The sequence below is a fragment of the Chryseobacterium daecheongense genome (genome assembly GCF_003729955.1).
GTDB lineage: Bacteria > Bacteroidota > Bacteroidia > Flavobacteriales > Weeksellaceae > Chryseobacterium > Chryseobacterium daecheongense.
In genome coordinates, this window is sequence record NZ_RJTX01000001.1 from 461,374 (window position 1) to 692,059 (window position 230,686).

A 230,686-nucleotide genomic window follows, 5' to 3' on the forward strand; every position below is an offset into this window, starting at 1 on the left:
GATATCGTAAGTTCCGGAAGTACCTTATTCAAAAACGGATTAAGGGAAACTGTCACTTTGCTTACCTCTGAAGCTGTACTTGCCAAAACTTTCAATCTGGATCAGGAAAAAGAAATAATTCTCGACAGGCTTTTATTTCGCATTAAGGCTGTTCTAAAGGCCAAAAATTCCAAATACATCCTGATGAATGTTCCAGATGAAAAAATAGCAGCCGTTTCTGCTGTGCTTCCAGTATTGAAAAGCCCAACCGTACTTCCTTTGGCAGAAAAAGGCTGGAGCAGTATTCACTCTGTAATCGATGAAGAAAGATTCTGGGAAGTCATTGATGAGCTTAAAGAAAACGGAGCCCAGGACATTTTAATAATTCCAATCGATAAAATGGTGATGTAGTATGAAGATTTATCAATATCCATCAAAAGACCAATGGGCTGAACTGACTCAACGCCCGGTTCTGCAAAAACAGGAAATTTCAAAGACCATAGCCAACATCTTTTCACTTGTTGAAACAAATGGTGATGCAGCTCTTCTGGAACTAAGCAAAAAATTTGATGCCGAAATCAATAACATTTCAGTTTCTAAAGAAGAGATTGAAAGAGCTTATGAAATGATCAATGAGGATCTGAAGAAAGCTATTCAACAGGCCAAAGAAAATATTTCAGTGTTTCATGCTTCACAAAAAGAAGAAGTTCAGAAAATTGAAACAACAAAAGAAGTGATCTGCTGGAGAGAAAGCAGAGCTATAGAAAAAGTAGGAATTTATATTCCCGGGGGAACAGCACCTTTATTTTCTACGGTTCTGATGCTTGCTGTTCCGGCTCAGTTAGCAGGCTGTAAAGAAATTGTTCTATGTACGCCGCCTGATAAATACGGAAACATAAATCCGGCTATTTTGTATGCAGCCCAGCTTTGTGGTGTTACTCAGCTTTTTAAAGTGGGTGGAGCACAAGCCATTGCAGCAATGACTTTAGGTACGGAAAGTATTCCTCAGGTCTATAAAATTTTCGGGCCAGGAAATCAATATGTGGTGGCAGCTAAAGAGTATGCACAACAATATGGGGTTTCCATTGATATGCCTGCAGGCCCCAGTGAAGTATTGGTCATTGCCGACGAAAAAGCTGTTCCTTCATTTTGTGCTGCAGATTTACTCTCGCAGGCAGAACATGGAAGTGACAGCCAGGTGATTTTTCTTACCACAAGCTTATCTGTCCTCAATGAGACAATCAGGGAAATTGATGAACAGATTAAATTGCTTCCAAGAAATGAAATGGCTCAGCAGTCTTTGAATAACAGCCATTTTATTTTATTGGATACTATAGAGAAAGCTATTGAATTCAGCAATCTGTATGCGCCGGAACATCTCATTTTAGCTACAGAAAATTTTGAAAAGTATATTCCTGATATTCAAAATGCAGGTTCTGTTTTTCTTGGAAATTATTCCTGTGAAAGCGCCGGAGATTATGCTAGCGGAACCAATCACACACTGCCCACTAATGGATTTGCCAAAAATTATAGCGGTGTTTCCTTAGACAGCTTCGTGAAAAAGATCACCTTTCAGCATGTATCAAAAAAAGGACTGAAAAATTTAGGAAAAACAATAGAAATCATGGCACAGGCGGAAGGATTAGCTGCCCACAAAAATGCTGTTACCATAAGACTTAAAAAGAATATATAATGAAACAATTTACTGTCAATACATTCGTTAGAGAAAATATTTTAGCATTACAACCTTATATCAGTTTCAGGGATCATAATGAATTTGAAGCACCGGTTTTCCTGGATACTAATGAAAACCCGTTTGGGACATTCAACCGTTATCCGGATTCTACCCAAAAGAAATTGAAAAATAAACTTGCTACACTTAAAAATATTTCTCCGGATCAAATAGCCGTTGGAAACGGAAGTGATGAGCTCATCGATCTTATTATAAAAATTTTCTGCGAACCGAAAAAAGATGCTATTCTGATGATGAATCCTTCTTTTGCCATGTATGGATTTTATGCTGCCATTAATGAAAATAAGGTCGTTAAATTAGATCTTGATCAGAATTTTGAGATCATAAAAGGCGACTTTATAAAAATCATCAGTGAATTGCAATTAAAAATATTCTTCCTATGCTCACCCAATAATCCGACGGGAAACAGTATGGAAGACATTGAATTTTATATTCAGAATTTTAAGGGAATTGTTGTAGTGGACGAAGCTTATATAGAATTTTCGGATAAAAAATCCAGTATAGAACTGTTGGATAAATATCCTAATCTCATAGTCCTTCAAACATTCTCCAAAGCTTGGGGAATGGCCGGAGCCAGGGTAGGAACAGCCTATGCATCAAAGGAGATCATTAGATTAATCAATACGGTAAAAGCACCTTATAATACCAATTCTTTAAGCCAGGAACTGGTGATACAAGCTCTTGATGAGCAAGATCAATTTAATAAAAACGTAAAAGAAATCATCAATGAAAGAGCTCGTTTAAAGCAAGAATTTGGAAAAATTGAATGTATTGCAAAAGTATTTTCCACTGATTCCAATTTCTTTTTAATTGAATTTAAGGATGTTGAAAAAGTGTATGACAGCCTGTTAGAACAGGAAATTTTAACGAGCAAAAGAGCTCCGCAGATTCCCAATTGTATAAGAATTAATATCGGAAATAAAGAAGAGAACAATCAACTCATAACTGCACTAAAAAACATCACCTCATGAAAAAAGTATTATTCATCGACCGCGACGGAACGTTGATCATAGAACCTGAAGATTTCCAGATCGATTCCCTGGAAAAATTAGAGTTTTATCCGGGAGTATTTCAAAATCTTTCCAAAATTGCCAAAGAATTAGATTATGAATTGGTAATGGTGACCAATCAGGATGGTTTGGGAACGGAAAGTTTCCCTTATGAAGATTTCAATGCCCCACATGAAAAAATATTGAAAGCATTTGAAAATGAAGGTGTTATTTTCAATGATATTCTTATCGATAAAAGTTTTGAACATGAAAATCTGCCTACAAGAAAACCGGGTACAGGTTTGCTGGGGAAATACCTTTATGGAAATTATGATCTTGAAAATTCTTATGTAATCGGAGATCGTGTCACAGATATTCAACTGGCTCAAAATCTTGGTTCCAAAGCTATTTTTATCCATGAAAATCCCAATGAAAATGCTGCATTAACTACGAAGAGCTGGTATGAGATCTATCGGTTTTTGAAGACAATTCCGAGAAAAGCCAAAGTATCCAGGAAGACTAATGAAACAGATATTGAAATTGAAGTCAATCTTGACGGAAATGGCCAATCTGAAATTTCTACTGGTTTACATTTCTTTGATCACATGCTGGAGCAGATTGCAAAGCACGGAAATATAGATTTGAAGATCAATGTAAAAGGTGATTTACAGGTGGATGAGCACCACACGATAGAAGATGTTGGAATTGTATTGGGAGAAACCGTTTTAAAGGCATTAGGACAAAAAAAAGGAATTGAAAGATATGGTTTCCTTCTTCCTATGGATGACAGTCTTGCATGGTCCGCCATAGATTTTGGAGGAAGGCCGTGGCTGGTTTGGGAAGCTGAATTTCAGAGAGAAAAAATTGGAGATGTGCCCACTGAAATGCTTTCTCACTTCTTTAAATCATTCACAGACTCTTCAAAATCCAACCTGAACATACGGGCAAAAGGAGATAATGAGCATCATAAAATAGAATCCATTTTCAAGGCTTTTGCCAAATCGATAAAAATGGCTGTGAACCAAACTGATCAAAATTTCAATATCCCTTCTACAAAAGGAAGTTTATGACATGATTGCAATAATAAAATATAACGGCGGAAATGTAAATTCCGTCCAAAACGCCTTAAGCCGTCTGAATGCAGATTCTCTCATTACTGATGATCCTGAAGTGATCCGAAATGCAGATAAAGTCATTTTTCCCGGAGTGGGAGAAGCATCTTCCACTATGGCATCATTAACAGAAAAAGGGCTGGATCAGATCATTCCGACATTAACTCAACCTTTTTTAGGAATTTGCCTTGGAATGCAGCTGATGTGTAAAAATACAGAAGAAGGTAATACTGATGGATTAGGAATTTTTGATATTAATGTGAAAAAGTTTCCCGCCGGAAATATAGTGCCTCACATGGGCTGGAATACGATTTCCGGACTAAGATCTGACCTGCTTTCGGAATTGAATGAAAATGACTTTTATTTTGTTCACAGCTATTATTGTGAACTTTCGGAATACACTACTTCTGTCTGCGATTATATTCTGTCCTTCAGCGCATCATTGCAGAAAGAGAATTTTTATGGAGTTCAGTTTCACCCCGAGAAATCCGGAAAAGTAGGAAATGAAATATTACGAAACTTTTTAAAGCTTTAAAAAATGAAAATTATTCCAGCTATTGATATTATTGATGGAAAATGTGTTCGCCTTTCAAAAGGTGATTACAGCACCAAGAAAATTTACAATGAAAACCCTGTGGAAGTAGCTAAAGAGTTTGAAAATTACGGCATCAGGTTTCTACACCTTGTGGACTTGGATGGCGCCCAATCAAAACATATTGTCAATCAAAAAGTAATTGAGAACATTGCCAGAGAAACCTCATTAAAAATAGATTTCGGAGGCGGGCTTAAAACTCTTAAAGATATAGAAACAGCATTCAGTTCCGGTGCGTCACAAGTTACTATCGGAAGTATTGCAGTACAAAATCCTGAATGGTGCTATGATCTGATTGAAAAATATAAAGGAAAGATCATTTTGGGAGCCGATTGTGAAAACAGAAAAATAAAAACATCAGGATGGCTGGAAGAAAGTGATAAAGATGTCCTTGACTTTATACTTGAATACCAGCAAAAAGGCATTGAACAGGTAATCTGTACAGATATTGCCAAAGACGGAATGTTGGAGGGCCCTTCAACAGGCCTATATCAGGAAATCCTTAACCAAGCTTCTGTTCAATTAATTGCAAGTGGTGGAATTTCCTGTATGGATGATGTTTTAAAAATGAAAGAGATCGGCTGCTCAGGAACCATTATCGGGAAAGCTATTTACGAAGGAAGAATATTATCACAACAACTTCAAAATTTTATGGACAATGCTTAAAAAAAGAATCATTCCGTGTTTGGATATCAAAGATGGGACAACGGTAAAAGGAATTAATTTTCAGGGGCTTAAAAATGCAGGAGATCCTATTGAACTGGCTAAAAAATATGAAACGGAAGGAGCTGATGAGTTGGTCTTCCTGGACATTACAGCCACCATTGAAGAGCGGAAAACATTCGCTGAACTTGTCAGAAAAATAGCTTCAGAATTAAGCATTCCATTTACTGTAGGAGGAGGAATTTCAACCATAGAAGATGTTAGAAAGCTTCTGGAAGCGGGAGCCGACAAGGTAAGCATCAATTCTTCTGCCGTGAAAAATCCACAATTAATTTCTGATCTGGCCAAAGAATTCGGAAGCCAGTGTGTGGTGGTGGCTATTGATACAAAATTTGTGGATCAATTAGATTGGGTTCATATCAAAGGAGGAAGAGAAATTACCGATCTCAAGACGATAGAATGGGCTAAAGAAGCAGAGCTTTTAGGGGCCGGAGAAATTCTTTTGACATCAATGGATGGTGACGGAACCAAAAATGGATTTGATATAAGGATTACCAAAATAGTTTCTGAAAACGTTTCGATTCCCATTATCGCGTCAGGAGGTGCAGGAAGTATGAAAGACTTTGAAAACGTATTGCAGCAAACAAAAGCAACAGGAGCTTTGGCTGCAAGTGTATTTCATTTTGGAGAAATAGATATCAGAGAATTAAAGAATGAATTAAAAACAAAAAATATCCCCATACGATGATAGTAGATTTCGATAAATCGGGAGGACTTGTTCCGGTAATCATTCAGGACAACAGAACACTTCAGGTTTTGATGTTAGGATACATGAATGAAGAAGCCTTTGAAAAAACAAAACAAGAAGGTATCGTCACTTTTTTCAGCCGTTCCAAAAACAGGCTTTGGACAAAAGGAGAAGAATCTGGAAATTTTCTTACTGTAAAAAGTATAGATGTTGATTGTGATCAGGATACAATTCTTATCAAAGTAATCCCCGGAAATACGGTTTGCCACACAGGAAGCTTTAGCTGTTTTGGGGAAAAAGATTCCAAAGGGTTTATATATGAGCTGGAAGATAAAGTATCGTCCAGAATTGATAAAAAAGTAGAGAATTCTTATACATATTCATTGTATCAGAGAGGCATCAATAAGGTTGCCCAAAAAGTAGGAGAGGAAGCAGTAGAATTGGTTATAGAAGCGAAAGATAATAATGATGATCTTTTCAAAAATGAAGCAGCCGATTTATTGTATCACTTTTTGATTTTATTAAAGTCTAAGGGAATGTCGCTTGAAGAAATTGAAGAAACTCTTTTAGACAGGGACAAGTAATGTATTCGATTGCATCTTAGTAATCCTTGATTAAAAAAGCCAGCTGAAAGCTGGCTTTTAATATTACTTTTAAAATTTTTACTTCTCAATCAAAATTTTTCTCACCGCAGTCTGCTCACCAGATTTTAAAGTAACAAGATAAGCTCCTTTTGATAACCCGGAAACATTCAGTTTGGTTTCGTTTTCTTTATTCAGAATCAAACGTCCGTTCATATCTGTTACTTCTACTTTAAAGTTTTTCACTTCACTGGGTAAGTCGATATGCAAAACATCTTTAGCGGGATTCGGATAAACTTTTACTGACTCTATCTTATTAACTGTTTTTTCTTCTGTTCCTAAAATAGAAGTCGTAGCTACGGCAAAATGCTGAAGTGCTCCCACAGCTGCCTTTCCCACATTAAATACATATACCGGATCAATATTGGCAAATGTATCATTCACCGTATGTTCATTATAACTTCTCGTATATTCGTAGAAACCGGTAATCACTTCTCCTTTATCTTCAAATGGCATATAATCTGAAGCATATGCCGGATCAATAGCCGTCTGAAGTGGTGAATATAAAGCTGTACAAGTTGCTAATTGTTGAGTTACAGCTTGTGAAGCCGCATTGTTGCTTGTAGGACTTCCCTGGTCTTCATCACAATAGATAATATTATTGGTATTTCCAAGTTCACCTCCAACTTGATCAATATTAAAAACCAGCTTGATATCCAGTTGACGAACACCATTTACATAAGCAACATTATTTACATAATGGCTACTTCCATATAGCCCCTGTTCCTCACCGGAAAAGTGAATGAATTTGATAGAGTACTCTGTAGGAATATCCTTTAAAATTCTGGCTGCTTCTAAAAGAATAGCAGTTCCGCTTCCGTTATCACTTACTCCAGGACCTACAATAGTATCATAGTGACCACAAATAATAACATATTTGTTAGGATATACAGTTCCTGTTTTGGTAATGATAAGGTTTTTTGAGTTGGTACTGCTTCCTATAGTAAAAGGATCTTCCACCATCTGGCTAACAGTATATCCATAAGAAAGATATTTGTTCTTGAGCCAGTTTAGAGCTGCTGTATTAAGAGCAGATCCCGTTGTCTTAACCCCCAGATTTCCAAATTCCTGTAACAGCGTAGTAATATTCGTCTGAGTTACCTGGTTGGCCCTGTTTTGATACGCCTGAATAAAAGTCTGAGCCTGTAAAGCATAAGCTCCGAAAGAAAAGAGTAGAAGAGCGGCAATTTTTTTCACTTGATATAATATTTAGTAATTCTTTAAGTATTTCACAATAATTTAGCAAATGTAGTAATAAAAAAATCCCGGGCAAAGAAACCCGGGATTATATTGATAACAAAAATTTTACATTATTTTACTTGATCTACAACTGCTTTGAAAGCTTCAGGGTGATTCATTGCTAAATCTGCTAAAACTTTTCTGTTAAGCTCAACATTGTTCTTTTTAAGAGCTCCCATAAACTGAGAGTAAGACATTCCGTGCTCTCTAGTTCCCGCGTTGATACGAGTGATCCAAAGTGCTCTGAAATTTCTCTTTTTCTCTTTTCTACCACGGTAAGCATATTGCATTGCTTTTTCTACCGCGTTTTTAGCTACTGTCCAAACGTTCTTTCTTCTTCCGAAATAACCTTTAGCGTGCTTAAAAATTTTCTTTCTTCTAGCTCTTGAAGCTACCGAATTTACTGATCTTGGCATAATTTAAATTGTTTTTTTGAAATGTGCGGCAAACTGTTTCATTGCACTTAGGAGCTCCATTTCAGGGTTAAAATTTTGAATTTTGTTTGAATTCTTATAAACCGAATTATAGATTTATAAAAACTACTTAATGGCTAATTGACGTTGAACGCTTTTTTCGTCCACTTTAGCTACGTAAGAAGTAGTAGTAAGATTTCTCTTCTGCTTAGTTTCTTTCTTAGTTAAGATGTGGCTTTTGTAAGCATTTTTTCTTTTGATCTTACCAGAACCAGTAAGAGCAAAACGCTTTTTAGCACCTGATTTCGTTTTTAATTTTGGCATTGTTTTGCTTTTTTATTGTTTTGTTATCAATATCTGTTTTGGTTATTCTTAAAAATGATTAGGAATAATAGTTTGCAAAGATACAAAAAAAATCAATCCAAACTTTCATGGTTAACTATTTATTGAAAGTATAAGATGATAAAAAACCGCTTCTGTTAAGAAACGGCTGTAGGTTTAAAATCATTTTTATAAGAAGTCTTCAACAATGATGTCATTTCTTTCTTCATTATTTCCACCTAAAATAACTTTAATTCTGAATCCTGAAGGAATAGCTGCTCCTGTTCTTGAGTAAAGCTGAAGCTTAACATGCGGATTGGCTACATAATAATTAACCGCGGTATTAGAACTCCAAAGGGGATTTCCATCGCTATAGATCACCATATTTCCGTCATTTTGTACAATAAGTGATGGCGTACCTGTACTTCTGTAAGTGTTGGAATGCCATAGTACATTCGTAAGTCCCGGTCTTTCTCTGTATAAAACCAGGTTATTATCCGCCTGCATGATAAATCGGTAAGTGCTTCCGTTATATTCCATGCTTATCGACTGTCCTGCACTTAATGTCTGAGGATGATTGGTGCTTTCCTTTAAAAGTGTATAACGTGTAAGATCTAAAAAACGAGATGTATTCTTTCCATCTGCAGTACTTTGTTTTTCATTTTGTGTACTCATATTCACACTATCAAGATCATTATCCTGAGCACAAGATGCAAGAAGCACTGGAAGACTTAATAAAGTCAGTAATTTAATTTTCATAAGTTTTGGATTTAACAATACAAATATAACAAGTATTTACAATCAAATCACTAATATGAGATTTATCATTACTTAAAATAATCAATAATAATGGTTTATTATAGCAAAATTTAATACACTTAACGGTGTATTATATAGTATGTTAAAAATAAAAAAGCCATAGGAAAACTACGGCTTTAATAGGTGAAAAAATGTATTTATGACTGAAAAAATGCCAAAAGATCTTTATTAATGGTCTCAGCTTCAGTAGTAGGCATTCCATGTGGGAATCCTGGGTAGGAAATCAATTTTCCGTTTTTCAGTAGAGTAGCAGCTACTTTTCCCGTAGTTTCAAACGGCACGATCTGGTCATCCTCTCCATGCATTACTAAAACTGGAACATCCACACTTTTAAGGTCTTCTGTGAAATCTGTTTCGGAAAACGCTTTAACGCAATCATAATGAGCTTTAATAGCTCCCATCATACCTTGTCTCCACCAGTTTCTTTGAATACCTTCAGAAACTTTTGCTCCTTCTCTGTTATACCCATAAAAAGGGAAAGTAATATCAATGAAGAATTGTTGTCTGTGCTTAGCGGTATTATTTCGGATATCATCAAAAACAGACATAGGAACCCCATTCGGGTTGTTTTCATTTTGAACCATAATTGGCGTTACAGCACTCACCAAAACAGCTTTTGCAACTCTTCCATTTCCATGTTTAGCAACATATCGGATCACTTCACCACCTCCTGTAGAATGTCCGACATGAATAACATCTTTCAAATCCAATGCTTGTACTAATTCAGCCACATCAGAAGCATAGGTGTCCATATCATGCCCCTCCGCAGTCTGGGTAGACCTTCCGTGGCCTCTTCTGTCATGAGCGATTACTCTATAACCTTGTTCCAGAAAGAAAAACATTTGTGCGTCCCAATCATCGCTGGATAAAGGCCATCCATGATGAAAAAAAACAGGTTGTCCTTTTCCCCAGTCTTTGTAATAAATCTCAGTTCCGTCTTTTAATGTAAGTGTACTCATAGCTAATATTTTTTAATGATTAATGAATGATTTAATAACAAAGGTAGAACTAAACATTTTCCCGGATCTTATCATAGGTTATATTTTAATAATTATTTAACATCTATTATAAAATAAAAAAACCTCAAAAATTATTTGAGGTTTAATATTATCAAGTTTAAAATTTATTTAAACTATTTAGCTGCTTTTTTAGGGCTCATCATCATGATCATTCTCTTACCTTCCAATTTAGGCAACTGATCTACTTTTCCAACATGCTCTAGTTCCTGAGCCAATTTTAAAAGTAAAATCTCTCCCTGGTCTTTAAAAATGATCGAACGTCCTTTGAAAAATACGTAGGTCTTTAATTTTGAACCTTCTTCAAGGAATTTTTCAGCATGCTTCTTTTTAAATTCATAATCGTGGTCATCAGTTTGAGGTCCGAAACGGATCTCTTTTACCACCACTTTTACCTGCTTAGCTTTTAGTTCCTTCTGTTTTTTCTTTTGCTCGTATAAGAACTTTTTATAGTCCAAAATCCTAGCAATAAACGGTTCAGCTTTGTCGGAAATCACTACTAAATCCAATTCCTGCTCCTGAGCAATTTGTCTTGCTTTGTCAGTAGGATAAACTCCCGGCTCTACGTTATCGCCCACTAAACGAAGTTCTCTCACACGAATTTTATCGTTGATCAAGTGTGCGTCCTCTTGTACCGGACGTCTTTGTGGGCCCCTGTTGTTAAATCTTTGTGCTATTGTATTATATTTTATTGGTTAATAACTCATTAATTGGCAGTCTTATATGGCTGCCTCTTTCTTAAAATAGGAAACAAAATCTTCCATGCTCATGGCTCCAAGATCTCCTTCACCACGTCTTCTTACAGAAATTGTACCATTGTTTTCTTCATTTTCTCCTACTACCAGCATGAATGGAATCTTATTTAATTCTGCATCACGGATCTTTTTCCCTGTCTTCTCGTTTCTGTCGTCAATCTGACCGCTAATATCGTGATTTTCTAAAAATTGTGAAACTTTTTTAGCATAATCTACATATTTTTCACTGATTGGAAGAATAATAAACTGATCAGGACTTAACCATAATGGAAAATCTCCAGCAGTATTCTCCAATAAAATGGCGATGAAACGCTCCATAGAACCGAAAGGTGCTCTGTGGATCATTACCGGTCTGTGCTTTTCATTATCGTTTCCGATATAATGAAGATCAAATCTTTCAGGCAGGTTGTAGTCAACCTGGATAGTTCCCAGCTGCCATTTTCTACCCAAAGCATCTTTCACCATGAAATCTAACTTAGGACCGTAGAATGCTGCCTCACCATATTCAATAACAGTGGTCAGATTTTTATTTTTTGCTGCGGTAATGATGGCATTTTCCGCTTTTTCCCAGTTCTCATCAGAACCGATATACTTATCTCTGTTTTCAGGGTCTCTCAAGGAAACCTGAGTAACAAAATCTTCAAAACCTAAAGATCTGAAAACGTACAATACAAGATCGATTACGGCTTCAAATTCTCCTAAAAGCTGATCCGGAGTACAGAATAGGTGAGCGTCATCCTGAGTAAATCCACGAACTCTTGTTAATCCGTGAAGTTCTCCACTCTGTTCATATCTGTATACGGTTCCAAATTCTGCATATCTTTTCGGTAAATCCCTGTAGCTCCATTGTGAAGTTTTGTAGATTTCGCAGTGGTGAGGGCAGTTCATTGGCTTCAGCATGAATTCTTCTCCTTCATTCGGAGTTTTGATCGGCTGAAAGCTGTCTGCACCATATTTATCCCAGTGTCCGGAAGTTACATACAATTCTTTGGCACCGATGTGCGGTGACATTACGAATTCATATCCTCCTTTTTTCTGAGCAGCAGAAAGGAAGTTCTCTAATTTTCTTCTTAAAGCAGTACCTTTTGGCAGCCATAATGGCAATCCTGCACCTACTTTTTCAGAGAACGCAAAAATCCCCAGTTCTTTACCTAATTTTCTGTGATCTCTTCTTTTAGCTTCCTCTAATCTTTCAAGATATTCGGTAAGATCTTTCTGCTTAGGGAAAGAAATCCCATAAACTCTTGTCAATTGAGGATTTTTCTCATTACCTCTCCAATAAGCTCCGGCTGCGTTTAAAATCTTCATCGCCTTCACAATACTGGTATTCGGAATATGTCCTCCACGACATAAATCTGTGAAGTTATCATGAGTGACAAAAGTGATTTCTCCATCATTAAGGTTAGAGATCAACTCAACTTTATATGGATTGTCTGCATATACTTTTAATGCTTCTTCTTTAGAAACAGGGTATAATGAGAAAGTCGAACCTTTTTTAGCATTTTCCAATACTTTCTTTTCAATTTTCTCGAAATCTTTTTCAGATAAACTTTCGTCACCGAAATCTACATCATAATAGAACCCGCTTTCAATAGCAGGACCAATTGTCAACTTAGCATTGGGATAAAATTCAAGGATAGCCTGCGCCAATAAGTGGGCAGAAGAATGCCAGAAAGCTTTCTTTCCAAGATCATCATTCCATGTCAATAATTGTACCGTAGAATCCGTGGTGATAGGCGTAGTCGTCTCAACTTGTTTGTCGTTTACAACTGCGGAAATGGTATTTCTAGCCAATCCCTCGCTTATAGATTTTGCCACATCTAGCGGAGTAACTCCTGCCTCGAATTCTCTGACACTATTGTCTGGAAGTGTAATTTTTATCATTGTTTACTAAGAAATTTTTAAGATGCAAAAATACGCATTTTTTAGTTAAAAAACTATATCAATACGATGTATAGATAAGATTTAATACTTAAAAGCAGATAATTTGGATGATAGCCATTCAGAAATAATCAAAAATCTAATTATGAGGATATTAAATAAACTTATTGCCTTCTCTTATACTTTACTTTTTCTTTAATGATTTCTATAACATCTACATTCCTTATTTTGGATTTTACCCAACCATGAATATCTATATAAAGCAAAGATCGTCTATAGTACTCATTTTCAGAGAAAAGTTCCAACTTCTTATCAAATTCTTTGAATAATTCCTGTTGTTTATCCGGAGTCAGATCATTCAGTTTTTTGAAAAACTTAATACTTTCAAAATGGAATTCATCGGGCTTTTTCATCTTTTTGGTAAACTTCAAAGTAGCTTTGATAAAATCATCATAATCTTCATCTATTCCCGATTCGTATTCAGCCATAAGAATCAGAATCCTTGTATGGAAGAGCAAATCTTCCTGCACATTTCCTTTGGATTCAATTACTTTCATGGAGTATTCAATAGATTCATGAAATTTTTTACTTCCAAAAAACATGGCTGCCATTTTGAGGTAAAGAATCATAAAATGATGCTCATCAATCTTGTCCTTAAACCTTTCCATTTTGAGTTCAATTTCAGGTATTATTTTTGTTCCGGAAAAGAATTCACCTTTCACAAAGTGAATGTTCATTAATGTATTATAATAAGTAAGAAAAACAAGCGATTGTGCATTTTCATTTTGAGCGAAACTTGAAGAACTGACAGTTTGATTGAATTTCTCAAAACTGTCCTCCAAAATATCAATATTCCCATAAAGGAAAAGAATTTTCAGCAGGTAAGTATTTCCTTTGATATACCATACCGGATGACTGATGATCATGTCCGGATTCTTATAAAATAAATCCACCCATTGATAGGCATATTTCAACGTATATTTATATTCCTGCAAAAGCTGGTTTTTCCATACATGAGCTTTGAAGTACCATAATTTTTCTGTGAAATTCAGTTTTTCAGGCTTGATGTTTTTAATCTGAGTATTAAAGATCTTCATCACTTCCTCACGGTCGGTATCGTTTTTTACGTAACCGTGAGTCAGCATCTCACTATATAATTTCAATGAAAGATTGGATAACTCAGTAGCATAATGGTTTTGTTTACTTATCTCTCTGGATTGCTCTATCAGCTCATCGGCACGACCTTCAATACTCCTTGTAATAAATTGCGATTCAATAACTTTTTCAAGGTTGATGATTTCCGAAGCGATACTTTTTTCATCCAATTCCAGTGCTGTCTGCTTTGTTTTATCCAGAATTTTTAAAGCCTGTTTATATAATCCTTTTTGATATAAAATGTTGGCAAAATCAAGCTGTTCCCTTAATTGAATTCTATAATTCTGGTGAATTGGATTCATCCTTAAGCTTACAAGGATCTGTTTGTAAAGGTGCGCTTTAAGGTTTGACAGCTGTTGTTTCGTTGAGATTTTCTTATCAATAATAATGTTTTCTTCATATTCCTTCATTTTATCCATTTCAGAAAAAAGAAGAAGAAATTTAGCGTCCGCATTAATTCCCAAACGATTTACATAGAGCTTGAATTGCCGTTTTTCGGAAGTCGTTAATGATTTGATCAACACAAATAAAAAATCTTTCTGCAATTCTGCCATTGTAAATTTTTAAAATTTAAAATATTTATTATCAATTAGTTAAAACAAATTCCCGCTAGTTTGAATATTGTAATTTTCGTCTGAAATGAATGTGAAAAAAGAATTCAACTATCTAGTTTTGAATCAAAATTAAGTAAAAACTTCATTATGAATTCCGAAAAAATTGAAATTTTTGATACGACGTTGCGAGATGGAGAGCAGGTCCCGGGTTGTAAGCTGAATACAGAACAAAAACTGATTATTGCAGAAAAACTGGATGAACTGGGCGTGGATGTTATTGAAGCCGGTTTTCCGATTTCAAGTCCCGGAGATTTTCATTCTGTTTCGGAAATTTCAAAATTGATCAAAAATGCTAAAGTCTGCGGATTGACGAGGGCCAATCAAAAAGATATTGATACAGCGGCAGAAGCTTTAAAATTTGCCAAAAAACCAAGGATTCATACAGGAATCGGAACTTCGGATTCTCATATCAAATATAAATTCAATTCCAATAGGGAAGACATTATAGAACGGGCCGTTCAGGCGGTAAAATATGCTAAAACTTTTGTTGAGGACGTAGAATTTTATGCGGAAGATGCGGGAAGAACGGATAATGATTACCTGGCAAGAGTTTGTGAAGCAGTGATCAAAGCCGGAGCAACGGTTCTTAACATTCCGGATACCACAGGATATTGCCTCCCTGAGGAATATGGAAAGAAAATCAAATACTTAAAGGAAAATGTTACAGGTATTGATAAGGCCATCTTATCCTGTCATTGTCATAACGATCTTGGGTTAGCCACTGCCAATTCCATTTCCGGAGTGATGAACGGAGCCAGACAAATTGAATGTACTATTAACGGATTAGGAGAGAGAGCAGGAAATACAGCCTTGGAAGAGGTTGTGATGATTATCAGACAGCACAATCAATTACAATTATATACTGACATCAACACCAAAATGCTCAATTCCATGAGTGTTTTGGTGTCTGATCTGATGGGAATGCCCGTTCAGCCCAACAAAGCTATTGTGGGCGCTAATGCATTTGCCCATAGTTCAGGAATCCATCAGGATGGAGTCATTAAAAACAGGGAAACTTATGAAATTATAGATCCTGAAGAAGTAGGCGTAAATGCTTCATCTATTATTCTTACCGCGAGAAGCGGACGTTCTGCATTAGCTTACAGGTTTAAGCATATTGGTTTTGATGTGACTAAAAATGAGCTTGACTTTTTATATCAGGAGTTTTTAAAAATTGCGGATATCAAAAAAGAAGTCAATAATGACGATTTAAGCGCAATTATTGAAAAAGTTACCAGAAAAATAGGATAGGATTTAATATATATCTAAATGAACAACGATAAAAAGACACTTTTTGATAAAGTCTGGGATGCCCATGTAGTGGAAGCTATTCCGGATGGACCGCAAATTATATACATAGACCAACATTTAATCCATGAGGTAACGAGCCCACAGGCGTTTGCCGAACTGGAATCCAGAAATCTTGAAGTTTTCCGGCCGAAACAGATCGTTGCGACGGCAGACCACAATGTTCCGACTTGGGATCAGGATAAACCTATTCGCGATATATCTTCCAGAAATCAAGTAGAACAGCTAACGGAAAATTGCAGGAAAAACAATATTGAACTTTTCGGATTGGGACATCCTTATCAGGGAATTGTTCATATTATTGCTCCGGAATTAGGAATTACACAGCCGGGAATGAGTATAGTTTGCGGAGACAGCCATACTTCCACACATGGTGCTTTTGGAGCCATTGCCTTTGGTATCGGTACCAGTCAGGTGGCACAGGTTTTTGCGAGCCAATGTTTGCTGCTGAACAAGCCAAAATCCATGAGAATAACGGTAAACGGAAAGCTGAACAAAAATGTTCAGCCTAAAGATGTCATTCTTTATATCATTTCCAAAATCGGAACGGATGGTGGAACAGGATATTTCTGTGAATATGCAGGGAATGTTTTTGAAGAAATGTCCATGGAAGGAAGAATGACGGTCTGCAATATGAGCATCGAAATGGGAGCCAGAGGCGGAATGATTGCTCCGGATGAGACCACATTTGCATATCTTAAAGGAAAAACTTATGCTCCAAAAGGAGAAGAATGGGAAGAAAAATTAGAATACTGGAAATCTTTAAAGACGGATGAAGAAGCTGTTTTTCATAAAGAGTTTTCTTTTGATGCTTCTGAAATTTTTCCAATGATCACTTATGGAACGAATCCGGGAATGGGGATTTCAATCCATGAGAATATTCCGGTTCCCCAAAGTGATTCTGAAGAAAAAGCCTTACAATATATGGGCTTGAAAGCAGGCCAGGCTCTTTCTGATATTCCGGTCAATTACGTATTTATAGGAAGCTGTACCAATGCCAGAATTGAAGACTTCCGTTCTGCAGCTCAATATATTAAAGGAAAAAGAAAATCGGAACACGTTCATGCCTTGATTGTTCCCGGTTCTCAACAGGTAGTAAAACAGATTTATGAAGAAGGACTGGATACTATTTTCCATGAAGCGGGCTTTCAGATCAGACAGCCAGGTTGTTCAGCTTGCTTAGCGATGAATGATGATAAAATTCCCGAAGGAGAATATTGTGTATCCACTTCCAACAGGAATTTTGAAGGAAGACAGGGACAAGGTGCAAGAACAATCCTTGCAAGTCCATTAACAGCAGCAAAAGTTGCTATTGAAGGAAAAATTTCAGTGCTTGAAAACTAAGAAGGTGAATAGTCAAGGTCAAATATAAATTTTTACAGTTTCATTACTATTGACTTACGAAGTAAAATTCACCATTCACAATTAATAATATTTCTAGATAATGCAAAAATTAGTCATTATAAAATCCCGTGCTATTCCTTTGCCGGTTGAGAATATAGATACAGACCAGATTATTCCGGCAAGATTTTTAAAAAGTATTGATAAAAAAGGGTTTGGAAACCATCTTTTCAGAGATTGGAGATACAATGTTCACACCAATGAACCAAATCCTGATTTTGTTTTAAACAATACCAAATATACCGGAGAAATTCTGGTGGCCGGAAATAATTTCGGATGTGGAAGCAGTAGGGAACATGCGGCATGGTCTTTGACGGATTATGGTTTCAAAGTAGTTGTTTCAAGCTTTTTCGCTGATATTTTTAAAGGGAATGCTTTAAACAACGGATTGTTACCTGTAAAAGTCTCTGAAGAGTTTTTAAAAGAGATTCTGAAAGGTATTACGGACAATCCTGAAAATGAAATCATAGTGGATGTTGAAAAGCAGACCATTAGTTTTAATGAAAAGTCCGAAAATTTCGAACTCGATTCATACAAAAAAATATGTCTGATGAACGGTTATGATGATATTGACTTTTTGATCAGTAAAAAACAGGCCATACAAGAATTTGAACTAAAAACACAAAAAGTATATGAATAAAAATCATTTTAAAATAGCAGTTCTTCCCGGAGACGGAATAGGACCGGAGGTAGTCCATGAAAGTATTAAAATTTTAGATGCTATTGCTGAATGTTTTGGCTATCAGTTCGAATTCAACTATGGTTTGATAGGAGCTGAAGCGATTTATAAAACAGGCCATCCTCTGCCTGATGAAACATTGGAAATATGCAAAAAATCGGATGCCGTACTTTTCGGGGCTATTGGCGATCCTACTTTTGACAATAATCCGGATGCAAAGGTAAGACCGGAACAGGGATTATTGAAGCTTCGGAAAGAACTGGGCCTTTTTGCCAATATCAGACCTTTGAAAACCTATTCTTCTTTAATTGAAAAAAGCCCGTTGAAAAAAGAAATTATTGAAGGAACCGATATTCAGATTTTCAGAGAATTGGTGAGTGGAATTTATTTTGGGGAAAAATTTACAGATGAAGACGGTCAATATGCTTATGATAATTGCAAATATACCCGGGAAGAGATTATTCCCATTGTACATATGGCTTTTCAGGAAGCGCAGAAACGCAGAAAAAAATTAACACTGATTGATAAAGCGAATGTCTTGGATACTTCAAGATTGTGGAGAAAAATCTGTAAAGAAATTGCAGCAGAATATCCGGATGTCACTCTTGATTTTATGTTTGTAGATAATGCAGCTATGCAGCTGATCCTTAATCCAAAACAATTTGACGTGATCGTTACTGAAAATATGTTTGGAGATATTATTTCTGATGAAGCCAGTGTAATAGGAGGTTCTATTGGTTTATTGCCTTCTGCATCCATTGGAGAAAAGAATGCTTTGTTTGAGCCTATCCATGGTTCATATCCGCAAGCAAAAGGAAAAGGAATCGCCAATCCGGTCGCTTCTATTTTAAGTACGGCCATGATGCTTGATTATCTTCATTTGGGTCACGCCGCCAATAAATTAAGAGAAGCAGTAGAACACGCTATTGAAAATAAATACGTAACTATTGATCTTCATGCGGATCAGCATTATTCAACCAGTGAAGTAGGGAGCTTCATTGCCGATTACATCAAATATTCCGAAAAATCTTATTACAATTTTGAAAATGTAAAAATTGGGAAGTCAACAATAGTCTAAGACAATTGTGAATTTTGCTTCGCGGTCAATAGGTAATTTTTAAAGTCCATAAAAATATATCAGCGAAGCAAGTTCATAATTGATTATTCATAATAAAAAATCCATCTTGTGAAAGATGGATTTTTATTTTATTTTCCAGTATTATCTGTTTTGCCGGATTTATTTTTTGAAGATTTTTGAACATCTTCTTTATCAATATCCGGAGGATTGGTCTTTTTGGAAGAAGCAGGAATATTCGGGAAATCCTGGTTTTGCTTTTTTGTTTCCGCACTGTTGGCAGAGTCCTTCTGTTTTTGAGTTCCTTTTGAATCCATAGCTTTATATTTTTAGAGTCCTAAAATACCGAGCTTGCCGGTTTTATCTTCTATGGTATAATTCAAAGCCTTTGCCAAAACGAAAATATTATTGAGATTTTCCATTAATTGTTGGCGCCCCTCATTTCTCAGCTTATTCTGGTCAATAGATTTTATGGCTGTTTCCTTAGCTTTCTGAGTTACATTTTTGATGTCTTTTTCAGAAACCCTGTTGAAAAAGGAATCGTCCAGCGATTGGATTTCCACGCTTGGTGTAATTCTTATATCTGCATCAGGTAATTCTGTAATGATCAGCTTTTTGTTAATGGAATCCACTTCCATTTTCATTTTATTAAGATCATAAGAAACCTGCGCATTGGTTCTGGTATAGGTGATGATGCTATTACTTGTCATTTCGTTTCCGAAAAATTCATAGCTCATCTTTGTTTTTTGCATACTGGAAATATTCTGCTCCAACACCACCATTTTATTCATTTTGGAAATCTGGTTGGTCAGAATATAATAATCTGATTTCTCCGTTTTACCGCCAAAATTAAAACATGATTTTAAACCAAAAAACAGGAGCAACATGACGAGAACTCCTGCTATAAATGATAGGATTATCTTATAATTTCTCAAATCTATTTATTAAATATTTCTTTAATTACAGATTGGTCATCTTTTTTCAGGATATCCACCAAGTCTCTTTCAATGTATCCTGTTGTAGGCATTTCAATAATTCTTCCGATTTCCTTACCATATTTTTCAACAATGATCGTAGGAACTTTCTGAATGTTATATCTTCCTTCGTCCCCGGTTGGAGACTCTTTTTTACGGTTAACCGCTATAATGGTTAATTTATTGTCCGGATACTTTAATTCTTCTAAAATCTTCATTAATCTTGGAAAATCCCTGTGACTGTCTTCACACCAGGTTCCCATAAATACAATAAGATTATATGAATTGATTTTATCTTTTTTAAGCTGATCTATTGCTTTTTGATCCAATGCATATTCATCATGCTCTTTCACATACCAATCTGCGTAAGGAGCTTTTAAAAACTGCTCTTTCAGTTGATGTCCCAAAAGCATTTTACCATCACTTTGGGTTTCAACTTCGCGGTTTACCACCACTTTTTGTGCATTGAACTGCTGAGCCGTTAAAGCCAGGCTGGAAATGACAACAATATTCGTAATAAATTTTTTCATACTATTTTTCAATAATTGTTTTTAAATCGGCAGGAGAGTAGTATTTGTTCTTCAAAACCTTGTGATCAGCTTGTCTGTATACATTATACTTTTCCCCGGATTTTTCATAAAACGATTCTACTTCTTTTTCTTTATAAAATTCTACCGTTTCCTTAGCCTGTTCTTCATTATCGCAAGCTTTAGACATATTGGAACGCTGAACTTCGTTGAATAGCTCTACAAATTTGTTGCCAAGTCCGAATTCAAGCACCGCGCCGCTCAAAACATACTGAAGATCACAAAGTGCATCGGCAATCTCTATGATGTCTTTATCTTCAATCGCTTTTTTTAATTCGTTTAATTCTTCTTGTAAAAGTTCCACTCTCAGGTTGCATCTTTCCTGAGATGGGATTTGTGGTGTCTCTAAAATAGGGGCTTTAAAAGTAGTATGGAATTCTGCTACTTGGTTCAGGCTGTCAATTTTATCCATGAAATTTTTATTTAAAGGCAAATATAATGATTGATGATAAATTTTGTACAATGTACTGTGTAAAATGTATTCATGATTTTTCAGGTAAAATATTAGACTCAATTATTACCCATTACTCATAAAAAAGACTGCCCATTACGGACAGCCTTTACATAGTTTAATTTTAGAAATGATTAATTTTTAATAAATCGTTTTGTGTTTTCACCTATCTGGATCATATAAGCACCTTTGATAAGATTGCTTACATTTACGGATCCTCTTTCAAGTTTCCCTGAGTTAATTAGTTTTCCACCCATATCGAAAATCTTATATTCTTCAGCATTTGTATTTGATATATGAAGAATATCTCTTGCAGGGTTTGGATATAGTTTAATATCTGTAATTAAATTTCTTGGATCAGAAACATCTGTTCCTTTGCCTGAAGAAACTATATTAAGGGTGTAATCTTCCACCTGACCATACGTATACGTTCCGCAAGATGAAGTAGGAGCACTGCTGTATTTCATCATTACTCTCATTCTTGTGGTACCTACCGTTGCTGTTGCAGGGATAGTAATGCTTCCTGTTGCAGGTGTTGTGGTAGATCCGGCCTTAGTCCATGCTAATTCTCCACTGTCTGTGAAGTCTCCATCTCCGTTATAATCAATATAAACGGAATAAGCCTCGCTATAAACGGTAGAAGTCCAGGTAGGAGTCACAGAAATGGTATATGCCGATCCTCTGGTTACGTTAGTGGAAACTGAAGTAAAGTCTTCATATCCTGCAGTTCCGGTAGAAGAATTGTTGATGGTTCCGAATTTCACATTACCGATTCTTTCATCTGCTGTATTAGTTGCCGCAGCAGAGCAATAGGTCACCGTAGTTCCGGCAAGTGTGGTAACATTTACTGAGTTACTTGCTGTAGAAACATTTCCAGCTGCGTCTTTTGCTTTAACGGTAAAAGTGTAGGTAGTTGAGGGGGTTAAGCTAGTTACAGTATAAGAAGTAGAAGCTGTAGAACCTATTAATGAAGCACCTTGGTACACATCATAACCTGTTACGCCTACATTATCCGTAGCTCCGCTCCAAGAAAGGTTGGTGCTTGTAGAAGTTGTTCCCGAAGCTGTAAGAGTAGGAGCCGTAGGAGCAACTGTATCTGTGCCTGAACCTGCATTTACGGTAATATTAGCATTATTTACATCAAAGAAAATATGATTGGATCCTTTTACCATGATTCTTCCTGTTGTAGTAGAAACATTTGGAATAGTCACGGCCTGAGTTCCGTCATTAGGTGTTCCTGCTAATAAGGTAGTCCAGGTGTTTCCGCTGTCTGTAGACCAAAGAATATCTACATTGGCTGCATTCACACCATTTGCTGTAGTTCCTGCTACATTCCAGGTAACTGTTTGTGAAGTTCCGCCAGTATATGTTGTTGCTGAGTTTTGTGAGCTTACGCTGAAAGGTCCCGCAGTCCCGTTTACAGTGATCACTGCATCATCTGAATTGTTTCCAGAACCTCCGGCTCTGTTATCGCGAACAGTAAATCTGAAGTTTAACGTTCTTGCTACATTGGATAAGGCTTCTACGGTGATTTCCGAACCGGCTGTTGTTGTAGCACCCGCTAAAACCGAAGCCATTCTTGGGAAATATCTTGTTGGAGATGTAGTTGGAGTCCATGATCTGAAAGTAGGTCCGGAAGCTTTGGTAGCACTTGCCGCAGAGCTGGCTCCTGTTTGGGAAGAAGAAGCGTTATCCATCTGCTCCCAGATATAGGTTAAAGAATCTCCATTAGCATCTGTTCCTGTTCCCGTCAGCATAAATGGAGTTCCTTTCGGAATAGTATAATCTAGTCCTGCATTTGCTGTTGGAATTGAGTTTCCTGTAGCAGTGTTTACAGAACATGTTTTAGCTTTAATATTATTGGTGATCTGCTGAATACTTACTGCATGGAAGAACGCATCTGAGTGAGGCTGAATATCCTGGCTTGTAATTCCCGCATATCCCATGATCGTGGATCCGGAACCTGGTTCCATATTTACACCTGTACCTTCATTATTCATTGAGAATGTATGATTTCCTCCGAATTGGTGCCCCATTTCGTGAGCTACATAATCAATATCAAAATTATCTCCTGAAGGAATGGCATCCGCCGGTGAAGTATAACCGCTTCCTTTTGAACCATTGGTGCAGATACAGCCTATACAGCCTGCATTTCCACCACCACCAGAAGCTCCGAACAGGTGACCTATATCATAATTGGCTTCTCCGATAACCGAAGTCAAGGTAGATTGAAGCTGGGAATTCCAGTTACTCATACTCGAAGCCGGGGAATATGGATCTGTTGATGCGTTGGTATAGATGACAGCATCATTATTGGCGATAAGAACCATTCTGGAAGCGAAATCTTTTTCAAATACACCGTTCACACGGGTCATTGTATTATTCATTGCCGCTAATGCCTGTGCTTTGGTTCCGCCAAAATAGGTAGCATATTCACCTGTACAGGAAAGTGCTAATCTGAAAGTTCTTAATAAAGCATCATCTGCATTAGGTCTTGCCATAATGTTACTGTTAGTTACTCCTTTTTGGGCAACATCAATAACTGTACATTCAAATTTGTTAAGATTATCTTTTTTATCTGATTTTTTATAGACCACATAAGATGACAAATCTTTAGTATATGGTTCGATAAAAACAGCAGATTTATCTCCGTAGATCTCCATAGAAGAAAGTCCTAATGGTGAAATACTGAAATAAATAGTAGAATTGGAATTTTCCAGACCTTCACCTACATAAGATTTGATGTCCGGATATTTGGCAGCCAGTTCAGGTTCGAAATTGGAATTTTCTCGTACTTTAAAGTTTTCCATTCTTCCTTCTGAATTCGGGAAAGAAATAATAATTTCTGATTTTTCCCCTGCTGCTAATCTTTTAGGCGCTCTGGCGAGAGCATTTTTCAATCCGTTAAAATCAAGTTTGTAGATTTTAGGATCATTGATGTTGGTTTTGTTTTCAAAGATTTCTGAAGATGTTTTTTGGGTACCTTCAGACCAAAGACGATCTGTCTGCGCGAATGAAATGCCTGTAATCAACAGCATTCCAATCATGGATAATTGTTTTTTCATATAAATAATGGTTTGATTATGGAATATCAAAGCTAACAAAAAATGTATAACGAAAAACAAAATTTTTTAAGAAAAATTTAGATAATTCATCTAAAATAGTATGCAATACATTGAATAATACATAAAAGCTATTGTATCAAAAAAAGAAAATAGCATACGCAAAATACGTATGCTATTATTGATTTGAAAAATAATTCTAAAAATTACATCTTATCATCGGCAGTCGGTCCATAAAGACCTGGAACTTTGTTTCCGGTAGATCTCAGGTAAACCACCAACTCACCTCTGTGATGGTATAAATGATTATACAAAAAGCCACGGATAACCTGAATTTTTGGCATAGGAGGGAATAGTACATTGCCATCCATTTCCATTTTCCATTCATTGAAGTAAGTGCTTTCATCAGAATTTTCAAGAACTTTCTGTGCTTTTGCAACATTCTCTTCAAATTTGGCTACAATATTTTCAGCTCTGGAAATGTCTCCTTTATCATATTGATAAGAACCCATGTCAAAAACATCCTGATTGAAAGTGGAGTCGTACCAGTTATATAATTCCGCAATGTGGGAAGCCAATTGGCCTGTTGTCCAGTTTTTTTCAGAAGGTTTCCATTCTAAAGCGTTGTCGGGAATCGCTTTTAAAATTTTTCTGGTGTTTTCCGCTTCATGCAGAAACTCACCTAAAAGGCTTTGTTTAATCATTTGTATTGTGTTTGAAATAATTGAGTTTTATTTTGTGATATCTCTTCCGATCACCAGTCTCTGGATTTCAGAAGTCCCTTCTCCAATCGTACAAAGTTTAGAATCTCTGTAATATTTCTCAGCAGGGAAGTCTTTTGTATATCCATACCCTCCAAAAATCTGAACAGCATTATTGGAAATTCTTACACAAGCTTCAGAAGCATATAATTTAGCCATAGCTCCTTCTCTTGTCATTTTTTGTTTAGCATTTTTCAACGTTGCGGCTCTTTGGATAAGCAGCTCTGCAGCATCAATTTCCGTAGCCATGTCAGCAAGCATGAAATTCACGGCCTGAAAATCTGAAATAGGTCTTCCAAACTGCTGTCTTTCTTTAGCATATTTTAAAGCGGCTTTGTAAGCTCCTCTTGCTGTCCCTAAACTTAAAGCAGCGATAGAGATTCTACCTCCGTCCAAAATTTTCATAGCCTGCTTGAAACCTTCTCCCACTTCCCCTAAACGATGTGAATCAGGTACTCTTACATTATCAAAGATCAATTCAGCCGTCTCAGAAGCACGCATTCCTAATTTATTTTCCTTTTTACCGGAAGTAAAACCAGGCATTCCTTTTTCTAAAACGAAAGCCGTTGAATTGTTTTTCGCTCCTTTCTCACCTGTTCTTGTCATTACCACTGCAATATCTCCTGAAATAGCATGAGTAATGAAGTTTTTAGCTCCGTTAATGATCCATTCATCACCATCTCTTACAGCAGTAGTAGACATTCCTCCTGAATCTGAACCTGTATTATGCTCCGTTAATCCCCAAGCTCCGATTACTTTTCCGGAAGCTAATTGAGGAAGCCATTTATGTCTCTGCTCTTCGTTTCCGAACTCATAAATATGATTGGTGCAAAGTGAGTTATGTGCAGCAACAGAAAGCCCGATAGATGGGTCTACTTGTGAAATTTCATCCAGAATGGCAACATATTCATGATAACCAAGACCAGAACCACCATATTCTTCAGGGATAACAATTCCCATAAAACCCATTTCGCCTAACTGGTGAAACAAATCTTTAGGAAAAGTCTGGCTTTCGTCCCATTCCATAATATTTGGTCTGATATTCTTCTCAGCAAATTCTCTAGCCGTTTCCGCTATCATTTTGATGTTGTCAATAGTCTCTGTATTCATATAGATATAGTTAGTTCCCAAAGATACTCAAATTGCTGAAATGCAAAAAAAATTATTTCAGCCATAAGATATTATTCACAAGAAACTAAATATCAAATTTTTATATTATAAAAATTAATCATTTTTTAATAAAATTTTCAGAACTTTGAGTGTATTAATTTACTATTTTAGCCACCCAAATTTTAAGGCATGAAAAAAATTCTATTTCCTATTATTCTATTTTCATCTTATATAGCTGCACAGATTCCTGCAGGGTATTATGATGGAACAGCAGGACTTACCGGATACGTTCTGAAAGCTAAGCTTCATGATATTGTTTCGGCGAAAAATATCAATTGGCATTACGGAGATCTTACCGATTATTATAATCAGACGGACCTGGATAAATATTATGATCATGGCGCGTCAAATACTACCATATTACTGGATATCTATTCTGAAATTCCTACCGGGCCCGATGCTTATGAGTATACAACGGCTAATATCATCGGAAGCGCTTCTGCGGAAGGACAAGGATGGAACAGAGAGCATATGATGCCGCAAAGTACGTTTTACAGTAATTACCCAATGATGTCGGATTTATTTTATATTGTACCTACAGATGGGAAAATTAATCAACTGAGAAGCAATTATCCGTATGGAATTTCCAATTCCACCATTCACTACACTTTTACGAATACTTCAAAAATAGGAAACAGCGGCATTCCCGGCTATGCTTACACCGGAAGAGTGTATGAGCCTATTAATGAATTCAAAGGGGATGTGGCAAGAAGCTTATTGTATTTTGCGGTACGATATGAAGGTAAATTAGGAAGTTTCAATTTTAATAATAATGCCAATCCTGCTTCAGATACCAATCCACTGGATGGTACGGAAGAAAGGGCGTTTGATCCGGCTTATATCGCCATGCTTCTCCAATGGCACACACAGGATCCTGTCTCTCAAAGAGAAATCGACAGGAATAATGCTGTATATGCTCTTCAGAAAAACAGAAATCCTTTCATAGATAATCCGGCATGGGTCAATGCGATTTGGGGACAAACACCCGATGCTGTTGCTCCACAAATCCCTTCCAATTTAACTGTAACACAGAATAGTGCGTATTTTGCAACATTAAGTTGGACTCCAAGCCCAAGTATGGATGTGATCGGTTATAAAATTTACCAAAACGGTGTTCAGGTAGCTGCCACTTCAGGTACTTCCATAAGCATTGATCATCTTACACCGTCTACAGCTTATAATTTCACGGTAAAAGCTTATGATAACGGATATTTACTTTCTCCGGACAGTAATACTGTATCTACAACTACATTAGCTTCCGATATATATGCAAAAGATATTTTGGTCTCTAAATATCTGGAAGGAACATCTAATAATAAAGCTATTGAAATTACGAACAGAACTGGGCATCCGGTGAACCTTAATAACTACAGGCTGTCCATTCAGTTTAATGGTGGATCATCAGGCTATTATTTTGTGGACCCTTATGAATTAGAAGGTCTCATTCAAAACAATGAAACTGCAGTAATATTAAATCCGAATGCTAATTTCACCTGCTATACTGTTAATCAGGCTAGATTTGTAACAGCTGCCCCTCAAATGACATTTGGAGGAAGCAATTACCTGGAGCTGAGATACAAATCCACTACTGTGGATGCAATAGGAGTAAGCGGACAAAATAATTCCACTGTTTTGGGGAATGTTTCTTTATATAGAAAAAATACGGTTACCCAGCCTACCACTACTTTCAGCATTACAGAATGGGATTCCTATCCAAGTAATTATTGTCAAAACTTAGGAGTATTATCTACATCGGACATTATGCTGGCTGATCATAAAGAAATAAGCATATTCCCGAATCCAGTGCAGGAAGATATTTTTGTAAAAGGTGAGGGCACTGATATAAAAATGGCTCAAATAATTGATTTTTCTGGGAGAACGATCTATATTGAGAAAAACCCATTCAAAAACAAGAAAAATATTCCTGTTCAAAATTTACAAACCGGAACGTATCTGTTGAAATTGGATGAAAAAACTTTTCAGTTCATTAAAAAATAACAGAAAAAAAACTTTGATTATCAGCTCTGTATGCTGATTTAAAAACATCATTGATATAAGCAGATTCACTAATAATCAATATCTATAAGTGTTTCTGCTTATATCTTTTATTTATAAGTATTTATGCTTATATTTGCAAAATGATAGCGGTCATTACCGGAGATATTATAAATTCACAACATGCGGACACGGAGGTTTGGATTACCAGACTAAAGAATCTTCTGGAAAATTGGGGAAGCTCACCGCTCGCATGGGAAATCTACAGAGGAGACGAATTTCAGTTGAAATGCAAAATTGATGATGTCTTCTGGCATTTCTTAGCCATAAAATCCCTTATAAAAAGCCAGGAAAATCTAGATGTACGCATTGCTATTGGCATCGGTGAAGAAAACTTTTCATCCGAAAAAATTACAGAATCCAACGGTACAGCTTATGTGAATTCAGGACGATTATTGAATGACCTTAAAAATGACGGACATACGGTTGCTATCAAAACAACCAACGACACTGTAGACAGAGATCTTAATATTCTTTTGAAATGGTCTTCCAAAGACTTTGATAACTGGACCATGGCTACGGCGGAGATCATTCACGAAATGATCATGAAGAAAGACATCACCCAGGAAGATCTGGCTAAGAAATTTGCCATTTCACAATCTTCTGTAAGCCAGAGATTGAAACGTGCCAATTATGATCTTATCGTAGAAACCAATCAATATTTTAAAAAGAAGATTTCAGAACTGTAAGCATGATTTTCACTAAACTCATATTGGCACATTTACTCGGAGATTTCATACTTCAGCCAAATTCATGGGTTGCAGACAAGGAAAATCGTAAGCTGAAAAGTAAATATTTATACTTTCATGTTCTGATCCACACCCTGTTAAGTTTTATTTTCCTTTGGGATATCCAATTGTGGTGGGTGGCTCTTGTAGTGGGAATATCTCACTACATCATCGATGCTCTGAAGCTTAGTTTCCAAAATATAAAAACTAAAAAAAGATGGTTCTTTATAGACCAGCTTCTGCATGTTTTAGTGATCCTGGGAATTTCATTCTATTATAAGGAATTTAATCTGAATTTCATTGAAGATCAGCAGTTTCTGAAAATTTTTATAGCAGCATTATTCTTAACAACGCCTGCTTCAGTTTTCATTAAAATATTGTTATCCTCCTGGACTCCCGTTTCCGAGGAACTTAATAAGTTACAGACCGAATCTTTAACAAGTGCCGGAAAATATATAGGAATTTTAGAACGTTTATTAGTATTCACATTTATTCTGGTGAATCACTGGGAAGGAGTAGGTTTTATGGTGGCTGCCAAATCCGTTTTCAGATTCAGCGACCTTGCACAGGCCAAACAACGAAAACTTACGGAATATGTGCTTATCGGGACACTTCTGAGTTTTGGATTGGCTGTTTTAACGGGAATTTTAATTAAATAATATAAATCTAACTATAAATTTAGAAAAGTAAAAGTTATGAGTCAAAAGAAAGAAATGTTGTACGAAGGTAAAGCGAAACAAGTATTTGCTACCGATAATCCTGATGAAGTAATAGTACGTTTCAAAGACGATGCTACAGCATTTAATGCTCAGAAAAAAGGACAGGTGGATCTGAAAGGTGAAATGAACAACGCCATCACCACCCTTATTTTTGAATATTTGAATCAAAAAGGGATTAAAACTCATTTCATCAAGAAATTAGACGAAAGAGAGCAATTGGTAAGAAAAGTATCCATCATTCCTTTAGAAATGGTTGTAAGAAACTATTCTGCAGGAAGCATGGCTCAAAGATTAGGAGTAGAAGAAGGAATCAAATCTCCGGTGACTATTTTTGATATCTGCTATAAGAAAGACGAATTGGGAGATCCGCTAATCAATGATCACCATGCTGTTTTCTTAGGAGCAGCTACTTATGAGGAGCTTGATGAAATGTATGAATTGTCTTCTGATATAAATGAAATCTTGATCGATTTATTTGATAAGGTTAACATCATTCTGGTAGATTTCAAAATTGAATTAGGTAAAACTTCGGATGGTGAGATCATCCTTGCTGATGAAATTTCTCCGGATACTTGCAGACTTTGGGATAAAGATACGATGAAGAAGCTTGATAAAGACCGTTTCCGTAGAGATTTAGGAGAAGTAACTGAAGCTTACGTTGAAATTTATAACAGACTAAAAAATTTACTTCAAAAATAAGATTTTAGAAATGGAAGTTAGAAATTATCGTTTTTCTATTTAACATAATATTGAAACCTATATCTAAATTCTAACATCTAATATCTAACATCTAATATTTAGAAAAAATAGAAATGAAAAGTTTAGACATTCATAAAAGTGAATATTTAAAACAGTTTAACAACCAGCCGTACGGAAGAAATCTCTTCAGAACGCAGGAAGAAGAAAGACTGGACGCTCCGAATGAAGAGTGCGGTATCTTCGGAATGTATTCTGATAATGATGTGGATACGTTTTCTCTTTCACAATTCGGTCTTTTTGCCTTACAACACAGAGGTCAGGAAGCTTGTGGTATTTCCGTTTTAAAAGATGGAAGGATTACCAATATGAAAGATGAAGGATTGGTTTTAGATGTTTATAAGGAGATCCAGGATCCTGAAGCTTTTATGGGAAATTCTGCAATCGGACACACTCGTTATACGACGGCAGGAGATAAAAAGAAGTATAATTTCCAGCCATTCTTCGCTAAAAACGAATATGACCAGATCATACTTTCTATAGCGCATAACGGTAACCTTACCAATGCAAAAGAATTAAAAGCAGAATTGGAAGCAGAAGGAGTAGTATTCCGTGCCACTTCCGATTCTGAGGTTATTTTAAGATTGATCCAGAAAAATCTTGATTTAGGGCTTCGTGGAGCAATTAAAGCAACCATGGAGAAAATCCAGGGTGCCTATTCCGTAGTGGGAATGACGAGAAATAAATTCTTTGCATTCAGAGACTTCAACGGAATCCGTCCATTGGTGTTAGGAGCTATTGATGAAAAAACATATGTAGTGGCTTCCGAGTCTGTAGCGTTGGATGCAGTAGGAGCACAATATGTTCGTGATATTTTACCGGGAGAAATCATTTATACCAATGAAAACGAACCCGGAAAATTACATTCTTACATGATGAATGAGAAAGGCAAGCAAAGAATTTGTTCTTTCGAATATATTTATTTTGCAAGACCTGACTCTACACTGGAAAATATCAACGTATATGAAATCAGAGAAAAATCAGGAGAGAAAATCTGGCATCAGGCTCCGGTAGAAGCAGATGTGGTGATTGGAGTTCCGGATTCCGGAGTTCCGGCAGCTATTGGTTTCTCAAAAGCTTCAGGAATACCTTTCCGCCCGGTTCTGATCAAAAACAGATATATCGGAAGAAGCTTCATCGTTCCGACCCAGGAAATGAGAGAAAGAGTAGTGAACTTAAAACTAAACCCGATTATTTCCGAGATCAAAGATAAAAGAGTAGTGATCATTGATGATTCCATTGTTCGTGGTACTACTTCAAAAAGGCTTGTGAAAATCTTAAAAGATGCGGGCGTAAAAGAAATTCACTTCAGAAGTGTTTCTCCGCCAATTATTGCACCTTGTTATTTAGGAATTGATACCCCTTCAAAAGACGATCTTATTTCAGCGAATATGTCTACCGAAGAATTGAGAAAATATCTTGGCGTAGACTCTTTAGAATTCCTGAGCACAGATAATTTAAAAGAGATTTTGGGATCTTCCAATCACTGTTTCGGATGTTTTACAGAACAATATCCTGTAGAAAAAGGAGAAGAGATAGAACTATTCAATTAATCATTGTATTAATATAAAAATAAAAAGGTCAGGCTATGAGTCTGGTCTTTTTTATTATAGTCTATTTAAACATTCTTATGGTCATCCATAAAAGTAATAAATAAAACACAAAGAAAATGAATCTGTATAGTACAATTCCACAGTAAACTTAGCTGATAAAATGTAGCAAAAGCTTAATATTCCTGTATTATAAGGGAAACACCTGAACTTTAATTTTGTGGATTAAAATTTCAGGTATGAAAAATATGCTTTTTACAGGTCTTTTGATGCTGTTTACTCAACTGTATTCTGCTCAGTCTTTCGATAAACAGGCACACCGTGGCGGGAAATCCTTATATCCAGAAAATACCATTCCGGCCATGAAGAATGCTTTAAAAATGGATGTTACCACACTGGAAATGGATTTGGCCATTACAAAAGATAAAAAAGTGATTCTCTCACATGATGCTTTTCTTTCTCCAGAATTAATTACAAAACCCAACGGCACTTATATCCCTAAGGATTCCGGATTTTACTATAAAATTTACGAAATGCCTTATGCCAAGATTCGAACCTTTGATGTAGGGTTAAAAAAATTGAATAATTACCCCGATCAGAAAAAGATGAAGGTCCATAAACCACTTTTTTCGGACGTCATAGATGCCTGTGAAAAATATGCACGTAAATTGAAAAGACCTTTGCCTTTTTACAATATAGAAACTAAAACACGCCCGTTTTCAGATAACATCTTTCATCCCGAACCAAAGGAATTTGTTGATCTGATGATGAAAATTATTATACAAAAAGGAATTCAGGACCGTGTGATTGTCCAGTCTTTTGATCCCCGAACGCTTGAAATCATTCATACAGAATATCCCAATATAAAGACCGCTTTGCTGGTAGAAAAAGTAGATGATCAAAAAATAGAACAACAGCGTGCTTATTTCAAAAATATACCTGTTGAGAAATTCAAACTCTATCCTGACCATCTTAACGGTGTAGCAGGAGATATGAAATTTCTAAGCTTTATTCCTACGATTTATAGTCCTGAACAGAATCTTGTCACACCGGAGCTTGTACAAAAATGTCATGCATTAGGAATGAAAGTGATTCCCTGGACCGTTAATACTAAAGAAAGATTACAGGAATTAAAAAAGATGGGAATAGATGGAGTAATCAGTGATGATCCCAGAATATTTGAATGATTAACAAACAAAAATGACCGGAAATTAATTCCGGTCAATAATGCATAAAGCATTTTAAAGTTAAAAATTGGTTTTAAAACTTATAATTCAATCCTAACTGGAAAACCCTGTTGGTATTGATATTTTTAGCTTCTTCAGCTACCCCGGAATTATTAGCAACATGTGTTAAACTATTCACATATCTTGCATTGATCCCTACATTAGGAGTAAAATCATATCCAAGTCCCAGACCTAACCCGATATTAAACTTTTTAATTGCATCTTTGTCAATATCTTCCGAATAAGACTCCGTCTGAGTGGTAGTAACCCCTCCGGTAGTAGTTGCAATAGTACTTTCCCCTTTGTTTTTACCATTCAGGAAGTAACTGAATTCCGGTCCTGCTTCAATGTAAAAATTCTTGGCAGGCTTCATCTGAAGCATTAAAGGAACTGAGATGTAATTTAGAGATGCTTTGTATTCATCCTGTTTTTTCACAGTTGTTGAACCCGTTGTTACCTCTGAAGAGGAGATTACGCTTCTCGCGCCTAATTCATTGTATAATACTTCGGGTTGAAGGCTGAATTTTTGAGAAAGCGGGATATTCACAAGAACTCCGGCATGAAATCCGAGTTTCTGGTTCTTGGTACTCAACTCCTGCTCGCTGAATGAGGCGGCATTACCACCAGCTTTGATTCCAAATTTTACAGGGTCGGTTCCTTTGTTAACAAGTGGGTTGGTTACAGTGTTTTTTGTTTCCTGAGCAAATGCTAGAGACCCAGTGACTATTGCTAGTCCTAGAAATAACTTCTTCATAATTTTGTTTTTTAATTTACTACTTAAACTTCATGCCTTATTTTTCAATAAGACTTGAATTATTTTGCAAAATGCTTGCCAAAAATACAAATAATTGAAAATCAAATATTTAAACACCAATTTAAGCGTCTAAATTTGAAGCAATATATCTTAGGAAACAAAAAAAGCTGTAAAAAAGAATGTGCCAAACAGCCATAAATGAAAAGGTCAGATTTAAAAATAAACCTGACCTTTTCTATTGAAATCAAAATTTGTTACTTGAACTTATAGGCTAATCCTACCTGGAAAACATTATTTTTTCCTTCAGCCTGGATTCCGTTAGTTTCTTTAGCAATATCAGTAACACCAGCAACATATCTTGCTGTAATACCGATATTAGGAGTAAAATAATACCCTGCACCTAAACCGATACCAAAATCGAATCCTTTCACATAATCTTTTCCATCTACAGATACATTCTGATATTTGAATTTAGAATCGATCAGGAAGCTGAATTGAGGTCCTGCTTCAAGGTAAAAATTGGGAAGCGCATTGTACTGGAACATTACAGGAACAGAGATATAGCTTAAATTTACTTTTAAGTCTTCCATTCCGTCTGCTTTTGCTCCTACACCGTTGTATAAAACTTCTGGTTGTACGCTGAATGAACTAGCAACCGGAATATTAGCGAAGGCACCTCCGTAAAATCCTGCTTTTGCTTTAGAATCATCTCCTGAAATGGTAGAAACATTAAGACCCGCCTTTAATCCGAAAGATACCGGAGAAGAAGAAGATGTTGATGTTTGCGCGAATGCCAATGAGCCTGCTACTAAGGCTACCCCTAATAATACTTTTTTCATGGTTAATTTTTTTAATTATTACTTGATTTGTTTAATTATCATACACGTCGGGGCAAATTCCTTGCCAAACCGTAAAAAACACTAAAAAAAATAAAAGCCGGACTATAAATCCGGCTTTACTAATTATTTAATTTACTACTTCAATAAATTTTTTCTTAGAATTTAAATGCTAATCCAACTTGGAATACATTGTTTTTTACTGCGTCAGAACCGCTTGGTCTGTCTTTAGCAATATCTGTAAGACCTGCTACATATCTTGCAGTAAGACCAATGTTTGGAGTAAAGTAATATCCAGCTCCTAAACCGATACCAAAGTTAAAGGTATTTAAATCATCTTTGAAATCTTCTGTAGTAGAAGAGTTACCTGTTGTTTCATTTTTAACTTTGTTTTTTGCACTTAGCATGAATCCGAATTCCGGACCAGCTTCTAAATAAAGGTTTGGAAGTGCATTGTATTGGAACATTACAGGTACTGTAAGATAATCCAAGTTAGTTGAAGAAGAATATTTATCTCCTAATATTGTATACTCAGCTTTGCTACCATATTGAGAATATAATAACTCTGGCTGAACGCTGAATGAGCTAGCAACTGGAATATTAGCAAATACACCCCCGTTGAATCCGATTTTTGATTTTTGATCATCTAAACCTTCGTCTTTAGATAAAGAAGATACGTTCATTCCCGCTTTAATACCGAAAGCAACCGGAGAAGATGATTTTGTAGTTTGTGCAAATGCTAATGAGCTTGCTGTTACTGCTAATCCTAAAATTAACTTTTTCATAACCTAATTTTTTAATATTTACTATTTCTAATTTTAAATTTTACTACTGTCAATTTCATTTTTGACGAAGACTATATTTCAAATTGTTTGCCAAAGTGGGGAATGGTACAAAAAAACATTATGATTATAATCAACTTTTAAAAGCAGTTAAAAATTAAATAATTGATAATCAATATTTTAAAAACCAATTAAACATTTGTTTAGAAATAATCTAAATTGACAATTTTGTTAAAAATTTTAAAAAATTAAGAGAGAAAAATTGGACTAATTATTAGAAATCATTCAATTTTCTATAAAATTCAAGCGATTGTAAGATATTTTCCTGACTGCTTTGATGATCATATAGACAAGAACCAATTCCTGAAAGCAATGAAAAATTGATTTTACTATCCGTGTTTTTCTTATCATTTAATAATAAGGCACAGATATCTTCATTTTTAAAATCGGTAATGTCTAAATAAGGATAATATCTCCTGATGTTTTCAATAATGATTTCAGAATCCTCTTTAGAAAGAATTCTTTCAAGATAAGATAAATGGGCTTCACAGATCATACCGGCTGCAACCGCTTCACCATGCAGAATAGGATTCCCTTGCTCCAGGCATAAGCTTTCAATAGCATGACCTATCGTATGCCCGAAATTCAGGGTCTTTCTGAGATTCTTCTCATGAAAATCTTTTTCAACCACATTTTGTTTAATATCCATTGAGGTCTGGATATGAGGAATTACAGCTTCCACATCCAATTTATGAATCTGAATAAGATTATTCCAATGCTTTTCATCCGCAATCAAGCCATGCTTCAGCATTTCTGCAAAACCGCTTCTTAATTCTTTGAAAGGTAGGGTCTGCAAGAATTCAGGATATACAAATATCTGTTCCGGGAACGTGAAAGTTCCTACCATATTCTTATAATGCATCAGATCAATCCCTGTTTTACCACCAATGGATGCATCACACATAGATAATAGTGTAGTGGGAATATTGATGAAAGGAATACCTCTTTTATAGGTAGAAGCTACAAAGCCTCCCATATCTGTAATGACCCCACCGCCAAGGTTAATCATCAAAGCTTTTCTGTCCGCCTGCATTTCCGTCAAAATTTCCCAAAGCTGATTGGCCGTCTGGATATTCTTCATTTCTTCTCCGGCTTCAATCTCCAGAATTTCAAAAGTTAAATCGGTTTCCATATTGCCTAATAGCGTAGGAAGACAGTATTCATGCGTGTTTTCATCTACAAGAATGAAAATTTTGCTGAATGTTTTTCCATGAAGGAAATCGTTTAACTGAGAGAAATTATCGTTTAATAATGTTATCATTTTTGGAATTTCTATAAGATTAATAGTAAAACTATTGTGCAAAGTTATGATTCTTAATTTTTAACTCGTAACTAAATTAGTATCTTTGCAGAAATTTTAGAATGAGCAGAGATAATAATAATTCAGAAAGACCGAAAAGACCAAGAATTTCAATCAAGAAAAATTCTGATAGTTCTCGTGCTTCTAAATCTGGAAATTCTTCAGGATCAAAATCTTTTAAGAAACCTTTTCCTAAAGCAGGCGAAAGAAATTCTGAGTATAAGGGAACGAGTTCAAAGTTTGAAAAAAAGCCTTTTAAAAGAAGTGAAAGTTCTGACAGCCCACATGAGGAACGTGGTTCAAAATCTGAGAGAAAAACTTATATCACCAATAAAAACGAAGGTAAAGAGAGAAAAACTTTCGGGAAGCCTGCTTCTAAAAGAAGCGGCGGAAGAGATTTTGACAGCAGAGATAAGTACGAAAGAGGAAATCTGAAATTCGGTAAAAAACCTTTTAATAAAAATGACAGAGATGACGATAGAGCAAAATCTTTCGTTCAGAAAAGAAGGTTGACTAAAATTGATAAAGATCTTCATAAAGATACTATCCGTCTTAATAAATATATCGCCAATTCCGGGATTTGCAGTAGGAGAGAAGCAGATGAGCTGATCACTCAGGGTTTGGTAGAAGTGAACGGAAAGGTAGTAACTGAAATGGGGTATCAGGTTCAGAAAACCGACCGTGTTATATTCGACGGGCAAAACATCACTCCTGAAAAACCGGTGTATGTACTGTTGAATAAACCGAAAGGATATATTTCCACCACCAAGGATGATAAAGCCAGAAAAACGGTAATGGATTTAGTTGCTAATGCTTCTCCATACAGAGTTTTCCCGGTAGGAAGACTGGACCGTTCCACAACAGGAGTTATCTTATTGACGAATGACGGTCATATGACGAAAAAGCTGACCCATCCTTCATTCAATGTGAAGAAAATCTATCATGTAACGTTGGACAGAAAATTATCTACTGAAGACATGAAGGCTATTGCTGAAGGAATCCGTTTGGAGGAAGGAGTAGCTACCGTAGATCAGATCTCATTTATTGAGGGTAAGCCTAAAAATGAAGTGGGAATTGAAATCCACATCGGATGGAACCGTGTGATCAGAAGAATTTTCCAACGATTAGGATATGAAGTGGAAGCGCTGGACAGAGTAATGTTTGCAGGATTGACGAAGAAGAATATCAAACGAGGACATTGGAGAATCCTTACAGAATTAGAAGTAAATAACTTGAAAATGTTATAAAAATAAAAGAGACTCAAATTGAGTCTCTTTTTTATATGTTTCTAATAACCGCAAACAATATCCAAAAGGCTGTGAATACTAAGCTTAGCTTCAATATCCTTTTTCCGTGATTCCTGTCTTTTTCATTAAAATAATATACCCTTTCTCCGTTTGGAAGTTGCTTTTTAAGTTTAATAATGGCTAAAGCAATGGCATAGCTCACAAAGATGAGTATTCCCCAAAACAAAGAAACCACGCAGCCAATGACTGCAAAAATATATCCTAAAATAATATAGTTTTTGACCTGTTCCGGGTTTTCATAATCTTTTAAAGATTCAAGGCGTTGCTTATCAAAAGAATCCAATTCCTGCTCAGTGATATTTTCACCTCTGCTTTTCAATATTTTCTTAGCAGCTTCATAATCGAACTCATTCCATTCATCCTTTTTGAACAGGACTTCTTTCAACTCTTCATTCGAATATTCTGATAAATAATAATCTTCCGGAATAACTACTTCATGGGCAAAATATTCTGAAACAGCTTTATTGGCCGCCTCAAAATCATCTTTGTCAATCAAAAGCTGATATTCTATTTTTCCAGGATTGGTAACAAAGCTCGGATCGAAATCTTTTTCATTATCAATGATCTCGTATCCTATAGAATGGCTGTCTAATACAGACGCAATTTCTTCAATAACGAATTTATTGATGCTTTTTCTGAAAATACTTTTCATTACCCTAGAATGGTTACTCCTTTCTGAAGCATTTCGTATATAGCATCTCTTCCGTTATCCGGTTTTACATTCACCGCTTTTGTCCCGTTAAAGTGTAAACATGTGATATATCCGTTTGCAACAGCATCAAGACAGGTGAATTTCACACAGTAGTCTAATGCAAGGCCTACAATTTCCAATAGCTGGATGTCGTGATATTTCAAGAAATCATCAAGTCCGGTTTTCATAAAGTGATTATTATCCTGGAAACCGCTGTAACTGTCTATTTCAGGATTTTTCCCTTTTTGTACAATATGGGTTACTTTATCCCTGTTCAGGTCTTTATGAAATTCTGCGCCAAAAGTTCCCTGTACACAATGATCCGGCCACATGAACTGCGGAACACCGTTCAGAATGATGCTTTCTCCTACTTTTCTTCCGTTATTGCTCGCAAAGCTTTTATGATTTTCAGGATGCCAATCCTGGGTTAACACTATCTGATCATATTCATTTTCTTCCATCAGAAGATTGATGTATGGAATCACTTCATTGGCTCCCGGAACGGCTAAAGCACCACCTTCACAAAAATCATTCTGTACATCTACTATTATTAACGCTTTTTTCATATTAAGATTTCTCGAATTTTTGATAAATTTACAAAAACTAATACTCAAATATCTTTCCAAAACCGAATTATCGGACAAAACGACAACATTTACCTTATAAAATGAATGCAATGAGTGACTTAGAACACAAGAAATTTCCCATCGGTCCGTTTGAATGGCCGGGTCATATTTCAGATATTGAATTGGATGAACATATCAAGGTCATTAAAAATTTTCCGGGAAAACTTAAAAACCTGATTGAAGATTTTAATGATGACCAGCTGGACACCCAATATAGAGAAGGTGGGTGGACGGTAAGACAACTTGTTAATCATATTGCAGACAGCCATATCAACAGCTTTATCCGTTTTAAACTAGCCCTTACGGAAGATAATCCTACCATTAAACCTTATGATGAAGCCAAATGGGCAGAACTTCAGGATAGCAGAAATATGCCTGTAAAACCGGCTATGAGAATGATCAAAGGTACTCATCAAAGATGGGCAACATTGCTTAAAAGCCTTACCAATAAACAATTCGAAAGAACGTTCCATCATCCGGAACAGCAGAAAGATTATGACCTGCGAAATTACCTGGCGTTCTACGTATGGCACTGTAATCATCATTTTGCTCATATTGAAAATCTGAAGAAGGAAAAGGGTTGGTAAAAAAGACACTTCATCATCGGCTGTATTTTGAGGAAATCATAAGAAGGATTTCCGGTTTGTCTGAAAATTCTCAGGGAAAATGGGGAAAAATGAACGTATGCCAAATGCTGAAGCATTGTGATCTCGTTCTCCAGATTCCTTTGAATAGAGTAGAACTTTCCGAAATTAATTTCTTTTTAAAATACATCGGGATCTGTACAAAAAAAGAAATGTATGTCTTCAATAATGGTATTCCCCGGAATATGCCTACTTTTCGAAAACTAATCGTTACTTTTGAATGTGACTTTGACGAAGCCCGAAAAGGTTTACTTCAAACATTGAATGATTACTGGACTGCATTTAAAAATGAAAAATTACCGGAACACCATGTATTATTCGGGAAAATGGAAGAAAAGGACTGGGGCTTTTTAGAATTCAAACATCTTGATCATCATCTCAAGCAATTTAACGTATGAGTATTTTTGGAAAATTATTTGGCGAGAATGAAAAGCCGAAACCATCGTCTTTTTGGAAAAATATCACCTCTGAAAAAGACCTTGCAGAGGCTGTGGAAAACTCCTATCATGAGAAAACTGTGATCTTCAAACATTCCACAAGCTGTTTTATCAGTAAGACAGTATTGAGAAATTTTGAAAAAGAAATAGAAGATATAGATCAAAACGTAAGCTTTTATTACTTAGATTTGTTAGCGCATAGATCAGTTTCGAATACAATCGCCGAAAATTTCGGAATCAGACACGAAAGTCCCCAACTGATTGTGTTAGAGAATGGTAAAGCCATTAATCATGCTTCACACCAAGATATATCTATAAGCCTAATTATCTAATGAAGAATATAAACAGTTATTTAGCTCAAGTTTTAAGTGTTCCCATTGAAAAAGTGAATGCCTGCAGCCTGCATTATGAAGTGAAAAAGATTCCTAAGAATCAGTTTCTTTTACAGTACGGGGAAATATGCAGACATATATTCTTTGTGGAAAAAGGGCTTTTGAAGATGTATTCCATTGATAAGAACGGTAAAGAGCACATTATTCAGTTTGCTCCTGAAAGCTGGCTGATCTCGGACAGAAGCAGTCTTTATTTCAATGAAAAATCAGTGTATTACATTGAAGCTGTTGAAGATTCCGAGGTGTTATTCTTGCATCCTGATTTCTTTAATAAACTGGTTGAGCAATTCCCAAACAGCATTGAAAGAAGTGATTTTTTACTTCAAAAGCATATCAGAAGCCTTCAGAACAGGATCAATTCTTTATTGGGTGAGACCGCAGAAGAAAGATACATGAAGTTCATTAAAATGTACCCCGATTTATTACTGAGAGTCCCTCAGTGGATGATTGCTTCTTATTTAGGAATTACTCCCGAAAGTTTGAGCCGTGTGAGAAAAGAGCTGGCCAGAAAAAACTTTGTTCCGGACAGATAATCACATCATTTTCGCAAGTTTTCCGATCTGCTCAAGTTGGGACCGGGTATTTTCCGACCACGGAAGACCGAAACAGAGACGCATACAGTTTTCATACTGATCCTGAAGAGTAAACATTCTTCCGGGAGCGATGCTGATGTTCTGTTTAATAGCTTTGTCATATAATTCCCTTGTCTGAACGGCCTTATCAAACTCCACCCAAAGAGAGAGACCGCCTTGAGGACGGCTTGTTCTTGTGCCTTCCGGGAAGGATTCTGCTATGGTCTGCACATAGTTCTGATAGTTATTTTGTAACGTACGCCGCATTTGATACAGATGTTTCTCATACTTTCCGCTTTTCAGAAAATTGGCTACAGCTTCATTGACGATGGTAATGGAAGAAGTAGAGTGAAGAAGCTTAAGTTTCAATATTCTGTCCTTGTATTTTCCCGGCGCAATCCATCCCACTCGATAACCGGGAGCCAACGTTTTTGAAATAGAACTGCAATACAGAACGTTTCCTTCCTTATCAAAAGATTTACAGCATTTAGGACGATGAGAGCCAAAGTAAAGATCACCGTACACATCATCTTCGATTAGAGGAATGTTGTTCTCTGATAGCAATTTCACGATTTCTTTTTTATTTTCATCCGGCATATAGCTTCCCAAAGGTGAATTGAAATTAGGAATGAGCAGGCAAATATTGATTTTCGGAAGATTTTTTTTCAAGGCTTCAATTTCAATCCCGGAAGTGGGATGGGTAGGTAATTCCAGCACTTTCATGCCTAATCCGTTAGCTAACTGAAGAATCCCCGGATAACAAGGGCTTTCAATGGCAACAGTATCTCCCGGCTTTCCCAGAGCCATTAAACAGAAAGATAAAGCCTGCATTCCGCCATTAGTGGTTACAAGATCATTTTCATTAAAATTACCGCCCCATGATGCAGATCGTAAGGCAATCATTCTGCGAAGCTTTACATTTCCCTGAAGTTCTTCATATTCCGTTCCGCCTTCATTGAGATCTCTGGTAGCATTGATGATCTCTTTTTTCAGTTGCGCCTGAGGAAGCAGGCATCCGGAAGGAATACCGATCGAGAACATCGTCATATCTTTCTTTCCCAGGTTTTCATACACTTTACTGATCAGCTCATCCGGCTCTTTATTGTCAGCAAGTAAGGACGGCCGACTTATCTGTGCCAATGGAAGCTTTACATCAAAAAAACGGCTTACAAAATAACCTGATTGCGGTTTAGATTCAATCAATGATTGTGATTCCAATTCAAGGAATACACGCTTGGCCGTATTCATACTTATTTGATGTTCCTGGCAGAGTGTTCTTACTGAAGGAAGTTTATCTCCGGCTTTCAAAACTCCGTTTTTAATCTGTACAGCGATTCCGTTGGAAATTTCCGTATATAAAAATTCTTTTTGCATATTTCAAACTGTATCCATACAAATATACAAAACTGATACTGTGCTTATCTATTTTTCCTTTATAATTTTGAAATATAAAATAAATCAGATGATAGCGAATCAATTATCAAAAGATCAGACCATAAGCGGATGGATCAATGGTTTCATAGGAGTTGTTCTTTTCGGAGGGTCATTACCTGCCACTAAGCTGGCTGTGATGGAAATGGATCCTATTTTTGTAACCACGGCACGTGCGACTATTGCAGGTATTCTTGCCCTTTCTGTGCTTTTATTATATAGAGAAAAGAGACCGGAGAGAAATCAGATCTTTTCATTAATTATAGTTTCAATAGGGTGTGTAATAGGTTTTCCGTTATTATCTTCCTTAGCGCTGCAATATATAACTTCTGCTCATTCCATTGTTTTTTTAGGTTTGCTTCCTCTTACAACAGCTATATTTGGGGTCATCCGTGGTGGCGAACGTCCTCAACCTATATTCTGGCTTTTTTCAGGTATCGGAAGTCTGTTGGTGATCGGTTATGCCATAGCACAGGGTATTTCGGCTTCTCCCATAGGCGATATTCTTATGTTAATTGGTGTTATTGTCTGCGGGCTAGGTTATGCAGAGGGTGCAAAACTCTCCAAGACTTTAGGTGGATGGCAGGTTATTTCCTGGGCTTTGGTATTGTCATTACCTGTTATGCTGCCTTTATGTATTATTTATTTTCCTTTGTCTGCCGTTGATATTCATGCACAAGCATGGGCCGGATTGGCTTATATCTCTCTTTTCAGTATGTTCATCGGCTTTATTTTCTGGTACCGGGGATTAGCACAGGGGGGAATAGCTTCAGTAGGACAGCTGCAGTTATTACAACCATTTTTCGGATTGGCTTTGGCTGCCTATTTTCTGAATGAGCAGATAAGTATAGGAATGATAGGTGTAACGTTAGGAGTTATCAGCTGTGTTGCTGCTACTAAAAAATTCCAGAAATAAGCATCCTTTAAAGTGAGGGCTTATGATTCAAGTCATAAACACTTAACATAATATTAAACTATTTTTGAAAACACACCACAAAATTTAATATTATGAAATTGATTGTAACACTCATCTTAAGTGTAGGATTTCTGGTCCTTAGCTGTAAGAAAGAGCCGCAAGCCCTGCCCACCAATATAGACAGCCTGAATACTGGTGACAGTATGGTTTCCGGCAATGCACAGGTAACTCCGGATTCCGGTGATACCACACTTCCCGTTGACAGTACATCCTACAATGTAGATTCCATTAAAAATAGCAAATAACTTATTCCACAAAGGCTATATTCTTCTTTGAGTTAATCATTGATGTTTTATTGATAAAATGTCAATAATCACTTTTTTCAGAAAGACTAAACAAATCGTTTGCTTAGTCCGGGGAAACTTTCCCAATAACTTAATCCGTAAATGATTTTATGGCTGATTCAGCATTACTTAACGAAACGGGAATACAGCTTACCCTGTTGCTTTTATTAATTATCATAATTGCGGGATTAACTATTGCCATCTTTAAATTTCTCTCTGTTTATGCCAATATATTAAAACGGAAAGAGGCTTTAGAAGCTCAAAAGAAAATAGAAAATCTTTCTGAGGAAGAACTGGAAAACCATGAACAACGCGATAGAGAACTCCATACCGAACTTCCCGAAAATAAGCTTTCCGGAAATATACCTGCTTCGGATGAAAGGGGAGTGATTCAGAATATCAACCTGGTGGAGGAATTGAGAGTATTTCCCACTAAAAGAAGAACATCCTCTTTTCAGAAGTATATTTCTCCTCAGCTTGGCAAACTGATCCTTTATTTTTTAGGAACAGCTATTTTTTGGCTGATCATAGGAACTACTTTTGGTTTATATGCAGGAATTAAATATGTAGCACCTGATGCAGATCACCTCAGTTGGCTAAGTTTTGGAAGATTACGACCTGCCCATACCAATGCTGTATTCTGGGGTTGGGCTTCATTGGCAATGGTAGGTTTATCCTATTATGTTGTGACAAGGGTAAGTAATGTAGAAGTTTATAACATCAGGCAAGGATATGTTTCTCTTATTCTGATCAATGCAGCCGTATTGGCAGGAACTATAAGTGTACTGGCGGGAGTAAACAACGGCGGTGGCGAATACCGGGAATATATCTGGCCCATTATGATTACATTCGGGATAGGAATTGCCGTTTCTCTCCATAATCTATTAAAACCTGTAGCGCAGAGGACTACCAAAGAGATCTATATTTCGAACTGGTATGTGATTTCAGGAACTATTTTCATTGTCATTGTGATAATAATAGGCTATACCCCGATATGGCAGAACGGAATAGGAGAGACCATTACACAGGGGTATTACATGCATCAGGCGATTGGGATGTGGTTTATGATGATCAATTTGGGATTGATGTATTATTTTCTCCCTCAACAGCTTAATAAGTCTATTTATTCCTATAGTCTAGGAGCGTTGGCTTTCTGGACCCATGTGTTATTTTATACTTTGATTGGTACTCATCATTTTATTTTCAGCTCCATTCCCTGGAGGTTGCAGACTACAGCTATTATCGCCAGTGCGGGCATGTTGATTCCGGTGGCTGCGGGGACAACCAATTTCTTGCTGACATTTAGCGGTTCCTGGTATCAGCTGAAAACAAGCTATACGCTTCCTTTTTATTTCATGTCGATTATCTTTTACTTTACAGGATCTTTTCAGGGAACGGTAGAAGCATTCAGGTATACCAATTTGCTTTGGCATTTCACGGATTTTACGGTTTCACATTCCCATCTTACGATGTATGGAATCATCACTTTTATGATCTGGGGCTTTTCCTATACATTAATTCCACGCCTTACCGGAAAAGAACCTCCGAAATTATGGGTAGGTATTCATTTCTGGCTTGCTTTAATAGGTTTGATGATGTACGTGATTGCATTAATGATCGGCGGAACCCAGACCGGAATGATGTGGATGAAGAAAAAACCTTTTATAGACGGTGTGATCAATATGTTCCCGTTTTGGCTTTGGAGAGCGATTGGCGGAACCATGATGTGGATTTCCCATCTTATTTTCGCTTATAATTTTTATCGGATGGTAAAAACAAAAGAAGAGGTAAAAATTCCAAGAACACCTGCAGAGATACTGGCTGCCAAGAAACAGTTAAGAAATACGGAGTTTAACCCTAAAAATGAAATATTATGATGTTCCTTTTTAATAATCATAAAATCTTTTTTGGGTCTGCAACGCTTCTTTTTGTATTCCTGACGCTTTACATTGCCATTATACCCGCTCTGGAAAACCAAAGGATCAATAAACCTTTACCAAGACAGATGAAATTATTGACGAAAGAAGAAAAAGCAGGCAAAATGGTATATATTGAAAACGGCTGTGTAGCCTGTCATACACAGCAGGTAAGAAACGTAGAAATGGATAATGTTTTTGGGAAAAGACCAAGCATTCCCGCAGATTTTTCAAACAATAGAAGAACAGATTTCTGGAGAAATACCGCGAACCTGATGGGAACCCAGCGAACCGGGCCCGACCTCACGAGCATCGGAGAAAGACAACCTAGTGCAGAATGGCACCTGATTCATTTATACCAGCCGAGAGCAGCAGTAGAAGCCTCCATCATGCCGGCTTATACCTGGCTTTTTATAGAACGGGATTATTTACAGCCCGGAGATGTAGAAGTAAAAGTTCCGGAAAAGTTCATCAAACATAAAAACAAAAAAATTGTAGCCACCCCGAAGGCTCTGCAATTAGTTGCTTACCTGAAATCATTAAAGCAGTCCGATTTTACCGATAAATCTATTGTTCCGCCATTTTTATACAAGCAAAAACAAAAAGAAGGTACAGGAACTGGAGGTACTGCCAATTTACCAGACGGTGCAGAATTATTTACCACCAATTGCGCAAGCTGTCATCAGGCTAACGGAGAAGGAGTTCCGGGAGCATTTCCTCCCCTCAAGAACAGTCCTGTGGTTACAGGAGGTAATCTGGAATTGTATGTAACCATCATTATGAAAGGCTATGATCCGAGACCTGAATTTGCTACCATGCCTCCGGTAGGAATGAATGCCAACTTCACTCCTGAAGATGTTACCGCCATTATGAATCATGAAAGAACAAGCTGGGGAAACAATGCTAAAAAAGTAACGGTAGAAGAAGTAAAAGTAATTATGGATAAAATAAAATGATCATGAAAAGTATCACCAAAAATATAAGTGTTTTTAGCTTGATGTTGTTTACAACTTACGTTTGGGCATGTGATGCCTGTAAGCTGCAACAACCGGAAATTACCCGCAACATCACACACGGAACGGGTCCGGAAAGCAATTGGGATTGGTTTATTATCGGAATTGTTATTTTAATCACCGTAATGGCTTTGGGATATTCCATAAAATACCTGATCAGTCCCGGAGAAAAAGATGAGAACCATATCAAATATTTCGTTCTGTCCAACAAAATGAAAGATCATGACTAAAGATAAAAGCAAAGTTTTCCTGTTTATAGACGACGAACCGGTTCCGATTGCGGAATTAGATACTCCCATCGTTTTTGATCTGGATACTAAAAAAATTGCTGATGGGGAACATGTTCTTACCATTGTGAGTCAATCTCCTTCCGGAAAAGAAGGCATAAAAAAAATACAATTTACCGTTGCCAACGGCCCATCCATAAAAGTGGAGGGGCTGAAAAACAAAGATTTGGTAGATGGTACATTGTCACTAATGATTAATGCGTATGATAAAGGGAACCAGAAAAGTTTTCTCATTAATGGAAGTGAAACCCCGCAAACCATCCCATTTTGGATATGGATCATTATTATTTTATTTATAGGATGGGCGGTTTATTATGAAATTACAAGTTATAACATTCAATAACTAGTGAAATAAATAAACATAATTAAAACAATATATCAATTTATAAAAATTTAACCTTATTTAACTCTTAAAAAAGGATAAGGGGTGTAATTTTTGCACTTATCTCACCAATACTTCCCAATTATATTTTACTAAGAAAGGATTAATACTGAGAAAAACATTAAAAAACGACTATTATGGTTATAAAAGAAGATATTTTGTACTCAGTGGGCGCAAGTATCAAAAATTATGAACCTTCAGAATTTATATTCACCGAAGGTGAAATGCCGAACTACTATTATCAGATCATAACAGGGGAAGTGAAACTGAATAATTACAACGAAGACGGAAAAGAGTTTATTCAAAATATTCTGTCGGACGGACAAAGCTGTGGAGAATCCCTCTTATTTATCCACAGACCATACCCTATGAACGCTGAGGCCCTCACGAAATGCAGCATTTTAAGACTTGCGAAATCAAAGTTTTTACAATTGCTGGACCAGTGTCCGAAATTGTTTATTGAAATCAGCAGCTTCATGTCTCAACGCCTGTATTATAAATTCATTATGATGCAGAATATTTCTTCACAAAGCCCGATGATAAGACTCAAAGGACTTTTGGATTATTTGAAAAGCTTTCAGGAAGATATAAGGCCTTATTCTTTTATGGTGCCATTAACAAGGCAGCAAATGGCAAGCTTAACAGGTCTTTGCGTAGAAACCGCCATAAGGACCATTAAGGGAATGGAGAGGGATAAAATCGTAAAAATCCAGGATCGTAAAATTTTATATTAAAGCCGGCTTCAATACTAAATTTTACGGTTTATTTTTTCTGAACATTAAAAATCACAAATTATGAAAACAGTAAGTTGTATGAACATCGATGAGACAGTTTTATACTCATTCGGTGCAGAAAGAAAACAGTATAAGAAAGGTGAACTGATTTATCGTGAAAACGATTATGCGTTGTATTACTTTCAGATCACAGAAGGAAAAGTGAAATTGAATAATTATAATGACGAAGGAAAAGAGTTTATTCACAATATCTTAGGCAAAAACCAAAGTTTTGGAGATTCATTGGTATTTCTGAATGAACAATATCCTATGAATGCTGTAGCTTTAACTCCAGTGGAGGTAATCCGGCTCCCTAAAAACGTTTTCATGGAATTGTTGAAAACACATCCTGAAATTTGCCTGGAAATGAATAAATGTCTGGCTCAAAAGCTATATTATAAATCATTGATGATTCACAATCTGGCATCACAAAGCCCTGTTACAAGGATAAAAGGTTTGCTGGACTATTTAAAAAGTTATCACACAGAAGATACACCCTACTCATACCTGGTGGAAATCACCAGACAACAATTGGCCAATCTTACCGGGCTACGAGTGGAAACAGTGATCCGTTTTCTAAAAAAAATGGAGAATGAAGGCATATTAAAGATAGAAAATAAGAAAATTCTTTATTAAAATGCCTGTTTATGACCCAGGTCATAAAAAAGTGAATTATTCTGTAGTACATTTGAGATATAAATTATTCAACTGTTCTTAAGACCTCATTAGAGGCAACATCTAAAGCTCTTTGGCTTTCCGTGTTCCATAATCAAAAATACACCACAACCATTGCTGCCTTATACTAGTCAGAGGCGGCAGTACATCACTTAATATTAATTTATAAAAAATTCAGTTATGAACACTAGAAATTCAAGAAATGGTAGTTCAAGGAACAATTCTTCTAACAATGACTCAAGGTCAACTCTTGAAGAAGTTTATCAATTAGGTTATGACCACGGTTATAATGACGCATCGCAAGATGAAGATTATGATGATGATTTCTCAGACTTTGAGGATTATTATGACGACTATGAAAATAGTTACGACGATGATGAAGACTATGAAGATGATTATGAGGATGACGAAGACTACGATGATGAAGATTATGATGATGAGGACGAAGACGATGAAGATGATGACAGAGGAAGAGGAGGCTCCAGAGGTGGAAGCAGAGGAAATAATAGAGGTAACCAGCAGAGAGACAGCCAGGGAAGATTTACTTCCGGTGGTAGTGGTAGAGGCGGTTCCCGTGGTAGAGGAAATTCAGGTTCCGGTTCAGGAAGCAGTGGAAGAAACAGCAGTGGAGGACGAGGACGATCTTCATCAGGAAACGGCACATCCAGAAGAGGTTTTGCTTCTATGAGTAAAGCTGAACGTACCAGAATCGCACGTATGGGAGGGCAAGCCTCTCATGGCGGTGGAAGAGGTAGAGGTTCAAATTCTGGATCAGGAGGAAATAATAGCGGTTCAGGTCGAGGTTCCGGCTCTGGAGATACATCAAGAAGAGGTTTCGCATCAATGAGTAAAGCCGAACGTACGAGAATCGCTCGTATGGGAGGACAAGCTTCTCATGGAGGTGGAAGATCTTCGGGTAGATCCGGATTTGGAGGCAGACGTAATAATTCATAATTCTTTTTCCAATGATTGCCTCTTTATTTTAATATAAAGGGGTAATCTTTTCAACCTTAAAACACCACATTACATTATGGCAACTAAAACAGCAGAAAATACCAACGCTACAACAGCTACAGAGAAAAAAGCTACCGTAGACAATGCAACTGTAAAATCCAGTGAAATGAAGAATTCTCCTCTGCATAAATTCTTTGTAGATGCACTTAAAGATATTTACTACGCGGAGAACGCAATCATTGATGCCCTTGGAAAATTGCAGGAAGCAGCTACTACAGAAGAACTGAAAGATGCTTTTGAAGACCATCAGCTTCAGACTAAAAAACATGTAAGCCGCCTGGAAAAAGTCTTCAAGTTGATCGATGAGAAACCTGAGAAAAAAGAATGTGAAGCCATAAAAGGCCTCATCAAAGAAGGCGAAGAAGTGATCAAATCTACTGAGGAAGGCTCTATGACCCGTGATGCGGCACTCATTATTGCAGCGCAAAAAGTAGAGCATTATGAAATTGCAACCTATGGCGGGCTTGCCCAACTGGCTATTACGATGGGACATGACAAAGCCGCAGATCTATTGGAAAAAACATTGCAGGAAGAAGAAGATACCGATTACAACCTTACTGAAATTGCCGAAACCTCTATCAATTTCGATGCAGAGCAGGAAGGATAATCTTAAAAACATACTAAGCCATGTAGAGGAAAACTCTATATGGCTTATCTAACCAAGAATACTCAAACCAATGGATAAACAGAAGATCTTAAAAACACTAAGGACTGAACACTTCATTAAAGTGCCCCACAAAGGAGATTGGTTTGAAGATGGAGCTGTGATCTATGCAAGAGAAATAAGAGAAAATATTTTCCTCCTATTCGTTATTTTAAAAGATGTGAATATTGAAAATATTCAGGCATTGATTGCACATTTTGATGATTTCAACAGCATAGGGATAAAAGATCCCATACAAGTCATGTTTTATCTATCCATCAAAAAAAAAGAAGATCTCCATTATTTTGAAAAGTATTTGAAAGTCCCTAATAACTAAAAACTTATTAAACTATGATTTTTGAAACTGACGCTTTAAAGTATTCTGATCTGAATAATAAAAACAATGTAATCGAAAATGAATCACTTTTTCCCAGTGTGATCAATTCTTACGGAGTAACGGCATTCCTGATAAAATCCCTGGAAAAAGTAAAGAACAATGCAAAATGTGAAATATTGAAAAAGGTGATAGATACCTATATCCAGGAGTACATTGTTCACATCAGCAAATACCACATTGAAAACTCGGAGAATATTGTTTATACTGATTCCGAGGTAAAAATGGATGACCCTTCTTTTACAATTTACGCCAAAACAGCTTATTATAAAGTTTTAAAAGAAGAAGAATACCTCAATAAACTATTAAACACACTGGATATAGAAAGAAATTATACAGAATAGTCGAAAAAAAAGCAAAGCGGTTTTTTAGCAGCTTTTTGAATCTTTGAAACACCAACCACAAAATATTTACGACATGGAAAAAGAAAATCAAAACAAAAAATTAGAGCAGTTAGATTCATTAAGCACGTCCAATGAGAACGAAAAACTAACTACCAATCAAGGCTTAAAAATCAACAATAACCAAGATTCCCTGAAGGCAGGTGACAGAGGACCTACTTTATTGGAAGATTTTATTTTAAGGGAAAAGATCACCCATTTCGATCATGAAAGAATTCCTGAAAGAATCGTTCATGCCCGTGGCTCAGGCGCCCATGGAGTTTTTAAATTGACCAAGAGCCTTGAAAAATACACGAAAGCCAGGTTTTTAAGCGAATTAGGGAAAGAAACTCCTGTTTTTGTAAGATTTTCCACTGTTGCAGGAAGCAGAGGGAGTACAGATTTGGCACGTGATGTAAGAGGCTTTGCCATTAAATTTTATACGGAAGAAGGAAATTATGATCTTGTGGCTAACAATATGCCTGTGTTTTTCATCCAGGATGCCATCAAATTTCCCGATTTGGTACACGCTGTAAAACCTGAACCGGACAATGAAATTCCACAAGCAGCTTCAGCACACGACACTTTCTGGGACTTTATTTCCCTAATGCCTGAAAGCATGCACATGATCATGTGGCTGATGAGCGACCGTGCCATTCCGAGAAGCTTCAGAATGATGGAAGGATTTGGAGTACACTCCTTTAAGTTTATTAATGAAGAAGGTGAGGCACATTTCGTAAAATTCCATCTTAAACCTAAATTAGGGGTACATTCTGTAGCCTGGGATGAAGCACAGAAGATTTCCGGGGTAGATCCGGATTTCCACAGACGAGATCTCTGGGAGGCCATTGAAAATGGAGCATTCCCTGAGTGGGATCTCGGAGTGCAGATCGTTCCAGAAGAAGATGAACATAAATTTGATTTCGATCTTCTGGATCCTACCAAAATCATTCCTGAGGAAGAAGTTCCGGTAGAACTGGTAGGAACCTTAACTTTAAATAAAAATCCTGATAACTTTTTTGCAGAAACAGAGCAGATTGCGTTTCATCCCGGCCATTTGGTTCCCGGTATAGATTTCAGCAATGATCCTTTATTGCAGGGAAGATTATTTTCATATACAGATACTCAGCTGTCAAGGCTGGGTTCACCCAATTTCCATGAAATTCCTATTAACAGATCCATCAGTACCGTTCACAACAATCAGCGGGACGGACACATGAGACAGCAGATCGTAAAAGGGAAAGTAAGCTATGAACCTAATTCGATCGGTAATGGATGTCCATTCCAGGCGATGATGCAGGAAGGCGGGTTTGCCTCTCACCAGGAAAAAGTTTCCGGAAGCAAAGTGAGAGAACGTAGCAAAAGCTTCGTAGACCATTATTCTCAGGCAAAACTATTTTACAATAGCCAGTCGACACCGGAAAAAATGCACCTTCAGAATGCGCTTATTTTCGAGCTGTCTAAAGTCACTATTCCTGAAATAAGAGAAAGAATGGTTGGTCAGCTCGCTTTTATTGATATGTTCTTAGCATGGAGAGTAGCGGAAAAGCTAGGGTTGGAAGTCAAAAAACTGGACTGGCCAAATCAAAGCTTACCGGCCGATAGCAATATCATAGAACTGCAAAGCGAAGAAAGAGAGCCTCATACCAAAATTTCTGAAGCTTTAAGCATGCAGAATACCGTAAAGGATACCATCAAAAGTCGAAAAATAGGCTTCATCATGGGAAATGGAGCAGATGCGGAAGCTATCACTACGTTGAAAAACAAGCTTGAAGAAGCGGGAGCCGTAGTTGAAATTATTGCTCCAAGCTTAGCCCCGGTGAAAACTAATGACGGCACGGTGTTTATTCCAAAGCACTCCCTTACCAGTACAGCAAGTGTATGTTTTGATGCCTTATATATCGCTTCAGGAGAAAGCTCCGTACAAGAGCTCCTCATTCCGGAAAACAAACATCTGGTCCTGCATTTTATCAATGAAGCGTATAAACACTGTAAAGCCATCTATTTCGGTGCTGAAACAGATATGCTTTACAAAAGCAGCAATGTAAGTTTAAGAAAACATGAAGACCCAGCCATTATTAATATAAGAGAGAATAATCCTGATGATCAATTTATAGATGCCATTTCCAAGCACAGGGTATGGGATCTTGAATTGGAACGAAATACCCATGCTTAAATAATTGAACACCCTTCACACCACACAACCACTTAAAAATATTAAAATTATGAAAGCAGCAGTTTTTCACGCTCCGGGCACCATCACCTGTGATACGGTAGATGATCCGGTGATTCAGGATGCTAACGACATCATCTTAAGAGTAACCTCCACAGCTATTTGCGGCAGCGATCTTCATATGTATTCCGGAGGAATTCCCCAGGCGAGACCTATGGTAATGGGGCATGAATTCATGGGAATTGTAGAAGAGAGAGAGGGAAAAACATCGATGATGTTGCAAAAGGCTATGAAATCTTCAATAAAAAAGAAGACGGATGTGTAAAAGTAGTGCTTGACCCGTGGAAATAGTCAGCATTATAAAAATAATTTAAACTTATCACTTAATATAAATGCCATGGAATTTCAAAAAAATCTTTTAGAATATATAAGCGAGTCATTAATGACTACAGATGAAACCATATCTATTGCAGAAAGTGTTACCTCAGGCTTATTACAGCTTGCTTTTTCACAAATGCCCAATGCTTCTCTTTTTTACAAAGGAGGGATCACAGCATACACATTACCCGAAAAAGTGAGACTTTTAAATGTCGACAGATCAGAAGCTGAAGAATGCGATTGTGTTTCAGAAAATATTGCTGAAACTATGGCATTAAATGTTGCAGAACTGTTTAAAACAGACTGGTCTATTGCCACCACAGGATATTGTACGCCTATACGAAACTCTTCATATAAAATTTTTGCTTACTTCTCCTTTGCTTACAAAGGAGAGATCATTCTCACGAAAAAACTTGAACTGCACCCCAAAACTCAAGCCCTGAATGCTCAGTTATATTATACAGAATTCATTTTGGGGTGCTTTAAAAGTGAAATGAACAGGCTATTAATATTAAAATAGAAACTATGCAACGTAAAAATCAATATGCCCTGATTACAGGAGCCACCAGCGGAATTGGATATGAACTGGCGAAATTATTTGCCAAAGACGGATACGATCTTGTAATTGTAGCCCGAAATCACGAGGATCTTAATAAAAGAGCCGAAGAATTCAAAAAATACGGCGTAAATGTTATTTGTATTTCAAAAAACCTATTCCTGCAAGATGAAGCGTATTCATTGTATTCAGAACTTAAACTGAACGGAATAAGTCCCGAAATCATTGTCAATGATGCAGGACAGGGGGTATATGGTAAATTTCAGGATACGGACATTCACAGAGAAGTGGATATCATCAATCTCAACATTATTTCAGTCATCATATTAACCAAATTGTTTATTAAGGACCGACTTCCAAAAGGATCCGGAAAAATCCTGAATCTGGCCTCCATTGCCAGCAAAGCTCCGGGTCCTTGGCATTCGGTGTATCATGGTACAAAAGCGTTTGTATTATCCTGGTCGGAAGCAATTCGGGAAGAATTAAAAGACACGGGAATTACCGTAACGGCACTGTTACCCGGACCAACAGATACCGATTTCTTTAATAAAGCCGATATGAACGATAGTAAAATCCTCGAGGATAAAGATAATCTGGCCTCTCCGGAAGAAGTGGCGATGGATGGATTTAATGCCCTCATGAATGGTGATGATAAGGTAATTTCAGGAATGAAAAATAAGCTGAATGCTGCAATGATCAATATTACGACTGACAGTATGGCAGCACACAGAATGGGAGAAATGCAAAAACCGGTAACTGAAAAATAATAAAGTATGGGGAACTTAAAATTATTGGACAAATCAGTCCTTATTACAGGGGCGGATAGTGGAATTGGCAAAGCAACCGCTTTACTATTCGCTAAGGAAGGAGCAGATATCGCCATTATTTATCATGACGACGACGGAAGTGCTGAACAAACCAAAAACGAGATTACTGCACTAGGAAGAAAATGCATCCTTTTTCCGGGAGATATCAACGACTATGAATTTTGCGAACAGACCGTTGAGAAAGTAATTTCCGAATTAGGGAAAATTGATATCCTGATCAACAATGCAGGGGTACAATTCCCTTCGGATAATATTGAAGATCTTGAAGAGGAAAATATCAGAAAAACCTTCGATTCTAATATTGTAGGGATGATTTTGCTGACAAAAGTTGTATTTCCCTACTTAAAAGAAGGCGGAAGCATTGTGAACACCACTTCTGCCGTAGCCTATCAGGGGCATCCTGAGTTACTGGATTATTCTGCAACCAAAGGGGCTATTGTTTCTTTCACCCGCTCTCTTGCACTGCAGGCGAAGCAGAAAGGAATCCGGGTAAATGCGGTTGCTCCCGGACCGGTAGCCACACCACTAACAAAAGAAACATTCGGAGAGGAAGAAGAAGACGAAAGCAAACCGCCTTTACAGCGAAATGCTTCTACGGAAGAAATTGCTCCCAGCTTTTTATTCCTCGTCTCAGATGATGCTGCCCAAATCACGGGGCAGGTAATTCATCCTAACGGAGGTTTAATTGTTAACGGTTAAAAATTATGAACGGAATCATCATTCAATTCTTCCATTGGTATCATCCGGGTAATCTTTGGAACGAATTTATAGAAAAATCGGACTATCTGAAAAGCCTTGGCTTTACGGCGGTATGGCTGCCTCCGGCATACAAATGTGATTTGGGGAAGGAAGGAAGAGGCTATGATGTATATGATCTGTATGATTTAGGAGAATTTGATCAAAAAGGTGGAATTCCCACAAGATATGGAACCAAAGAAGAATACCTGAATGCCATCAAAAAAGCTCAGGAATCCGGAATGTCCGTCTATGCGGATATTGTTTTGAATCATAGAATGGGTGGGGATGAAGCGGAAGAAATTACGATACATCGTGTGAATGAAGAAGACCGTAATCAAGTCTTAGGAGACCCATTCACTGCAAACGCTTTCACCAAATTCACTTTTCCCGGCAGAAATGGAACATACTCTCAGTTTATATGGGATTATCAATGCTTCAGCGGTATAGATGCCATTCAAAAAGACGGGGAAGAAATAAAAGGCGTTTTCAAGATTCACAATGAGTATGGAACAGAATGGAATGATGCAGTAAGTCATCAGTTTGGCAATTATGATTACCTCATGGGTGCCGACGTGGAATACCGTAATCCGTATGTTGTTGAAGAATTGAAAAACTGGATCAAATGGTATCTCGATACTACCAAAGTGAACGGAATACGGCTGGATGCATTAAAACATATTCCCTCGGATTTTTTAAAAGACTGGGTTTCCTACATTAAAACAGAAATTGCTCCGAACTGTTTTATCTTAGGTGAATTCTGGAAAGATGAAGCGGATAAAATATCCGATTTTTTTGACAGGATGGATAATCTTTTATCGTGTTTTGATGCTCCGCTTCATTATAATTTTTTTACAGCTTCCAAAGAAGGTAAAGATTATGATCTCACAAAGATCCTGGAAAATACATTTTTAAAGGAAAACCCTTTATTCTCCGTTTCCTTTGTTGAAAATCATGACACCCAGAAATTCCAGGCACTGGAATCCAGCGTTGCGGACTGGTTCAAACCTATGGCTTATGCCATTATACTGCTTTCAAAAGAAGCTTACCCATGTGTTTTCTATCCGGATCTTTTTGGAGCAGAATACACAGAAATGAAAGATGACCAGGAAGTCAATGTGATCATCCCTAAGCTGGAAGTTTTGTCGGCTTTATTGCAGGTAAGACAGCAGTTTGCGTACGGTGAGCAGATAGACTATTTCGATCATCCTAATTGTATTGCCTGGGTAAGAACCGGAGACAGCGAACATCCGGGCTGTGTAGTCGTCATTTCAAACAGTGATGAAGGGTATAAAGAAATAGAGTTGGGAGCGGAACACGCTCATGCCCAATACACCGATTTCTTACAGCAGAGAAATGATACCGTAACATTGGATGAAAACGGAAAAGGTACTTTCCGGGTCAATGTAAAATCCGTAAGCGTATGGATAAAAAATCAATAAATTATTTATTATAAATATTAAATACCATTAAAGAATTATGAAAACAACCGCTATTATCATGTTAGGATTTTTATGTCTTTCATTGCCCTCTGCTTGTAAATGCGAGCCGGATGATGAGGAAACCCCAAATCCAAAAGAAAGTTCATCCTGGAACAATGAAGATTCCGGAAAAACAGACAATGATACAGTAATCATTAGACACTAAGCCGGAAAATAATGGTCTTCGGCTGTAAACTACACTTTGAATTTAAAAAGGAAAGATGATGTACAGAGATGGCACCAGAAAAAGCATTTGGCAGGAGGAAATCAAAAGATTTTCCTCGGATACGGATCTCAATCAACCCTTTGATGTTGCAATCGTGGGGGGAGGAATTACAGGCGCATCTACTGCCTTACAACTACAACGGTCCGGAAAAAAATGTATTCTTGTTGAAGCCGCCAACATTGGTTTTGGAACCACAGGAGGTACTACAGCCCACTTGGATGATTTTTTTGATACTACGTATGCACAGGCGATCAGTGATTTCGGACTGGATCAGGCAAAATTGCTTGCAGAAGCCGGAAAAGATGCTATGCGTATTATCGAATCCAACATCTCAGGATTCAATATCCAGTGTGATTTTGAAAAGAAAGTGGCCTATCTCTTTGCCCTGGATGAAAAACAGGCCAAACAATTGGATGATATGGTGGAAGCAAGCTCAAAAGTGGGACATATCATGGAATATACCGATCAGATCCCATTTCCCATTCCTTTTGAAAAAGCCGTAATCATCCCGGATCAGGGACAGTTTCATCCTATAAAATACATTAAAGCCTTATGTGAAGCTTTTATGAGTGCAGGCGGAAACATCGTTGAAGATTGCCTTTGCGAAAGCCATGAGGAAGATAATGACCAAGTAATAATCAGTACCTCAAAAGGAAAAATCAATGTTCAGCAAGTTGTATATGCTACTCACATTCCTCCCGGTGTCAATAAGCTTCATTTCACCAATGCTCCTTACCGAAGCTATGTCATTGCGTTCGGTTTAAAGGATAATGACTACACCCAGCAATTAGGATATGATCTTTCCGATCCTTATCATTATTACCGGATCCATGAGATTAATGGTGAAAAATTGCTGATCGCAGGAGGGGAAGACCATAAAACAGGCCATACGGAAGATACAGGAGAATGCTTCACCCGGCTTGAAAATTATGTCCGTCAGTATTTTGACCTTGATATTCCTTATTACAGCTGGTCCAGTCAATATTACGAGCCTGTGGATGGGCTTCCCTATATCGGGAAAATGCCCGGAAGCAATGGGCGGACCTATATAGCAACCGGTTTCAGGGGAAATGGGATGATGTTCGGGAGCTTATCTTCACAAATCCTTACAGACCTGATTGTAAATGGCAGCAGCAAATACGAAAAACTGTTTGATCCCGGAAGAATAAAAGTAGGAGCCGGGTTTACCAATTTTGTCAAAGAAAATGCCGAAGTCGTCTTTGATTTCGTAAAAGATAAACTAACAAGAGAATATATACGCTCATTAGAAGAGATTAAAGAAGGAGAAGCTAAAATTATCTGGTATGATGGAGATTCCTATGCTTTATATAAAGAATCCGGAGGAAAGCTTCATGCCCTGAAAAGCACCTGTCCGCATGCGTATTGCGAAGTCCGATGGAACAGCGCGGAACTCACCTGGGATTGCCCTTGTCACGGATCTCGTTTCAGTGTTAATGGCAGAATACTTACAGGTCCAACCGTAGAAAATTTACGCAGAATTGATCTAGAAGCAGATAATTAGTTTTAAAAAAAGTAATATGTCTAAGAAGAGTTTTTTCCAGCGCAACAGCCTGAGTATTGTTTTGATAACATTAATGCTGATTTGTTTAACCGCACAGTTTTTCACAGGCTGGAAAACAGAAAATAAAGAACTGGCGGAAAACGGAGAAGCCGCACTCAGCATAGGAGAATATGTGCAAAGCGGTCATTTTATCCAGGCAACTTTTGAAAACTGGGAAAGTGAATTTCTACAGATGATGCTGTATATTTTGCTTACCGTCTCCTTAAGGCAGATTGGTTCCAGTGAATCCAAATCCATGGAAGGCGAAGAAGATGTGGATAAAGAACCGGAGCCGCATCCCAATGCACCGTGGCCTGTAAAAAAAGGAGGATTCTGGCTTGCAATTTATCAACACTCATTGTCACTGGCTTTTGCTATTTTATTTATCATCAGCTTTATTCTTCATTTTTATGGAAGCCTTAAAGATTTCAATACCGAGCAAATCTCAAAAAATGAGCCTGTAGTGAGTGCCAAAGAATACATTACGGAATCCCGTTTCTGGTTTGAATCCTTCCAAAACTGGCAGAGCGAATTTTTAGCCGTAGCATCCATTGTTATTCTGTCTATATGGCTCCGGGAAAAAGGTTCCCCGGAATCCAAGCCGGTAGATATGCCACATAATGAAAACCCATAAAAAACAAAAGCTCCCCAATACCTGGAGAGCCTTTGCCATATCGAAATGATTGATTATATCGTTGCGTTGCCTTCTACACCGTCAGCATTATTCGTTTTTATCCCGGTGATTGCTGAAGTTACGAAACTTAATAAGCTTACTAGTTTACCGGCTCTTGTATCCCAATAATAACTGTCTTTAGGTTCCACGCGGATAATGGATACATTCGGATCATCTTTACCGTCAAACCACGGTTTGGCCATCACAGACCATTTTTCCTCAATGGTAGCCTTATCGGTATATACTGAAGCGGTTCCATACACAGAAAGATACTGTGAATCATCGTTATTCATAAAGAAGAGCTGCACTCTGCGGTCTTCCTTGATTTCAAAATTCTTATTACTGGCTTCACTGCTGATGAACCATAAATTTCCACTGTCGTCCGCTTCCTTTAAAGTCATAGGGCGGGAATTCACGGGTACTTTTTCCAATTCCGTACAAAACATACAGATTCTGGCGTTCGTCGCAAGTTCCTGTATCTTTTTAATGGCCTCAAGATGGGTAAGATTTTGTGTTGACATAATATTAATATTTTAAGTGATGAGTTGAAAGAAATACAGCATTATACCGGATAATGCATAGATATCAATTACACTTCAAAAACCTGACCAAATATTTTTAATATGAGATGTAGAAAAGGATTTAATAATTATTACTTTTATCAGCTTATTATCTATCTTATCAATGCTTTTGCATTGTTAGCAAGAATCCGAACACTGTTTTCCATTTCTTCAAAAGTAAGATGCCCATATCCCAAACGCATGGCAGTAAGCTCTCTATTCTGATATAATAGGGTTTTGGGCAAAAAAAGATTATCCTGAGAGCATTTACGGCTCAGCTGCATCAGATTGAGAGGAACTTTCCATTCGATCCAGACAGCCAATCCTCCGGAAGGTTTACGAAAATCAATATAATCTCCCAAATGTTCATTCAACAATTCTATAAAACGGTCTCTTCTTTCCTGGTAAACTTTTAATGATTTCTTTAAATAACGGTGGATTTCCCCTTCCGCAATCATTTCTCCTAAAACCTGCTCCATGAGAATATCCCCCTGCCGGTCGATAATTCCTAAATATTTCCGCATTTCAGTCATCAGATTTTCAGGCGCTACAATAAAGCCTGTTCTAAATCCGGGAGCCAGAGATTTCCCAAAAGTACCGGTATAAATCACCATTCCTGTAGTATCTGCACTGGCCAAAGGAAGGATGGGACTCTTATCATAATGAAAATCATAGTCATAATCATCTTCAAGAATGGCAAATCCAAATTCGTTCGCCAGATTGAGCAGCTCCAGTCTTCTTTGGGCACTTAAGGTCACGGTAGTAGGATAGTGGTGATGTGGAGTAAGGTAGAGCATCCTGATCTTTTGCTTTTTACAGATTTCCCGGACTCCGTCTACACTGAGGCCTTCATCGTCGATGGGGACAGAAAGTATTTTTACTCCCTTTTTCTGAAAGATCATATTCACGGAAAAATAGCTCAAATCACCTACCAATACAACATCTCCCTCCGAAAGCAGTATTTCCGAAGCAATAAAGATGCTCATTTCAGTACTTCTCGTGATCAGAAGATTATTTTTTGAAATAGCTAAACCCCGTGATAAATTCAGATAATTGGCAAGATTTTTTTTGAAAAATTCACTTCCATCATGGTTATAATGTCCCAACATTTTATAGTGCCCTTTCCGTTTCATAATAGAGCTGTAAATCCGGGAGTGCTGATCAATTTGCGTTAAGCGGATATCCGGAACCCCGTCGTTGAACATATACTGGCAATCGGAATGTTCAAAAGGGTTATCTAAAATATTGGTAGTTTTAAATGAAAAGCCCGTCGATGAGGGATATAGTTGAAGATTGTTTTTGTTAAAGTTCCCAATTTTTAGAGGTTTTTCCTCATTTTTCCCGATAACGAAGGTTCCTTTATTAGGTAAACTTTCTACCCAGCCTTGTGCAAACAGTTCATCATATACTGCCACGATTGTATTTCTATGCACTTCCAAAATGCTGCTTAAAGCTCTCGTTCCAGGAAGCTTTGTTCCTAAGGGAAGCGACCCTCTCTGTATTGCATTGATCAATTGATGAGCCACCTGCATATAAATAGCAGTATCTGATTTTCTATCGATTTTAATAAAACTTTGATAAGGAGCTTCAACCGGACTATCCATAAACTAAAAACTGGCACCATATAACCATCCGGCAATATACTACATTTGGCCTAAAATAAAAAACAATGACATTCTCTCATCTATTGCAAAGAATTGTACAGAATCATGAAGTCCACGCCAAATGGCTGAATACGCTTTCTTTTATGGAAAATGCAGGAGCGAGGAAAATATCCGCTTGCGAACATCATTCTAAAGTGAACCTGATTCAATTAAAACATGCTGCTGAAGAACACCGTCATGCGTATTACCTCAAAAAACAGATTGGAAAAATCAATCCGGAACTGTGTCAAACTTACGAAAGCGTTGAGCTGCTTGCTTCCCATGCCACCAGACAATACTTGCATTCATTGGATATCCGGACCTGCCGTTATCTTCAGGACACTTTTCAGCTTACTAAAGAAGAACTGAAATATGCGGCTTATCTGTTTGTAACCTATGCGATAGAAGTTCGTGCTGATGAACTGTATCCGGTCTATCAGGATATACTGACCAAAGAATCCTCAAAAATTATGGTGAAATCCATCATTCTGGAAGAAGAAGGACATTTGGAAGAAATGATCAGTCAACTCGATGATTTTTCACCAGACTGGAAATCACATGCAGATCATATCCTGAAAATTGAACAGAAACTTCATGATCAGTGGATTGGTGCAATTACTCAGGAAGTAGAATATGAGTAATACCAGTCATTATTTTCAAACGGCATTAAACAAAAGGAGAGAAGAGGGAATCTTAAGATCATTACGCCCGCCAACTCACGGAATAGATTTTTATTCTAATGATTATCTTGGACTGGCCAGAAATGCAGAGCTACAAAACATATTGCTGCAACAAATCACTGAAACCCCCGAATTATTAGCCGGAAGTACGGGTTCAAGATTGATCAGTGGAAACAGCATCGAAGCCCTGACAACTGAAAAATTGATTGCAGACCAACATCAATATCCTTCTGCATTACTTTTTCAATCAGGGTATAATGCCAATTTAGCTTTATTATCCGCTTTGCCCAATCGTCATGACATCATTATTATGGATGAATTGGTTCATCGTTCAGTACACGATGCCTGCAGAATGTCTCATGCTACAAAACTAAAATTCAGGCATAATGACCTTGACAACTTAGAAGAGAAGCTAAAAAAACAGAAAGGACACTGCTATATTGCTGTTGAGAGCCTGTATTCTATGGATGGCGATCTGGCCCCACTTCAGGAAATTGCTGCATTAGCTGAAAAATATTCCGCTTCTTTATTGGTGGATGAAGCCCACGCTTTCGGTGTCTTTGGAAATGGATTGGTTTGCCAACAACAGTTGCAGGATAAAGTCTTAGCAACAGTCGTAACGTATGGAAAAGCACTTGGAGCTCATGGCGCCGCTATATTAACGAATGAATTAATTAAAGATTACCTGATCAATTTTGCATCACCCTTTATTTACAGTACATCGCCGCAGGATTGGCAATGGAGAATGATCAAAAATAATTACAGCTATCTCAAAAGCAACGATCTATCAACCCAACTAATGGAAAATATCAGAACGTTCCGCAAGCAGGGGTTATCAACCCTTTCATCTGAAAGCAGCCCTATACAGGCCGTTGTTATTCCTGACATCATGAAGTTAAAAAATGTACAGCAAGTATTATTAGAAAAAGGATTTCTCACTTATGCCGTATACAGTCCGACTGTGAAACCAGGAACAGAAAGGCTTCGAATCTGCCTGCATAGCTTCAATACTGAAAAAGAGATCATAGAACTAACCCAAATTATTCAACATCACATCTGATGAAAGAGAGACTTTTCATAACGGGAATAGGAACCGGAGTAGGTAAGACCATCTGCTCTGCGGTTCTGACCCGGTATTTTGATGCCGATTACTGGAAACCCATACAATCCGGCGATTTGCATTATACAGACAGTATGACTGTAAAAGACCTGACAGGAAATCATATTTTCTGTCATCCGGAAACATATCGTTTACAATTGGCAGCATCTCCGCATCAGTCTGCGGCAGAAGAAGGAATAACTATTACTATCAATGATTTCAACATACCTGAAACTCAAAAATCTTTAATTGTAGAAGGAGCAGGAGGATTAATGGTTCCACTATCCGATACAGAGTTCATTATTGACCTGATCGAGAAACTGAAACTCCCTGTAGCTCTTGTTATAAAGAACTATCTGGGATGTATCAATCACAGTCTGCTTTCCATGATGACAATAAAACAAAGAGGACTACATTTAAAATATGTCATTCTTAACGGGGCATTTCCTACAGATACAGAACGTATTATCTGCAATCATATAGAAAAAGAGACTGCCATTATCAGAATACCGGAACTCAACACCTTAACCCAAGAAAATATTGACACAGCATTAGAAAATTTAGAAATTATACAATGAATCAAAAAACAGAACTTAGGAATAATTGGACCAAAGAAGAAATAGAGGCCATTTATCATTTGCCTTTAATGGAGCTTATCTATAAAGCGGCCACCGTACATCGTGAATGGCATGATCCTTCAGAAGTACAGATCTGCACCTTGTTATCCATCAAAACAGGTGGTTGCCCGGAAGACTGCTCTTATTGTGGACAAGCTGCACGTTATCATACCAATATTAAAGTACAGGCTCTTCTGCCTACTGAAACCGTTATAGAGCATGCGAGAAAAGCTAAAGAAAGCGGTTCATCCCGTTTCTGTATGGCGGCAGCATGGAGAGAAGTACGTGATAACAGGGATTTTGACCGGGTAATTGATATGGTAAAAGGGGTGAACGATCTGGGACTGGAAGTTTGTTGTACCCTTGGAATGTTAACGGAAGAGCAAGCTGCCCGCCTTCAGGAGGCCGGACTACATGCATATAATCATAATCTGGATACTTCGGAACAGTATTATGAAGAAATCATTTCCACCCGTACTTTCGATAACCGCATCAACACTATAAACAATGTAAGAAAAGCGGGAATTACCGTTTGTTCAGGAGGTATTATCGGATTAGGGGAAACGCACAGAGACAGAATATCCATGATTCTCACGTTGGCGACCATGCCCAAACACCCTGATTCCGTTCCTGTCAATGCCTTAGCCAGAGTAGCAGGAACTCCTTTGGAAAACAATCCTAAAGTAGATACCTGGGAAATGGTAAGAATGATCGCTACGGCAAGAATTGTAATGCCGGCTTCTGTTATCCGCTTAAGCGCTGGACGTATAGAAATGGATGAAACGGAACAAGCATGGTGCTTTATGGCCGGAGCCAATTCCATATTCACGGGAGAAAGAGAAACCTTATTGGTAACTCCAAATCCGGGAGTTTCCGAAGATATGCAGATGCTTACAAATTTAGGACTAAAGCCAATGGTTAAAGAAAGTGTACCAGCAACATGCACAACGAACTAAAAAACAGAGACAAAGCGGTTAACTGGCATCCCTATACTCAAATGCAGACAGCAAAGGATGCCATTCCTATTGTCCGCGGAAAAGGAGTTTATTTATACGATAATGAGGGCAGAGAATATATAGATGCCATTTCTTCATGGTGGGTGACGCTTCATGGGCATGCCCATCCTCATATCGCTCAACGTGTAGGTGAACAACTGAACACACTGGAACAGGTCATTTTTGCAGGCTTCACGCACGAACCGGCTATTCATCTTTCGGAAAACCTGCTGAAATTGCTTCCTGAAAACCAACAGAAAGTCTTCTATTCCGATAATGGTTCCACAGCTGTTGAAGTTGCATTAAAAATGTGTATTCAATATGCCCACAATCGTGGAAAAGAAAAAACAAAAATACTGGCGTTCAAAAATGCTTATCATGGAGATACATTTGGAGCCATGTCTGTAAGTGGAAGAAGTGTCTGGACGCAGCCATTTAAAGATTTACTTTTTGATGTAGTCTTTGTAGATGTTCCCACACCTGAAAATTTAGAGTATGTAAAACATATAATTCTTGAGCTTAAAGACGAAATCGCCTGTTTTATCTATGAACCTTTAGTACAGGGAGCTGCGGGAATGCTTATGCATAACGCAGAAGATCTTAGTGAGCTGATGAAATTCTGCAGAATGCAGGAAATACTGATGATACAGGATGAAGTGTTTACGGGATTCGGACGGACCGGGAAATTATTCGCTGCCGATCATTTATCTGAACAACCAGATATCATGTGCTTTTCAAAAGGCTTAACAGGAGGTACAATGCCTATGGGGGTTACCACCTGTTCTGATGACATTTATAATACTTTTTTGTCTGACGATAAATATAAAACACTTTTTCACGGTCATTCATTTACGGCTAATCCTTTAGCCTGTTCAGCCGCTTTGGCGAGTATGGAATTGTTGTTATCGGAATCCACTCAGTCCAACATTCAGCGCATAACAGAAAAGCACCGTCAGTTTGCAAAAGTTCTCAGCACCCTGGATCAGGTTGAAAACGTAAGACAAACCGGGACTATTCTTGCCTGGGAATATACAACAGGAAAAGAAACTTCTTATTTTAATGAAATCGGGAAACTGCTGTATGAAGAGTTTCTTCAAACAGGAATTCTTATTCGTCCCTTAGGAAATATTCTGTATCTGGTGCCTCCTTATTGCATTACTGAAGAAGAGCTTGATATTGTATATGCCCAGATCATAAAGATCAGTTCCAGTTTTGAGTATCCGAAAACGGCTGATGCACCGGCAAACTTCCTACAGGAAAAATAAAGAAATTATTCATACCACTGATCGTAGCCTCCAAAAGCTGGCCTGAAAGAGTAGTATGACTTTCTTTTTTCAGAATCACATCAAGAAACAATTTTATTTCTCCATGAATCATGAAGAAATTACCCAGAATATTAATAATTGTATTGTGATTGAAAAATTCTCCATGTTCATTGTGTTTTTTGTGAGGATTGAAAAAATTCATGATGAGATCATCCGCAATACCTGCCCCGGAAATCTTACCCGCTATGATTTTCTGCTCCATAATAAAATGAGTCAGTCCGGTTATGATACTGACTCCTTCGTTAATATTCACAATATAAACATTCTCAATTTTCCTGGCCATCCAAAAACGGCCCCGTAAAAGCTGTACATCCATATAAAGATGATGAAAGTCTTAATAGTAGATTTTCCTATTTTGTATTTTCAATGCTTTATTTTTTTCCATATTCTTGATCACCCTGATAACGGTTTCCACTCTTAAACCTGTCAGTGAAGCCATTTGCTGTCTTGTTAAAGGAACCTGGAAAGAATAGGGGCTTTTATCTTCATGGTAGCTTTTGAGGTAATCCATGAACAATTTCAATTTGGCTTCCGGATTTTGAAAAGACAGATTATACAGCATGATATACTTATAATACATTCTCTCCGCAAGACACTGATAAATATTGGAACATACTTCAGGATTTTCCTGAATCAGCTTTAAAAAATGAGATTTGGGTAATTTGATAATGCTGGAATCTTCAATAGCTACAGCATTCATAGGATAAGGCCTGTCTATAAAAAGCAGTGATTCTCCGAAACTTTGACCGTCCGAAAAAAGATTCTGAATAAATTCTTTACCATCTTCATTATAATTATTCAGTTTTACCTTACCTTGCATAATCTGGAAATAATAAAGCGGAAATTCTCCTTCCCGGAAAATAGTTTCATTCGCTTCATACCTTCTAATTTCTCCTCCTAATGAAAAAAGTAAATCCTCAGTTATCATTTTATTAATTTATAAATGTTAGTTTAATCAGGCTTTTGCCCACTTTTAAGACTATATTTTCTCAATTTTATAAAATAATAAAGAACGGTTTTTTTCTATGAAACACCATCAAAGAATATACCACATATCTACCACAAATAATCAAATATTTTTGAATATCTTTTAAAAACCTTTGTATTTTTATTGATTATGATCATAAAAAACAATCATAAAACCTTATATTTTTGATGTCACAATAATAGAGAAGTTTTCAATGTCTTTTTTTAAAGTGTCGCGTGGTATGTATGTGGTATTTCAATTCGAGAAAATTTTAATCATTTTTTCTTTCTTTGTTCTTCATATTAAATTTTTATTAAATTCCTGATTGATTTTAAAATATAGAAACTAGAAAACCATGTATATCCTAAAACCTATCTTTAATTGAATTTGATATTGTAATAATGCGCCCCTCTGTATTTCTTTCCCGAGATTAGAATAGTAACAAAAGAATAGTAGAAAAAAAATCCTCCTGTTTCATCATTAAAATTAAAACAGTAGCAGAGGAATGAGTAGAGATGAGAAAAAATATTATGGACAACAAAAAACCTGAATTCAATTTAGAAGATTTAAATCAAAGATTTTTTGTTCAAGACGAGATTTTAGCACTGGCTAAGCAAAACTCACCTCGTCTTTTAAATAAATTCAGATTAGCCTATCCTGAATTTTTTGATAAAATATCTGCTATACAGCCCAATCTAAAAAATTCGGAGTTGATTTTCTGTATTTATTTGAAACTGAATCTTACCACTAAAGAAATTGCCACTTATACCTATGTAACTCCAAAGGCAATTCAGAACCGTAAAAATAGACTGAGAAAAAAGCTGAACATTCCTTCTGAAGTCGATATTTACAAGTGGTTCAATGATTTATAATTATTAAAATTGGATAGTCTTTTTATCAAGATCATGGTACAACAAAACATTCCAATGTTCTGTTGATGCTTTCTCCTGCCATAATTGTCTAAGCTCCTTAGCTTTTCTTCCGTCATAATCGCTCTTATAAGCTACATGGTACTTTAAATAAGATTCCTGCGGAAGATTATCTGATCCATAAAAAGCTGTTTCCTCATTTTCAGTGATCCAGAAGACCTGCAAATAAGGAGTATGGCCACCCACCACTTCATAAGTAATCTCATCTGTGATGTTTCCCTGATCATCATTCATCCAGACAATATGCGGAAGCTGAATGATTTTTTCAAGAATGGAATGATCAAACTGAGAATTGTCTGGATTTTCTCTGGCAAAGTCCAGTTCCCGCTTCTGAATATAAAGTTCTGCATTAGGAAAAACCGGCTCAAAACCCTGATCTGTCAACCGTATTGTACCCTCAATATGATCTTTATGAAGATGGGAAAATAAAATCTTGGTAATCTGTTCCGGACGGATGTTTTCCTGCTCCAGAATCTCAGATATTACAGTTTGTCCGTTTTCATTTTTCCATCCGATTCCTGTATCCAAAAGGATATAATCTTTTTCGGTAATAATGAGAAAGGGCTGTACAGACATCCTGATTTCATTGGCTTCATTAGAATTGTCCTCTGTTAAAAGAGTAAACACTTTGGCTGGGCTCACAGAGAAATTTCCTTCTTTTAAGGGTATGATCTTCATGATGCAAAGTTCCTTATTATTTCTTATACAAAGAAATGTTTCTGTCTATAGAATAGATCATTAAAAAGGATTATAATTCATGGATTTCCGAGTCTGTAAATACAAAATATTTTCCTTTTTTAGGGATATTTTTCGTGTCTAGTCCTGTAAACTCACTGAATGCGGGAAGAAGCAATTGCTGTTCCGTTTGGATGAAACAAGGGAGCTTGATATTCTTCACGGTAGAATTCAGCACAATTCCGGGATGGATATGTCCGGTAATTTGAAATTTAGGATGGGCAGTATCAAAATCATGCAGAAAAACTATACCGTTTATTTCCAGATGCTCCGCCTTGTAATTAAAACAGAGTTTTTCTTCCAAAGCCTTCGAAATTCTGTCGTGGTTTCCTTCCACAAGATAAAAGCTTATTTGTGAATACTGCTGTTTCCAGCTGCAAAACTCATCCACATCTGAGTTGTCTCCTGCATGAAGGAGATCTCCAACAACAATAAACTTTTCCGGGACAAAGTATTCTATCAGAACAGATAATCTTTCCAGATCACTTTTCATGATATGGTTGGCTATGGCAATTCCGTTTTTCCGGAAATGAGCAGTTTTTCCGATATGAAGATCAGAGAGGATCAATGCTTTTTCCTTCACCCAAAATACCGCCCGTTGATTGGTCAGGGTGAAAGTTTGATTTTGAATAATTATATTTTTAGTGGCCAGATTCATTGAGGAAATTAGAAGTTACAAAATTACTCATAATTCATAACTTATAACTCATAACTTATTTATTCGACTGTTTTATCAGCTGTTGTATCCTTGCATCTAAACCTTCGCTTGAAAGGGTTTGGCGTAAGCTGTCAATTTTAATCGGGAAGCTCAACGGAGTAAAAGTATGAGAATATTTTAAAACGATCTTTGAGCTCTCAATTCTTTTAAAAGCTTCCACAAGACGTTGCTCCTGTAGCTGCATATTGAAAACTTCCGTATAGGCTTGCCGAACGAGGAAATGATTCGGATCATGATCTTCCAGAACTTTAAAGATCAGGCCCGCAGAACTCTGCAAAGATTTATTAGACCGTTGCTGTCCGGGGAAATTCTGAATAACCATTCCGGAGATCACGGCAATATCCCTGAACTTTCTACGCGCCATTTCCGCAGAATTGATGCTTGAAATCACATCATTCATCAGGTTATCGCGGCTTAATACCCTGGACAGATTTCCCTCATGTAATGGGATTTCCTTGTCACTGAACAGTTCAAAACCATAATCATTCATCGCCATAGAAAAGGAGATAGGAGCCAATTTAGAAATCCTGTAGGCAATCAACGCTGCCATAACCTCATGCACAAGGCGCCCTTCAAAAGGATACATGAATAAATGATATCCTTCCCGGGTTTTGATCAATTCCACTAAAAACTCATCCTCTTTGGGAATATGAGATCTTTTCTCCTGATTCACCAATAAAGGATGCAGGAATTTTAATTCTTTTTCCGAAGCTTTTGGGTTTAAGGCATTGGATAATTTTTCTCTTAAAAAATGGCTTAAATTGGAACTTAAAGGCAATCTGCCGCCTAAATAACTTGGAACCAGGGCTTTTCCTTTGGCTGCACGTACATAAACAGTCATTTCTTTGATCATTGCCACTTCCAACACTCTTCCAGCCAGAATAAATTTTTCTTCTTTTTTAAGCTTTGAAATAAAATATTCCTCAATCATTCCAATATATCCACCGGAAATAAATTTCACCTTCATCATCGCATCGCTTACGATTACTCCCATATTCATCCTGTGAAGCATGGCAATTCTTCTGGAGGTTACTTTAAATATGCCGTCTTCCATAACGGTTACTTTATGATATTCTTGATAGCTTTTTAAGGCACTTCCGCCAATCGTCAGAAAATCCAGGATACTTTTCCATTCTTCCTCCATCATTTCCCGGAAGGTGTAGACTTTTTTGATCCGTTCATACACTTCATCCGGATAAAAACCATCTCCGACAGCCAATGTCATCAGAAACTGAACCAGAACGTCAAAGCATAATACCTGTGGTTCACGAGGTTCTATCACTTTTTGTTTTACGGCTTCTTTTAAAGCAGCCACTTCGATCAGCTCCAGAGAGTGGGTGGGAACACAGTAAATTGTGGACGTTTCAAAAGGGGAATGTCCGCTTCTTCCGGCACGCTGAAGAAATCTTGCAACACCTTTTGACGAACCTATTTGAATCACAGTATCAACAGGTTTGAAATCAATACCTAAATCTAAAGATGAAGTGGAAACAACTGCTTTTAATTTTCCGCTGCTTAAGTTTTCTTCAATCCATATCCTCAAATGGGCATCAATAGAGCTGTGATGAATAGCTATTTGCCCGGCAAAATCCGGATGGACATCCAACAACAACTGATACCACATTTCACTCTGGCTTCTGGTGTTGGTAAATACAATTGTTGATTTGGAATTAAGAATAATCGGGACAATTTTATCGGCCAGCTTAGCTCCAAGATGTCCCGCCCAGGGCAAGATTTCAACTTCATCCGGAAAAACGGGAATAATATCAATCTTTTTATGTTCTTTGGCCTTAACCGTTGTCTTTTTAATATCATAAGGAATCAATACTTCATGTGCCTCATCCAGATTTCCGATGGTGGCAGTGATTCCCCATATTTTGAGCTTGGGATTATATTTTCTTAACTGAGAAACAGCCAGCTCAATCATTACCCCGCGTTTTGAGCCTAATAATTCGTGCCATTCGTCGACGACAACACAATGCAGATTCTGAAAGAATTTATTGTGGTTTTTCTGCCCGAGAAGCAAATGAATGCTTTCCGGAGTAACTACCAGAATTTCAGGCATATTTTTAACTTGCTGCTGCCTTACTTTCGGATCGGTATCACCGTTTCGAACTCCTACCACCCAATCCAGCCCGATCTCATCAATGGCTTCCTGCATGGCTTTCGCAATATCTTTGGAAAGGGAGCGCAGGGGAGTGATCCATATCATTTTCAGCCCCTTTTTATATTTTTCAGGATGACTTAAAAAATCTGAAACCAAAGCCAGAAAAACAGAAAAAGTTTTCCCGAAACCGGTGGGAGCAACCACCATTCCGCTATAGCCATTTCCGAATTTACGCCACGTTTCCGTCTGAAATGTAAACGGGGACATCCTTTTCTCTTCCATCCATTGACGGATGATTCTGAAACCCTCGGTATGTTCAAATGCTGTCAATTTATTGTATCAGTTTTTTGATTTCTTCCAGTTCATCAATTTCATCCACTGTTTTATCTTTTCTCCAACGCACGATTCTCGGAAATCTTAATGCCACACCGCTTTTATGACGATTACTGAACCCAATTCCCTCAAAAGCAATTTCAAATACAAGCTCAGCTTTCACCGTTCTTACAGGTCCGAATTTTTCTATGGCATTTTTCGTTACAAAACGGCTCACTTCCATAATTTCTTTATCCGTAAGCCCGGAATAGGCTTTGGCAATAGTCACCAAGGAATCTCCGTTTTTCACGGCAAAAGTATAATCCGTATAATAAGCACTTCGCCTTCCGCTTCCTTTTTGAGCATAAATTAATACCGCATCAATAGTCAAAGGATTCACTTTCCATTTCCACCAGTCTCCTTTTTTCCGGCCGGAATGATAGGGTGAGTTTTTTTGTTTCAGCATTAGGCCTTCACTATTGATTTCTCTTGAATTTTCCCTGATCAGGTCAAGCTGTTCCCATTGTTCGAAAGTAATAGATCTGGAAATACTAATGTTTTGAGGCTGCTGATCTAAAAGCAGTTCTTCCAATATAGCTCTCCGAGCGGAAACAGGTTTCTCGCGAAGATCATTTCCTTCCAGTTCCAAAAGATCATATGCAAAAACTTCAATAGGAATATCCGTCATCATCTTTTTAGTGATGTTTTTCCTGTTTAAACGTTTTTGAAGCTCATTAAAATTTAAAACATTTCCTTCCTTCACCACTAAGATTTCTCCGTCAATTACGAAATTGCCTTTCATTGATTGTACTGTTTCCACAATTTCCGGGAATTGTTCCGTGATCATTTCTTCTCCTCTGGACCAGATAAAAACTTCATCATTTCTGCGGATGATCTGTCCCCGGATTCCATCCCATTTATATTCGATCAGCCATTCCTGAGGATTTCCAAGTTCAGGCAATTCTTTTTCTAGGGCATACGCCAGACAAAAAGGATAGGGTTTGGAATTATCCGGATTCACTTTCTCTGCCGAAATAAGCTCTTCAAAAGAGATTTCCTCAGGTTGCCATTTTCCCATAATGCTGTGCATTAAAACATTGGTTTCCTGGCCCGAATATTTGGTAAGTGCATTGATCAGTGTTTTATAAGAAACCCCGATTCTGAAGCTTCCTCCTAATAATTTATTAAAAATCAATCGTTCCGTATAATCCAACCCGTTCCAGGATTGCAATACAAACTCTTTTTTCTCGGCTTCGGTTCGATCTTTTAAATTGATAATATCCGTCATCCATTGGGACAGTGACCGTTCTATTTTTTCTGAAGGCGGCGGGAGAACTAAAGAAAGTGTTTCCCCCAAATCTCCTACAGAAGAATAACTTTCCTGAAACAGCCAGAACGGAAGCTTTGTTATTTCAAGCGCCCAATCTTTCATCAAATTGGTATTGACATTACGTTTGGGTCTTTTCCCGGTAAACAAAGCAATGAACCATACTTTATCTTCATCCGGCGCACGTTCCAGATAATCGACAATAGCATCAATTTTTGCATTGGTTTTATTGGTGCTTTCCAAGGCGTTGATAAGATCTGCAAAATGTTTCATTCTTCAGGGCTTTCAATGATTTCTTTTTCCGTTTCTTCTTCATCCTCACCAAAAAGGGTTTCCACCACATCAGATTTGATCCCGATTTCATTTAAATATTTTGAAAACACTTCGGTTTGTCCATGCGTAACATGCACAATTTCGGCTTCGGTAGCTTTAACCGCCTGAAGCAAACCGTTCCAATCGGCATGATCACTCATGGCAAATCCTGCATCGGCACTCCGCCACCGTCTTGCTCCCCGAACCTGCATCCAGCCTGAACAGATAGCTGTTGCCGCATTGGGAATTTTTTTGATCACATTGCTGTCCAGCAAAGCGGGTGGAACAATAACAATTTCGTTTTGTAACTGCTTGGCATTTTCTCTGAAATCGGCAATTTCATAATCCGGAAGTGTTATTCCCACTGTTTCAAAAGCTTCATTTAATTTTCCGATCGAGTAGTGGGTGTAGATTTTGCCTAATCCTTCCACAGCTTTCATGATCCGCTGAGCCTTTCCAAGAGAATATCCGATAAATACAGAAGTTCTTCCGTTTTCCTGGTTTCTTAATACCCAGCTTTGAAGTTTCTTATTGAGGTCTTCAATCTCCAACCAGTTATAGATGGGAAGCCCAAAAGTACTTTCTGTCACAAATTCATCGCACCTCACCAATTCAAAAGGAGTACTTAATCCGTCATCCTGAACTTTATAATCTCCGGAAATCACACTTACATAGCCTTTATACTCCAATCTGATCTGTGCCGAACCAATAATGTGCCCTGCAGGATGCATGGAAAGCTTTACTCCGTTGATATTGACCTCTTCACCATATTCCACACTTTGACATTCTATATCAGTTCCTATCCTTTGGTGTAAAATGGGTTTTGTGAAATGGTGGCAGAGATATTTTTTCATTCCCCAACGGGCATGATCTCCGTGGCCATGTGTAATAACCGCCATATCAACAGGTCTCCATGGATCTATATAGAATTTTCCTTGCGGGCAGTAAATGCCTTTTGATGTGAATGTGATTAGTTTCAATGGTGTGATCGGTTTTGTTTGATCATTCAAAAATCTAACCAAATTACTTTAAAAACAGTTATAAATCAAGAGAATTAAAAAAGCCATTCAAAAGGAACAGCTTGTATGGTTATTTTTCAAGACTTTTTTAAAGATCAATCCAGGCTCCGCCATTGTAGACCTTTTTAAATCCTTTTTCATAGATCAGCTCAAATGCTTTTTGTAAAATACTTAAACGGGTGGCTTCTGATTTTCTCATGATAATATGATGTACAAAAGAACAAATTTTTATTCTGATCTGAAAGATATTTACAACAGATATCCTAACTTTGATCAACTTTTAATACCATAAACGTTTAAAAATATTTTTTTCAATATAATTTACAATGAAAATAGAAATCTGGTCGGACGTTATGTGTCCGTTTTGTTATATAGGCAAGCACCATTTTGAAGCGGCTCTTCAAAAATTACCCTTTAAAGATGAAGTAGAAGTAGAATGGAAGAGTTTCCAGCTCGATCCAACCTTAAACCCTTCTGAAACCAAGAATACAGTAAGCTATTTAAAAGATCGAAAAGGTTTTTCGGAAAACCAATCTGTTCAAATGGTGAATCAGGTGTCTAAAATGGGTAAAGGGACGGGGCTTGATTTTAACTTTGATAAAGCTTTAGTTACCAATACATTTCCGGCTCATAAACTGCTTCATTTATCAAAAAAACACGGCCAGTCTTCAGAAATGAAAGAAGCTTTGTTCGCTGCTCACTTCACTCATGGTGAGAACGTGGCAGATACTGAATTCTTAGTATCTCTTGCAGAAAAATCAGGGATAGATAAAAATGAAGCCAGACAGGTTTTATCTTCAGATCAATTTGATCATGAAGTGCATCAGGATATGTCTGATGCCCAACATAATGGCATCAGGAGTGTACCGTTCTTTATTTTGAATGGGAAGTATGCCGTTTCCGGGGCACAGCCAGTTGAAATCTTTGAAAATGCACTTCGGCAGACTTATGAGGAAACGGTAGCTCCGTTCAAGGATCTTTCAAATAACAACAATTCTTGTGACACTGATGGATGTAGTATTTAATTTTAAATTTCAATGATAAAAATAAACGAAGACCTTCATTTTCCCGTTTCAGATACGCTTTTTGTTTTCGCCCTGGAGTCGGAGGCAGGAAAAGCTTTTGATGAGAAAAACAAACTGATCACGGGTATTGGAAAAGTGAATGCCGCCATAGAGCTTACCAAAGAGATCCATACCAGAAAACCCAAATTGATCGTTAATCTCGGTTCAGCAGGAAGCAAAAATTTCAGCAAGGGAGAAGTGGTGTGCTGTACGAAATTCATTCAGCGTGATATGGATGTAAGAGGGCTTGGCTTTCATTTATATGAAACTCCATTATCCGGAATTCCACCCATTTTAGAATATGGACTGAAAATGAATAATCTGAAGGAGGGAATCTGTGGAAGTGGTGACAGCTTTGAGATGAATCATGCTGAAACAGATTACAATATTGTAGATATGGAAGCTTATCCTTTGGCACTTATTGCTAAGAAAGAAAATATCCCGTTTTTATGTTTAAAGTATATTTCTGATGATGCAGGAAGTGATGCCGCGGATGACTGGTCTGTGCAGGTACATCTGGCTGCCGAAGCTTTCAAAAACATACTATTCAGTTAAAACTTCTTATCATGACATCTATCATAATCAATCAGGCAAATATTCACGATCTGGAAACGATACAGCTTATAGGAAGACAGACTTTCACGGAAACCTTTGCGGCAAGTAATGCTGTGGAAGAAATGGAAAAATATCTTACCGAAAGCTTCAGTACCGAAAAAGTAAAGACTGAATTAACGAATCCTGAATCTCTTTTCTTTATTGCCTGGGAAGAAGACAATCCTGTAGGCTATCTGAAAGTAAATTCCGGAAATGCACAAACCGAATTGCAGGATAAAACTTCGTTAGAAATAGAGCGCATCTATGTAAAAAGCAGTCATCATGGTAAAAAAATCGGACAACTTTTATATGACCAGGCATTAGAAACAGCCAAAGCATTACAAAAAGCCTATATCTGGCTGGGGGTTTGGGAAGAAAACCTGAAAGCGATCCAGTTTTATAAGAAAAACGGATTTGTGGAATTCGACAAGCATATTTTCAGGCTGGGTGATGATGAACAGACGGATATTATGATGAAAAAGGTTCTGGAATAAACTTAAAATTTATCTGAAGGAATTAAGATTATTTAGTGAAATTCTTCGCTGCGTTCAGAATAACAGTGTGTTCAAGGGTTCGTTTTACTGAAAATAAAAGGCCACCGCGAAGGTGACCTCCAAAAAAACACAAATGATGAAAAAAAATTATTCTTTGCTAAGATACAAAATAAATTATGCAAAGCATAATTTATATACAACTTTAATATTTTTTAACTCTTAGGCTGTTTTCTTTGAAAATGAACTCATTTCCATTATAGCTCACCTGTTCCACTCCCAATAAAAAACAGCAGTTCTTCATACACATTATATGCTCCTTTCAATGGGTATACATCCCATTATGACTTTACTCATAAAGAAACACCCGTATAACAACTAATTTTGTTACTACCACCAAAATATTCATTATGAAAGCAAAGCAGATTCCGGGAGTTCCCATCCAGAAAAGTGGGAGCTTTCACGATACAGAAAGTGAGAAACACTATGATAGTCCATCTATTGCGTCTGAAAAATTCAATATTCTGAAAGAAAGATTCTTTTCTATTAATCGCTGGAAAAGCTATAGCGGTGGTCCTTTAGCAGATTTCAGGCTCTACAATTCCAATGGAAATGCCATAGAAGAAATGCCTGAAATAGGAGATTTTATAAGAATAGATATTCCCGGTCCGGGAGAAACCGAATCCAAAGGATATGACTGGGTAGAAATCATCTATATTTCTCATAAGGAAACAGATGAATCAGAAAGTTACATCATGACCTGCAGACCTTCAAAAACTCCAGGCATTACCGCTAATCAGCATATCGCTCATTTTTATTCCAATGCAGCCACCTCAACATTCATGATCCAAAAAAGGGGAAGAACAATAAAAGCAGGAATTTATGGAAGGAATGAAAAGCCTAATCTCAACGCCAGATTCATCGATACCATAAGAAATGTTCTGATTGCTTTGGGAGGCATGATGGGTTTTTCAAAAATTCAGTGGAAAAGCCTTACAGAGGGACTGCTGGATTTCTAAATTAATTAATTCCTGATTACTCTTTAGTCGTATCCCGCTTCGGATAAAGGATTAATCTAATAGAAGGATTATTGGTGATGAATAACCGCAGCCATTCCAACGCCAGACGGATCTTATTCCTGAAACCAACCAATGGCAATATATGGATAAACAGCCATGTCAACCACGCTATAAATCCTTTGAACGAAAATTTAGGAAGGTCAACTACCGCATTGAATTTAGAAATAATGGCCATGGTTCCTTTGTTATTGTACTGAAAAGGATTCAGAACTTTTTCATCTTCAATCCGTTTAAAATTATTTCCAAGATTTTTGGCCTGCTGTATAGCAACTTGTGCCAACTGCGGATGCCCTTTCGGATATTCTTTATCTGTAAGCTGAAGACAAATGTCGCCTAACGCATAAATTTGATCAAGACCCTGCACTTTATTGTAAGCATCCACCAGAATTCTTCGCCCCTTATCTATACTTGTTTCCGGAAGTCCGGGAACTTCTCTTCCAACAACACCCGAAGTCCAGATCAACGTTTCTGTAGGAATCGTTTTGCCATCGGATAAAATTACTTTTCCATCCGTATAATCTTTCACGGATACATTAAGCAGGATCTTGACACCAAGTTTTTCCAGGGTTTGATAAGCCGTTTCCTGAGCCATTTCACTCATCGATGAAAGTAAATTCGGAAGTGCATCAATCAGATACAGATTGGAAAGCCCCAGCTTAATTTCAGGATATTCTTTTTCAGCAATATATCTTCCCATTTCAGCAAGCATTCCTGCTAACTCCACACCGGTAGGACCTCCGCCGGCGATTACTACATTCTGAAGCTTTTCAGCCGCTTTTACATCTTTATTCCGGGCTGCTTCTTCAAGGTTCAAAAGCATATAGTTTCTTAAATAAAGAGCTTCTTCAATATTTTTCATCGGAAGTGCACACCGTTTCACATTCTCCATTCCAAAGAAATTGGGTTCTGTACCCAAAGCCAATACCAGATAATCATACTTTAAACTTCCTGTATCTGTATCAATGGTTTTACTTTCAGGATTCACCCTAAGCAGGCCTCCCATATGAAAATGAATGTTATTATATTTTGAAATGAGTTTCCGGAACGGATAACTGATATTAGAGGCTTCAATAAAAGAGGTCGCCACCTGATAGATAAGTGGTGGAAAAAAATGATAATTGTTCTTATCTACCAGAGTAATCCGGAATCGGCTGTCGTTCTTTAAGGATTTGATCAGATTGATGCCTGCAAATCCTCCGCCTACGATGACAATATGCTTTTTCATAGTAATATATATTGAAGTGGTAGTAAATATCCTTCAATAATAAGACCAAATCATTTTCAATTATATGAACTCTGCATGATGTTTGCTGATTATTCTTCAAACCAATCTAAATATAAATATGAAAACGGACATTTTAACAGAAAAGCACAGACTAGGATTAGGAGGTGTAGCCATAGGAACTGCCTTCGCAGATATTACGGATGAACAGGCTCATGAAGTCCTGCAAAAAGCATGGGATCTTGGAATAAGATATTATGATACTTCTCCCTGGTACGGACTCACAAAAAGTGAAAGGAGATTCGGGAAATTTTTGCAGACCCAAAACAGGGAAGACTTTGTTTTTTCTACAAAAGTAGGAAGGCTATTTGCGGAAGTCCCTGAATCCGAAGTCCCACCAACCATGTGGAAAAATCCTTTGAATTTTGATTTTGAGCACAAATATACCGCCGATGCTGTATTACAGTCGATTGAAGACAGCCTGCACAGAAGTGGCCTGGATTATATAGATATTGTTTACGTTCATGATCTATCCGAAGACCAGGTAGGGGACAGATATCCTTATTTTCTGGACCAGGCTAAAAAAGGAGCATTCAGGATTCTTTCCGAGCTTCGCAGCCAGGGTGTTATCAAAGCTTGGGGAATGGGAGTGAATAAAATAGATCCTATCCTGGACTGTATTGAAGCTGCGGATCCTGATATATGCCTTTCCGCCACGCAATATTCTATTTTAGAACATGAAGAAGCGGTTGACAGATTGCTTCCCGCTGTACGAAAGGCAGGAGTGAAGCTTGTTTCCGGCGCCGGATACAATTCAGGATTTATTGGGGGAAAAGAACGGTATAATTATAAAGAGATCATTCCAAAAGGAATGACCGAAAAGCGGAACAGGATACAGGAAATTGCTCAAAAATATGATATTGATATTATAGACGCTGCCGTTCATTTTGTGTTAGCATCAGATGAATTTGTTTCCATCATCCCGGGAGCAAGTAAACCGGAACAGGTCCAGGATAACGTTAATGCCCTTGAAACAGTAATACCCGTTGATTTCTGGAAAGATGTAAAAGCCGAAGGATTGATTTATGAAAAGGCACAATTTCCTCAATAAGAAAAAAAGAGATCTAAATATTAAATTTAGATCTCTTTTTCAATTTATCTTACATCGCTTTGCTATTAAGTGTTGTATCCGCTATTTTGGTTAACAGCTCGTCACATTTTTTTTCTTCATTCAGAGTATCCAGCAAATTCTTAAGACATTTTTCTTCTTTAAGAACTTTAGCATATGCTGCAAGGGTACCATATGTAGCGATCTCATAATGTTCTACTTTCTGGGCAGCTCCTATAATACCAACGTCTCTCACTGCGCCCGGTTCGGTTTCCTCCATAATGCTTTTCCCTTCATCCAATAACCCTTGCATCGCATCACACTTCTTAGCCTGAGCTTTTTTTCCTAATGCAGAAAAACAGGCTTCCAGTCTTTCCACATGCATTTCTGTTTCCGTAATGTGCTTCTCAATACCTGCTTTAAGCTTTTCGTCTGTTGCATTTTTCTGCATTTTAGGTAGAGCTTTCAGCAATGCTTTTTCAGCCCAGTAAATATCCTTCAATGAGTCTTCAAACAGTTCTCTTAATTCTTTGGAGGCATTCTTTTTAGCAGGAGTCTTTGCTGCTGTTCTAGCCGGTGCTTTCTTTACAGCTGTTTTTCTGGTTGAGGTTTTCGTTTCCATAATAATATAAATTTAGTGGTTGATGTTATTGCCAAATAAACTGCAATTATAAGACCAACTCTTTATTTCGGTGTACCACATTTATGCGGTTAGACTCCATATTCAGTTATTATTTTCTACCATAAGAGAAAACATTTCGTTAATCGGGGAAATTATTATAACTTGCATCAATTATGATGTCCAAACGTTGCAAATACGCTTTAAAAGCTATGGTCAGATTAGCCCGAAACTATAATCAAGGCTTTCTGCCGACCTCGGTTATTGCAGTGGAGGAAAACATTCCGAAAAAATTTTTAGAACAGATCCTGCTTGAATTAAAAAGAGCAAAGCTTGTCAATAGTAAGCAGGGAACTGCCGGTGGATATTATTTATTGAAATCACCGGATGAAGTATCTTTGGCGGATCTTTACCGGATTTTTGATGGACCTATTGCTTTAACGCCCTGTGTTTCTCTGAATTTCTATGAACCTTGTACCGATTGTGTGGACGAAGAATCGTGCTACCTTAGAAATGAGCTCATCAATGTTCGTGAAAAAACCAGAAAAAGTATGATGGAAGCTACGTTAACAGCCTTTATGAGAAAAAAATGATTTTTTTTATTTCTAAATTCTACTAATTTGATAGGATATATAGAATTAATATTTATATTTGCATCAATTAATTTCAATGTAACAATGGGAAACCATCTGAAAACAGAATTCGAAACACTGCTGGGAGAGGCTTCTAATGCCGCTTTCCAAAATAATTTATTGTCGGTATTGGTTGAGAAATTTCCTAATCAGGTTATTTTTTCCACCAGCTTCAGCTATGAGGACCAGGTAGTCACTCATTTGATCAAAGATCTGGATGTATCTATTTTTACATTAGACACCGGAAGACTTTTTGAGCAAACCTATGAAACCTGGGCAGCAACCAAAGCTTTCTTTAAAAAAGAGATCAAAGCTTATTATCCGGATACAGGAGAACTGCAAAAATTTGTCACGGAAAACGGACCGGATTCTTTTTACCAATCTGTAGAAAAAAGAAAGGCATGCTGCAATATCCGTAAAGTACATCCATTGAAAAAAGCACTTCAGGGATATAGTGTCTGGATCACAGGATTACGATCGGAACATTCTCTCAACAGACAAAATATGCCACAGCTGGAGTGGGATGAAGATAATAAGATCATTAAATATCACCCAATCCTGCACTGGACCACACAAGAGGTAACCGACTATGTTCAGAAGCATCAATTGCCTTACAACTATCTTCATAAACAAGGATTTGCAAGTATAGGATGTGCTCCATGTACCAGAGCTATCCAGGAAGGGGAAGATTTCAGAGCAGGCCGCTGGTGGTGGGAAGATGCCAACAAAAAGGAGTGCGGTTTACATATACATCAATAAAATAAACAAACATGTCAACATATCAGTTCAATTATTTAGATCAATTAGAATCCGAATCTATTTACATCCTAAGGGAAGTGGCAGGACAATTTGAACGCCCTGCATTGCTGTTCAGCGGGGGAAAAGACAGCATTGTTCTGGCACATCTGGCGTCAAAAGCATTCCGCCACGGAAAAATCCCTTTCACATTTGTACACATAGACACCGGTCACAACTTCCCGGAGGTCTTACACTTCCGGGATAAGTTAGTGAACCAGCTCGAAGTGGATTTAGTAGTCAGACAAGTTGAGGACACCATTAAAACCAGAAAGCTGACAGAACCTAAAGGAAAATTTCCAAGCAGAAACTGGCTGCAAACCTTCACACTGCTTGATACTATTGAGGAATTTGAATTTGATGCCTGCATCGGAGGAGCCCGAAGAGATGAAGAAAAAGCACGTGCCAAGGAAAGGATTTTTTCCGTTCGTGATGAATTCGGACAATGGGACCCTAAGCTTCAACGTCCGGAATTATGGAATATTTTCAATGGAAGAATTCATAAAGGAGAAAATGTGAGGGTATTTCCGATCAGTAATTGGACAGAGCTGGATATCTGGAATTATATCCGCAGAGAAGAAATAGAGCTTCCTTCCATTTACTTTTCTCATGAAAGAGAAGTGGTAGATCTTAACGGACAGTGGATTGCCAATTCTCCATTTGCAGAATTAGAATCTGATGACATTATCACCACAAAAAAGATCCGTTACCGCACAGTGGGAGATATGACCTGTACCGCCGCTGTGGAGTCTGATGCCAATACGATAGATGGAGTGATCGACGAAATTCTAGCCACCAGGATTTCTGAGCGCGGGGAGACAAGAATCGATGACAGAGTTACAGAAGCAGCAATGGAAGACCGTAAAAAAGGAGGCTACTTTTAAATAAATGATACAATAAAATTGATAAATGATTTTGAAAATATGCAGTTGAGAATGAATTATCATTAATAAAAATAATATGGATATTTTAAGATTTATAACCGCAGGAAGTGTAGATGACGGGAAAAGCACCCTGATCGGCAGACTGCTTTACGATAGCAAAAGTATTTTACAGGATCAGTTAGAAGTCCTGGAAAAGCATTCTAAAAATAAAAATGAAGATGGGGTAGACCTCGCCCTTTTAACAGACGGATTGCGTGCGGAAAGAGAGCAGGGAATTACCATTGATGTAGCATACAGGTATTTTTCAACACCAAAAAGGAAATTCATCATTGCTGATGCTCCGGGACACGTTCAATATACGAGGAATATGATTACCGGCGCTTCCAACTCGGATTTAATGATCATCCTGATCGATGCCCGTAAAGGAGTGATCGAGCAGACTAGAAGACATTCCATTATTGCATCATTGCTGAAACTGAAAAAAGTGGTAGTGGCCATTAACAAGATGGATATGGTTGACTATTCCCAGGAAGTATATGAATCTATACAGGACGATTATTCAAAAATAGCAGAAAACCTGGGTTTGAATAATGTGAGTTATTTCCCGATCTCAGCACTTAAAGGAGACAACATTGTTTCATTATCCTCTAAGACAGATTGGTACGAAGGAAGCTCTTTACTGGAATATTTGGAGAATGTTGAGCTTAATGAAGAGTCTGATAACGGAAACCGTTTCCAGGTTCAATATGTTATCCGCCCTCAAACGGAAGAATTGCATGATTATCGCGGATATGCGGGAAAGATCGTGAGTGGACAATTTCAAAAAGGAGACAAAATTTTCATCCTTCCGGCAGGTCTTACCACTCAGATATCCAAAATTGAAATCAATGGAGTAGAAGCAGATGAAGCATTTGAAGGGCAGCCTGTGGTATTACATATATCGGATGACCTCGATATCAGCAGAGGGGATTTCTTCACTACTACCGAGCAACTTCCTCATGTTGAAAAAGATGTAGAAGTTTTATTATGCTGGCTTGACCAGAAATCCCTCCAACCCGGGAATAAGTATTTGCTACAACATCACAGCAGGCTCCTAAAAGCAGTAGTAAAAGAAGTAGATTATAAAATCAATGTCAATACCCTCGCACATGAAAAAGCAGAAGGAGATATCAGGCTTAATGAAATTGTAAAAGTTACCCTTAGAACAGCACAACCATTAGTTTTTGACAGTTTTATCAACAATAAGAGAACAGGATCTGCCATTTTGGTGGATGAAACTTCCAATTCAACGGTTGCGGCATGCATAATTCAGTAAATAATGGAAACATCAGAATATTTCATTGAAAAGATTTTCAAGAAGAAACAGAGCAATTCTATTGGCTTTTTTGACAAAAACACCACTGAAGTTTTTGTCAAAGAACTATACAAGGTGCTTTTTCTTCCACAGCACATTCATACTGAAGACAAATTAAGAAAAGATTTCGCAAGACTGCATAACACTCTCTTAAATTTGATCAACAGTATCACAGAAGATAAAATTCTTGCAGAACAGCAGGCTGATCTTTTTTTTGAGGCATTACCCGGAATATACGATAAGCTGATCTTAGACGCAGACGCCATTCTTGAATTTGATCCGGCCACAGAATCACTGGAAGAGATTCTTTTGGCGTATCCGGGATTTTTTGCAACCTATGCCTACCGGATTTCGCATCAGCTATGGAATCAGGAAATCAAAATCATTCCGCGCATCATTTCGGAATATGCCCACAGCAAGACCGGAATAGATATCCATCCGGGAGCAAAAATAGGAGATCATTTCTTCATTGATCACGGAACCGGAATTGTGATTGGAGAAACAACCATTATCGGAAATCATGTAAAACTCTATCAAGGGGTAACATTGGGTGCTTTACATGTTTCCAAAGAGAACGCCAACCAAAAAAGGCACCCGAATATTGAAGACCATGTCATCATTTACTCAGGAGCCACCATTTTAGGAGGAAATACAACCATAGGCAGAGAAAGCATAATTGGCGGAAACGTCTGGATAACCCAAGATGTGCCTTCCCATTCTCTGGTTTATCATAAAAGTGAAATAAAAATCAAGGATAACAGCTCCTTACCGGAATCTTTAACCTTTGTTATATAAATCAATAAAAACAACATAAAATTGAATCGGCATGAAATTCCAAAACACCCTAGAAACAATCGGGAATACACCAGTAGTAAAAATCAATAAGCTATTTAATTCTGATCATGAAGTATGGATCAAGCTGGAAAAAAGTAATCCGGGAGGAAGCATCAAAGACAGGATTGCCTTGGCTATGATTGAAGATGCAGAAAATAAAGGATTATTAAACAAAGAAAGTGTAATTATAGAACCTACCAGTGGAAACACAGGAATCGGGCTTTCTTTGGTAGCCGCAGTAAAAGGGTATAAGCTTATTCTCGTCATGCCCGAAAGTATGAGTGTGGAACGCCGTAAAATCATGGAAGCCTATGGAGCAGAATTTGTGTTGACTCCAAGAGAAAAGGGAATGAAAGGAGCCATTGAAAAAGCCAATGAGCTGGCCCAGGAAACTCCCAATTCATGGATCCCCAAGCAATTTGATAACCCCGCCAATGTACAGGTTCATATTGAAACAACGGCTCAGGAAATATTGAATGATTTTCCTGACGGGCTAGACTACATCATTACCGGAGTAGGAACAGGCGGACATATCACAGGAATTGCCAAAGTGTTAAAACAAAAATATCCTGACCTTAAAGTTCTTGCTGTAGAACCGGAGCTTTCACCCGTTTTAAGCGGCGGAGAACCTGCACCACATCCTTTACAAGGGTTAGGCGCCGGATTCATCCCATCCATTTTGGATACCTCAATTTTGGACGGAATCATCAAAGCAGGAAAAGAAGAAGCTTTTGAATATGCCATTAATGCTGCCAAAAAAGAGGGACTTTTTGTAGGAATTTCTACAGGAGCAGCCTTAGCGGCAGTAGCAAAACAACTTCATGAAATACCTAAAGGATCAAAAATTTTAACAATTAACTACGATACAGGCGAAAGATACCTGTCCATTGAAGGACTCTTCTAACCTCTAAACCCATTACAATGAACGCAACTATCAAAACACCAAAGGTTTACCTTATCGGTGCAGGGCCCGGCGACCCTGATCTCATCACTGTAAAAGCGGTTAAAGCCCTTGCTGAAGCTGAAATCATCCTGTCTGACCGCCTCGTGAGCCCGGAAATTTTACAACAATACGCAAATAAAAATGCAGAAATCATATACGTAGGTAAAGAATGCAGTAAAAATGCATCTACTCCTCAAGCTCTTATCAACGAATTAATAGTTGATTATGCTCTTCAGAACAAGAATGTAGTAAGGCTTAAAGGGGGTGATGTTTCCATTTTTTCCAATATTCTGGATGAATTGCAAACCTTAAAACAGAATAAGATCTCTTATGAGATCATTCCGGGGATTACGGCAGCTTTAGGAGCAGCAGCTTATGCGGGAATGCCCTTAACGGCCAGGAATCATGCCACTTCGGTTCGTTTTCTTACCTATTATAAATCTGAGATCCTTGATGAGAACTATTGGAATGAATTAGCGGTTACGAATGACACTCTTGTTTTTTATATGTCTAAAGGAAACCTATCCAGCCTTGTGGAAAAACTGATAGATCTCAATATTTCCAGGGATAAAAAAATTGCCATCATTGAACAGGCTACAACCCCCTATCAAAAAGTATATACTTCTTCTTTTGATGATTTTAAGGCCAATTTTGCTGATAAGGATTTTATTTCTCCTTCATTGGTGGTTATTGGCGAAGTAGTCCGTTTGCATGAAGAATTTTCCTGGCTGGAAAATGCTAAAGAGGAAGACCTTTACTTCAAATCGGTCGTTAACGGAAGTCTCATCCCAACAACTCAAAATCTTTTTCAATATGCTGTCTGAAACTAAATTCAATATCCTCAAACAAATATCCGGTGATTTTTCAAGGGACGAAACCATCTGGGCAAGCGGTTATCTTGCCGGACTTGCCGGAGCACCCGTCGGTATTGCTCAGCCTGCCTTACAAAACAATCCGGACCATGAAATTACCGTAAAGAAAATTACACTTGCATACGGTACGGAAACCGGAAACAGTAAGAAGCTGGCTACAGAGCTTGCCGGAATCATCAAGAAAAAAGGGATCCAGGTAAAATTGGCGGATCTTTCCCAATACAAACCTAAAGACCTCATCAAAGAAGAATTTTTCTTTGTGATCATCAGTACACAGGGAGAGGGAGAGCCACCTATGCTGGCTAAGAAATTCTATGATCATATTCATGAAAACGAATTGATTCTTACCCAGCTCAAATTTGGAATTCTCGCCTTAGGAGACAGCAGCTATCCACAGTTTTGCAAAACAGGAGAGGATATTGATTTCCGTTTCGAAATATTAGGCGCAGAACGTATCATTCCATTGAAAAAATGTGATATTGATTATGAACAGGAGGCTTATCAATGGATAGAACATATCTTTGAAGTGGTTACAAAGACCTCGGCAAAAAACCCAAAAAGCGTTTCAGCGCCAAAAATTTCAACAGGAAGAAAAAAATACTGGGGAACGGTTTCCAACATCATCAATCTCAACGACATTACTTCCGAGAAAGAAACCTACCATATTGAAATAGAAACGGATGAGGCCATCACTTATCAACCGGGAGATGCATTGGGAATAGTTCCTTTCAATCCAAAAACCGTAGTGGATGAAATCATTGCATTGACAGGCATTGATCCTGAAAAACAGATCAAAACCTCAAAAGTTACCGCCAGTGCAGAAGAGCTTTTATATAAGCATCTTAATATCAGTTACCTTCTGAAAACTACTGTCGCCCAATATGCAATGATTACAGGACATCAAATTCCGGAAATCCGTTTAGGTCTTCTTGATCTGCTTCGGATATATCCTGTGAAAAATGCAGAACAATCTGAAGAAATAATTGCCATTCTCACCAGTCAGGCTCCACGTTTATATTCTATTTCTTCCTCTCCGGAAGCGCATGGAGATACTGAAATCCACATCACGGTAGCCAAATCGGAATACCAGATTGATGATCAGAAACGCAATGGATTATGCAGCGGATTCTTGAGTGAATTCCAGGAAGGGAACGAGTTTGAATTTTATATACAGGAAACTAAACACTTTAAACTTCCTCAATCCGATAAAGATATCATCATGATAGGACCGGGAACAGGAATCGCTCCTTTCAGATCTTTTCTTTGGGAACGGGATGCAGCAGGTGCAGAAGGAAGAAACTGGCTGTTCTTCGGAGACCGGAATTTTATTTCAGACTTTCTTTATCAATCAGAAATCCAGGATTTTCTAAAAACGGAAACATTAACCCACCTGGATATTGCTTTTTCAAGAGATACTTCACAAAAAGTCTATGTACAGCATAAACTGGAACAAAAAGCCCAGGAAGTTTTTCAATGGCTGGAAGCAGGAGCTTCCCTGTATGTATGCGGAACCAAAGATCCGATGAGCAAAGATGTTGAAGAAACCCTAATAAATATTATCCAAAACCAGGGAAAACGAAACCAGGAAGAGGCCCGGATTTATCTTGAAGAATTAGAGCTTAGCGGACGCTATGCCAAAGACGTGTATTAATTGTATTCTGAAATAAAAATAAATTGAACAATGAGCAATAAAGATAACCTTTCCCCGGTAGAAAGAATTAAAACCGGAAGTAATGGACTTAGAGGTACGTTAAAGGAAAGTCTCGCAGATGAATTTACCGGTGCGATACGGGAAGATGATCAGACCTTAATCAAGTTTCACGGGATGTATCAACAGGATGACCGTGACAGACGGGAAGAGCGTGTGGCTAAAAAGTTAGAATGGCTGTATTCCTACATGATCAGGTTAAGGCTCCCGGGAGGTTTTTTAACTCCGGAACAATGGATCGGACTGAATGAAGTGGCCGGAAAACATTCTACAGGAACCATAAAAATTACAACGAGACAAACCATTCAACTACACGGTATTTTAAAATCTCATTTAAGACCTACCATTCAGCAATTCAATCTGCAGCATCTGGATTCTATTGCAGCCTGTGGTGACGTGAACAGAAATGTAACCTGTACTTCCAATCCTTCTGAATCACCTCTACATCAGAAAGTATATGAGCTAGCCGGAAAAATAAGCGAAATGTGTTTGCCTAAAACTAAAGCCTATTATGATATCTGGATTGATGATGAATTGCTGATAGACAGAAAAGCAGAAGAAGATCCGCTGTATCAGGACAGATATCTGCCCAGAAAATTAAAGATCGGGATTGCAATACCTCCCAATAATGATGTAGATGTATTCATCAATGATATTGCACTTATCGCTATTATTGAAGACAATCAGCTTATTGGATACAATATTGCTGCAGGAGGAGGATTGGGTGCCACCCATGGAAATGAAGCCACCTATCCTAGACTTGCCTCAGTCCTCGGGTTTGTAGATACGGAGGAAAAAGCTTTACAGGCTGTTTATGAAATCATCACGGTACAGCGAGATTTCGGAAACAGGAGTGACAGAAAATTGTCAAGGCTTAAATACACCATCGATAAACTTGGAATAGATGGATACAGAGCAGAAGTGGAAAAAAGAACCGGCTTTGCTTTTGAACCTGCCCGGGAATTTAAATTTGAACAAAGAAAAGACCGTTATGGCTGGATACAGAATCATGAAGGAAAATGGTTCTATACTTTGTTCGTTGAACATGGAAGAGTTCTTGATACTAAAGGGTACCCGTTAAAATCCGGATTATTAAAGATTGCCGAAACAGGAAAGGCTAATTTCCGTTTTACCTGCAATCAGAATCTTATTCTTTCTGATATTACAGAAGAAGATAAGAAAGAAATTGAAGCTCTTCTAAGTGAATATGGAATTTCCGGTTATACCAAAAATGCAAGTGCTCTCCGCAAAAATTCTGTAGCCTGCGTTGCCTTAAATACCTGTTCATTGGCTTTGGCAGAAGCACAACGCTATCTGCCGTCCTTGGTAACGAAAATAGAACCTATTCTTGAAAAATATGGGCTTTTAGAAGAAGATATCACTATTCGTATGACGGGGTGTCCCAACGGTTGCGGAAGATCTCCCAATGCAGAAATAGGATTTGTGGGGACCGCTTATGGTAAATACAATCTGCACATTGGTGGAGACCGATTGGGATTGCGTCTCAATACAAAATTTAAAGACAATATAGGGGAAGACGAAATCCTTGAAACTCTGGATCAGCTCTTCGGGATTTATGTAAAAGAAAGAAATGCAGAAGAAACATTTGGTGATTTCTCATATCGCTATTTACAAACCGCAAAATAAATATATGATCAATATTCTTTACCGTCAGACAAAATCAAAGAAACTCTATCATCAGCTTTTAGGGATACGAATGTGTATGTGCTGTTTATTTTAAATATTACTACACATTCTTATTAACCTAAAATGATCATCAATGAAACAGAACAGACAGAATTATTTTCTGCCCAAAATATCCCTATTATTAGTCACATTTTTATTTATTAATATTGTACAGGCACAGCAACAACTTATAGAAGTAAGTGGAATTATTAAGCATATTGACACCCAGAAAGGCCTCACCGGCGTACAGGTACAGGTTGAAAATACGCAGGATATAGCCCTTACAGATCAGGAAGGACATTTTGTTCTGAGAACAAGAGTGAAAATCCCTTTCAGGATAGTGGTCAGTAAAGAAGGCTTTACTAACCAGATGGTAGAAATTCTTTCCCTATCCAATAAGATTGCCATAGAGCTCAATCCACAAAACACTATCATTAATGAAGTGGTTATTTCAGCATCCCGTGTTCCTGAAAAAGTACTGAGGTCACCCATTGCAATTGAGAAAATAGATATCAAAACCATTCGTGAAAGCCCAGCTTCCTCATTTTATGAAACACTGGAAAATGTAAAAGGATTACAGCTTTTAACTTCAAGCCTTACATTAAAGGTTCCCAATTCAAGAGGATTCAATTCTCCTAATAATTTCCGTTTTATGCAATTGGTAGATGGAGTAGACGTTCAGTCGGCCACATTGGGAGTTCCGTTAGGAAATGCAATAGGACCAACGGAATTGGATATTCAGTCTATGGAAGTCACTCCCGGTGCTGCATCCGCTCTGTACGGAATGAATGCCATTAACGGATTGGCCAGCCTCCAGACCAAAGACCCGTTCACTTCCGAAGGTTTGAGTGTCTATTTCCGTGGCGGAGTGAATCATGTTGACAATCTCCGCCATCAAACTGCTCCACTAGGAGAGAGTGCTATCAGATTTGCCAAAGCTTTCAATAAAAACTTAGCAGTCAAGATCAATGCTTCGTATTTTAATGGTATCGACTGGATTTCAGATAACCACACCGATCAAAATGCTAATCCATTAATTACAGCCAACCCTAATTTCTCTTTTATCAATAATCCTGCTGAAGATCTCTGGAATAAATACGGAGACGAAAGGAACAACAGAGTAGCGGTAAAGGTAAATTATAATGGAAAACCTACAACTTTTAATGTTTCACGAACTGGATATCTTGAAAAAGATTTAGTAAGCCCTGAAGTGAAAAATATAAAATTTGATGCCGGATTATATTACCGTTTCGGAGATCAATGGAGAACATCTTATGTTTATCGTTATGGACTGCTGGATGGAACCTTTCAAAGAGGAAACAAAATCCGTCTTCAAAATGCAACAGTTCAGAATCATAAAGTTGAGCTTACCGGTAAAGAACTTACATTCAGAGCCTATGTATCCATTGAAAATATGGGAGATTCCTATAACCTTAAACCTTTGGCAGATAATCTCGATCTTTCCAATCTTTCCAACACCAATTGGAGAAATATATTTCAATCTACTTTACAGAATAATCTTAATGCTGGTGTCAGCCTGAATGATGCCTTCATTCTGGCAAGACAGGAAGCTGATAAGAATAGAGCAGTTCCCGGTACTGCTGCTTTTGAACAGTTAAAGAATACGATTATCGGAATCAACAACTGGGATTCAGCCAATGCAGGAATTTCCGGGGCTCCGGCTACAGGTGGAGCAAAACTGGAACAGAAATCCCGTTTTTATCAGGGAGAAATCACTTATGACTTCAGCAGGTTTGTGAAAGTATTCAATCTTTTGGCTGGGGTTGATTACCGTTTGTACAGCATCACACCGGATGGGAACAATTTTGTGGATTTTAACAGGCCTGTCGCTGAAAGAAATATCCCATTAGCTGACGGTACATTCGGTAGAGATGTAACCTACCAGAAATATGGTGTTTTTGCACAGCTTACCGAACTTTTCTTCAGCGATAAATTAAAAGTTAATCTGGCTTTGCGTATCGACAGAAATCCGGAATTTGAAACCAAGTTCAATCCCAGAATAAGTATTGTTTATTCTCCGGTAAATCAGCATAATTTCAGGGCGTCCTTTCAAAACGGATTCCGTTTTCCATCCTTATTTGAAGCCCTTTCCTTTGTGAATAACGGGAATGTGAGAAGAGTGGGAGGACTCACGAAAGTCAATGAAGGATTAGGGTATCTTGAAAACTCTTACACTTTAGCTTCTATAGATCAGTTCACCTCAGCTGTGAATGCGGCTGTAGATGAAGGAGCCACACAGAACCAGGCTGCTTTGGACAGGAAAAATCTTTTAGTGGTAGCTAATCTGCAAAAATTACAACCGGAAAAGATCAACTCTTTTGAAGTAGGATATAAATCAGTATTTTTTAATAATAGGCTTGTGATCGACTGGGATTTTTATTATAACATTTACGAAGGTTTCCTGGGGCAAGTGGAAGTAGCAGTTCCTAAAAACGGGAAAGTAGGTACTGATCAGGCCGTCCTTGATATGCTTGACCGCAGCAAGCAAGACCGATACAGAGTTTACACCAACAGCAACAGTACCTATAAAAGCTATGGAACCTCTCTGGGAATTCGCTATAACCTTATCAAAAATTATAATATCAACGCGAATGTGTCTTATAATGACCTTATATCTTCTAACAGATCAGATCTCTTCATCACCTCTTTCAATACACCTAAATGGACGGTAAATGTAAGTGTGGGAAACAGGGAAATTATTAAAAATATAGGGTTTACGATTGTCGCAAGATGGCAGGATGCATTCTTATGGGAAAGTCCACTGGCCTCAGGAGATATTCCTGCCTATTATACGATAGATGCACAGGCAACATGGAGAATCCCAGAAATTAAAGCCCAGGTTAAAATAGGAGCTACCAACTTATTGAACCGTCGTTATTTTCAATATGCCGCAGGTCCAGAAATCGGAGGCTTATATTATTTAGCCTTCACGTATGATTTAAAACTCTAATACAATGAGCAATACTTTGTATCCTGTATTTCTTAAGCTTGAAAAGCTATCACTACTGATAATCGGTGGCGGAAAAGTTGCGCTGGAAAAACTTCAATCCGTTCTGGTGAATTCTCCGGAAACACCTATTACATTAGTGGCTAAAGAAATCATCCCTGAAATTAAAACTTTACAGGACATTTATCCGAATCTCCTCATCCATGAAAGAGCTTATCAATATGAAGATTTCAATGGGGTAGAGCTTGTAATAGCAGCAGTGAATGATGTGGATTTGGCAGAGCAGATCCGGACAACAGCTCATACCCGGAAATTGCTTGTTAATATTGCTGATAAGCCGGAATTATGTGATTTCTATTTAGGGTCAATTGTCAGAAAAGGGAATCTTAAAATTGCAGTATCTACCAACGGAAAATCACCAACCATTGCTAAAAGAGTCCGTGAAATGTTAACTGAGAGCATTCCGGATGAAATAGATAATGTATTGGACAATATGCAGGATATCCGCAACCAGTTGAAAGGAGATTTTGATTACAAAGTAAAAGAACTCAACAAGCTTACCACCCAATACCTTAATGAGAAAAAAGAGGATAGTACTCCATCCGATCTGGAAATGGAGAAGCTGATACGAATCACCAAAACAGTGCAGAAAAGAGCCAATATTTACCTGGGAATCATCGGTGTTTTGATTCTTTTCGGAATCTTGGGTGTGATTATTTATCAATTCAATCTTTCAGGAGACATCCAGAATTTTCTCAATAAAGACGGTCATATTTTTTACTGGATGCTGTTGGCTGGCTTCCTGGCGGAAATCGTTGCGGGATCAATGGGAATGGGATATGGAGTGATCTGTACCACCATTTTACTGTTATTAAATGTTCCACCGCCGGTCGTGAGTGCAAGTATTCACTCTGCTGAATCCTTTACAACAGCTGCTGGAAGCTTTAGTCATTATAAGCTGGGAAATGTCAATAAAAAAATGGTCTGGATATTATTTCCTTTAGCCATTGCGGGCTCAGTAGCAGGAGCATTAACCTTATCTCATTACGGCGAATATTACGCTCATATTGTAAAGCCTATCATTGCATGTTATACTTTATACTTAGGATTGAATATTCTAAGGAATGCTTACAAAGAAAAAAGTGAAACTCCTGTTCAGTTTAAAAGGAAAACCAATCTCAGAATATTAGGATTCACTGGCGGATTCATTGATTCTTTTGCAGGAGGAGGATGGGGCCCGTTGGTTACCGGAACACTGATCAAAGAGGGGAGAACTCCAAGATATGTGGTAGGCAGCTCAACGGTAGCCAAATTTTTGCTCACTATAACAAGTGCTGTAACGTTCATTTTTACCATCGGGATTCACCATTGGAATATTGTATTAGGACTTTTGTTAGGAGGTGTTTTTACGGCTCCTTTTTCTGCAATGCTTACTTCCAGATTACCTACAAAGAAAATGTTTGTGGTAGTGGGTATTGTAGTGATTATTATGAGCCTTATTTCTATAATGAAGTCGTTGTTATAAATATCCATATTTAAATTTGTAATTTTGAATAAGGCCGGCTTTTGCCAATATGTATACCATGATAACTACCAGATCAAAAAAACTGCAGATCTTTCAAACAGCAGTGTTGATATTTCTATTGACACCTTCATTGTTCTTGTCCCAGAGTAAGCGTTATCAGTGGAAGTTTAATACCGTTGCCCACCAGTTGCTGCAGATTGAAGAGAATAGTGAATCGGGTTCAGTTCCTAACGATTTTGACGCAAAATATCAATTACTGGATAATACCATTGGCAACTGCCTAAGAGCCGTAAAAGGGCAAGATATATCCACAATAAAGGATAAAGAACAGGCAGAAAAAATTCTTCGCATGATTGATTCGGCCATTTTTAAGGAAAGATTTTCAGTATGTGTAAAAGTTGAAAGGCTTTCTGAGGCTTTAACTTTAAAAAGAAAAGGCTCTCTGGGCTGTTTTTATACAGATAAAGATTGGAAAATCAATTACAGGTCGGAAAACTACACAAAATCAGATTCTTTATATCATGTTGATTGTGATCTGCTTTCTTTTATCTATTTAGGAGTAGGAGACGTTTTGAAGCTTTCATTTCACGTTGTTGAAGTTCCTTATCATACATTTATCCGTTGGTCGTTGCCCAATGGAGCATCTGTCAACTGGGATGTCAACACAGCAAAAATAACTACAGATGATGAGTATCGGAAAGGCATTCTGGGAATTACTCCCGGATTCAATAAAGAAACTGAGCTTAAACTTCAATATCTTAAGAATTTAACGAAAAATGAATTGATAGGATATTATTACTTCGTTGTTGGACGTTCCTTAAAAAAGGAAAGAAAATATCCAGAAGCTCAAACAGCTTATTTGAAATCCATTCAATACCGCCCATCAAATTATATCGCAAGATATTGCCTGGCTTTTATGATTGTTTTTACAGGAGCTTATCACTCACAGGACGACTTTCTGCTTGCTGAAAAAGTGGCCGGAGAAGCCTATCATCTCTATCCGGAAGATCAGGAAGTCGTGGAAACATATGCCTGTTCATTAGCATTACTGGGAAAGTTTTCAGAAGCAAAGGACATTTTAAAATTATTTCTTCATTATGATACCGATTTGTACAATGCTTTTGAGAAAAATGAAAATGGAATAGAGGTTTTCAAGAAAAAACATACCGTTATCGATTGACACTTTCATCTCTATTTCATAGCAGAAATTCCAGACTACATCATTTCAATATTTCAAATATCTTAGCGACAGGGATTCACCGGTAATTCTACGTATATTTAATTTTAAGTAAAAACACTCTTGTTTTTTCTCTTGCGTGTGATTAATTTTAGGGTTAAATTCATAAAAACATTAACCATAAAACACTATTATCATGAATCACGTAAAATACAGAATTGGAAAATGGCTTCCCTCTGACAGAGATTTCCTGAACAGCTGGATAGAGAAAAAAGTCAACCAGGCAAAAAATTCTCAAACTCCGCTCAATCCGGCAATTGCAGATCTCAGAGATGCTATATATAACGATCCCATTTTATACATGAGCTTCACAAGCATGTATGATGAAATTCCACAAGGGTATAACGAACCTGTAAAGAATTTTGAAACAATGCTTCTTATCATGAACCAGATCTTACAGGAAGCCCCTTGTTACAGTAAAATAGAAGACACAATCGGATTGGTTGGTTTTCCCATCAACGCTATTTTAGATTGGGCAATGGGAACCAGCGGCGGATATTTGGCATTCACCAATTCCGTTGTCAATGAAAAACTAAGCGTGATACTGGATGAATGGAAACAATTCCTGCAAACCAGCGCTTCACAATACGTTCTGGTCAACGGTCCCGTAAATCAGCCACAGCCAGACTACACCAATCCTATAGGTTGGTTTTCTCCCGAAGCATTGGAAGCGATCGCCGCTATGGATCCACTAAGAGGACAGGGCAATGATCCTCAGGACGCTTTAGCCAATTTCATCTACAATTATCAATGTCAGCCGGATCAGCCTTATTTCGGGTTTAAAAGCTGGGATGATTTTTTCACCCGCGAATTTAATCCCGGTATAAGAGAAGTGAGTCCGGAAGACAGCGATCCTTCAGTCATTGTGAACGCCTGTGAATCGGCACCTTATAATTGTGTGACCAATGCCATGATGAGAGATAAGTTCTGGATGAAAGGACAGCCTTACTCTTTGATCGATATTATGGATAATCATCCTTTAGCGGAACAATTCGGGGATAACAGCACGGTTTATCAGGCTTTTCTCTGCGCCAAAACCTATCACAGGTGGAACAGTCCGGTTGATGGAAAAATCGTAGCCATCCAAAATGTTCCCGGTACTTACTATGCAGAAGCACCTGTTGAAGGGTATGATCCTGCCGGACCCAATGACTCCCAAGGCTATATTGCCGAGTTAGCGGCAAGAGCATTGATTTTCATCCAATCAGATAATGAAAAAATAGGATTAATGTGCTTCGTTGCCATCGGTATGGCAGAAGTCTCCAGCTGTGAGATTACCGTGAATCCGGGAGATTATGTCAGAAAAGGAGACCCGATAGGCACTTTCCATTTTGGAGGTTCAACCCATTGCTTGATTTTCAGGCCGGGAGTGAATATCAATTTTGATTTTCATGGACAGACACCAAGCTTAAACACTTATAATATCCCTGTAAAAGCAAGAATTGGCGTGGTAGCTGATTAAATCCCAGGGTATTCAAAAATATAATAAGAGGGTTATATCATTATGAATATAGCCCTTTTTGTTGTTTATTGATGGGCATAATTATTGTACAAAATCCTATAACCACAAAATATTTACATATGAAAACCGAACAAACAATATCAGTATTGAATGATCTGCTGCATATTACCAATGACAGGATTGAAGGATTTGAAAAAGTAGAAGGAAAAATATGGGAAAAGTATCCCGATGTAAAAGGTGAATATGACCATATGATCTCTCAATCAAAGATTATGAAAATTGAACTCATCAACCTTATTACCGAAATCAACGGACAGCCACAAGATTCACCCTCGGTTGCCGGTGCCCTACACAGAGCATGGATCGATATTAAGAATTCTTTCCTATTCGCCAATGTAGAGTCCACATTAGAAAATGTAGTTTTTGGAGAAAAGGCAGCCATCAAAGCTTATGAAGATGCCATTAAAAGTGGGAGCCTCAGTGGAAGAAGCTTGGAAATCGTGACTGAACATTTAAAAAGTATTAAAGAATCTTACCATCAATTTGAAAAGATGGAAGAATACAAAAAGAAAGAGTAGGGCTATTAAGCACTGCTAATCATTCCTCAACAAACAAGATTGAATATTAAATCTGAGATAAGGAAATTTCAGTTCACCATAAAATTTATTTTTTTATTAGTTAAAATTTTACTAAAGAAAATAATATTTACTTCATTTTTTTACATTTCAAAACCTAGCAAAATTTGAAATTTTCAATATTCCGAATTATTCATGAAAAATCATTTATATTAATGAAATATTAATTAATAAATTATTTTAATTATTTTTTCCAAAATAATATAAACATATTGTTATTATTCATATCTTAGTGATGTAATAATCAAATAAATATTTACACATGAAAAACTTAAAAAAATTGAACAGAAACGAATTGAGAACTATTTCAGGTAACGGACTACTTGATAACATTGTAGGAGCAGCTAATGGCCTTGGTGGGGTAGTAAGCGGTGCTGTGAACGGTGCCGGTGCTATTGTAGGAGGTGTTGTTGGTGGTGCTGTAGGTACTATTGGCGGTGCTGTAGGTTCTGCAGGAAACCTTGCCGGTTCTACATTATGCCAGGTACAGTGTGTGATTAATGGTATTGTTACCATTAAATTACTTGCATGTGGATCTACTTGTTAAGATAAACACAAATTCATGTTACTATAGACCGCTCAAATGAGCGGTTTTTTATTTTGGGCAAATAGGCTAATCCTAAAAATATAAGCAACACTTCGTTGCTTATAATATAATGCATGTTTCAAATTTCTTTCCTCAAAAACATTTAAAATTATTTTTACTAAGAAAGAATAAAAATGTTCGTTTCCGGTGTTCTTTTTATAATCTCATTCATCATACCACATTTAAATATAGTAACTTTACATATACAGCAAACTTTATTCAAATAATAACAGCAATAATGTAATGTACGATTTCAAAATATCCGGACTTACAGATCAACAGGTTATCACTGCAAGAAAAGAGCATGGATATAACAAACTGGAATACAAAAAAGAAAATACACTTCTGTACTTTCTGAAAAACATTATAAAGGAACCAATGATCATTTTACTATTGGTTACCTCTTTTTTATATTTCATTAATAATCAAATCAATGATGGTTTGTTCCTTGCTTTTGCCATCATATTGGTTTCAACCATTTCTTTGTATCAGGAATCCAGAAGCCGCAATGCCCTGGAAAAGCTAAAAACATTTACAAAGCCCAGCTGCAAAGTGATCCGTAACGGAGAAGTACAGCAAATCAACACAGAAGAGGTAGTGGTAGGAGACAGTATCATGATGGAAGAGGGCGACCTGATCATTGCAGACGGAACCATCATACATTCCAATGATTTTTCTGTCAATCAATCTATTCTTACAGGAGAATCTCTTTCCGTATACAAAGATAAAAACGCTGAAGATCATTATGTATATTCGGGTACAATAGTAGCCAGCGGATTGGCCGTTGCTACTGTAACTGACATAGGGAACAAAACCAAACTGGGAAAAATAGGGAAAAGCCTAGAAGATATCAAAGACGAGAAAAGCCCCCTGGAAATACAGATCAATGATTTTGTAAAGAAAATGATTATTGCCGGATCCATCATTTTTATTCTGGTATGGATTATGAATTATTTGCGGTCTTACAATATACTAGACAGCCTTCTAAAAGCACTCACGCTGGCAATGAGTATCTTACCTGAAGAGATTCCTGTTGCCTTTGCTACATTCATGGCACTGGGAGCATGGCGTTTAATGAGAATGGGAATTATCGTGAAGCAGATGAAAACTGTAGAGACCTTGGGAAGTGCTACTATTATTTGCACGGATAAAACGGGAACGCTTACTGAAAATGAAATGACTTTGGCAAAACTGTTTCTTATTTCCTCTCAAAAAGAATTCAGTCCCGATGATATAAATAGAGAAGATGAAAAAGAGTTACTGGAATTATCCATGTGGGCAAGTGAACCCATCCCTTTTGATCCCATGGAAAAAGCATTGCATGAAGCTTATGGGAAACATTTTCAGGAGGACAAACGCCCTTACTTCAGAATGATCCATGAATATCCGCTTGATGGGAAGCCGCCTATGATGACGCATATATTTGAAGATCAATCCGGGAACCGGATCATCGCTGCAAAGGGAGCTCCGGAAGCATTAATTGAGGTTTCCAAGCTTAATCCCGGCGAAAAGGAAAGCATCAGGATTGCTGTGAAAAATTTTGCTTCGAATGGCTACAGAGTATTAGGAGTAGGAGTGTCTCAACTTTCCGGAAACAGTTTTCCTGAGCATCAACAGGAGCTCATCTTCAATTATAAAGGACTCATTGCATTTTATGACCCTCCGAAAAGAAATATGCAGCAGGTATTAAACGGCTTTTATCAGGCAGGAATAGCTGTAAAGATAATAACAGGGGATAATTCGGATACCACTATGGCCATAGCCAGACAAATAGGATTCAAGGGATATGAAAAAAGTATAACGGGAGAAGAGCTCATGAAACTACAGGACTCCGAACTCCGGGAATGTGTACAAAACATCAACATTTTCACCAGAATGTTTCCCGAAGCTAAGCTCAGAATCATAAAAGCACTGAAGACGGAAAAAGAAATCGTAGCTATGACAGGAGACGGCGTAAATGACGGCCCTGCCTTGAAAGCAGCGCATATTGGTATTGCTATGGGAAAGAAAGGTACTGAAATAGCCAAACAGGCGGCCTCATTAATATTGGTAGACGATGATCTGGAAAAAATGATCAACGCGATATCTATGGGCAGAAGAATATATTCTAACCTGAAAAAGGCAATACAATACATCATTTCCATACACATTCCCATTATTTTGACGGTTTTTCTTCCTTTAGCTTTTAATTGGATGTATCCTAATATTCTGACTCCTCTTCATGTAATTTTTTTAGAGCTGATAATGGGTCCTACATGTTCCATTATCTATGAAAATGAGCCTACGGAAGAAAATATAATGCTTCAAAAACCCAGACCTTTTGCAACCACTTTCTTTAAGGCAAAAGAATTAATGACAAGTATTATACAAGGAAGCTGCATTACAATAGGAGTTTTGTTTGTTTATCAGTTTTCGGTATTTCACGGATATACGGAAAATCTTACACGGACGATGGTTTTCAGCACACTGATTACAGCGAATATATTTTTGACCTTAATTAACCGTTCATTTTATTATTCTGCTTTTACTACTCTGAAGTATAAAAACAATTTAATTCCACTCATTATCCTGCTCACAGTTATCATTTTAGGTCTCATCATCTATATTAAACCTTTAGCCGGATTCTTCAGATTTAAAGCATTAGAATTCTCTCAACTCGCTATTTGCTGCTTAACAGGGTTTGTTTCCGTAATTTGGTATGAAATTGTGAAATTATTGAAAAGAATGAGCTCAAAATAAAACCTTATAGTTTCATTCCGGGCATCATGGGAATAAAGAGCCAGCATACCAAGGATATGATGATGATGCACACTATATCAAGAATAAGCCCGGTTTTCATCATATACCGAATTTTCATTTTACTTTTGGCAAAAATTATGGCATTGGGAGGAGTTCCCATGGGAAGCATACTGGCACAACTGGCGCTCAAAGTCATAGGAATACCCAGCAGCAAAGGATTGATCTGTAAAGACAAAGCCAAAGAAGTTACTACCGGTGAAAGGATAATTACTAAAGCAAGGTTACTGATAATTTCACTTAAAAATACCGAAATGGCAGTCACTATCAGGATGAGCAAAAATAAATTATCTGTAGAAATCAATCTTAAACCGGAAGCCAATTCATGTAGTAGCTGTGATTTTTCAAGAGCATCGGCTAATGCTATTCCTCCCCCAAAAAGCAGCAATATATCCCATGCCATATTCCGGACGTCGGGCCAGGACATCAATCTCTCAGTTTCTCCCTCTGTTTTCTGCCCGGAAGGTATCAGAAATAGCAGAATACCACCCAACATACCAATAGCCGTATCATCTAATAATATATAGCTTTGCCAGGCATTAACAATATCCTTTGTGATCCACAATACAACGGTGAGAATGAAAATAAATAAAACCCTCACTTCTGGTTTACTCATCAATCCCAATTGAAGCTGCGCTTTTTTAATGGCATTTGACGCTTCTTTGCTGTATCTGATATTATTGGGATATACTATTTTTACAAGTATTCCATAGAGTAATAATAATAAAAATACGGTCAGAGGCAGAAATAAAATCATCCAGTCAGAAAAGCTAATGGTATAATCAAATCTGTCTTCAATGTACCCTGCATAGGCAACATTGGGTGGAGTAGCGATCACTGTGCCTATTGCAAAATTGGAAGCATAAGCAATGGAAAGCATTAATGCCAGGGAAAAGTTCTTTATATTCTTTGCATTTTTATTATGATTCTGAATAACATGGATAACCGATACCGCCAAAGGATACATCATCATGGTGGTAGCTGTATTGCTAAGCCACAAACTGAGAAAACCAGTTGCCATAATAAAGCCAAGTATAATCCGGTCTCCATTAGTTCCTGTAACCCTGATGATGCCCAAAGCTATTCTTTGATGAAGGTTCCATTTCTCAATGGCTAAAGCTATGAAAAAACCTCCCATAAACAGAAATACGATAGGATCTGCATAGTTCTCGGCTGCTTCTTTAAGGGATGTAATACCCAAAACAGGAAATAAGATAACTGGCAGTAATGCCGTAACAGCCATGGGAACTGCCTCAAACACCCACCAAATGATCATAAGAACAGCAATGGAAAGCACCTGATTAGCGCGATAAGATAATATAAAAGGGTTAATTATAAAACTTAAAACGCTAAGTGAAAAACCAAGTATTAAACCGATTTTTTTATGACTCAGTTGAAGATGTGTTGACATGGTTATTGCAATTATATCGTTGTCACCGATTGATCAGGACCATTATTTTTTCTGTTTTCTTGCCTCTTTTTTCTTTTTATTAAAATAACCTCTCAATAAAAAGTTATGCTTGGCGGCTTCTTCTATTTCTTTCAGTTCGTCAACTCCTTTTTCAATATTAATAATCGTGGAATCTACAGATTTTCCCAGTTTAGGATTATTGATAAGCTTGGACATGACATTTTCATCATTGTTTATTTTTGAGGTGAATTTATTCAGATCCTGAGAGCTTTTTTCAAGATTGCGAAGCGTAGTCTCTAAATAAATAGCCAAACTATCATTAGAAGATATTTCATGAAGGATATTATTTTTATTATTCAGTTGAGTCATGAAATCATTTATTTCTTTAGAGCTGTACCGCAAATCATGAATACTTTTTTCAATGTCATCCGACCAGCTTTTATTAGTAAATATATTGGATACTGTACCATTCTTATTATTCAGAACGGGAGTAAATTGTGCCAGTTCTTCGGAACTTTTCTCCAAATTCCCGATAGTTCTGTCTATTCGGGTGGCAAAATCTTTATTGGTCATTATTTTGGCTAATAAACCGTTTTTATTATTCATGTTATTGGTGAATTCTACAAGCTCATTGGTAATGATTTGAGTATTATCAGCACTTTTTTTAATGCTTAATAGTACGTCTTCTATTTCAGCAGCCTTATAGGAAGCAATGATATCATTATCTTTCACCACAGTAGTTGAACTTGTTCCGGGCGAAATGATAAGTACTTTATCTCCCACCAAACCGTCTGTTGCTATACTGGCAACAGCATCCGTTTTAATATATTTCTGCACATCTTTCCTGATCATAAGTTTTACCAGAACCAGTGAGTCTGAAATGAAATCGATCTTACTTACGGTTCCTACATTGATTCCCGAAAGACGTACATTGCTGCCTTGCTTTAATCCGCTCACATTTTTGAATTCTGAACGCAGAACGAAATTTGAACCGAATAAGTTCCTGTTGACACCAATGAAATAAATAGCCACTATAAAAATAATAAGGCCCAGTATTACAAAAGCTCCCAGTTTAAAGTGGTTTGATGACTCGTTTTTCATGATTCAGGTTTTTATTTTTCAAAAAAAGATTTTACCCAATCATCATCATTATTTTCAATGTCTTTATAACTGCCTTCTGCCCTGATCACTCCGTCTTTAAGAATAATGATTCTGTCTCCCGTATATTTTGCGCAGGTAAGATCGTGGGTTATGATAATGGAGGTGGCATTATACTTCTGCTTGATACTGCGTATAAGCTCAATAATTTCCCGGGCTGTAATGGTGTCTAATCCACCTGTTGGTTCATCATAAATGATGATCTCTGGCTTAATGATCAATGCTCTCGCGAGTCCTATTCTTTTCCGCATTCCTCCTGATAATTCTGAAGGCATTTTATCAATAGCATCTTCAAGCCCTACATTGCCCAATACCTCCCTTACCGCTGCTTCTATGTCCTGCTCATTTAAATTTTTTTTATTATGCTGTAATGTAAATGCCAAATTTTGTCTTACTGTCATAGAATCATATAAAGCTCCGCTCTGAAACAGAAAACCTATCTTCATCCTGATCCGGTTTCGTTCTTCTTCATTAAGCAGGGTGATATCTTCTCCTGAAATAATTATTTCCCCTTTATCTACTTCAGAAAGTCCAACCAGGCATTTAACGGCTACGGATTTACCCGAACCCGAACGGCCTAATATGACCAGATTTTCCCCTTTTTTAACAATGAAGCTAATACCGTTCAGCACCTTATTGTTACCGTAAGATTTATAAACATTCTTAAATTCTATCAGCGGCTCACCAATGGATAATTCATGAGCATTGATAACAGGGTGTTTATTAGCTTTCATTATAATTCAAAAAATAAATCGGTTACCTGTACTGCGATGAGATCAATAATAAAAATCATCAGGGAAGCTGAAACTACTGCAGAATTGGCTGCTTTCCCTACACTTTTTGTTCCACCGGAAGCATTGAATCCTTCAAAACAGCCAATAATCCCAATAAAAAAGCCGAAAAAGAAAGTCTTGATGGTGGCAGGCAAAATGTCTACATATTCCAGGGACTCAAATACATGGGAAAAATAGTGTTGTATATTGTTCTCACTATGAATATTTATACCTATGAAACCTCCTATAATTCCGATCAGATCCGCATAGATCACTAAAATTGGGATCATAAATGTAGTGGCCATGGTTCTTGTCACTACCAGATACCGATAAGGATTGATCGCTGAAACCTCCATAGCATCAATCTGCTCAGTTACTTTCATAGAGCCTAATTCGGCTCCTATACCGGATGATACTCTTCCGGCGCAAATTAAAGCAGTAATCACCGGCGCAATTTCTCTTATCAATGACAGGGAAACCATACCGGGTATCCATGATTCGGCTCCGAATCTGGCCATTGCCGGACGTGATTGTATCGTAAGCACCAGACCCATAATAAAACCTGTTATCGTTACCAATGGCAATGACTGATAGCCTACAATAAAACATTGCCTGATGAACTCTTTAAACTCAAAACCCGGTTTAATGATTTCCTTGAAAAAACGGGCTGAGAATGAAGCGATATTGCCTACCAGAGTAAAGCTGTTTTTAAAAAATGTTTCCATGGTCTGCAGATTTTATTAGAGAAATATTGATCCTAAGTACTTACCAGAGGAAATCCCTAAAAGTCGTATTCATAATCAACTTTCAGTTCGTTTTTTACATGTTCTATTCCGGGAGTTTTCCAGGCAATACGGCCAGCTTCTTCTTTTTGGCGCCATGAATGTACAGCGCCGGTCAGCGTAACGGTTGATCCTGATACGGATACCTTGATTTCTTTATCATCAATAGGGCTTCTTTTAAGAGCTTCTTCTATATCTTTTTTATCAACTCTTTCCCGAATTTCCGGCTTGATAGTAATATTATTGTAAATACCTTTCACTCCGGGAAGATATTGAATAGCATTTTCTGTAATTTCCCTCAGATAGTCCCAGGGTAATTCGCCATCCAGATCTACCCACCCATCTTCAACTTTCACTTTTATTTGTTTTTCCGGAATCACTGTATTAGATTCAAATGCCGCTATAATTTCATCGGCGATTTCAATGTCAGTCTTTGATCGTGAATTTGGAAACTTTACTTTAATGTTTTCTACCAGCACCTTTACTCCGACAACATTTTTTGCAGCATCTTCTGCCTGCATTTTCTTTGCATAACTATCGACTATGCCGGTAAGGGAAACTACACCATTCTTTGCGGTGACTCCAATTTCAGCCGAGTGTAGGAGAGGCTCCCATTTAATGGCATCCTGAACGTCTTTCTGTAATTCTGCGTTTGTTTTCATTTTGTTATAAATTATATTCCAAAGTTCCGGAAACTCTTAAAAAAATAGGATGATGGGAATCACTATGAAATATGATGTTAGTCAGATTAATCTGATGATAGAGGATAATATAAAAAAACCTGTAGAAGAAAAATCTCCCACAGGTTAGAAATTAATTGATCTGTCTATTATAGAGAATAGTCGTAATCATAGTCATAGTCAACTTCCAATTCATTCTCCACATGCCAAATACCGGGAGTTTTCCATGCAATGCGACCTGCTTCTTCTTTTTGATACCAAGAGTTGGCAGTTCCGGTTAAAGTAACTGTTGTACCTGATACTGATACTTTAATCCCATTGTCATAAATTGTACTTCTTCTAAGTGCATCTTCAATATCTTTTTTCTGAATTGCATCATCTGTTTCAGATTTGATCTGGATATTGTTAATAACACCTTTTACGCCTGTAAGGTATTTCACCGCACTTGCAGCTTCTTCTTTTTGATAGTTCCAAGGTAATTCTCCCTCTAAAGTAACTCTGCCATCCTCAACTTTTACTTTAATGCTGTCATCGGGAATAGAATAATTAAATTTTAGTGCATTTAAAACTTCTTTTGCGACTTCGGCATCTGTTTTTGACCAAGAGCTTGGAAATTTCACTTCAATATTTTCCACCAAGGCTTTCACTCCAATCACCTTTTTAGCTGCATTTTCAGCTTCCATTTTTTTTGCGTAGCTATCTACGAAACCGGTTAAGGAAACAATACCGTCTTTGGCAGTAACTCCTATTTCTGCTGCATGCAATAACGGCTCCCACTGAATGGCTTTTTGAACGTCTTCTTGTAATTCTGCGTTTGTTTTCATTTTAATAATTTTTTGGGGTTAATAAATGTTTTTGGAATCCTGTTAATTAACAATTTATCATGATTTCATTTCAAAATAGATTAAGCTGTTTAATAAAACATTTTCTGCTTCACTCCGTTTTGTACTATATCTTTTGGAGATCTGATATACTTTTGTATTATCAATCTTGACATTAAATAACTAATAGTAGATTCGGCTCCCTGATTTAAATTGATGTAATCATTTTCTACACCATCATAGCATCCTCCTGTACAAGGATTATAGACTATTCGGTTCAAATGATTTTTTCCTAAAAACCAATTAAAAGCAGCGAACATTTTGTACTTGTAATCTTTAATTTTAAATACATTATAGAATTCACTTAGTGCCATAATAGTGTAAGCAACATCAATGGGCTGTTCTCCTCCTTTATGTATTGCATCTGTTTCCAGATTATTATGCATCCAACCTTTATTGGAAATTACTTTAATGGCTTCCTGTGAAAATATTTTTGATATCAGAAAATCAAATGAAATTATTGCTGTGGATAAATATTCAGATTTACGAATAGTTAACCATGCAAACAGTATTGCTTCAGGTATAACACTATTAGCATAAGTTAAATAGCTTTCATACCATTTCCATTGTTTATCTGATTCATGTTTATACATTTGTATCAATCTATCTGCAAGTTCTTCCATAGCCCCTATGTTCTCTAAGGAATTATTTTTAATACCGGCATAATACAATCCTTTGATGATAAATGCCATAGCTCTTGTAGAATGAATTGTAGAAGCCTGCAACATGGCTTTATCAAATAACACCTGTGCTTTATTGATTAAATCTGCCGGGATAATACTATGCAGTGAAAGTAGATAACCCAAAGCCCATATTGCCCTACCAAAAGAATCTTCAAGGTTACAAGTACCATTTTGTGCAGTAAATTGTTTTTGGATATTAACATAATTTAAAAAACAACCTTCATCCTGAAAGCAATAAGAGATAAAATTAAAATAGAGATTAATATATTTCAAATCGTCTATTGTACCGAAAGCTTTATAATGCTGGCACATTGCTATTAATGCTCTGGCATTGTCATCCACTGTATACCCGGAATTCATATCAGGATGATTTATAACAGAAAATTGAATAATCCCAAAATTAGTGGTCATTTTCTTCAAATGATTCAGATTAATTTCTGGTATTTTGTACTGAATTTTCAAATTTGCACCCAAAATTTCCTTGAATAACTGAACATGGGCTATTGCAGAGTTTTCCCATGCCGTTGGAGCCATTTGATGCAAACCATTTAAGCTGATGCTGTTTCTTTGTGATTCTTGATTCAGTAAATTAATTACTTCCTGAGCAAGCTGTGTGGAATCGTTAAAATTGATAATAATTCCTGTTCCTTTTTCTGATAGTTCAAGAGCATGTGGAATAGGAGTGGAGATAATTGGACATCCACAACTCATTGCATAGGAAAAAGTGCCACTGACTGCCTGATTAGGATCTTTTGAAGTAAACAGATAAATATCTGTAAGTTGTAAATATTCTAATAATGTATCAAGTGATAAATATTCATTAATAAATTCAACATTTGAATTTATTTGTAAATTATCAACTATTAATTCTAAATTTTGTCTGTATTTTTCCCCCTCATTTTGTATTACGCATGGATGTGTTTTCCCTATAATAAGAAACAATACTTCAGGATGCTGTTCAATGATCGAAGGTAAGGCAGCAAGTGTTGTTTCAATGCTTTTACCAGAACTTAGAAGCCCAAATGTTGATAATATCTTTCGGTCCTGATAACCGTATTTTTTCTTTAAAATGTTTTTATCAACATGTTCTACCAGGTGTGTACCATGTGATATGACTGTAATTTGTTCTTTTTTAATGTGGTAATCATTTTCTAATAACTCCTTAGCAGCATTTGTCATAACTACCAGAGCATTGGCAATATTGGCAATGTTCTGAATATATTGTTTTATTTCTTCTTCCGGTTTGGGTAAAACAGTATGAAACACTACTACTAAAGGTGGATGTATAGAACTTAAAAACTGGAATAATTCTTTTTCATTGTTTCTGAAGAGGCCAAACTCGTGTTGCAGGATTACCAATTCAATTGGATCATGCCAATTGATATTCTCAATTAACTCATGATAAGACTCAGGATTATCTGTTTTTAAAACATAATTTACATTTTTATCATATTGGTGTCCTCCATTTTCTAATGCACATATTTTGATTTCAAAAGATTCTGCAAACTTATTTCTGATTGCTTTTATCAAATCCTGTGTATAGGTAGCAATGCCACATTCTCTGGGAGGGAAAGTACTGATCATAAGCAATTGCGGTGCTTTATTTTCATATAAAGGATTCAATGCAGACTTGCTTGGCAGCCTTTTTCTCATATTCAGTTTATTTTTCATTTGATGTTTTTTTTAGGTAATTAGTTCTTTTAGCAATTCCGAAAGACAAACAGAGGCACAGGCCACATGCTCATCTGCTGCACCATAATATATATAAAGTGTATCCTCACAAACCAAAACTCCGGTAGGAAAACATATATTATTAACTATTCCATGCAATTCATACTCATGTTCAGGCTTAAATAATGGATAGGGCAAACGGGCTATTTCATGGGTGGGATCTTTCAAATCCAATAGTGCTGCACAAACACAGTATACATAGCCATCTATTGTATCATGAACTCCATGATAGATAAGGAGCCAGCCCTCTTTGGTTTCAATAGGAGGGCACCCTCCTCCCAGATAACTGACTTCATGGTCATATTTTGGTGAAAGCACAATGTGATCACTAAATTTAAGAAGAAAATTGTCCCAGAAATTATGCGTCAATTCACTTAAATCTTCAATACAAACGACCTGAATGTCGGGTTTTATTCGATGTAAAAAATATAGTTTACCGTTAATACGTCTTGGAAAAAGTATTACATTTTTATCCCAAAGAAGTACTTTTTTCCCGTTTTTTTTAGGCACTATATATTTTCCGTTGAAACGGAAATATTTTTCATTCAATGCCCCTCTTGATTCAGCCAGATATTTAAATTCTTCATAAGAGTATTGTGGGGTAATCAATCCTCTTTTTTCCCATGTTACAAGATCTTTGGATGTAGCTAATGCACCTAACGCATTGATACCGTCATAAGCAGTATATGTTAAATAATATACATCATCAATTTTTACAATACGAGGGTCTTCTACACCTTTCTTTTCATAATCATATTGCGGATAAAGAATAGGGATTTCCATTCGGTCTTCAATGATCAAAGGTTTTTTTAATCTACAATAACCAATGCTTGAATAATTGTCTTTACTAACGGCTCTATAAAACATATGAATTATACCATTTTCATTCAGGATGGCCGGATTCAGTACGCCTATACTTTCAAATCCGTGACTGGTTTTTTCCAGTACAACTCCTTCTTTTTTTACCTTGATCATGGCAGTATTTATAACTATTTCTTATTATTCTTCAATGAACCCTTCCTGCAACATTTTTTTACGGATAGCATGTGCAATTTCGTTGGTTAATCTTTTCACTCCTTCCGGATCATAGGTCTCTGTAATGCCCGACCATATTATCTTATCATCCTGGATAGAATAGATGACGGTTTCGATAATGAATTTTTTAGTGACGGTGTAATACCCGGGAGTAGTATAATACATCCAGTTTCTAAAGTAGTATCTGCTGAAATCAGAATAATACATAGGATACATATAGTGCTGCTCCGGAACAAATATTTTTTCCTTATCGACATCTATTAATCGCATTGTGATAGCAGCATCAAAACCATCATTTTTTATTTTACTTCTCAATGCTTCTTCATCATTCCTATTGAACTTTTCTCCTAAATAACTATAAGAAGTAACTCCTTTTCCGTGAAGATATTTTACCATTTCATCTTCAGTTCTGCGGCGATTGGTTTCATTTCTTAATAAGGCAACTACTAATACTTTTTTCCAATCTCCTGCATGAATATGTTTATCCGGATCCCTCCAGCTGTTGACTATTTGAGTAGAACTGCAAGAGTTTATAAATACTATAAAAAAGATAAACAGGATGTATTGAATTTTTTTCATGGCAATAAGTTTTATGAATATTAAATTTCAATTCTGTAAAGAATTAAAGCAACCCAAAGTTCCTGAAACTGTGTTGAAAATAATATGACAGGCGTCACTTTGAATAATGATACTAATCAACTTAAAATCAACCTATAATATCATTTTTTTTCGTGATAATTGTCATTATTCAGACCATCTATAATTTGGAATTTTACAGTATTAAATCCAGGACCATGAAAGCTATACTTAGTTTAGGAATTGTTTTTCTCTGTATGATTATGTTGAAAGGGCAGGACGTTAAGATGAATAATGAAATCATTTTTTTATTGAATGATAAAGAAACCCTTTCAAAACTTCATTATCCAAAATCTGTCCTTAAGTTTTATAACAAAAATCCTGAATATGTATGGACAGCTTCCTCGAAACAAAGTCAGGCTTGGGCAGCAATGCTTTTGCTGGATTGCGCCTATCAATTGGGATTGTCATCTTCGGATTATCACTTGCAGGAACTTACCTTTGAAAAATTAAAAATCATAAGAGATACTCCGGAAAAAATTGCCCAAACAGAAAAAGCCGGCCTGGATATTTTAATGACGGATGCCCTTATTAGTTTCATCAACAATCTACATTTTGGAAGATATAATCCTTCTTATAGTGCCTCATATATTGATGCCAATTCTATCAACGGTTTTTATGCAGCTGATCAATTATCATCAGTAAGGAAAGAAGAAGACCTTCTCTCTCTGATCCTTCAGGTTCAGCCGAAAATACAGCTTTATACTGATTTTCAAAACTATCTGAATACACTCTATGCCAATAATAATCTTCAGGCTCATGAGGCAGAAATAAAAAAGATCATCATCAATATGGAGCGCCTGCGTTGGTTAAATACAGAAAGTGAGGTTTATATATTAGTCAACATTCCTTCTTACACGCTGGAATTTCATCAGAAAAAATCAGTATTTCATTCCAAAGTCATTGTAGGGAAACCTTCCACAAAAAGTCCTACTCTGGAAAGTACTATTAATTACTTTACCTCTGCACCGGATTGGAAAGTTCCTCAAAGTATATTTATAAAGGAAATGCTTCCAAAAATTACTATGCAGTATCTGGAAAATAACCATTATTCTGTTTATGATCAGCATGGCAATGAAGTGGAAGTCAATGCAAGCAAGCTTCAGCAAATCAGAAGAAATCCACAGCGTTATAGTGTGAGACAGTCTCCCGGTTGTGACAATGCATTGGGCGCTGTAGTTTTTCGTTTTCCTAATTCCTATGGAGTGTATCTTCATGACACTTCACAAAAACAGTTGTTTAATAAGACTGTAAGAGCTTTGAGCCATGGATGCATTCGGGTAGAAAAAGCCAAAGAGCTGGCCTTTCAGCTTTTACAATATGATGGTTCCGAGGATCAGATTCCGGTTTTAGAAACTGCAATGGTACAGTATAAAAGAAAGGATTTCGTCTTAAAACAGCCTGTCCCACTTATTGTCACTTATCTGACATGTTTAATAAAAGACGGAACCCCAGTCTTCTATGATGACATTTACCATTTTGATCCTCTTTTAGAAAATAAATTTAATCTGAATAAATAATTAAAACAATGAGAACGATTTTAGTACCTACCGATTATTCAAAATCAGCCAAAAATGCAGCCAACCATGCTCTTTATCTGGCACACGCCTTGAAAAGTAATATTCATCTTTGTCATGCTTTTTCTGTACCGGTTGAAAGTCCCATGCTGGGGCAAACCGCCTGGACATTATATGACTATCCTGTATTACAGGAAGAAAATACCAAGGCATTGAAAAAACAAGCAAAAGCATTAGAAGAAAAAGAAGAAATTTTATGGGGTGATGAAGCTTTTCCATTTCATCCAGCCATATACTACACTTCTGAAGCAGGAGATCCTGTTCAGGTAATCAATAATACTGCAGCCAATCATAGAACTTTACTTATTGTGATGGGTATGCAGGGAGCAAGCAAACTCACCCGTTTTTTCTTTGGGAGCAACAGTGTTACAATGATAGAACATACACAGTACCCGCTTCTTTTAGTTCCAACAAACTATAAATATAAGGATCTAAAAAAAATCGCTTTTACCACAGATCTGAATAAAAAAGATATAAAAACAGCCCAGCTATTAATAAATTTTGCAAAATATTTTGATGCTGAACTTTTAATTACCCATATTATTCAAAGCAATAATGATGTTATACAGGATACAGCATATGACCATAAAAAAGAACTGTTTTTAAAACATCTTGACGGAAACATTTGTTATAATTGTATCTATAGCGAAAATATAGACTATGGTATAGACATATTGAAAAATAAAGATATAGACATATTGGTTATAGGACATCATCACAAAGGTTTTTTAAACAGACTGGTAACAAGTAGTCACGCTTCAAGACAAGCTCAACAGTTAGAAATTCCTCTAATGATTATTCCCGAAAACGCACATATCTATTTTTAATTGAAACGAACATAATACTATCTAAAAATTAACATTCTTCATCATTAATTTTCCTAAATTTCATATCTTTATACTAGGGATAATATAGTAATTTATGGAAAGTGCTAAACTTTTATCTGCCATTATAGAAACAGCTATTGACGGTATTATTACCATTGATGACAAGGGTTTGATAGAAAGCATTAATCCCTCTGCACTGAAAATATTTGGGTATGAGGAACAAGATTTGATAGGAAAAAATATTTCAGTATTGATGCCTGAGCCGGATAAAAGCAGACATGACGGGTATCTGCATCGATATCAAAATACAGGAGAAAAAAAAATAATAGGAAAGGGGAGAGAGGTAAAAGGGTTGAGAAAAGGAGGTTCGGAATTTCCTTTCAGACTCGCCGTAAGCGAAGTTCAGCTTCATGACAGGGTGATCTATACGGGTTTTATCCATGATTTGTCTAAAGAAAAAGAAGCAGAAGAATTTCTTAAAAACTATACCATTGAGCTTGAAGAGCTGGTAGAAAGCAGAACAAAGTCACTTAAGCAAATGCTGTATGAGCTGCAGGAAGCAAAAGAAGAAGCTAATCTTTCCCTCGAAAAAGAAAAAGAGCTGAACCGGATGAAAAGCCGTTTTGTTTCAATGGCTTCACATGAATTCCGTACCCCATTAAGTTCCATGCAGCTTTCTGTTGTGCTGATCGAAAAATACCTTCAGACTTCTGACAATGCCCAAATACTCAAACACCTTCATAAAATAAAAAATGCAATTGCCAGCTTAAATGGGATTCTGAATGATTTCCTTTCTCTGGAAAAACTTGAAGCCGGAATTGTAGCTCCTCATTATGACACATTTGATGTTGTGAAGTTCTCAGAAGAACTTACCGAAGAAATGCAGCTTATCACCAAAGAAGATCAGATCATTATTTACCAGCACACCGGATCTGAAAGTGAGATAAATCTGGATCAAAACCTATTGAGAAATTGCCTGATGAATTTAATCAGCAATGCCATAAAATATTCAGGAGAACACACTCTGATCGAATTTTCCACAGAAATAAGCAAAGGGCATTATCTGTTTACAGTAAAAGACAATGGAATAGGCATTCCACAGGAAGATCATGCGGCACTCTTTCAGCCGTTTTTCAGGGCGCATAACACAGGTAATATTCCAGGCACCGGTTTAGGGCTCAATATCGTATTAAGGTATGTAAATCTCATGGACGGGCATATTCATTTTGAAAGTAAGCCTGATTCAGGAACCCTCTTCATTTTATCGTTCAAAAGAAAAACTAAATAACCATTCAGATGGAAAAAACACAGATCTTGATTATTGAGGATAATGATGATATCCGTGAAAGCACCGCAGAAATTCTTGAACTGGCCAATTACAAGGTATTACAGGCTTCTAATGGTAAAAATGGAATAGAGCTGGCTATTAAGCATATTCCTGAACTTATATTATGTGACATCATGATGCCTGAACTGGATGGATATGGTGTATTGCATCTTTTAAGCAAAAGAGAGGATACTGCACTCATTCCTTTTATTTTCATCACCGCCAAAGCCGACCGGGTAGAGATCAGGAAAGGAATAGAAATGGGAGCCGATGATTATCTTACCAAGCCATTCGATGATATTGAACTTTTGAATGCCATAGAAACCAGACTGAGAAAAAAAGAACGTCAAAAAAAGCTTTACAGTACCAATCTTGATCAGATCACCCATCTATTTGAATCTTCAAAAGGCCTTGACGAATTAAAAAAATCCTTTGATGAAAGAAAAATCAAAAGCTATAAAAAAAAGCAGGTCATTTATGATGAGGGTGATGCTGCAAATGCCGTTTACTTAATTCTTTCCGGTTCGGTAAAGACAACGAAAATGACCATTGACGGAAAAGAGCTTATGACAGGTATTCATGGTCCTGAAGAATATTTCGGGATCACTTCATTGTTTGCCGGAAATGAATATAAAGAAAACGCAGAAGTATTAGAAGACTGCACCTTGTGTTCGGTTCCGAAAACCGTAATAGACGAGTTACTTTACAAATATCCCGATGTGGCAGAAAAGTTCATCAAAATTCTTGCCCAGAATGTGATCAGCCATGAAGAACAGCTATTACAGCTGGCTTATTTTTCCGTCAGAAAAAGAATGGCGGAAGTCCTGATCAGATTACAGGCAAAACATCCGGATACCAATAGTTTTGATATTTCCCGGGAAAACCTTGCTTCCATGGCAGGAATGGCCATTGAAACCGTAAGCAGAATTCTCAGTGATTTCAAAGATGAAGGACTGATAGACAGAAATGCAAGCAAAATTGCAATCCTTGACGCTGTACGCCTTCAAAAGCTAAAAAACTAATATCTATCATTTTTTATCATGACCTTACACACGCATTGCCTTCCATCAGTTCAATAAATTTGAGTATTGAATAGAATAGAGGCAATGAAAATAGTAGCATACCATATAAGCCAGGAAGATAAAGAACTTCTCGCATTGGCCAATCATAAAAAACATAAGATTACCATAATCATATGTCCTTTGGATGAAACTACTGTTCATTTTGCAGAGACTAAAGATGCTGTAGTCACTATTGACCAGAAAAGTCAGATTACAACCCATATTCTTGAAAAGCTTATCTCCTTTGGAGTGAAATATTTCATTTACCAATCACGGGAACAATGTATTCTGGATCTGTCAATCAGCCATAACTCAAGACTAAAGTTCATCCATATTGGAAACGTAGAGTCAAAAGCAAAAATTACTCAAATTATTGAGCTATTAGATCATTTGGAAAAAAGTGATGAGAATCATTCTCAAACAGAATTGTAATCATGGTTAGAAAAATCAGTTCAATATACCTTTGACCTGTTAACTTAAAATAATTTTGTTATGAAAACCTTAGAAAAAACCAACCCGCTTACCTCATTGAAATCCATTATTGAAGATTTTTGGAATGCAGATGGATTTCTCAGCCATCCTATCTTCAATCATAACTATCCAACCGTTAATATCATTGATAAAAATGGAGCTTATGAGGTAAAAGTTTCAGCACCGGGCTTTAAAAAAGAAGATTTTAAAGTAGCCATCGAAAACGGATCGCTTACTATAAGTGCCGAAACCAGTTCAGAAAGCAAAGAGGAAAAAGAAAACTATTTAAGAAAAGAATTCTCTACGTCTTCATTTTCCCGAAGCTTCCGTCTGCCGGACAATATCACCCAGGAACAGATCAAAGCCAATTATCAGGACGGATTATTAAATATCAGTGTCATGAAAGCAAACCCTGATCAAAAAAATATTCAGGAGATCAAAGTAGATTAATACAATATACAGCCATGGAATCTATCACTTTACAATCATTAGGAGGTGCTGAAACCGTTACAGGATCCAAGCATTTATTAAAAACTCCGGAACTCACTCTATTAATAGACTGCGGACTTTTTCAGGGAGTTAAATATCTGAGAGAACAAAACTGGAAATCGCTGAATACAGACATTTCAGAAATAGATGCTCTCATTCTCACCCATGCTCATCTCGATCATTGCGGCTATATTCCTCTTCTGGTAAAAAATGGTTTTAAAGGAAAGATTTACATGACAAGCCCCACCAAAGAGCTCACCAAATTAATTTTACTGGATAGCGCCAAACTACAGGAAGAAGATGCCGAAAAAGCCAATCGTCATCACTATACCAAACACCATCCGGCAAAACCTTTGTATACGGTAAATGATACCGAAAAAGCTTTTAATCAATTCGTTATCGTAAATGAAAATGAGGAAATTAAACTTAGTAACCATGTACACTTCAGGTTTAAACCATGCGGACATATCATCGGAGCCTGCTCCGTAGAAGTCGTATGCTTTGAGAAAACCATCATCTTTTCGGGAGACATAGGCAGAAACCATAGTGCTATTCTGCCTGCTCCCGATTTTTTCACTCATGCAGATTTTCTGGTAATGGAATCCACCTACGGGGACAGACTTCATGATAACACAGATCTGTATGACGAACTGGAACACTGGATCAATATCACCGTTAAAAACCATGGAAATATTATCATACCCAGCTTTGCAGTAGGAAGGGCTCAAGAAATCATCTACATTCTACACCAGTTAAAAAAACAAAACAGAATTCCATTTAATATTCCTATCGTGTTAGACAGCCCAATGGCTGCTTCGGCTACTGATATCATGTTGCATTACGCCAATTATACTACAATAGACCAACAGGAATGGCTGGAAATTATTCAGCATATTACGATTAACAGGGAATATGAAAAAACCAGGAAAATCATCCAGGATAAAAAAAGCAAGATCATCATTGCAGGAAGTGGGATGGTAACGGGAGGACGTGTACTTGAATATTTAAAACATGATATCGGAAACAGCAGAAATACGGTGTTAATTGTCGGTTTTCAGGCCGAAGGTACCCGTGGAAGAGCATTGCTTAACCGTACTCATGAGCTTAAAATGCACGGAAAATTTTACCCAGTGAAAGCAAATATTGTTGAAATTACCGGATTATCAGCCCATGCAGACCAATCAGAATTAATGGAATGGATTAAAAAATATGAAAATCCGCCAAAACAGATCATGCTTGTGCATGGAGAATTTTCTGCGCTGGAAGCTTTACGGGTGAAAATACAGACCGAACTTCAGATCCCGGTTACAATTATGATGAAAGATCAAGAGGTAGTTTTAAGTGAAGTAAATGTTGTAAGTTCATCACAATTATTATTCTAACAATGGATAGATAGTAATTATTTCGGAATCTTTAATAATCAACTTTACTTTAATATTATTAGTAGTTTCTGACAAATATATATTTCCTTCGTTATATACTTTATTCTTGTAGGCATAATTTAACTCTGAAAACAACTTTTCTAAATATAGTTTTGAATATGAACTTCTATTGAATTATAATTTGATAAAACAAATTTATATACAGTTCCTTGCCGTAAATTTTGAAATATTTTACTTTGCCGTTGATAACAAAAATTTCAAATCATCGTAAAAATATTAAATTTACTTAACGCAATTTAAGAGTAGAAATTTGTATTTTAGTTGAAAGTTTCGGCTTCGAAATGCCCGCCATCACCAAGCCCCGAAACGTTAGGCGACATTTTAAAAACAACGAATGAAATCAAGAATTATAATTTTGACATTCCTTTTTCTGATAATTATGGGATGCAAACAACAAGAAATTAAAAAAGGAAATATATCAAATCCTCAAACTATAATAGCCCAAAACATAAATGTTCCTGACCACCTCAAAAATTGGGCAAATAGCATAAATAAAAATAATGTAGATTCCATTAAAAATCTCTATGATGCTAATTCAGTTAAAATTATTTCTCCTGATAATATAATTGAGAATTCGAGCCAAATAGCCAATTATTATAACGTTCAAAAAGGTAAAATTACATCAATAAAATCACTATTCAGTGTAGAGGCTAATAGTAAGAGAAAAATAAATTATGAATTAATTAGTTATAAAATTGATAATCGAAAAGAGTTTATTGGAATTGTAATTTGGAGAATAGAAAATGAAAAGATAGTTCGAGAATTTGAATTCAGTAACGAAAGTAATTTAGAAGCTAAAAAAGTCGACACAACAAGTATATCTGAAAGACGAAAATTATGGGTTCAACTTTGCAATGAGAATAATTCTAAAAACCTAGTCAAAGAACTCTACAGTAACAATACCATTTATTACAACCATAAACCACTAGTAAAAGGAACAGAAGATTTGATAAAGGAATATAATTATATGGATAACAAAAACTACCATTTAAAGCTCCATCCTTTAATATTAAAGGCGGTAAATGCCAATTTTGCTTTTGAAATTGGACAATGTACAGGAAGTTATAATGGCAAGTATATTCTTGTTTGGGGAAAAGACTCCGAGGGAAAATGGAAAATAATTACAGATTCAAATATATAAAAACGCCGCCTAATAAGGTATTGCCAAAAGCTGGGCTGAGCGGTTTCGATTGGACATTTGTACAAAGTTCAACTTTAAAAATAAATAACTGAGCAGATCCACCAAATTCACTGAAAATTTTAAAATCTCAATTTAATAAGATATATGCCATCATGAATAATTTAACATAATATAAATTATAGGATTTTTAATTTAAGTTTGAATTATACTGTTTCCATCATCAAATTCACTCTGAAAACACTAAATTTGTTAGGATTAACAATTACCAAATATGAAAAAGGCAGCGATATTCATTCTTTTAATTGCTTTTTCAAGCAATAAGATCATCGCACAGACTGTAGAAAATAAACTTCAACTGGAATTCAGTGAACTCAATTCATGGACATCCTCAGGTTCTTCCTTACCTGGAAATGTTTCTAAGATGCCATTGGCTACACGTACTAAAACGCTAGCTTCACAACTTAATCCTTCACAAAGCTTCAATATGAAAATAAGCTATGCTCCGGATGGTATGGATACCTGGGGAGCCTGGTATACGGAGCAAAATAAATTCAACACCTTTAATTTTACCAATTGGCAGTATGTAGACATTTTTATCTGGTTTGCAGGAAAAATATCTGTTCCCTCCAAATTATGGGTAGATACTGCTCACAAAAACGGAGTTAAAATTATTGGAACTGTATTTCCCAATGACAAGGAAATGAATATTCTCATCCAAAAAGATATCAAAGGAAAATTTATTGCTGCCCAAAAGCTGATTGAAATTGCTCAATATTATGGTTTTGATGGTTGGTTTTTCAATGTAGAATCATCTGTTTCTCCATCCGTTGCTTCGCAGTTTATGGAAATGTTGACACAATTAGAAACCACAAAGCCCAAAGGTATGGAAATCCATTGGTATGATGCTATGATACCAAACGGCGAAATTTCTTATCAAAATGCCCTGAATAATGCCAATGCTCCCCTCCTGCAGAATGGTAGAATCCGGGTTTCAGATGCCTTTTTTACTAATTACTGGTGGGGATCTGACCAGATTGCTTCCTCTGTAACCACAGCAGAAAATATCAAAAGGAGCCCATTCGATGTATATACCGGTGCCGATGTGTGGCCTAAAAGAACCGGCGCACAGGCTTTATTTACCAGATCTCCCGACTATACGTGGATTACACAATTATTCAACAATTATGGTCCGGCTGGAAATGCAGGTCCTGTAAACAGCCCGAAAACTTCTTTAGGTTTATTTGCCATGAATCTGACGTACAACAGCGGACTGACCAATTTCAATACAGATCCTAATGATTATGCCAACTTCTATAAGACAGAGTCCCGTATTTTTTCCGGAGATGATAACAATGTTGCAGTAACAGATCCTGATGGAATCCATATCTGGAAAGGAATTGGATATTATGTGCCTGTTCGTATGGTCATTAACAAGCTTCCCTTCAAAACAAATTTCAATGTGGGACAAGGAAAAATTGTAGCAACGAATGGAAAGATAATTGCTAAAAACTGGTCCAATATGGGAAAACAGGATATTTTGCCTTCATGGCAATGGGCTGTTTCTTCCGCGGATTTGAATGCCAATACTCTACGCCCCTCATATTATTTTGATGATGCTTATAATGGAGGAAGCTCCATCCAATTTGCAGGAAATCTTGCGAATGATGTTACGGTGAAATTATTCCAGACAAAACTTACAGCCACTCCAAAAACAAAGTTTTCTTTAGCCTATAAATATCCGGCTGCCGGAAATACCAATGCCAGATTAGCGCTTTATTTCAGTGATAATCTGACCAAGCCTGTTTATCTTGACATAGGGACAGCGCCCAGCTCTGAATGGAATACCATTACTTTCGACCTATCCTCCTATGCACGGAAAGAAATAGCAGTGATTGCTTTAAATTTTCACACCGGAAAGACTGTAAATAATTATACATTCAACTTAGGTCAATTCAACATTTATAATAATTAATTTAAATTTTTACCCTGAAAATTTGTGTAGTTAAATAACTACACATATATTTGTAGTCAAATAACTACACAATGAATCTGAGAAGAGATGTATTTCAAGCCATTGCAGACCCTACGAGAAGATCAATACTGATGCTCGTAGCCACACAGTCCATGACTGCAGGCGCCATTGCGTCGAATTTTGATACCGCAAGACCTACCGTTTCAAAGCATTTGCAAATCCTTACAGAATGTGAATTGCTTCGACAGGAACAAAACGGCCGGGAGATCATTTACCACCTCAATCCAAACAAAATGAAAGAAATCGCCGATTTTATTGAACCTTTCCGTACAATGTGGGATGACAGATTCAACAAACTGGAAAGCATCATGAAAAATTACCAATCCAAAAAATAGCAAACATGGAACTAAAGACCAAAATACACGCAGAAGATGGCAAACAGGAAATTTTCATCACAAGGGAATTTGATCTGCCTCTAGAACTACTTTTCAGAGCGTATTCCGAAGCAGAACTTATAGAGCAATGGATGGGAAACAAAGTGTTGAGGCTTGAAAACAAGCAGCACGGCGGCTATGAATTCCAAATTACCAATCCTCAAGGAGATGTGGTTTTCAAAGCTCACGGAGCCATTCATGAATTTATTCCCAACCAGAAGATCATCAGGACATTTCAAATGGAAAACACTCCTTTCCCTGCTCAGCTTGAATACATCACCTTTGAAAAATTGACGGATGAGACCAGTAAAATTACGATACATACCATTTATCAATCTGTGGATTACAGGGATCAGATGTTAAAATTACCATTTGCACAGGGCATTAATATGGCCCATAACCGTCTTCAGGAAATTGTGAATCAATTAAAATAAGGATCATGAACCCAAAAGCTGATTTTTTCTTTGACGAACCCGGACAATGGCAAAAAGAATTTGAAAAACTAAGAACCATTCTTTTGGACACGGGTCTTGAAGAGGAAGTAAAATGGGGATGCCCATGCTATACGTATCATGGTAAAAATATTATTTTGATCCATGGCTTTAAAGAATACTGCGCTCTCCTACTCTTTAAAGGTGCTTTATTAAAGGATACCGATAACATTCTTATCCAGCAAACGGAAAATGTTCAGGCTGCACGGCAAATCCGTTTTACCGGCCTTCAGGAGATTAATGATTGGGAAAAAGTTATAAAAACGTATGTTTATGAAGCTGTTGAAGTCGAAAAATCCGGCATTCAGGTAAAAATGAAGGAAACCAGGGAATTTGAAATGCCCGAAGAATTTCAACACAAACTGAACGAAAATCCGGAATTACAAGAGGCTTTTGAAGCTTTAACACCGGGCAGACAAAGGGCATACCTCCTCCACTTCTCCTCTGCCAAGCAACCCAAAACCCGCGAAGCAAGAATTGAAAAATATATTCCTCAAATCCTTAAAAGAAAAGGCTTAAACGATTAACAACTTAATAAACTCACATGGAAACACAAAAATCACAAAAAAGAAACAAGATCATTTATTGGATCTTTACCCTATGGACAGCATTAGGAATGATTTCTACAGCTATTGTTCAGCTTATGAAGCATCCGGACGAAGTACAGAACTTTACTACATTAGGATATCCTCTGTACCTTATGACCATCATTGCGGTCTGGAAAATATTGGGAGTCGTTGCTATTCTTATTCCCAAAACCCCATTACTAAAAGAATGGGCGTATGCAGGCTTTGTTTTTGTCATGTCCGGAGCAGTAATTTCACATCTTATTGTTGGAGATCCCTTCGGTAAAACCTTTCCTGCTGTATTACTATTGGCCTTAGTGATCATCTCATGGTATTTCAGACCTGCTGATCGAAAAGTCACTTCATAAAATCAGTACATTTAATTTATTAAAATAATTAAAATCACCCTAAACAGTATAATATGAACAAAAAGAAACTCACCCCAGAACAAAGCGAAAAACTGTTGAAAGTTTTACATCAGCGTTTTGAAAAGAATACGTCCCGTCACAAAGGTTTAGATTGGAACAAAATACAGTCGAAACTGGAGAAAAATCCTGAAAAATTATGGTCACTGAACGAAATGGAAGAAACCGAGGGAGAACCGGACGTAGTGGGTTATGATAAAAAAACGGATGAATATATTTTCTTTGACTGTTCGCCGGAAAGTCCGAAACGCAGAAGCCTTTGTTACGATTATCCTGCATGGGAAGCCAGAAAAGCCAACAAACCGGAAAGCAATGCTATTGATACAGCTTCAGATATGGGAATTGAAATTCTCACGGAAGAAGAATACAGACAATTACAGGAGCTCGGCAAATTTGATCTGAAAACCTCAAGCTGGATAAAAACTCCTGCTCATATCAGAGAACTTGGCGGTGCCATATTCTGTGACCGTCGCTACAATACTGTTTTTACATATCACAACGGTGCAGATTCCTACTATGCCGCAAGGGGATTCAGAGGGGCCTTAAAAGTCTGATAGAATAAACAATTATAATAATATTTTCACGTTATTAGAGAAGAATCTAAAATAATTTTAAGCATATCCTCTTTTTAAGATAAGTATTGTTATTTTAGCGTCTGAAATTTGATTTAACATAATAAAAAGGAATTATGAAAAAATTGCTCTTACTGGGTTCTCTTTCTGTTTTTCTGATGAACTGCAACAAAAAAACGGAAACAGTAACACCTCAGGTTGAACCAGATTCTACAGCAGTAGCAGAAACTGTAGTAGATACTTTAGGCCCAAAATCTTTCTGCTATATGAGCGTGGTAGGACAAGACACTGTTTTCGCAAGCATTGATGACAACTTAGGTACCATCACCGGAAAAATGTCTTACAAAAATCATGAGAAAGACAGCTCCAAAGGAGATGTTACAGGCTTTAAATCAGGAGATACCTTAAAACTTACCTACGAATTTGAATCTGAAGGAATAAAAAGTAAAAGAGACATTTTCTTCATACAAAAAGACAATACTTTGATTGAAGGAATTGGTGAGCAAAAAGATGATAACGGGCAAATGAAATATACCAACGAAAATAAAATCAACTATAATGCAGGTCATAAATTAAAGACCGCTGATTGCAAGATTGTCACAGAAGCTCTGAAATAAGACTATTCAAGATTGTTCTAAGGATAGAAACATACAAACAGCCTGATTGGTCAGGCTGTTTTCTATTTGTACAATTAAGAGATTTATAGATATTGTAAAGTATATCCTGATAAAGCTCCCAATAAGACTATCCAGGCGCTATTGATTTTTCTGTAGAAAATCATAATCATGAAACAAATAATAGCAATAAACACAGTTTTCCAATCTGAAATACTGTCTTTCGCCATTTCATAACATATAAAGATGATAATCGCTATTGATGCAACATTTACGGCATCTAAAAATGATGAAAAAAATGTTGAGTTCCGCATCATCTTTACAATAGGATTCAATAATGCCACAAAAACAAATGATGGCAGGAAAATGCCTAAAGTAGCAACCAACGCTCCCGACCAATTATCAATCTGATATCCAATGAAAGTAACAGAGGAAAAAACCGGACCCGGTGTAAACTGCCCCACTGCTATTGCATCTAACAACTGCTGCCTTGTTAAGAGACCTCTGCTTACCAATTCCGTATCAAGAAAAGCAAACAGAACGTACCCGCTTCCATACAATATAGCCCCAACTTTAAGAAAGATAAGAAACAATTTCAAATGTCTGGAAGTCAAAACAAAATCCTGAAACGGCAACAACAAGGGGAAAAGAGAACCATTGATATTTCTCTGCCGGATAAAATGCAATAGAATCGCCGCAATACCCGCTCCAAATAAGAGAATAATCTCACTGATATCGGCAAAGGAAAGTAATAGAACCAGAATACCTATTATCCATAATTCCATTGTCTTTAAAGACTTTTTTGCAAGTGGGAAAACAGCATTCAATATCACTGTAATAATTGCCGGTTTTATTCCATATATAAAAGGCTGAACTTCCGGAAGTTGCCCATATTCCTTATACAACCAAGCAAAAAACAAGGTAATAAAGACTGCTGGACTTATAAAACATAATCCCGCAACCATTAATCCTTTCCATCCTGCTCTATCCTGTCCTATATGGATGGCCATTTCCGTACTGTTGGGACCTGGTATAAGATTAGTGGCCCCCATCAGATCCAGAAAATGTTGTTCCGTCATCCAAGCTCTTTTGGCAACCACTTCCTGTTGCATCATGGCAATATGAGCAGCCGGCCCCCCAAAAGCAGTGAAACCTAATTTCAAAAAAACGATGGCGAGTTCTTTTAGATGGTTTTCTTTATTCCTTTTTTTGAAATCCATGTGAAATTATCTTCAATAATCTAAACCTTCTTAATTCAAGACTTTTCTGCTGACAATTCACTCTTGATCATCTCAATAAAGCTATTGACAGCTTCATCACCTGTATTCCAGGAAGTGATCAACCGAACAGCGGAAAAATCCTCATCCATCTTTTTCCAGACGTAAAATTCAAATTTTTCAGATAGCAGTTCAATTAAATCATTACTTAAAATTGGGAAAATCTGATTGGTATAAGTATCTGAAAGAAAATGCACTCCCCTTTCCTTCAGGGCGTTTTTAATTTTCATTGCCTGCTGATTCGCGTGTTTAGCCAACTCAAAATATAAATCATCTTTCATCAATACCAAAAACTGGATCCCCAGCAATCTTCCTTTTGCCAGCAATGCCCCTTTTTGCTTGATATTGAAGGCAAAATCCTGCTGAAGGCTTTGGTTATTAATGACAATGGCTTCTCCTATCAAAGCTCCGTTTTTAGTCCCGCCCAAATAAAAAACATCTGTAAGAGCAGCAACTTGTTCAAGGGTCAGATCACTGATTTCCGATGTTAAGCCATGTCCCATTCTTGCTCCGTCCATAAACAGGTACAGGTTATTTTCCTTACAAAAATCAGAAAGCTCTTTGAGCTCCTTCACAGTATAAATGGTTCCCAACTCCGTAGAATTAGAGATATATACCATTTTAGGCATTACCTGATGCGGAATATTTCTATGATTTTCCAATACAGGAATAATATCTGAAGGCGTTAGCTTTCCATCTGCCGTTTCAATGCTCAGGATTTTATGTCCGGTTGCTTCTATTGCCCCTGTTTCATTATTCAAAATATGTCCTGTAGAAGCGGAAATAACACATTGATAGGGCTTTAAGATAGATGAAATCACAATCAGATTAGCCTGTGTTCCGCCGGAAACAAAATAAATATCCGCATAGGCATTATTCATTTTCTCTTTAATATATTCTTTAGCTTTTAAAGAATATGCATCTTCTCCGTAACCGGCTTGCTGATCTAAATTATATGTTGAAAGAGCCTGCAAAATAAGAGGATGACATCCCTCTGAATAATCGTTTTTGAATGAAAATTTCATAGAGTAAAATTAAAAAAAGTTAAAACATCAAGAGCAGGATTTTCATAATATTTTGTTAGATTTGTATTGAAAATCATCTAACATTTTGAAAACAACATTAACAGAAGAGAATTATCTGAAGGCTTTGTTTCATTTGGTTGATCATGAAGGAAAGGTGACGATTAATGAGCTCAGCAAATTTTTAAACGTAAAAATGCCGAGTGTGAATAATATGATGAAGAAATTTGCGGAAAAAAACTGGGTGATCTACGAAACCTACAAGCCTCTTATCGTTACTACCAACGGAAAAAGAGAAGCCGCTCTGGTTGTACGTAAACACAGGCTTACGGAAATGTTTCTGGTGAAAACAATGAATTTCGGGTGGGAAAATGTTCATGAAATTGCAGAACAGCTGGAACACGTTCATTCTCAGATTTTCTTCGATAAAATGGATGAAATTCTGGATTATCCCAAATTCGATCCTCACGGTGAACCTATTCCTGACAAAGACGGAAATATCATTGCACAGGATTTACAGAAACTAAGCGACTGTCACATTGATGAAACCGTTGTTTTTGCTTCTGTTACCCTTTCTGATGATGCATTTCTAAGCTATCTGAACGAAAGAAAATTACTACTGAATACCAAGATCAAAGTCATTAAAATTGAGGATTTCGATAAATCCATGACCATTGAAATTGAAGGTAAAAAAGAAGTGCTGAGCAGAAAAGCCACTGAGAAAATACTGGTCAAAAAATAGAGTAACAATATACTTCAATGTACACTGGTATATGATTGCCTCCGAATTTACCGTATGATACCTCGAGTACATCATTTCACCATCAGCTTTTACTGCTTCACCCATTTAATTATATCATCGGTTTTAATATTTTGCTTTCTTTGCACTAATGAATAAGAATGAGAGAAAAATATATCTTTATAGTGCCTTTTTGATTACATTGGTAGTCAATTCTGCAAAACTGATGGCCCTTAATAGTGATGGGATTATTGCCCGTTACTGGCAGTTCAATATTGGTGAATATAGTTTCCAGTTTTTCTATAATATGATGTTCTGCCTTCTATTACTATATCTTAATCTCTCCAAGGGTAAGTTTCTGAGTGTACTTAGAGAAAACAAAAAATACTGGAAACTCTACACATTTAATGCCTTGGTGGTTGTGGCAGCTATTGTGCTGGGAAGCGTGATCCATTCTTTGCTTTTTGGAGCTGTTCAACTTCCGGGTGGAAGAATGAGAGGATATTTTGCCCGGTTTCTGCTCAGCAGTATCATGATTGCTGTAGTTATCCGCCTTATTCTTCTGATGCGTGAAAGCAGAAATAAAGACCTGATCAATGAACAGCTCAATTCCGCCTACCTTCAGGCACAGCTGAGACTACTCCAGGAACAGCTTAACCCGCATTTTCTCTTCAATACACTGAGCAGTCTTTCCGCTATAGTCCGGGAAAATCCGGCTCTGGCCCAAAACTATATTCTCCATCTTTCCAAAATCTTCAGATATACACTGCTCCGTTCAGGCAACGATCTGGTAACCCTTGAAAAAGAACTTGAGCACCTGAAGTCCTATATCCAGCTGGTGAAAATGCGGCTGGAAAATACCTTTCAGATTTATATCAATATCAGCGAAAATCTTATACATAAGCAAGTACTTCATTTATCACTGCAACCCTTGGTGGAAAATGCGGTTAAACATAACAGGGCTACAGATTCATCACCTTTAGTAATAGAGATTTATGAAGAAAATACCTGGCTCATTATCCGAAACAATCTCCAACCCACCATCAGTGAGGCAGAGGGGACCGGACTTGGTCTTACCAACCTGAATGAAAGATATAAGCTGCAAACCCATCATGAGATAGAAATCCATCAGACCAAAGAATATTTCATTGTAAAGCTTCCCTTGTTATGACACAGAATTTACATATTGTAATTATTGAAGATGAAGCTGCTACCGCACGAAATCTAGAATATATCCTCAAAGAAATTAATAAGGATGCACAAATTATTATGACACTGCAAAGTATAGCAGAAGCAGTGGATTGGTTCACCTCAAATGACAGTGCTTATGATCTCATATTTTCAGATGTAAGGCTTTCTGATGGGTTATCATTTGAAATCTTCCGACAGGTAAACATAAGAAAACCTGTTATTTTTGTTACCGCATATAATGATTATGCCATCGAGGCTTTTCGGAACAACGGCATTGATTATGTCTTGAAACCTTTTGACGGGGAAGAAATACAGCGGACTCTGCTTAAATACAATACGCTTATTGCTTCAGATGTTAAAAATGAACAGACTAAAACAGCAGCCCTGTTGCAGGAACTTAAGTATGCAACGAAACAATATAAAAAGTCATTCCTGGTTCATTACTGCGGAAGACTTCTCCCAATAGAAGCGGCTAAGATCAATTGGTTCTACACTGCTAACGAAATAGTATATGCACATCTGGCTGATAGCAGGCAGTATGTGGTGGAATTTACACTGGAACAACTGGAACATGAACTGGACCCTGCTCTCTTTTTCAGAGCCAATCGCCAGTTTATCATTAATAAAAATGCCGTCGATGCCGTGGAATATTTCTTTAATGGGAGATTGCTTGTTAAGATACATCCTTTACCTCAGGAGCAGATACTTGTCAGTAAAGCAAAAGCCATGCATTTTAGAAAGTGGCTGGATCAATAATGAATTTCACCCCGGGATTTAGCAGGTTCACCCTTTTTTATCTTACAGGCAGCTATGGATATTGCTACATTTGTTTCATAAAATTAAAATTTTCAAAGATGCTTTTAAAACAAAAAAAACAATGGCCACTTCTTGTAGCGGCATTTCTGTGCATGATATTTACAAATGTATCGGCACAGGCAAAAAAATTAAAGGACAGTACTCCGGAACAGCGTGCAAAGATGCAGACGGAATGGATGAAAACTAAATTAGCATTAAATCCGACACAAGTTGAGCAGGTCTCTGCACTTAATCTTCAGTACGCCCAAAAGAATGACCCAATTCTGCAAAGTCACGAAGGTAAACTCTCTAAGTTCAAAAAACTGAAAGCTTTACAGAAAGAAAAATCTAATGCCCTAAGCCAAATTCTGGATGCAGGACAATATAAAAAATATGAGGAGATGAAAGATCAGATGGCTCAAAATATTAAAGACAAAAGAAAATGAAAAAACTATTGTATCCATGGGTAATGATTATGTTTATTACCGCTTCGGCATGTTCTCAGGACACTAACGATAATGACGAAACTGCTTCTCTTCAGTCAAAGCTTGGCAACAGCCTTCAGGGGCCCATACAAAAGCCTGCATCAGGATATGGTGCAGATGGAAACTATGAAGTGGCGGAAATTGATTTTAATAATCCACAGTACGCAGGAACGCAGATTTCAATTTTCTATCCAAAAGGGATTACTTCTCCCAGACCTACTATATTCTTTTCACACCCATTTGGCGGTGAGGATAAAGATTACAATATAGAGCTGTATAACTTTATTGCAAAGAAGGGCTATGTTGTGGTATTTGTCCCTTACCGTACTATTGATATCAGTGTTGATCACCGTTACCAGACCCTATGGGAAGGCTTCATAAAGGCTGCCACAGATTATCCCAACATTATTGACACTCAGAAAGTAGGCTTCATGGGGCATTCCTTTGGAGGCGGAGCAAGCATCGACCTTGCCTATAAAGCATTTACGGAAAAAGGCTGGGGACAGAATGCCCGTTTTCTTTTCATAATGGCACCATGGTATTCTTTTAACTGGAATAGTTCATTAACCACCCAGCAGCAATTACAAAGCTTTCCAGCCAATACAAAAATGATAATGCAGGTCTATGATGAAGATGATGTAAATGATCACAGAATGGCAATCGATATCTTTAAAAACATCAATATTAACAACACTGAAAAAGATTTTATTTATTTTAAATCATCTACTATTAATGGATATAATTATGTAACTGATCATGCCATGCCAAGCTCCCGAAAGGTTTTTGATGCATTGGACTATTATGGCGTATACCGTCTTTTGGATGCCATGATGGATTACAGTTTCAACGGAAATACCAATGCCAAAAATGTTGCTTTAGGGAATGGTTCCGCTGCGCAAGTCACTATGCCTTCTTACAATGGACAATCAATGATCCCATTAGAAGTAACCGATAACCCGTTGCCTAGTTATCCGCAAAGCAAATATCAATTTCAATGTGGAAGCAGCACTAATCCTCGAATTTCCTACTGTAATTAATTAAAAAAGAGAATGATATAACAGAAAAGAACTCGCATAATGCGAGTTCTTTTCTGTTATATCTTTATTTTCCAATTTTACCTTATAAAAGATCAACCACTGTTTCAATTTCTTCAAGGGTATTGAAATAATGAGGCGACAGACGTATTGCCGCATTGATGTTTTTATGAGTGAAATCTATTAATGCAGAGCTCTTATTGCTTATGGAAAAATAAACTTTACTTTGGGAAAAGACTTTCTGAATATTCTCAATTTCGTTATCCTTATTACAAAATGTGACAATACTCGCTAAATGCTTACCTTCATCCAGGACTTTATATCCCTTAGTATGAAGCCCAGTTCTAAGGGTTTCTGCTAATTTTCTGTTGTAATCTTCTATCTGATCCAATCCTATTGTATTGGCATATTTCACAGCCTCCGTCAGTCCCCGTAATGAACTGTAGGAAATTTCCCAATGCTCAAACCTTCTTGCTGTCTGGAAAATTTCATAATCATCAAATGCGGTCCAATTCGCTCCTCTCATGTCTAAAAATAACGGAACTAATTTCTGTTCCAAAACTTTGTCGGAAACATACAGAAATCCTGTTCCCCTTGGCCCCCGCATAAATTTTCTTCCCGTTGCGGTAAGAAAATCACAACCAATTTTCTGAACATCCACCTTCAATTGTCCTACAGATTGGCAGGCATCTACCAGGTAAAGAATATCATATTTTTTACAAATGGCTCCTACTCCCTCCACATTCTGGATCAGTCCGGAATTGGTGGGAATGTGAGTAACAGCTATTAATTTAGGATGATGTTTCTTGATTAAAGCTTCTAAATCCTCGAGATCAATTTCATGATCCGAAAGGTTTTTCACTCTTATAACTTCAATATGGAATCTCTTTTGAAGAGAAATAAAAGCAATCTGATTGGAAATATAATCGTCTATGGTTGTAATGATACAATCTCCTTCTTTAAAAGAAATACTTGATAAAGCTTTTGCATACGCATCCGTTGCACTGGTTGCAAAGGCTATATTGGAAGGCTTACCATTTAGCAGCTTTGCTGTTTCTTCATAAAACTGGCTGATTATTTCCTGATTTTTGTTCATGATTATATACCCTCCAAACTGTTCTTCTTGTTTGATGTAGTCAACCATCGTATTCACAACAATCTCAGGCATCAATGACGACCCTGCGTTATTTAAAAATATTTTATCTGAACAACCTGCTGTTTCCTTTCTTATTAAGTCTATATTCATTTTTAATAATGATTGGTATTCTTAAAATTTTATTCAAAATAAAAAGTCCTGAAAATTTTCAGGACTCATATAATATGGTTAATCTAAAACACTCCAGCCTCTTTTCGGATTGGCATTATTGGAAACTTCCTGTTCGTTGACAATAATGTTTTCTTTTCTCTGTCCGATATAATCCAGCTCACTTAATTTAGAGAAAATGATTTCCAGGCTTCTTAACATCTGCTGAATGTAAAGAAGAGGTTCTCCACAATTATGGTGGTCATAGTTCGTTTCCGCCACAATGGATAACTGATTCAGTAAAGTATGCGGTGCGATTTCACTCCATTCCAAGCTGTAATTCAGCATTTCTTCCAATTCTGCAGGAACCAGAACCTGTGTTGAATTATACAGTCGCAGAGCTAGTTTAGCAAAAGATTCGATCAGAAATACCGGCGGCTGCCATGGAATAATATTTCTGAACTGGAAATACATATCGCCAAATGTGTTCACCATCGTATTGCACAGGAATTTAACATTTTGAGCTAATGCTGTGTTTTGGTTTTTATGCGATGCCTTCTGAATGATCTTGAAAGCATATTGCTGTAAATTACCGATAGATTTGGCAAAACTATTATAATAATCCAGTAAAGCAGGATGACTCTGAATGGAAGTACATGGCGGAATAAAAGTAGAGTCCACCTGTGCTATATTTCCTTTTAAATCAACCTTTCCTACTACCAGATAATTTCCACCTGAATAGCTGCTGTTTAAAGACGTTACAGGTAATAGTTCTATATGATAATTCGGCTGTGCATTCGGATGACGTGGCGGAATTTCTTCAGGATCTATATCTCCAAAAGGTACTTTATCAAACGGATTTACAGAGATCAGAATATAATACTCTCCGTCTGCCTGATCTTCATTCATCGATTTGGCTAAGGATTTTACGCTCACTCTCCTGTCGTTGAGCTCGATTCTGTAACCGGCCATCGTAACGGCACTGCAGTGTTTGATTACTAACTGTACATCATTGGTAGCCGTATTGTGAACATCAAAGATCGTTCTGTCCGTAAATTCGTTGGAAATGGGTAAAAGTCCGTAATTATAAGTATTGATCCCAAGAGAACTGGAATCTCTGATGGTATCAATTAAAAAATTATCCTGATCATTCAGGTGCCTTTGGGAAACTTTCATCCCATCCACCCAATTGATTGCAAAATGTTTAATAGGCTGTATCATATTAAATACTTTTAAAATTTGTGATTATGGTTTTCTTGCAATTCCTTCCTCTTCATGCTGGATCACTCTTTTACAAATCACAACATCATTTTCTGCGATGTCATTAGTAGAGATATCCTGGTCGAAATCAATATATTTTCTGAAACTGAAGAACGATTTTTTAGTATAAAAGATCCAGTAATAAGGTTCTTTTTCACGATCCGTAAGGTGAATGATCGAATTGGGATTTTTATGGTTATAATCATCTACAACCCTGTAAAACCAATCTCCGAACGTAACCCCTGTCGGAAGCGTTTTAGCTTTGATTCTAAATCTGTTGGCGTCTTCCAGATTTTTACTCAATTCAACATTCAATACCATGAGACGGTCAAAATCCACCCCATCAAAGTCAGGAAGCTTTTGCTCCGGAGAATATCTCCATGTTTTATAAATATCAAAAGGAATGCTGATAAACTGGATATAACAATAGTAAAATATTCTCGGAACAAGAAATATCAGCATACTCGTAGCTGCCATTACAGGGTATCCTATTCCTTTGCTCGTCCATTTGAAAAACAGCACAAAAAGAAATCCTCCGACGACGATGCAGGTAATGGAAAGAATCGTCTCAAATAAAATACTCATCGACAAGGAATCAATATGCTTCTTAAAATACTTATCCAGTAAGTTCACATGAATAATTCCGAAAATAAGATAAATGATCTGTGCAATAAGATACCAGTAAGGATTGAACAGATTTTTGGCAAATCCGAAAAAGCCTGGCAAAGCAAGGCACAACCCGCATAGCAGAACATATATGATAATGACTTTAATTTTAATAGCCGGTTTATTTCTTCTGATCACTCCTAAAATGATCATCATTATAACTGCTATTAAAGGCATCAAAATATATCTCAAAAAGATCCCTTTTACTGAAGAAACTTCCATCTTATAAATTTCAAATTAATATTTTATTGGTGATTGTAAATATAGCAAAATATTTTACAGGAAAGTAGAATATCCGAGGCGGTTAGCGTTTCTTACATTATCTTCCAGCACGAAGGAATATTCTTTTTTCTCGGTGATAAAATTCTCTTCCACATCCACGGTTACCGGAAGAAAATAATCATATAAAGCCTGTAGTATTTTCCTGAAAGGACTTCCGGGAACATATTGTTTTACATTCTCATAAGGAATCGGACCTATATTCACGACCCAGTTTCTCTCCCCATCCATATGTCTTCCGCTTGGTATCAATGTAACTCCCAGTCTCGAATTTCCCAATAACATAGAATCATCATTTTCTTCTATATCATCAATAATATTAGGAGCAAACGTTACTTTCACCGGAACCTGGAGAAAAGCGGACAAACACCTTTCAAACCATTCCTTATCTCCCCTGATTTCATGAAAAAAAGGCAAAATATGGATGAAAATATAAGCATTTTGTTTGTCGAGCATATTGACCAAAGGCCAAAGTTCGCTGATGGTTTCCAGCAAAGTATCGGTATCACTGGAAATATCAAAATCGAACTCCTTAAGCAGACCGCTTATTTCCGTGAAAAATATTTCTAGCTCGAATGGGCGGAAAAATTTTCGGGCATCCTCCTCAACTTTCTTTTGCTTGCGGATTTCCCGCACCACGTTTTCCACATTTTTTCTGGAAGTCGTAAGAGACGGCGGATGAAACAGACCTTCCGGCAAATAATCATAAATCCCTTCCCGGTAAGTTTCTATCGTAAAAACCTCTTCATCAAAGCCCATATAATGGCTTGAAATACTCTTGATATCTTTTAAGTAAGCCCTGTCATTGATTCCTACTCTTTCTATGAAGATATTGCTTACCGCTCTATGGTATTTCAGAAGATTCACCGCTACAGCTTCAGCCTTGAAATCTGTCTGTAGCTTATTGTAATGCATGTCTACAATATTATTCTCATACATAGTGTTCTGTGATTTGGTGTTTCCTGTGATTATAGACTTGTAAAGATAATATATCTCATATAGTTGAAAAAATATTTTATACGTTAATTTTTCATTAAAAGACTAATTAATTGAAATAAATAAGAATAAAATACAACTAAGCAATAAATTTACGAAAAATCATGCAGTGAAACTTGATGTAATATTTCTGTAAGAATTTAATTTTATTTTAATCATAGTTCAGAAAGTCTACCCTATCTTTGCAGCCTGAAAATGTTATTGAAATGAAAAGTATGTATTCTAAAATTCTGATGTTGATGTTCATTTCCTCTTCTCTTTATTCATATGCATGGGGATTAACGGGACATCGGATTATTGCTGAAATTGCAGAAAACCATCTTTGTGGAAAAGCCCGAAGAGAGATCAGAAAAATGATGGGAAAAGAGCGTCTTGCCTATTGGGCCAACTGGCCGGATTTTATTAAATCTGATACTACGGGCGTTTGGAAGCAGGCTTCGGCATGGCATTATGTAAATATAGACCCACAAGTCGATTTCAAAGCTTTTGAACAGAACTTAAAAATGCAGGCAGGGCCAAGTTTATATACTCAGATCAACACGTTGTCTTCTCAAATAAAAGATAAAAATACTTCTGAAAAAGACAGAAAGATCGCATTAATCTTCCTTATCCATATCATGGGAGATCTGGCACAGCCTTTACACGTGGGAAGAGCTGAAGATTTGGGCGGAAATAAGATTGATGTAACCTATTTCGGGGAAAAAACCAATTTACACTCCGTATGGGATGGAAAGTTAGTGGATTCTCAAAAATACAGCTATACGGAATATGCATCGCTTCTGGATATCAAAACCAAAGACGAAGTAAAGCAGATACAATCCGGAACGCTGGAAGACTGGCTATATGATTCACACAAAATCGCTAATAAAATTTATGCTCAAACTCCAAATGAATCCAAGCTATCTTATGATTATCAGTATAAGTTCAATGAAACCATGGAAAGACAACTTCTTTATGGAGGTCTGAGACTGGCTAAAGTGTTGAACGATTTATTTTAATACATGATATCATTACTTATATATAAAGCGAAACTTCGGTTTCGCTTTTTTATATGAATAAAAATTCATATTTCTATTGATTATCAGAAAGTTCTATTAAAATTCAAAAATAATTAAAACTGGTGTAACCTTTTTGTATTTTCAAACGTATAATATATAGTAAACTCTTTTTTTGAGGATAAAATAAATGAGACAATTAAAAATCACTAAGCAGGTTACCAACAGGGAAACTGCTTCATTAGACAAGTATTTGCAGGAAATTGGTAAAGTAGAATTGATTACTGCGGATGAAGAAGTAGAATTGGCACAAAGAATCCGAGCTGGCGACAGAGCGGCATTAGAGAAGTTGATCAAGGCCAACCTTCGTTTCGTAGTTTCCGTTTCTAAACAATACCAAAACCAAGGTCTTTCTTTACCCGATCTTATTAATGAAGGGAACTTAGGACTTATGAAAGCTGCAAAAAGATATGATGAGACAAGAGGTTTCAAATTTATCTCTTATGCGGTTTGGTGGATTCGTCAGTCGATCTTACAGGCGTTGGCAGAACAGTCGAGAATTGTAAGATTGCCGTTAAACAAAATTGGTTCAATCAATAAAATTAACAAAGCATACGCTCACCTTGAACAGGAAAATGAAAGACCACCTTCTCCGGAAGAATTGGCAGAAGTTCTGGATATGAGCGAAGAGGATATCAAAGAATCGATGAAAAACTCCGGTAGACACCTGTCTATGGATGCACCTTTAGTAGAAGGTGAAGATTCTAACCTTTATGATGTATTACGTTCAGGAGAATCTCCAAGCCCGGATAAAGATTTGATGCTGGAATCTCTGCAGATTGAGATTGAAAGAGCATTGAATACGCTGACTCCAAGGGAGGCAGACCTTGTGAGATTGTACTTCGGATTGAACGGAAAACACCCGATGACCTTAGAGGAAATTGGAGAGACTTTCGATCTTACAAGAGAGAGAGTTCGTCAGATCAAAGAAAAAGCAATTAAAAGACTAAAACACAATACCAGAAGCAAGATCTTAAAATCTTATTTAGGTAAATAATTTTAGTGTAAACAAGTAATAAACGGAGTTTGATTTTTCAGGCTCCGTTTTTTTATATTTGTAAAATCATGGAAATGTATTTCATAATCGGCGGAATGCTCTGCTTTTTTGTATTCGGAAATTTAGGTATTCATTTATATTTTAAAAAGAAGCATCAACAATTCCTTGAATCATTAAAAGGAAAAGAATTCATATGGATCAAAAGCATCAATATGGAAATGGAATCATCTGGAAAACTAGGATATAGATATCAGTTCAATAAGGCTGATGTTGTCATTTTGGATGATGAGATATTTCTATTAATTTTTAACAAACCTATTAGACAAGCACAACCAATTTTGCAAATAAGCAATACTCATAATATATTTCCTTATGTTTCAAAGAAAATTGCTTTTGATTCAAAATTTATAGAGAAGGGTAAACTGAAAATTAAAGGAAGTTTTGGTGTTGGTCTAACTTCTGGAAAATATACAGTCTTTTTAAACTTTAATAATAAAGATTTTGATTTAAATTCTATTTTATAAATACAACTTTTAAACAAAACCTTACCATGAAAAATATTCTTTTCGTTTCTTCTCTTACAATGCTGTTGCTATCGTGTAAACAGGACAAATCTAAAAATGAAGATCTTATAGAAAATGCAGCAGAAAACACTACATCAAGCATTCCGATAAAAAGACTAAGCAACATACAATCAATGGTGGATGCTGTTTATTATGAACAAATCAAAAATGACGAAAGCTTAACAAATTTTGATGAAAAGTTTCATTCCTTGCAAGAAGATAGTCGTAAAATGAATCAAATGTATAATGATATTGTCGGTAAATCTGATGACTATTATTCAGATGCAGAAATACGTGCTAAAGGAATTAAAGATTCTGTTTTAAAGAAACAAATTATAAGTTTGCTGAAAGACAGTTCAATAAAGTATAATGTAAAAGTCGAAAAACTAAAAGAGCTTAAAAACCAGATAAACATCAATCATTATAAACTTTATGGCTTTTATGATGCGTTTAAAATCAGAAAAACACTTCCCGAAATTGAAAAATACCAAAATGCTCATCCCTTAAAAACAGACAGTTTAGATAACTTTATCAAAAAACAGAATGCTTTATTGAGTGAATTGAATAAATTAAAATAATAATTTTCCATTCAATAATTGTAAATAAACTTCCTGAAACCACTTATCAAGAAATAGGTTAATACATTTAGAGTTTTACATATTATGATACCTATAAAAATATTTAAATTCGAATCCAATCTTGAATTTGTCAGCAATCATCTTAACAATTTAAAAATTAATCATATTGCAGATTACGAGAAGAAATTGCTATTAGCAGATGAAAACGAAAAAGATAAGATTATTAATATACTCAATAAATTAAATCTGGATGAAAGTGATGTTGAACTGGAGGATGATGTTTTCCAAGAGTATGATGAATGGAATAACAATATGTATAACCCCGGATATTATACTGGAGGGAAATCTCCCTCATTTGATAATGCTAAAAGCAATTATTTAGCTTATGGCTTTGTAGCTCTTGTAAGTAGTTTGGCAGGCATGGCGGAATATATTAATTCTAAAAATTTCAGTAAAACTGGATTCTGGATTCTTTTTTTTATTCTATTGCTGATTAATTTATCTTTGTTTTATCAATACTTTAAACATAAAAGGAACTCCAATTGAGTTCCTTTTTTATTTAATAAGTCAGAGTAATTCCGGCTCCCCATCCCAATTCATTATCATAATTTCCGGAAACCGACAGCCATTTTTGCAGGATATATCGCAATCCTGTTGTAAATTCTCCATCGGAATTAAGGCTGAAATTCCCTCTTATTCTTCTGGAAATCGGGATATCTTCCCTGCTTAATTCCAACAGAACTTTCCCGTTTTGATCTACACTTGCATCAGCAAGGATGAGCATCGGCAAAACGTATTGAACACCGGCAATAAAGGTATTTTTATTTTTTGGAGTCCTGTTCTGTCCGAACCAGGTTTTCTTTTCTTTCTCATCCATATGCCCATCTCCCATCATTCCGTCTTCCGCCATTTCAGCATTCTTTATCCTGAAACCTACATACGGTAAAGCCCATTGAAATTTCCCTAAAAATCTTCCTACTTTAAAGTTTCCGTCAAAATGATTGAAATCCCAGTTGGAATGAAATTCATTCAGATTCGCCCATCTTGGACCGAACATCGTCATGGTCTCTGCGTGAATTTTATTACTTGCTACATCCAGCATCGCCATTGAACTGATCATTCGGTTATCACTCAGAAAGTTTTTCCAGGCTAATTTCCTATTGGGCAATTGTGGATTCGGTTTTGAATTTTCATAACTGAACACTCTACCCATTCCCGCCATCATGTGATATAAAATATGACAGTGGAAGAACCAGTCGCCATCCTGATTAGCAGCAAACTCAATCGTATTGGTTTCCATCGGCATAATATCCACTACATTTTTCAAGGGAGAATATTCCCCTTTTGAATTGATCAGCCTGAAATCATGGCCATGAAGGTGCATCGGGTGCCGCATCATGGAATTATTATATAGGGTAATTCTCAGGATTTCGCCTTTTTTAACCAATATCTTATCTGTTTCAGTCACTGTTTTATTATCCAGTGTCCAAAGATAGTGGTTCATGTTCCCTTCCAAAGTAAACTTCAGTTCTCTTACATTATCATCAGGAAGAATGGTTTTCTCAGGAGATTTTAGGATATTATAAGATAATCTTTTAATCGATTTTTCCTCTTTCATATCCATTCCGCCGTGTTGGGAATGATTTTCTTCTTTTCCTTCATCTTTAGTTTTAACCCCCATCATTTCATTTATGTGCTTCATCGTCATTTTTCTCTGGCTTTCAGGAAGTTCGGGGTACATGACTTCGTTCATATCCATCATCTGGTTACCCATCGTCATGTTCATGGGCTTCATATTCCCGCTCATTTCCATCATTCCGTTCATCATTTTCATTCCTTCAAACAGCATTAATCTTGGCAGGTTCGGAGCTTCCATTTTCTCGCCGGAGCCCAGCCAAAGCGAAGCATGCCCTATCCTGTCTTCTGAAGTAGCCCTGAATTCAAAGCTCTTATTTTCCGGAATGGTGACTTCAATATCATACGTTTCGGAAACTCCTACGATAAGACGGTCTACTTCTACAGGTATCACATCATTTCCGTCATTGGCAATCACTTTTATTTTTCCGCCTCCATAATTCAGCCAGAAATAGGTAGACGAACCTCCGTTGGCAACCCTTAACCTTACTTTATCTCCGGCTTTTAAGTTGGAATAATCCGAACTTGGCAATCCATTAATCAGGAATTTATTATAATATACATCACTCACGTCCATTGCTTCCATTCTCTTCCACTCATTCAAAACCTTGGTTCCGAAATTTCCCGACTTTATAGCTTCCCAATAACTTTGAACCGCATTTTTCTTGATCGCATACCAATCTGTATTGGCCATGTGAAGTCTTCTGGCAATTTGTTTAGGATTTTCATCGCTCCAGTCTCCTAAAAGAACCGGAATTTCTGTTGTATATTCTGTTTTAGGTTCTCCTTCTCTTTTTTTGAAGACCAATACTCCATTCATTCCAAGCTGCTCTTGTAAGGCTTCATGGGAATGGTACCAATATGTCCCGTTTTGTGAAATCTTAAATTTATACAAATGAGTTTCACCGGGTTTAACGGGTTTTGTGGTCAAATAAGGAACACCGTCATGTTCATTGGGTAAAATCACGCCATGCCAGTGAAATCCGGTGTTTTCTTTCAGCATATTATGAAGATAAATTTCAGCTGTATCCCCTTCTGTAAAATATAGAGTCGGAGCCTGTAATTTACCGTTCACTGCGATAGCTCTACGGTTTTTTCCAGTGAAATTGACAATAGTGTCTTTCACATACAGATCATACCGAACTGTTCTTCCTCCAAAGGTTACCTTTCCATTTTCAGCATTTCTTTTCAGCTCTGTTTTCTCCTCATCATTGTTTTCAGCTTGGTGATGAGTATGATCTTCTTTTTCTACGAGATCCATTCCACATTTCGGACACTTTCCGGGTTTTGAAGAAACTACTTCCGGATGCATTGGGCAGGTATAGGTTAATTGAGGTTGAGGTTGAGTCTTAGGTTTGGGGTCCGGTTTCCCAACTGTTTGAGCTTTCTGAGGTGCCTGAACTCCCGGTTTTGTTTTTACTTTGGGTTTTTCCTCAACCTTTACCTTAGGCTTAGCCTTAACAGTTGGTTTTTTTATTTTTTGTTCCGCAACTTTTATTTCCTGTTTTGGAGCCGGTTTCGCCTGTGGCTTCTGAACTACTTTAGGCTTTACCACAACTGTCTTTTTTACCAATGTCATTCCGCATTTCGGACAATCTCCTGGTTTTGAAGAAACCACTTCCGGATGCATCGGACAGGTATAGTAAGTCTTTGTAGTCTGAGCAAGGCTGAAAACCGAGAATAAAAGCATCAGAAATATCATCAGTTTTTTCATACTGTTTCTAATTCTTTTGTTAATTTCAATAGTTGAATAGAATTAAAGCAATTTATAACTTTAACTATATAACTATTTGTTTTAAAAATCAATACAATAAATTATTTTATCTCTGACTTTACCGTTCCGCAAGATAGCATTGAACTGCCGTAATAAGGATTTACGATCTGCTTTTCATCGCTCAACCAACTTCCATCTGCCATTGGGCAATACTGAACAAATATTGGTTTTTCAGATAGCTTGAATTCTTTAGTCAATGCAATCATATTATCCGAAAGGTTGTAGAATGTTTCTCTTTGGGCGGTAATCGTTCTCGCATCAGAAATTAATGTTGCGTCTTTTCTAAGAATATTAAGATTTCCTTCTGAAACCATTTTATAATCTATCGCTGAAGCTGTTTTAATGAATTCTGAAGCTGCTTTTGAAGCTTTATCCGCATCATCGGAAGCTAAAGCCGATTTGATGGCGATATAATTCTGATAAAGTTTAGAAACCTGTGCATCAGATTTTGACTGTGCGGAAATAGAAATTACTGAAAATAAAGCGAATACTGCTGTGATGATATACTTTTTCATTGTTTTATAATTTTAGAATTAATAATTTTTAATAAAGAATAACCGTGTGGCTACGGTAAACCATGTCGCTCGTAACGATATGAATATCTTGCGACTGACGGATTCTAAATTCTAAAATGACAATGATGTATAAAAATGGGGACAAACCGTATATCCGGTGGTCCGTTAATTTGAACAGAAGTGAATTTCGAAGCTGAAAAAGATCGGTCTTCAAAGAAAAACTGATGTTTTTGCGGTTCAGCAAAATGCTTTACAAGATCAATGGTCAGTAAATTAGATTTTTGGGAATCATCAACCTTTACTACTTTGATCTCTGTCTTGCAGCAGTCTTTTTTGGTTTTAACGCCACATTTGCCACAAATATCATCAACTTTCTGACTTACAGAAACAAATTCCTGCATACAATAATGAATACTGAAAACCGCTCCGGAAGAAAACCCGAAGTAGAAAACAGAAAACAATATGGCAAGAATCTTTTTCATAGCTCTGTAGCAAAGGTAGAAATTTCCTGGAAAGCGTTGTTATAAAATTTGGTATTGTTGTTATAAAATTCAGCAGACTAAATAAAAAACTCCTGAATTTTCAGGAGTTTAGCTTTTATTGTTCTTGCAGATTAGATTGAATAGATTTTAATATTTATCAGCCAATCTAACTTCTAACTTCTAACTTCTAACTTCTAATAATCTATTTAATCTTAAACTCAAGTTTTACATTGAAGAAGCGTCCTGTCAAACGTACCGGAACCGGATACATCAAATTCGTTGTAGAATCTGTGATCCATTGGTTGGCAACGGTATTATTGATATTAAATGCGTTGAAAACCTGTACTCCTAAGGTAAGCTCTTCAAAGTTACCCCAGAAACCGTAAGGTCTGTTTTTGCTTTTAGGATCTATGAATACCTTGGAAAGCCCAATGTCTACTCTTTTATAAGAAGGCAATGTTTTTTGGTAGTTGTATGGATTGGTAAATACCGGTGCTCCTGTTGGTAATCCCATTGCATATACCAAGGTAAGATTTACACGCATGGAAGGAAACTTTGGCATATAATCCTGATAGAACATGGCAAATCTGAATCTTTGATCTGTAGGTCTCGGAATATTCCCTTGTCCATCTATATTTTCATATACCCTTGCATAACTTGCAGATAACCAGGAATCAACTCCCGGAACAAATTCTCCGAATAGTCTGGTATCGATTCCATACGCATATCCTGAAGCATTATTTTTCCCTGAGTAACGTATTCTCACATTATCCATATAGTATGGAATAAGGTTGTCCATTTTTTTATAATAAGCTTCTGTTGTCAATTTAAATGGCCTGTCATACATATAAAATTCAAAATCGTTCGCCAAGATCGCCTGGATGGAACGTTGTGATTTTATATCTGAATTGAAGTTTCCGTTTAAATCTTTGATCTCTTTATAGAAAGGTGACTGGTAATACACCCCTCCGGAAAGCCTGAACAACATATCGGATTCCCAATCCGGTTTTATGGCAAACTGTACTCTTGGAGAAAAAATGGTTTCTTTATTAAAGCTCCAGTGGGAAACCCTGGCTCCGGCGTTAATGAATACTTTATTGCTACCCCAGAAAAACTTCTGAGAATATTGTGCATAAGCCGACAGTCTTGTAGGCTCAATACTGTTGTTTCCGGAAATTCTGTAGAACAGATCAAGATCAGAAGGATCACCAAATCTGGGATCGTCCGGTGGTCTTGGTGTACTGTATCCTGCAGAATCTACTAACTTCCATTCGTTGGTAAGGTCTTTCAGATTTTCTTTTTCAAATTTGAATCCTACTTCAATATCCGTATTAACGTTAGGGGAAAATCTTGTTCTGAACTGAGAACCGTAAGTCCTTACAAATAAATCATTTCTGGCATGCTCTATTTGTCCGCCTACATCGTAAGACGTAACAGGTGCTCCCGTAATGGGGTCAAATGTCTGTAAAATATACGCTGATGAAATGGTATAATATTCTCTTTCCCTGTTCTGATAAGCAAAACTGTCTAAAGTAAATCTCCATTTGTCTGATGGCTTATAGTTCATAGAAACCGTTCCCATCATATTTTTATACTTATCATCTTCTCTACCGTCATAGAAAACCGTAAGGTTAAGCGGCATCTGAACGGTCCCGAAATCCACGCTTCTTTCTTTCGGAATCATTTCGTAATCATTCTTGGAGTAATATCCTATGAATGATAAAGAGAACTTCGGACTGATATGATAATTGATATAGGATTGAAAGTCCCAGTAGGTAGGATTAAAATCCGTATCTTCTTTCAATGTATTAAGAACCAAATTGGTATTCCTGTACCTTCCCGAAAATAAAGCAGTTAATTTTTGATTTTTTGAAGCAAAACCTGTTGTTAATCTCCCTCCAATCAAACTTGCTTCTCCTGAAAGTTCAAATTTCTCCGGCTCACGATAATAAATATTCAAGGCTGAAGACATTTTATCTCCATATCTTGGCTCAAAACCACCTGCGGAGAAGTTGACGGTTGAAACCATATCGGGGTTAATAATACTCAACCCTTCCTGTTGTGAGTTTCTGATCAGGAAAGGCCTGTAAATTTCAATATCATTAATGTAGATAAGGTTTTCATCATAGTTTCCACCACGCACCATATACTGTGAAGAAAGCTCGGTGTTGGAGTTTACGGAAGGTAATGTTTTAATAATCCCTTCAATACCTCCTGAAATACTCGCTACCTGCTGAGCATCTTTGGCTGAAATTTTTACAGTGGTAAGGTCATTGGTTTTTCCTGTAGTTTTTTTCTGGAAAATAACTTCCTCAATTTCGGTCACCTTAGTGGTTGTATCCCTTTTTCTCGTTTGGGAGAAAACCAACAAAGGAACCATAAGGCTTAGTGGTAAAACTAGTTTTTTCAAAAGAAATATTTTAAGAATTCCTAAAATTAATTAATTTTTAACAATTACAAAATCGATTCTCTGATTCTTGTTAATTTTTGCAATAAATCTTCCAATAAATCCAGCCTCAACATATTAGCGCCATCCGATAAAGCAGTTTCCGGCGTCGGGTGGGTTTCAATGAAAATTCCGTCTGCACCTACTGCGATTCCTGCTTTGGCAATGGTTTCTATAAGATCCGGTCTTCCTCCTGTAACCCCTGAACTTTGATTAGGCTGCTGCAAAGAGTGCGTTACATCCAAAATCACCGGAGCATACTCTCTCATGGTCGGAATTCCTCTATAATCAACAATCAGATCTGTATACCCGAAAGAATTTCCTCTTTCGATAATGGCTACTTTCTGGTTGTCTGAGTCCGTTATTTTCTGAACGGCAAATTTCATGGCTTCCGGAGAAAGAAACTGTCCTTTTTTCAAAGTAACACATTTTCCTGTTTTTGCCGCCGCCACCAACAAATCCGTCTGTCTTACAAGAAAAGCCGGAATTTGCAGAACATCCACATATTGAGCTGCCAAAGCAGCATGTTCATTTTCATGAATATCCGTTGTCGTGGGAATATTGAAGGTCTCACCTACTTTTTTAAGAATTTCAAGGGATTTTTCCTCTCCGATCGTTGTAAATGAATCTACCCTGCTTCGGTTAGCCTTTTTAAAGCTTCCTTTGAAAATATAAGGAATGTTATATTTATTGGTAAGCTCAATCACTTTTTCAGCGATTCTTAATGCCATATCTTCGCCTTCAATGATACATGGCCCCGCAATAAGGAAAAAGTTGTTGGAATCTTTGTGATGAATATTATCTAAATACTGAATCATTTTTATTATATTAAAAAGTTCAGTAAAAATACTGAGAAAGTTTTAGAACCGGAAATTATTGAGGACTTAATCATCTTCTTTATTGTAAGATACCCGATTCAACTAACTATATCTTTACAATAAAAAAGTTAGCCTGGGTAAGAAATATTGAAAAAACAACAATCGAGCTTTAAAATTTTTTCAGAATTTTCTCGAAAGTATTAATATTTCTGCTGGTAAACTGATCTTTCAGGCTTTTCTTACCCAAAATCTTCCCAAAAGTAGAGTCTAAGGTATTTCCTTTCGGAACCTGCCAGTAAAAAATGTCATTGACTATTTGTGCTTTTTCATTTTCCGTTTTGGCGGCATTGTCAAACTCCTGCATCAGCATATTGTCCACCCCAGGATTTCCTACAAAAGCATAAATATGCAGATCTTCATTTTTAGTGAAAGGGTTACTATTCCAGAAGGTTTCTGTTTCACCTTGAGATTTTATAAATAAAAATGCTTCGTAAGAAAAATGATCCGACATTGCTTTTTCAAGGATTTTCTTTAATTCATCTGCTTTTTTATCAGATGAGAATATAATATTTCCTGAAGCCAAAATTGAAACAACTTCTTTCATTCCAGCTTCTTTAAAAACCTGACAAACATCTGCCATTTTCATGTTTGTTCCTTTTACATTGACACCTCGAAGAAAAGCACAGTATTTCATAGTTTAGGGTTTATTTTTGTTTGAGAGTCCACAGGTGATAGAGTTTAGGTATTAAGGTGTATGAGTTTTTCTAAAATCTAATTTCTGATTCTAACGTATAGGTTATAATCCGTTCCCGAAGGTTTCAGTTTATAAATTTTTTCGAGGATCTTATTATCACTTTTTATATAATCCTTCACACGGAATTCTTTTAATATTTTATAATGAGTTTTGTAATATTCAGCATTTTCGCCTTCAAATAAATCCTCATAGGAAAGCAGATATTTGGGTTTTCTGTGCTTTACCGTATTGATCCAGTAATGTTTCTTATCTTTTTTGATTTCTTCCTGAATCTGCTTGTCAACAAGACCTACATCATCAATGGTTCTCAAGCCGGAGAAATATGGGATATATCCTGCCGGTTCAAGGAAAATCCATTGGTTTTTATCTTTTTCATAATTTCCTAAAAATATTCCCATTTGTCTTCTGTAATTCCATTCTCCGTTTCCTGTAGCAATAGAATGAATGGTTTGAAAAGCAAGCATTGGAAGAATGTAGAATATGATCAACAAAGATAACCACCAGTTTCTTTTTACTTTCTGTTCTAAAATAAATATAAGAACCGGAACAAAAAGCAACAGCTGTGGTACCCAATAATACCAGTCAAATAAACTTTTCTGGGAAATAAAAATGATCTGTTTTGCCCATCCGAACAGGAATATTATCCATAAGAAATAGTTTCTTTTTTCCCTTTGTCTGATCAGATAAATAAAACACAAGAGCTCAAACAGTAAAATAACGATCGTTAGGGGATTAAAATTTCCTGGTAATTTCAACATCCCCCAGAAATTCCCGTAATTGGCGGTGAAATATTCTATACTTTGCTGGGTCGTAAAATTATGGTCATACAGAAGTTTCTTCGCTACAATGGTATTATTAACCAATTCTCCGAAATAAAACCAGTTAAAAGCCAAGGATACGGAAACTCCCAAAATCCCACCCCAAATATAGCTCCATCTTATCTTTTTATTCCAAAAAACATCTACCAGGAAGACCATTCCTAAGAATATAATTGTGTCAATCCTTGTAAACATTATCAAAACCGGCAAAACGATCAAGGCCCATTTTTTTTCTTTTTTGAATCCGTAATACAGCAATAGCATTTCCAGGAAGAACAATAATCCATATTCCATCCCCAGAATGGAAATCTTAATGGAAGGCGGCAGAATCCCCAACAGGAATATAAAAACGGCTTTATGCCACGGATTTTTTAAAACCAAATGAGATAAAAGCAAGCTTCCTATTGTAAACAATAAAGAATTAAAGATCAGAATAGGAATAATAAAGTTTTCCTTCCCAAAAATCAGGTTGAATAAATAAGAGACAAAAACATACAAATGAGTGGTTGATGCAGAGATCTTAGTATTTCCGTTAAAACCTATTACTCCATAATCCAGTAAATTCTGGGCTACTCTCCAGGTAATAAAAGAATCTTCCTGGATGTAATGCGTGAGTAAGAAAAGAAGTTTGAAAGCTACTGTCAATAATACAGCATAGATAGGAATTTTACTATTCTTTGTTTCAGTCATCGTGCTCATTTATGTGGTACAAAGATAATCTTAAAATTCATGAAAGCCAATAAAAAAACGGAACCGAAGTTCCGTTTTCAAAGTATTTAGATTATTGTGTCGCTTTAATAATGGCAGTGGTAATCTGATTTTCTTTTTCTTTCGAATACGTAGAATCAAATGGCTGCATGATATCAAATAAGTACTGGTAGAATGGCGTGATCTTCTGTACATTTTCAGATTCGCTCATCGCTTTTTCTTTTCCTAATTGCTGTAGATCCTTAATGAAAGTATTGAACTTTTTGTCGATAGGCTCAATAGATTTCACAAGGTAATCGTAAGCTTTATCTTTCTGACCAATTTTCATGTAAGCATCTGTAACTGCTGAAACAACCAGAGAGTATTCCATTGGTTTTGCTCTCATCTGCTTTCTCAGGTACACCTGATCAGATTTGCTTAAGCTTAAATAATAATCATATTCTTCAAAGATTCCTTTCTTAAGGATTTCTGCCAGTTTCAAGCCTTTTTGCTCTTGTCCTGCTACAATGTATCCGTACACCATTGAGCTTAATGAACGAGGATCATTGTATTTTTCGGCTGGGATTTCTTTTGCAGCTAAGTCTAGTAACTCAATCGCTTTAGCTTTCTGTCCGCTTAATGAAAGCGCAGCTGCCGCTCTACTTGCCGCTCCTCTGTAGCTAATGATATTAGAAGTTGCCGTTTCATCAAAATGAGCATTCAGATCTTTAAAATTACCCCATCTGAAGTTTTTCACAACATTATATAAAGAGTTGGCATCTACTCTACCCAAATCTCCATCTGCATTTTGCAGGGTATGGATGGGAACCAGCCTGTAGCTGAATCCGTCAAACTGAAGATATTCATCAAGGAAGAAAATATTCTCACTGTCATAAATTCCTCCTGAAGAGAAATTGATCGGGCGCTTCCAATCGAAATTTGCCAATAGATCAAGCATAATCAGGTTATTTTTATAAAGAGTATTTCCTTTATAATTAATCATAATCTGCTTAACGGTATTCGGTAGATCTGCCTGTCTGATAATTCCTGCATTCACCGCATTAGCTTTGTTGACCGGTAAAATAAATTTGGTTACCGGAAGAATGTTATATTTTTCATATTTCTCTTCTCCAAAGTACATTTTCAACAGCTCATCTTTTTCAGGAGATTTCATTTTGATGAAGTTCATTGCTTCTTTCAAGGTCATGGAATCCTGAGTAAGATATTTTCTGAACTGCTGGAATTCTGTTTCAGGAGCTCCCTGTTCCTTCAGCATAGAGAACAAACCTTCCCAATCGTCCTTTTTCATCAGGTAGATCTGGTCATTCACTCCGTCTCTGTAATCCTCATGCGTCAATTGACTCGGAATAGCTGCGGCATTGTATGTTTTTCTTTTAATCTGATCTATATTCCATGGAGTTGATGCCAAAGTAAAGTTTACCACCTTCACATCATCCCTGAATCTTTCTGTCTCCTGGATCGCCCAAACCGGATAGGTATCGTTATCACCATATACAAATAAAATATCGTCTTTCGGCAATGATTTTAATACTGAATAGGCATAATCATACGCTGTATATCTGTTGCTTCTGTCATGTACATTATAATTCTGGAAGCCCATCATTAAAGGCACACCTAACAATACTATACCTGCAATAATATTAACAGCATTGGATTTCACTTTGGATTGTAAGAACCATAAAATAGCTCCGGCTCCTAATCCTATCCATATGGCAAAGGCGTAGAAGGAACCCACCATTGCATAATCTCTTTCTCTTGGTTCAAAAGGTTTTACCCCCGTATAGAAAACGATCCCTACACTTGTTAAAATGAATAATGATAATAACGCGTAGAATCTTCCAAAATCTCTGTTCAATTGGAAAAAGAATCCAATTAATCCTAAAATTAAAGGTAAAAAGAAAAAGGTTACAGTACTCTCATTTTTGAATTTTGCCGGCATTTTCTCCTGGCTTCCCCATAAAGCATCATCGATGAAAGAAATTCCCGAAATCCAGTTTCCGTTGGTAATTTCCATGTGTCCTTCAAGGTCATTCTGGCGCCCTACGAAATTCCACATCAAATATCTGACAAAATAATACCCATTCTGGAAAGTAATAAAGTAATCCATATTCTGTCCAAAAGATGGTCTCTGAACGTTGATCAGATCATAGGGTCTTACTTTCAAATAATCTGCTGCGGTAATAGAACCGTCTTCATACTTTTGTCTCAGTTCATCAAAGATCTGTTTTGCTTCAGGGCTGTCTGCCACATCTTCATTTCCATAATTGAACGTAAAATCAGGGGCTCCGTACATGGAAACATAATTAGACATCACATCCTTATCTTCATTGAACATTCTTGGCATTAAGCTTACATGAGACTTATTGAACACATAATTGAATCGGTCTCCTGTTTTTCTGTAAGTCCCGGTTTTCTCATCTTTTTCATAGATATCTCCGGTTTTTACGGTTTTATAGCTTCCATCTTCGTTCTTTTCAATTCCTTTTGCATCCAGGAAAGCTGTATAGTTTTGTCCGTAAATAGTTGGCCAATCTCCATATTGTTCTCTGTTATAATAATCCAACATACCGATTGCCGTATCCGGATCATTAAGGTTCATTGGCGGGTTTGCATTGGCTCTGATAGGAATTACCATCCAGCAGGAAAAACCAATGATCATATATACTACAGATAAAGCCACTGTTTGGTATACGTTTCTTTTGGCTTTTCTGGCATATTTAATTAAGAAATAGCAGATCACAACCATCAGAATGAACGCTGCAATAGTTCCTGAATGGAAAGGTAATCCTAATCCATTCACGAAGAATATTTCCAGCTTTCCGAATAACGTCATGATAACCGGGAAAATAATTTTGAATACAAATGCCAGAACAACCAGTGTAATCACATTAGCCCAAAGAAAACTCTTCCAGCTAAACGTATAGTTTCTTGCATAATAGATCAAACAAACTGCCGGAATAGCCAACATACACATCATGTGTACCCCAACAGAAAGTCCTAAAATAAAGAAGATCAAAATGATCCATCTTTCACTGTCAGGAGCGGTATATTCATTCTCCCATTTGGTGATCAACCAGACTAATAGTGCGATAAACATGGAAGCCATCGAGTATACTTCTCCTTCTACGGCTGAGAACCAAAAAGTGTCGGAAAAAGTAAAGCATAAAGCTCCGATCACTCCGGCAAACAGGATAGAAATTTCCTGATGTTTTGTTACTTCCTCAAAATCTTTGTTCAATAATCTTCTCACCAAATGAGTAATTGTCCAGAACAAAAATAAAATAGTCAACGCGCTAAACAATGCGGACATCGCATTGATCACAATGGAATAATTTTCGCCTTTGCCTAATGCAAACATTGCCGCCACAGCACCTACAATCTGGAAAAGAGCAGCTCCGGGAGCGTGCGTTACTTCCAGTTTCACTGCTGAGGAAATGTACTCTCCACAGTCCCAAAAACTAAAATTAGGTTCTATAGTTGACAAGTACGTGAAAAATGCAATAACGAAAACAACCCATCCTAAAATGGTGTTCCATTGCCTAAAAGTCCAATTTTTCATAGTATTAAATCAATTACGCGAAAATAAGGTTTTTAGTTTGTTTTATGAGGATTTTAACAAAATTTAAAAAAAATGGCGCAGTTTTTGAGACCTTTATAGAGCTGTATTGCAAAACAAAAGATGAATATTTGTTTATTGATACTTACCTAATTGAACAAAAGTTTAAAAATTATTTATTTTTTTGTATTTTTGCGGTCAGATTTTTATTGAAAAATAACAAATAATGAGTAATGTTTACGATAATATCCTTGGCCTTATAGGAAATACTCCTATGGTGAAGCTAAATACTGTAACGAAAGATATTCCTGCAACCGTATATGCCAAGTTAGAATCATATAATCCTGGACATTCCACCAAAGACAGAATTGCTCTTCATATTATAGAAAACGCTGAGAAAAAAGGTTTATTAAACAAAGACTCCGTAGTCGTGGAAACTACGTCCGGAAACACAGGATTTTCTCTTGCTATGGTTTGTATTATCAAAGGATATAAATGTATTCTTGCCGTAAGCGATAAAACCAAGCCGGAAAAGATTTCTTACCTGAAAGCTTTGGGTGCTACAGTATATGTTTGCCCGGCCAACGTTCCCGCAGATGATCCGAGATCTTATTATGAAGTAGCCAAAAGAATTGCTTCAGAAACTCCTAATTCTGTGTACATCAATCAGTACTTCAATGAGCTGAATATTGATGCCCATTATCAGACTACAGGTCCTGAAATCTGGGAACAGACACAGGGAAAAATCACTCACCTTTTCGCATGTACAGGAACAGGAGGAACTTTATCCGGTTCTGCTAAATTCCTGAAGGAAAAAAATCCTGCTATCAAGATCATTGGTGTAGATGCAGATGGATCTATTCTAAAAACCTATCACGAAACCGGTGAAATCCATAAGGAAGATGTTCATCCTTATCAGATCGAAGGAATGGGAAAAAATTTAATCCCTTCTGCCCTTTTATTTGATAAAGTGGATGAGTTCGTAAGAGTGAATGATGAAATGTCAGCTTACAGAACCCGTGAAGTCGCTTTAAAGGAAGCCATCATGGGAGGTTATACAACAGGAGCTGTTACACAGGCGTTATTACAATATGCACAATCTCATGAGTTTTCAAAAGACGATGTGATTGTCCTGATCTATCCGGACCACGGTTCAAGATACATCACCAAAGTGTACAGTGACAAATGGATGGCGGAACAAGGTTTTATCAACAATTGCGTTCACAATTATGATGAAGTTTTCAAAACAGAATTCATTAAATAAAAAAAATAATAAATCACGATACAAATCAAGCCTTTTTGTAGATCATAAAGGCTTTTTTACTTAAAAATTACTTAATAAAATGTTGGATATTTTTGAAAGAATAAAAGAAAATCCAGGACCTCTTGGACAGTTTGCAGATTACGGTGAAGGTTATTTTATTTTCCCAAGGCTGGAAGGGCCTATCGGACCAAGAATGCAGTTTCAGGGAAGGGAAGTTATTTTCTGGAGCGCTAATGACTATCTGGGATTGTGTAACCACCCTGAAGTGTTAGAAGCGGATGCCAAAGCTGCAGCTGAATACGGTATGTTTTATCCTATGGGAGCGAGAGCAATGTCCGGAGAAACAGAACAACATTTACAGTTAGAAAGAGAATTGGCAGATTTCGTTCAGAAAGAATCCGCTTATTTATTGAATTTCGGTTATCAGGGAATGGTTTCTACCATTGATGCTTTAGTGAGCAGAAATGACGTAATTGTTTATGATGTAGATTCCCATGCTTGTATCGTTGACGGTGTAAGATTACACGCGGGAAAAAGATTTACCTATAAGCACAATGATATTGCAAGCCTTGAAAAGAACCTTCAAAGAGCAACTAAAGTAGCGGAAGAAACAGGAGGAGGAATTTTAGTTATTACGGAAGGAGTTTTCGGAATGAGAGGACAGCAAGGGAAGTTAAAAGAAATCTGCGAGCTTAAATCAAAATACAAATTCAGATTATTGGTAGATGATGCCCACGGATTCGGTACGCTTGGTAAAACAGGAGCCGGAGCTGGTGAAGAACAGGGATGTCAAGATCAGATCGATGTATACTTCTCTACTTTCGCTAAATCTATGGCTGGTTTCGGAGCTTTTCTAGCGGGAGATAAAGAAATCATCAGATATTTAAAATTCAACTTAAGATCTCAGATCTTCGCTAAATCTTTAACGATGCCAATGGTAATCGGAGGATTGAAAAGATTAGAGCTTTTGAGAACAAGACCGGAAATCAAAGCTAAACTTTGGGAAAATACGAATAAACTACAGAACGGACTTAGAGAAAGAGGATTCAACATTGGAGATACCAATACTTGTGTAACTCCGGTTATGATGCAGGGAACTCCGGTAGAAGCTACTCTTTTGGTAAAAGACTTAAGAGAAAACTATAGAATCTTTACTTCTGTTGTAGTATATCCGGTAATTCCTAAGGGAATGATCTTATTGAGATTAATTCCTACAGCCTCTCACACAGATGCAGAAATCAATGAAACACTTGCAGCATTTGAAGCGATCCACGATAAACTGGTAAGCGGATATTACAAGGAACAGGAACAAAAATTATTACAAGAGCAAGGTTTGAGCTTCAAACCAATCTAATAAAAATAAAAAACCACTGTTCTTCATCAGTGGTTTTTTTATGACTCATTTCAAAGTTAATACATCTATCAATGAAGTTTAAGGGATATGCTTTAGGAATCATTTCATCGGTATCATACGGACTAATTCCGATTTTTATCTTACCTGTGAAACAGGCCCATTTTTCATTGGATATTACTCTGTTTTACAGATTTCTCTTTTCAGCATTAATGATCGGCGGATATTTATTATATTCCAAAGAGAATTTTTCTATCAATAAAAAAGAAGGAATTGTTCTGGCCATACTTGGAATCTGCTATGCGCTTTCTTCGGAGTTTTTATTTTTAGGATATGATTATCTTACTGCGGGGATTGCTTCCACGGTATTATTTATTTATCCGGTTATTGTAGCACTCATCATGTTTTTCTTTTATAGGGAAAAACTCACAAAGCTTTCTATTCTCTCATTACTTCTTGCTTTTGCTGGAGTAATTGTTTTATGCTTAAAAGGAAAAGGCTTAGAAATCAACTTTGCAGGATTAGGAATTGTGATGTTAAGCTCTCTTTTTTATGCGCTTTATATCATTATTGTCAACAAGTCAAATAGTAAGGTTTCAGGATTTAAGCTTTCTTTCTATTCCATGCTTTTCACTTCTCTATTCTTCATGATTAAATCGTTGATAGGACAAGAATCTTTTGCGATTCCTTCTGTAACAGTATTCTTTAATTTTGTTGTCTTTGCACTTCTTACGACTGTAATCTCCACATTGTGCCTTGTTTTTTCAATTAAAAGTATAGGCTCCACTCCTGCCGCCATTTTAGGAGCTTTGGAACCTGTGGTTGCGGTTATGGTAAGTGTTTTGATGTTTGATGAAAAATTTACCTTCAATTTATTCCTTGGAATTGTCCTGATTCTTTTAGGAGTTATCTTGAATGTTCTTGCGGGTAGTAAAAAAGCTGTTCATCATTAAAATCTGGAATATTTAAAATAACTTTGCAAAAAATTTACTGTTGAAAGATCTGCTTCTTATCACTCCGCCATTTACTCAGCTGAATACCCCTTATCCCGCAACTGCTTATATTAAAGGTTTTCTGAAAACCAAAAATATATCCAGCTATCAGATGGATCTGGGAATTGAAGTGATCTTGAAACTATTTTCAACAGAAGGACTTCAGAAGGTTTTTAATACAAAAATTGATCTGAAAACGGTTTCGGAAAATTCTCAAAGAATTTTTGCTTTAAGGGAAGAATATCTTAAAACCATTGATCAGGTTATTTTCTTTCTCCAGGGAAAAAATCCAACCCTGGCAAGACAGATTTGCAGCATGAATTTTCTTCCGGAAGCTTCCCGCTTCAACCAACTGGATGATATGGAGTTTGCCTTCGGAAACATGGGGTTACAGGATAAAGCGAAACATCTGGCGACCTTATATTTAGAAGATTTATCTGATTATATTGTTGAACATATCGATCCTGATTTCGGATTCAGCCGATATGCGGAACGTTTAGGAAAAAGTGCCAATTCTTTTGATGAATTGTATTCAAAGCTTTCGGGCGAACCAACATTTATTGATCAGATCACTTTAAAAATTCTTCAGGAAAAACTGGATGTTATTCAACCTAAGCTGGTTTGTTTTTCCGTTCCTTTTCCCGGGAATTTATATTCCGGTTTTCGATGTGCACAATTGATTAAAGGACATTATCCTCATATTAAAACCGTTATGGGAGGAGGTTTCCCAAATACCGAACTCAGAGAAGTCAAAGATCCTAGAGTTTTTGAATTCTTTGATTTCATTACATTGGATGACGGAGAATTACCTATTGAACTACTTCATCAACATATCTGTCATTCCGAGCAAAAAGAAGAATCTCAATTCAAAAGAACTTTTTTAATTGAAGATCAAAAGGTTAGCTATAAAAATAATTCAAAAAAACACGATTATAAGCAGGCAGAAATCGGTACTCCCGATTATTCCGATCTGTTGTTAAACCAATACATTTCCGTTATTGAAATTGCCAATCCTATGCACAGTTTATGGAGTGACGGAAGATGGAATAAGCTTACCATGGCTCACGGATGTTATTGGGGAAAATGTACTTTTTGCGATATTTCTTTAGATTACATTAAAATCTACGAGCCGATTTCCGCTAAAATTCTGGTGGACAGGATGGAAGAACTCATTAAGACTACTGGAGAAACAGGCTTTCATTTTGTGGATGAAGCTGCTCCACCAGCCTTAATGAGAGAGGTTGCCCTGGAAATTCTGCGAAGAAAACTCGTCGTAACATGGTGGACGAATATCCGCTTTGAAAAAAGCTTTACGAGAGATCTGTGTTTCTTGCTAAAACTTTCAGGTTGTGTCGCCGTTTCGGGAGGTTTGGAAGTAGCAAGTGACCGATTATTAAAGCTAATTGATAAAGGTGTTTCCGTAGAACAGGTTGCCCAGGTAACAAGAAATTTTACAGAAGCAGGAATTATGGTGCATGCCTACCTGATGTATGGCTACCCTACCCAAACGGTTCAGGAAACGGTAGATTCTCTGGAAATGGTAAGGCAGATGTTTGAAATGGGAATTATGCAAAGTGCCTTTTGGCATCAGTTCGCCATGACGGCTCATTCGCCGGTAGGTTTGAATCCCGAAGAGTTTGGAGTTATTCCGGTGAAGCAGGAAATTCTGTTTGCCAACAATGACGTAGACTTTAAAGATAAAACAGGAATTGATCATAATAAGTTTAGTTTCGGATTAAGAAAATCTCTCTTCAATTATATGCACGGAATTAATTTTGAAATTCCTTTGCAGGATTGGTTTGATTTTAAAATTCCCCAAACGTCCATTCATCCGGATTACATTCATGATTGCCTTTTGGAAGAAGACCAGTTTAGCTTTAAGGGAAATTCAAAAATTATTTTCCCGGATAAAAACGTAATCGCTGAGAATTTCATAAAAACAAAAAAGAAAAACTCCTGGCCATATACGCGACTTACGTTCCATTTAAAAACAAACATCATAAATGTAGATCTGGAGCAGGAAAAAGCAGAATGGCTGATGAAAGTGCTTGCTGAACATTCTATAGAAAGCGAAAGAAAGATTACACTTCAGCAGCTTAAAGTTCAATTTGAAGAAAACCTTGAAGACTTTGAATTATTCTGGTTCTCAAAACCCATGCAACAACTGAAAGATAATGGAGTTATTCTTAGTCTATAAGTTATACTGGTTGAAAAGATTACTGATATAATTTTAATATTTTTTTAATTAAAATACAGATGATATGGAAATAGAATTGTATTCCTACTGTATATTAAAAAATCATGAACCAATTAGAAAAGCCCATTAATAAAGTTGCTGAAATTACCGGTTTATTTTGGGTAATGAAAATTATAGCAACGACTTTAGGTGAAACTTTGGGTGATTTTCTTTCAATGACACTTAATCTGGGATATGCAAAAGGGATTATTATTACTTTTCTTTTTTTCCTTTTGGTCTTATCGCTTCAATTAATCTCCAAGAAGTATGTTCCTGTTTTATATTGGTTGGTTATCATAGGAACAACCACCTTAGGAACAGAAATTTCGGATTTTATTGATAGAAGCCTACACTTGGGATATGCTGCAGGAAGTATTTTACTGATTCTTTGCTTATTGACCACCCTGTACGTATGGTTTAATAAATTTAAAAATCTTGAATATTATCCCATCTCTGAAAGAATTAAAGAATTTTATTTCTGGACTGCAGTTTTATTCTCCAACAGTTTGGGAACTGCTTTTGGAGATTTTTTAAATGACAATTTAGGATTGAGTTATCTGCAAGGTGCTTTGATCTGTGGCTGCATTATTATAGCAGTGATACTACTTCACTATTATACGAAGATTAATCACGTGCTTTTATTTTGGATCGCTTTTATTTTTACAAGACCTTTTGGTGCAACTTTTGGGGATTTCCTTACCAAACCTTTAGCGAAGGGAGGATTAGATCTCGGAACTCTCAATGCCTCCCTTATTTCTATTCTGATTATGATCATACTGATCTCGATTTCTCACAAAAAACTGAAACCAGCCTAAAGCTAATCAAAGATCCATGAAATTCTTTACTTATCAGTACCTTCTTTTGTAACAGGGCCAGTTGTTAATTTACCCTGAAGTTTAATAAAATTCGGGTCCATGATCGCCATTCTTTCTGCAATAGCCTTGTATGTTGGAAATTTCAAGAGTGAAGCTCTTCCGGACATTTCCCTGTAAATGGTAAAAACTTTTCCGCCTGCTGTTTTTAATTGTTTCGTAGTGGTGATGTATCTGCCAATATATTTGCTGTTGGCATCATAGATTTCAATATCCACAAAAGTCTTGTCGGTGATGGTATCCTCAGAACCAAAACTCACCGGCAAATTGGTAAAATAGCCTACAGGCTTACCGTTGCTTAATATTTCTCCTACATTATTGACGGTAATATTCAGTTTATCAATTTTACTTCTGACTGAATAGGCTTCTTTTGTTTTGGTGTCTAAATTCCTTTTAGGGGATTTAGAAAAAAGTTCATCCAAATTCTTGATATTGATTCCTTTATTATCAATGATCTTTAAGCCTTTAACAGAGGTATATACTGCTGACTTTTCTTCTCCTGAAAATGCAGAAGGAGAAATATAATCCAACTCCAGAGTTTTATCTTTATTATAAATTCTATTAATTCTGATGTAACTGTCACGTACAGAGTCCACTATACTCTTGTCAATAAATTCCATCGTGTAAATGGGAGTTTCCTTGAGATCCATGAAAGTATATTCATTGGATTTATTGGAAATTTTTGCGACATGAATCCCATCTATGGTTATGATTCCTCTTTTGGTTTTAATATTTTGAGCATTGAGGAGAATACCCAATATTGTAAAGAATATGATTGTACTTTTCTTCATAAAATCAGACTTTTACATTACATAAAAAAAAGTGTAACAAAGTTACACTTTCTTGAAAATATATTTAGCTTTTCATTTAATTATTCACAAAGGATAATTCCTTTATTATGATTAAATTCTACAACACCACTTTTGATGTAATAAGAGAAAACAGAATCTTTCTCATTTTCTTTGGTAAAGTGTTTAGCATATGCTTCATCTATAGAGTTCACATATAATTTTACTTTGCCACCTACTAAAGAAGATACAATTCCCGCGTGGTTTTGCATGATGTGGAATTCACCCTTTTTTCCCGGCAGTAATACTGAACTTACTTCTCCTTCAAAAACTACGTATTCTGGTGTTAAAATTTTTATATTCATTTTTTATAGGCTTTAGGCTTTAAGCTTTAGGCATAAAGCATTAAAAAATTAAGCGTTTTCAGCTAACATTTTTTGTCCAGCTTCGATAGCTTCTTCGATAGTTCCTTTCAAGTTGAAAGCAGCTTCTGGTAAGTGGTCTAATTCACCATTGATGATCATGTTGAATCCTTTGATGGTATCTTTGATGTCTACCAAAGCTCCCGGAATACCTGTAAACTGTTCCGCTACGTGGAATGGCTGAGATAAGAATCTCTGAACTTTTCTTGCACGATAAACTACTAATTTATCTTCTTCAGAAAGTTCTTCCATACCTAAGATCGCGATGATATCTTGTAACGCTTTATATCTTTGAAGAATTTCTTTTACTCTTTGAGCACAGTCATAATGTTCATCTCCGATAATTTCAGGAGCCAGGATTCTTGAAGTAGAATCTAGTGGATCTACCGCTGGATAGATACCTAATGAAGCAATTTTTCTGGAAAGTACCGTAGTTGCATCCAAGTGAGCAAACGTAGTTGCAGGAGCCGGGTCAGTTAAGTCATCCGCAGGCACATATACTGCCTGTACTGAAGTAATAGATCCGTTTTTGGTAGAAGTAATTCTTTCCTGCATCGCTCCCATTTCAGAAGCAAGAGTTGGTTGGTAACCTACCGCAGATGGCATACGACCAAGAAGTGCAGATACCTCAGAACCAGCCTGTGTAAAACGGAAGATGTTGTCTACGAAGAAAAGTACGTCTCTACCTTGTCCGCTCTCTCCACCGTCTCTGTAGTACTCAGCTAATGTAAGACCAGAAAGGGCAACTCTAGCTCTCGCACCTGGCGGCTCGTTCATCTGTCCGAAAACGAAAGCAGCTTTAGAATCTTTCATTACTTCTAAATCTACTTTAGAAAGATCCCAACCTCCATTTTCCATAGAGTGCATGAAATCATCACCATATTTGATAATTCCTGATTCCAACATCTCTCTCAAAAGGTCATTTCCTTCTCTCGTTCTTTCACCTACTCCGGCGAATACAGAAAGACCACCGTGCCCTTTTGCAATATTGTTAATCAACTCCTGGATCAATACGGTTTTACCTACACCCGCACCACCGAACAAACCAATTTTACCTCCTTTTGCATAAGGCTCGATAAGGTCGATTACTTTGATACCTGTATATAAAACTTCAGCAGAAGTTGAAAGTTGATCAAATTTCGGAGCTTCTCTGTGGATAGGAAGACCTCCTTCTTTAGAAACATTTTGAAGTCCATCAATAGCATCACCAACAACGTTGAAAAGTCTTCCGTTCACTTCATCACCGATTGGCATGGTAATAGGGTTTCCGTACCCGATTACTTCCTGACCTCTCTGAAGACCATCAGTTGCATCCATTGCGATACATCTTACTGTATCTTCACCAATATGTTGTTCTACTTCTAAGACTAATTTTTCACCGTTTCCTTTTGGAATTTCTAACGCGTCATAAATGTTTGGAAGTGCCTCCACTTCTGTAAAAACTACGTCGATTACCGGACCAATAATTTGAGAAATTTTTCCTTTAATTTGGTTTGCCATTGCTAAATTTTTTCTTGGTGCAAATATAGTGAAACTTCACAAACCCGCAATTGGTAAAAAAAAGATTTTTATCATACTTTTTGCAAAATTTACCCATGAAAGAGTTTGCCAATCTAACAATCATTTCAAGGCATCAATATTGGTAAACTGTCATATTGATACATTGTTACATTATCTCTATATTTGCACTCAAATTTTTTTCCGTTTTGAAAGTTTTCAAGAATTTTAATGATTATTCTTCCCAGAAGTCTCTAGCATTATCTTTAGGTATGTTCGACGGGGTGCATCTTGGACATAAATGTATTATTGATGAACTGATAAAAGTAGGCACAGAAAACCATCTGGAAACTGCTGTTCTTACATTTTGGCCCCATCCGCGGTTTGTTTTCAATCCCAATGAAGATCTCAAGTTACTCAATACATTAGATGAAAAGACTTTATTGATGGAAAAATATGGCATCAATAATTTATTTTTAAAGGAATTTGACGAGGAATTCAGGAATCTTACAGGAGAGGAATTCGTACGGCAGATCCTTGTTGAAAAACTGAATGTAAAATACCTTATTATAGGATATGATCATTCTTTCGGAAAAAACAAGAGCGGAAACTTCGAATTACTTCAGAAATTATCCAAAGAACTGGGGTTTGAAGTAGAACAAATGGAAGCCATTAATATTCATGAAAATAATGTAAGTTCCACCAAAATAAGAAATGCCCTTTTAACAGGTAAAATCAAAGAGGCTAATGAAATGCTGGGTTACTCCTACTCTGTTTCCGGAACTGTATCCCATGGAAAGAAGATCGGAAGAACAATAGGCTATCCTACCGCTAATATTGAAACAGAATCTATTAAACTTCTGCCCAAAAAAGGGGCTTATATTGTTGAAGTATTTGTAAAAGGACAGCAATATAAAGGAATGCTGAGCGTTGGAACTAACCCTACAGTGAATGGAGATAAATTAACCGTTGAAGTTTATATCCTTGATTTCAACCAAGATATTTACGATGAAAAGATTACTGTGAAATTCAGAGATTTTTTACACGAAGAAATCAAATTTGAAGGTCTTGAAAAGCTGATCGAAAGGCTTGATGAAGATAAAAGATTAACAGAAGAATTTAATTTTTAAATAAAAATGCTTATCAATTTGATAAGCATTTTCTTTGTTATTTATACCCTAAAATCTGGTTTTCAGAATTAATAGCTTCCTCTACGAATTTTTTAAATTCAGGATATTGTTCTTTTTTAATATTATCCCAAGGTGTAATAGCGGTTCTTGTGATTTTCAGCCTGTTATTTTTCTGCAATTCGTAATTGACCGCATATTTAAAATTGTTGTAAGCCAATATCTTATTCTCCGGAATTTCAATAAACTTCATGGTTTCAGGAATATTCAGATATACTTCTTCTACATATTCATTCTGTCTTTCATATTTAGTGTATTGAATATCCGTATTTCTGTTTTCCGTAGCAATAATTTCTTTGGTAAAAGGTTTCGTTACAAAAGGAATTTTCATGATTTTGAGGCTTCCCACTGACTGCGGCTTGTCATTCACATTAAACTGAATTTCATATGCCAATGGTTTTACCGTAAGATCTTTACCTTCTAACAGTTTTATGGCTTTCACGCTGATCACTTTATCCAGAACGGAACCGTATTGCTCTTCCATAGCCTTTTTACGGAATTCTTCCGTTTGCTCAGGTTGAAAAAAGTCATTAAAATAGCTCTTTGTCTCTCCCATCACATATTGCTTAGTCAGGAAGTTCTGGTTGTCTCCGTTCACGGTTACCTCACTGATCGTTTTGTACACGGACCTTGTATTGTTATCAACCGGAATTTCTATTAAATTGGCAGATCTGCCATTAATTACTAATGCTTTTGCTTTATAATTGGATTTTACCGTTGCATTGAAAGGAAGATATTTATCCGTCATTTCGAGATAAGTGTCCTTACCATCAAGGTTCACTTTAACAATACAATGATTAAAATTCAGGTTCGGTAACAACAATAATTGAGGAGAGTTGTTATTAGTTTGAACCAGAACGAGATTGGATTTTAAACCAGCCTGGTTTCCTAAGATCACAAATAGTGTGGAAAGATCCTTACAGTCACCTAATTTGGTTACTAATGTTTTGGACGGTTTTTGTGGAATATACCCACTTTGACGGAAGTCCACCGAGCTATAGGTTACATTCTTCTCAATATAGTTATAGATCTTTTCTGCTTTTTCAGTGTCTGACAGTCCAGCTACTCCCTGTGGAAATATTTCTTTGAATGCCTTATCCACTACCTTATCAGAAACCAGGCTCTTTTTCGTCACATCAGCATACCAATTGGCAATTTCCTGCCATGTTTTGATGGAATTGGCCGTTACTGAAATCGTGGCATCATAAAAACTCGGACCATAGTATTCTTCTAAATCCAGTTCCGGGAGATCATTCAGCTTCCAGGTCTGGAACAACTTGTTTCCTGATTTCTTTTTGGAAGAATTGATCTCTTTATTGTTATTCTTCACCTGATAACTCATGTTTTCAGGAGTGATCACCGTAAAAATAGACTCTACTACTGGATATTCCGAATTGAAATAAGAACTTAAATTAAAATCTTTATAAAACCTCCCACCACTTCTTTCCAGGTTTTCTTTCTGGATCAGAATAACATCACCGATCGCCAGGTTGGTAAATACGATCTGATCGGAAGATTGCTCACCTGGAATGATATTTCCATCTGGTTTTATGATCTCAGATTTCAGGACATCATCATTATAATTGATGTAATATTCTTTCATTTCCTCGATTCCTTTATCAGAGGTAATTTCATAGGCATAAGTGCTTCTTTTTTTCAACCCTCCTTCCGGATAGATATTGGCAATATATTCGTCCAGAAGCACGGTAACTCCTTTTTTCCCTTTGGTTCCTTTGTTCCTTCTGTCGGCAATAAGCTTATAAAGGTCTTTTATAGCCGTCTGATCGATCTCATCTTCTGTTTGATCCAGATCTCTCACCAGCTTATGCATATCTTCATTTTCCGTATTGTGAGACAGGGCAAGCTTGGCAAATTTTACAGCTTCTGCTTTTTTATTCTGCTTGGCCAGGTTTTCAGCCTTTTCAGCAAGCAAAGTATAAGAATATGGGAAATTGCCTAATGCATCTTCCACTTCTTTCATAATTTCCTGGTTCTGGGCATGATCTTCTAATAAACCTATATACTGGCTTCTGAAAGTATTGATTGAAGGATATAGTTCTATGTATTTTTTCAGGATCTTTTTCTGATCTTCTACCCTGTTGGCTTTCTGATAATAGCTGAACAACATTTCCATCACATCCGGACTTAATCTTTTTTCATAAGCTTCTTCGAATTTCTTAATAGTAACGCTTTGATCTTTTTTATCAAAATCTTCCAATGGAGTAAATACGGCGAAGAATTTCTCATTCACTCCGTAATTTTTCTTCAGATTGTTGATGTGGGATTTTACTTTATCTATATCCCTGTTTCTCATCGCTATGATTACATCAAAAAATTCTGACATATTCTTCGCTTTGGTTTTGGCTAATACATCTCTGTATTTTTCAATGTCTTTTATGGATGCATTTTCAAATTTATCCCAATCACTCATTTTCATGATAGGAACAAGGAAATACTCGGAATCATTAAGCTCAATATTTTTAAATACTTCAGAAACTTTCTCCGTATCTTCAATATTGTTATAATAATTGGTTAGCAATCCCTGTACGAGAGAGGATTTTGGATATGTTTTCAGGAAATCATCAATCAGTTCTTTAGCCTGCTCATTCTGGTAATTACTCAAATAACCAGACGTTAAAAGGTACTTATAAAAAAAACTGTTAGGATTCTGCTTGATTTTTTCTTTAAAAAATGTCTCATATCGCAATGGAATTTCTTTAGGCTGTAACTGAGCCAAAGTACTTTTCTGATAGCTTTGATAGGTGTCAAAATATTTCAGGTCAGTTACTCTTTGATAATTGGTATCAAAAGGAACAACCATAAAAGCGTTTCTGGAACTCTTTGCATCAAACTTCAGGAGAAGCCTGTTAATACCTTTAGGAAGAGTAACTTCTACCAAATGAGAACCAAGATTGGTGTATCCTTCATTGGTACTTGACAGAATCTCTGTATCATTAAGGAATAACCTGAATTCTGCATTGGTATCCACCTCTAAAAGAATTTTCTTCTCTGCAGGATTTTCTATGAAAGACTGGGCATAGACAATCCCTCTTCCGTATTCCAGCTCGTTGATAAAAAATTCAAAGCCGTCGTTAGAAGGATATTTTCTGTTATACCACCCTACATTTCCAAAACTGTTTGCATTAAAGAGCTTGTCATTATTAGCATATGTTTCGGGTTCATATTCATTATATAATCCACTGCCGTTAAGATTTTCAAACACTCCGGCAAACTGCCATTTATCAATTCTTCTGATCTTATCTATTGCTCTATCGGCTTCCTGAGAATTATTTCTCCTCCTATCTAAAACTGCTTTAACTTCAAGGATAGTAGGTGAATTCCCATAAAGTGCATCCTGTGCAAGAAGATCTATTTTTTTGTATGAATATTCATCCAATCCTCCGTCTTCATTATCACCTAACACAAATTTCTTTTTTAAAATAGGGTAAAGATAGGTTTCTTCCGGCTTAAGGGTAATAAAGTTTTTAACGAACGTTTCATCAAAAATCAGCTCTCCGCTTTCCTCCTCAATCAGAGCATCCAGGAAAAGGGACTCAATATCTTTTGATTTATGGTCTTTCAAATTTTTATCATAAAAGTTCCTGGCTTCTACTCTCTTGTTGTTCAGCAACAGCTCCCAGGTTTTCATCTGCTCTTTGGATTGTGCAAACGCGCTTACCGACAGGAAGTAGACTGCGGAAATTAATACTTTTCTCATGTATAATGCTATGAATTTAAAATTGTGTTTTGAATTTTCTTGGTCAGTGATTGAAATACCAGATCATAAGACTGATCGATAAGCTGTAGAATAAGCTCTTTTTTCAATCTATCCACCAGAACGGAGTTCCAGTGCGTTTTGTTCATATGATATGCTCCTGTGATCTGTGGATATCTTTCACGAAGTTCCGCACTCCATTCAGGATCGGTTTTTACGTTAATGGAAAGCGGCTGTTTTTCAAGAGGAATCAGTAAAAACATTTTCGTTCCTACCTTCATCACTAGTGTTTCACTATCAAAAGGAAACGTTTCAGTAACTCTTTTTTTAGCCAGGCAATAGTCTAAAATTTCATTTGTGTCCATGGTTATTGAATAACTGCAAATTTAAACTCCCAATATTATTAAAATTTTGTAAATTTAAAAGAGAAACTTGAATTTTATTTAATCAAAACCCCGAATTTGATATGAAAGCTCTCGTCATTGGTGCAACAGGTGCTACAGGAAAAGATTTGGTAAATCAACTACTCAACGATAAAGACTTTGAAGAAGTTGATATATTTGTGAGAAAACCTGTGAATATTCAGAATGATAAGCTAAAAGTACATGTTGTGAATTTCGAAAATCCTGCCTCTTGGAGGGATCTTGTAAAAGGTGATGTTGCATTTTCATGTTTAGGAACCACTTTAAAAGATGCCGGAAGCAAAGAAGCCCAAAGAAAAGTGGATTTCAATTATCAATATGAATTTGCCAAAGCTGCCAAAGAAAATGAAGTGGAAGATTATATTCTGGTTTCCGCCTATGGTGCGAATCCCAAATCTAAAATTTTCTATTCTAAAATGAAGGGTGAACTTGAAGAGGCCGTAAAAGGATTACATTTTAATAAGATCACGATCTTCAAACCCGGAATGCTGGAAAGAAAAGATTCTGAACGCGTTGGTGAGGTTTTAGGAAGCAGGATTATTAAATTTGCTAATAAACTGGGGCTTTTAGAGAGCCAGACTCCTTTACCTACTGATGTTTTGGCCAAAGCGATGATCAAATCTTCTAAAATAAAAAGTTACGGCTATTCGAGTATAAAACTGGGGAATATTTTTTGTTTTGCAGAAAAGAGTAATGAATAAAAAGGCCTCAATTGAGGCTTTTTTATTCAGGAAATTCTAATTTCAGAGGCTTTGAAATCTCTTCAATGATTCCTTTCTTATTTTTAATTTTTCTGTACGTTTTGTTTGCCTTTTTGATCAGGTCTTCATCATTTTTGCCTTTTCCTACTTTTATTTGAGCTAAAGCATATTGCGCCAAATAATTGTCCTCCTTTTTATAGCTGTTGTATACATCATCAAAATAAGGTAATGCAACAGTATAGTTTTCTTTAAAACTGTTCAGAACGCCAAACATATATTTTACATCGTCTTTAACGGTACTTGTTTTCCTATAGATTTCTTCGGCGGTTTTTAAATTCTCAAGACCATTATCATAATCTTTTAAAATCATTGAAGTATTAGCAATTCCATAATACCCTTCGGGATTATCCGGAAAATACTTTACCATTTCTTCATACTTTTTCCTCGCTTTATCTACCTGACCAAATCTCATAAACTGTATAGCCAGATTCTGCTTAAATATAGGAGCTCTGTTTTGAGCAAGACTATCTGCGGCATAATATAAGACTAAAGCTTCCTTGTGTAAATTCTGTAACCGCAAATAATATCCTGTTAAAAAATAGGCATCACAATACTTTTGATCTTGCTCAATTGCTTTAAATAGAACTTTTGTTACACCTCCATATAAAGTAGGAAAATTTAATCCCGTAATACCAGCATCAAACTTTTTCTTTGAATCTTCTTTCTCCGGGGTGCAATAATTTGTTTTCCCTAAAAAATAAGTGTCTTGTGAAAATCCCTTGATAGAAAGGATTAAAATAAAAATAGTTATCAGTTTTTTCATAATACTATAAAATAAAAAAGTGGATTTAAAACCCACTTGTAAAAATAAAAATTCTTTTTGCTTTATTTTAAATACTTGGTAATCGCTTCATCCGTAGGTTTTGTTGTACTTACGAAGGAATCAATCAATTTACCATTTTCATCCACTAAAAATTTGGTAAAGTTCCAAAGGATGGTTGTATTTTTTACTCCGTTCAAGTCTTTCTCCGTTAAATACTTAAAAATAGGCGCTGTATCATCCCCTTTTACCGAAACTTTTGCAGCCATAGGGAATGTTACTCCATAATTTTTCTGGCAGAACGCTCCAATTTCAGTATTGGTTCCCGGTTCCTGTCCGCCAAAATTATTAGCAGGGAAACCTACCACTACCAGTTTGTCTTTATGATCTTCATATACTTTTTCCAAATCGGCATACTGTGGGGTAAAGCCGCATTCGGAAGCTGTATTTACAATAAGGATTTTTTTTCCTTTAAAATCTGCAAAGTTAATTTCTTTGCCATCAAGGCTTTCTACTTTAAAGTCGTATATTGTTTTTCCCATAAGTTCGTTGGTTTTAGCTTTAGAGATCTCGCTTTTCTGATTGGTGCAGCTTTGTAAAAACGCTACAAAAGAAAGCAGTACTAAAAAAATCTTTTTCATATTTTATTATTGTTATTTAAAACTTAAAAGTGTTGGCCGGAAATACTTTGTTAATGTCAATTCTGTTAAGAAGCATTACATAATCACCGTCCTTTTTCGGGCTTGCAGATTCTATTCTGAAAGGCATTGTCAGATTCCCTACTTTTTTATAGTCGGAATAATCCAATGTTTCATCTTTCTTTACTTCTCTTACCAACATGTAGGTTTTCGTATCGAAGTAATACATATTCTTATTGACATTTTTGGTCAATTCCACTTTATGACAATAATTGTTTCCTATTTTCTCCTTTCCGAGATACTTGGCTTCAAACCCTTTGTTTTCCCAATCTATAAAATCGTTATCAAAACTTTCTGCCACATAATCTTTATATTCCTGAAGCTTATTGGCTGCATAGTTCATCGCATATCCTTTGTTGCCATCATATCCTTCAATCGGAGTTTCCTTATTATTGATCGTAATAAGTGTTTTAGTAAGATTCGGGCGTTGCTGGTAAATCTTGATCGGGTATTCATCTTTAATTCCCAAAATGACTTTTCCTTGAAGCAAAACTGAATTTAACAGCTTCCAATTCGTTAATCCTCCGGATAATTCAATATTTTTATCGATAATTTCCTTTGCCGTTTGTGCAAAAGATAATTGTGAAAACAGGAGAATAAATACCAAAACTAATTTCTTCATTAATTCAATTTTATCAATTCAAATATAAGGCTTTTGTGGGAAGGCAAAAAAGTAAAATCATAAATTTGTAAAATCGCGAAATCGCAGAATTGTGAAATCATAAAATTGCTGATATGCCGGCTAAACTCTTTTGCGGTTTTGCTATATTCTTAAATTAGCTTTCTTGCTTTTTCCAGGTCTTCCGGAGTATCTATGCCTACTCCAATAAAATTGGTTTCTATCATTTTGATCTTCATTCCGTATTCCAGATAACGGATGCATTCTATCTTTTCCGATATTTCCAATGGTTTCATTTCCAGTTTTGAAAACTGTAGCAAAGCATGCTTTCTGAAAGCGTATACCCCGATATGTTTAAAATAATCTACATCATAAGAAACCTCTCTGTGAAAAGGAATTACAGAACGGCTGAAGTATAGAGCGAATCCATTATTATCTGTAATGACTTTTACGTTATTCGGGTTTTCAATTTCTTCTTTTTCCGTAAGTTTTATTTTTAAAGAAGCTAAAGATATTTCCTGGTTGTGATCTTCTTTAAATACTTCAATTAATTGTTGAAGAGGCTCTAATTTCAGGAAAGGTTCATCTCCTTGGACGTTGATCACAATATCGCAATCTATATTCTGTACAGCTTCAGCAATACGGTCGCTTCCTGTTTCATGCTGCCCTGTCATAACAGCTTTTCCACCGTTATTTTCAATTTCATTAAAAATAATTTCAGAATCTGTTGCTACAAAAACTTCATTGAATAAACCTGTTTCAACAACATTTTGATACGTCGTTGTAATTACCGTTTTTTCTCCTAAAATCTGCATTAGTTTTCCTGGAAAACGGCTTGCTTCGTAACGGGCGGGAATAACTGCGATTATTTTCATATTATAAGCTATTAATGATGAGTTATATAATTAGCTAAAAAAATAACTCCATAGATCCATGAAACATATAGAAATGAATAAAAGAATCCAAATCCCAGACTTTTTAATAAGTTTCCTTTACAGTATTTTGAATTTTTAAATACCAAACGTAAAGCACGAAAGAAAATCCAATAAAGCATTGCTGTTAAAAGCAAAACTGTAATCCAAAATAAAAAGCCTAAAAAATATAAAACAACTGCAATAATAATTGCAGCTAAAATCCACAAAACAATGGCAACTATAACTCCAAGACATCCCTCATCACCACCATCAACAGAAAGATCAAAGTTTCCGCCACCTTCAAACGATGGAATATTTTCGGGATATGCTTTCTTTATTCTTTCTTTATTGAATATGCTTCCGATGTTATCTTTCAATTTCAGTCCATAGTATAACCCTAAGCTGATAAATAAAAAAAATGCTCCAGCTATAATGGATGTTGATAATATGGAATTCTGAAATAAAGAACGATGAGAATCTTTTCCCGAAATCCAAACACTTAAAATCACTAAAACAATAATAGCTAATGTTGAGTAACATAAAAGTTTAGTTTCAAGAAAAGACTTTCTGGGAAACTTCATTATTCAATGAATCTTTTATTTCAAATTGTTTAATGCATTCTCCAGTTTCGGCATCATCACTTCAATTTCATCAATAGCCAAACCTCCTACTGAAGCTCTAAACCAAGGCTCAGATTTATCTTCTCCAAATGCTGAGAATGGTACTAAAGCCACTCCAGCTTCATTGATCAGGTAGAATACCAAATCTGATGAATTTTCAATAACCGATCCATCCGGTTTTGTTTTTCCGATGTAATCTAATTTGATGGTAAGGTAAAGTGCACCCATCGGCTCAATACTTTCTACGGCTAATCCTTTTCCTTTTAAGTTTTGGATTCCGTTGTGAAGAACTTTCAAACTTGCTTCAAGCTTTGCTTTAAAATCTTCTACGAAAGTATCCACGTTTTCAGGGGTTTCATAGAATTTTGCAGTAGCTTCCTGCTCAGGTTTTGGTGCCCAAGCCCCAACGTGTGTAAGAAGCGCTTTCATTTTGTCAATGATATGAGCCGGACCAAATCCCCATCCTACACGAACTCCCGTTGCTGCAAGGCACTTGGAAATTCCGTCGATATAAACAGTGTATTCTTTCATTTCCGGGAAAAGGGAAACCGGGTCATAATGTTTTGCTCCAAAGGTAAGGTTGGAATAAATCTGGTCATACATCAGGTATAACGGTTTATCATTCTCCCCTCTTTTTTTATTTTCAGCTAAAACCAATTCGCAGATCTCTGAAAGCTGTTCTTTCGTGAACATGGTTCCTGTAGGGTTTAGCGGAGAACAAAGCGCTAGTAAGACGGCTCCATCCAAATGCGGTCTTAAATCACCTGCCGTTGGAAGGAAATTATTTTCAGGAGTGGTTTTTACTTCCACTCCGTTTGCTGAAGTAAGATATGCATAGTGATTGTTATTCCACGATGGTGTTGGGTAAACTACTTTGTCACCTTCATCAACAATGGTTTTATAGACAGCATAGATCAATGGTCTTGAACCTGCAGTGATTAAAATATCATTCGATGCATAATCAAGATTCCATCTGTTTTTTAAGTCTTTGGAAACTTCTTTTCTTAAAGATAAAAGTCCATTCGCAGGCGGATAATTTGTTAGATTATTCTGATAAGCTTTTTGAATTTCTTCCTTCAACTTTGCCGGTATCGGGTAGATATTGGAATTCAGGTCACCAATAGTAAGATTGGCTATTTCTGCTCCTTTTGCCTTTAACTCATTTACTTCATTACCAATTTTTACAATTTCAGAACCAATCAGGTTCGCCGCTAATTTTGAAACTTTCACTTTTTATTTAATTTAGATATTAGATGTTTAGCAATTAGAAGTTAGACTTTACAGTTGTTTTGATCTGAACCCTAAAGCCTAATTCCTAAGCCCTTTTTAATTATTCCTTTATGTTAATTGAAGATCTCTTTTCACTTCTTCTATTTTAGCTTCCAGTGTCTGTAATTTGTCTCTGAAATCCGCTTCGGAAGTGATGGAGTCTTTTACTGAGATATAAAATTTGATTTTTGGCTCTGTTCCGGAAGGTCTTACGCAAACTTTGGTTCCATCCTGGGTATAATAAATTAATACATTGGATTTCGGAATATCATTCATCACCAGTTTTTCATTCTTTGAAACAACAAAATTGGTTTGTTCCTTGAAATCTTTTACTTCTTCCACCAATGAGCCTGCCAATTTTTTTGGAGGATTTTCACGGAAGTTTTTCATCATATTCTGGATCTCTTCAGCTCCGTCTTTTCCTTTTCTTACCAGGTTTACCAATCCTTCATAGTACATTCCCACTTCTTGATAGATCTCGATCAGGTATTGGTACATCGTTCTTCCGTTGGCTTTGCACCAGGCTGCAATTTCGCAAGCCAGCACAATACTTCCGCAAGAGTCTTTATCACGAACGAAATCTCCGGTCATAAATCCGAAACTTTCTTCCCCACCACAAACAAACTTTTCTTTTCCTTCCGCTTCACGGATCATTTTACCGATCCATTTGAATCCTGTAAGTCCCGCTTTACACTGAACTCCGAATTTCTGTGCAATATCAAAGAAAATATCTGATGTTACGATGGTAGAACCAATGAATTCGCTTCCTGTTATTCTATCCTGCTTTCTCCATTCGTTCAGAATATAATAAGTAAGAATAGTATTTGTTTGATTTCCGTTCAACAACTGCATTTCGCCGTCAAGGTTTCTTACGGCAATTCCCAATCTGTCACCATCCGGATCTGTTCCGATAACGATATCTGCATTGGTGATCTTTGCCAGATCCATCGCCATTTCCAACGCTGCCGGTTCTTCCGGGTTTGGAGAATCTACCGTAGGGAAATTCCCACTTGGGATCATTTGTTCTTTTACCAGGTCAATTTTCTTGAAGCCCGCTTTTTCCAAAGCTTTAGGAACGGTTGTATAGGTTGTCCCATGAATAGAAGTAAAAACGATATTCAAGTTTTCTTTTCCCACATTCTGATACGTTGAGTTTTCAATACAAGCATCAATATACACATCATCCTGCTCTTCTCCGATCCATTCGATCAGGTCATCATTGCCATTGAATTTGATTTCTTCAAATTTCACGGAATATACTTCATTGATGATAGCTTCATCGTGTGGCGGAACAATTTGTGCCCCATCATTCCAATATACTTTATACCCGTTATATTCCGGTGGGTTGTGAGAGGCCGTTAATACGATTCCTCCGTTACAGTTTTTGTCACGAACCGTAAAGGATAATTCAGGAGTCGGTCTGTGATTCTTAAAAAGAAGCACTTTGATTCCGTTAGCTGTTAAAACATCAGCTACTAATTTTCCGAATTCTTTTGAGTTATTTCGAACATCATAAGCAATCGCTACTTTAATTTCTTCATCTTGAAACTGCTTGAGCATATAGTTCGCAAGTCCTTGTGTAGCCTGACCTAACGTATATTTATTTAAACGATTGGTTCCAACACCCATAATTCCCCTCATTCCTCCTGTTCCAAATTCCAGTTCCCTGTAAAAAGAGTCTTCCAGGTCAGGAGAATTACTGTCAATCAACAATTGAACGGCATCTCTTGTTTCCTGATCAAAGGTTTCACTTAACCAAAGTTTTGCTTTTTCTAATGTTGTCATATTATATTTTTGCTCTTTAATAATTTGTTATTCCAGTTTATAGTATCTAAGGAACGAAAAATCTTTGATAAGAGATTCTTCGCTACACTTTGTTTCGCTCTGAATGACAGAAGACTATTAGTCCAATTTCTTATTCTCCACTCTCGTACCTTTATCAATTTTAAAAGCACGAATTGGCTCATTATAATACAAAAATTTGGCAGTGTTCTGAATGTGTCCTTTCAAAGAATCTTTTACATTCACTTCAGCATAATTCCCGTTTTTGGAATCAATATTCAAGTTATCGATTTTCCAGTAAGGAGCAATCAAACTCGCTGTATCAGAGATTTTGATTACTGCCTCTTTGGTGAAACCAAGAAAATTAGCTCTACTTCTGTTCTGCATATCCACTTCTGCTCTTCTTGTATTCACTGAACCCATAAAAGTAGCGTTATTTTTCAAATTGAGCTTAAAATTATCGGTTTTTATTACGCTTGAAATGTTCATTTCCACTGAGTCTGCAATGGAAATTTTTTCAAGATTATATTTAGAGTAAATGGTTACGTTATAAAAATCTACACCTTTTGTTCCTCTTTTTTCTTTAATGAAAAGCGTTTTATCTTTTACATCAACATCCAAATTATTAGCAATATTCGGATAGGTTTCTATTTCAACAAAATTTTTTGTTCCTCTTGCATAAAACACACGGAATTTACCTTCCATATCCAAACTGGAAAATTCAGAAATGTCAATGTTTTTGGATTCAATATTTCCTTTTGGCGATATTTTCCCACAAGAAACTAATGTAAAAACAGCAATTCCGTATAAGATATTTCTCATATTAAATAACTTCATCTATATTATAGTTCTTATGCTCTCTGTTAGTTCTGATGATCATTTCTCCTAAAAATCCTGCTATAAAAAGCAGTGTCCCCATGATCATCATGGTTAAGGCAATGTAAAACCAAGGATTACTGGTAATCAGATGTCCATAAATTCCTTTGGAAACGTCAATTAATTTGGAGATTCCCAACCAAAGTGCAGAAAGAAATCCCACGATAAACATCAATGTCCCTACGGCTCCGAAGAAATGCATTGGCCTTCCTCCGAAACGACTTACAAACCAAAGGGTTACGAGGTCCAAAAATCCACGAATGAATCTTTCTGTTCCGAATTTTGAAGTTCCGTAAGGTCTTGCCTGATGTTGCACTTCTTTCTCTGTGATTCTTCTGAAACCTGCATTGGCAGCCAAAACAGGAATATATCGGTGCATGTCTCCGTATACATCAATGGATTTTACCACTTGCTTTTTGTAAGCTTTCAAACCGCAGTTGAAATCATGAAGATAAACTCCGGATACTTTTCTGGCTGCAGCATTGAAAAGCTTTGATGGAACATTTTTCGTCATGACATTATCAAAACGTTTCTTTTTCCATCCGGAAACAATGTCGTAATTATCTTCAATAACCATGTTGTACAGTTCCGGGATTTCTTCCGGAAAGTCCTGAAGATCGGCATCCATCGTAATGACCACTTCCCCATTTGCTCTTTCAAAGGCAGCATGAAGGGCTTGTGATTTTCCATAATTTCTGGAAAATTTAATTCCGTGGATCTGAGGATATTGTATTTTTAGATTTTCGATGATATTCCATGATAAGTCTGTACTTCCATCGTCTACGAACCATATTTCATATGATAAGTTGTTTGTGGTACAAACATTATCAATTCTTGAAAAAAGCTCTTCCAGAGAAGCTTCTTCATTCAATAACGGAATAACTATAGATAAATTCATTTAATGTTGGTAAAAATTATTCTTCTTGATTGGTTGTTTCCTGGTAAATTGTTTTTGTTCTGAAAAACGCACCGAAAAACAGTGACAAAACTACGTAAAATATAAGAATTGCCGCAAAATATCCGGAAAAATGACTAGCTGTGAACATATCTTTTCCTTTGACAGCTTCAGGAGTGAAACTCTGACTTCTTTCTTTGTATTTTTGATCTAATTCGTCAATATCTTTCTGATGTTTCAATATCTTTCTGGCCGAAACATATTCTTTATCCAGTTCTGATTTTTGTCTCTGTACATACTGATAGTTCAAGAGTTTTTTAGCATCCGTGTCTGCAAAATTAAAGAAGACATAGATGCTGAAAACAGAAAGAATTCCTCCTATGAACATAGGAACAAACGCTCTTTTGAAAGCTTCTCTGAATGTAACAACTCTATGATTGTTCCAATATGATTTTACTGACCAAAATGCGGTGCCCGCATATAAGACAGGTAAAAGGAATGCATTGATTTTAAGTGAGGTATCAAAATAATTGATCCCCGAAAAAAAGTAATATACTATGAAAAAAACAATCATAGTGGCTATAAAAAGTATAATTCCTAATGTGGATGGACTCTTCGTCATAATGTGATGTTAGAAAAATTTCTGAAAAATTATTGCTCTTAATTTCAGCAATTTAGCATTACTAAAGCATTTTTCAGACTATTTTTTCTCTATAATATTTTCAAATTTATAATTAATTCCTATCTTTGCACCGGCAAGTCCTACACAACCAGCTCCTGAGAATCCTCCAGGGTGGGAACGCAGCAAAGGTAATCGGTCGTAGCGGTGTGATGTAGATAGCTTGCCATTTTTTATTTCCTATAGTTTAAAATTCAAACTCCTCTCCCAATTTCGGTAAAACAAGTTCCACATTTTTATCACTGAAATGCTGTAATGCACTTTCATGATTGATTTTAATTGGCGGGAATGTATCAAAATGGCATCCGATTACTTTTGGAGTTTTCAATAATTCTGCTGCGGCAAAAGCGGCTTTTCTCGGACACATTGTATAATGACTTCCAATTGGTAAAATAGACAAATCAATGTTTCCGAATAATCTCGGGAATAATTCCATATCTGCCATTACTCCGGTGTCACCTGCCAAATAGATATTTTTGCCTTCCGGAAGCCTGAAGATATATCCTACAGGAACGCCGCCGTAACTTCCATCCGGGAAAGAACTTGTATGATGAGCCGGAACCATGGAAATCTTAAGATCGTCGATTTTTGCAGATCCTCCTAAATTTACATCATCTGTATTTTTAGCATTTCTGAAATATCCGCAGATTTCAGGAACCGCAATAAGGGTTGCATCAGGATGATGCTGTAATACGTCTTCTACATCTGCAATATGATCTCCATGAGCATGCGTTAATAAGATATAATCTATTTTCTGAGCGGTAATGTCGAATCCTGACTGATCTTTCTGATAATTATAGAAAGGATCGCTCAAAATGGTTTTGTCTTTATAAGTAAACAAAAAACAGTTTTGTCCTAAGAATTGTATTTTCATTTTTTATTATTTCTGTGGAAATTTATCTTCTATTAAATTCAATTTGATTCCATGCTCTAAATAAGCTTTGCAGCCATCCAGAACAGTAGTGAAGCCGCCAGTATTATCGTTAATGATTCTTGCAAGATCATCACCAGTTTGGGTAAATCCATAACTTTTGATCACTACAAGTGTTCCCTTCTCCATTTCTTTAAACTCATAATCTACGTTTGTTGCAGGATCTCCCCATTCTGTTTGAATCAACTTATTCGGAATAATCTGATGGACTTTTACATTTGATTCTGCATTATACATCTCCCATTTCCAGGTAACCGTTTTTCCTTCTTCTAATCTTCCGGTGGATTGGGTGAACCAGAAATGAGTTGTCACGTCAGGGTTGATGAATGCCTCAAAAACATCTTCAACCGGTTTTCTGATAAGCATTTGAGCTTCCACGTAAATTGTAGCACTCATTTTGTAATTTTTTAATTAAAATAATTAAGTCCGAAAGCAGTAAGAACCGCCATCATAAAGGTCATGATTCCTACCTGTTTTAAAAACGGATCCAGTTCTTTGGGTTCTTTTACAGACATTATTTTTCTTCTCAATTTCATCAAAGGAAGCAATAAGATCATAACAATGAAAACGTAATATTGCTGAGTCTGGAAGAAACCATTCACACCAAAGAATATAAGGATCAGGATCAAAGGAAGCTGCAATAGGATGATTTCATAGATCATGGCATTTTTAAAGCCTAATCTCAAAGCCAAACTATTTTTTCCTGATAACCTGTCGCTTTCAATATCTCTCATATTATTAAGGTTGAGAACCGCCATACTCATCATTCCAATTGCTGTTCCCGGAAGCAGCATATCCCAGCTGAAAGTCTTAGTAAATAGAAAATAGCTTCCGCAAACCGAAACCAATCCGAAAAAGATAAATACGAAAAGGTCTCCCAATCCCATATATCCGTAAGGTTTCTTTCCTACTGTATACCCAATTGCCGCCAAAATACTCGCTACCCCCAATCCTATAAAAATATAGAATTCATTCATATATTTGGGAATGAAAGCAACGTATAATAAAGCAACAGTGGCCACAAAAGACAATAGGGAAAAAAGAATTACCGCATTTTTCATTTGTTTCGCTGTAATCTTTCCTGAAGCAACAGCTCTGGATTCTGCTTCATTGATTCTTTTGGCATCAGTTCCTTTTACCCCGTCTCCATAATCATTGGCATAGTTTGATAAGATCTGGTATAACAAAGTAACTAAAAGCGCTAATGCAAATATTTTCCAGTCCCATATCCCGCCTTCACCGTAGAGTCTCCATTTAGCAATGAAAGCTCCCATAATAATTCCGCTTAATGAAAGCGGCAGTGTTCTCAGCCTTGCGGCTTTTATCCAATCTGACATTACTTTGAATAATTTTTAGATATTTCTATTTTATAAATAATATAATTCAAAAGCTTTTTTGCTTTTATAAAGTCTACTCCCGAAAATCCGAACTTCCCTGCAGACGTATATAAAGTGATTGTCCCTAGGTTGGCTTTTCTTTGCCAAAAATACTGAGAAATTTTCACAGTCTGAAGTTTTTCTATCTCAAAAGTCTTGTAATCTATATCCCAGATTCCAGATTTCAGTTTGATGAATCTTTCATTGTAATAAAGTCTGAGATGTAAAAACGAGATGATTAAGAATAATTCCGCTATCATGCAGTACAGCGCAACAATCCAACCGTAATCCGCAAACAGAGTCTTATCAAAAATAAAGACTAAAATTAATGGAAGAATAATCCATTTGATATTGTTGAAGATAAGCAACCTGAAATTCGGCTGAAGGGCTTCTTTAAATTCAGGTTCCTGTTGCCAAATGGAAAAAATAAACTTTTCTTTTTCGCTTTTATGGATCCCCGGAATTGCCGATATATTTTTTTCATCTTCATCCTTTTTCCCAATCTGGAGAAACTTAACAAAAGAAACATTCAGCTTTTTCTGAATCCAGTTTTGGGTTTCGGTAATGACCTGTACTTTATTTTTGGTTACAATAGAGTTTTTGGTGCTGAATAAGCCATATTCCAATGAGAAGCGATGATCATTTTCAACAATTTTAAAGTTATAGTAGCGGATAAGCGTCCGAATTACATTGATGAACACTCCTAGAACAATTACAACAACTATCAATCCGCCAATGACAGGAATTGAAAAAGCCATAAGCTTTGAGCTTAATTGTTCATAATCAAGTCTTGCTTCAAATTCAGCTTTATCCAATAAATCATTGATTTGATAAATCCCGTAAATTCCTAAACTTATTAAAGCGAAGAAACTTTGAACATAATTCGCGGTAAATCCATACTTTAATAGGCTGAGAGTGGAAATAGTAATTGTTTTGTTTTTGGCCTCTTCTTCATTAAAGTCTACTCTATTCTCTATTTTAATGTTGTTTTCTGTAAGAAGATATTTCTTTAAATCTACCGCATTCTGATGAGAAAGAGCAGAGATAGAAATTTCTTTTTCAGAACTTCCTGGTGTATCAATTTCTAATTTATAAATATTAAAAATCCGGTGAATAAAAGGTTGAGAGATATTAACTTCCTGAATATTGTCTTTTTTGATTTTAATAGTTGATTTATTAATAATTCCCTGATGAATTATAAATTCTTCATTTTTCGGATCGATGTAATATTTGAAATTGTAATATTTTAAAACCGCTGAAACAATTAGCAGAATAAAAATTGCAAGGATTGTAAGAGCAATAATGGTTATATTGATATTCTTTTTAAAAAAGAATATGAAGATCAATGCCCATGAATTTCTAACCGTTTGCCCTAAAGAATACAGAAAAAGCAATGAAATTCCTGTTTTCGATTGTCTTTGAGGCTCAAAAAAAGAATTATACTCCTGCTCCATTTTCTTCATTTTCAGCCTTGATATTTTTGAGGATCAAATCATTGATTCCCTCCGCAATTTCTTCAGGTAATCCTTTAACTGATAAGTCTCCCGTGTCAACTCCTGCCGTAAACACAGAAACTGATTTCAGTCTCAGGATTTTTGAAAACCATCCCTGCTCAACCTTAATATGCTGAATTCTATTGAAAGGGACTATGATCAAAGTTCTTTTCAGCCAGCCATGCTGGTAAACCAGATCGTTTTCACGAACAGCATATTTCCTATAATTAAAGCCAATAACAGTGTTTAAAAAGAGAAAAGCTATCAGTAAAACAATGACAGCAAAAGTTGTCCAAATCTGAATAAAGGAAAACTGATGATTAAAGAAAAAATAAGTAGCTGAAAATCCGGCAAGTACAAACAATGAAAATAAAATATTATTGAATATTATGATTTTTAAGTATTGTGAAGAAACAGGAGTAAGTTCCAAATTTTCAAAATCCGGAATTTCTAAGTCAAAAAGCTGCTTATTATCAAATTTAGGTTCCATTAATTGATAAAAAAACCAAAAAACTCAGTTTTCTGGTTTGATTGGTTTAAGATATCCATTGATCTTCTCCGAAATTAGGTTTTCTTTTTTCCAGGAAAGCGTTTCTTCCTTCTTTTGCTTCGTCTGTCATGTAAGCCAAACGTGTTGCTTCTCCTGCAAAAACCTGTTGTCCCACCATTCCATCATCAGTAAGGTTCATAGCGAATTTTAGCATTCTGATGGACGTAGGAGATTTTGCAAGAATTTCCTGAGCCCATTCATAAGCTGTATCTTCTAATTCAGCATGAGGAACCACTTTGTTGACCATACCCATTTCGAAAGCTTCCTGAGCAGAATAATTTCTACCTAAAAAGAAAATTTCACGGGCTTTTTTCTGTCCAACCATTTTAGCAAGATATGCTGAACCATACCCTCCATCAAAACTAGTAACATCTGCATCGGTTTGCTTGAAAATAGCATGTTCTTCACTGGCTAATGTAAGATCACAGACAACGTGAAGTGAATGACCACCGCCAACTGCCCAACCCGGAACTACGGCAATCACTACTTTAGGCATAAAACGGATCAGCCGCTGAACTTCCAAAATATTCAAACGGTGTCTTCCATCTTCTCCTACATATCCTTGATGTCCTCTGGCTTTTTGGTCACCTCCACTGCAGAAAGCCCAACCTCCGTCCTTTGGACTAGGCCCTTCTCCTGAAAGCAAAACGACACCTATAGAAGGATCTTCATAAGCATCATAAAAAGCATCATATAATTCTGAAGTAGTTTTAGGTCTGAAAGCGTTACGAATTTCGGGTCTGTTGAAAGCAATTCTTGCTACACCGTTACACTTTTTGTAAGTAATATCCTCGTATTCTTTAGCGGTTTTCCACTCGATCATTTTGTAAAAATTTTTCTCAAAGATACGGAATTGCAAAGAATTTTAACATTTAAAATTGATGATAAATCACCCGAATTTATTCAAATTGAGTTCCTGATAAAATAAAAAAACCGGAACAACTTGTTCCGGTTTATGTTGATATTAACTAATTTATTATTTAGGTTGCTTTGCCTGAAGCTCTGCTTCTTTAGCTTTCATTTCAGCTACTTTTGCTGCATTTTTTGTTACAGCATAAATTTCTTTCAAAGTAGAAACAGCATCAATATTGTTAGGGTCTACCTGATACCATTTTTCTGCATAAGGCAACGCTTTCGCAAATCTGTCTTTTCTAATTTGAATTTTTTTAGTTGCTTCATCTGCATTCGTTTTTCTAAGAGCATTGATTTCTTCTACAATTTTGCTGTCATCACCAATAATCGTGTACACTAAATTTTGGTGAGCATTGGCCATATCAGGTTTAAGTTCAATTGCCTTTTTGAATGATGCTTCAGCGTCAGCAGAGGTTGCAGGATTTTTAGACTGCATTACTCCTAAATTATACCAGTTGGTTGCATCATTGGGGTTTTTAGCTAACTGCTCTTTTAATGTAGCAACAAACTTATCTGTATTACCTGATTGGTAATAGGCAGTTCCCTGAGCATCTTTCAATTTTGTATTATTAGGATATTTAGCCAATCCTTTTTCAATGATTGCTGCAGCTTCATCATTCTTTTTGGCATTAAGAAGCAAAGTTGTTAACGTTTCATATAATTCTGGCTCAACACTTGGAGTCTGTTCTGTTTTGAAATCTGTATAATCTGAAGATTTCTTCAACATTTCCCAAGTATTTTTATCAAATGTAGAAACCTGCCCTGATTTTTTCTCTTTCGCAGTATAGTTGGTCTGAACACCTGTATATCCTGAATTAATCAGATCTGTATAGATTTTAATAGCTTCATCACTATTATTAGCTAAAGCATAGCTGATCCCAGCATAATACATGTATATTTTATCTTCCTGCCCATTGGTTTTCAATAAGTTGTAAACTTCTAAAAACTTAGGAGCCGCAGCAGTATAGTTTTTGGCATTGTATGCATCCATAGCTGCTTTATTAGCGCTTTGTAGCTTAGCATTCACATCTTCCTTCTGTCCGAAAAGAAAAGCTGATGAAACGATTGCTAAACCTAAAATTAGCTTTTTCATAATCACTATTTTATATTATTGTACAATTTATTCTTCAGAATCAGAATTTTCAGTTTCCTCTGCCGGGTTTTCATTTCCAGCCTGAGGTGTTACATTGTTTTCCTGGTTATCAGCTGCCGTTTCAGAACCTTCTTCATTTTCCTCAGAATCTTCTTCCACTTCTTTATCCATTGCTACTTTTGCAATGGCAGCAATTTCGTCATTTTTCTTAAGATTGATTACTCTTACTCCTTGAGTATTTCTTCCCATTACTCTCATTTCATCCATTCCCATTCTGATGGCGACTCCGGATTTATTGATGATCATCAATCCATCCTCATCAGTTACATTCTGAATAGCAATCAGGTTTCCTGTTTTTTCGGTAATATTCAGGGTAATTACTCCTTTCCCTCCTCTGTTGGTAATTCTGTAATCTTCTACCGCCGTTCTCTTTCCATATCCTTTTTCAGAAACTACAAGAACGGTTTCATTCTCCACATCATTCACAACAATCATACCAATAACCTCATCATTATCCTCAAGAGCAATACCTCGAACTCCGATAGAGCCTCTACCTACTTCCCTTACTTTTTCTTCAGGGAAACGGATACATTTACCATTTTTCGTAGCGATCATGATCTGAGAGGTACCGTTCGTTAAATAAGCTCCTAACAACTGGTCATTATCCCTGATCTCAATTGCATTCACTCCATTAACTCTCGGTCTTGAATAGGCTTCAAGTGATGTCTTCTTAATGGTACCATTTTTAGTAACCATTACAACACTCATCTGGTTTACATACTCGGAATCTTTCAGGTTATTTGTTCTGATATAAGCTTTGATCTTATCATCAGGTTCAATATTGATCAAGTTCTGAACTGCTCTACCTTTAGCTGTTTTAGATCCTTCAGGAATCTCAAATACTCTTAACCAGTAACATCTTCCTTTTTCCGTAAAGAATAACATATACTGATGGTTGGTCGCAGAAACGATATATTCTAAGAAATCTTCATCTCTTGTCGTTGCTGCTCTGTTTCCTACACCACCTCTACTTTGGATTTTGTATTCCGAAAGTGATGTTCTCTTGATGTATCCCGCATGAGAAATCGTAAGAACCACTGATTCATTCGGGATGATGTCTTCAATTGACATTTCTCCTCCAGAGTAATCGATTTCTGTTCTTCTTTCGTCTCCGTATTTTTCTTTAACTTCGATTAATTCATCTTTGATGATCTGATATCTTCTGCCTTCATTAGCCAAAATATCTTCCAAATCACGGATTTCCCTCATGATTGCCTCATACTCATCTCGGATCTTGTCAAGCTCCATTCCTGTAAGACGGGCAAGACGAAGATCAAGGATAGCCTGAGCCTGGATTTCAGAAAGATCGAATTCCGAAATCAATCCTTCTTTCGCTTCCTGAGGTGTTGAGCTATGACGGATAATAGAAATGGCTTTATCCAACGATTCCTGAGAACCGATCACCTTCATAAAGCCTTCTAAGATGTGGGCTCTTTCTTTGGCTTTTCTAAGCTCGTATTCCGTTCTTCTTACAATCACTTCGTGTCTGTGATCAACGAAATGATGGATAATATCTTTTAAATTCAGCTGTTCCGGTCTTCCGTGTACCAATGCAATATTGTTTACACTGAAAGAAGTCTGAAGCGCAGTATATTTGTATAATAAGTTCAATACAACATTAGGAATTGCGTCGTTTTTCAATTCATAAACAACACGAAGACCCTTTCTGTCGGACTCATCTCTAATTTCATAAATTCCAGGGATTTTTTCGTCTTTCACCAACTCTGCTGTTCTGGCAATCATTTCAGCTTTGTTGACCTGGTAAGGAATTTCCGTAACGATGATTGCATTTCTGTTTCCTATTTCTTCGAAACTTACTTTAGCTCTCAAGACTACTCTTCCTCTTCCTGTATGGAATGCATCTCTTACTCCGTCATATCCATAAATGATACCGCCAGTTGGGAAATCCGGAGCAATGATATGCTGCATCAATTCATCAATAGTAATTTCTCTATTGTCGATATAAGCACAAATTGCATCTACAGCCTCTGATAAGTTGTGTGGGGCCATATTCGTAGCCATACCTACTGCAATCCCTGAAGTTCCGTTCACCAAAAGGTTTGGAATTTTAGTAGGCATTACAGTCGGTTCCTGCAAACTGTCATCAAAGTTATTCTGAAAATCAACTGTTTCTTTATCTAAGTCTGAAAGAACCTCATCTGAGATTTTCTTCAATCTTGCTTCGGTATAACGCATTGCCGCAGGAGGGTCACCGTCCATTGAACCGAAGTTACCCTGTCCGTCAACCTGAGGATAACGCAAGCTCCATTCCTGAGCCATTCTTACCATTGCGTCATATACAGAGGAGTCTCCGTGTGGGTGATATTTACCTAAAACATCCCCAACGATTCTTGCAGATTTTAAATATTTTCTATTAGAAAAAACCCCTAATCCATACATACCATAAAGCACTCTTCTATGAACGGGTTTCAAGCCATCTCTTACATCCGGCAACGCTCTTGAAACGATAACGGACATCGAATAATCGATATAAGATGACTTCATTTCATCAACAATGTTGATAGGAATCAGTCTTTCTCCTTCTTTTTGCATAAACAAATTTTATTATAATGATTGTCAGACTTTTAGCTGTGTGTCTGAAAATTATCTATCTCCAATTTTTATTAACGGGCTAATTTACGAAAAATTTGCCGATTTTTGCCTTAGAATTTATCCACAAAATCTTAAAAATTCATAAAATATGAGCGTATTAAGTATAACTTTCCACTGCACGAAAAATAATATTGAAGAATGGGAAAATTATATGGACGAGTCATTGATTTTAATGACCGAAAATCTCCTGGATGTAAGCAAATATATCTTATCCGATGTACACAGTGATTATATTGAGGAAGGAAAGAATTATAATCTTCTTTTGATATTTGACAATGATGAATTAAGAGAGGATTTTATCAAGAGCGAGCTTTTGAATATTGCAGAAAGAATTGAGAAACAATTCGGACAGGAAGTGATGATCTTCAATACCTTCCTGAATCCTAAGAAATCTAGATTATAGTTTGAAGCATACATAAAGCTCTGAAATTCAGAGCTTTTTTTTATTACATTCTTATCGCCCATGCGGATGCGGAGGTTTCGGAGGAGGTGGCGGATGATGCAAACATGAACTGAGCATACAAACTAAGATCAAACCTCCTATAAACCGAGATAAACTTTTCATATCTTATTTACTTTAGGGGTTACAATAAAAAATGATCAAGGTTGATGCCAAATGATTCGAATTTAGGGATTGGCAAAGATTGTTTTGCTTTATGCATAAAATAAAAATACCTTGAAGATTCAAGGTATTTCTTATTTTCAAATTTTTAGTCTCTGTGGTGTTTTTTATGGCCGTGTTTATGACCTCCTCTGTGGTCATCATAGTAATATACTCTTTTTTTCACATGACCTGGAGCATAATACCTTGCGCTTCCACCATAATATTTTTTAGCGTGTCCTGGTGGAAGACCTCTCCTCCCGTGGTGCTCGTGTACTATACATGAAGAAAGCATAAATAGTACCACTACCACTCCTACAATTTTAATCAAACCTTTCATATTTACATTATTTCAAATTTCTAGAACGGAAATAAACAATCATAATGCCAAAGATTTGAGAATCGTATATTTTTCCCGAGAAAATCTTATTTTAACCTGTAAAATAATGCCTGTTTACGGTAAAAGTAGAGAAATTATATTTTTTTGTTTTTTTAAACACCTATTGTCCCGCTTCTTCTCTCCAACATTACTACATCTTTCCATTCGCCATTCAATTGTCCTAACTTATGACGCATTCCTACCATTCTAAAGCCGTTTTTCTGGTGAAAGGCAACAGAAGCCTGATTCTCGGGGAATATATTGGATTGTAATGTCCAGAATCCACGTTCTTCACTATCTAAAATCAGTTTTTTTAGCAGAACTGTACCTAAACCTTTCCCTTGGTAATTATTATCGAAATAAATGCTTACTTCTGCCACTCCTTTAAAACATTGCCTTTTGCTTACAGGCTTTAAACCACACCAACCTATAACTTCATTATTTTCGTTTTCCAGCACCCATCTGCATTCGTTGAAAAATTCCATATCCCAGGCTTCACTGTTCGGAACTTCAGTTTCAAATGTAGCCATTCCACCATTGATTCCCTGTTCAAATATGGCTAAAACTTTAGGCAGATCGCCAGGCAACATTTCTCTTAATTCGTAGTTCATTGTATTTTAATGATATTTTCTTTTGTTTTTTCTTTTGATCCTGGAATAATGAGTTTGCTTATTCTTTTCATCCTGTGAAATAACACTGATATTCCCATCTACTTCCAAAAGGGATAACTTAACATCCTCAATGCTTGCTACCCCATGTTCTCTGATAGCTTCTTCCAGTTCGCTTTTTGTAATTTTGACCTTGTTTAGCGCCTTTTCATCTACCACTCCGTCTTTCACCAGAATAACAGGATCATCTTCCATAAAGGTTTCAAAGGAACGATTGGAGAACATCAATCTTTTTAGAATAAAATTAGCGACAAATAACACCAATGCTGCAATAAGGCCTCCTTCCAGAGATGTATTAGGGCCTACCATTGCATTCTGAACCGCATTGGAGATTAACAGCAATAAAACCACATCTCCTGCATTGAGCTGGGAAAGCTGGTTTTTACCAAATAAACGGATAGCAATTACCATGAACAGGTAAACGCAGAGGGAACGCAAAGCGACATCAAGAATAGGATTCACTTAAAAAGTTATTTATATCAAATGTATAAATTTTTATGATTAGCTAAAGAGAGTTCATGATTTTTTGGTGTGAAAAGAAATAAAAAAAAAAGCCGCTATTAAGCGGCTTTTTTTTTTAAGGACATTGAGAGATCGGAACTTCGCTGCAAACAACAGCATTCATCCATTCGCAATACACGCAGTACTTTTTAGGAGCACCTCCGCTTACCTTCTTTAAATCTTCTTTGGTCAGTTTCTTTAAATTTTTCATATCGTTTTAATTTTGTAGGTTAAAGATAAAACGACAATTGCAATACTTTATTACAATTTAATGTTTAAAGTTTTCATTATATACAGAAATCGTTAAAATAAAAAGCCATACGGATTGTATGGCTTTTAAACGATTATATAATTTAGTTTTATTCAGTAATATGTACTCTTACAGGCATTACATAGATGGATGCGAGCATGTCTTTATTTAGTTTTTTACTGTTTACTTTATATTGAAGGTGGCTCAATATACTTTCAATTTCTTTGCTTACATTTTTACAGTCTCCTTTAGAATGTACATTTACAATTTTCCCTTTTTCATTGATCTCAAATTTTACTTCTGAATCTACAATTCCCTGTTTGAAATCAGGATTGGTAGGGTCAAAATTATATACTAAAAGTTCTCTGATCTCATCAAGAGGTCCATTTTTGTTAATTTGTATTTCCTGAATAACATTAGTTTGCTGTGCTTTTACAGTATTAAAAACTGTTACCAATCCGAAAACAAAAAATGAAGCAATCAATATTTGAATTTTATTTTTCATAACTCTTTGGTTTTAAATTACATATTATTTTTTTCAGCATCTCTTACCCAAAGGTATAAAAATAATTCACATTAATTTCATATTGAGTTAACATTCAGTTAACATTAAAATTCAATAAGCTGATTATCAATTATTTGGATTTATAAAATAATTAAAATTTAACATTGAAAGTTATTTTTTTAAGTCAAAAAAAGGTCAAATCTTACCGATTTGACCTTAATTTAAATGTATTTTAAAGATTTCTCCAATTCCCTCTTCAAAAACTTCCCTGTCAAGCTCTTCTTAGACTTCACGATTTCTTCCGGAGTTCCTTGTGAAACAATCTGTCCGCCATGCTTTCCTCCTTCCGGCCCAACATCGATAATATGGTCTGCCAGCTTAATCACATCCATATTATGTTCAATGATGATGAATGAGTTTCCTAATTCTACTAATTGATTAATAGCATCCATTAAAATTTTCACATCTTCGAAGTGAAGCCCCGTTGTAGGCTCATCAAGAATATAAAGGGTATTTCCAGTTTGTTTTTTAGATAATTCCGTAGCTAATTTGATACGTTGAGCTTCCCCTCCTGAAAGAGTTGTAGACTGTTGCCCTAAAGTAATATATCCTAGTCCTACATCATGCAAGGTTTTTACTTTAGCATAAATCTTAGGAATGGGCTGGAAGAATTCAACCGCTTCATCAATCGTCATATCCAGTACATCAGAAATAGATTTTCCTTTGTAACGAACTTCAAGGGTTTCTCTGTTGAAACGTTTTCCGTTGCAGGTTTCACAATGAACATATACATCCGGTAAAAAGTTCATTTCAATCACTTTCAAACCTCCTCCCTGACAGGTTTCACATCTTCCTCCTTTTACATTGAAAGAAAATCTTCCCGGTTTATAGCCACGGATTTTACTTTCCGGCAATTCTGCAAAAAGGTTTCTGATATCCGTAAACATTCCGGTATAGGTTGCAGGGTTTGAACGAGGCGTTCTACCAATCGGGGTTTGATCTACATCTACAATTTTATCAATGTTTTCAAGACCTTCGATCTTTTTGTATGGTAATGGCTCCTGAACGGCTCTGTAAAAATGTTTGTTCAGGATCGGGTACAATGTTCCGTTGATCAGAGAAGATTTTCCGCTTCCTGAGATTCCGGTTACCACAACCAGTTTTCCTAATGGGATATCTAGGGTTACATTTTTAAGATTATTTCCTGTAGCTCCTTTTAAGAGTATATTTTTACCGTTTCCGGCTCTTCTTTGTGCCGGAACTTCAATTTTTCTTTCTCCATTGATGTATTGAGCCGTAATGGTATCGGCTTTCAACAAATCTTTTGGTTTTCCCTGCCAAAGAATTTCACCTCCGAACTTTCCGGCTCTCGGACCGATATCCAGCACCTCATCAGCTTCCAGGATCATGTCTTTATCATGCTCTACCACCAAAACAGAGTTTCCGATATCCCGAAGGTTTTTTAAAGAATTGATCAATCTTTCATTATCTCTTTGGTGCAGTCCGATACTTGGCTCATCCAGAATGTACAGAACATTCACTAATTGAGACCCGATCTGTGTCGCCAAACGAATTCTCTGTGATTCCCCACCCGAAAGTGTTTTGGAACTTCTGCTCAAACTTAGATAATCTAATCCCACATCCAATAAGAACTGAAGGCGGGTTTCTATTTCCTTTAAAATCTCGTGAGCAATGATTTTATTTTTTTCGGAGAATTTGTCTTTAACGTCAGCTAGCCAATCTTTCAAATCAGCTAGGCTCAAAGCATTAACTTCTGCTATATTTTTCCCATCAATCTTAAAGCTTAAGCTGGATGATTGAAGACGGGTTCCATTACATTCCGGACAGGTTTCTTCCGTAGTGAAATGCCTTTCCAGCAGAATAGCCTCATAAGATTCCCTTTCATCAATAATTTCCTCCATAAACGGAATCAGTCCATCAAAACTGATCTTGATCTTCTTAGTAATTCCCGCGTATTTAAGATCTTTATTGAATTCTTTATGGCACCCATTGTAGATATAGTCCAAAGCTTCTTCAGGAATATCTTTCATGGGAGTAGTTAGTCCTAAACCGAAAATTTCGAGAATGCTTTTGATCTGTGAAAGAATCCATTTGTTGGATTTTATATCTTCTAAAGGCAATAATCCTCCCTGGTTAATGGAAAGCTTAGGATTTTCAATGAAATAATCCGTATTGATTTTTTTGATGGTTCCCAATCCTTTACAGCTTGGGCAGCTTCCTTTCGGAGAGTTGAATGAAAATGTATTAGGTTCCGGCAAAGCTAATGAATGGCCTGTTTCCGCATCCATCAAATTTTTAGAGAAATATTCAATATCCGTACCTCCTAATTTTTGAATTCCGACGATTCCCTCTCCCATTTCCATTGCCGTTCTCAACGATTTTTCCATTCTGCTTTCGGATGCATTTTCTCCGATGATCCAGCGGTCGATCACAATGTCGATATCATGGGTTTTGTAGCGGTCCAATTTCAGATCATATTCAATATCCTGTAACTCGCCATCAATTCTTGCCTGTCCGTAGCCTTTTTTAGCCATTTGAACGAAAAGCTCATGATAATGTCCTTTTCTGGCTCTTACCACAGGTGCCAATAGCATTATTTTTTCGCCTTTATAGTTTTCTTTAATGGTTTCAAGGATTTGCTCTTCGGTATAGCTTACGAGTTTTTTTCCGGTGGAAAGTGAGTATGCATCAGAAACTCTCGCATATAGCAGACGAAGGAAATCATAGAGTTCCGTAACTGTTCCTACTGTTGAACGCGGATTTTTATTGGTAGTCTTCTGCTCAATAGCAATTACTGGAGAAAGCCCTTCAATCTTATCCACATCAGGACGCTCCAGACCACCTAAAAACTGACGGGCATACGCTGAAAATGTTTCAATATAACGGCGTTGTCCCTCCGCAAAAATGGTATCAAAAGCCAATGACGATTTACCGCTTCCCGAAAGTCCGGTAATCACCACCAGTTCATTGCGTGGAATTTTGACGTTGATGTTTTTAAGATTATGTTCACGAGCACCGTAAACTTCTATATATTCTGTTGATTTGCTCATAATTCGGTGTGATTCTGCCTGAAAATCACGATGTGCAAAATTACGGAATTTTATGGAATTTTCTTAACTACAAAAGACACAAAAGTTTAAGATTTTAGTTAAAAAAGAATTAAAATTTTTAGGGTTTGATTTCCTGAGAACTTTTAGATTCTTTGCTTTATTCCCTATCAGGAAATATTCAAAAATGTATCTGAACTTTTCAGCAAAATAAATTGGACTTTTCAACACATTCAATTGATTGCAGGTTCCTGAAATTTGCTGTATCAAAATACTTAAAAAATGAATACTAAAGAAACAGTTTTGGTAACGGGAGGTTCAGGATTTATTGCATCTTATTGCATCATCGCTTTATTGAACAATGGTTATAAGGTAAAAGCAACTCTCCGTTCCCTAAAAAAATCCGAGTTGGTAAAAAGTATGCTCAAAGAAGGCGGAATCCATTCTTTTCAAGACTTATCTTTTGTGGAGGCCGATTTACAGGATGAGTTCAGTTGGGAAAAGGCAGTTGAAGATTGTCAGTATGTGATTCATGTGGCCTCTCCAACGCCTTACACTAATGCCCAAACAGAAGATGATTTTGTAATTCCGGCTAAAAACGGAGTGCTTTTCGTGATGCGTGCTGCGAAAAAAGCCGGAGTGAAAAGAGTAGTTCTTACTTCAGCATTCGGAGCTGTAGCTTTTGGAACTGTAAAAACTACCCCGTATACAGAGGAAGACTGGACCGTTTTAAATGAAACCGTATTCCCTTATCAAAAGTCCAAAACAATTTCTGAAAAAGCCGCATGGGATTTTATACAGAATGAAGGAAAGGGAATGGAGCTTGCTGTGGTAAATCCTACAGGGGTTTTAGGGCCTGTTTTAGCGGATGATTTTTCACATTCTATTCAAAATGTAAAGCAAATGCTGAATGGTGAGATGAAAGCCTGCCCTAAAATTACGTCAGGATATGTGGATGTTCGTGACGTTGCAGACCTGCATTTTAAAGCAATGACAATACCCGAAGCCAACGGACATCGTTTTATTGCCGTGGCGGGAGAAGGTGTTTCATTGTTAGACATATCCAATGTACTTAGAAAAAACCTGGGAGAGAAAGCAGCCAAAGTTCCCACCAAAGAATTACCGAGCTGGATTATAAAATTATTGGCTATATTCAATCCAAAATTAAAAGTTGTTACTCCCTACTTAGGAATGGTAAAAAGAGCAAGCAGTGAAAAAGCCATCAGAATGTTAGGCTGGAAACCCCGTTCCACGGAAGAATCCATTCTTGCAACCGCCAATAGCTTAATTCAATTAAATATTGTAAAGTAAAGGGTACAGTAAACTTATTTTAGAGGTAAAAGACATCAAAATACACAAAATCATGAAGATCACTGAAATAAAATCCTGTTTTGTAGGTCCTGCCATTTCCCCGGAACAGTTTATTGCAGAGCATTTCTTTTTGTTTCTGGCAAAAGGTACGATGAACGGCTATGACGGCAATAAACATTATACATTAAGACCCGGTGAAAGCTGTATTGTTCGCAAAAACAGACTCGCACGGTACAACAAAGTAAGAACGGATGAAAATGAATTTGAAAAAGTGATCTTCTTTTTTGATGAATTATTTTTGAAAAATTTCCAGAGGAAGCACCGCATTAATTTTCAGAACCATACTTCAAAAGATGCTTTTATCAAATTAAAGAAAGATCAACTGATCAATAGTTTTTTACTTTCATTAGAACCTTATTACAACGGCTCCGGCAATGTGAGTGAAACGTTTTCCGATCTGAAAAGGGAAGAATTATTGCTGATCCTATTACAGCTGCATCCCGAATTATCGGACATTTTATTTGATTTTGGTGTTCCGGGGCGTTTGGATCTTGAAGAATTCATGCAGCGGAATTATAAATTCAATGTCAGCATGGAACGCTTTGCTTTTCTTACAGGCCGAAGCTTATCCGCTTTTAAAAGAGATTTCAAAACTATTTTTAATGAAACTCCGAACCGCTGGCTTATAAAACGCCGCTTGCAGGAAGCCAGGTTTCTCATTGAAGAAAAAAAACAGAGACCAACAGATATTTATGTTGATCTCGGTTTTGAGAATTTATCTCATTTTTCTTTTGCCTTTAAAAAGGAATTCGGAATTTCTGCGAGTAGTTTACAGTCTATTTAGTTATCGGAGAAATCTGCATCCTCGTTGCTGATCTTTACCTGATACTCTATTCCATCAATCGCTTTGGAGATGATCTGGTTTCTTAAGATATTGGCCATATTTTCCCAATAGGCTCTTCCGTAAAATGCATAATTCTGAGGTATGATCTCTACTTCAACGGTACGTACAAATCCTTCTTTGGGCTTGTTGCTGATCATAGTTCCTCTTTTTACCCTTACGTCTTTGAGCTCATCTTTCAGAACCATTCTGCAATAATTCTTCACATCTTCCAGAGAAATGATCTTATCCCTTGTCGTCAGGGCATATTTATAAGCCTGAATACTATCTGTTCCTTTTTGTTCCTCTGCTCCACCAATAGTTTCAGTCAGAAGTACTAAAGACTGTGATTTCAATTGATTAGACAATTCTGTCCCGGGACGCATATGATTAGCTAAAGTACAATGGGTTACCCAAAAAGCTGCATACGTATGATCTGTCTTTTCAACAGGTTCCATAATTACGTAATTCAGTTCCTGTTTGATGTTTCTTTTGGCATTGTTCACTTTTTGTACCATCGACTTCATCTTATCGGACATTTCACTTAGGATACTTTTTACATTATCCCTGTTCAAAAGGGAAAATGCCGCAATCTCATCTCTGGTGAGCTCCAGAACATTGGCAATCATATCAACGGCATTTCTATTGGTAAAACGTTCCATTCCGCCCTTTCTTACCGTATATAAACCTTTTTTAAGATCATCAGTTGGGGTAAAGGGGATTTCCATGTAGACTCTTCCTTCTCCATCCTGCACTTCATCCACATAGAGAAAGTGTTCGCCTTCATCTGTGACCAACGGAATGTTATTTCCCATGATATCAAGGCTGTACTCCGTTTTTTTCCAGCCTCTGTTATAAACCGGAAAGGCGTTCAGAACGAATGAAAAATTATCTAAAATTTCTGCAGAAAACTGAGGTGGAAATTCAAAAGTAAGCCATAAATAACGCTTCCCTTCCAACGTTTTTGTAATTTCATCTTTTCCTTCAAGAAAATCCAGATTCTCAGGAAGTTTTCCCGCTTCTGAAATTAATGTATCTGAAATTCCCGTAATTTCTATGAACTTATGACGATAAATACTTTTAATATCTTCAATAGTTTTTGTTTTGATGGATTGCTCACGGAACATCTGTTCATATCCTTCTGATTGGTTATTTTTCAGATAGGTAATCCCTTCTTTCACAAACAAAGGATTTCCGTTGCTGTTCACTGTGATGTAAGGCAGCAACTTATACACAAAATCCAAATGTTCATAAGCAGGGTTTGAGCAAAACATACTGATCTGCTTCGGAAAATTTTCGCTGGTATATTTGGTGACATTGATCCCGATGGTAATCTTTCGGTAATCTTCCGGTTTTCCCTGGAATCTTGCAACTGGAATTTTATTCAGCCTGTCATCAATACTATAACACGTATTTCCTACGAACATAATGGAGGTTTGCATTTTATTAATCCTTACGTTTCCTACAGGCGTAAAAGGAATATTAATCTGCTTATCCGATTCAGATTTGATAATGGAAGTCACCTGTTTTCTGAAGAAAAACTCCGTATGTTCCAACAAAATCTCTGACGACTCATAAGGCGATATAAATGCTACTGCATGAGCCGGAACCGGATGAGTATAAATAGATGGGGTGAGAAGTTTGGCGAGCTTTTCTAAAATACGGGCATTCACGGTCTGTATTTCATTATTGGCCTTAAAAACCTCAGTACTGAAAGCATCGATCAATAATTTCACAAAAGGGTCTAGTGACTGCGGGCTTTTCAATCCCCATACTTTTGTGGCATTCTGAAGCATTCTTGCTTTTACCGATTCTTTGGAATATATATTCTGATCTAAATTCATAATTCTGATTACAATAAAGTACTTAATCTATCGACATAGGGCTCAAAAACAGCTCCGTGGAAAAGCTGAAACGCTCTCCCGTAGCTTCCATTTTAGCATTAATGGCTATTCTGACTTTTTTCTTGATTTCCGTATGCTCTTTTGTATCGTAACTGTGCTCCACAAATTCTACATGGGCTTGAATTTGCGGCTGAACAATTCTGGGTTCATAGTCCTGTATCTGCCTTTTCAGACTTTTGATAAAAACACTTTCCCAGACGGCACTTGTAACGCCATTATCGAATTCCAGATTCCAGACATCGTTTCCGTAATTTTCATCATATCTATTTTCGCCTTTTTTAGTGGTGATCAGCAACATAATATTGTGGGCAATACTTTCTCCCATATCGCAGGTATCAATACTTCCCCCCTCAGTCATTAATGTTGACGGAACAAAAGGCATTCTGTAATTTGGTGTGTCCATACAATCAACTTCTTATTTTTTACATCATGGTCAATTTATCTAAACGAAATACCAAATTAAACATTTTCAGGAAATAAAATGTTATAAGAATTTAAAAATGTTATTTAAAATTTACGGCTTTCAAACAAGTTTGAAAGCCGTAAATATATTAGTGAATTTCTTTTTTATTTCTATTGATAAAATAGTAGACAGGAAGTCCCAATAAGACCATTAAAAACCCGGGCCATGTGTATTGTTGCTTATAAATTAAGAGTAAAATACAGAATCCTGAGCCTATTAATAAATAAATGATCGGAGTAACCGGATACAGCCATGTTTTGTAAGGTCTTTCCAGATCAGGCTGCTTCAATCTCAGGTAAATCACCCCGAAAACGGTGATCATATAGAATAATACAATGACAAAGGAGATCATATCCAGAAGGTTGCCGTACTGACCGCTCAGGCATAAGAGAGAAGCCCAAACTCCCTGCATCCATAAAGCATTTCCGGGAACTTCATTTTTATTGTTTTCAACGGCGGATTTAAAGAATAAGCCATCTTTTGCCATGGTTTGGAATACTCTTGCACCGGCCAGGATCAATCCGTTATTACATCCGAAAGTAGAGATCATTACCAATAAAGCGATAATAATAGTTCCGGCACTTCCGAAAATGTTCTGTGATGCGGCCACCGCTACTCTGTCATTCGCTGCAAAAGCTATGGAATCTCTGTCTAGTGCATTCAGATAAACGTAATTCACGGCTATATACAGAATCATTACCGCAGAAGTTCCGTAGATCATTGATTTTACTACGTTTTTCCTTGGGTTTTCTATCTCCCCGGAAACGAAAGTTACGCTTTCCCAGGCTACAGAGCTGAATACAGAGCCTACCATTGCGGCAGCAATTCCACCTAATAATGTCATTCCTCCGATAGGTTCCCATCCTTCTTTAAGAAAAGTTCCTGAAAGATCTTTTTTAAGATTATTGAAAGAATCGGTTCCAAAGCTAAAGTTCTCGGCCAAATGGGAGACATCTACTAAAATAAACCCGGCAGCAATCAGTCCCAATAAAGCGATCACTTTGGATCCTGTGAATATATTCTGTAATAATTTTCCGCTTTCTACCCCTCTTGTATTAATATAAGTAAGTAAAAGAATAATGATAATTGCCACGATTTGTATCCAGGTGATCTGAAATTCTCCACTTTGAAAAATCGGAGCGGCATTGTTCAGGGAAGGAACCAAATAAGCGGTAAATTTCCCAAATGCCATTGCAACGGCAGCAATGGTTCCCGTTTGAATCACTGTAAACAATCCCCAACCATAAAGGAACCCCATTTTTTTACCAAAAATTTCTGTAAGATAAGTGTACTGCCCACCCGCTTTCGGAAATAGGGCTGAAAGCTCACCGTAGCTTATCGCTGCAGCAACAGTCATGATCCCGGTAATGATCCATACTACGATCACCCAGTATCCGGAACCTAGATTCCGCATCATATCTGCACTTACAATAAAGATTCCACTTCCGATCATTGACCCCATTACCAGCATAATGGCGTCCCAGAGTTTTAGTTTTTTCTGCATAAAGATGTATAGGCGTCAAATATAAACAAATATGCATTTGTTTTTATATTTTGTTTACATATTCAAAATAAATATGCTTTTGATTAATTTTAATCTTATTTTGGATTCAAATTTTATTAGTATTTTTGGAAAAAATATTAAAAATGAAATTCAAAGCCCTATTATTTGCAGCAGCAGTAAGTGTTTCTACACTGGCATTTGCACAGGAAACCGCTGAGAAGAAAGTTTCTCCACCAGCAGGAAACGCTCTTGTAGGAGACACATATGGAGCAGGAGTTGCTAAAGCTTCCGAATCTAAAGCGATTACAGTGGATAAGTTGTCCAAAAAAATGAAAAAAGACAATAAGAAAGCTGAAAATGTTGCTATCAAAGGAACTGTGACGGATGTTTGCGAGAAAAAAGGATGCTGGTTAACTATTAAAACAGAAGATGATTCTCAGTTCTTCGTAAAAATGAAGGATTATGCTTTCTTCGTTCCAACCGCTTTAAAAGGAAAGAATGTTGTATTGGAAGGAAATGCTGAAAGAAAAGTAATTTCTGTTGATGAGCAAAAGCACTATGCTGAAGATGCTAAAAAACCACAATCTGAAATTGATGCCATTACAAAACCGAAAGAAGAGATCAGGTTTGTAGCCAGCGGAATTAAAGTGGTAAACTAATACTTTGTCATTCTTATTATGATGAAGATCCATTTTGAGATTCTCCTCTTGAATTGACAAACTTTGTATAAAACAAAAGCGGAACAATTGTTCCGCTTTTTTAGTCTTCTATGGTAAAATCTACTACCGCATCCAGTTTCGGATATTTTGTTGCAGAAACAAATTTTTTCCCTGTGCAGTCTATTTCCAGCCAGCCTTTTCGTTTTTTTACTTCCCCTACCTCCACTACAAAAGGTACGAAAGAGATCTCATCCTTTCCTTCCTCCATTATTTCCCTGTACTGAACCGCCACATCCAAAACACAAAGATGATCCGTATTAAGCTTTACATTTCTATAAACAATGTCATAATGGGTTTCCTGGTTTTCAGGAATTTCAAAGTATGTTTCCCAGCCGCTAATATCGGAATTCAGCTCACTGATCGCCTTTAAAGCATAATAAAGGGCTATTGTATAATATTTTCTTGTTCCTTTTCTCGTATAATCATCTTCAAAATGTCCTCCTTCAAATAAAATGGTAGGCATTCCGCTTTTGATGAAATTATCGCCGGTAGAAGTCGGATAAAATTCATCTGAATATCTTCCGATCTGATTAGGTATTAATTCTTTCAGATGATTATAAACAGCAGCAATCACTGCCATACATTTTTTCCTGTTTTCAGTAACTGTACGTTCTACATTTTCTGATGGCGCCAGAAAGGAAAGCGTTGCAGGATGTATACCGTCTGTTGTAAATATGGTTCTCTGCTCATGCAGATTTAAGGCATAATCATACCTTTTGGAAGAAGCCAGACTTTTAAGAAACTTAATCTCTTTACTTGCTTCATTATGGAAATCCCTGTTCAGATCAATATCCACAGCATTTAACCTTGTCCATCTTTCTGATCCATCCGGATTTAACATAAAGATAAAATCCAATGAAATTTTGCTGAAAAGATCCTCTTTCATTTGAGGCATATTATCCAGACTCAACAATAAATCAAGCATGGCATGGGTCGCATTGGATTCGTTTCCGTGCATTTGTGACCAAGCCAGTACCTGAATAGGTCCGGAACCTATGCTTAATTTATAAATCGGTTTATCTAAATATGATCTTCCAATCTCCTGAATGTAATCGCTGAGATTCGCCTGTAGGTAAGAAAATAATTTTTCAGGGGAAATATAGCGATTTGGGAAATGCGGATTTTGAATATAAATCTGTTCAAAGTTCATTTGAGAAGTGGTTTACAAGAGTCAAATTTAGCCATTTTTACTTAGAAAAAGAAATTCACATTTGTAACATTATTAAACATTGTAAATTGCCATAATGTCTGTTGATAAAATTGTGGATTGATAAAAATTCAATATACATTATTTAAATTATTTAAAATCAATTAATTAAAATATTTATCTAAACTATATTTTTATATTTACTTTAAGTACTAAAAGCCCCATTTGTCCAGAATTGAGCGTAATTTCGTTAAACATGTCAGATGTGGAAAAAGTACTTATTTTATCCACATATACAAATGTAAATAGCTTGATTTTTGATTTTAATCTCAATTTTTAAGGTCTGAATTTTAGTTGAAATAAATACTGTAAGTTTTCAAAAAGAATACTATCATTATCTCTTACTAATTAATCTGAAAATGCATACCATAAAGAGGTATACAGGACTGAAAGCAGATCCTTTCTCGGACTTCTATTCCATAATATGCTATAAAATCAGCCATTTAACCTGTCTCCCACTCTATAAGGCATTTATTGATGTCAAATATCTCGAAGTAGGCTTCAATAGGGGTTTAATGCTAAAATAACTCTCTTTAAATTTATCAATATAGCATCTATCTCATCTTTTACTTTAAGATCAATAATAAGATGAATGATAGCAACCAATTTACAAACAGAAAATGTTAGTAACTCCTATTTCTTGATTCAAATTACTGATTATCAGAACTCTAATGTTGTTTACTTTTGTATACAATAAAAGATTACAATTGTTTACTTTTGTATTTTGCATTTGTAAACTTTATCTTTACATTTGTAAAGTAACGAAAAACTTATTTTGATGAGTTTAAATGAAAGAATTTCAAAAGTTATAGAGTATTCTAACTTCACTCCTTCAGAGTTTGCGGATGAGATTGATGTGCAGCGTTCCTCTATTTCCCACATCACTTCAGGTAGGAATAAACCTTCTTTGGAATTCATCATTAAAATCAAATCCAGATTCCCGGAGATTCTTTGGGATTGGTTGATTAACGGTGATGGAGAGATGCTAAAGTCTGATGAACCTGCTGTTGAAGAAGAAGAAATTGTGGAAGAAAAAGCGAAGCCTACTTCACTGCCTGATTTATTCACTTTAATAGATGATGACAATTTTGGAGTGACGGAAAGTGAAGACAGAGTGCTAAAACAAAGCCCCCGAGAATTTGATATACCGAATCAAGGTACAGTTGATGAGAAAATAAACGATTCTCAGCGATTAGAAAAAACCAATGAAGAAATTATAAGTCAAGTTATTGGAAACCAGGATCATAAGATCAAAAGAATTGTTTTGTTCTTTGAAAACGGAAAATTTGAAAGCTATGAGCCATAAAAATACCTGATCAGGCACTGACCAGGTAAAAAAATATTTGAAGAAGAAAGCTAAACTATTGCTTTAGTTTTTTATTTCAAGTGCCGTTATTTTCTATTCCACTTTTAGACACAGCCAATCTCAGAAATCATTAAATTTCTGTTATAACAATTTATGGTAGGTAAAATTCGCTATAGAAAATATAGCAGCAATGGAAAGAATATTTTTCACGGCAGTTAGTTTTTATTAGTTTAACCAAATATATAAAATATAATTAAATTAGCAAAGAATATATTAAATAATTACATTATCATTAATAGTATTAATAATTAAAATAATTTTATCAATTATTGATATAAAAAAAGCCCCGCATAGCGAGGCTTTTGTATTTTAATGGCATTCCTATTTGCCTTTTCTTCTTTCCAATTCTTTTTTAATGAGTCCTAATTCTCTACCTGTTTGTCCGGCCACAGAAGTGTTTTCCTGAGCCCTTCTCGTAAGATATGGAACTACATCTTTCACAGGACCGTACGGAAGATATTTGGCCACATTATAGCCTTTATCAGATAAATAAAAAGTAATATTATCACTCATTCCGTAAAGCTGCCCGAAATAGACATGAGGATTACCATTCTCAAGATTGGCAGCCTTCATTTTATCCATAACCAATTCTGAAGAAATTTCATTGTGAGTCCCAAAGAAAGCAGAAACTTTATCCAGGTGATTCATCACAAAATCAATTCCTGCGTTATAGTTCTTATCTGAGGCTTCTTTAGTGGGCTGGATCGGATCAGGGTATCCTTTTTCTGCTGCCCTTGCTCTTTCCTTTTCCATATAGGCACCACGAACGATCTTATATCCAATAAAATAATTCTTTTCCCTGGCTCTCTGAAGATGTTCTTCCATATATTCCAGTCTGCCTGTCCTGTACATTTGGATGGTATTCCAAACAATAGGCTTTTCCTGATTATATTTCTCCATCATTTCTTCACAAAGGTGATCTGCCGCATCCTGCATCCATGTTTCTTCAGCATCTACCATTACTTTTTTATCATTTTCATGGCATAATTTACAGACCTCATCAAATCTTCTCACTACTCTTTCCCATTCTTCTTTCTGGCTTGAAGTAAGTTCGGCTCCTTTACCAACAGCTTCATACAGATCAATTCTTCCAAAAGCAGTAGGCTTAAAAACGATAAAAGGAATAGCCGGGTTTCCCACGGAGAACCTTACAATATCTTTAATCTCTTTGCAAACCGCATCAAAAGTTTCCTCATCTTCTTTTCCTTCAATGGAATAATCGAAAATACTTCCTACCCCTCTTTTGAAAAGCTGCTTCACCACTTTCATACTTTCTTCACGGGTCTCACCACCGCAGAATTGTTCAAACAAAGTATTCTTTACAATTCCGGTAACAAAAGGGAAATTATTATGAACCGTGAAATTAAGGATAGAGGTACCAAAACTGGTAAGAGCAGGCTGCTCAATCATTTTGAACATCCAGTATGCTTTTCTTAGCTGTGCATCTGATTTGTCTGCAAATGCAACTTTAGTATCATTAAAAATGGGCATTCTTTTTTATTAAATTTAGTTGTGCAAAGGTAATAATAACCTCTTTGTTTCAAAAGAATATTTTCTATAATTTACTTTCAATTCCATTTAAAAGCATGGCAATTATTCCTACGAAAACCCATAGCCGGAGGATATTCAGGGTGATGAATTTGCTTCTCCTGGAATCGTTCAAAAGAAAATAAATGCAGGTAATAAAAACAAACAACCCCACCGCAAAATAATCGCTCATAAATCCCCAAACATTAGTTCTGGCAATGATCTTCATGGAAATGGCCATTGTAATGATCAGGAGTGAAATAAGGATCAACTTTGTAGTGTTACTTTTAAAATAATTCGGAATTGTAGTATAACCGAAAGCCTTGTCAACGCTTTTAGTAAGGGTATCTTTGGCAATATCAATACATAAAAGCATCAGAAACAGGAAAATGGCCATTAAGAAAACTTTCATGGAGAAGGTTTCATAATACACCATCATTCCGAAGAAAGGATATAATGTAAGACTAACGAAAGTCAGATTATTGACAATTAAAATCCGGCTTAGCTTATGGCTGTAAAACCACATAAAAAACTGGTAGATCAGGAAGAAAACGAATACTCTGTGGGAAATCATCCATGCCACACCGAGGGAAATTACGCTCAATGTAAGATAGGCATAGAGAAAATATTTCTGCTTGATAAAGCTCTGAACTCTTGTTCTGAAAGGTTTTACGAGATGATCTTTTTCAAAATCATAGAACTGATTGATAATTCCACCCGCCAGAATACATAAAACAGTACAGAAGATAATTCCATGCACTTTAAAATCAAAAACGAAGTTTCTAAGGCTCTCTTCCTGGTTAAAAAGAAAGAATGTGGACACATAAAGAGCAAAAGTAAGCAGGGCAGCCACAAAAACACGAGCACCCAAAAGAAAGCCCACGAATTGTGAAAATCTGTAAAATAGAGATTTGGAGGTAATATTCTGGGATTGAAAAGTTTCTTTTTCAGAATTCATTCCCATTACAATTAAAATCTGTAAATCACTTCTTTATGGAAACCGTCAAGCATTTTTTCAGCTTTTTCATAATCTTTGGTGAAGCCTAAAATATAGCCGCCTCCACCGCTTCCGCAGAGTTTCAGGTAATAAGCATTTGAATCCAGTCCTTTTTTCCATACGTTAAAAAGGCTCTCAGGGATCATTGGACGGAAATGTTCATACGCCCAGTGAGAAAGCTTTTTTAAGTTTCTGAAGAAAGGATTCATATCTTTTTTAAGGAAAGCATCAATACAGGCATTATTGTAACGGATAAACTCTTCTTTCAAAGTTTTGCGGAAACCTTCTGTTTTCATTTTTTCAAAGAAAATCTGGACCATGGGCCCGGTTTCCCCTGTCATTCCTGAATCAATAAGGAAAATAGCACCTTTTCCTTCTTCACTTTTAGGAATCGCTACTTTATCTACACTTTCTTTACTTTCAATAAGAATGGGCAGGTTCATATAGCAAATAAGAGGATCAATTCCGGAGCTTCTTCCATGGAAATAGCTTTCCATTAAACCAAAGACTTTTCTAAGGCTTTTAAGCTCGTCTTTTGAAATATTCTCAGGATGATGCTTAGTAATAGAATAACGTTCGAAAATAGCAGCTACTAACGCTCCTGAGCTACCTACTCCGTATCCTTGCGGGATGTTGCTGTCGAAGAATAATCCTTCGGCAATTTCTTCCTGGAATTTGGAAACATTCAGCTCAAAACCTTGAGGGAGTTCAAGATCAGTTAAATATTCTGCGTATTTGATCAGATGTTCATTAGATTTCTTTTCAAAATCGGAATCTAATGATGAGAACTTGAGGGTACCTTTATAGAAACTATAAGGTAATGTCAAACCTTGGGAATCTTCAATGATTCCGTATTCTCCGAACAAAAGGATTTTGGCGTAAAATAAAGGGTTTGTCATTATTTAAATAAATCTTTTTTGCAAAGTTAAAATTATTCCGTCGAATAATAGCAAAATTCAGACCGAAATATACATATTCTGCTGATTGATACCATAAAAAAGACGTTAAAAATAACGTCTTGAATTTTATAAAGTATCTCTGTCTTTCAGCATATTGATTTTCACGAAGCGGACAAGTATTAATCCCACTCCGAAGAACAGTGTCATGGAAAGTGCCGCAATACGCATATTATTGAAATGATCAATTAAGGTAGCAAAAATGAATGTCCCAATAATGATCGCCATCTTTTCCAGTACATCATAGAAACTGAAGAAGGTTGTATTTTCCATAGAATCTTCAGGAAGTAACTTGGAATAGGTAGATCTTGACATCGCCTGAAGTCCTCCCATTACCAATCCTACAACTGCTGCAACACCATAAAACTGATATTCCACTGTAGGATTTTCTTTATTCAGGAAGTATGCCCAGATACACGCAACAATCCAAAGTATAACAGCGATGGAAATCACATTCTTGTTTCCTATTTTTCTTGATAATCTTGAGAATATCACCGCTCCTATAATAGCTTCGATCTGAATGACTAAAAGTGTGGCAATCAGTTTATCCTGGGCAAGATTAATTTCACTTTTTCCAAATAATGTTGCCATTAAAAAAATGGTTTGCATTCCTACACTGTAAAAGAAGAAACTTAATAGAAAGAACTTTAAATTCCTGTCCTTCGCCAGATCATTTCCTACTTTGAATAATTCATGAAAACTTTCTTTGGCAATGTCTTTATAGAAGCTCATGTTATCTTTAAGAACTTCGAAGAAGCCTCCCTGCTCTTCATGTTTTTTGAAGATGTTTTTATAATTCAACAACACCAGATCTTTGGGAAGCTTATCTTTAACATCTCCGAACTGTGGTAAATGTTTGAATGTATATTGTGAGAAACCGAACCACCAAGCCCCGGTCAATAAGAAACTGATTCTCGTAAATAATAATTGTTGTGCAGCTCCTTTAGCAAAAACCTGAATCAGCAGCAAACAGATCACAACCAATACAACAGAGCCTATATATCCATACACATATCCTCTTGCTGACAATGCATCCTGCTTATCACGGGTGGCAATATCCGGTAAAAAGGAATTATAGAACACCAAACTTCCCCAGAATCCCACACTGGCCGTAATGCTGAACAATAGTCCCAGAAATACATTATGCATTCCTGTAAACATTGCTAATCCCATACATGAAGTAGCTCCCAGATAACAGAAAAACTGCAGGAACGATTTTTTATTTCCAATGGTATCTGCTAAAGAAGACAGAAATGGAGAAAGCAACACCACAATAACGAACGAAATCGTTAAAGAATATCCATATACTGCATCCGGCTGATATTCTTCACCAAAGATCTTGATCATGTGTCTTACCGGAACATCGATCCACTGTTTGGTTTCTGCTACATATTCTTTCTTTTCATACACCGTAGTAAGAATGGAGTAATAAATGGGGAAAATAGTAGAGGTAATAACCAGTGAGTATACGGAATTGGCCCAGTCGTAGACAGCCCAGGCTTTCATAATCTTTGGATTATTCTTTATATTCTGAGGCTGTTGATTCTCAATTTCAGACATTTCAAATAAATATTAGTAGCACAAAAATAAAAAAACCATTGAATATTCAGTGGTTTTATTTTCTTTCTGTGAAACTTTATTGTTTAATTAAAGATTTGATAACATAGGTTATGACCAATATATGATTGCCGGAATTCTTTCTGCGTCAGAATGACAAAGTCTAAAATAGAAAAAGCCCGGAAATTCCGGGCTTTGTTTATCAAGAAATATTTTATTCTTATACGTTTTCAATAACAATAGCAGAAGCACCTCCACCACCGTTACAGATAGCAGCAGCACCATATTTTGCATTGTTTTGCTTTAATACATTGATCAATGTCACAATGATTCTGGAACCTGAACTTCCCAGCGGGTGTCCTAATGCTACGGCCCCACCGTTCACATTAACTTTAGCAGCATCTAATCCTAAGATCTTGTTGTTTGCCAATCCTACTACTGAGAAAGCTTCATTAAATTCAAAGAAATCAATATCAGAAAGCTCTAAACCTGCTTTTTTAAGAGCGATCGGTAGAGCTTTTGCCGGAGCAGTGGTAAAGTTTTCAGGTTCCTGAGCTGCATCAGCGTAAGAAACGATTCTAGCTAAAGGCTTAAGACCTAGTTCTTCCATTTTCTCTTTAGAAACAAGGATCAAAGCAGAAGCTCCGTCATTTAATGTAGAAGCGTTTGCTGCTGTTACCGTTCCGTTTTCTTTTTTAAATACTGTAGGAAGTGTAGGAAGTCTGTCGAAATTTACAGCCTTGTATTCTTCATCCTCTGCGAAAATTACCGGTTCCCCTTTTCTCTGAGGAATTTCAACAGGAACTACTTCATTGCTGAATTTTCCTTCACTCCAGGCTTTTGCGGATCTTTTGTAAGATTCAATGGCAAAGTTATCCTGCTCTTCTCTTGTAATGCTATAATCAGTTGCACATTTTTCTGCGCAAACACCCATATGTACTTTGTTGTAAACGTCTGTTAGTCCGTCAAGAACCATTCCGTCCTGCATTTTGATATCTCCTAATTTGGTAGCTACTCTTGCATTGTAATAATGTGGAACCATAGACATGTTTTCCATTCCTCCAGCTACAATAACTTCAGCATCACCTGCTTTGATAGATTGTGCAGCCATCATTACCGCTTTCATTCCTGATGCACAAACTTTATTGATAGTTGTAGAAGGAGTTTCAACTGAAAGTCCAGCTCCTAAAGCAACCTGACGAGCCGGAGCCTGTCCTTCTCCAGCTTGTAAAACGTTCCCCATGTAGATTTCCTGAACGTTTTTAGGGTCAAGACCAATTTTATCTAATGCGCCTTTCACTGCAACAGATCCCAATTTTGTAGCCGGAACTGTTGATAAACTTCCCATAAAACTTCCCATTGGAGTTCTTACTGCGGAAACGATGAATACTTCTTTCATGTGTATATATTTAATTTTTATTAGTCACATGGAACCTTACGGTTTCATTTTTATAATTCTATTTGTATTAATTTACTTTTATTAAAACCTGCTCAAGCTGTTCTTTTTCAATACTGGTCTGAATTTTTATGAGGTTCTTTTCTGTTTCAACAATTTTATTGCTATATACCATTCCTGGCTGAATGGGATCAGATTTGTCTGATTTTTCAAGAACGATAGCTTTGTAATTGCAGTCATCTACAAAAACCAATGTAGACTTCACGTAATCTTTTCCATTATTGAAATATTCGGTCTGAACATTCCCTTTAATGGTCATATACCAAATTTCTTCCGGATAATCTGACCGCAGAAATTTTCCATTTCTGATGTTATTACATTTTGCCGGCTTATCCGGTGTCTTGAATGCTGTCTCCTGGGATTTGGCCTGGAAAAAGCCCAATACCAGCAGCATTACTGATACTACTTTAACTTTATTCATACTTGTGTTTTATTTGTACTTTTTGTTGCGATCATCAGAAAAGCTCCCAGAAATTCAATGACCCATCCCCATTTTAATTTTACAATCCCTGCAAAAGTTTCTCTCCATGATTTGAAGGGCAGAAAGCTAAAATATTCCAATGACTGAAGCTTAACTGCTACTAAGGTAAAGATGAACAAGAGAATTAAAAAAACAGCAAATGTTCTTACTATCTTCGTGCTATTGTTGACGATCCCAAACAGGGCGCAAGCGGAAAGAATCCAGCAGGCAATAGCCAAGTAGTGATCCAGCTTCCAATAATTCCAATTTCCAATGATGGGAACATGAACCAAGGGCAGAAAGCTTCCTACAACCACTAGTACCCATCCTAATAACTGAATATTTTTCATATTTCTTAAAGTGCCAAAATACGAAAAAAAACACACTCCGAAAAGTGTGTCTGAAACAAAATTATATCTATGAAAATCAGAAAGTTAAATTAAAAACTTCCAGTCCTATCTGTAATCCGTTTTTGTTATTCATCAAGGCATCATCATTAAAAATAGGAGTTAAATCTTTTTTCACGTATAAACTGATTCCTGCGTATCCAATACTTAGTTTTGCCCCAAACAGGAATGGGTTTATTCCGTTTTCCACTCTTTGCCTGAATACATTCTTACTGGATTCTTCATTTTCATATTTGTATTTTATTCTGCTGCCAATTTTTACTCCACCATAGATTCCCGCTCCTATTCTCCATTGTCTTTTGCTGTCATCCAGAAACTTTTCACCATCGTATTCCACATATTTAGGATTGAGAACAAACTGCATTTCTAGAGGAATTTCAAGGTACTCTGCTTTTAATTGTGTATACTTCAGCTTTTTCGGTGTAAATTCTGTAATAAACAATTTTTCGTTACCCTGGGCAAAAACCGTTGATTTCTTTGCGTTATATATATCCGCACGAACTCCTAATCCAAAGTTTAGAAATACGGGACTTGTATATGTTCCTACTTGCATTTGAAACCTTAATTGATAAGATAAAGATGAACCGGAACGAATTTCTTCAGGTTTGTTAAAGAAATCAAAGGGCTTGGATTTTTCAGTAAGGTTTAAATACCCGCCGCTTATGACAATATCCATACTATTCAGAAGATTTTTCATTTCATTTTTTTTCTCATCGGCGCTTTTCCCAAATACAGATTTTCTCACTCTTTCCCTCGTGATCTCTTCAAAGCTTTCTTTTTGCGCATCTACTTTTTCATTAATAATCGTTTCATATTTCAAAGCAATTTCGTTAGAATGGTTTTTCTTTTCTTCAGCAGATATTTTCCCATCTTTAAAATCTTTGTCTATGACATCCAGTTCCTCATTCATTTTCTTTTTCTCAGAGGATACGATACTATCGATCTTCACTGTGTAATTATTGATTCTCATATTCAACGTTTCATATTGCTGACGAATAGATTTATTATCCTGTGAAAAGGCCATCACTGAAGCAGTCAACATCAAAGCAGATAGTAGAATTGTATTTTTCATTTTTATTATCTTTTAATATTATTTCGGCTGTCCGGTTACCAGAAACCGGATAATTATTGATATTTTAATAAATTAAGATTGTATTATTTTGTTTCTGAATGTACTGTCACTCCTAAAGACACCACTTGTGAAAAATGAGGCTTCAATCTGCTTAAATCTATTCTTCCATATGATGTTGTTTCCTGATTTCCCCGTACCTTATCATATTCTCTTCCTGTGAGAAGATCAGATGCTTTGACATATTTTGTATTTTTTATTTCCAGTTTTTCAGTGGAAACAGCCAGTTTATTATCCGGAGCTAAGCTTTCTTCAGGCTTTACAATAACATCAGGATGCTTAATCTGACGATCATCAGAAGCCACTTGAACAGGAGTATTATCAAGGTCACCATTTTGTTTTTTTGTGATATTTTGTGTGTATTCTATTGTTTTATCCGGACGAATTGAATGATCAGCAGTTTTATTTTGGCTTGTATTATAGTTTCTAGGCTTTGTATCCGCAGCGAGCTCAGAATCAGGTAATACATTTTCATTATTATGTTTCTCCTGAATACCCTCCAAATCTTTATCATTTATCTGATTCGTTTGGGTCCTGCTTAAGATATTGTGCTGTTCCACTTTATTTACATTGTAATAAATAATTGTTCCCACTGAAATTAAAAGCAATACTATCGCAGCGTATTTCCACCACTGAAAATGCGCTTTAGGGCTCCAATCTGACCCTTTTTCCGTTTTTTGATCCATTGAGTCTATTCTGTCCCAAAGATCTGCAGAAGGCTTTATTTCAAGCTTTTCATAGTCAGATTTTAACTGTTTCAGTATTTCTTTGTTCATTTTTTTTGGTCTTTAAATAATCGGTAAGCCATTTTTTCGCTTTACTCAACTGGCTTTTGCTTGTTCCTTCAGAAATGTTTAAGATTTCTGCAATCTCCTGATGTTTTTTCTCTTCAAAAATATACAGGTTAAAGATCAGTCTGTATCCTACCGGCATTTGAGAGAATATCTCTTCGAGATTGATTTCTCCGAGGTGTTCATCGAAATCATCATCGGACACATCTTCCGCAGTTTCCATATCTACATAGAGGATGTTTTTATTCTTCCGGATAAAACTGATGGAATCATTCACTACGATTTTCCTCAACCAGAAAGGAAAGCTTTTCCATTCTCTGCATTCATGGATCTTGGTGAAGCATTTCATGAAAGCATTCATCAGAATATCTTCTGCATCGTGGATGTTATTAGTATAAGAATTCGCAATAGCGAGCATTTTACCTGAAAACATATCATAAAGGGCTTTCTGCCCTCTACGGTCCTGTTTTTTCGCCAGTATAAAATTCTTTTCTAATTGTTCCATGAATCAGTTTCTATAAATAAGACAACAAAAATTGAAAAACGTTGCCTGTGAAATAAAAAAAATTGCATTTTTTCTCAAAATGCAATTTAATATATTAATAATCAATAAGATAATTTTAATGACTAACGTTAGCTACTTTTTTAGGATCATGCTTATGTCTGAAGAAAATAGCAAATAGCACAGCAATGATCAATGCATATGCTGCAAAATACAGCCAGATCTCATGCCACATTTTATCTCCGTTAGGCAAAGTAAAATTATTCTGAATAATCCAACCGCTTACTAAACTTCCTATCATGGCACCAAAGCCATTCGTCATCATCATAAATAATCCCTGTGCAGAAGAACGGATTTTAAAATCTGTATTGGTTTCAACAAAAAGAGATCCTGAAATATTAAAGAAGTCGAATGCCATTCCATATACAATACATGAAAGGATGATTAAAACCAAGCCAAATCCTTCCGGAACTCCATAGGCGAAGAATCCGAATCGTAAAACCCAGGCTAACATGGAAATCAACATTACTTTTTTAATTCCGAATTTCTTTAAAAAAAACGGAATCGCCAGAATGAATAATGTTTCCGAAACCTGAGAAATAGACATGATCAAAGTAGAACGCTTTACCACTAAGCTGTCTGCATATTCCGGCATTTTACCGAAATCTGAAAGAAATGCATCTCCGTACATATTAGTCAATTGCAAAGCAGCTCCTAAAAACATGGAAAACAGGAAGAACATGGCCATTTTTCCGTTTCCGAATAATGATAATGAGTTCAGTCCTAATTTTTCTAATGTAGTTGCATTTTTAGGGATTGTATTCTGTGGCGGACATTTAGGCAATGTAAATGCATAAATCCCCAAAAGAATAGCAAATAACGCCGCAATATAAAACTGGTTTCCTGAATCTTTATTATCTGTAAGATTGGTAATCCACATCGCTACAATAAATCCTATGGTTCCCCATACTCTAATTGGCGGGAAAACTTTTACTACATCATAATCATTGTTTTTAAGAACATAGTAGGCAATAGAATTGGATAGGGAGATCGTAGGCATATAAAAAAACATGGCGATCAGCATTACCCAGAAAAACTGGTGTGGATCAGAAACCTGAGGAAGAAAAAACAAGGTAATTCCGTATAAAATATGAAGAATCCCATAAAGCCTTTCCGCATTCATCCAACGATCTGCAATAATTCCCGTAAGAGCAGGCATCACAATAGATGAAATTCCTAATGTGGAAAATACAGCTCCAAATTCTGCACCACCCCATTGTTTTGTGCTGAACCAATATACTCCAATGGTAATCAGCCATGCTCCCCAAACAAAAAATTGCAGAAAGCTAAGGATGGTAAGTCGTAATTTTAAATTCATAAATGGTTTTAAATATCTCTAATTAATCAATTTTCTTTTTTCTCCTCTTAATCTCTTCCTGGATTTCCAAAGCTGTGTCATAATCTTCTTCTTTTACGGCTTCATCCAATAGTTTCTGAAGCTCTTCCATGGAAAGGGATCTTAAGCTATCTTCTGTTTGTACGGTTTCAGAAAATGATTGTTCTTCTTTGGATACATCTTCCAGTTCCAAAAGGATTCCTGCCTCATTCAATACCTGCTGGGTTGTGAAAATAGGAGCATCAAATCTTACGGCCATGGCAACGGCATCAGAAGTTCTGGCATCCAGAATCAACTCCTCATCATTATTTTTATTCTTGAAATTGATGTTGGAAAAGAAAACTCCGTCTACGATCTGATAAATGATCACAGAAACCAACTCATAGTTAGCAGAAACTATAAATTTTGTAAATAAGTCGTGAGTAAGTGGACGCGGTGGATGAATGTCTTTCTCCAGGCCAAGAGAAATGGATTGGGCCTCAAAATTTCCTATCACAACAGGTAATTTTATATGTGACTCTTCATGCTCCAATAACAACGCGTATGCTCCCGATTGGGTCTGGCTATACGATATTCCGCGAATAATTAACTGCTTATAATCCATAACTACAAATATAAATTAATTTTTTATTGTAGGTTTTACTTTTTACACAAAAATAAAAGCCCGGAAAGGGCTTTTACTTATTATTTTGTTCAAATGTCAATGGTGAATTGTGAATTAACTCTGTTGTCTGTTTTTATACTCGCTTATTCACTTGCGAAGCAAAAATTGACAATTGACTATTTTATCCTTTTAAAGCTTTGATTTTCTCAGTTAATGCAGGAATAATCTGGAATGCATCACCTACCACTCCATAATCTGCTGATTTGAAGAATGGAGCTTCTGCATCATTATTGATCACTACGATTGTCTTTGAAGAGTTTACCCCAGCCAAATGCTGAATAGCTCCTGAAATACCTACAGCAATGTAAAGGTTGGGTGAAATTGCTTTACCAGTTTGTCCTACGTGTTCTGTATGAGGTCTCCAACCGATATCAGAAACAGGCTTAGAACAAGCTGTAGCTGCGCCAAGAACATTGGCCAAATCTTCAATCATTCCCCAGTTTTCAGGACCTTTCATTCCTCTTCCGGCAGAAACTACTATTTCTGCTTCTTTAAGGTCTAGTTTTCCTGAGCTTTGCTCGTGAGAGATCACTTTGGTATCTTCGTTGGCAACAGATAAGTTTTTCACTTCTTCTGAACCTGATACTGCATTTTCTTTCACTCCGAAAGCATTTTGAGAAACAGTAACAATTACTCCATTTCCTTCTGCTTTAGCATGCATGAAACCTTTACCAGAGAAAGCTTTTCTTTTTACCTGGAATGGTGAAAGGCTTTCCGGAGCGGCTAATGCATTGGTGATTAAAGAATGTCCGTTCATCACTGCCAACATGGGTGCAATGGAAGAAGCATCTGTAGTGTGAGGGAAAACAATAATTCCTCCATTTGCCACTTCATTGATCGCCTGTGCGAATGCCTTAGCTGAGAAATTTTTAAGACCTTCGTCTTTGATATTGATTACATTAGATGCTCCATATTTGTATAATACATCTGAAGAATCTGTTGGGTTTACAGAGATTGCTGTAACGGTTTCTCCCGCCTGATCTGCAATAGCTTTAGCATAAGAAACTGCTTCGAAAGCTGCTTTTTTGTAAACTCCGTTTATATTTTCTGCGTATACGAATACTGCCATTTTTCTTAAATTAAAAGATTAAAAAATTGAATGATTAAAGATTAGATTACTTTCGCTTCTTCGTGAAGTAGTCTTACTAATTCATCAAGGTTATCCGGAGAAACAATTTTCACAGCTGCTCTTGGCGGAACACTGTCATAAGAAACTCCCTGAACTTTTACTTCGGAAGAAGCTGGTTCCACCACCTGCAAAGGTTTTGTTCTTGCAGACATAATTCCTCTCATGTTTGGAATAATCAAATCTTTTTCGTCTACTAATCCTTTCTGACCAGCGATTACTGCCGGTAGCTTTACGGAAATAGTTTCTTTACCTCCTTCAATCTCTCTTACAGCAGTAGCTTCGCTTCCGTTTACATCTAATCCTACAGACGCGTTCACGAAAGGCTGGTTTAATAACTGAGCCACCATTCCAGGAACAGAACCACCATTGTAATCGATAGATTCTTTACCGCAAAGGATAAGATCATAGCCTCCGTTTTGTGCTACAGCAGCAATTTCTTTTGCCGTAGAATAGCTGTCTTTAGGATCTAGGTTTACTCTCACCGCATCATTTGCTCCGATTGCCAATGCTTTTCTGATTACCGGCTCCGTAGCAGCATCACCTACGTTGATCACTGTTACAGTAGCTCCCTGAGATTCCTGAAGTTTAACTGCTTTTGTTAATGCAAATTCATCTAAAGGATTGATTACCCATTGGATTCCGTTCTTGTCGAAAGCAGATTTATCTGCTGTAAAGTTAATTTTAGAAGTAGTATCCGGAACACTACTAATACAAACTAATATTTTCATGTGTACTATGTTATTTTTTTCCCTTTAAGGCACAAAAACCAAACGGTTGAAATGCAGAGATTTTTTATTTTTAATTTCTGTAAATATAAGCAAAAAATATATTATGCATGCATAATATATATTGATTTGTTATTCAGCGCATTAAAAATAATAAAAACGCTTTATATAAAGCGTTTTTTGTAAATATTGGGGAAGATCACCAAGTTTATTTTTTAATGAATTTTTTAGAAAATTTATTTTCTTTCGTTTCAATATTAATAATATAAGTTCCCGGAATAAGATCCCTTACCTCTATTTTATCACGATCAAGCTTTATATTTACTTTTTTACCTGATACATCAAAAATTTCAATTTTAGTGATTAATGATTTAGATTGTACATGAATCATATCAGTGGCTGGATTGGGATACACCAAAATATTATTCTCTGCCTCTTCAACTGTTTCTTTTGTTGCTAATACAGCACTATCAATAGCTGTCAGTGTATAATCATCAAAAGAAGTGATATGTGCCACCGTATTTCCAGTGCTTGCTACCGAAACAAAATCCATTTCAAAAGGATCCTGGCCTACAGCCGCCGGTATGTAATCTATAGTACTAGGACTATAAGTATTACCTCCGGGTGGAGTCCACGTAGCAATTCCGGTAGTTTTATTAAATGTGCAGCTTAAAGTAATCCAAGTATTGGGAGGATATGTATATGTATTTGGTTCCAAATAAAAACTATAGTTACCTGTTACACCTGTTGTGGTTTTAGTGTAATTTCCTATTCCGATAGTTCTTTGTGAGGCATAATCATATCCTATTCCTGTTAACGTTTTATGAGTTGTTGTATTATAAATTAAAACAGTTGCCCAGCCGTTACCACCTGTAACACTTCCGGTGTATAACTTAACATTCAATTTAATAATATCGTTTCCCGGTGTTCTTGCAGCCCATGCTGCAGGCAATCCATTCTTCCACATATACTTTGTTCCTGTCGCTGTTGCATTTCCTGTAAGCTGTAATGATTTGTCATGGGCAGCATCTATACTTACAATCTGCGCATCTGCATTAGAGCCTCCGGCGAAATCCGTATAAAATCCCCCTTGTCCGGGCGTTGTTGCGGTAATATCCGTACCAACATTTCCTATAGTATAGGAATTAAAATTATCACTTTGTAAAATCTGAGCATTGAATGTCTGGACTAATGCCAACAAGAATGCATTAATTGATAAAAAATTTTTCATGTGCCTATTTTTTTTAATTCGGTGTTATTGATAGCTAGAGATTAGCAGTAACTAACTCAAAAATTTCACTTCATTGAGATTTAACTACAAACTTACTTCAACTTAAAACTGGTATCAATACCTATTAATAGGTAATTTTAAGTCTTAAAAAAACTCTTTCTATTGATAAGACACCCTGAATTAAAAATGGTTGCCTCCGAATAAAAAAAATGTACTTAGATCATTTTTTCAACAATTAATATTCATCTAGCAAATAATTATGCCGGTTTAGTCGCTCTAAACTCAATCTTGCTCGGTAAAACTCTCGGATTCATTTTCAAAATATCCAATACCAGATTTCCCATATCTTCGGGCTGGATTTTCCAATTGTCCTTTTCGGATGGTATATTTCCATTGAAATGGGTTGCTACCGATCCTGGCATGATAACGGTTGCCTTAATGTTATATTTTCTCAAATCTATCATCGCTGCTTGCGTAAAGCCTACTACTCCAAATTTTGAAGCATTGTATCCCGTTCCGTTTTCGAAAAAATTGGCTCCGGCCAGGCTTGAAATGGTAATATAGTAACCTTCTGTTTTCTTCAGTTCGTCTACTGAGGCTTTTAAGGTATAGAAAACTCCGGTTAAGTTCGTTTCTATCATATCATTCCATTCTTCGGCAGATAATTCATCTACGGGCTTAAAAATCCCTAGTCCCGCGTTGGCTATAACAAAATCAAGCCTTCCAAATGTTTCAACAGTAGTTTTGATGGCCTCTTCTTCACTTTGCAGGTTTCTGACATCGGAAATAAGTCCTAGTACTTTCTCTGAGTATTGTTGCAATTCCTTTTCAGCTTTTGCCACATCCTCTCTTTTTCTCCCTGAAAAAGCTACAGAAACTCCATTTTCTAACAATATCCGTGCAATTCCAAAACCAATTCCCTTGGTTCCGCCTGTTATATAAGCTACTTTATTTTCTAACATAGTATTGTAATTAATATTTAAAAATAAAAAAAACGCCCCAAATTGGAGCGTTTTATGAAGATAAGATTATCTAATTATTTTTTGATGAATTTTTCAGATGTCTTTCCTGAATTGGTTTCAATGTTAATAATGTAATTACCAGGACTTAATGACTTTACATCAATTTGATTTCCATCAAGTCTAGCATTTATTAACTTTCCTGAAGCATCAAAAATCTGTACACTTTTAATTTTTTTGTCAGTTTTTATATTCAACATATCTTTTACAGGATTTGGATAAACAGATAATAATATATCATCATAAGTAGTTTCATTTGTACCCAAAGTAGAAGATAAACTTACACTATCTAATAATAATGAAGTAGAAGTAGCGGTGATCGCAGATTCATTACTGAAAATCAAATAATAAATACCTGTTGTAGGAACACTGAAGTTTTGAGTTTGCTGTACATAAGTAGTTCCGCTCACAGCAATATTAGTACCAATTTGAGTAGCCCCTGTTAAAGATTTTTGCGTATTGTAATATACTTTTATGGTTCCAGAAGCGGTACCTGCAACTCTAGTCCAAAAATTCAAAGTAATAGGAGCTCCGGCTGTAAAACTTAAAGCTCTTGAATATAGTTGTGAATTGGAAACAGCTGTTGTACTTGTATTGCTAAAATAGCAGATTGTTCCTTGTTGAGCATAAGCAGCTCCTTCATTAAGTGACCAGCCTGTTCCTCCAAAACCTGCAGCATAATCAGGAGATTCAAAACTATTAGAATATGGTGCTTTTTTAGCTAAGAAGATTGAGAACGGACCTGTCCAACTACTTTGTGTAGCTCCACAGTTACTTCTAACATAATAGCTGTGATTTCCACCCGTTGGCAAATTCGATAAGTTAGCACTAGTAGTCGTAGTGTTTTGAATTGTTCCTGTTCCTAAAGTAAATCCACTCGCTCCATGTTGAACATCATAAGAAGCCGGGCTTCCAATTGCAGCAGACCAACTGGTTGTCGCAGAATTCAGAGTAATATTAGTTGCAGCATTTACGGAGAAATCATTTGGCTTAATACAGCTAGGTGCTGCAAAATTGAATGTAAAATCAAAACCTAATGAACTCCATCTGTTATCCCATGATATATAATAAGTTGTCCCCGCTGAAACAGGAAAAGTAAGTTGAGACAAATAATTTGTAGCAGAAACATCATCATTTCCATTATAACAGGTAAGAGCAGCACAAGTTCCGGTAATTATAGACAAACGGGTATCATTACTTTTCGTTGCGCCATCATTTTGGGGTAAATTTGATGAAATTGTTACCTCTCCATTAGCCGTAGCTGTATAAGAATACCATATTGCTTTTGGGCTTGTTGCTTGCCCACTTCCTGCACAAGTCCCTACATAAGTCCCTGTGAGCGCCGGACATGTATAACTTCCATTTGTTGTTATTGCTGTAGCCGTAGCACATGTTAATTGTCCAAACATGTAAGTGCTTACTCCAAGTAAAGCAGATAGTAGAATTTTTTTCATGATATCATTTTTTTATTAGCAGTAAATATAATTATTTTATAAACTATTATTTAAAAAATATCATAAAAAAATAAAAAATCCCCAAGAAATCTTTCCCAGGGACTTTTTTTTATTATTTTGAATAGTTCTCAAAGAATAATGGAATACTCTCAATCCCTTTATAGAAGTTGAAAAGACCGTAATGTTCATTCGGTGAATGGATTGCGTCTGAATCTAATCCGAAACCCATCAAAACTGATTTTGCACCTAACACTTTCTCAAACATGGCCGTAATAGGGATACTACCTCCTCCCCTGTAAGGAAGAACTTCTTTTCCAAATGCAGATTCCATCGCTTGTTTTGCCGCTGAGAATTCTTTAGTATTGGTTGGAAGAACATAAGGCATTCCGCCGTGATGTGGAGTTACTTTTACTCTTACATTATCCGGAGCTATTTTTTCGAAATATTTGGTGAATTTCTCGGTAATTTCTTCAGGAGTCTGATAAGGTACCAAGCGCATGGATATTTTAGCAAAAGCTTTGGAAGGAATCACCGTTTTGGCTCCTTCTCCTGTATACCCACCCCAAATTCCATTACAATCCAAAGTAGGACGGATGGAAGTTCTTTCTAATGTTGTATATCCTTTTTCGCCTTCTACTCCATTTAATCCGATAGATTTCTTGAATTCTTCAGGATTATCCTTTAGCTTGTTCATTTCTGCTCTTTCCTCCTCTGATACCACGTCTACATTATCGTAGAATCCATCAATGGTAATATGTCCATCTTCATCAATTAATTTTGCGATCATTCTTGAAAGAACGTGAATCGGATTGGGAACTGCACCACCATAAAGCCCTGAATGTAAATCTCTGTTCGGACCTTCCACTTCTACTTCCACATAGCTTAGACCTCTTAAACCAGTAGTAACGGTTGGCTGTTCATTGCTATAAATATGAGTATCGGAGATCAGGATACAATCACAAGCTAATTTCTCTTTATTTTCATTCACCCAGTCTCCTAAGCTTACTGAACCTACTTCTTCTTCTCCTTCTAAAATAAATTTAACATTGCAAGGAAGAGCATTGGTTTTCATCATCGCTTCAAATGCCTTTAAATGCATAAAGAACTGCCCCTTATCGTCTGCTGAACCTCTTGCGAAGATGGCTCCTTCCGGATGAAGTTCCGTTTTTTCAATATAAGGTTCAAAAGGCGGTTTTTTCCATAAATCCAAAGGATCGGCAGGCTGAACGTCATAATGACCGTAAACCAATACTGTAGGTAAGCTTTTATCTAATATTTTTTCTCCAAAAACAATAGGATATCCTTTTGTCTGGCAAACTTCAACATGGTCAGCACCTGCATTTTTAAGGTGTTCTGCACAAACATCCGCACATTTCAATACGTCATCTTTATATGCAGGATCGGCAGAAATAGAAGGAATTCTCAATAGTTCAAATAATTCATCTACGAAACGTTGCTTGTTTTCGTTAATGTAATTTAATGTCTCTTGCATTGTAAAATTTTGTTTTGTTAAAAGTAAAAAATTTGCCCTGCAGGAACAAACAAAAAGGATCTTTTTTCCCAGGATTTATTAATTGATGATAATTATTATGTCATTACCAGTGAAGTAAACAAAAAATGTCCTGCGGAAATGGCAGGACATTTTTATATTGTAAACTAATAATTAGTGTTCAGCTTTTGGTGCTTTTTCAGCTTCAGCAGGTTTTGCAGCAGTACTGTCTGTTTTGGCAGCTTCAGTTTCATGCTTTTCAGCAGTAGCTTCTTCTTTGTGCTCTGCAGCAGCTTCATGACCATGTCCGTGAGCTTCTCCGCCACCTTGTGGATCATCAGAATATCTTTCTACTCCTTCTTCAAGTTTAAGAGCATTCTTATTTCCACCAGCTTGTATTTTCTTACAGCTTACAGCTACAGTTGCAACAGCTAAACATATAATTAATTTTTTCATATGTAAAATTTATTTTTTAAAGGTCATATGGAACCGCACTTATTTAGTTTATTCTAATATTATCTAAACAGCAGCGATTTCATGCTTAAATATTTGAATTGCGCAAAATTAAGAAATCTTGCATTTGTCGGCAACATTTTTCAGATTGATTTTAAAATAATTTTTCCTTTTTTGGATTGTGTAAAAATAAGATAGCTGTTTCCACCATCTTTAAGGTGATATTTCTTTTTGATTTCCTCTGGTTTCAAAGGGTAATTTTTAGAAATAATATTGAATTGGCTTTTCTTTTTAATCTGTTTGTTATCAACAATTTCCATCTCAATTATTCTTCCCGGAAAATCTATTTTCTTTTCCTGCGATGTATATAAGTGGGTATTGGGATGAAGCTTTTTTAAATTGAAGCTTTTAGCAATTACATTAAATATACCTGCTTTTAAAATGGAATTATTAGGAATATAAATGTATTTTTCCGGCTCAGAATATTCTGCAAGAGCATCTTCTTCGGCTCCAAACGGAAACGTGAATGTATTTTCATCGTTCTCCAAATTCACACAATTACAGGTGATTGCTAAGGTTTTTTCTTTTGATAGAAAAGCAACGATTTCTTTTACATCATTTTTAAGAGCAATAATATCGATACGAAAAATACCAGGAAGTACGGAAACAAGATATTTAAGATCTATTAAAGGGGACAGTTTAATGATCACCTGTTCCGACATAGAAAGCAATTTCTCCTGAATTTCCAGAATATTAGGTGATAAGTCTTCTAACAAAAATACTTTATTTTTCTGATCATCACGTCTTGCCGGATCTAAATAGACAACATCAAAGAACTCCTGATTCTGATCAAGAAATTCCTCCAATTTTTGACTGATAAATGTTGCTTTTTTCCCAAGAATGTTCCAGTTGTGTTCTACAATTTCCAGTAGATCCGAATTTTGCTCAATCAGAGTAATTTGTTCAAAGTTTTGAGAAAGGTAATAGGCGTCTATTCCGAAACCACTTGTAAGATCTATGATTTTTTTTCCTTTTATTAAGCCTGATTTATAAGCAGCTGTTTTCTCAGAAGAGGATTGTTCAAGATTAAGCTGTGGAGGAAAGATAATACCTTCTTTCAACAAAAACGGAAACTTTTTCTGAGCTACCTGTCTCCCTTTGATCTGTTGAACGATTTCCTGCATAGAGACTCCAGAGAAAGGCGATTTTTTCAATAATAATCTATGCAAATCTGTATTAAGATTAGCATTGATATAGTCTTGAACCGTCTGGGTTAAAATATTTGTATTCAACACCGGAACTATCTTTTATAAAAGATATAATCAGTTAATATAGGCTCAATACCGTCCTGTTTCAATAATGAATTGATCTGTCCTCTATGATAGGTAGAATGATTAATTGCCTGAAAAAGCATTTCGAAGATACTGTTCTCAAATTTTGCCCCTCTTGAGTTCTGATACTCTATTATTGTATCTACATCGAAATTTTTGATGATTTCAATGCTTTTCAGATAATTTTGATGATTGATATCGTTTAGCTCTTCAAAAGGATTGATCTGCCATACTTCAAAAGATTTTTCTCCTAAAATCCTTGAATTCCAGATTTGCTGTGCATTAAGGGTATGATTAATTAAACTAATAGTCTTATCATTCACTTTTGGGAGATTCCAAGAGATGATCTTAATCATTTCTTTATTAAAATGATAAGTATAATCAAAAAGATCAATCAGCTTTTCTTTCATCTTTAAAACTAAAGTCTCTATGTAATGAGATTGTATTAGGTGATAATGGATCTATGGTTGTAAGATTTTCATTTTCAAAATCTAAATGGAATAGCAATTCATCTTTACCAACAAATTCAATAAGTCCGTTCAGAAATTTATTTTCTTCCAGTTTCCCTTCCTGATTATTATACTGAGCAATTAGTTTCACTTTATAGGGCTTTTCGGAAAAGTCTACAGAATATTTTACTTTCCCTATTTTTCCCTCATTCGGACCACTCGGAATCACAAAATTTCTGCCATCTATAATCAATCCTTCAAACTCTAAAGCTGCATAACCATCAGAGAAAAAGGTAAAACTTCCTTTTTTATTTCCTTCATCTGCTCCTGACCATTTTCCATGTAGATCTTTTATTGATTGTGAAAAACACATTCCAAAAATCATCAGGAAAAAAAGCAATAAATTTTTCTTCATTTCTCTAATTATTCAAACATTTCAGACCAGCGAACCGCTTTTATTTCCTTTTCGTTATATAAATCTTCAATAGATTTTTTGACTTCAAGTTTTGGATAAAGGTTCACCCCGATCAGCTTTATTTTACCTTCTTTTACCCATTTTTGCTCTTCAACGGCATGATCAAAGATCTTTTTCTGAATTATTCCTTCTTTTAAAAGCTTTAAGTATCCTCCTGCTTCTTCAATTTCTATCAACAAGGTCCAGGATTTCCCTGCAATCTGCTGGGTAATATCTTCTACATAATAGCTTCCGTTAGAAGCATCTTCAAAAACGTTGATGATACTTTCATAAGCCAACACAATCTGCTGTTTGAAAGAGATTTCTTCTGAATTTTCTGTACTGTTGCTAACCAGATAATTATTGCTATAAACTGCATCTGCACCTCCTATCATCGCTGAAGCCAGCTCCAATGTAGAACGGATAAGGTTGTTTTCATTATCGGAAACAGCTTTATTTCTTGATGAAGTTTCCGCAAAAATATAAGGAATCTCATTCAATCCGTACTCTTTTGAGAATTGGTTGAAAACAAGCTTAAATGCTCTTAATTTAGCCATTTCAAAGAAGTAATTCCCTCCTACTGCTATTCTGAAAATAAGTTTGTTTAAAATATCTTCTCCATAAGCTTCTACAAGCTCTTTTGCTTTTGCCAACGCTATTCCTAGCTGCTGATAGATCGCTGCGCCTGCATTCTGATGAAGAGAAACATCAACACAGATATTTCTTTTGAAATCCTTGGCTAATAATTCTTTGGCTAACTGGTCATTAATAGTTCCTTCCTTTTCATCAAAAACGTCAATCAGTGAAAAATACTGATCTTCATCTTCCGGACGAATATGTTCTGCCAAATCTTTATTATTGATAAATATGGCTTTTTCAATCAGATTTTCAACATTCTGATCTAACAGGAATGCAAAAACATCACTTTCCAGGCTCTCATGATAAGGTGCCACTAAATGAGTACTTTCTTCTACTTTTGGTAAGTTTGTCAATGGTTTTTGAACCGTATCATAGAAGGGCTTAACTTCTATTCCTTCCAGATTTTCCTTTTTCAGGATGGTATAGATATCTTCTGTTTTCAGCTGTTTTTGTACTAATTTTTCCCAGTCCGGAAGTGTATGTGTATCTGACATTCAGTTGTAAATTATAAATTATGAGTTGTAAGTTATGAGTGTGAATGTATATTATAGATAACTATTGATCATTCACTATTGACAGCTTATTACTTTTTAGCAATATTGGTACTATCAACAACAAGAATAAAGATTTCTTCATTCGGTTTTTTCATAAAATAATTTTCTCTGGCGTATTTTTCTTTTTCAGATTTGTTGTTCATCAGTTTTTTATAAAACGCATCGTTCTTTTCGTATTCGGTTTTATAATACTGTAACTGTTCTTCATATTTATTGATCTCATCATTCAGCTCATTGATTACGAGAAATGATGTTTTATCAAAGAAGACCATCCAAACAAGGAAAAGAAATATGGTGATGAAATATTTATTCAGGACATATTTTTGGATAAGCTTGAATGTTTCAGATTTTGGCTTGATATCTTTTATCAATTTTTTTTCTGCCATTGATCTTAGTGTTTTTTCAATGAGTTTTTAATAACGGTAGTTAAAAAATCAATTGCCACGGAATTCTGTCTCATATTCGGGATAATAAGATCGGCATCATTTTTAGATGGCTCAATGAATTCCTGATGCATAGGTTTCAGAGTGGTCTGATAGCGGTGTAATACTTCGCTCAGATCCCTTCCTCTTTCCTGAGTGTCTCTTCTGATCCTTCTGATCAGCCTTTCGTCAGAATCTGCATGAACAAAAACCTTCAGGTCAAATTCTTTTAATAATTCTTTATTGGTAAGTACCAGAATTCCTTCTACTACCAATACATTTTTAGGTTCTACAGTAACGTGGTCTCCAGTTCTGGAATGAGTTACAAAACTGTAAATCGGCTGTTCAATGGATTCATTGTTTTTCAGCGCTTTTACATGTTTAATCAATAAATCAAAATCAATGGATTTAGGATGGTCATAATTTAAAGCCTCCCTCTCCGTTAATGTAAGATTCTGATTATCATGATAATAGTTATCCTGTGAAAGGATGTTCATTCCTTCAATATCAAGTTGCTGAAGTATCTTATCAACAACCGTAGTTTTGCCGGACCCTGTACCTCCTGCAATTCCTATTACAAGCATTCTTATTGTTTCTTATAGTTTGGTACAAATATACTATTTTAGTTGAATGCAAATAAATAATGTACAGGGATTTTATTGTACAAAAAATCCGGTGCTGAAACACCGGACTTAGGGTTAAAAATTGTTATATCCTTATTTTTTTACAAATTTGCTTGATACATTGATTCCTTTTATAGACAGAATATAATTTCCTGTCGGAAGATTAGTCACATTGACTGTATTTTTACCTTTACCAATAGTAGTTTCCAGTACTTTTCTTCCTTCCATATTATAGATTTCCACTTTTTCGTCTTTGCTGATTTTCACAGAAATATTCAGTATATCTGAAACGGGATTGGGGTAAATGGCAATAAGATCTTTTTTAGAAGTTTCATTTACGCTTAATTCACAATTATATGCTGGCAAAACATATCCTGTATTGGTAAATTCCTGTGTAATGATGGCTATATCTCCACAAGTAAATCCGAATTGTCCAAGCATATCGATAGCTGCTTGTCTGAAGGCAATAGCTGCATTTTGCTGATTGGTATTGGACGTTGTCAAAGATAACCCTTCCAGAAAAGCTCTGTCTGTTTTCTCTCTACCGATCTGATTATATATTCTCATTAAAGCAGAAGCCCAGATTTGTCCGTCTGTATGAATACTTCCCGTTAATCCACCTGGATATGTTGCTGTATAATTTGTGATTCTTCCTGCCCAGAACGAATTATGTCCGTCCCAATTGAACATCCAGTTGTAAGCGGCATCTCCTGATTGCCATTGGTTCAAACTTCTGCTGTAAGATTGTGCCCAATAGTCACCACAGCCTTCACTTAGGCCGTTCACCTGAGATAGATTCCCATTGGTTAACCAGTCATGAATTCCATGTCCTAATTCGTGCAAAACAACATCCGCATCTTCTGCATCATCTACTCCTCCTTCACCAAAAGCCAATATTTGAGTGGATCCCACATAATGAGAGTTATCTGAACCGTTGAAACCATGTGCATCAAATCTCAAAACGCCTCCATTCTGGGTTGGCTTACATAAAATACCGAGTGTTGCATTAATGTATCTTAAACTATTGTCGAGATGCCAATATCCATTCACTGCTTCAAACCCATCATCATTTCTGTTAAACAAAAACTGGTTGCTTGCCTGAGTAAATAATCCTTTAGCCGGAGCCTCTAATTCTGCAATTTCTACATAGGTTCCCTTCAGTTTATAAACTCCTGCTGCTAATTCTAATTCGGGAATGGTAACCAATGTTCTTGCAGCATCTAAACTGGCATTAGTAGCATCACTACCATCCACATATTGCCCTCCGTAAGCCACCTGCATTTTAGAAAGCGGATCTGGATTGAAAATATATCCGGAACCTGTTGCTAAAGCAGTTTTCTTAGTTTCTGCTTCTTTTTTATTTTTTTTTACAGGTTCTTTTTCGTGATCTTTATCCTTATGTTTGAAAGACACGTCTTTTACACTGATTACTTCTCCGGTTTGGGCATCGATAATGGTTTCCCAATCTCCCGGATTTTCAAATGAATTCGTTATGACACGATATACCAGTTTCGTATCTCCTTGTTCCGTAATATAGACATAAAGCTTATTTTCTTCATGAGTAATAGCTCCTTTAGATTTTGATGCTATATGAGCTTTTTTTAATGCTTCTGAAGAAGAAAATGATGGTACTGTACTGATCTCTTTAACTTCTTTTTTAAAGCTTTCTGTACCTGTATAGGTAATTCTGCCTGCTTTATTGAAGTGTATAACGATCTCAGACTGATAAACAGGGACATCTTTAATCATTTGCTGAAAACGTAGGGTTTCTCCCGAGTTTCCTTTCCTTACAAAATTTAATTTTAGTTCGCTGAAGTTTTGAATTCCCAGGTTTCGGGAGTTTTCACTGATCCATCTTTTTGCCGGAGTTTCTAAAGAAGATTCCTGAGCAAGGAGCCCTGAACATGAGAGCACTGCACCCAGAATCAAGGTGTTAATTTTTAATTTCATATAATGTTTTTCAATAATGTGTGAGCTAATATATGAAAAATATTATGGAACCAACCTGTTTATTGCATTTTTAACAAAAAAATATCAGATACGCTATGCATATCAGAAAAAACAAAAAAGCTCTGATTGATCTCAGAGCTTTATATTATACGATTTCGCTTGTTAATTCCCTCGAAAGCAGTTTTTCATGCATTGGTTTCAACAGCTCCATTGAGCCTGTTTTCACCGTACATTTACCTTTATAATGAACTAATATGGTACATTGTTCGGCCTGTTCCAAAGTATGCTTACAAATTTCTATCAGACAATCGATTACATAATCAAATGTATGAACATCATCGTTATGCAGGATCAATTTGTATACTTCATCTGTATCATCCAAAACCAATACTTCTTCTTCATACTGACGTTTTGGATCTTCATAATCTTTTATGCTGTTATAAAAAATCATTGTTCTTATTATTTAAACTTCTCCGATTTTATCGACAAGATCATTGACAATATTAGGTTCTTCATATACCAGTTCCACCAACTCCACACTTTTATTATTCATTTTGAGAATTTTAAAATGATAATTCTCAAGATCGAATTCCTGGTTTTCTTCCGGTATATCTTCTAATTCATGCAGAATGAAACCTGCTAAAGTATTGTATTCACTTTCTTCGGAAAGCGGTAATTTTTTAGGTAAGAATTCATTGATCTCATCCAGTGGCTGTGTTGCCTGTACCCAATAGGTATTATCAGCAATTTTATCCACCAGCTTATCTTCGTCATCCTCCTCATCCTGGATTTCTCCTACTAATTCTTCCAAAATATCTTCCAAGGTAATAATTCCTTCCGTACCACCGAATTCATCAATAACAATTGCCAAATGCTGTTTCTTTTGTTGGAATGTCTTCAATAAATCCGATATTTTTTTACTCCCTACCACAAAGAACGATTCACGCATTAAATCTTTAAGATCATCATGATTAAGCTCTCCTTTTCTCTTGATAAACTCTCTTATGATCTCCTTGGTATAGAAAACCCCGATAATGTTGTCAATAGAATTATGATAAACAGGAATTCTAGAATACCCGCTTTCCATGATTTTATCAATAATGGCATTGATATCTTCTTCAATGTCAATAGAAGTAATATTCTGACGGGGAACCATGATCTGCTTGGCGGAATGATCTGTAAAATCAAATGCATTTTTAATGATCTCATAGTTCTCTTCTTCAATTTCACCGCTGTCTGCACTCTGCTTTACCAAAAGCTGCAGCTCCTCTGTAGAGTGAATCTCCTGTTCCGAAGCAGGGTGAATCTTAACAATTCGAAGAAAAGCATTGGACATGGAGTTCATCAACCAAATAAACGGTTTGAAAACTGTATAGAATATCCTCAACGGAACCGCTGTAAACATAGTGGTAGCCTCCGACTTTCTGATCGCAATAGACTTAGGAATAAGCTCACCGAAAACAATGTGCATGATGGTGATCAATACAAAGCTTATGATCAATGAAACAGAAGTTATAGAAGCTTCACTCAGATCTATGTTCACATAATGGAAGATATTTCCAACGATATGGTGCAGTGCACTTTCCCCTACCCAACCTAAGGCAAGAGAAGCCAATGTAATTCCTAACTGTGTTGCAGAAAGATATTCATCAAGATGCTTGATGATATGCTCCGCCTGCTTAGCCATAGAATTTCCTTCTGCGGCTTTTAATTGGATTTGTGAATAACGAACTTTAACAATTGAAAATTCTGCGGCTACGAAAAAGCCATTGAGTAATACAAGAAATAAGGCCAGCAAAAGCCTGACTATGTCCGAGTCCATTTAAAAATTATATAAAATTTATGATACAAAGATATATAAAATAAAATAATTAAAATTCCTATCTGTGACAATAAACATAATTAACGCTTTAATTAATAGAAATATAATTATAAAATGATCCAATGATTTAAATGATATAAAATAATGATTCCCATAACAAAAAACCAGCTACTTTATCTTTGTAGCTGGCTTATTTATGATGAAGAAAGAAGTTATTTTTCTACATTTTCTTTTTTAATGATGACTCCTGCCACTTCATCTTTATTTTGCTGGTTTTGAACCTGTTTTACTTCTTTATTATCCGTTTTGATATCTTTTTGGATTTCAGAAGTATTTTTAGGACGGGTATATTCATCAATTCCTAAACTTCTGGATTTACCCATTTCTACAGGATGTAAGTATCTGCCTTTCATTTCAGGCTCTTTTTCCACTTCAGGGATAACGCGGTGAGC

Annotated in this window: 226 protein-coding genes and 1 other RNA gene (2 of these 227 running past the window's edge); 109 read left to right on the top strand and 118 right to left on the bottom strand. The window is 36.5% G+C overall.

The genetic code is table 11. From position 1 onward, the window contains the following. The 8 genes in view from hisG to hisIE are tightly spaced (at most 3 nt apart) and all read left to right on the top strand, a layout consistent with a single transcriptional unit that may run on beyond the window. On the top strand, window positions 1–390 hold the 3' end of the coding sequence (hisG, locus tag EGI05_RS02065) for an ATP phosphoribosyltransferase (RefSeq protein ID WP_123261409.1). 468 nt of this gene lie to the left of the window's left edge; 390 of the gene's 858 nt are visible here — the last part of the coding sequence; the start codon falls outside the window, past its left edge; it ends in the stop codon at window positions 388–390. Window position 391: 1 nt separating this feature from the next. After that, a complete protein-coding gene (gene hisD / locus EGI05_RS02070) occupies window positions 392–1,672 on the top strand; it encodes a histidinol dehydrogenase (protein ID WP_123261410.1) in 1,281 nt (426 codons plus the stop codon). After that, a complete protein-coding gene (hisC, locus tag EGI05_RS02075) occupies window positions 1,672–2,703 on the top strand; it encodes a histidinol-phosphate transaminase (protein WP_123261411.1) in 1,032 nt (343 codons plus the stop codon). The genes hisD and hisC overlap by 1 nt, the downstream gene beginning before the upstream one ends. Beyond that, window positions 2,700–3,791, top strand: coding sequence for a bifunctional histidinol-phosphatase/imidazoleglycerol-phosphate dehydratase HisB (gene hisB / locus EGI05_RS02080; RefSeq protein ID WP_123261412.1), 1,092 nt, complete (start codon window positions 2,700–2,702; stop codon window positions 3,789–3,791). Before hisC ends, hisB begins: the two co-directional genes overlap by 4 nt. A gap of 1 nt (window position 3,792) precedes the next feature. Continuing rightward, on the top strand, window positions 3,793–4,368 hold the full coding sequence (gene hisH, locus EGI05_RS02085) for an imidazole glycerol phosphate synthase subunit HisH (protein WP_123261413.1): 576 nt from the start codon (window positions 3,793–3,795) through the stop codon (window positions 4,366–4,368). Window positions 4,369–4,371: 3 nt separating this feature from the next. Continuing rightward, a complete protein-coding gene (gene hisA, locus EGI05_RS02090) occupies window positions 4,372–5,091 on the top strand; it encodes a 1-(5-phosphoribosyl)-5-[(5-phosphoribosylamino)methylideneamino]imidazole-4-carboxamide isomerase (protein WP_123261414.1) in 720 nt (239 codons plus the stop codon). Further along, complete coding sequence (gene hisF, locus EGI05_RS02095) at window positions 5,084–5,836, top strand: imidazole glycerol phosphate synthase subunit HisF (RefSeq protein ID WP_123261415.1); 753 nt, start codon at window positions 5,084–5,086, stop codon at window positions 5,834–5,836. Before hisA ends, hisF begins: the two co-directional genes overlap by 8 nt. Further along, on the top strand, window positions 5,833–6,420 hold the full coding sequence (hisIE, locus tag EGI05_RS02100; protein WP_123261416.1) for a bifunctional phosphoribosyl-AMP cyclohydrolase/phosphoribosyl-ATP diphosphatase HisIE: 588 nt from the start codon (window positions 5,833–5,835) through the stop codon (window positions 6,418–6,420). The genes hisF and hisIE overlap by 4 nt, the downstream gene beginning before the upstream one ends. A 78-nt stretch (window positions 6,421–6,498) precedes the next feature. Here the strand turns inward: hisIE and EGI05_RS02105 are convergent, their stop codons facing one another. The 8 genes from EGI05_RS02105 to EGI05_RS02140 form a co-directional block, all read right to left on the bottom strand. Beyond that, window positions 6,499–7,674, bottom strand: coding sequence for a M28 family peptidase (locus EGI05_RS02105; RefSeq protein WP_123261417.1), 1,176 nt, complete (start codon window positions 7,672–7,674; stop codon window positions 6,499–6,501). Window positions 7,675–7,787: 113 nt separating this feature from the next. Next, window positions 7,788–8,132, bottom strand: coding sequence for a 50S ribosomal protein L20 (gene rplT / locus EGI05_RS02110; protein WP_123261418.1), 345 nt, complete (start codon window positions 8,130–8,132; stop codon window positions 7,788–7,790). 123 nt (window positions 8,133–8,255) lie between these two features. Continuing rightward, window positions 8,256–8,453: a 50S ribosomal protein L35 gene (rpmI, locus tag EGI05_RS02115; protein ID WP_002979658.1), complete on the bottom strand. Its 198-nt coding sequence runs from the start codon at window positions 8,451–8,453 to the stop codon at window positions 8,256–8,258. A gap of 186 nt (window positions 8,454–8,639) precedes the next feature. After that, on the bottom strand, window positions 8,640–9,209 hold the full coding sequence (locus EGI05_RS02120; RefSeq protein ID WP_166668316.1) for a hypothetical protein: 570 nt from the start codon (window positions 9,207–9,209) through the stop codon (window positions 8,640–8,642). A gap of 197 nt (window positions 9,210–9,406) precedes the next feature. Next, window positions 9,407–10,228 (bottom strand): alpha/beta fold hydrolase, encoded by an 822-nt coding sequence (locus tag EGI05_RS02125; protein WP_123261419.1) that lies wholly within the window; start codon window positions 10,226–10,228, stop codon window positions 9,407–9,409. Between the two features lie 173 nt (window positions 10,229–10,401). Continuing rightward, on the bottom strand, window positions 10,402–10,902 hold the full coding sequence (infC, locus tag EGI05_RS02130; protein WP_185144946.1) for a translation initiation factor IF-3: 501 nt from the start codon (window positions 10,900–10,902) through the stop codon (window positions 10,402–10,404). 102 nt (window positions 10,903–11,004) lie between these two features. Next, on the bottom strand, window positions 11,005–12,924 hold the full coding sequence (gene thrS, locus EGI05_RS02135) for a threonine--tRNA ligase (protein WP_123261421.1): 1,920 nt from the start codon (window positions 12,922–12,924) through the stop codon (window positions 11,005–11,007). Between the two features lie 161 nt (window positions 12,925–13,085). After that, window positions 13,086–14,630, bottom strand: a complete 1,545-nt coding sequence (locus tag EGI05_RS02140; protein WP_123261422.1) for a hypothetical protein — start codon at window positions 14,628–14,630, stop codon at window positions 13,086–13,088. A 147-nt stretch (window positions 14,631–14,777) separates the two neighbouring features. Here EGI05_RS02140 and EGI05_RS02145 point away from each other — a divergent pair, with 147 nt between their 5' ends. The 4 genes from EGI05_RS02145 to leuB all read left to right on the top strand — a co-directional run bounded on the left by EGI05_RS02145 (window position 14,778) and on the right by leuB (window position 19,156). Beyond that, window positions 14,778–15,941 (top strand): 2-isopropylmalate synthase, encoded by a 1,164-nt coding sequence (locus EGI05_RS02145; RefSeq protein ID WP_123261423.1) that lies wholly within the window; start codon window positions 14,778–14,780, stop codon window positions 15,939–15,941. Between the two features lie 18 nt (window positions 15,942–15,959). Next, a complete protein-coding gene (gene leuC, locus EGI05_RS02150; RefSeq protein WP_123261424.1) occupies window positions 15,960–17,342 on the top strand; it encodes a 3-isopropylmalate dehydratase large subunit in 1,383 nt (460 codons plus the stop codon). A gap of 100 nt (window positions 17,343–17,442) precedes the next feature. After that, window positions 17,443–18,039, top strand: a complete 597-nt coding sequence (gene leuD / locus EGI05_RS02155; RefSeq protein ID WP_123261425.1) for a 3-isopropylmalate dehydratase small subunit — start codon at window positions 17,443–17,445, stop codon at window positions 18,037–18,039. Then, complete coding sequence (leuB, locus tag EGI05_RS02160) at window positions 18,032–19,156, top strand: 3-isopropylmalate dehydrogenase (RefSeq protein ID WP_123261426.1); 1,125 nt, start codon at window positions 18,032–18,034, stop codon at window positions 19,154–19,156. Before leuD ends, leuB begins: the two co-directional genes overlap by 8 nt. Window positions 19,157–19,284: 128 nt before the next feature. Here leuB and EGI05_RS02165 read toward each other — a convergent pair whose 3' ends face one another. The 7 genes from EGI05_RS02165 to EGI05_RS02195 all read right to left on the bottom strand — a co-directional run bounded on the left by EGI05_RS02165 (window position 19,285) and on the right by EGI05_RS02195 (window position 26,098). After that, window positions 19,285–19,470, bottom strand: coding sequence for a hypothetical protein (locus tag EGI05_RS02165; protein WP_123261427.1), 186 nt, complete (start codon window positions 19,468–19,470; stop codon window positions 19,285–19,287). Between the two features lie 12 nt (window positions 19,471–19,482). Next, a complete protein-coding gene (locus EGI05_RS02170; protein WP_123261428.1) occupies window positions 19,483–20,088 on the bottom strand; it encodes a DUF4230 domain-containing protein in 606 nt (201 codons plus the stop codon). 2 nt (window positions 20,089–20,090) lie between these two features. Continuing rightward, window positions 20,091–20,657, bottom strand: coding sequence for a TlpA family protein disulfide reductase (locus EGI05_RS02175; protein ID WP_123261429.1), 567 nt, complete (start codon window positions 20,655–20,657; stop codon window positions 20,091–20,093). 1 nt (window position 20,658) lies between these two features. Beyond that, window positions 20,659–21,126 (bottom strand): pyrophosphohydrolase domain-containing protein, encoded by a 468-nt coding sequence (locus EGI05_RS02180; RefSeq protein WP_123261430.1) that lies wholly within the window; start codon window positions 21,124–21,126, stop codon window positions 20,659–20,661. A 173-nt stretch (window positions 21,127–21,299) separates the two neighbouring features. Beyond that, on the bottom strand, window positions 21,300–24,230 hold the full coding sequence (locus tag EGI05_RS02185) for a reprolysin-like metallopeptidase (RefSeq protein ID WP_123261431.1): 2,931 nt from the start codon (window positions 24,228–24,230) through the stop codon (window positions 21,300–21,302). 203 nt (window positions 24,231–24,433) lie between these two features. After that, entirely contained in the window at window positions 24,434–24,931 is a 498-nt protein-coding gene (locus tag EGI05_RS02190; protein ID WP_123261432.1) for a DinB family protein, read from the bottom strand. A 27-nt stretch (window positions 24,932–24,958) separates the two neighbouring features. Next, window positions 24,959–26,098, bottom strand: coding sequence for an acyl-CoA dehydrogenase family protein (locus tag EGI05_RS02195; RefSeq protein WP_123262548.1), 1,140 nt, complete (start codon window positions 26,096–26,098; stop codon window positions 24,959–24,961). A 189-nt stretch (window positions 26,099–26,287) separates the two neighbouring features. On the opposite strand from EGI05_RS02195, the gene EGI05_RS02200 reads away from it, so the two are divergent. From EGI05_RS02200 to EGI05_RS02225, 6 genes are all read left to right on the top strand, one after another. Next, the gene (locus tag EGI05_RS02200; protein WP_123261433.1) at window positions 26,288–28,156 is read left to right on the top strand and encodes an endonuclease; all 1,869 of its coding nucleotides are present in this window, start codon (window positions 26,288–26,290) and stop codon (window positions 28,154–28,156) included. A gap of 140 nt (window positions 28,157–28,296) precedes the next feature. Beyond that, a complete protein-coding gene (locus EGI05_RS02205) occupies window positions 28,297–28,902 on the top strand; it encodes a SatD family protein (protein ID WP_123261434.1) in 606 nt (201 codons plus the stop codon). Window positions 28,903–28,904: 2 nt separating this feature from the next. After that, window positions 28,905–29,600: a DUF3307 domain-containing protein gene (locus EGI05_RS02210; RefSeq protein WP_123261435.1), complete on the top strand. Its 696-nt coding sequence runs from the start codon at window positions 28,905–28,907 to the stop codon at window positions 29,598–29,600. Between the two features lie 36 nt (window positions 29,601–29,636). Next, entirely contained in the window at window positions 29,637–30,359 is a 723-nt protein-coding gene (gene purC, locus EGI05_RS02215) for a phosphoribosylaminoimidazolesuccinocarboxamide synthase (protein WP_123261436.1), read from the top strand. Window positions 30,360–30,472: 113 nt separating this feature from the next. After that, the gene (purF, locus tag EGI05_RS02220; protein WP_123261437.1) at window positions 30,473–31,969 is read left to right on the top strand and encodes an amidophosphoribosyltransferase; all 1,497 of its coding nucleotides are present in this window, start codon (window positions 30,473–30,475) and stop codon (window positions 31,967–31,969) included. A 236-nt stretch (window positions 31,970–32,205) separates the two neighbouring features. Continuing rightward, a complete protein-coding gene (locus EGI05_RS02225) occupies window positions 32,206–33,153 on the top strand; it encodes a glycerophosphodiester phosphodiesterase family protein (RefSeq protein WP_123261438.1) in 948 nt (315 codons plus the stop codon). A 73-nt stretch (window positions 33,154–33,226) separates the two neighbouring features. On the opposite strand, the gene EGI05_RS02230 is transcribed toward EGI05_RS02225, so the two are convergent. The 4 genes from EGI05_RS02230 to aroB all read right to left on the bottom strand — a co-directional run bounded on the left by EGI05_RS02230 (window position 33,227) and on the right by aroB (window position 36,885). Next, window positions 33,227–33,946, bottom strand: a complete 720-nt coding sequence (locus tag EGI05_RS02230; protein ID WP_123261439.1) for a porin family protein — start codon at window positions 33,944–33,946, stop codon at window positions 33,227–33,229. Between the two features lie 254 nt (window positions 33,947–34,200). Continuing rightward, the gene (locus EGI05_RS02235; RefSeq protein ID WP_123261440.1) at window positions 34,201–34,785 is read right to left on the bottom strand and encodes a porin family protein; all 585 of its coding nucleotides are present in this window, start codon (window positions 34,783–34,785) and stop codon (window positions 34,201–34,203) included. A 155-nt stretch (window positions 34,786–34,940) separates the two neighbouring features. Then, entirely contained in the window at window positions 34,941–35,567 is a 627-nt protein-coding gene (locus EGI05_RS02240) for a porin family protein (RefSeq protein ID WP_123261441.1), read from the bottom strand. A 271-nt stretch (window positions 35,568–35,838) separates the two neighbouring features. After that, window positions 35,839–36,885: a 3-dehydroquinate synthase gene (aroB, locus tag EGI05_RS02245; protein WP_123261442.1), complete on the bottom strand. Its 1,047-nt coding sequence runs from the start codon at window positions 36,883–36,885 to the stop codon at window positions 35,839–35,841. Between the two features lie 101 nt (window positions 36,886–36,986). Here aroB and EGI05_RS02250 point away from each other — a divergent pair, with 101 nt between their 5' ends. Continuing rightward, window positions 36,987–38,171, top strand: coding sequence for a pseudouridine synthase (locus EGI05_RS02250; protein WP_228428531.1), 1,185 nt, complete (start codon window positions 36,987–36,989; stop codon window positions 38,169–38,171). Window positions 38,172–38,202: 31 nt separating this feature from the next. Here EGI05_RS02250 and EGI05_RS02255 read toward each other — a convergent pair whose 3' ends face one another. After that, entirely contained in the window at window positions 38,203–38,883 is a 681-nt protein-coding gene (locus EGI05_RS02255; RefSeq protein ID WP_123261443.1) for a hypothetical protein, read from the bottom strand. Next, window positions 38,883–39,488 (bottom strand): bifunctional nicotinamidase/pyrazinamidase, encoded by a 606-nt coding sequence (pncA, locus tag EGI05_RS02260; protein ID WP_123261444.1) that lies wholly within the window; start codon window positions 39,486–39,488, stop codon window positions 38,883–38,885. The genes EGI05_RS02255 and pncA overlap by 1 nt, the downstream gene beginning before the upstream one ends. Before the next feature lie 110 nt (window positions 39,489–39,598). On the opposite strand from pncA, the gene EGI05_RS02265 reads away from it, so the two are divergent. From EGI05_RS02265 to EGI05_RS02280, 4 genes are read left to right on the top strand one after another with little or no spacing between them, the layout of a single operon-like run. Beyond that, a complete protein-coding gene (locus EGI05_RS02265) occupies window positions 39,599–40,135 on the top strand; it encodes a YfiT family bacillithiol transferase (protein ID WP_123262550.1) in 537 nt (178 codons plus the stop codon). After that, window positions 40,129–40,590, top strand: a complete 462-nt coding sequence (locus EGI05_RS02270; RefSeq protein WP_228428532.1) for a DUF1569 domain-containing protein — start codon at window positions 40,129–40,131, stop codon at window positions 40,588–40,590. Before EGI05_RS02265 ends, EGI05_RS02270 begins: the two co-directional genes overlap by 7 nt. Beyond that, window positions 40,587–40,961: a bacillithiol system redox-active protein YtxJ gene (gene ytxJ / locus EGI05_RS02275; RefSeq protein WP_123261445.1), complete on the top strand. Its 375-nt coding sequence runs from the start codon at window positions 40,587–40,589 to the stop codon at window positions 40,959–40,961. The genes EGI05_RS02270 and ytxJ overlap by 4 nt, the downstream gene beginning before the upstream one ends. Continuing rightward, window positions 40,961–41,554, top strand: a complete 594-nt coding sequence (locus EGI05_RS02280) for a Crp/Fnr family transcriptional regulator (RefSeq protein ID WP_123261446.1) — start codon at window positions 40,961–40,963, stop codon at window positions 41,552–41,554. Before ytxJ ends, EGI05_RS02280 begins: the two co-directional genes overlap by 1 nt. On the opposite strand, the gene EGI05_RS02285 is transcribed toward EGI05_RS02280, so the two are convergent. Beyond that, entirely contained in the window at window positions 41,555–42,967 is a 1,413-nt protein-coding gene (locus tag EGI05_RS02285) for an aminotransferase-like domain-containing protein (RefSeq protein WP_123261447.1), read from the bottom strand. It lies immediately after the preceding gene. 88 nt (window positions 42,968–43,055) lie between these two features. On the opposite strand from EGI05_RS02285, the gene EGI05_RS02290 reads away from it, so the two are divergent. The 21 genes from EGI05_RS02290 (at window position 43,056) to EGI05_RS02385 (ending at window position 60,332) form a co-directional block, all read left to right on the top strand. After that, window positions 43,056–43,940, top strand: coding sequence for a DMT family transporter (locus EGI05_RS02290; protein WP_123262552.1), 885 nt, complete (start codon window positions 43,056–43,058; stop codon window positions 43,938–43,940). A 92-nt stretch (window positions 43,941–44,032) separates the two neighbouring features. Then, window positions 44,033–44,245: a hypothetical protein gene (locus EGI05_RS02295; RefSeq protein ID WP_123261448.1), complete on the top strand. Its 213-nt coding sequence runs from the start codon at window positions 44,033–44,035 to the stop codon at window positions 44,243–44,245. Between the two features lie 149 nt (window positions 44,246–44,394). After that, a complete protein-coding gene (locus tag EGI05_RS02300; RefSeq protein WP_123261449.1) occupies window positions 44,395–46,161 on the top strand; it encodes a cbb3-type cytochrome c oxidase subunit I in 1,767 nt (588 codons plus the stop codon). Beyond that, window positions 46,158–47,156 carry a cbb3-type cytochrome c oxidase subunit II gene (locus EGI05_RS02305; RefSeq protein WP_228428533.1) on the top strand — a complete coding sequence of 333 codons (999 nt, stop codon included), beginning with the start codon at window positions 46,158–46,160 and terminating at the stop codon, window positions 47,154–47,156. Before EGI05_RS02300 ends, EGI05_RS02305 begins: the two co-directional genes overlap by 4 nt. Window positions 47,157–47,158: 2 nt before the next feature. Beyond that, window positions 47,159–47,443, top strand: a complete 285-nt coding sequence (locus EGI05_RS02310; protein WP_228428534.1) for a hypothetical protein — start codon at window positions 47,159–47,161, stop codon at window positions 47,441–47,443. Further along, complete coding sequence (locus EGI05_RS02315) at window positions 47,436–47,843, top strand: cytochrome C (protein WP_123261451.1); 408 nt, start codon at window positions 47,436–47,438, stop codon at window positions 47,841–47,843. Before EGI05_RS02310 ends, EGI05_RS02315 begins: the two co-directional genes overlap by 8 nt. Window positions 47,844–48,019: 176 nt before the next feature. Then, window positions 48,020–48,616 (top strand): Crp/Fnr family transcriptional regulator, encoded by a 597-nt coding sequence (locus EGI05_RS02320; protein ID WP_123261452.1) that lies wholly within the window; start codon window positions 48,020–48,022, stop codon window positions 48,614–48,616. A 60-nt stretch (window positions 48,617–48,676) separates the two neighbouring features. Beyond that, window positions 48,677–49,291 carry a Crp/Fnr family transcriptional regulator gene (locus tag EGI05_RS02325; protein ID WP_228428535.1) on the top strand — a complete coding sequence of 205 codons (615 nt, stop codon included), beginning with the start codon at window positions 48,677–48,679 and terminating at the stop codon, window positions 49,289–49,291. Window positions 49,292–49,510: 219 nt separating this feature from the next. Next, window positions 49,511–50,284: a KGG domain-containing protein gene (locus EGI05_RS02330; protein WP_123261453.1), complete on the top strand. Its 774-nt coding sequence runs from the start codon at window positions 49,511–49,513 to the stop codon at window positions 50,282–50,284. Window positions 50,285–50,360: 76 nt separating this feature from the next. Next, complete coding sequence (locus tag EGI05_RS02335) at window positions 50,361–50,951, top strand: ferritin-like domain-containing protein (protein WP_123261454.1); 591 nt, start codon at window positions 50,361–50,363, stop codon at window positions 50,949–50,951. A gap of 70 nt (window positions 50,952–51,021) precedes the next feature. Next, window positions 51,022–51,324 carry a hypothetical protein gene (locus EGI05_RS02340; RefSeq protein ID WP_123261455.1) on the top strand — a complete coding sequence of 101 codons (303 nt, stop codon included), beginning with the start codon at window positions 51,022–51,024 and terminating at the stop codon, window positions 51,322–51,324. A gap of 14 nt (window positions 51,325–51,338) precedes the next feature. Further along, window positions 51,339–51,725 (top strand): hypothetical protein, encoded by a 387-nt coding sequence (locus EGI05_RS02345; RefSeq protein ID WP_123261456.1) that lies wholly within the window; start codon window positions 51,339–51,341, stop codon window positions 51,723–51,725. A 73-nt stretch (window positions 51,726–51,798) separates the two neighbouring features. Further along, entirely contained in the window at window positions 51,799–53,937 is a 2,139-nt protein-coding gene (locus EGI05_RS02350) for a catalase (RefSeq protein ID WP_123261457.1), read from the top strand. 49 nt (window positions 53,938–53,986) lie between these two features. Continuing rightward, window positions 53,987–54,259: an alcohol dehydrogenase catalytic domain-containing protein gene (locus tag EGI05_RS02355; protein ID WP_228428536.1), complete on the top strand. Its 273-nt coding sequence runs from the start codon at window positions 53,987–53,989 to the stop codon at window positions 54,257–54,259. 72 nt (window positions 54,260–54,331) lie between these two features. Further along, a complete protein-coding gene (locus EGI05_RS02360; protein ID WP_123261458.1) occupies window positions 54,332–54,832 on the top strand; it encodes a CinA family protein in 501 nt (166 codons plus the stop codon). A 5-nt stretch (window positions 54,833–54,837) separates the two neighbouring features. Then, the gene (locus EGI05_RS02365) at window positions 54,838–55,635 is read left to right on the top strand and encodes an SDR family NAD(P)-dependent oxidoreductase (RefSeq protein WP_123261459.1); all 798 of its coding nucleotides are present in this window, start codon (window positions 54,838–54,840) and stop codon (window positions 55,633–55,635) included. 6 nt (window positions 55,636–55,641) lie between these two features. Continuing rightward, window positions 55,642–56,394, top strand: a complete 753-nt coding sequence (locus tag EGI05_RS02370) for an SDR family oxidoreductase (protein WP_123261460.1) — start codon at window positions 55,642–55,644, stop codon at window positions 56,392–56,394. Window positions 56,395–56,399: 5 nt separating this feature from the next. Next, on the top strand, window positions 56,400–57,872 hold the full coding sequence (locus tag EGI05_RS02375) for an alpha-amylase (RefSeq protein ID WP_123261461.1): 1,473 nt from the start codon (window positions 56,400–56,402) through the stop codon (window positions 57,870–57,872). Between the two features lie 37 nt (window positions 57,873–57,909). Beyond that, window positions 57,910–58,077, top strand: a complete 168-nt coding sequence (locus EGI05_RS17930) for a hypothetical protein (RefSeq protein WP_166668315.1) — start codon at window positions 57,910–57,912, stop codon at window positions 58,075–58,077. Window positions 58,078–58,132: 55 nt separating this feature from the next. Beyond that, window positions 58,133–59,659, top strand: coding sequence for an FAD-dependent oxidoreductase (locus EGI05_RS02380; RefSeq protein ID WP_123261462.1), 1,527 nt, complete (start codon window positions 58,133–58,135; stop codon window positions 59,657–59,659). Between the two features lie 16 nt (window positions 59,660–59,675). After that, window positions 59,676–60,332, top strand: coding sequence for a DUF6766 family protein (locus EGI05_RS02385; protein WP_123261463.1), 657 nt, complete (start codon window positions 59,676–59,678; stop codon window positions 60,330–60,332). Window positions 60,333–60,385: 53 nt separating this feature from the next. Here EGI05_RS02385 and EGI05_RS02390 read toward each other — a convergent pair whose 3' ends face one another. Continuing rightward, window positions 60,386–60,892 carry a pyridoxamine 5'-phosphate oxidase family protein gene (locus EGI05_RS02390; protein WP_123261464.1) on the bottom strand — a complete coding sequence of 169 codons (507 nt, stop codon included), beginning with the start codon at window positions 60,890–60,892 and terminating at the stop codon, window positions 60,386–60,388. A 152-nt stretch (window positions 60,893–61,044) separates the two neighbouring features. Next, entirely contained in the window at window positions 61,045–62,535 is a 1,491-nt protein-coding gene (locus tag EGI05_RS02395) for an aminotransferase-like domain-containing protein (RefSeq protein WP_123261465.1), read from the bottom strand. 65 nt (window positions 62,536–62,600) lie between these two features. On the opposite strand from EGI05_RS02395, the gene EGI05_RS02400 reads away from it, so the two are divergent. From EGI05_RS02400 to bioA, 5 genes are read left to right on the top strand one after another with little or no spacing between them, the layout of a single operon-like run. Continuing rightward, entirely contained in the window at window positions 62,601–63,215 is a 615-nt protein-coding gene (locus EGI05_RS02400; RefSeq protein WP_123261466.1) for a hypothetical protein, read from the top strand. After that, entirely contained in the window at window positions 63,208–64,314 is a 1,107-nt protein-coding gene (locus EGI05_RS02405; protein ID WP_123261467.1) for an aminotransferase class I/II-fold pyridoxal phosphate-dependent enzyme, read from the top strand. The genes EGI05_RS02400 and EGI05_RS02405 overlap by 8 nt, the downstream gene beginning before the upstream one ends. Further along, the gene (gene bioD, locus EGI05_RS02410) at window positions 64,314–64,931 is read left to right on the top strand and encodes a dethiobiotin synthase (protein ID WP_123261468.1); all 618 of its coding nucleotides are present in this window, start codon (window positions 64,314–64,316) and stop codon (window positions 64,929–64,931) included. The genes EGI05_RS02405 and bioD overlap by 1 nt, the downstream gene beginning before the upstream one ends. Next, a complete protein-coding gene (gene bioB / locus EGI05_RS02415) occupies window positions 64,928–65,926 on the top strand; it encodes a biotin synthase BioB (RefSeq protein WP_123261469.1) in 999 nt (332 codons plus the stop codon). The genes bioD and bioB overlap by 4 nt, the downstream gene beginning before the upstream one ends. Next, the gene (gene bioA, locus EGI05_RS02420) at window positions 65,911–67,230 is read left to right on the top strand and encodes an adenosylmethionine--8-amino-7-oxononanoate transaminase (protein WP_123261470.1); all 1,320 of its coding nucleotides are present in this window, start codon (window positions 65,911–65,913) and stop codon (window positions 67,228–67,230) included. Before bioB ends, bioA begins: the two co-directional genes overlap by 16 nt. Here the strand turns inward: bioA and EGI05_RS02425 are convergent. Beyond that, window positions 67,166–67,606, bottom strand: a complete 441-nt coding sequence (locus EGI05_RS02425) for a PCC domain-containing protein (RefSeq protein WP_134197384.1) — start codon at window positions 67,604–67,606, stop codon at window positions 67,166–67,168. The genes bioA and EGI05_RS02425 overlap by 65 nt on opposite strands. A gap of 18 nt (window positions 67,607–67,624) precedes the next feature. Further along, window positions 67,625–68,218 carry a Crp/Fnr family transcriptional regulator gene (locus EGI05_RS02430; RefSeq protein ID WP_123261472.1) on the bottom strand — a complete coding sequence of 198 codons (594 nt, stop codon included), beginning with the start codon at window positions 68,216–68,218 and terminating at the stop codon, window positions 67,625–67,627. A 569-nt stretch (window positions 68,219–68,787) separates the two neighbouring features. On the opposite strand from EGI05_RS02430, the gene EGI05_RS02435 reads away from it, so the two are divergent. Continuing rightward, window positions 68,788–69,129, top strand: coding sequence for a helix-turn-helix transcriptional regulator (locus EGI05_RS02435; RefSeq protein ID WP_134197382.1), 342 nt, complete (start codon window positions 68,788–68,790; stop codon window positions 69,127–69,129). 3 nt (window positions 69,130–69,132) lie between these two features. Here EGI05_RS02435 and EGI05_RS02440 read toward each other — a convergent pair whose 3' ends face one another. The 5 genes from EGI05_RS02440 to EGI05_RS02460 form a co-directional block, all read right to left on the bottom strand. Beyond that, window positions 69,133–69,864 carry an MBL fold metallo-hydrolase gene (locus EGI05_RS02440; RefSeq protein ID WP_123261474.1) on the bottom strand — a complete coding sequence of 244 codons (732 nt, stop codon included), beginning with the start codon at window positions 69,862–69,864 and terminating at the stop codon, window positions 69,133–69,135. A 70-nt stretch (window positions 69,865–69,934) separates the two neighbouring features. Then, entirely contained in the window at window positions 69,935–70,579 is a 645-nt protein-coding gene (gene pdeM / locus EGI05_RS02445; protein WP_123261475.1) for a ligase-associated DNA damage response endonuclease PdeM, read from the bottom strand. 55 nt (window positions 70,580–70,634) lie between these two features. After that, window positions 70,635–73,028, bottom strand: coding sequence for a ligase-associated DNA damage response DEXH box helicase (locus tag EGI05_RS02450; protein ID WP_166668326.1), 2,394 nt, complete (start codon window positions 73,026–73,028; stop codon window positions 70,635–70,637). Between the two features lie 49 nt (window positions 73,029–73,077). Further along, entirely contained in the window at window positions 73,078–74,658 is a 1,581-nt protein-coding gene (locus EGI05_RS02455; protein ID WP_123261477.1) for an ATP-dependent DNA ligase, read from the bottom strand. After that, the gene (locus EGI05_RS02460) at window positions 74,655–75,677 is read right to left on the bottom strand and encodes a ligase-associated DNA damage response exonuclease (protein ID WP_123262555.1); all 1,023 of its coding nucleotides are present in this window, start codon (window positions 75,675–75,677) and stop codon (window positions 74,655–74,657) included. The genes EGI05_RS02455 and EGI05_RS02460 overlap by 4 nt, the downstream gene beginning before the upstream one ends. 365 nt (window positions 75,678–76,042) lie before the next feature. Here EGI05_RS02460 and EGI05_RS02470 point away from each other — a divergent pair, with 365 nt between their 5' ends. From EGI05_RS02470 to EGI05_RS02485, 4 genes are all read left to right on the top strand, one after another. Further along, entirely contained in the window at window positions 76,043–76,741 is a 699-nt protein-coding gene (locus EGI05_RS02470; RefSeq protein WP_123261478.1) for a DsbA family oxidoreductase, read from the top strand. 12 nt (window positions 76,742–76,753) lie between these two features. Beyond that, on the top strand, window positions 76,754–77,335 hold the full coding sequence (locus EGI05_RS02475; protein WP_123261479.1) for a 5'-methylthioadenosine/S-adenosylhomocysteine nucleosidase family protein: 582 nt from the start codon (window positions 76,754–76,756) through the stop codon (window positions 77,333–77,335). 11 nt (window positions 77,336–77,346) lie between these two features. Further along, the gene (locus tag EGI05_RS02480; RefSeq protein ID WP_123261480.1) at window positions 77,347–77,868 is read left to right on the top strand and encodes a GNAT family N-acetyltransferase; all 522 of its coding nucleotides are present in this window, start codon (window positions 77,347–77,349) and stop codon (window positions 77,866–77,868) included. A 407-nt stretch (window positions 77,869–78,275) separates the two neighbouring features. Beyond that, entirely contained in the window at window positions 78,276–78,884 is a 609-nt protein-coding gene (locus EGI05_RS02485) for a hypothetical protein (RefSeq protein ID WP_123261481.1), read from the top strand. Window positions 78,885–78,900: 16 nt separating this feature from the next. Here the strand turns inward: EGI05_RS02485 and EGI05_RS02490 are convergent, their stop codons facing one another. Beyond that, complete coding sequence (locus tag EGI05_RS02490) at window positions 78,901–80,169, bottom strand: NAD(P)/FAD-dependent oxidoreductase (protein ID WP_123261482.1); 1,269 nt, start codon at window positions 80,167–80,169, stop codon at window positions 78,901–78,903. A gap of 118 nt (window positions 80,170–80,287) precedes the next feature. Between EGI05_RS02490 and EGI05_RS02495 the strand changes: the two genes are divergently transcribed. Next, window positions 80,288–81,277, top strand: coding sequence for an aldo/keto reductase (locus EGI05_RS02495; protein ID WP_123261483.1), 990 nt, complete (start codon window positions 80,288–80,290; stop codon window positions 81,275–81,277). A gap of 49 nt (window positions 81,278–81,326) precedes the next feature. On the opposite strand, the gene EGI05_RS02500 is transcribed toward EGI05_RS02495, so the two are convergent. Beyond that, complete coding sequence (locus EGI05_RS02500; protein ID WP_123261484.1) at window positions 81,327–81,896, bottom strand: YciE/YciF ferroxidase family protein; 570 nt, start codon at window positions 81,894–81,896, stop codon at window positions 81,327–81,329. 173 nt (window positions 81,897–82,069) lie between these two features. Between EGI05_RS02500 and EGI05_RS02505 the strand changes: the two genes are divergently transcribed. From EGI05_RS02505 to EGI05_RS02580, 16 genes are all read left to right on the top strand, one after another. Continuing rightward, on the top strand, window positions 82,070–82,486 hold the full coding sequence (locus EGI05_RS02505) for an RrF2 family transcriptional regulator (RefSeq protein ID WP_123261485.1): 417 nt from the start codon (window positions 82,070–82,072) through the stop codon (window positions 82,484–82,486). 84 nt (window positions 82,487–82,570) lie between these two features. Further along, a complete protein-coding gene (locus EGI05_RS02510) occupies window positions 82,571–83,284 on the top strand; it encodes a phosphoadenylyl-sulfate reductase (protein ID WP_123261486.1) in 714 nt (237 codons plus the stop codon). Between the two features lie 11 nt (window positions 83,285–83,295). Next, a complete protein-coding gene (cysD, locus tag EGI05_RS02515) occupies window positions 83,296–84,204 on the top strand; it encodes a sulfate adenylyltransferase subunit CysD (RefSeq protein WP_123261487.1) in 909 nt (302 codons plus the stop codon). Between the two features lie 76 nt (window positions 84,205–84,280). Further along, on the top strand, window positions 84,281–85,519 hold the full coding sequence (locus EGI05_RS02520; RefSeq protein WP_123261488.1) for a sulfate adenylyltransferase subunit 1: 1,239 nt from the start codon (window positions 84,281–84,283) through the stop codon (window positions 85,517–85,519). A 3-nt stretch (window positions 85,520–85,522) separates the two neighbouring features. Beyond that, complete coding sequence (epsC, locus tag EGI05_RS02525; RefSeq protein ID WP_185144947.1) at window positions 85,523–86,353, top strand: serine O-acetyltransferase EpsC; 831 nt, start codon at window positions 85,523–85,525, stop codon at window positions 86,351–86,353. Between the two features lie 31 nt (window positions 86,354–86,384). Next, window positions 86,385–87,296: a cysteine synthase A gene (gene cysK / locus EGI05_RS02530; protein WP_123261490.1), complete on the top strand. Its 912-nt coding sequence runs from the start codon at window positions 86,385–86,387 to the stop codon at window positions 87,294–87,296. Between the two features lie 17 nt (window positions 87,297–87,313). After that, entirely contained in the window at window positions 87,314–88,159 is an 846-nt protein-coding gene (gene cobA / locus EGI05_RS02535; RefSeq protein ID WP_123261491.1) for a uroporphyrinogen-III C-methyltransferase, read from the top strand. Further along, window positions 88,149–89,858: a diflavin oxidoreductase gene (locus tag EGI05_RS02540; protein ID WP_123261492.1), complete on the top strand. Its 1,710-nt coding sequence runs from the start codon at window positions 88,149–88,151 to the stop codon at window positions 89,856–89,858. The genes cobA and EGI05_RS02540 overlap by 11 nt, the downstream gene beginning before the upstream one ends. Window positions 89,859–89,888: 30 nt before the next feature. Then, a complete protein-coding gene (gene cysI / locus EGI05_RS02545; protein ID WP_123261493.1) occupies window positions 89,889–91,562 on the top strand; it encodes an assimilatory sulfite reductase (NADPH) hemoprotein subunit in 1,674 nt (557 codons plus the stop codon). Between the two features lie 133 nt (window positions 91,563–91,695). Beyond that, on the top strand, window positions 91,696–94,572 hold the full coding sequence (locus EGI05_RS02550) for a TonB-dependent receptor (RefSeq protein WP_123261494.1): 2,877 nt from the start codon (window positions 91,696–91,698) through the stop codon (window positions 94,570–94,572). A gap of 4 nt (window positions 94,573–94,576) precedes the next feature. Beyond that, window positions 94,577–96,094, top strand: a complete 1,518-nt coding sequence (locus EGI05_RS02555; protein WP_123261495.1) for a TSUP family transporter — start codon at window positions 94,577–94,579, stop codon at window positions 96,092–96,094. 58 nt (window positions 96,095–96,152) lie between these two features. Continuing rightward, window positions 96,153–97,274, top strand: coding sequence for a tetratricopeptide repeat protein (locus tag EGI05_RS02560; protein ID WP_134197380.1), 1,122 nt, complete (start codon window positions 96,153–96,155; stop codon window positions 97,272–97,274). 193 nt (window positions 97,275–97,467) lie between these two features. Next, a complete protein-coding gene (locus EGI05_RS02565; RefSeq protein WP_123261497.1) occupies window positions 97,468–98,793 on the top strand; it encodes a phosphatidylserine decarboxylase family protein in 1,326 nt (441 codons plus the stop codon). Between the two features lie 119 nt (window positions 98,794–98,912). Then, a complete protein-coding gene (locus EGI05_RS02570) occupies window positions 98,913–99,371 on the top strand; it encodes a PA2169 family four-helix-bundle protein (RefSeq protein ID WP_123262556.1) in 459 nt (152 codons plus the stop codon). Window positions 99,372–99,690: 319 nt separating this feature from the next. After that, complete coding sequence (locus EGI05_RS02575; RefSeq protein ID WP_123261498.1) at window positions 99,691–99,975, top strand: bacteriocin-like protein; 285 nt, start codon at window positions 99,691–99,693, stop codon at window positions 99,973–99,975. A 282-nt stretch (window positions 99,976–100,257) separates the two neighbouring features. Next, complete coding sequence (locus EGI05_RS02580) at window positions 100,258–102,753, top strand: cation-translocating P-type ATPase (protein WP_123261499.1); 2,496 nt, start codon at window positions 100,258–100,260, stop codon at window positions 102,751–102,753. A 4-nt stretch (window positions 102,754–102,757) separates the two neighbouring features. On the opposite strand, the gene EGI05_RS02585 is transcribed toward EGI05_RS02580, so the two are convergent. From EGI05_RS02585 to EGI05_RS02625, 9 genes are all read right to left on the bottom strand, one after another. Continuing rightward, complete coding sequence (locus EGI05_RS02585) at window positions 102,758–104,221, bottom strand: SLC13 family permease (protein ID WP_123261500.1); 1,464 nt, start codon at window positions 104,219–104,221, stop codon at window positions 102,758–102,760. Window positions 104,222–104,263: 42 nt separating this feature from the next. Further along, complete coding sequence (locus EGI05_RS02590) at window positions 104,264–105,322, bottom strand: MlaD family protein (protein ID WP_123261501.1); 1,059 nt, start codon at window positions 105,320–105,322, stop codon at window positions 104,264–104,266. A gap of 11 nt (window positions 105,323–105,333) precedes the next feature. Next, complete coding sequence (locus EGI05_RS02595; protein WP_123261502.1) at window positions 105,334–106,113, bottom strand: ABC transporter ATP-binding protein; 780 nt, start codon at window positions 106,111–106,113, stop codon at window positions 105,334–105,336. After that, entirely contained in the window at window positions 106,113–106,877 is a 765-nt protein-coding gene (locus EGI05_RS02600) for an MlaE family ABC transporter permease (protein ID WP_123261503.1), read from the bottom strand. Before EGI05_RS02600 ends, EGI05_RS02595 begins: the two co-directional genes overlap by 1 nt. A gap of 56 nt (window positions 106,878–106,933) precedes the next feature. Beyond that, a complete protein-coding gene (locus tag EGI05_RS02605) occupies window positions 106,934–107,596 on the bottom strand; it encodes a BON domain-containing protein (RefSeq protein ID WP_123261504.1) in 663 nt (220 codons plus the stop codon). A 167-nt stretch (window positions 107,597–107,763) separates the two neighbouring features. After that, the gene (locus tag EGI05_RS02610) at window positions 107,764–108,438 is read right to left on the bottom strand and encodes a BON domain-containing protein (protein WP_123261505.1); all 675 of its coding nucleotides are present in this window, start codon (window positions 108,436–108,438) and stop codon (window positions 107,764–107,766) included. Between the two features lie 89 nt (window positions 108,439–108,527). Next, entirely contained in the window at window positions 108,528–110,849 is a 2,322-nt protein-coding gene (locus EGI05_RS02615) for a glycosyltransferase (RefSeq protein WP_123261506.1), read from the bottom strand. 12 nt (window positions 110,850–110,861) lie between these two features. Further along, window positions 110,862–111,884, bottom strand: a complete 1,023-nt coding sequence (locus EGI05_RS02620; protein ID WP_123261507.1) for a glycoside hydrolase family 130 protein — start codon at window positions 111,882–111,884, stop codon at window positions 110,862–110,864. 24 nt (window positions 111,885–111,908) lie between these two features. Then, entirely contained in the window at window positions 111,909–112,523 is a 615-nt protein-coding gene (locus EGI05_RS02625; protein ID WP_123261508.1) for a hypothetical protein, read from the bottom strand. A gap of 215 nt (window positions 112,524–112,738) precedes the next feature. Here EGI05_RS02625 and EGI05_RS02630 point away from each other — a divergent pair, with 215 nt between their 5' ends. The 15 genes from EGI05_RS02630 (at window position 112,739) to EGI05_RS02700 (ending at window position 125,992) form a co-directional block, all read left to right on the top strand. Continuing rightward, window positions 112,739–114,100 carry a L,D-transpeptidase family protein gene (locus EGI05_RS02630; protein ID WP_123261509.1) on the top strand — a complete coding sequence of 454 codons (1,362 nt, stop codon included), beginning with the start codon at window positions 112,739–112,741 and terminating at the stop codon, window positions 114,098–114,100. An 8-nt stretch (window positions 114,101–114,108) separates the two neighbouring features. Beyond that, window positions 114,109–114,984, top strand: coding sequence for a universal stress protein (locus EGI05_RS02635; RefSeq protein WP_123261510.1), 876 nt, complete (start codon window positions 114,109–114,111; stop codon window positions 114,982–114,984). A gap of 94 nt (window positions 114,985–115,078) precedes the next feature. After that, window positions 115,079–116,272, top strand: a complete 1,194-nt coding sequence (locus EGI05_RS02640; protein ID WP_123261511.1) for a PAS domain-containing sensor histidine kinase — start codon at window positions 115,079–115,081, stop codon at window positions 116,270–116,272. An 8-nt stretch (window positions 116,273–116,280) separates the two neighbouring features. After that, window positions 116,281–117,333 carry a response regulator gene (locus EGI05_RS02645; protein ID WP_123261512.1) on the top strand — a complete coding sequence of 351 codons (1,053 nt, stop codon included), beginning with the start codon at window positions 116,281–116,283 and terminating at the stop codon, window positions 117,331–117,333. An 84-nt stretch (window positions 117,334–117,417) separates the two neighbouring features. After that, entirely contained in the window at window positions 117,418–117,804 is a 387-nt protein-coding gene (locus EGI05_RS02650; protein ID WP_123261513.1) for a Rossmann-fold NAD(P)-binding domain-containing protein, read from the top strand. A gap of 60 nt (window positions 117,805–117,864) precedes the next feature. Continuing rightward, complete coding sequence (locus tag EGI05_RS02655) at window positions 117,865–118,293, top strand: Hsp20/alpha crystallin family protein (protein ID WP_123261514.1); 429 nt, start codon at window positions 117,865–117,867, stop codon at window positions 118,291–118,293. Between the two features lie 14 nt (window positions 118,294–118,307). Then, window positions 118,308–119,714 carry an MBL fold metallo-hydrolase RNA specificity domain-containing protein gene (locus tag EGI05_RS02660; protein ID WP_123261515.1) on the top strand — a complete coding sequence of 469 codons (1,407 nt, stop codon included), beginning with the start codon at window positions 118,308–118,310 and terminating at the stop codon, window positions 119,712–119,714. A gap of 394 nt (window positions 119,715–120,108) precedes the next feature. Then, window positions 120,109–120,915 carry a hypothetical protein gene (locus EGI05_RS02665; protein WP_134197377.1) on the top strand — a complete coding sequence of 269 codons (807 nt, stop codon included), beginning with the start codon at window positions 120,109–120,111 and terminating at the stop codon, window positions 120,913–120,915. A gap of 271 nt (window positions 120,916–121,186) precedes the next feature. Next, window positions 121,187–122,887, top strand: a complete 1,701-nt coding sequence (locus EGI05_RS02670; RefSeq protein ID WP_123261517.1) for an endo-beta-N-acetylglucosaminidase — start codon at window positions 121,187–121,189, stop codon at window positions 122,885–122,887. 71 nt (window positions 122,888–122,958) lie between these two features. Continuing rightward, the gene (locus EGI05_RS02675; RefSeq protein ID WP_123261518.1) at window positions 122,959–123,282 is read left to right on the top strand and encodes an ArsR/SmtB family transcription factor; all 324 of its coding nucleotides are present in this window, start codon (window positions 122,959–122,961) and stop codon (window positions 123,280–123,282) included. 5 nt (window positions 123,283–123,287) lie between these two features. Continuing rightward, entirely contained in the window at window positions 123,288–123,755 is a 468-nt protein-coding gene (locus EGI05_RS02680; RefSeq protein ID WP_123261519.1) for an SRPBCC family protein, read from the top strand. A 5-nt stretch (window positions 123,756–123,760) separates the two neighbouring features. Beyond that, window positions 123,761–124,339 carry a YdeI/OmpD-associated family protein gene (locus tag EGI05_RS02685; RefSeq protein ID WP_123261520.1) on the top strand — a complete coding sequence of 193 codons (579 nt, stop codon included), beginning with the start codon at window positions 123,761–123,763 and terminating at the stop codon, window positions 124,337–124,339. 17 nt (window positions 124,340–124,356) lie between these two features. After that, the gene (locus EGI05_RS02690; protein ID WP_123261521.1) at window positions 124,357–124,746 is read left to right on the top strand and encodes a DoxX family protein; all 390 of its coding nucleotides are present in this window, start codon (window positions 124,357–124,359) and stop codon (window positions 124,744–124,746) included. Between the two features lie 53 nt (window positions 124,747–124,799). Continuing rightward, the gene (locus tag EGI05_RS02695; protein WP_123261522.1) at window positions 124,800–125,357 is read left to right on the top strand and encodes a DUF4256 domain-containing protein; all 558 of its coding nucleotides are present in this window, start codon (window positions 124,800–124,802) and stop codon (window positions 125,355–125,357) included. 134 nt (window positions 125,358–125,491) lie between these two features. Continuing rightward, window positions 125,492–125,992, top strand: a complete 501-nt coding sequence (locus EGI05_RS02700) for a hypothetical protein (RefSeq protein ID WP_123261523.1) — start codon at window positions 125,492–125,494, stop codon at window positions 125,990–125,992. Window positions 125,993–126,075: 83 nt separating this feature from the next. Here the strand turns inward: EGI05_RS02700 and chrA are convergent, their stop codons facing one another. Both chrA and EGI05_RS02710 read right to left on the bottom strand, forming a co-directional pair. Then, window positions 126,076–127,209, bottom strand: coding sequence for a chromate efflux transporter (gene chrA / locus EGI05_RS02705; RefSeq protein WP_123261524.1), 1,134 nt, complete (start codon window positions 127,207–127,209; stop codon window positions 126,076–126,078). 35 nt (window positions 127,210–127,244) lie between these two features. Next, window positions 127,245–128,291, bottom strand: coding sequence for a threonine aldolase family protein (locus EGI05_RS02710; protein WP_123261525.1), 1,047 nt, complete (start codon window positions 128,289–128,291; stop codon window positions 127,245–127,247). Between the two features lie 85 nt (window positions 128,292–128,376). On the opposite strand from EGI05_RS02710, the gene EGI05_RS02715 reads away from it, so the two are divergent. The 5 genes from EGI05_RS02715 (at window position 128,377) to EGI05_RS02735 (ending at window position 132,535) form a co-directional block, all read left to right on the top strand. Then, the gene (locus EGI05_RS02715; RefSeq protein ID WP_123261526.1) at window positions 128,377–129,030 is read left to right on the top strand and encodes a metal-dependent transcriptional regulator; all 654 of its coding nucleotides are present in this window, start codon (window positions 128,377–128,379) and stop codon (window positions 129,028–129,030) included. 223 nt (window positions 129,031–129,253) lie between these two features. Then, window positions 129,254–130,198 (top strand): sensor histidine kinase, encoded by a 945-nt coding sequence (locus EGI05_RS02720; protein WP_228428537.1) that lies wholly within the window; start codon window positions 129,254–129,256, stop codon window positions 130,196–130,198. Next, window positions 130,195–130,974 (top strand): LytR/AlgR family response regulator transcription factor, encoded by a 780-nt coding sequence (locus EGI05_RS02725; protein WP_123261528.1) that lies wholly within the window; start codon window positions 130,195–130,197, stop codon window positions 130,972–130,974. The genes EGI05_RS02720 and EGI05_RS02725 overlap by 4 nt, the downstream gene beginning before the upstream one ends. Window positions 130,975–131,072: 98 nt before the next feature. Continuing rightward, a complete protein-coding gene (locus tag EGI05_RS02730; RefSeq protein WP_123261529.1) occupies window positions 131,073–131,459 on the top strand; it encodes a hypothetical protein in 387 nt (128 codons plus the stop codon). Continuing rightward, window positions 131,456–132,535 carry an alpha/beta hydrolase gene (locus EGI05_RS02735; protein ID WP_123261530.1) on the top strand — a complete coding sequence of 360 codons (1,080 nt, stop codon included), beginning with the start codon at window positions 131,456–131,458 and terminating at the stop codon, window positions 132,533–132,535. Before EGI05_RS02730 ends, EGI05_RS02735 begins: the two co-directional genes overlap by 4 nt. An 82-nt stretch (window positions 132,536–132,617) precedes the next feature. Here EGI05_RS02735 and EGI05_RS02740 read toward each other — a convergent pair whose 3' ends face one another. From EGI05_RS02740 to EGI05_RS02755, 4 genes are all read right to left on the bottom strand, one after another. Continuing rightward, window positions 132,618–133,778 (bottom strand): aminotransferase class V-fold PLP-dependent enzyme, encoded by a 1,161-nt coding sequence (locus tag EGI05_RS02740; RefSeq protein ID WP_123261531.1) that lies wholly within the window; start codon window positions 133,776–133,778, stop codon window positions 132,618–132,620. 78 nt (window positions 133,779–133,856) lie between these two features. Further along, window positions 133,857–134,996, bottom strand: a complete 1,140-nt coding sequence (locus tag EGI05_RS02745) for a hypothetical protein (RefSeq protein WP_123261532.1) — start codon at window positions 134,994–134,996, stop codon at window positions 133,857–133,859. A gap of 24 nt (window positions 134,997–135,020) precedes the next feature. After that, window positions 135,021–135,923, bottom strand: coding sequence for a TssN family type VI secretion system protein (locus EGI05_RS02750; RefSeq protein WP_123261533.1), 903 nt, complete (start codon window positions 135,921–135,923; stop codon window positions 135,021–135,023). A 54-nt stretch (window positions 135,924–135,977) separates the two neighbouring features. After that, a complete protein-coding gene (locus EGI05_RS02755; RefSeq protein WP_123261534.1) occupies window positions 135,978–136,919 on the bottom strand; it encodes a type VI secretion system baseplate subunit TssG in 942 nt (313 codons plus the stop codon). A gap of 263 nt (window positions 136,920–137,182) precedes the next feature. Here EGI05_RS02755 and EGI05_RS02760 point away from each other — a divergent pair, with 263 nt between their 5' ends. The 5 genes from EGI05_RS02760 to EGI05_RS02780 all read left to right on the top strand — a co-directional run bounded on the left by EGI05_RS02760 (window position 137,183) and on the right by EGI05_RS02780 (window position 140,715). Continuing rightward, entirely contained in the window at window positions 137,183–137,974 is a 792-nt protein-coding gene (locus EGI05_RS02760) for a S1/P1 nuclease (RefSeq protein WP_123261535.1), read from the top strand. A gap of 187 nt (window positions 137,975–138,161) precedes the next feature. Further along, on the top strand, window positions 138,162–139,028 hold the full coding sequence (locus EGI05_RS02765; RefSeq protein ID WP_002979276.1) for a sigma-70 family RNA polymerase sigma factor: 867 nt from the start codon (window positions 138,162–138,164) through the stop codon (window positions 139,026–139,028). Between the two features lie 68 nt (window positions 139,029–139,096). Then, window positions 139,097–139,552: a hypothetical protein gene (locus EGI05_RS02770; RefSeq protein ID WP_123261536.1), complete on the top strand. Its 456-nt coding sequence runs from the start codon at window positions 139,097–139,099 to the stop codon at window positions 139,550–139,552. 26 nt (window positions 139,553–139,578) lie between these two features. Next, window positions 139,579–140,169, top strand: coding sequence for a hypothetical protein (locus EGI05_RS02775; protein WP_123261537.1), 591 nt, complete (start codon window positions 139,579–139,581; stop codon window positions 140,167–140,169). 84 nt (window positions 140,170–140,253) lie between these two features. Next, window positions 140,254–140,715: a hypothetical protein gene (locus EGI05_RS02780; RefSeq protein WP_123261538.1), complete on the top strand. Its 462-nt coding sequence runs from the start codon at window positions 140,254–140,256 to the stop codon at window positions 140,713–140,715. A gap of 13 nt (window positions 140,716–140,728) precedes the next feature. On the opposite strand, the gene EGI05_RS02785 is transcribed toward EGI05_RS02780, so the two are convergent. The 8 genes from EGI05_RS02785 to EGI05_RS02820 all read right to left on the bottom strand — a co-directional run bounded on the left by EGI05_RS02785 (window position 140,729) and on the right by EGI05_RS02820 (window position 153,678). Further along, window positions 140,729–143,506, bottom strand: coding sequence for a multicopper oxidase domain-containing protein (locus EGI05_RS02785; protein ID WP_449506041.1), 2,778 nt, complete (start codon window positions 143,504–143,506; stop codon window positions 140,729–140,731). Between the two features lie 113 nt (window positions 143,507–143,619). Next, a complete protein-coding gene (locus EGI05_RS02790; RefSeq protein WP_123261539.1) occupies window positions 143,620–144,093 on the bottom strand; it encodes a DUF3347 domain-containing protein in 474 nt (157 codons plus the stop codon). A 104-nt stretch (window positions 144,094–144,197) separates the two neighbouring features. After that, the gene (locus EGI05_RS02795) at window positions 144,198–144,575 is read right to left on the bottom strand and encodes an HYC_CC_PP family protein (RefSeq protein ID WP_123261540.1); all 378 of its coding nucleotides are present in this window, start codon (window positions 144,573–144,575) and stop codon (window positions 144,198–144,200) included. A 202-nt stretch (window positions 144,576–144,777) separates the two neighbouring features. After that, window positions 144,778–146,985: a TonB-dependent receptor plug domain-containing protein gene (locus EGI05_RS02800; RefSeq protein ID WP_123261541.1), complete on the bottom strand. Its 2,208-nt coding sequence runs from the start codon at window positions 146,983–146,985 to the stop codon at window positions 144,778–144,780. A gap of 44 nt (window positions 146,986–147,029) precedes the next feature. Beyond that, on the bottom strand, window positions 147,030–147,839 hold the full coding sequence (gene kdsA, locus EGI05_RS02805) for a 3-deoxy-8-phosphooctulonate synthase (protein ID WP_123261542.1): 810 nt from the start codon (window positions 147,837–147,839) through the stop codon (window positions 147,030–147,032). A gap of 169 nt (window positions 147,840–148,008) precedes the next feature. Beyond that, on the bottom strand, window positions 148,009–148,533 hold the full coding sequence (locus tag EGI05_RS02810) for a DUF1697 domain-containing protein (RefSeq protein WP_123261543.1): 525 nt from the start codon (window positions 148,531–148,533) through the stop codon (window positions 148,009–148,011). A 77-nt stretch (window positions 148,534–148,610) separates the two neighbouring features. Beyond that, window positions 148,611–150,101 carry an LTA synthase family protein gene (locus EGI05_RS02815; protein ID WP_123261544.1) on the bottom strand — a complete coding sequence of 497 codons (1,491 nt, stop codon included), beginning with the start codon at window positions 150,099–150,101 and terminating at the stop codon, window positions 148,611–148,613. A gap of 91 nt (window positions 150,102–150,192) precedes the next feature. Then, window positions 150,193–153,678: a glycosyltransferase family 117 protein gene (locus EGI05_RS02820; RefSeq protein ID WP_123261545.1), complete on the bottom strand. Its 3,486-nt coding sequence runs from the start codon at window positions 153,676–153,678 to the stop codon at window positions 150,193–150,195. A 223-nt stretch (window positions 153,679–153,901) separates the two neighbouring features. On the opposite strand from EGI05_RS02820, the gene EGI05_RS02830 reads away from it, so the two are divergent. From EGI05_RS02830 to EGI05_RS02850, 5 genes are all read left to right on the top strand, one after another. Beyond that, window positions 153,902–154,939 (top strand): PLP-dependent cysteine synthase family protein, encoded by a 1,038-nt coding sequence (locus tag EGI05_RS02830; RefSeq protein WP_123261547.1) that lies wholly within the window; start codon window positions 153,902–153,904, stop codon window positions 154,937–154,939. Window positions 154,940–155,021: 82 nt separating this feature from the next. After that, window positions 155,022–156,293 carry an aminotransferase class I/II-fold pyridoxal phosphate-dependent enzyme gene (locus EGI05_RS02835; RefSeq protein WP_185144960.1) on the top strand — a complete coding sequence of 424 codons (1,272 nt, stop codon included), beginning with the start codon at window positions 155,022–155,024 and terminating at the stop codon, window positions 156,291–156,293. A gap of 71 nt (window positions 156,294–156,364) precedes the next feature. Then, on the top strand, window positions 156,365–157,243 hold the full coding sequence (locus EGI05_RS02840) for a DMT family transporter (protein ID WP_123261549.1): 879 nt from the start codon (window positions 156,365–156,367) through the stop codon (window positions 157,241–157,243). Between the two features lie 40 nt (window positions 157,244–157,283). Then, complete coding sequence (locus tag EGI05_RS02845; protein ID WP_123261550.1) at window positions 157,284–159,479, top strand: B12-binding domain-containing radical SAM protein; 2,196 nt, start codon at window positions 157,284–157,286, stop codon at window positions 159,477–159,479. A 104-nt stretch (window positions 159,480–159,583) separates the two neighbouring features. Beyond that, a complete protein-coding gene (locus EGI05_RS02850) occupies window positions 159,584–160,333 on the top strand; it encodes a COG4705 family protein (RefSeq protein WP_185144949.1) in 750 nt (249 codons plus the stop codon). A gap of 26 nt (window positions 160,334–160,359) precedes the next feature. On the opposite strand, the gene EGI05_RS02855 is transcribed toward EGI05_RS02850, so the two are convergent. The 3 genes from EGI05_RS02855 to atpD all read right to left on the bottom strand — a co-directional run bounded on the left by EGI05_RS02855 (window position 160,360) and on the right by atpD (window position 163,100). Next, window positions 160,360–161,181 (bottom strand): hypothetical protein, encoded by an 822-nt coding sequence (locus EGI05_RS02855; protein WP_123261551.1) that lies wholly within the window; start codon window positions 161,179–161,181, stop codon window positions 160,360–160,362. Between the two features lie 80 nt (window positions 161,182–161,261). After that, window positions 161,262–161,543, bottom strand: a complete 282-nt coding sequence (locus EGI05_RS02860) for a FoF1 ATP synthase subunit delta/epsilon (RefSeq protein WP_123261552.1) — start codon at window positions 161,541–161,543, stop codon at window positions 161,262–161,264. Window positions 161,544–161,591: 48 nt separating this feature from the next. Beyond that, window positions 161,592–163,100 carry a F0F1 ATP synthase subunit beta gene (atpD, locus tag EGI05_RS02865; protein ID WP_123261553.1) on the bottom strand — a complete coding sequence of 503 codons (1,509 nt, stop codon included), beginning with the start codon at window positions 163,098–163,100 and terminating at the stop codon, window positions 161,592–161,594. Between the two features lie 206 nt (window positions 163,101–163,306). Here atpD and EGI05_RS02870 point away from each other — a divergent pair, with 206 nt between their 5' ends. Further along, entirely contained in the window at window positions 163,307–164,227 is a 921-nt protein-coding gene (locus EGI05_RS02870; RefSeq protein ID WP_123261554.1) for a bifunctional riboflavin kinase/FAD synthetase, read from the top strand. 37 nt (window positions 164,228–164,264) lie between these two features. Here EGI05_RS02870 and EGI05_RS02875 read toward each other — a convergent pair whose 3' ends face one another. Together EGI05_RS02875 and EGI05_RS02880 are read right to left on the bottom strand one after the other, a co-directional pair. Continuing rightward, window positions 164,265–168,002 carry a DUF3857 domain-containing protein gene (locus tag EGI05_RS02875; protein WP_123261555.1) on the bottom strand — a complete coding sequence of 1,246 codons (3,738 nt, stop codon included), beginning with the start codon at window positions 168,000–168,002 and terminating at the stop codon, window positions 164,265–164,267. Window positions 168,003–168,010: 8 nt separating this feature from the next. Beyond that, complete coding sequence (locus tag EGI05_RS02880) at window positions 168,011–168,364, bottom strand: MmcQ/YjbR family DNA-binding protein (RefSeq protein ID WP_123261556.1); 354 nt, start codon at window positions 168,362–168,364, stop codon at window positions 168,011–168,013. A gap of 101 nt (window positions 168,365–168,465) precedes the next feature. On the opposite strand from EGI05_RS02880, the gene EGI05_RS02885 reads away from it, so the two are divergent. After that, on the top strand, window positions 168,466–169,122 hold the full coding sequence (locus tag EGI05_RS02885) for an NAD(P)H-binding protein (protein ID WP_123261557.1): 657 nt from the start codon (window positions 168,466–168,468) through the stop codon (window positions 169,120–169,122). 22 nt (window positions 169,123–169,144) lie between these two features. On the opposite strand, the gene EGI05_RS02890 is transcribed toward EGI05_RS02885, so the two are convergent. The 10 genes from EGI05_RS02890 to EGI05_RS02935 form a co-directional block, all read right to left on the bottom strand. Further along, the gene (locus tag EGI05_RS02890) at window positions 169,145–169,945 is read right to left on the bottom strand and encodes a tetratricopeptide repeat protein (RefSeq protein ID WP_123261558.1); all 801 of its coding nucleotides are present in this window, start codon (window positions 169,943–169,945) and stop codon (window positions 169,145–169,147) included. A 62-nt stretch (window positions 169,946–170,007) separates the two neighbouring features. Next, window positions 170,008–170,583, bottom strand: a complete 576-nt coding sequence (locus EGI05_RS02895) for a glutathione peroxidase (protein ID WP_123261559.1) — start codon at window positions 170,581–170,583, stop codon at window positions 170,008–170,010. A 16-nt stretch (window positions 170,584–170,599) separates the two neighbouring features. Continuing rightward, window positions 170,600–171,262 (bottom strand): histidine kinase, encoded by a 663-nt coding sequence (locus EGI05_RS02900; RefSeq protein WP_123261560.1) that lies wholly within the window; start codon window positions 171,260–171,262, stop codon window positions 170,600–170,602. A 149-nt stretch (window positions 171,263–171,411) separates the two neighbouring features. Then, complete coding sequence (gene kdsB / locus EGI05_RS02905; protein WP_123261561.1) at window positions 171,412–172,134, bottom strand: 3-deoxy-manno-octulosonate cytidylyltransferase; 723 nt, start codon at window positions 172,132–172,134, stop codon at window positions 171,412–171,414. An 11-nt stretch (window positions 172,135–172,145) separates the two neighbouring features. Next, entirely contained in the window at window positions 172,146–172,754 is a 609-nt protein-coding gene (locus EGI05_RS02910) for a hypothetical protein (RefSeq protein WP_123261562.1), read from the bottom strand. Between the two features lie 15 nt (window positions 172,755–172,769). Further along, the gene (locus EGI05_RS02915; RefSeq protein WP_123261563.1) at window positions 172,770–174,023 is read right to left on the bottom strand and encodes a pyridoxal phosphate-dependent aminotransferase; all 1,254 of its coding nucleotides are present in this window, start codon (window positions 174,021–174,023) and stop codon (window positions 172,770–172,772) included. Window positions 174,024–174,131: 108 nt separating this feature from the next. After that, a complete protein-coding gene (locus EGI05_RS02920) occupies window positions 174,132–175,847 on the bottom strand; it encodes a phospho-sugar mutase (RefSeq protein ID WP_123261564.1) in 1,716 nt (571 codons plus the stop codon). A gap of 117 nt (window positions 175,848–175,964) precedes the next feature. Further along, entirely contained in the window at window positions 175,965–176,666 is a 702-nt protein-coding gene (locus tag EGI05_RS02925) for a GIN domain-containing protein (protein ID WP_123261565.1), read from the bottom strand. 1 nt (window position 176,667) lies between these two features. Next, complete coding sequence (locus tag EGI05_RS02930; RefSeq protein WP_123261566.1) at window positions 176,668–177,618, bottom strand: glycosyltransferase family 2 protein; 951 nt, start codon at window positions 177,616–177,618, stop codon at window positions 176,668–176,670. Between the two features lie 16 nt (window positions 177,619–177,634). After that, window positions 177,635–178,237: a DUF4199 domain-containing protein gene (locus tag EGI05_RS02935; RefSeq protein ID WP_123261567.1), complete on the bottom strand. Its 603-nt coding sequence runs from the start codon at window positions 178,235–178,237 to the stop codon at window positions 177,635–177,637. A gap of 131 nt (window positions 178,238–178,368) precedes the next feature. On the opposite strand from EGI05_RS02935, the gene ffs reads away from it, so the two are divergent. After that, window positions 178,369–178,466: signal recognition particle sRNA small type (gene ffs, locus EGI05_RS02940), an RNA gene on the top strand. Between the two features lie 15 nt (window positions 178,467–178,481). On the opposite strand, the gene EGI05_RS02945 is transcribed toward ffs, so the two are convergent. The 8 genes from EGI05_RS02945 to gyrA all read right to left on the bottom strand — a co-directional run bounded on the left by EGI05_RS02945 (window position 178,482) and on the right by gyrA (window position 187,262). Next, the gene (locus tag EGI05_RS02945) at window positions 178,482–179,168 is read right to left on the bottom strand and encodes a metal-dependent hydrolase (RefSeq protein ID WP_123261568.1); all 687 of its coding nucleotides are present in this window, start codon (window positions 179,166–179,168) and stop codon (window positions 178,482–178,484) included. 6 nt (window positions 179,169–179,174) lie between these two features. Then, on the bottom strand, window positions 179,175–179,621 hold the full coding sequence (locus EGI05_RS02950; RefSeq protein WP_123261569.1) for an SRPBCC family protein: 447 nt from the start codon (window positions 179,619–179,621) through the stop codon (window positions 179,175–179,177). A gap of 11 nt (window positions 179,622–179,632) precedes the next feature. After that, window positions 179,633–180,562: a 1,4-dihydroxy-2-naphthoate octaprenyltransferase gene (gene menA / locus EGI05_RS02955; protein ID WP_123261570.1), complete on the bottom strand. Its 930-nt coding sequence runs from the start codon at window positions 180,560–180,562 to the stop codon at window positions 179,633–179,635. Next, the gene (locus tag EGI05_RS02960) at window positions 180,562–182,064 is read right to left on the bottom strand and encodes a PH domain-containing protein (RefSeq protein WP_123261571.1); all 1,503 of its coding nucleotides are present in this window, start codon (window positions 182,062–182,064) and stop codon (window positions 180,562–180,564) included. Before EGI05_RS02960 ends, menA begins: the two co-directional genes overlap by 1 nt. Next, window positions 182,039–182,584 carry a PH domain-containing protein gene (locus EGI05_RS02965; RefSeq protein ID WP_123261572.1) on the bottom strand — a complete coding sequence of 182 codons (546 nt, stop codon included), beginning with the start codon at window positions 182,582–182,584 and terminating at the stop codon, window positions 182,039–182,041. The genes EGI05_RS02960 and EGI05_RS02965 overlap by 26 nt, the downstream gene beginning before the upstream one ends. Window positions 182,585–182,630: 46 nt before the next feature. After that, window positions 182,631–183,467: a 1,4-dihydroxy-2-naphthoyl-CoA synthase gene (locus EGI05_RS02970; RefSeq protein ID WP_123261573.1), complete on the bottom strand. Its 837-nt coding sequence runs from the start codon at window positions 183,465–183,467 to the stop codon at window positions 182,631–182,633. A 153-nt stretch (window positions 183,468–183,620) separates the two neighbouring features. Further along, the gene (locus tag EGI05_RS02975; RefSeq protein ID WP_123261574.1) at window positions 183,621–184,649 is read right to left on the bottom strand and encodes a tetratricopeptide repeat protein; all 1,029 of its coding nucleotides are present in this window, start codon (window positions 184,647–184,649) and stop codon (window positions 183,621–183,623) included. Between the two features lie 27 nt (window positions 184,650–184,676). Beyond that, window positions 184,677–187,262, bottom strand: a complete 2,586-nt coding sequence (gyrA, locus tag EGI05_RS02980; protein WP_123261575.1) for a DNA gyrase subunit A — start codon at window positions 187,260–187,262, stop codon at window positions 184,677–184,679. A gap of 148 nt (window positions 187,263–187,410) precedes the next feature. On the opposite strand from gyrA, the gene EGI05_RS02985 reads away from it, so the two are divergent. After that, window positions 187,411–187,725, top strand: a complete 315-nt coding sequence (locus tag EGI05_RS02985) for a DUF4286 family protein (protein ID WP_123261576.1) — start codon at window positions 187,411–187,413, stop codon at window positions 187,723–187,725. A 307-nt stretch (window positions 187,726–188,032) separates the two neighbouring features. On the opposite strand, the gene EGI05_RS02990 is transcribed toward EGI05_RS02985, so the two are convergent. The 6 genes from EGI05_RS02990 to uvrA all read right to left on the bottom strand — a co-directional run bounded on the left by EGI05_RS02990 (window position 188,033) and on the right by uvrA (window position 193,297). Next, window positions 188,033–188,263 carry a hypothetical protein gene (locus tag EGI05_RS02990; protein ID WP_123261577.1) on the bottom strand — a complete coding sequence of 77 codons (231 nt, stop codon included), beginning with the start codon at window positions 188,261–188,263 and terminating at the stop codon, window positions 188,033–188,035. A 152-nt stretch (window positions 188,264–188,415) separates the two neighbouring features. Continuing rightward, window positions 188,416–188,913, bottom strand: a complete 498-nt coding sequence (locus EGI05_RS02995) for a GNAT family N-acetyltransferase (RefSeq protein ID WP_123261578.1) — start codon at window positions 188,911–188,913, stop codon at window positions 188,416–188,418. A gap of 6 nt (window positions 188,914–188,919) precedes the next feature. Further along, entirely contained in the window at window positions 188,920–189,432 is a 513-nt protein-coding gene (locus tag EGI05_RS03000) for a DUF421 domain-containing protein (protein WP_123261579.1), read from the bottom strand. 115 nt (window positions 189,433–189,547) lie between these two features. Further along, window positions 189,548–189,682: a bacteriocin-like protein gene (locus EGI05_RS03005; RefSeq protein ID WP_123261580.1), complete on the bottom strand. Its 135-nt coding sequence runs from the start codon at window positions 189,680–189,682 to the stop codon at window positions 189,548–189,550. 148 nt (window positions 189,683–189,830) lie between these two features. After that, on the bottom strand, window positions 189,831–190,226 hold the full coding sequence (locus tag EGI05_RS03010) for a hypothetical protein (RefSeq protein ID WP_123261581.1): 396 nt from the start codon (window positions 190,224–190,226) through the stop codon (window positions 189,831–189,833). Window positions 190,227–190,447: 221 nt separating this feature from the next. Then, complete coding sequence (gene uvrA / locus EGI05_RS03015; protein WP_123261582.1) at window positions 190,448–193,297, bottom strand: excinuclease ABC subunit UvrA; 2,850 nt, start codon at window positions 193,295–193,297, stop codon at window positions 190,448–190,450. Between the two features lie 279 nt (window positions 193,298–193,576). Here uvrA and EGI05_RS03020 point away from each other — a divergent pair, with 279 nt between their 5' ends. Both EGI05_RS03020 and EGI05_RS03025 read left to right on the top strand, forming a co-directional pair. Beyond that, complete coding sequence (locus EGI05_RS03020; RefSeq protein ID WP_123261583.1) at window positions 193,577–194,605, top strand: SDR family oxidoreductase; 1,029 nt, start codon at window positions 193,577–193,579, stop codon at window positions 194,603–194,605. Window positions 194,606–194,657: 52 nt separating this feature from the next. Next, window positions 194,658–195,449 (top strand): helix-turn-helix domain-containing protein, encoded by a 792-nt coding sequence (locus EGI05_RS03025; protein WP_123261584.1) that lies wholly within the window; start codon window positions 194,658–194,660, stop codon window positions 195,447–195,449. Here EGI05_RS03025 and EGI05_RS03030 read toward each other — a convergent pair. The 3 genes from EGI05_RS03030 to EGI05_RS03040 form a co-directional block, all read right to left on the bottom strand. Then, window positions 195,446–197,329 carry a type VI secretion system baseplate subunit TssF gene (locus tag EGI05_RS03030; RefSeq protein ID WP_123261585.1) on the bottom strand — a complete coding sequence of 628 codons (1,884 nt, stop codon included), beginning with the start codon at window positions 197,327–197,329 and terminating at the stop codon, window positions 195,446–195,448. The genes EGI05_RS03025 and EGI05_RS03030 overlap by 4 nt on opposite strands. A gap of 22 nt (window positions 197,330–197,351) precedes the next feature. Next, complete coding sequence (locus EGI05_RS03035) at window positions 197,352–197,792, bottom strand: GPW/gp25 family protein (RefSeq protein ID WP_123261586.1); 441 nt, start codon at window positions 197,790–197,792, stop codon at window positions 197,352–197,354. 148 nt (window positions 197,793–197,940) lie between these two features. Further along, window positions 197,941–199,356 carry an APC family permease gene (locus tag EGI05_RS03040; protein ID WP_123261587.1) on the bottom strand — a complete coding sequence of 472 codons (1,416 nt, stop codon included), beginning with the start codon at window positions 199,354–199,356 and terminating at the stop codon, window positions 197,941–197,943. Window positions 199,357–199,499: 143 nt separating this feature from the next. On the opposite strand from EGI05_RS03040, the gene EGI05_RS03045 reads away from it, so the two are divergent. Then, window positions 199,500–200,015: a DUF4920 domain-containing protein gene (locus EGI05_RS03045; RefSeq protein ID WP_123261588.1), complete on the top strand. Its 516-nt coding sequence runs from the start codon at window positions 199,500–199,502 to the stop codon at window positions 200,013–200,015. Window positions 200,016–200,115: 100 nt separating this feature from the next. On the opposite strand, the gene EGI05_RS03050 is transcribed toward EGI05_RS03045, so the two are convergent. After that, window positions 200,116–201,225: a M14 family zinc carboxypeptidase gene (locus tag EGI05_RS03050; protein ID WP_123261589.1), complete on the bottom strand. Its 1,110-nt coding sequence runs from the start codon at window positions 201,223–201,225 to the stop codon at window positions 200,116–200,118. 835 nt (window positions 201,226–202,060) lie between these two features. On the opposite strand from EGI05_RS03050, the gene EGI05_RS03055 reads away from it, so the two are divergent. Further along, window positions 202,061–202,588, top strand: coding sequence for a helix-turn-helix transcriptional regulator (locus tag EGI05_RS03055; protein WP_123261590.1), 528 nt, complete (start codon window positions 202,061–202,063; stop codon window positions 202,586–202,588). A 381-nt stretch (window positions 202,589–202,969) separates the two neighbouring features. Here EGI05_RS03055 and EGI05_RS03060 read toward each other — a convergent pair whose 3' ends face one another. From EGI05_RS03060 to EGI05_RS03200, 29 genes are all read right to left on the bottom strand, one after another. Further along, the gene (locus EGI05_RS03060; RefSeq protein WP_123261591.1) at window positions 202,970–204,139 is read right to left on the bottom strand and encodes a proline dehydrogenase family protein; all 1,170 of its coding nucleotides are present in this window, start codon (window positions 204,137–204,139) and stop codon (window positions 202,970–202,972) included. A 64-nt stretch (window positions 204,140–204,203) separates the two neighbouring features. Continuing rightward, window positions 204,204–205,133 carry a UbiA family prenyltransferase gene (locus EGI05_RS03065; RefSeq protein ID WP_123262559.1) on the bottom strand — a complete coding sequence of 310 codons (930 nt, stop codon included), beginning with the start codon at window positions 205,131–205,133 and terminating at the stop codon, window positions 204,204–204,206. A gap of 11 nt (window positions 205,134–205,144) precedes the next feature. Beyond that, complete coding sequence (locus tag EGI05_RS03070; protein ID WP_123261592.1) at window positions 205,145–206,071, bottom strand: mevalonate kinase family protein; 927 nt, start codon at window positions 206,069–206,071, stop codon at window positions 205,145–205,147. Between the two features lie 126 nt (window positions 206,072–206,197). Next, window positions 206,198–207,688, bottom strand: a complete 1,491-nt coding sequence (locus EGI05_RS03075; RefSeq protein WP_123261593.1) for an MFS transporter — start codon at window positions 207,686–207,688, stop codon at window positions 206,198–206,200. A gap of 217 nt (window positions 207,689–207,905) precedes the next feature. Beyond that, complete coding sequence (locus tag EGI05_RS03080) at window positions 207,906–209,084, bottom strand: acetyl-CoA C-acyltransferase (RefSeq protein WP_123261594.1); 1,179 nt, start codon at window positions 209,082–209,084, stop codon at window positions 207,906–207,908. Window positions 209,085–209,151: 67 nt separating this feature from the next. Beyond that, window positions 209,152–209,562, bottom strand: a complete 411-nt coding sequence (locus EGI05_RS03085) for a hypothetical protein (protein ID WP_123261595.1) — start codon at window positions 209,560–209,562, stop codon at window positions 209,152–209,154. Continuing rightward, window positions 209,559–209,951: a hypothetical protein gene (locus tag EGI05_RS03090; RefSeq protein WP_123261596.1), complete on the bottom strand. Its 393-nt coding sequence runs from the start codon at window positions 209,949–209,951 to the stop codon at window positions 209,559–209,561. Before EGI05_RS03090 ends, EGI05_RS03085 begins: the two co-directional genes overlap by 4 nt. Before the next feature lie 76 nt (window positions 209,952–210,027). Continuing rightward, window positions 210,028–211,080, bottom strand: a complete 1,053-nt coding sequence (locus EGI05_RS03095; protein ID WP_134197375.1) for a porin family protein — start codon at window positions 211,078–211,080, stop codon at window positions 210,028–210,030. Window positions 211,081–211,163: 83 nt separating this feature from the next. Then, the gene (locus tag EGI05_RS03100; RefSeq protein ID WP_123261598.1) at window positions 211,164–211,913 is read right to left on the bottom strand and encodes a hypothetical protein; all 750 of its coding nucleotides are present in this window, start codon (window positions 211,911–211,913) and stop codon (window positions 211,164–211,166) included. Further along, entirely contained in the window at window positions 211,879–212,433 is a 555-nt protein-coding gene (locus tag EGI05_RS03105; protein WP_123261599.1) for an RNA polymerase sigma factor, read from the bottom strand. The genes EGI05_RS03100 and EGI05_RS03105 overlap by 35 nt, the downstream gene beginning before the upstream one ends. 115 nt (window positions 212,434–212,548) lie before the next feature. Continuing rightward, complete coding sequence (locus tag EGI05_RS03110) at window positions 212,549–213,808, bottom strand: nucleoside permease (RefSeq protein ID WP_123261600.1); 1,260 nt, start codon at window positions 213,806–213,808, stop codon at window positions 212,549–212,551. 22 nt (window positions 213,809–213,830) lie between these two features. Continuing rightward, window positions 213,831–214,430: a bifunctional nuclease family protein gene (locus EGI05_RS03115; protein ID WP_123261601.1), complete on the bottom strand. Its 600-nt coding sequence runs from the start codon at window positions 214,428–214,430 to the stop codon at window positions 213,831–213,833. A 181-nt stretch (window positions 214,431–214,611) separates the two neighbouring features. Further along, complete coding sequence (locus EGI05_RS03120) at window positions 214,612–215,559, bottom strand: electron transfer flavoprotein subunit alpha/FixB family protein (RefSeq protein WP_123261602.1); 948 nt, start codon at window positions 215,557–215,559, stop codon at window positions 214,612–214,614. Between the two features lie 41 nt (window positions 215,560–215,600). Continuing rightward, complete coding sequence (locus tag EGI05_RS03125) at window positions 215,601–216,347, bottom strand: electron transfer flavoprotein subunit beta/FixA family protein (protein WP_123261603.1); 747 nt, start codon at window positions 216,345–216,347, stop codon at window positions 215,601–215,603. Window positions 216,348–216,552: 205 nt separating this feature from the next. Then, window positions 216,553–217,575, bottom strand: a complete 1,023-nt coding sequence (locus EGI05_RS03130; protein ID WP_123261604.1) for a T9SS type A sorting domain-containing protein — start codon at window positions 217,573–217,575, stop codon at window positions 216,553–216,555. A gap of 257 nt (window positions 217,576–217,832) precedes the next feature. Next, entirely contained in the window at window positions 217,833–218,537 is a 705-nt protein-coding gene (locus EGI05_RS03135; protein WP_123261605.1) for an SDR family oxidoreductase, read from the bottom strand. Window positions 218,538–218,611: 74 nt separating this feature from the next. Next, on the bottom strand, window positions 218,612–220,048 hold the full coding sequence (locus EGI05_RS03140) for a T9SS type A sorting domain-containing protein (protein WP_123261606.1): 1,437 nt from the start codon (window positions 220,046–220,048) through the stop codon (window positions 218,612–218,614). A 112-nt stretch (window positions 220,049–220,160) separates the two neighbouring features. After that, complete coding sequence (locus EGI05_RS03145) at window positions 220,161–221,540, bottom strand: dipeptidase (RefSeq protein WP_123261607.1); 1,380 nt, start codon at window positions 221,538–221,540, stop codon at window positions 220,161–220,163. Between the two features lie 171 nt (window positions 221,541–221,711). Continuing rightward, entirely contained in the window at window positions 221,712–221,993 is a 282-nt protein-coding gene (locus EGI05_RS03150) for a hypothetical protein (protein ID WP_123261608.1), read from the bottom strand. A 140-nt stretch (window positions 221,994–222,133) separates the two neighbouring features. Continuing rightward, the gene (locus tag EGI05_RS03155) at window positions 222,134–223,282 is read right to left on the bottom strand and encodes a class I SAM-dependent methyltransferase (protein ID WP_185144950.1); all 1,149 of its coding nucleotides are present in this window, start codon (window positions 223,280–223,282) and stop codon (window positions 222,134–222,136) included. 8 nt (window positions 223,283–223,290) lie between these two features. Beyond that, window positions 223,291–223,731, bottom strand: coding sequence for a DinB family protein (locus tag EGI05_RS03160; RefSeq protein WP_123261609.1), 441 nt, complete (start codon window positions 223,729–223,731; stop codon window positions 223,291–223,293). Beyond that, complete coding sequence (locus EGI05_RS03165; RefSeq protein ID WP_123261610.1) at window positions 223,712–224,185, bottom strand: hypothetical protein; 474 nt, start codon at window positions 224,183–224,185, stop codon at window positions 223,712–223,714. The genes EGI05_RS03160 and EGI05_RS03165 overlap by 20 nt, the downstream gene beginning before the upstream one ends. Window positions 224,186–224,193: 8 nt before the next feature. After that, window positions 224,194–225,357: a methylmalonyl-CoA mutase family protein gene (locus tag EGI05_RS03170; RefSeq protein WP_123261611.1), complete on the bottom strand. Its 1,164-nt coding sequence runs from the start codon at window positions 225,355–225,357 to the stop codon at window positions 224,194–224,196. Between the two features lie 89 nt (window positions 225,358–225,446). Further along, window positions 225,447–225,803, bottom strand: coding sequence for an FtsB family cell division protein (locus tag EGI05_RS03175; RefSeq protein WP_123261612.1), 357 nt, complete (start codon window positions 225,801–225,803; stop codon window positions 225,447–225,449). A 5-nt stretch (window positions 225,804–225,808) separates the two neighbouring features. After that, window positions 225,809–226,423 carry a uridine kinase gene (gene udk / locus EGI05_RS03180; protein WP_121460931.1) on the bottom strand — a complete coding sequence of 205 codons (615 nt, stop codon included), beginning with the start codon at window positions 226,421–226,423 and terminating at the stop codon, window positions 225,809–225,811. A gap of 132 nt (window positions 226,424–226,555) precedes the next feature. Further along, complete coding sequence (locus tag EGI05_RS03185; RefSeq protein ID WP_123261613.1) at window positions 226,556–228,412, bottom strand: T9SS type A sorting domain-containing protein; 1,857 nt, start codon at window positions 228,410–228,412, stop codon at window positions 226,556–226,558. A gap of 145 nt (window positions 228,413–228,557) precedes the next feature. After that, window positions 228,558–228,863: an ATP-dependent Clp protease adaptor ClpS gene (locus EGI05_RS03190; RefSeq protein WP_123261614.1), complete on the bottom strand. Its 306-nt coding sequence runs from the start codon at window positions 228,861–228,863 to the stop codon at window positions 228,558–228,560. A gap of 12 nt (window positions 228,864–228,875) precedes the next feature. After that, window positions 228,876–230,234 carry a hemolysin family protein gene (locus EGI05_RS03195; RefSeq protein WP_123261615.1) on the bottom strand — a complete coding sequence of 453 codons (1,359 nt, stop codon included), beginning with the start codon at window positions 230,232–230,234 and terminating at the stop codon, window positions 228,876–228,878. 212 nt (window positions 230,235–230,446) lie between these two features. Then, window positions 230,447–230,686, bottom strand: partial view of an autotransporter outer membrane beta-barrel domain-containing protein gene (locus EGI05_RS03200; protein WP_123261616.1) — the end only. 1,686 nt of this gene lie beyond the right edge of the window; the window shows 240 of its 1,926 coding nt (coding positions 1,687–1,926); the start codon falls outside the window, past its right edge; it ends in the stop codon at window positions 230,447–230,449.

What these genes read in the sequence shown, in the direction of transcription:
- EGI05_RS02795 (WP_123261540.1), bottom strand. Translation starts at nt 144,575, where the DNA reads ATGAAAAAGATTCTTGCCATATTGTTTTCTGTTTTCTACTTCGGGTTT.
- EGI05_RS02335 (WP_123261454.1), top strand. Translation starts at nt 50,361, where the DNA reads ATGGCAACTAAAACAGCAGAAAATACCAACGCTACAACAGCTACAGAG.
- EGI05_RS02340 (WP_123261455.1), top strand. Translation starts at nt 51,022, where the DNA reads ATGGATAAACAGAAGATCTTAAAAACACTAAGGACTGAACACTTCATT.
- EGI05_RS02395 (WP_123261465.1), bottom strand. Translation starts at nt 62,535, where the DNA reads ATGGATAGTCCGGTTGAAGCTCCTTATCAAAGTTTTATTAAAATCGAT.
- EGI05_RS02785 (WP_449506041.1), bottom strand. Translation starts at nt 143,506, where the DNA reads ATGATATTTCTGATGCTTTTATTCTCGGTTTTCAGCCTTGCTCAGACT.
- EGI05_RS03080 (WP_123261594.1), bottom strand. Translation starts at nt 209,084, where the DNA reads ATGAAAGAAGTATTCATCGTTTCCGCAGTAAGAACTCCAATGGGAAGT.
- EGI05_RS02120 (WP_166668316.1), bottom strand. Translation starts at nt 9,209, where the DNA reads ATGAAAATTAAATTACTGACTTTATTAAGTCTTCCAGTGCTTCTTGCA.
- EGI05_RS03120 (WP_123261602.1), bottom strand. Translation starts at nt 215,559, where the DNA reads ATGGCAGTATTCGTATACGCAGAAAATATAAACGGAGTTTACAAAAAA.
- EGI05_RS02750 (WP_123261533.1), bottom strand. Translation starts at nt 135,923, where the DNA reads ATGGAAGTTTCTTCAGTAAAAGGGATCTTTTTGAGATATATTTTGATG.
- EGI05_RS02505 (WP_123261485.1), top strand. Translation starts at nt 82,070, where the DNA reads ATGATGTCCAAACGTTGCAAATACGCTTTAAAAGCTATGGTCAGATTA.
- pncA (WP_123261444.1), bottom strand. Translation starts at nt 39,488, where the DNA reads ATGAAAAAAGCGTTAATAATAGTAGATGTACAGAATGATTTTTGTGAA.
- cobA (WP_123261491.1), top strand. Translation starts at nt 87,314, where the DNA reads ATGAACGCAACTATCAAAACACCAAAGGTTTACCTTATCGGTGCAGGG.
- hisF (WP_123261415.1), top strand. Translation starts at nt 5,084, where the DNA reads ATGCTTAAAAAAAGAATCATTCCGTGTTTGGATATCAAAGATGGGACA.
- EGI05_RS03060 (WP_123261591.1), bottom strand. Translation starts at nt 204,139, where the DNA reads ATGCCCATTTTTAATGATACTAAAGTTGCATTTGCAGACAAATCAGAT.
- EGI05_RS02600 (WP_123261503.1), bottom strand. Translation starts at nt 106,877, where the DNA reads ATGGAAACATTTTTTAAAAACAGCTTTACTCTGGTAGGCAATATCGCT.
- EGI05_RS02765 (WP_002979276.1), top strand. Translation starts at nt 138,162, where the DNA reads ATGAGACAATTAAAAATCACTAAGCAGGTTACCAACAGGGAAACTGCT.
- EGI05_RS02255 (WP_123261443.1), bottom strand. Translation starts at nt 38,883, where the DNA reads ATGAAAAGTATTTTCAGAAAAAGCATCAATAAATTCGTTATTGAAGAA.
- EGI05_RS02240 (WP_123261441.1), bottom strand. Translation starts at nt 35,567, where the DNA reads ATGAAAAAGTTAATTTTAGGATTAGCAGTAACAGCAAGCTCATTAGCA.
- EGI05_RS02635 (WP_123261510.1), top strand. Translation starts at nt 114,109, where the DNA reads ATGAGAACGATTTTAGTACCTACCGATTATTCAAAATCAGCCAAAAAT.
- EGI05_RS02425 (WP_134197384.1), bottom strand. Translation starts at nt 67,606, where the DNA reads ATGGATGTACAGCTTTTACGGGGCCGTTTTTGGATGGCCAGGAAAATT.
- EGI05_RS03150 (WP_123261608.1), bottom strand. Translation starts at nt 221,993, where the DNA reads ATGAAAAAATTAATTATATGTTTAGCTGTTGCAACTGTAGCTGTAAGC.
- EGI05_RS02875 (WP_123261555.1), bottom strand. Translation starts at nt 168,002, where the DNA reads ATGAGAAAAGTATTAATTTCCGCAGTCTACTTCCTGTCGGTAAGCGCG.
- EGI05_RS03130 (WP_123261604.1), bottom strand. Translation starts at nt 217,575, where the DNA reads ATGAAAAATTTTTTATCAATTAATGCATTCTTGTTGGCATTAGTCCAG.
- EGI05_RS02595 (WP_123261502.1), bottom strand. Translation starts at nt 106,113, where the DNA reads ATGAAAGCTAATAAACACCCTGTTATCAATGCTCATGAATTATCCATT.
- EGI05_RS03085 (WP_123261595.1), bottom strand. Translation starts at nt 209,562, where the DNA reads ATGAATAAAGTTAAAGTAGTATCAGTAATGCTGCTGGTATTGGGCTTT.
- EGI05_RS02745 (WP_123261532.1), bottom strand. Translation starts at nt 134,996, where the DNA reads ATGATACAGCCTATTAAACATTTTGCAATCAATTGGGTGGATGGGATG.
- EGI05_RS02810 (WP_123261543.1), bottom strand. Translation starts at nt 148,533, where the DNA reads ATGAAATACTGTGCTTTTCTTCGAGGTGTCAATGTAAAAGGAACAAAC.
- EGI05_RS02380 (WP_123261462.1), top strand. Translation starts at nt 58,133, where the DNA reads ATGATGTACAGAGATGGCACCAGAAAAAGCATTTGGCAGGAGGAAATC.
- EGI05_RS02565 (WP_123261497.1), top strand. Translation starts at nt 97,468, where the DNA reads ATGAATCACGTAAAATACAGAATTGGAAAATGGCTTCCCTCTGACAGA.
- EGI05_RS02590 (WP_123261501.1), bottom strand. Translation starts at nt 105,322, where the DNA reads ATGAAAAACGAGTCATCAAACCACTTTAAACTGGGAGCTTTTGTAATA.
- EGI05_RS02320 (WP_123261452.1), top strand. Translation starts at nt 48,020, where the DNA reads ATGGTTATAAAAGAAGATATTTTGTACTCAGTGGGCGCAAGTATCAAA.
- EGI05_RS02310 (WP_228428534.1), top strand. Translation starts at nt 47,159, where the DNA reads ATGAAAAGTATCACCAAAAATATAAGTGTTTTTAGCTTGATGTTGTTT.
- EGI05_RS03105 (WP_123261599.1), bottom strand. Translation starts at nt 212,433, where the DNA reads ATGGAACAATTAGAAAAGAATTTTATACTGGCGAAAAAACAGGACCGT.
- EGI05_RS02285 (WP_123261447.1), bottom strand. Translation starts at nt 42,967, where the DNA reads ATGCAAAAAGAATTTTTATATACGGAAATTTCCAACGGAATCGCTGTA.
- EGI05_RS02345 (WP_123261456.1), top strand. Translation starts at nt 51,339, where the DNA reads ATGATTTTTGAAACTGACGCTTTAAAGTATTCTGATCTGAATAATAAA.
- EGI05_RS02690 (WP_123261521.1), top strand. Translation starts at nt 124,357, where the DNA reads ATGGAAACACAAAAATCACAAAAAAGAAACAAGATCATTTATTGGATC.
- EGI05_RS02450 (WP_166668326.1), bottom strand. Translation starts at nt 73,028, where the DNA reads ATGGAAGAGAAAAGGATGTCCCCGTTTACATTTCAGACGGAAACGTGG.
- EGI05_RS02290 (WP_123262552.1), top strand. Translation starts at nt 43,056, where the DNA reads ATGATAGCGAATCAATTATCAAAAGATCAGACCATAAGCGGATGGATC.
- EGI05_RS02885 (WP_123261557.1), top strand. Translation starts at nt 168,466, where the DNA reads ATGAAAGCTCTCGTCATTGGTGCAACAGGTGCTACAGGAAAAGATTTG.
- EGI05_RS02925 (WP_123261565.1), bottom strand. Translation starts at nt 176,666, where the DNA reads ATGAGAAATATCTTATACGGAATTGCTGTTTTTACATTAGTTTCTTGT.
- EGI05_RS02855 (WP_123261551.1), bottom strand. Translation starts at nt 161,181, where the DNA reads ATGAAGAAAAGTACAATCATATTCTTTACAATATTGGGTATTCTCCTC.
- EGI05_RS02985 (WP_123261576.1), top strand. Translation starts at nt 187,411, where the DNA reads ATGAGCGTATTAAGTATAACTTTCCACTGCACGAAAAATAATATTGAA.
- epsC (WP_185144947.1), top strand. Translation starts at nt 85,523, where the DNA reads ATGGAAACATCAGAATATTTCATTGAAAAGATTTTCAAGAAGAAACAG.
- EGI05_RS02555 (WP_123261495.1), top strand. Translation starts at nt 94,577, where the DNA reads ATGAGCAATACTTTGTATCCTGTATTTCTTAAGCTTGAAAAGCTATCA.
- EGI05_RS02580 (WP_123261499.1), top strand. Translation starts at nt 100,258, where the DNA reads ATGTACGATTTCAAAATATCCGGACTTACAGATCAACAGGTTATCACT.
- EGI05_RS02185 (WP_123261431.1), bottom strand. Translation starts at nt 24,230, where the DNA reads ATGAAAAAACAATTATCCATGATTGGAATGCTGTTGATTACAGGCATT.
- EGI05_RS02200 (WP_123261433.1), top strand. Translation starts at nt 26,288, where the DNA reads ATGAAAAAAATTCTATTTCCTATTATTCTATTTTCATCTTATATAGCT.
- purF (WP_123261437.1), top strand. Translation starts at nt 30,473, where the DNA reads ATGAAAAGTTTAGACATTCATAAAAGTGAATATTTAAAACAGTTTAAC.
- atpD (WP_123261553.1), bottom strand. Translation starts at nt 163,100, where the DNA reads ATGGCAAACCAAATTAAAGGAAAAATTTCTCAAATTATTGGTCCGGTA.
- EGI05_RS02495 (WP_123261483.1), top strand. Translation starts at nt 80,288, where the DNA reads ATGAAAACGGACATTTTAACAGAAAAGCACAGACTAGGATTAGGAGGT.
- EGI05_RS02175 (WP_123261429.1), bottom strand. Translation starts at nt 20,657, where the DNA reads ATGAAAAAATTTATTACGAATATTGTTGTCATTTCCAGCCTGGCTTTA.
- EGI05_RS02440 (WP_123261474.1), bottom strand. Translation starts at nt 69,864, where the DNA reads ATGAAGATCATACCCTTAAAAGAAGGAAATTTCTCTGTGAGCCCAGCC.
- EGI05_RS02655 (WP_123261514.1), top strand. Translation starts at nt 117,865, where the DNA reads ATGAAAACCTTAGAAAAAACCAACCCGCTTACCTCATTGAAATCCATT.
- EGI05_RS02225 (WP_123261438.1), top strand. Translation starts at nt 32,206, where the DNA reads ATGAAAAATATGCTTTTTACAGGTCTTTTGATGCTGTTTACTCAACTG.
- EGI05_RS03075 (WP_123261593.1), bottom strand. Translation starts at nt 207,688, where the DNA reads ATGTCTGAAATTGAGAATCAACAGCCTCAGAATATAAAGAATAATCCA.
- EGI05_RS02435 (WP_134197382.1), top strand. Translation starts at nt 68,788, where the DNA reads ATGGACAACAAAAAACCTGAATTCAATTTAGAAGATTTAAATCAAAGA.
- EGI05_RS02230 (WP_123261439.1), bottom strand. Translation starts at nt 33,946, where the DNA reads ATGAAGAAGTTATTTCTAGGACTAGCAATAGTCACTGGGTCTCTAGCA.
- EGI05_RS03140 (WP_123261606.1), bottom strand. Translation starts at nt 220,048, where the DNA reads ATGAAAAAAATTCTACTATCTGCTTTACTTGGAGTAAGCACTTACATG.
- EGI05_RS02455 (WP_123261477.1), bottom strand. Translation starts at nt 74,658, where the DNA reads ATGAAACATTTTGCAGATCTTATCAACGCCTTGGAAAGCACCAATAAA.
- EGI05_RS02880 (WP_123261556.1), bottom strand. Translation starts at nt 168,364, where the DNA reads ATGGACACAAATGAAATTTTAGACTATTGCCTGGCTAAAAAAAGAGTT.
- EGI05_RS02390 (WP_123261464.1), bottom strand. Translation starts at nt 60,892, where the DNA reads ATGTCAACACAAAATCTTACCCATCTTGAGGCCATTAAAAAGATACAG.
- EGI05_RS02145 (WP_123261423.1), top strand. Translation starts at nt 14,778, where the DNA reads ATGAATTCCGAAAAAATTGAAATTTTTGATACGACGTTGCGAGATGGA.
- EGI05_RS02960 (WP_123261571.1), bottom strand. Translation starts at nt 182,064, where the DNA reads ATGAAGAAAATGGAGCAGGAGTATAATTCTTTTTTTGAGCCTCAAAGA.
- EGI05_RS02400 (WP_123261466.1), top strand. Translation starts at nt 62,601, where the DNA reads ATGACATTCTCTCATCTATTGCAAAGAATTGTACAGAATCATGAAGTC.
- EGI05_RS02360 (WP_123261458.1), top strand. Translation starts at nt 54,332, where the DNA reads ATGGAATTTCAAAAAAATCTTTTAGAATATATAAGCGAGTCATTAATG.
- EGI05_RS02280 (WP_123261446.1), top strand. Translation starts at nt 40,961, where the DNA reads ATGAAGAATATAAACAGTTATTTAGCTCAAGTTTTAAGTGTTCCCATT.
- EGI05_RS02575 (WP_123261498.1), top strand. Translation starts at nt 99,691, where the DNA reads ATGAAAAACTTAAAAAAATTGAACAGAAACGAATTGAGAACTATTTCA.
- leuD (WP_123261425.1), top strand. Translation starts at nt 17,443, where the DNA reads ATGCAAAAATTAGTCATTATAAAATCCCGTGCTATTCCTTTGCCGGTT.
- EGI05_RS02900 (WP_123261560.1), bottom strand. Translation starts at nt 171,262, where the DNA reads ATGAAGAAATTAGTTTTGGTATTTATTCTCCTGTTTTCACAATTATCT.
- kdsA (WP_123261542.1), bottom strand. Translation starts at nt 147,839, where the DNA reads ATGATTCAGTATTTAGATAATATTCATCACAAAGATTCCAACAACTTT.
- EGI05_RS02930 (WP_123261566.1), bottom strand. Translation starts at nt 177,618, where the DNA reads ATGAATTTATCTATAGTTATTCCGTTATTGAATGAAGAAGCTTCTCTG.
- EGI05_RS02195 (WP_123262548.1), bottom strand. Translation starts at nt 26,098, where the DNA reads ATGAATACAGAGACTATTGACAACATCAAAATGATAGCGGAAACGGCT.
- EGI05_RS02475 (WP_123261479.1), top strand. Translation starts at nt 76,754, where the DNA reads ATGATAAAAATAAACGAAGACCTTCATTTTCCCGTTTCAGATACGCTT.
- hisH (WP_123261413.1), top strand. Translation starts at nt 3,793, where the DNA reads ATGATTGCAATAATAAAATATAACGGCGGAAATGTAAATTCCGTCCAA.
- EGI05_RS02430 (WP_123261472.1), bottom strand. Translation starts at nt 68,218, where the DNA reads ATGATAACTGAGGATTTACTTTTTTCATTAGGAGGAGAAATTAGAAGG.
- EGI05_RS03070 (WP_123261592.1), bottom strand. Translation starts at nt 206,071, where the DNA reads ATGACAAACCCTTTATTTTACGCCAAAATCCTTTTGTTCGGAGAATAC.
- EGI05_RS03045 (WP_123261588.1), top strand. Translation starts at nt 199,500, where the DNA reads ATGAAATTCAAAGCCCTATTATTTGCAGCAGCAGTAAGTGTTTCTACA.
- EGI05_RS02695 (WP_123261522.1), top strand. Translation starts at nt 124,800, where the DNA reads ATGAACAAAAAGAAACTCACCCCAGAACAAAGCGAAAAACTGTTGAAA.
- menA (WP_123261570.1), bottom strand. Translation starts at nt 180,562, where the DNA reads ATGTCAGATTGGATAAAAGCCGCAAGGCTGAGAACACTGCCGCTTTCA.
- EGI05_RS02490 (WP_123261482.1), bottom strand. Translation starts at nt 80,169, where the DNA reads ATGAAAAAGCATATTGTCATCGTAGGCGGAGGATTTGCAGGCATCAAT.
- EGI05_RS02630 (WP_123261509.1), top strand. Translation starts at nt 112,739, where the DNA reads ATGAAAGCTATACTTAGTTTAGGAATTGTTTTTCTCTGTATGATTATG.
- EGI05_RS03195 (WP_123261615.1), bottom strand. Translation starts at nt 230,234, where the DNA reads ATGGACTCGGACATAGTCAGGCTTTTGCTGGCCTTATTTCTTGTATTA.
- EGI05_RS02205 (WP_123261434.1), top strand. Translation starts at nt 28,297, where the DNA reads ATGATAGCGGTCATTACCGGAGATATTATAAATTCACAACATGCGGAC.
- EGI05_RS02725 (WP_123261528.1), top strand. Translation starts at nt 130,195, where the DNA reads ATGACACAGAATTTACATATTGTAATTATTGAAGATGAAGCTGCTACC.
- EGI05_RS03030 (WP_123261585.1), bottom strand. Translation starts at nt 197,329, where the DNA reads ATGAATTTAGATCAGAATATATATTCCAAAGAATCGGTAAAAGCAAGA.
- rplT (WP_123261418.1), bottom strand. Translation starts at nt 8,132, where the DNA reads ATGCCAAGATCAGTAAATTCGGTAGCTTCAAGAGCTAGAAGAAAGAAA.
- cysI (WP_123261493.1), top strand. Translation starts at nt 89,889, where the DNA reads ATGAGCAATAAAGATAACCTTTCCCCGGTAGAAAGAATTAAAACCGGA.
- bioB (WP_123261469.1), top strand. Translation starts at nt 64,928, where the DNA reads ATGAATCAAAAAACAGAACTTAGGAATAATTGGACCAAAGAAGAAATA.
- EGI05_RS02945 (WP_123261568.1), bottom strand. Translation starts at nt 179,168, where the DNA reads ATGAAAATACAATTCTTAGGACAAAACTGTTTTTTGTTTACTTATAAA.
- EGI05_RS02965 (WP_123261572.1), bottom strand. Translation starts at nt 182,584, where the DNA reads ATGGAACCTAAATTTGATAATAAGCAGCTTTTTGACTTAGAAATTCCG.
- EGI05_RS02480 (WP_123261480.1), top strand. Translation starts at nt 77,347, where the DNA reads ATGACATCTATCATAATCAATCAGGCAAATATTCACGATCTGGAAACG.
- EGI05_RS02920 (WP_123261564.1), bottom strand. Translation starts at nt 175,847, where the DNA reads ATGACAACATTAGAAAAAGCAAAACTTTGGTTAAGTGAAACCTTTGAT.
- EGI05_RS02645 (WP_123261512.1), top strand. Translation starts at nt 116,281, where the DNA reads ATGGAAAAAACACAGATCTTGATTATTGAGGATAATGATGATATCCGT.
- EGI05_RS02770 (WP_123261536.1), top strand. Translation starts at nt 139,097, where the DNA reads ATGGAAATGTATTTCATAATCGGCGGAATGCTCTGCTTTTTTGTATTC.
- EGI05_RS02510 (WP_123261486.1), top strand. Translation starts at nt 82,571, where the DNA reads ATGGGAAACCATCTGAAAACAGAATTCGAAACACTGCTGGGAGAGGCT.
- EGI05_RS03090 (WP_123261596.1), bottom strand. Translation starts at nt 209,951, where the DNA reads ATGAAAAATATTCAGTTATTAGGATGGGTACTAGTGGTTGTAGGAAGC.
- EGI05_RS02970 (WP_123261573.1), bottom strand. Translation starts at nt 183,467, where the DNA reads ATGATCGAGTGGAAAACCGCTAAAGAATACGAGGATATTACTTACAAA.
- EGI05_RS03175 (WP_123261612.1), bottom strand. Translation starts at nt 225,803, where the DNA reads ATGGCAGAAAAAAAATTGATAAAAGATATCAAGCCAAAATCTGAAACA.
- EGI05_RS03170 (WP_123261611.1), bottom strand. Translation starts at nt 225,357, where the DNA reads ATGTCAGATACACATACACTTCCGGACTGGGAAAAATTAGTACAAAAA.
- EGI05_RS02265 (WP_123262550.1), top strand. Translation starts at nt 39,599, where the DNA reads ATGAGTGACTTAGAACACAAGAAATTTCCCATCGGTCCGTTTGAATGG.
- EGI05_RS02730 (WP_123261529.1), top strand. Translation starts at nt 131,073, where the DNA reads ATGCTTTTAAAACAAAAAAAACAATGGCCACTTCTTGTAGCGGCATTT.
- EGI05_RS03050 (WP_123261589.1), bottom strand. Translation starts at nt 201,225, where the DNA reads ATGAACTTTGAACAGATTTATATTCAAAATCCGCATTTCCCAAATCGC.
- EGI05_RS02680 (WP_123261519.1), top strand. Translation starts at nt 123,288, where the DNA reads ATGGAACTAAAGACCAAAATACACGCAGAAGATGGCAAACAGGAAATT.
- EGI05_RS02975 (WP_123261574.1), bottom strand. Translation starts at nt 184,649, where the DNA reads ATGAAAAAGCTAATTTTAGGTTTAGCAATCGTTTCATCAGCTTTTCTT.
- EGI05_RS02485 (WP_123261481.1), top strand. Translation starts at nt 78,276, where the DNA reads ATGAAAGCAAAGCAGATTCCGGGAGTTCCCATCCAGAAAAGTGGGAGC.
- hisA (WP_123261414.1), top strand. Translation starts at nt 4,372, where the DNA reads ATGAAAATTATTCCAGCTATTGATATTATTGATGGAAAATGTGTTCGC.
- EGI05_RS03005 (WP_123261580.1), bottom strand. Translation starts at nt 189,682, where the DNA reads ATGAAAAATTTAAAGAAACTGACCAAAGAAGATTTAAAGAAGGTAAGC.
- rpmI (WP_002979658.1), bottom strand. Translation starts at nt 8,453, where the DNA reads ATGCCAAAATTAAAAACGAAATCAGGTGCTAAAAAGCGTTTTGCTCTT.
- EGI05_RS02850 (WP_185144949.1), top strand. Translation starts at nt 159,584, where the DNA reads ATGAACCAATTAGAAAAGCCCATTAATAAAGTTGCTGAAATTACCGGT.
- EGI05_RS02815 (WP_123261544.1), bottom strand. Translation starts at nt 150,101, where the DNA reads ATGACTGAAACAAAGAATAGTAAAATTCCTATCTATGCTGTATTATTG.
- pdeM (WP_123261475.1), bottom strand. Translation starts at nt 70,579, where the DNA reads ATGAATCTGGCCACTAAAAATATAATTATTCAAAATCAAACTTTCACC.
- EGI05_RS02190 (WP_123261432.1), bottom strand. Translation starts at nt 24,931, where the DNA reads ATGATTAAACAAAGCCTTTTAGGTGAGTTTCTGCATGAAGCGGAAAAC.
- EGI05_RS03145 (WP_123261607.1), bottom strand. Translation starts at nt 221,540, where the DNA reads ATGCAAGAGACATTAAATTACATTAACGAAAACAAGCAACGTTTCGTA.
- EGI05_RS02710 (WP_123261525.1), bottom strand. Translation starts at nt 128,291, where the DNA reads ATGAAATTTTCATTCAAAAACGATTATTCAGAGGGATGTCATCCTCTT.
- thrS (WP_123261421.1), bottom strand. Translation starts at nt 12,924, where the DNA reads ATGATAAAAATTACACTTCCAGACAATAGTGTCAGAGAATTCGAGGCA.
- EGI05_RS02365 (WP_123261459.1), top strand. Translation starts at nt 54,838, where the DNA reads ATGCAACGTAAAAATCAATATGCCCTGATTACAGGAGCCACCAGCGGA.
- EGI05_RS03035 (WP_123261586.1), bottom strand. Translation starts at nt 197,792, where the DNA reads ATGGACACACCAAATTACAGAATGCCTTTTGTTCCGTCAACATTAATG.
- bioA (WP_123261470.1), top strand. Translation starts at nt 65,911, where the DNA reads ATGCACAACGAACTAAAAAACAGAGACAAAGCGGTTAACTGGCATCCC.
- EGI05_RS02560 (WP_134197380.1), top strand. Translation starts at nt 96,153, where the DNA reads ATGATAACTACCAGATCAAAAAAACTGCAGATCTTTCAAACAGCAGTG.
- EGI05_RS02315 (WP_123261451.1), top strand. Translation starts at nt 47,436, where the DNA reads ATGACTAAAGATAAAAGCAAAGTTTTCCTGTTTATAGACGACGAACCG.
- EGI05_RS02235 (WP_123261440.1), bottom strand. Translation starts at nt 34,785, where the DNA reads ATGAAAAAAGTATTATTAGGGGTAGCCTTAGTAGCAGGCTCATTGGCA.
- EGI05_RS02895 (WP_123261559.1), bottom strand. Translation starts at nt 170,583, where the DNA reads ATGAAAAAGATTTTTTTAGTACTGCTTTCTTTTGTAGCGTTTTTACAA.
- EGI05_RS02295 (WP_123261448.1), top strand. Translation starts at nt 44,033, where the DNA reads ATGAAATTGATTGTAACACTCATCTTAAGTGTAGGATTTCTGGTCCTT.
- udk (WP_121460931.1), bottom strand. Translation starts at nt 226,423, where the DNA reads ATGCTTGTAATAGGAATTGCAGGAGGTACAGGGTCCGGCAAAACTACG.
- kdsB (WP_123261561.1), bottom strand. Translation starts at nt 172,134, where the DNA reads ATGAAAATAATCGCAGTTATTCCCGCCCGTTACGAAGCAAGCCGTTTT.
- EGI05_RS02670 (WP_123261517.1), top strand. Translation starts at nt 121,187, where the DNA reads ATGAAAAAGGCAGCGATATTCATTCTTTTAATTGCTTTTTCAAGCAAT.
- EGI05_RS02140 (WP_123261422.1), bottom strand. Translation starts at nt 14,630, where the DNA reads ATGGCAGAATTGCAGAAAGATTTTTTATTTGTGTTGATCAAATCATTA.
- EGI05_RS02620 (WP_123261507.1), bottom strand. Translation starts at nt 111,884, where the DNA reads ATGATCAAGGTAAAAAAAGAAGGAGTTGTACTGGAAAAAACCAGTCAC.
- cysD (WP_123261487.1), top strand. Translation starts at nt 83,296, where the DNA reads ATGTCAACATATCAGTTCAATTATTTAGATCAATTAGAATCCGAATCT.
- EGI05_RS02735 (WP_123261530.1), top strand. Translation starts at nt 131,456, where the DNA reads ATGAAAAAACTATTGTATCCATGGGTAATGATTATGTTTATTACCGCT.
- EGI05_RS02300 (WP_123261449.1), top strand. Translation starts at nt 44,395, where the DNA reads ATGGCTGATTCAGCATTACTTAACGAAACGGGAATACAGCTTACCCTG.
- EGI05_RS03100 (WP_123261598.1), bottom strand. Translation starts at nt 211,913, where the DNA reads ATGAACAAAGAAATACTGAAACAGTTAAAATCTGACTATGAAAAGCTT.
- EGI05_RS02755 (WP_123261534.1), bottom strand. Translation starts at nt 136,919, where the DNA reads ATGTATGAGAATAATATTGTAGACATGCATTACAATAAGCTACAGACA.
- EGI05_RS03040 (WP_123261587.1), bottom strand. Translation starts at nt 199,356, where the DNA reads ATGCAGAAAAAACTAAAACTCTGGGACGCCATTATGCTGGTAATGGGG.
- EGI05_RS02585 (WP_123261500.1), bottom strand. Translation starts at nt 104,221, where the DNA reads ATGTCAACACATCTTCAACTGAGTCATAAAAAAATCGGTTTAATACTT.
- EGI05_RS02355 (WP_228428536.1), top strand. Translation starts at nt 53,987, where the DNA reads ATGAAAGCAGCAGTTTTTCACGCTCCGGGCACCATCACCTGTGATACG.
- EGI05_RS02210 (WP_123261435.1), top strand. Translation starts at nt 28,905, where the DNA reads ATGATTTTCACTAAACTCATATTGGCACATTTACTCGGAGATTTCATA.
- EGI05_RS02385 (WP_123261463.1), top strand. Translation starts at nt 59,676, where the DNA reads ATGTCTAAGAAGAGTTTTTTCCAGCGCAACAGCCTGAGTATTGTTTTG.
- EGI05_RS02500 (WP_123261484.1), bottom strand. Translation starts at nt 81,896, where the DNA reads ATGGAAACGAAAACCTCAACCAGAAAAACAGCTGTAAAGAAAGCACCG.
- EGI05_RS02935 (WP_123261567.1), bottom strand. Translation starts at nt 178,237, where the DNA reads ATGACGAAGAGTCCATCCACATTAGGAATTATACTTTTTATAGCCACT.
- bioD (WP_123261468.1), top strand. Translation starts at nt 64,314, where the DNA reads ATGAAAGAGAGACTTTTCATAACGGGAATAGGAACCGGAGTAGGTAAG.
- EGI05_RS03115 (WP_123261601.1), bottom strand. Translation starts at nt 214,430, where the DNA reads ATGGATTATAAGCAGTTAATTATTCGCGGAATATCGTATAGCCAGACC.
- EGI05_RS03110 (WP_123261600.1), bottom strand. Translation starts at nt 213,808, where the DNA reads ATGAATTTAAAATTACGACTTACCATCCTTAGCTTTCTGCAATTTTTT.
- EGI05_RS02375 (WP_123261461.1), top strand. Translation starts at nt 56,400, where the DNA reads ATGAACGGAATCATCATTCAATTCTTCCATTGGTATCATCCGGGTAAT.
- EGI05_RS02860 (WP_123261552.1), bottom strand. Translation starts at nt 161,543, where the DNA reads ATGAATATAAAAATTTTAACACCAGAATACGTAGTTTTTGAAGGAGAA.
- EGI05_RS02660 (WP_123261515.1), top strand. Translation starts at nt 118,308, where the DNA reads ATGGAATCTATCACTTTACAATCATTAGGAGGTGCTGAAACCGTTACA.
- EGI05_RS02180 (WP_123261430.1), bottom strand. Translation starts at nt 21,126, where the DNA reads ATGGATAAAATTGACAGCCTGAACCAAGTAGCAGAATTCCATACTACT.
- EGI05_RS02675 (WP_123261518.1), top strand. Translation starts at nt 122,959, where the DNA reads ATGAATCTGAGAAGAGATGTATTTCAAGCCATTGCAGACCCTACGAGA.
- EGI05_RS02700 (WP_123261523.1), top strand. Translation starts at nt 125,492, where the DNA reads ATGAAAAAATTGCTCTTACTGGGTTCTCTTTCTGTTTTTCTGATGAAC.
- EGI05_RS02640 (WP_123261511.1), top strand. Translation starts at nt 115,079, where the DNA reads ATGGAAAGTGCTAAACTTTTATCTGCCATTATAGAAACAGCTATTGAC.
- EGI05_RS02760 (WP_123261535.1), top strand. Translation starts at nt 137,183, where the DNA reads ATGAAAAGTATGTATTCTAAAATTCTGATGTTGATGTTCATTTCCTCT.
- EGI05_RS02665 (WP_134197377.1), top strand. Translation starts at nt 120,109, where the DNA reads ATGAAATCAAGAATTATAATTTTGACATTCCTTTTTCTGATAATTATG.
- EGI05_RS02780 (WP_123261538.1), top strand. Translation starts at nt 140,254, where the DNA reads ATGATACCTATAAAAATATTTAAATTCGAATCCAATCTTGAATTTGTC.
- cysK (WP_123261490.1), top strand. Translation starts at nt 86,385, where the DNA reads ATGAAATTCCAAAACACCCTAGAAACAATCGGGAATACACCAGTAGTA.
- EGI05_RS02125 (WP_123261419.1), bottom strand. Translation starts at nt 10,228, where the DNA reads ATGAGTACACTTACATTAAAAGACGGAACTGAGATTTATTACAAAGAC.
- EGI05_RS02405 (WP_123261467.1), top strand. Translation starts at nt 63,208, where the DNA reads ATGAGTAATACCAGTCATTATTTTCAAACGGCATTAAACAAAAGGAGA.
- hisD (WP_123261410.1), top strand. Translation starts at nt 392, where the DNA reads ATGAAGATTTATCAATATCCATCAAAAGACCAATGGGCTGAACTGACT.
- EGI05_RS02625 (WP_123261508.1), bottom strand. Translation starts at nt 112,523, where the DNA reads ATGAAAAAAATTCAATACATCCTGTTTATCTTTTTTATAGTATTTATA.
- EGI05_RS02685 (WP_123261520.1), top strand. Translation starts at nt 123,761, where the DNA reads ATGAACCCAAAAGCTGATTTTTTCTTTGACGAACCCGGACAATGGCAA.
- EGI05_RS03025 (WP_123261584.1), top strand. Translation starts at nt 194,658, where the DNA reads ATGAAGATCACTGAAATAAAATCCTGTTTTGTAGGTCCTGCCATTTCC.
- EGI05_RS02605 (WP_123261504.1), bottom strand. Translation starts at nt 107,596, where the DNA reads ATGAAAACAAACGCAGAATTACAGAAAGACGTTCAGGATGCCATTAAA.
- EGI05_RS02350 (WP_123261457.1), top strand. Translation starts at nt 51,799, where the DNA reads ATGGAAAAAGAAAATCAAAACAAAAAATTAGAGCAGTTAGATTCATTA.
- uvrA (WP_123261582.1), bottom strand. Translation starts at nt 193,297, where the DNA reads ATGAGCAAATCAACAGAATATATAGAAGTTTACGGTGCTCGTGAACAT.
- ytxJ (WP_123261445.1), top strand. Translation starts at nt 40,587, where the DNA reads ATGAGTATTTTTGGAAAATTATTTGGCGAGAATGAAAAGCCGAAACCA.
- EGI05_RS02840 (WP_123261549.1), top strand. Translation starts at nt 156,365, where the DNA reads ATGAAGTTTAAGGGATATGCTTTAGGAATCATTTCATCGGTATCATAC.
- hisB (WP_123261412.1), top strand. Translation starts at nt 2,700, where the DNA reads ATGAAAAAAGTATTATTCATCGACCGCGACGGAACGTTGATCATAGAA.
- chrA (WP_123261524.1), bottom strand. Translation starts at nt 127,209, where the DNA reads ATGGATTTCAAAAAAAGGAATAAAGAAAACCATCTAAAAGAACTCGCC.
- EGI05_RS02540 (WP_123261492.1), top strand. Translation starts at nt 88,149, where the DNA reads ATGCTGTCTGAAACTAAATTCAATATCCTCAAACAAATATCCGGTGAT.
- EGI05_RS02775 (WP_123261537.1), top strand. Translation starts at nt 139,579, where the DNA reads ATGAAAAATATTCTTTTCGTTTCTTCTCTTACAATGCTGTTGCTATCG.
- EGI05_RS03160 (WP_123261609.1), bottom strand. Translation starts at nt 223,731, where the DNA reads ATGAAAGAAAAGCTGATTGATCTTTTTGATTATACTTATCATTTTAAT.
- EGI05_RS03020 (WP_123261583.1), top strand. Translation starts at nt 193,577, where the DNA reads ATGAATACTAAAGAAACAGTTTTGGTAACGGGAGGTTCAGGATTTATT.
- EGI05_RS02470 (WP_123261478.1), top strand. Translation starts at nt 76,043, where the DNA reads ATGAAAATAGAAATCTGGTCGGACGTTATGTGTCCGTTTTGTTATATA.
- EGI05_RS02250 (WP_228428531.1), top strand. Translation starts at nt 36,987, where the DNA reads ATGAGCAGAGATAATAATAATTCAGAAAGACCGAAAAGACCAAGAATT.
- EGI05_RS02615 (WP_123261506.1), bottom strand. Translation starts at nt 110,849, where the DNA reads ATGAAAAATAAACTGAATATGAGAAAAAGGCTGCCAAGCAAGTCTGCA.
- EGI05_RS03125 (WP_123261603.1), bottom strand. Translation starts at nt 216,347, where the DNA reads ATGAAAATATTAGTTTGTATTAGTAGTGTTCCGGATACTACTTCTAAA.
- EGI05_RS02550 (WP_123261494.1), top strand. Translation starts at nt 91,696, where the DNA reads ATGAAACAGAACAGACAGAATTATTTTCTGCCCAAAATATCCCTATTA.
- EGI05_RS02740 (WP_123261531.1), bottom strand. Translation starts at nt 133,778, where the DNA reads ATGAATATAGACTTAATAAGAAAGGAAACAGCAGGTTGTTCAGATAAA.
- EGI05_RS02910 (WP_123261562.1), bottom strand. Translation starts at nt 172,754, where the DNA reads ATGAAGTTTCCCAGAAAGTCTTTTCTTGAAACTAAACTTTTATGTTAC.
- EGI05_RS03135 (WP_123261605.1), bottom strand. Translation starts at nt 218,537, where the DNA reads ATGTTAGAAAATAAAGTAGCTTATATAACAGGCGGAACCAAGGGAATT.
- EGI05_RS02995 (WP_123261578.1), bottom strand. Translation starts at nt 188,913, where the DNA reads ATGAACTACGAATTAAGAGAAATGTTGCCTGGCGATCTGCCTAAAGTT.
- EGI05_RS02890 (WP_123261558.1), bottom strand. Translation starts at nt 169,945, where the DNA reads ATGAAAAAACTGATAACTATTTTTATTTTAATCCTTTCTATCAAGGGA.
- EGI05_RS02820 (WP_123261545.1), bottom strand. Translation starts at nt 153,678, where the DNA reads ATGAAAAATTGGACTTTTAGGCAATGGAACACCATTTTAGGATGGGTT.
- EGI05_RS02520 (WP_123261488.1), top strand. Translation starts at nt 84,281, where the DNA reads ATGGATATTTTAAGATTTATAACCGCAGGAAGTGTAGATGACGGGAAA.
- EGI05_RS03190 (WP_123261614.1), bottom strand. Translation starts at nt 228,863, where the DNA reads ATGATTTTTTATAACAGCATAAAAGATTATGAAGATCCAAAACGTCAG.
- EGI05_RS02325 (WP_228428535.1), top strand. Translation starts at nt 48,677, where the DNA reads ATGAAAACAGTAAGTTGTATGAACATCGATGAGACAGTTTTATACTCA.
- gyrA (WP_123261575.1), bottom strand. Translation starts at nt 187,262, where the DNA reads ATGCAAAAAGAAGGAGAAAGACTGATTCCTATCAACATTGTTGATGAA.
- EGI05_RS02370 (WP_123261460.1), top strand. Translation starts at nt 55,642, where the DNA reads ATGGGGAACTTAAAATTATTGGACAAATCAGTCCTTATTACAGGGGCG.
- EGI05_RS03165 (WP_123261610.1), bottom strand. Translation starts at nt 224,185, where the DNA reads ATGAAGAAAAATTTATTGCTTTTTTTCCTGATGATTTTTGGAATGTGT.
- EGI05_RS02610 (WP_123261505.1), bottom strand. Translation starts at nt 108,438, where the DNA reads ATGAAAACAAACGCAGAATTACAAGAAGACGTTCAAAAAGCCATTCAG.
- EGI05_RS02830 (WP_123261547.1), top strand. Translation starts at nt 153,902, where the DNA reads ATGAGTAATGTTTACGATAATATCCTTGGCCTTATAGGAAATACTCCT.
- EGI05_RS02720 (WP_228428537.1), top strand. Translation starts at nt 129,254, where the DNA reads ATGGCCCTTAATAGTGATGGGATTATTGCCCGTTACTGGCAGTTCAAT.
- EGI05_RS17930 (WP_166668315.1), top strand. Translation starts at nt 57,910, where the DNA reads ATGAAAACAACCGCTATTATCATGTTAGGATTTTTATGTCTTTCATTG.
- EGI05_RS03010 (WP_123261581.1), bottom strand. Translation starts at nt 190,226, where the DNA reads ATGAAAAATAAAATTCAAATATTGATTGCTTCATTTTTTGTTTTCGGA.
- EGI05_RS02650 (WP_123261513.1), top strand. Translation starts at nt 117,418, where the DNA reads ATGAAAATAGTAGCATACCATATAAGCCAGGAAGATAAAGAACTTCTC.
- EGI05_RS02330 (WP_123261453.1), top strand. Translation starts at nt 49,511, where the DNA reads ATGAACACTAGAAATTCAAGAAATGGTAGTTCAAGGAACAATTCTTCT.
- EGI05_RS03185 (WP_123261613.1), bottom strand. Translation starts at nt 228,412, where the DNA reads ATGAAATTAAAAATTAACACCTTGATTCTGGGTGCAGTGCTCTCATGT.
- EGI05_RS02305 (WP_228428533.1), top strand. Translation starts at nt 46,158, where the DNA reads ATGATGTTCCTTTTTAATAATCATAAAATCTTTTTTGGGTCTGCAACG.
- hisIE (WP_123261416.1), top strand. Translation starts at nt 5,833, where the DNA reads ATGATAGTAGATTTCGATAAATCGGGAGGACTTGTTCCGGTAATCATT.
- aroB (WP_123261442.1), bottom strand. Translation starts at nt 36,885, where the DNA reads ATGATAACATTATTAAACGATAATTTCTCTCAGTTAAACGATTTCCTT.
- EGI05_RS02570 (WP_123262556.1), top strand. Translation starts at nt 98,913, where the DNA reads ATGAAAACCGAACAAACAATATCAGTATTGAATGATCTGCTGCATATT.
- EGI05_RS03065 (WP_123262559.1), bottom strand. Translation starts at nt 205,133, where the DNA reads ATGAATTCTGAAAAAGAAACTTTTCAATCCCAGAATATTACCTCCAAA.
- hisC (WP_123261411.1), top strand. Translation starts at nt 1,672, where the DNA reads ATGAAACAATTTACTGTCAATACATTCGTTAGAGAAAATATTTTAGCA.
- EGI05_RS02990 (WP_123261577.1), bottom strand. Translation starts at nt 188,263, where the DNA reads ATGAAAGGTTTGATTAAAATTGTAGGAGTGGTAGTGGTACTATTTATG.
- EGI05_RS03095 (WP_134197375.1), bottom strand. Translation starts at nt 211,080, where the DNA reads ATGAAAAATACAATTCTACTATCTGCTTTGATGTTGACTGCTTCAGTG.
- purC (WP_123261436.1), top strand. Translation starts at nt 29,637, where the DNA reads ATGAGTCAAAAGAAAGAAATGTTGTACGAAGGTAAAGCGAAACAAGTA.
- EGI05_RS02165 (WP_123261427.1), bottom strand. Translation starts at nt 19,470, where the DNA reads ATGGATTCAAAAGGAACTCAAAAACAGAAGGACTCTGCCAACAGTGCG.
- EGI05_RS02790 (WP_123261539.1), bottom strand. Translation starts at nt 144,093, where the DNA reads ATGAAAAAGTATATCATCACAGCAGTATTCGCTTTATTTTCAGTAATT.
- EGI05_RS03055 (WP_123261590.1), top strand. Translation starts at nt 202,061, where the DNA reads ATGAGTTTAAATGAAAGAATTTCAAAAGTTATAGAGTATTCTAACTTC.
- leuC (WP_123261424.1), top strand. Translation starts at nt 15,960, where the DNA reads ATGAACAACGATAAAAAGACACTTTTTGATAAAGTCTGGGATGCCCAT.
- EGI05_RS02950 (WP_123261569.1), bottom strand. Translation starts at nt 179,621, where the DNA reads ATGAGTGCTACAATTTACGTGGAAGCTCAAATGCTTATCAGAAAACCG.
- leuB (WP_123261426.1), top strand. Translation starts at nt 18,032, where the DNA reads ATGAATAAAAATCATTTTAAAATAGCAGTTCTTCCCGGAGACGGAATA.